This is a genomic window from Bradyrhizobium sp. DN3 (genome assembly GCF_041357655.1).
GTDB lineage: Bacteria > Pseudomonadota > Alphaproteobacteria > Rhizobiales > Xanthobacteraceae > Bradyrhizobium.
Genome location: NZ_JAULLN010000013.1, coordinates 55,625 through 229,046, shown reverse-complemented (window position 1 = coordinate 229,046; position 173,422 = coordinate 55,625). Strand labels below are relative to the sequence as shown.

At 64.4% G+C, this 173,422-nt stretch carries 157 protein-coding genes and 3 riboswitches (1 of these 160 only partly in view); of the genes, 92 read left to right on the top strand and 65 right to left on the bottom strand.

Going from position 1 to position 173,422, the window contains the following annotated elements; all coding sequences use genetic code 11:
* Window positions 1-171 precede the first annotated feature (171 nt).
* The gene (locus AAE027_RS20865; RefSeq protein ID WP_370988692.1) at window positions 172-1,215 is read right to left on the bottom strand and encodes a medium chain dehydrogenase/reductase family protein; all 1,044 of its coding nucleotides are present in this window, start codon (window positions 1,213-1,215) and stop codon (window positions 172-174) included.
* 169 nt (window positions 1,216-1,384) lie between these two features.
* On the opposite strand from AAE027_RS20865, the gene AAE027_RS20860 reads away from it, so the two are divergent.
* From AAE027_RS20860 to AAE027_RS20835, 6 genes are all read left to right on the top strand, one after another.
* Window positions 1,385-1,696 (top strand): hypothetical protein, encoded by a 312-nt coding sequence (locus AAE027_RS20860; RefSeq protein ID WP_245473470.1) that lies wholly within the window; start codon window positions 1,385-1,387, stop codon window positions 1,694-1,696.
* Between the two features lie 445 nt (window positions 1,697-2,141).
* Window positions 2,142-2,708: a hypothetical protein gene (locus AAE027_RS20855; protein ID WP_370988691.1), complete on the top strand. Its 567-nt coding sequence runs from the start codon at window positions 2,142-2,144 to the stop codon at window positions 2,706-2,708.
* A gap of 493 nt (window positions 2,709-3,201) precedes the next feature.
* Window positions 3,202-4,302, top strand: a complete 1,101-nt coding sequence (gene amrS, locus AAE027_RS20850; RefSeq protein ID WP_370988690.1) for an AmmeMemoRadiSam system radical SAM enzyme — start codon at window positions 3,202-3,204, stop codon at window positions 4,300-4,302.
* Window positions 4,299-4,730 (top strand): Mth938-like domain-containing protein, encoded by a 432-nt coding sequence (locus AAE027_RS20845; RefSeq protein ID WP_370988689.1) that lies wholly within the window; start codon window positions 4,299-4,301, stop codon window positions 4,728-4,730. The genes amrS and AAE027_RS20845 overlap by 4 nt, the downstream gene beginning before the upstream one ends.
* A gap of 185 nt (window positions 4,731-4,915) precedes the next feature.
* Window positions 4,916-5,791, top strand: a complete 876-nt coding sequence (locus AAE027_RS20840; protein WP_479714237.1) for an aldo/keto reductase — start codon at window positions 4,916-4,918, stop codon at window positions 5,789-5,791.
* A gap of 324 nt (window positions 5,792-6,115) precedes the next feature.
* Entirely contained in the window at window positions 6,116-7,090 is a 975-nt protein-coding gene (locus tag AAE027_RS20835) for a magnesium transporter CorA family protein (RefSeq protein ID WP_370988687.1), read from the top strand.
* Window positions 7,091-7,131: 41 nt separating this feature from the next.
* Here AAE027_RS20835 and AAE027_RS20830 read toward each other — a convergent pair whose 3' ends face one another.
* Window positions 7,132-7,758, bottom strand: coding sequence for an alpha/beta hydrolase (locus tag AAE027_RS20830; protein WP_370988686.1), 627 nt, complete (start codon window positions 7,756-7,758; stop codon window positions 7,132-7,134).
* Window positions 7,755-8,693, bottom strand: a complete 939-nt coding sequence (locus AAE027_RS20825) for a ring-cleaving dioxygenase (protein WP_370988685.1) — start codon at window positions 8,691-8,693, stop codon at window positions 7,755-7,757. Before AAE027_RS20825 ends, AAE027_RS20830 begins: the two co-directional genes overlap by 4 nt.
* Before the next feature lie 128 nt (window positions 8,694-8,821).
* On the opposite strand from AAE027_RS20825, the gene AAE027_RS20820 reads away from it, so the two are divergent.
* The gene (locus AAE027_RS20820; RefSeq protein ID WP_370988684.1) at window positions 8,822-9,748 is read left to right on the top strand and encodes a LysR family transcriptional regulator; all 927 of its coding nucleotides are present in this window, start codon (window positions 8,822-8,824) and stop codon (window positions 9,746-9,748) included.
* Between the two features lie 213 nt (window positions 9,749-9,961).
* On the top strand, window positions 9,962-10,438 hold the full coding sequence (locus AAE027_RS20815; RefSeq protein ID WP_370988683.1) for a hypothetical protein: 477 nt from the start codon (window positions 9,962-9,964) through the stop codon (window positions 10,436-10,438).
* Between the two features lie 202 nt (window positions 10,439-10,640).
* Here the strand turns inward: AAE027_RS20815 and AAE027_RS20810 are convergent, their stop codons facing one another.
* The 7 genes from AAE027_RS20810 to cobU all read right to left on the bottom strand — a co-directional run bounded on the left by AAE027_RS20810 (window position 10,641) and on the right by cobU (window position 16,919).
* Window positions 10,641-10,808 carry a hypothetical protein gene (locus tag AAE027_RS20810; protein WP_370988682.1) on the bottom strand — a complete coding sequence of 56 codons (168 nt, stop codon included), beginning with the start codon at window positions 10,806-10,808 and terminating at the stop codon, window positions 10,641-10,643.
* A 265-nt stretch (window positions 10,809-11,073) separates the two neighbouring features.
* A complete protein-coding gene (locus AAE027_RS20805; RefSeq protein WP_370988681.1) occupies window positions 11,074-13,767 on the bottom strand; it encodes a hybrid sensor histidine kinase/response regulator in 2,694 nt (897 codons plus the stop codon).
* Window positions 13,764-14,162: an ABC transporter substrate binding protein gene (locus AAE027_RS20800; protein WP_370988680.1), complete on the bottom strand. Its 399-nt coding sequence runs from the start codon at window positions 14,160-14,162 to the stop codon at window positions 13,764-13,766. The genes AAE027_RS20805 and AAE027_RS20800 overlap by 4 nt, the downstream gene beginning before the upstream one ends.
* Window positions 14,045-14,800 carry an ABC transporter substrate-binding protein gene (locus AAE027_RS20795; protein WP_370988679.1) on the bottom strand — a complete coding sequence of 252 codons (756 nt, stop codon included), beginning with the start codon at window positions 14,798-14,800 and terminating at the stop codon, window positions 14,045-14,047. The genes AAE027_RS20800 and AAE027_RS20795 overlap by 118 nt, the downstream gene beginning before the upstream one ends.
* Before the next feature lie 199 nt (window positions 14,801-14,999).
* Window positions 15,000-15,632: a 5,6-dimethylbenzimidazole synthase gene (gene bluB, locus AAE027_RS20790; protein ID WP_370988678.1), complete on the bottom strand. Its 633-nt coding sequence runs from the start codon at window positions 15,630-15,632 to the stop codon at window positions 15,000-15,002.
* Window positions 15,633-15,636: 4 nt separating this feature from the next.
* Window positions 15,637-16,419, bottom strand: a complete 783-nt coding sequence (gene cobS, locus AAE027_RS20785; RefSeq protein WP_370988677.1) for an adenosylcobinamide-GDP ribazoletransferase — start codon at window positions 16,417-16,419, stop codon at window positions 15,637-15,639.
* Window positions 16,416-16,919 (bottom strand): bifunctional adenosylcobinamide kinase/adenosylcobinamide-phosphate guanylyltransferase, encoded by a 504-nt coding sequence (gene cobU / locus AAE027_RS20780; protein WP_370988676.1) that lies wholly within the window; start codon window positions 16,917-16,919, stop codon window positions 16,416-16,418. Before cobU ends, cobS begins: the two co-directional genes overlap by 4 nt.
* Before the next feature lie 122 nt (window positions 16,920-17,041).
* Here cobU and cbiB point away from each other — a divergent pair, with 122 nt between their 5' ends.
* Complete coding sequence (cbiB, locus tag AAE027_RS20775) at window positions 17,042-17,983, top strand: adenosylcobinamide-phosphate synthase CbiB (RefSeq protein WP_370988675.1); 942 nt, start codon at window positions 17,042-17,044, stop codon at window positions 17,981-17,983.
* An 11-nt stretch (window positions 17,984-17,994) separates the two neighbouring features.
* The gene (gene cobD / locus AAE027_RS20770) at window positions 17,995-18,960 is read left to right on the top strand and encodes a threonine-phosphate decarboxylase CobD (protein WP_370988674.1); all 966 of its coding nucleotides are present in this window, start codon (window positions 17,995-17,997) and stop codon (window positions 18,958-18,960) included.
* Here the strand turns inward: cobD and AAE027_RS20765 are convergent.
* A complete protein-coding gene (locus tag AAE027_RS20765; RefSeq protein WP_370988673.1) occupies window positions 18,949-20,397 on the bottom strand; it encodes a cobyric acid synthase in 1,449 nt (482 codons plus the stop codon). The two genes, cobD and AAE027_RS20765, sit on opposite strands and share 12 nt — an antisense overlap.
* A 12-nt stretch (window positions 20,398-20,409) precedes the next feature.
* Entirely contained in the window at window positions 20,410-21,045 is a 636-nt protein-coding gene (cobO, locus tag AAE027_RS20760) for a cob(I)yrinic acid a,c-diamide adenosyltransferase (protein WP_370988672.1), read from the bottom strand.
* Between the two features lie 39 nt (window positions 21,046-21,084).
* Window positions 21,085-21,304, top strand: a riboswitch (cobalamin riboswitch).
* A gap of 94 nt (window positions 21,305-21,398) precedes the next feature.
* On the opposite strand from cobO, the gene AAE027_RS20755 reads away from it, so the two are divergent.
* The 7 genes from AAE027_RS20755 to cobJ are packed head-to-tail and all read left to right on the top strand — an operon-like array spanning window position 21,399 to window position 29,321.
* Window positions 21,399-21,773, top strand: coding sequence for a DUF1636 family protein (locus tag AAE027_RS20755; protein WP_370988671.1), 375 nt, complete (start codon window positions 21,399-21,401; stop codon window positions 21,771-21,773).
* Window positions 21,770-22,819: a cobalamin biosynthesis protein CobW gene (cobW, locus tag AAE027_RS20750; protein ID WP_370988670.1), complete on the top strand. Its 1,050-nt coding sequence runs from the start codon at window positions 21,770-21,772 to the stop codon at window positions 22,817-22,819. Before AAE027_RS20755 ends, cobW begins: the two co-directional genes overlap by 4 nt.
* Entirely contained in the window at window positions 22,819-26,067 is a 3,249-nt protein-coding gene (gene cobN / locus AAE027_RS20745) for a cobaltochelatase subunit CobN (RefSeq protein ID WP_370988669.1), read from the top strand. The genes cobW and cobN overlap by 1 nt, the downstream gene beginning before the upstream one ends.
* Complete coding sequence (cobG, locus tag AAE027_RS20740; protein ID WP_370988668.1) at window positions 26,064-27,227, top strand: precorrin-3B synthase; 1,164 nt, start codon at window positions 26,064-26,066, stop codon at window positions 27,225-27,227. Before cobN ends, cobG begins: the two co-directional genes overlap by 4 nt.
* The gene (locus AAE027_RS20735; protein ID WP_370988667.1) at window positions 27,227-27,856 is read left to right on the top strand and encodes a precorrin-8X methylmutase; all 630 of its coding nucleotides are present in this window, start codon (window positions 27,227-27,229) and stop codon (window positions 27,854-27,856) included. Before cobG ends, AAE027_RS20735 begins: the two co-directional genes overlap by 1 nt.
* Window positions 27,857-27,858: 2 nt before the next feature.
* On the top strand, window positions 27,859-28,590 hold the full coding sequence (locus AAE027_RS20730) for a precorrin-2 C(20)-methyltransferase (protein ID WP_370988666.1): 732 nt from the start codon (window positions 27,859-27,861) through the stop codon (window positions 28,588-28,590).
* Window positions 28,587-29,321, top strand: a complete 735-nt coding sequence (gene cobJ / locus AAE027_RS20725) for a precorrin-3B C(17)-methyltransferase (RefSeq protein ID WP_370988665.1) — start codon at window positions 28,587-28,589, stop codon at window positions 29,319-29,321. The genes AAE027_RS20730 and cobJ overlap by 4 nt, the downstream gene beginning before the upstream one ends.
* Here cobJ and AAE027_RS20720 read toward each other — a convergent pair.
* Window positions 29,297-30,043, bottom strand: coding sequence for a cobalt-precorrin-6A reductase (locus tag AAE027_RS20720; RefSeq protein ID WP_370988664.1), 747 nt, complete (start codon window positions 30,041-30,043; stop codon window positions 29,297-29,299). The genes cobJ and AAE027_RS20720 overlap by 25 nt on opposite strands.
* On the opposite strand from AAE027_RS20720, the gene cbiE reads away from it, so the two are divergent.
* From cbiE to cobT, 8 genes are all read left to right on the top strand, one after another.
* Window positions 30,042-31,223, top strand: a complete 1,182-nt coding sequence (gene cbiE / locus AAE027_RS20715; RefSeq protein ID WP_370988663.1) for a precorrin-6y C5,15-methyltransferase (decarboxylating) subunit CbiE — start codon at window positions 30,042-30,044, stop codon at window positions 31,221-31,223. The two genes, AAE027_RS20720 and cbiE, sit on opposite strands and share 2 nt — an antisense overlap.
* A complete protein-coding gene (locus AAE027_RS20710) occupies window positions 31,220-31,588 on the top strand; it encodes a cobalamin biosynthesis protein (RefSeq protein WP_370988662.1) in 369 nt (122 codons plus the stop codon). Before cbiE ends, AAE027_RS20710 begins: the two co-directional genes overlap by 4 nt.
* Window positions 31,585-32,367, top strand: coding sequence for a precorrin-4 C(11)-methyltransferase (gene cobM, locus AAE027_RS20705; RefSeq protein WP_370988661.1), 783 nt, complete (start codon window positions 31,585-31,587; stop codon window positions 32,365-32,367). Before AAE027_RS20710 ends, cobM begins: the two co-directional genes overlap by 4 nt.
* On the top strand, window positions 32,367-33,677 hold the full coding sequence (locus tag AAE027_RS20700) for a cobyrinic acid a,c-diamide synthase CobB (protein WP_370988660.1): 1,311 nt from the start codon (window positions 32,367-32,369) through the stop codon (window positions 33,675-33,677). Before cobM ends, AAE027_RS20700 begins: the two co-directional genes overlap by 1 nt.
* A complete protein-coding gene (gene cobA, locus AAE027_RS20695; RefSeq protein ID WP_091887719.1) occupies window positions 33,674-34,405 on the top strand; it encodes a uroporphyrinogen-III C-methyltransferase in 732 nt (243 codons plus the stop codon). Before AAE027_RS20700 ends, cobA begins: the two co-directional genes overlap by 4 nt.
* Before the next feature lie 45 nt (window positions 34,406-34,450).
* Window positions 34,451-34,670, top strand: a riboswitch (cobalamin riboswitch).
* Between the two features lie 37 nt (window positions 34,671-34,707).
* The gene (locus AAE027_RS20690; protein ID WP_370988659.1) at window positions 34,708-35,385 is read left to right on the top strand and encodes an energy-coupling factor ABC transporter permease; all 678 of its coding nucleotides are present in this window, start codon (window positions 34,708-34,710) and stop codon (window positions 35,383-35,385) included.
* Between the two features lie 46 nt (window positions 35,386-35,431).
* On the top strand, window positions 35,432-36,181 hold the full coding sequence (gene cobF, locus AAE027_RS20685; RefSeq protein WP_370988658.1) for a precorrin-6A synthase (deacetylating): 750 nt from the start codon (window positions 35,432-35,434) through the stop codon (window positions 36,179-36,181).
* Between the two features lie 10 nt (window positions 36,182-36,191).
* A complete protein-coding gene (gene cobT, locus AAE027_RS20680; protein ID WP_370988657.1) occupies window positions 36,192-37,244 on the top strand; it encodes a nicotinate-nucleotide--dimethylbenzimidazole phosphoribosyltransferase in 1,053 nt (350 codons plus the stop codon).
* A gap of 6 nt (window positions 37,245-37,250) precedes the next feature.
* Here the strand turns inward: cobT and AAE027_RS20675 are convergent, their stop codons facing one another.
* A complete protein-coding gene (locus AAE027_RS20675) occupies window positions 37,251-37,823 on the bottom strand; it encodes a histidine phosphatase family protein (protein WP_370988656.1) in 573 nt (190 codons plus the stop codon).
* Between the two features lie 72 nt (window positions 37,824-37,895).
* Window positions 37,896-38,096: riboswitch (cobalamin riboswitch) on the top strand.
* A 115-nt stretch (window positions 38,097-38,211) separates the two neighbouring features.
* Here AAE027_RS20675 and AAE027_RS20670 point away from each other — a divergent pair.
* The 8 genes from AAE027_RS20670 to AAE027_RS20635 all read left to right on the top strand — a co-directional run bounded on the left by AAE027_RS20670 (window position 38,212) and on the right by AAE027_RS20635 (window position 49,592).
* Window positions 38,212-40,569 (top strand): TonB-dependent receptor, encoded by a 2,358-nt coding sequence (locus AAE027_RS20670; RefSeq protein WP_370988655.1) that lies wholly within the window; start codon window positions 38,212-38,214, stop codon window positions 40,567-40,569.
* Window positions 40,570-40,584: 15 nt separating this feature from the next.
* Complete coding sequence (locus AAE027_RS20665; RefSeq protein ID WP_370988654.1) at window positions 40,585-42,018, top strand: PepSY domain-containing protein; 1,434 nt, start codon at window positions 40,585-40,587, stop codon at window positions 42,016-42,018.
* A gap of 168 nt (window positions 42,019-42,186) precedes the next feature.
* Window positions 42,187-43,620, top strand: coding sequence for an NAD-dependent succinate-semialdehyde dehydrogenase (locus AAE027_RS20660; RefSeq protein WP_370988653.1), 1,434 nt, complete (start codon window positions 42,187-42,189; stop codon window positions 43,618-43,620).
* A 490-nt stretch (window positions 43,621-44,110) separates the two neighbouring features.
* Window positions 44,111-45,715 carry an ABC transporter substrate-binding protein gene (locus AAE027_RS20655; RefSeq protein ID WP_370988652.1) on the top strand — a complete coding sequence of 535 codons (1,605 nt, stop codon included), beginning with the start codon at window positions 44,111-44,113 and terminating at the stop codon, window positions 45,713-45,715.
* 17 nt (window positions 45,716-45,732) lie between these two features.
* The gene (locus tag AAE027_RS20650) at window positions 45,733-46,674 is read left to right on the top strand and encodes an ABC transporter permease (protein WP_128934789.1); all 942 of its coding nucleotides are present in this window, start codon (window positions 45,733-45,735) and stop codon (window positions 46,672-46,674) included.
* The gene (locus tag AAE027_RS20645; RefSeq protein WP_370988651.1) at window positions 46,671-47,594 is read left to right on the top strand and encodes an ABC transporter permease; all 924 of its coding nucleotides are present in this window, start codon (window positions 46,671-46,673) and stop codon (window positions 47,592-47,594) included. Before AAE027_RS20650 ends, AAE027_RS20645 begins: the two co-directional genes overlap by 4 nt.
* A gap of 19 nt (window positions 47,595-47,613) precedes the next feature.
* The gene (locus tag AAE027_RS20640; protein WP_370988650.1) at window positions 47,614-48,603 is read left to right on the top strand and encodes an ABC transporter ATP-binding protein; all 990 of its coding nucleotides are present in this window, start codon (window positions 47,614-47,616) and stop codon (window positions 48,601-48,603) included.
* The gene (locus AAE027_RS20635; RefSeq protein ID WP_370988649.1) at window positions 48,600-49,592 is read left to right on the top strand and encodes an ABC transporter ATP-binding protein; all 993 of its coding nucleotides are present in this window, start codon (window positions 48,600-48,602) and stop codon (window positions 49,590-49,592) included. The genes AAE027_RS20640 and AAE027_RS20635 overlap by 4 nt, the downstream gene beginning before the upstream one ends.
* 314 nt (window positions 49,593-49,906) lie before the next feature.
* Here AAE027_RS20635 and AAE027_RS20630 read toward each other — a convergent pair whose 3' ends face one another.
* From AAE027_RS20630 to AAE027_RS20580, 11 genes are all read right to left on the bottom strand, one after another.
* On the bottom strand, window positions 49,907-50,194 hold the full coding sequence (locus AAE027_RS20630; RefSeq protein WP_370988648.1) for a YciI family protein: 288 nt from the start codon (window positions 50,192-50,194) through the stop codon (window positions 49,907-49,909).
* Window positions 50,195-50,270: 76 nt separating this feature from the next.
* The gene (locus AAE027_RS20625) at window positions 50,271-51,245 is read right to left on the bottom strand and encodes a sugar ABC transporter substrate-binding protein (protein WP_370988647.1); all 975 of its coding nucleotides are present in this window, start codon (window positions 51,243-51,245) and stop codon (window positions 50,271-50,273) included.
* A gap of 42 nt (window positions 51,246-51,287) precedes the next feature.
* Window positions 51,288-52,265, bottom strand: a complete 978-nt coding sequence (locus AAE027_RS20620; RefSeq protein ID WP_370988646.1) for an ABC transporter permease — start codon at window positions 52,263-52,265, stop codon at window positions 51,288-51,290.
* Window positions 52,262-53,212: an ABC transporter permease gene (locus AAE027_RS20615; protein WP_370988645.1), complete on the bottom strand. Its 951-nt coding sequence runs from the start codon at window positions 53,210-53,212 to the stop codon at window positions 52,262-52,264. The genes AAE027_RS20620 and AAE027_RS20615 overlap by 4 nt, the downstream gene beginning before the upstream one ends.
* The gene (locus AAE027_RS20610; protein ID WP_370988644.1) at window positions 53,205-54,731 is read right to left on the bottom strand and encodes a sugar ABC transporter ATP-binding protein; all 1,527 of its coding nucleotides are present in this window, start codon (window positions 54,729-54,731) and stop codon (window positions 53,205-53,207) included. The genes AAE027_RS20615 and AAE027_RS20610 overlap by 8 nt, the downstream gene beginning before the upstream one ends.
* Window positions 54,728-56,122, bottom strand: a complete 1,395-nt coding sequence (locus AAE027_RS20605) for an FAD-linked oxidase C-terminal domain-containing protein (protein WP_370988643.1) — start codon at window positions 56,120-56,122, stop codon at window positions 54,728-54,730. Before AAE027_RS20605 ends, AAE027_RS20610 begins: the two co-directional genes overlap by 4 nt.
* A 60-nt stretch (window positions 56,123-56,182) precedes the next feature.
* Complete coding sequence (locus tag AAE027_RS20600; RefSeq protein ID WP_370988642.1) at window positions 56,183-57,067, bottom strand: intradiol ring-cleavage dioxygenase; 885 nt, start codon at window positions 57,065-57,067, stop codon at window positions 56,183-56,185.
* A gap of 15 nt (window positions 57,068-57,082) precedes the next feature.
* Window positions 57,083-57,985, bottom strand: coding sequence for an NAD(P)-dependent oxidoreductase (locus AAE027_RS20595; protein ID WP_370988641.1), 903 nt, complete (start codon window positions 57,983-57,985; stop codon window positions 57,083-57,085).
* Between the two features lie 21 nt (window positions 57,986-58,006).
* Window positions 58,007-59,371, bottom strand: a complete 1,365-nt coding sequence (locus tag AAE027_RS20590) for an amidohydrolase family protein (RefSeq protein ID WP_370988639.1) — start codon at window positions 59,369-59,371, stop codon at window positions 58,007-58,009.
* Between the two features lie 4 nt (window positions 59,372-59,375).
* Window positions 59,376-60,455, bottom strand: coding sequence for a maleylacetate reductase (locus AAE027_RS20585; RefSeq protein ID WP_370988637.1), 1,080 nt, complete (start codon window positions 60,453-60,455; stop codon window positions 59,376-59,378).
* Window positions 60,452-60,775, bottom strand: a complete 324-nt coding sequence (locus AAE027_RS20580; protein ID WP_370988636.1) for a Dabb family protein — start codon at window positions 60,773-60,775, stop codon at window positions 60,452-60,454. Before AAE027_RS20580 ends, AAE027_RS20585 begins: the two co-directional genes overlap by 4 nt.
* A gap of 108 nt (window positions 60,776-60,883) precedes the next feature.
* On the opposite strand from AAE027_RS20580, the gene AAE027_RS20575 reads away from it, so the two are divergent.
* The 10 genes from AAE027_RS20575 (at window position 60,884) to mdlC (ending at window position 73,943) form a co-directional block, all read left to right on the top strand.
* Window positions 60,884-61,807, top strand: a complete 924-nt coding sequence (locus AAE027_RS20575; protein ID WP_370988635.1) for a LysR family transcriptional regulator — start codon at window positions 60,884-60,886, stop codon at window positions 61,805-61,807.
* A 12-nt stretch (window positions 61,808-61,819) separates the two neighbouring features.
* A complete protein-coding gene (xylB, locus tag AAE027_RS20570) occupies window positions 61,820-63,265 on the top strand; it encodes a xylulokinase (protein WP_370988634.1) in 1,446 nt (481 codons plus the stop codon).
* A 139-nt stretch (window positions 63,266-63,404) separates the two neighbouring features.
* Complete coding sequence (locus AAE027_RS20565) at window positions 63,405-64,928, top strand: sugar ABC transporter ATP-binding protein (protein WP_370988633.1); 1,524 nt, start codon at window positions 63,405-63,407, stop codon at window positions 64,926-64,928.
* Window positions 64,921-65,958, top strand: a complete 1,038-nt coding sequence (locus AAE027_RS20560) for an ABC transporter permease subunit (RefSeq protein ID WP_370988632.1) — start codon at window positions 64,921-64,923, stop codon at window positions 65,956-65,958. The genes AAE027_RS20565 and AAE027_RS20560 overlap by 8 nt, the downstream gene beginning before the upstream one ends.
* Before the next feature lie 101 nt (window positions 65,959-66,059).
* Window positions 66,060-67,007, top strand: coding sequence for an ABC transporter substrate-binding protein (locus AAE027_RS20555; RefSeq protein WP_370988631.1), 948 nt, complete (start codon window positions 66,060-66,062; stop codon window positions 67,005-67,007).
* A 166-nt stretch (window positions 67,008-67,173) separates the two neighbouring features.
* On the top strand, window positions 67,174-67,638 hold the full coding sequence (locus tag AAE027_RS20550; protein ID WP_370988630.1) for a MarR family winged helix-turn-helix transcriptional regulator: 465 nt from the start codon (window positions 67,174-67,176) through the stop codon (window positions 67,636-67,638).
* A gap of 67 nt (window positions 67,639-67,705) precedes the next feature.
* Window positions 67,706-69,394, top strand: a complete 1,689-nt coding sequence (locus tag AAE027_RS20545) for an FAD-dependent oxidoreductase (protein ID WP_370988628.1) — start codon at window positions 67,706-67,708, stop codon at window positions 69,392-69,394.
* An 80-nt stretch (window positions 69,395-69,474) separates the two neighbouring features.
* On the top strand, window positions 69,475-70,800 hold the full coding sequence (locus tag AAE027_RS20540; protein WP_370988626.1) for an MFS transporter: 1,326 nt from the start codon (window positions 69,475-69,477) through the stop codon (window positions 70,798-70,800).
* Between the two features lie 50 nt (window positions 70,801-70,850).
* The gene (locus tag AAE027_RS20535) at window positions 70,851-72,299 is read left to right on the top strand and encodes an aldehyde dehydrogenase (RefSeq protein WP_370988624.1); all 1,449 of its coding nucleotides are present in this window, start codon (window positions 70,851-70,853) and stop codon (window positions 72,297-72,299) included.
* A 36-nt stretch (window positions 72,300-72,335) separates the two neighbouring features.
* Entirely contained in the window at window positions 72,336-73,943 is a 1,608-nt protein-coding gene (gene mdlC, locus AAE027_RS20530) for a benzoylformate decarboxylase (RefSeq protein ID WP_370988622.1), read from the top strand.
* Here mdlC and AAE027_RS20525 read toward each other — a convergent pair.
* Window positions 73,940-75,475: a glucosamine inositolphosphorylceramide transferase family protein gene (locus AAE027_RS20525; protein ID WP_370988621.1), complete on the bottom strand. Its 1,536-nt coding sequence runs from the start codon at window positions 75,473-75,475 to the stop codon at window positions 73,940-73,942. The genes mdlC and AAE027_RS20525 overlap by 4 nt on opposite strands.
* Window positions 75,476-75,504: 29 nt before the next feature.
* Window positions 75,505-76,680 carry a glycosyltransferase family 4 protein gene (locus tag AAE027_RS20520; protein ID WP_370988620.1) on the bottom strand — a complete coding sequence of 392 codons (1,176 nt, stop codon included), beginning with the start codon at window positions 76,678-76,680 and terminating at the stop codon, window positions 75,505-75,507.
* A gap of 284 nt (window positions 76,681-76,964) precedes the next feature.
* Here AAE027_RS20520 and AAE027_RS20515 point away from each other — a divergent pair, with 284 nt between their 5' ends.
* Window positions 76,965-79,058, top strand: a complete 2,094-nt coding sequence (locus AAE027_RS20515; protein WP_370988618.1) for a Wzz/FepE/Etk N-terminal domain-containing protein — start codon at window positions 76,965-76,967, stop codon at window positions 79,056-79,058.
* Window positions 79,059-79,078: 20 nt separating this feature from the next.
* Here the strand turns inward: AAE027_RS20515 and AAE027_RS20510 are convergent, their stop codons facing one another.
* Entirely contained in the window at window positions 79,079-80,425 is a 1,347-nt protein-coding gene (locus AAE027_RS20510; protein ID WP_091887649.1) for a lipopolysaccharide biosynthesis protein, read from the bottom strand.
* Window positions 80,426-80,508: 83 nt separating this feature from the next.
* Here AAE027_RS20510 and AAE027_RS20505 point away from each other — a divergent pair, with 83 nt between their 5' ends.
* Together AAE027_RS20505 and AAE027_RS20500 are read left to right on the top strand one after the other, a co-directional pair.
* Window positions 80,509-80,892, top strand: coding sequence for a hypothetical protein (locus tag AAE027_RS20505; protein WP_370988617.1), 384 nt, complete (start codon window positions 80,509-80,511; stop codon window positions 80,890-80,892).
* Entirely contained in the window at window positions 80,889-82,112 is a 1,224-nt protein-coding gene (locus AAE027_RS20500; RefSeq protein ID WP_370988616.1) for an FAD-dependent oxidoreductase, read from the top strand. Before AAE027_RS20505 ends, AAE027_RS20500 begins: the two co-directional genes overlap by 4 nt.
* A gap of 29 nt (window positions 82,113-82,141) precedes the next feature.
* Here AAE027_RS20500 and AAE027_RS20495 read toward each other — a convergent pair whose 3' ends face one another.
* Complete coding sequence (locus AAE027_RS20495) at window positions 82,142-83,278, bottom strand: GNAT family N-acetyltransferase (RefSeq protein WP_370988614.1); 1,137 nt, start codon at window positions 83,276-83,278, stop codon at window positions 82,142-82,144.
* A 228-nt stretch (window positions 83,279-83,506) separates the two neighbouring features.
* Between AAE027_RS20495 and AAE027_RS20490 the strand changes: the two genes are divergently transcribed.
* Together AAE027_RS20490 and AAE027_RS20485 are read left to right on the top strand one after the other, a co-directional pair.
* Window positions 83,507-84,817 carry an O-antigen ligase family protein gene (locus AAE027_RS20490; protein WP_370988696.1) on the top strand — a complete coding sequence of 437 codons (1,311 nt, stop codon included), beginning with the start codon at window positions 83,507-83,509 and terminating at the stop codon, window positions 84,815-84,817.
* Window positions 84,814-85,839: a glycoside hydrolase family 5 protein gene (locus AAE027_RS20485; RefSeq protein WP_370988613.1), complete on the top strand. Its 1,026-nt coding sequence runs from the start codon at window positions 84,814-84,816 to the stop codon at window positions 85,837-85,839. The genes AAE027_RS20490 and AAE027_RS20485 overlap by 4 nt, the downstream gene beginning before the upstream one ends.
* Window positions 85,840-85,876: 37 nt before the next feature.
* Here the strand turns inward: AAE027_RS20485 and AAE027_RS20480 are convergent, their stop codons facing one another.
* From AAE027_RS20480 to AAE027_RS20375, 22 genes are all read right to left on the bottom strand, one after another.
* Window positions 85,877-86,503: an FMN-dependent NADH-azoreductase gene (locus AAE027_RS20480; RefSeq protein ID WP_370988612.1), complete on the bottom strand. Its 627-nt coding sequence runs from the start codon at window positions 86,501-86,503 to the stop codon at window positions 85,877-85,879.
* 6 nt (window positions 86,504-86,509) lie between these two features.
* Window positions 86,510-88,084: an isochorismatase family protein gene (locus tag AAE027_RS20475; RefSeq protein WP_370988611.1), complete on the bottom strand. Its 1,575-nt coding sequence runs from the start codon at window positions 88,082-88,084 to the stop codon at window positions 86,510-86,512.
* A gap of 22 nt (window positions 88,085-88,106) precedes the next feature.
* Window positions 88,107-88,955, bottom strand: a complete 849-nt coding sequence (locus tag AAE027_RS20470; protein WP_091887634.1) for an MBL fold metallo-hydrolase — start codon at window positions 88,953-88,955, stop codon at window positions 88,107-88,109.
* 31 nt (window positions 88,956-88,986) lie between these two features.
* On the bottom strand, window positions 88,987-89,871 hold the full coding sequence (locus tag AAE027_RS20465; protein WP_370988610.1) for an amidohydrolase family protein: 885 nt from the start codon (window positions 89,869-89,871) through the stop codon (window positions 88,987-88,989).
* Complete coding sequence (locus AAE027_RS20460; protein WP_370988608.1) at window positions 89,868-90,989, bottom strand: vWA domain-containing protein; 1,122 nt, start codon at window positions 90,987-90,989, stop codon at window positions 89,868-89,870. The genes AAE027_RS20465 and AAE027_RS20460 overlap by 4 nt, the downstream gene beginning before the upstream one ends.
* On the bottom strand, window positions 90,986-91,867 hold the full coding sequence (locus tag AAE027_RS20455) for an AAA family ATPase (protein WP_128956247.1): 882 nt from the start codon (window positions 91,865-91,867) through the stop codon (window positions 90,986-90,988). The genes AAE027_RS20460 and AAE027_RS20455 overlap by 4 nt, the downstream gene beginning before the upstream one ends.
* A 10-nt stretch (window positions 91,868-91,877) precedes the next feature.
* Complete coding sequence (locus AAE027_RS20450; protein ID WP_370988607.1) at window positions 91,878-92,900, bottom strand: xanthine dehydrogenase family protein molybdopterin-binding subunit; 1,023 nt, start codon at window positions 92,898-92,900, stop codon at window positions 91,878-91,880.
* On the bottom strand, window positions 92,900-94,492 hold the full coding sequence (locus AAE027_RS20445) for a xanthine dehydrogenase family protein molybdopterin-binding subunit (protein WP_370988606.1): 1,593 nt from the start codon (window positions 94,490-94,492) through the stop codon (window positions 92,900-92,902). The genes AAE027_RS20450 and AAE027_RS20445 overlap by 1 nt, the downstream gene beginning before the upstream one ends.
* A gap of 9 nt (window positions 94,493-94,501) precedes the next feature.
* Window positions 94,502-94,978, bottom strand: coding sequence for a (2Fe-2S)-binding protein (locus AAE027_RS20440; RefSeq protein WP_370988605.1), 477 nt, complete (start codon window positions 94,976-94,978; stop codon window positions 94,502-94,504).
* A gap of 12 nt (window positions 94,979-94,990) precedes the next feature.
* Window positions 94,991-95,809: an FAD binding domain-containing protein gene (locus AAE027_RS20435; protein WP_370988604.1), complete on the bottom strand. Its 819-nt coding sequence runs from the start codon at window positions 95,807-95,809 to the stop codon at window positions 94,991-94,993.
* 2 nt (window positions 95,810-95,811) lie between these two features.
* Window positions 95,812-96,255, bottom strand: coding sequence for an SRPBCC family protein (locus tag AAE027_RS20430; RefSeq protein ID WP_370988603.1), 444 nt, complete (start codon window positions 96,253-96,255; stop codon window positions 95,812-95,814).
* Window positions 96,256-96,257: 2 nt separating this feature from the next.
* Window positions 96,258-96,695 carry an SRPBCC family protein gene (locus AAE027_RS20425; RefSeq protein WP_018318067.1) on the bottom strand — a complete coding sequence of 146 codons (438 nt, stop codon included), beginning with the start codon at window positions 96,693-96,695 and terminating at the stop codon, window positions 96,258-96,260.
* Window positions 96,696-96,705: 10 nt separating this feature from the next.
* Entirely contained in the window at window positions 96,706-99,609 is a 2,904-nt protein-coding gene (locus AAE027_RS20420) for a flotillin family protein (RefSeq protein ID WP_370988602.1), read from the bottom strand.
* 25 nt (window positions 99,610-99,634) lie between these two features.
* Window positions 99,635-100,468: a phosphoenolpyruvate hydrolase family protein gene (locus AAE027_RS20415; protein WP_370988601.1), complete on the bottom strand. Its 834-nt coding sequence runs from the start codon at window positions 100,466-100,468 to the stop codon at window positions 99,635-99,637.
* A 3-nt stretch (window positions 100,469-100,471) separates the two neighbouring features.
* On the bottom strand, window positions 100,472-102,682 hold the full coding sequence (locus tag AAE027_RS20410; RefSeq protein ID WP_370988600.1) for an ABC transporter permease: 2,211 nt from the start codon (window positions 102,680-102,682) through the stop codon (window positions 100,472-100,474).
* Window positions 102,675-103,457 (bottom strand): ABC transporter ATP-binding protein, encoded by a 783-nt coding sequence (locus AAE027_RS20405; RefSeq protein WP_091887608.1) that lies wholly within the window; start codon window positions 103,455-103,457, stop codon window positions 102,675-102,677. Before AAE027_RS20405 ends, AAE027_RS20410 begins: the two co-directional genes overlap by 8 nt.
* Window positions 103,450-104,532, bottom strand: a complete 1,083-nt coding sequence (locus AAE027_RS20400; RefSeq protein WP_370988599.1) for a branched-chain amino acid ABC transporter permease — start codon at window positions 104,530-104,532, stop codon at window positions 103,450-103,452. Before AAE027_RS20400 ends, AAE027_RS20405 begins: the two co-directional genes overlap by 8 nt.
* Window position 104,533: 1 nt before the next feature.
* Complete coding sequence (locus tag AAE027_RS20395; RefSeq protein ID WP_370988598.1) at window positions 104,534-105,544, bottom strand: branched-chain amino acid ABC transporter permease; 1,011 nt, start codon at window positions 105,542-105,544, stop codon at window positions 104,534-104,536.
* A gap of 195 nt (window positions 105,545-105,739) precedes the next feature.
* Window positions 105,740-106,567 (bottom strand): helix-turn-helix domain-containing protein, encoded by an 828-nt coding sequence (locus AAE027_RS20390; RefSeq protein ID WP_128934747.1) that lies wholly within the window; start codon window positions 106,565-106,567, stop codon window positions 105,740-105,742.
* Window positions 106,568-106,686: 119 nt separating this feature from the next.
* On the bottom strand, window positions 106,687-107,937 hold the full coding sequence (locus AAE027_RS20385; RefSeq protein ID WP_370988597.1) for an ABC transporter substrate-binding protein: 1,251 nt from the start codon (window positions 107,935-107,937) through the stop codon (window positions 106,687-106,689).
* A 204-nt stretch (window positions 107,938-108,141) separates the two neighbouring features.
* Window positions 108,142-108,876 (bottom strand): SDR family NAD(P)-dependent oxidoreductase, encoded by a 735-nt coding sequence (locus AAE027_RS20380; RefSeq protein WP_370988596.1) that lies wholly within the window; start codon window positions 108,874-108,876, stop codon window positions 108,142-108,144.
* 10 nt (window positions 108,877-108,886) lie between these two features.
* The gene (locus AAE027_RS20375; protein WP_164934570.1) at window positions 108,887-109,927 is read right to left on the bottom strand and encodes a LacI family DNA-binding transcriptional regulator; all 1,041 of its coding nucleotides are present in this window, start codon (window positions 109,925-109,927) and stop codon (window positions 108,887-108,889) included.
* A 192-nt stretch (window positions 109,928-110,119) separates the two neighbouring features.
* On the opposite strand from AAE027_RS20375, the gene AAE027_RS20370 reads away from it, so the two are divergent.
* The 15 genes from AAE027_RS20370 to AAE027_RS20300 all read left to right on the top strand — a co-directional run bounded on the left by AAE027_RS20370 (window position 110,120) and on the right by AAE027_RS20300 (window position 124,580).
* Complete coding sequence (locus AAE027_RS20370; RefSeq protein ID WP_370988595.1) at window positions 110,120-111,421, top strand: ABC transporter substrate-binding protein; 1,302 nt, start codon at window positions 110,120-110,122, stop codon at window positions 111,419-111,421.
* A 61-nt stretch (window positions 111,422-111,482) separates the two neighbouring features.
* A complete protein-coding gene (locus tag AAE027_RS20365; RefSeq protein WP_370988594.1) occupies window positions 111,483-112,370 on the top strand; it encodes a carbohydrate ABC transporter permease in 888 nt (295 codons plus the stop codon).
* A gap of 4 nt (window positions 112,371-112,374) precedes the next feature.
* Window positions 112,375-113,202, top strand: coding sequence for a carbohydrate ABC transporter permease (locus AAE027_RS20360; RefSeq protein WP_370988593.1), 828 nt, complete (start codon window positions 112,375-112,377; stop codon window positions 113,200-113,202).
* Window positions 113,203-113,209: 7 nt separating this feature from the next.
* Window positions 113,210-114,214 (top strand): zinc-dependent alcohol dehydrogenase family protein, encoded by a 1,005-nt coding sequence (locus tag AAE027_RS20355; RefSeq protein ID WP_370988592.1) that lies wholly within the window; start codon window positions 113,210-113,212, stop codon window positions 114,212-114,214.
* 6 nt (window positions 114,215-114,220) lie between these two features.
* Window positions 114,221-115,294 carry an ABC transporter ATP-binding protein gene (locus AAE027_RS20350; RefSeq protein WP_370988591.1) on the top strand — a complete coding sequence of 358 codons (1,074 nt, stop codon included), beginning with the start codon at window positions 114,221-114,223 and terminating at the stop codon, window positions 115,292-115,294.
* Window positions 115,291-116,250: a sugar kinase gene (locus AAE027_RS20345; RefSeq protein WP_370988590.1), complete on the top strand. Its 960-nt coding sequence runs from the start codon at window positions 115,291-115,293 to the stop codon at window positions 116,248-116,250. The genes AAE027_RS20350 and AAE027_RS20345 overlap by 4 nt, the downstream gene beginning before the upstream one ends.
* Window positions 116,247-117,284: a tagatose 1,6-diphosphate aldolase gene (locus tag AAE027_RS20340; protein ID WP_370988589.1), complete on the top strand. Its 1,038-nt coding sequence runs from the start codon at window positions 116,247-116,249 to the stop codon at window positions 117,282-117,284. Before AAE027_RS20345 ends, AAE027_RS20340 begins: the two co-directional genes overlap by 4 nt.
* A 45-nt stretch (window positions 117,285-117,329) precedes the next feature.
* Window positions 117,330-118,454 (top strand): mandelate racemase/muconate lactonizing enzyme family protein, encoded by a 1,125-nt coding sequence (locus AAE027_RS20335; RefSeq protein ID WP_370988588.1) that lies wholly within the window; start codon window positions 117,330-117,332, stop codon window positions 118,452-118,454.
* Between the two features lie 16 nt (window positions 118,455-118,470).
* A complete protein-coding gene (locus tag AAE027_RS20330; RefSeq protein ID WP_370988586.1) occupies window positions 118,471-118,674 on the top strand; it encodes a hypothetical protein in 204 nt (67 codons plus the stop codon).
* Window positions 118,675-118,681: 7 nt separating this feature from the next.
* Complete coding sequence (locus AAE027_RS20325) at window positions 118,682-119,299, top strand: flavin reductase family protein (protein ID WP_370988585.1); 618 nt, start codon at window positions 118,682-118,684, stop codon at window positions 119,297-119,299.
* Window positions 119,300-119,418: 119 nt separating this feature from the next.
* Window positions 119,419-120,369 (top strand): PDR/VanB family oxidoreductase, encoded by a 951-nt coding sequence (locus AAE027_RS20320; RefSeq protein ID WP_370988584.1) that lies wholly within the window; start codon window positions 119,419-119,421, stop codon window positions 120,367-120,369.
* A gap of 18 nt (window positions 120,370-120,387) precedes the next feature.
* Window positions 120,388-121,728: an aromatic ring-hydroxylating dioxygenase subunit alpha gene (locus AAE027_RS20315; protein WP_370988583.1), complete on the top strand. Its 1,341-nt coding sequence runs from the start codon at window positions 120,388-120,390 to the stop codon at window positions 121,726-121,728.
* Window positions 121,725-122,201, top strand: a complete 477-nt coding sequence (locus AAE027_RS20310; protein ID WP_091887573.1) for an aromatic-ring-hydroxylating dioxygenase subunit beta — start codon at window positions 121,725-121,727, stop codon at window positions 122,199-122,201. The genes AAE027_RS20315 and AAE027_RS20310 overlap by 4 nt, the downstream gene beginning before the upstream one ends.
* A 7-nt stretch (window positions 122,202-122,208) precedes the next feature.
* Entirely contained in the window at window positions 122,209-123,825 is a 1,617-nt protein-coding gene (locus tag AAE027_RS20305) for an ATP-dependent acyl-CoA ligase (protein WP_370988582.1), read from the top strand.
* Window positions 123,826-123,851: 26 nt separating this feature from the next.
* The gene (locus AAE027_RS20300; protein ID WP_370988581.1) at window positions 123,852-124,580 is read left to right on the top strand and encodes an SDR family NAD(P)-dependent oxidoreductase; all 729 of its coding nucleotides are present in this window, start codon (window positions 123,852-123,854) and stop codon (window positions 124,578-124,580) included.
* Between the two features lie 4 nt (window positions 124,581-124,584).
* Here the strand turns inward: AAE027_RS20300 and AAE027_RS20295 are convergent, their stop codons facing one another.
* The 4 genes from AAE027_RS20295 to AAE027_RS20280 all read right to left on the bottom strand — a co-directional run bounded on the left by AAE027_RS20295 (window position 124,585) and on the right by AAE027_RS20280 (window position 129,414).
* Window positions 124,585-125,067 carry a MarR family winged helix-turn-helix transcriptional regulator gene (locus tag AAE027_RS20295; RefSeq protein WP_091887570.1) on the bottom strand — a complete coding sequence of 161 codons (483 nt, stop codon included), beginning with the start codon at window positions 125,065-125,067 and terminating at the stop codon, window positions 124,585-124,587.
* Window positions 125,067-125,558: a MarR family winged helix-turn-helix transcriptional regulator gene (locus AAE027_RS20290; protein WP_128956241.1), complete on the bottom strand. Its 492-nt coding sequence runs from the start codon at window positions 125,556-125,558 to the stop codon at window positions 125,067-125,069. Before AAE027_RS20290 ends, AAE027_RS20295 begins: the two co-directional genes overlap by 1 nt.
* A 131-nt stretch (window positions 125,559-125,689) precedes the next feature.
* On the bottom strand, window positions 125,690-127,258 hold the full coding sequence (locus AAE027_RS20285) for an indolepyruvate oxidoreductase subunit beta family protein (RefSeq protein WP_370988580.1): 1,569 nt from the start codon (window positions 127,256-127,258) through the stop codon (window positions 125,690-125,692).
* The gene (locus AAE027_RS20280; protein ID WP_370988579.1) at window positions 127,255-129,414 is read right to left on the bottom strand and encodes a thiamine pyrophosphate-dependent enzyme; all 2,160 of its coding nucleotides are present in this window, start codon (window positions 129,412-129,414) and stop codon (window positions 127,255-127,257) included. The genes AAE027_RS20285 and AAE027_RS20280 overlap by 4 nt, the downstream gene beginning before the upstream one ends.
* Window positions 129,415-129,750: 336 nt before the next feature.
* Between AAE027_RS20280 and AAE027_RS20275 the strand changes: the two genes are divergently transcribed.
* The 12 genes from AAE027_RS20275 (at window position 129,751) to AAE027_RS20220 (ending at window position 143,967) form a co-directional block, all read left to right on the top strand.
* Window positions 129,751-130,854 carry a cupin domain-containing protein gene (locus AAE027_RS20275; protein WP_370988578.1) on the top strand — a complete coding sequence of 368 codons (1,104 nt, stop codon included), beginning with the start codon at window positions 129,751-129,753 and terminating at the stop codon, window positions 130,852-130,854.
* 51 nt (window positions 130,855-130,905) lie between these two features.
* Window positions 130,906-131,814, top strand: coding sequence for a fumarylacetoacetate hydrolase family protein (locus tag AAE027_RS20270; RefSeq protein WP_370988577.1), 909 nt, complete (start codon window positions 130,906-130,908; stop codon window positions 131,812-131,814).
* On the top strand, window positions 131,814-132,251 hold the full coding sequence (locus tag AAE027_RS20265) for an acyl-CoA thioesterase (protein ID WP_370988576.1): 438 nt from the start codon (window positions 131,814-131,816) through the stop codon (window positions 132,249-132,251). The genes AAE027_RS20270 and AAE027_RS20265 overlap by 1 nt, the downstream gene beginning before the upstream one ends.
* Window positions 132,248-132,955, top strand: a complete 708-nt coding sequence (locus AAE027_RS20260) for a hypothetical protein (RefSeq protein ID WP_370988575.1) — start codon at window positions 132,248-132,250, stop codon at window positions 132,953-132,955. Before AAE027_RS20265 ends, AAE027_RS20260 begins: the two co-directional genes overlap by 4 nt.
* A 330-nt stretch (window positions 132,956-133,285) precedes the next feature.
* Window positions 133,286-134,392 carry a TRAP transporter substrate-binding protein gene (locus AAE027_RS20255; RefSeq protein WP_370988574.1) on the top strand — a complete coding sequence of 369 codons (1,107 nt, stop codon included), beginning with the start codon at window positions 133,286-133,288 and terminating at the stop codon, window positions 134,390-134,392.
* Window positions 134,393-134,504: 112 nt separating this feature from the next.
* Window positions 134,505-135,068 carry a TRAP transporter small permease subunit gene (locus AAE027_RS20250; RefSeq protein WP_370988573.1) on the top strand — a complete coding sequence of 188 codons (564 nt, stop codon included), beginning with the start codon at window positions 134,505-134,507 and terminating at the stop codon, window positions 135,066-135,068.
* Window positions 135,065-136,489, top strand: a complete 1,425-nt coding sequence (locus AAE027_RS20245) for a TRAP transporter large permease (protein ID WP_370988572.1) — start codon at window positions 135,065-135,067, stop codon at window positions 136,487-136,489. Before AAE027_RS20250 ends, AAE027_RS20245 begins: the two co-directional genes overlap by 4 nt.
* A 720-nt stretch (window positions 136,490-137,209) precedes the next feature.
* The gene (locus tag AAE027_RS20240) at window positions 137,210-137,428 is read left to right on the top strand and encodes a hypothetical protein (RefSeq protein ID WP_370988571.1); all 219 of its coding nucleotides are present in this window, start codon (window positions 137,210-137,212) and stop codon (window positions 137,426-137,428) included.
* Between the two features lie 285 nt (window positions 137,429-137,713).
* Window positions 137,714-138,838, top strand: a complete 1,125-nt coding sequence (locus AAE027_RS20235) for an amidinotransferase (RefSeq protein ID WP_370988570.1) — start codon at window positions 137,714-137,716, stop codon at window positions 138,836-138,838.
* 91 nt (window positions 138,839-138,929) lie between these two features.
* Entirely contained in the window at window positions 138,930-140,150 is a 1,221-nt protein-coding gene (locus AAE027_RS20230) for a lanthionine synthetase C family protein (protein WP_370988569.1), read from the top strand.
* Window positions 140,151-140,566: 416 nt separating this feature from the next.
* Window positions 140,567-142,066 (top strand): CYTH and CHAD domain-containing protein, encoded by a 1,500-nt coding sequence (locus AAE027_RS20225; RefSeq protein WP_370988567.1) that lies wholly within the window; start codon window positions 140,567-140,569, stop codon window positions 142,064-142,066.
* Between the two features lie 170 nt (window positions 142,067-142,236).
* Window positions 142,237-143,967, top strand: coding sequence for a SulP family inorganic anion transporter (locus AAE027_RS20220; RefSeq protein WP_370988565.1), 1,731 nt, complete (start codon window positions 142,237-142,239; stop codon window positions 143,965-143,967).
* Window positions 143,968-145,181: 1,214 nt separating this feature from the next.
* Here AAE027_RS20220 and AAE027_RS20215 read toward each other — a convergent pair.
* From AAE027_RS20215 to AAE027_RS20200, 4 genes are read right to left on the bottom strand one after another with little or no spacing between them, the layout of a single operon-like run.
* A complete protein-coding gene (locus AAE027_RS20215; RefSeq protein ID WP_370988695.1) occupies window positions 145,182-145,886 on the bottom strand; it encodes an ABC transporter ATP-binding protein in 705 nt (234 codons plus the stop codon).
* Window positions 145,887-145,891: 5 nt separating this feature from the next.
* Complete coding sequence (locus tag AAE027_RS20210) at window positions 145,892-147,661, bottom strand: branched-chain amino acid ABC transporter ATP-binding protein/permease (protein ID WP_370988564.1); 1,770 nt, start codon at window positions 147,659-147,661, stop codon at window positions 145,892-145,894.
* A complete protein-coding gene (locus tag AAE027_RS20205; RefSeq protein WP_370988563.1) occupies window positions 147,658-148,701 on the bottom strand; it encodes a branched-chain amino acid ABC transporter permease in 1,044 nt (347 codons plus the stop codon). Before AAE027_RS20205 ends, AAE027_RS20210 begins: the two co-directional genes overlap by 4 nt.
* A 45-nt stretch (window positions 148,702-148,746) precedes the next feature.
* Window positions 148,747-149,895: an ABC transporter substrate-binding protein gene (locus tag AAE027_RS20200; protein WP_370988562.1), complete on the bottom strand. Its 1,149-nt coding sequence runs from the start codon at window positions 149,893-149,895 to the stop codon at window positions 148,747-148,749.
* Between the two features lie 554 nt (window positions 149,896-150,449).
* On the opposite strand from AAE027_RS20200, the gene AAE027_RS20195 reads away from it, so the two are divergent.
* From AAE027_RS20195 to AAE027_RS20165, 7 genes are read left to right on the top strand one after another with little or no spacing between them, the layout of a single operon-like run.
* Entirely contained in the window at window positions 150,450-151,232 is a 783-nt protein-coding gene (locus AAE027_RS20195) for an aspartate/glutamate racemase family protein (protein WP_370988561.1), read from the top strand.
* Window positions 151,233-151,261: 29 nt separating this feature from the next.
* The gene (locus AAE027_RS20190) at window positions 151,262-151,690 is read left to right on the top strand and encodes an organic hydroperoxide resistance protein (RefSeq protein WP_370988560.1); all 429 of its coding nucleotides are present in this window, start codon (window positions 151,262-151,264) and stop codon (window positions 151,688-151,690) included.
* Window positions 151,691-151,715: 25 nt separating this feature from the next.
* Window positions 151,716-152,894, top strand: coding sequence for a thiolase family protein (locus AAE027_RS20185; protein WP_370988559.1), 1,179 nt, complete (start codon window positions 151,716-151,718; stop codon window positions 152,892-152,894).
* Entirely contained in the window at window positions 152,891-154,132 is a 1,242-nt protein-coding gene (locus AAE027_RS20180; RefSeq protein WP_370988558.1) for an SDR family NAD(P)-dependent oxidoreductase, read from the top strand. Before AAE027_RS20185 ends, AAE027_RS20180 begins: the two co-directional genes overlap by 4 nt.
* Window positions 154,133-154,165: 33 nt before the next feature.
* Window positions 154,166-154,948: a cyclase family protein gene (locus tag AAE027_RS20175; RefSeq protein WP_370988557.1), complete on the top strand. Its 783-nt coding sequence runs from the start codon at window positions 154,166-154,168 to the stop codon at window positions 154,946-154,948.
* Window positions 154,949-155,004: 56 nt separating this feature from the next.
* Window positions 155,005-156,162, top strand: a complete 1,158-nt coding sequence (locus AAE027_RS20170; protein ID WP_370988556.1) for an ABC transporter substrate-binding protein — start codon at window positions 155,005-155,007, stop codon at window positions 156,160-156,162.
* 43 nt (window positions 156,163-156,205) lie between these two features.
* Window positions 156,206-157,831 carry an ATP-dependent acyl-CoA ligase gene (locus AAE027_RS20165; protein ID WP_370988555.1) on the top strand — a complete coding sequence of 542 codons (1,626 nt, stop codon included), beginning with the start codon at window positions 156,206-156,208 and terminating at the stop codon, window positions 157,829-157,831.
* Window positions 157,832-157,834: 3 nt separating this feature from the next.
* On the opposite strand, the gene AAE027_RS20160 is transcribed toward AAE027_RS20165, so the two are convergent.
* Window positions 157,835-158,491, bottom strand: a complete 657-nt coding sequence (locus AAE027_RS20160) for a MarR family winged helix-turn-helix transcriptional regulator (RefSeq protein ID WP_370988554.1) — start codon at window positions 158,489-158,491, stop codon at window positions 157,835-157,837.
* 192 nt (window positions 158,492-158,683) lie between these two features.
* Between AAE027_RS20160 and AAE027_RS20155 the strand changes: the two genes are divergently transcribed.
* Entirely contained in the window at window positions 158,684-159,862 is a 1,179-nt protein-coding gene (locus AAE027_RS20155; RefSeq protein WP_370988553.1) for an acyl-CoA dehydrogenase family protein, read from the top strand.
* A 37-nt stretch (window positions 159,863-159,899) separates the two neighbouring features.
* Here the strand turns inward: AAE027_RS20155 and AAE027_RS20150 are convergent, their stop codons facing one another.
* Entirely contained in the window at window positions 159,900-161,048 is a 1,149-nt protein-coding gene (locus AAE027_RS20150; protein ID WP_370988552.1) for a GlxA family transcriptional regulator, read from the bottom strand.
* Between AAE027_RS20150 and AAE027_RS20145 the strand changes: the two genes are divergently transcribed.
* Entirely contained in the window at window positions 161,047-161,874 is an 828-nt protein-coding gene (locus tag AAE027_RS20145; protein ID WP_370988551.1) for a dienelactone hydrolase family protein, read from the top strand. The two genes, AAE027_RS20150 and AAE027_RS20145, sit on opposite strands and share 2 nt — an antisense overlap.
* A 41-nt stretch (window positions 161,875-161,915) precedes the next feature.
* Here AAE027_RS20145 and AAE027_RS20140 read toward each other — a convergent pair whose 3' ends face one another.
* Both AAE027_RS20140 and AAE027_RS20135 read right to left on the bottom strand, forming a co-directional pair.
* Window positions 161,916-162,176, bottom strand: a complete 261-nt coding sequence (locus AAE027_RS20140; protein WP_370988550.1) for a DUF2249 domain-containing protein — start codon at window positions 162,174-162,176, stop codon at window positions 161,916-161,918.
* Window positions 162,177-162,247: 71 nt separating this feature from the next.
* Window positions 162,248-163,129 (bottom strand): ferritin family protein, encoded by an 882-nt coding sequence (locus AAE027_RS20135; RefSeq protein ID WP_370988549.1) that lies wholly within the window; start codon window positions 163,127-163,129, stop codon window positions 162,248-162,250.
* A gap of 172 nt (window positions 163,130-163,301) precedes the next feature.
* Here AAE027_RS20135 and AAE027_RS20130 point away from each other — a divergent pair, with 172 nt between their 5' ends.
* Genes AAE027_RS20130 through AAE027_RS20100 form a run of 7 tightly spaced genes read left to right on the top strand, consistent with a single transcriptional unit; the run spans window position 163,302 to window position 172,179 of the window.
* Window positions 163,302-165,551, top strand: a complete 2,250-nt coding sequence (locus tag AAE027_RS20130) for a 4Fe-4S binding protein (RefSeq protein ID WP_370988548.1) — start codon at window positions 163,302-163,304, stop codon at window positions 165,549-165,551.
* Window positions 165,552-165,567: 16 nt separating this feature from the next.
* The gene (nosZ, locus tag AAE027_RS20125) at window positions 165,568-167,517 is read left to right on the top strand and encodes a TAT-dependent nitrous-oxide reductase (protein ID WP_370988547.1); all 1,950 of its coding nucleotides are present in this window, start codon (window positions 165,568-165,570) and stop codon (window positions 167,515-167,517) included.
* A gap of 13 nt (window positions 167,518-167,530) precedes the next feature.
* On the top strand, window positions 167,531-168,889 hold the full coding sequence (locus tag AAE027_RS20120; RefSeq protein ID WP_370988546.1) for a nitrous oxide reductase family maturation protein NosD: 1,359 nt from the start codon (window positions 167,531-167,533) through the stop codon (window positions 168,887-168,889).
* Window positions 168,886-169,797, top strand: coding sequence for an ABC transporter ATP-binding protein (locus tag AAE027_RS20115; protein ID WP_370988544.1), 912 nt, complete (start codon window positions 168,886-168,888; stop codon window positions 169,795-169,797). The genes AAE027_RS20120 and AAE027_RS20115 overlap by 4 nt, the downstream gene beginning before the upstream one ends.
* Complete coding sequence (locus AAE027_RS20110; protein WP_370988543.1) at window positions 169,794-170,621, top strand: ABC transporter permease subunit; 828 nt, start codon at window positions 169,794-169,796, stop codon at window positions 170,619-170,621. The genes AAE027_RS20115 and AAE027_RS20110 overlap by 4 nt, the downstream gene beginning before the upstream one ends.
* On the top strand, window positions 170,618-171,169 hold the full coding sequence (locus AAE027_RS20105; protein WP_370988542.1) for a nitrous oxide reductase accessory protein NosL: 552 nt from the start codon (window positions 170,618-170,620) through the stop codon (window positions 171,167-171,169). The genes AAE027_RS20110 and AAE027_RS20105 overlap by 4 nt, the downstream gene beginning before the upstream one ends.
* Window positions 171,170-171,210: 41 nt before the next feature.
* Window positions 171,211-172,179, top strand: a complete 969-nt coding sequence (locus AAE027_RS20100; RefSeq protein WP_370988541.1) for an FAD:protein FMN transferase — start codon at window positions 171,211-171,213, stop codon at window positions 172,177-172,179.
* An 81-nt stretch (window positions 172,180-172,260) separates the two neighbouring features.
* Here the strand turns inward: AAE027_RS20100 and AAE027_RS20095 are convergent, their stop codons facing one another.
* Both AAE027_RS20095 and AAE027_RS20090 read right to left on the bottom strand, forming a co-directional pair.
* Complete coding sequence (locus AAE027_RS20095; RefSeq protein WP_283806521.1) at window positions 172,261-172,383, bottom strand: hypothetical protein; 123 nt, start codon at window positions 172,381-172,383, stop codon at window positions 172,261-172,263.
* 90 nt (window positions 172,384-172,473) lie between these two features.
* Entirely contained in the window at window positions 172,474-172,659 is a 186-nt protein-coding gene (locus tag AAE027_RS20090) for a hypothetical protein (RefSeq protein WP_370988540.1), read from the bottom strand.
* Between the two features lie 536 nt (window positions 172,660-173,195).
* Here AAE027_RS20090 and AAE027_RS20085 point away from each other — a divergent pair.
* Window positions 173,196-173,422, top strand: partial view of a c-type cytochrome gene (locus tag AAE027_RS20085; protein ID WP_370988539.1) — the 5' portion only. The gene runs 1,063 nt beyond the window's last position; the window shows 227 of its 1,290 coding nt (coding positions 1-227); the start codon lies at window positions 173,196-173,198; its stop codon lies off the right edge, out of view.

Genomic DNA, 173,422 nt, shown 5'->3' with positions numbered 1-173,422 from the left:
AGACTGAATCACTGATATCTCTGCGTCGCAACAGCCGTCTTTTTCAACAGAATCGACCCGAAGCGGAAATATTTGGGGCAGCCAGAGGGCTGCAAATCGACCTTGCACCGCTGCGGCCTTCTTTCGTGCCTCATGAGCGCAGATGAGGATGTAACGTGCCGGCGCGCCGCCTCAGGCAGCGCGCCGGCTGCGTCGCGAGCAGAGATCCGGGCAAAGAACGAGCTTGCCTTCAAGACCGCCAGCCTCGAGGCGACGGTGAGCATCGGCGACCTCCTCGAACGAGATCCGCTCGGCGATGCGCGGCCGGATGGCGCCAGTTGCCAGAAGCTCGAACAGTTGCTCCAAGTCCTCCTTGAACCAAGCGGGATGTCGCGCCCGCATGGCATTTACCGAGTAAAAGCGGGCTCGCTTGCCGCCGGGCAACAGTCTCCACAGGTAGAGGCGCGCGATCTCCATCAAGATAGGCAGCATTCGACGCTGTGCCTGCACGCTCGCCGAAAAGCCGATGGCACAGAGCAGGCCACCCGGTTTGAGCGCCGCGTATGAGCGGCGATAGCCGTCTTCGCCAACGCCGTCGACGATGACGTCGAACCCACCCGGCACAACCAGCGTGAAGTCCTCATGCTGGTAATCGATCGGCGTTGCCCCGAGGTCGTGGACGAGCGTCATGTGCTCGCGGCGTACAGTGCCCCACAGCTCGAGGCCGGCCAGTCTCCCAAGCACGAGCAGCGCCTGGCCGACCGCGCCGGCAGCCCCGTGCACGAGCACACGTTGGCCCCGCTGGACCTTGGCCGCGCGGTGCAGAAGCTGGTGCGCAGTCGTCCAGCTCAGGATCAGCGCAGCCGCTTCAGCCGCGTCCACATCCACCGGCACGCGGGCCACGTTGCTCGCCCGAAGCGTGCGATAGTCGGCGTTTGACCCGACTACCGTCATGTCGGCCACGCGATCGCCAATCTGAAAGTCGTGCACGCCTTGGCCGAGCTGATCGATTGCCCCCACCACGTCGTAGCCCATTACGAACGGCGGCCGGAGGCGCATCGTTTGCGGATATAGATGGCGCCTGATCAACACCTCGGTGTAGTTGAGGCTCGACGCGAGTACGCGAACGCGCACCTCGCCCGGACCGGCGGTCGGCAGGGGAGCGTCCACCACCTCCAATCTCTCGGGATCACCGAAGCGGCTGACCTGAACAACTCGGTTGCGCTGCTCCATCATGACCGATCTCCTTGGATGCCGACCTTCAGCGCAGAACGGTCAGGCTGCCGCCAGACCGCAGCAATGGAATTGATCCAGATCAAGCTTGAGGCTGCACTCTTTGGAATTCTCCTCCAGCCAAATGACCAACCCGGTTGTTTGGCGCCATCATTGCTCATCGGAGGGGAAAATGCCTGCAGTCATTATGCAGTTCGTTTCGCATCCAAGACCCGGTAGTGATCTTGCAACCGTCTTACAGCTGGCAAAGGACGGCGCGTCACTTTGGAGGAAACACGGGGCCGATGTCAGCTATTGGTCCGTGATCGGTGGCGAGATCGGGAACTATGCCTTCGTCGCTCGCTTCGATAGTGTCGAAGCTTATGGGCGTACCCTGGCGTCACTGGGCGCCGATCCGGCCTTCGTTGAATTTCAAGCCAAGCGGCTGAAGGCCGGGCAATCGGATTGGGTGCGCTCCAATGTTGCCGTCCAAGTCGATCTTTGACGGAGCGCCTTCGCCCAAATGCGAGACCGCCCTCGGGCGGTCTCTAGCTACGTAGTCGATGTCGGCTGTTGGACACGCGGTCCCGCCCGCGGAAGGTCATCTTGTCACCCAACTCGGACTTGGGCGGCTGCGAAAATTGGTCGCGTCGATTGCTTGCCCCCATGTTGCAATCGAAAGGCAACGCGAGAGCGCGGATTCCACTGAGCGCAATCGGTCAGGACGGTTGACGCTGCGTTTCCTGACATGATGCTGACGCCCGCCACGTTTCATGCTAGCATTCGAACTTCTCGGATTCAGTCGTGACCTTCATTAGAGCGGGAATGCGTTGGCGGTGAGCCCACGCAGAACTCGATATTTGCAGGAGAAGGCGTACGCAGGTCATCCCCAACTCACGGCAGCTTTACGGCAGAAGCCTGAAGCGTCCGCTGGACCTAAGGAGGAACCAATGAACTGCACCAACCTGAGCATCGTCCCCGCATCTACCGCAGCATTAAGACTAGCCCAAATAGCAGTTTTTGCTGCGGCGTTCATGTCCTTTGCCCCCGCCGCAGTTGCGGGAGAGCCGATTGAAAAGAAGGGGACTACTCCCTACGTGACGCATTTCATTTTTCGGCCATTGATGAGCGTCGACACCGGCGAACTTGGTAAGGCCACTACGCTGGAGGCGGTCGGGACCACGCAAAATATGAAGGGAGAGAAGATGCTGGACAAGATGTCGGCACGTTGCGTGGCGCTCAACGTCGCATCCGGCGAGAAGAAATATATTGATGGCGCCTGCGTGCTGACCGACGTCGATGGGGACAGGATTTTTTCGACGTTCGATACCCGCGACCTCGACAAGTCTCAGCCAAAGATGGATTGCGGCACCCATATCATCACCGGCGGTACCGGGAAATATAAGGGGATTTCCGGGAGCGAGCCATTTGCTTGCATCGCGATGCCTGCGCTGGCCGGCCCGGGCGATTATTTTGCGATGGACATCCCGCACAACACCTCATGGGAGATCAAATAATACGGATAAACCGAGGCCTCCTTCGAGGCCAGGGTGCCCAGAACACCCGCGGCTCAGCCAACCAAACGAGGAGCCCGGCCCAACAGCCGGGCTCTCGTCTTTCTGCCGATACTCATCGGCAGAGAGAGAATGCAACAGGCCGCGTCGCTTGAGCGGCACCCTTAGCGTTGCCGATACTAACCTCCTGCAGACCAAAGCGGGCATTAACGTCTGATGTTGGCCCCAAGCAGCGGTTAGGGGATGTCCGCTATTCCGCCGCTGTCAGGGGAGAAGCAGACATCCGGTAAACCGGCCAAAAGCGACGCGATTGACCCAACTGCGACATCGGCGCCGTATTTCGGCGCGCCGCAACGGTTCGGCTTACCATCTCCGCCCATCAGGCATAAAATGAGCCGACGTCCGCGAGCGGTCGTGCCTGGCCAGACATCGTGGCAGCTCGGACGCCCGTTGGCAAAGATCTGAGGTTTGCTCAGCGATCCACAGGACGAATGCTGTGACCGAACCCGAACGTTTGGAAGGCGTTCCTGGCCGCTACTGGCACCGGCTCGAAGACGGGCGCATCCAGTGCGACATCTGCCCGCGCTATTGCAGGCTCAACGAAGGCCAGCGCGGCCTGTGCTTCGTGCGTGGCCGGCAGGATGACCGGATCGTGCTCACGACCTACGGCCGCTCCTCGGGTTTCTGTGTCGATCCAATAGAGAAGAAGCCACTGAACCACTATCTGCCCGGAACTCCCGTGTTGTCGTTTGGTACTGCCGGGTGCAACCTGACGTGCAAATTCTGCCAGAACTGGGACATCTCCAAAGCGCGAGCGCTCGACCGGCTCCAGGACGCAGCCTCGCCGGAAGATATTGTCGAGGCCGCGATTGCGAACGGCTCACGCTCCATCGCCGACACCTATAACGACCCCGTCGTCTTCCTCGAATATGCCGTGGACGTTGCAAGGGAGGCGCGCCGGCGCGGGATCAAGAACGTGGCGGTCACAGCGGGCTACATTGACGCGGCGGCGCGGGAGGAGCTCTACACTTTCATGGACGCCGCCAATGTCGACCTCAAGGCGTTCACCGAGGCATTCTACAAACGGCTGTGCACCGGCCATCTCGGCGCCGTCCTCGAGACGCTCGAGTATCTGAAGTACGGGACGAATGTCTGGTTCGAAATCACAACGCTGCTGATCCCGGGTCACAATGACAGCCCGGACGAGGTGAAAAAGCTGAGCGAATGGGTGATGACAAGGCTGGGACCTGACGTGCCCTTACATTTCACCGCCTTCCACCCTGACTACAAGATGCTGGATCTACCCCAGACGCCGGCCTTCACGCTGACGACCGCTCGCGATATCGCGCGCAAGGTGGGACTGCATTTCGTCTACACCGGGAATGTCCATGACGAGAGAGGCCAAAGCACGTACTGTCCGAGCTGTGGTGAGCGGATCATCGGTCGAGATTGGTATGACATCACGACTTGGCGGCTCACAGGCGACGGCCGCTGCGGTGTTTGCTCCACCGCAATCCCCGGCTTGTTCGAGGCACGCCCCGGCAGCTGGGGGCAGCGGCGCGTCCCGATCCGGATCGGCAGACTGGAACGTTCTTGAGTGAGGATGATGCCGGCGTCGAGGCGCCTCAATACTGCGTGTTGGAGCAGGATTCTGATCAGGAGGCCACGATGAAGATTGACAGCACCATATTTGGCGCGATCACGATTGATGGAAAGACTTATGAGCACGACGTCGTCGTTCGCCTTTCCGGCGAAATTGTGAAGCGGAAAAAGAAGCTATCAAAGAAGCTGTATGGTACCTCGCACGTGCTTTCAAAAGATGAGGCAAAATTTCTCTTCGAGAAGGGGTGCGACCAGGTCGTCATCGGCTCGGGTCAGATGGGCAACGTACACCTATCACCGGAAGCTGAAGCCTATTTCGAAAGAAAGGGCTGCGAGGTCGTGTTGAAGCCGACACCCGAGGCAATCCGGATGTTCAACCGCTCACGCGCAAAGAGAATCGGACTCTTTCATGTAACCTGTTGAAAGAAATGCTCGGTCAAGCTGTTCCGTTGATAGTGGCAGACCAGCCTGATCCGGCTTGCGTCGTCCTGATACGGACGTAGCCGCGGAAGATGATGCGGCCGTAGTCGCGACGGCGTACCTTGAAACGCCCGCGTCATCACACTATAGCCAGCCAACGGCGCTGTCGCTCTGTGAGAGGTCCAGCGATGCCGGCAGATCATGATACGCGCCATGGTACGCGCCCTTTGGGTCGAACCGGCATCGATGTGCTGCCCTTGGGCATCGGCACGAACAAATGGCAGCGTGCCGATCGTGGGGCCGTGTTGGAAACATACAGGACCATTCATGATGCCGGCCCGTGCATGATCGACACGGCTGAGATCTATTTCTCGGAGCGCGTTGTGGGGGACTGCTTGCGCGCTGGTCCCACCCGCGCGGTGATAGCATCGAAATTCCTTCCCTTTCCGGGCCGAACCTCTCCGCGCCGCCTGATGAGCGCGCTTGACGGTTCACTCGCGCGCCTGGGCCTCGAGACAATCGATCTCTACTATGTTCACTATCCGCTGCCCTTGATCGACGTGGGAGTGTTCGCCGAAGGTTTGGTCGAAGCGGTGAAGTCCGGCAAGGCACGCGCGGTCGGCGTGGCAAATTTCAATGCGGACCAGATGCGACGCATCGCCGATCACCTCGCAAGGGCAGGCGTTCCGCTCGCCGCCAATCAGGTCAACTACAGCCTGCTCCGACGAGCAGCGGAAACAAATGGCGTGCTCGAAGCCTGCCGTGAGCTCGATGTGGCACTCGTAGCATACTTTCCGCTTGCGTCCGGCCGCCTCACGCAGCCGTCGGACAGCATGGACACGAAAGCGCTGATGACGTGTCTCGCCGATATTGCCGGCGCGCACGACGCCAGCATCAGCCAGGTCGCCCTGAACTGGCTGTTGGCGCGCGACAGTCACGTGATTCCCATCCCCGGCGCGACCAAGCCTCATCACGCCAGGGCCAATCTCGATGCACTCGGTTGGCGCTTGAGTGAGGCCGATTTCGATGCGATCGACCGAGCCTCAGCAAAGCGTAGAACATGAATCCGGCGCCTTTCGTCCCTCCACATTAGCGATGACCCGCCGCTTGAAGCGGCGCGATCGGTGCCCCGCTCGCCTGGCTCTTGGATATCCGGAAATGGCCCGCAACGGACCTGCCGGGCCCGCCGGATGATCTCCGCCTTAGGGACCAAAGCGGAAGCGCCTGAATGTCTGCGCGATGTCGCATTTTGGACTCCAGAGGTGAAGCCGTAAGGAGGGCGCTGCCGCCGCAAGGACATTGAACGTTTGGAACCCTCATGCGTTAGCCGGGCGGATGAAAGCCGGATGCGCCATCCGGCATGACGATGCGGCCACGGAGTTCGGTTCTTGCTCAAGCTGTACAGATGGCCATCCGACGATTGGCAGAGCATCGGCGCGGAAATGCCCTCGGAGGTCATCTGGGCTGATCTCTTGAACGCGACTGAAGAGGAAAAGCAGTTCGTCGAACGGCTGCTCAGGATATGTATTCCGTCCAAGGAGTCCCTCAGCGCGATCGAGGCGTCGAGCCGGCTGATCCTCGACCACGGCACGCTCTATCTCAGCTCGCCGGCGGTCCGGCTCTCCGAGGACAACGAGGCCGAGATCACGCCGGTGGGATTCGTCATCGGCCCGCGCGTGCTGGTGACGGTGCGCTTTGCCGAGCTGCCGATCTTCGATGACGTCGGCAAGCGCATCGGCTCCGACGACAGCCTGGAGAACGGCATGTGCGTGTTCACCAGCCTGCTCGAAGCCATGATCGAGCGTGGCGCCGATGTTCTCGAGCATCTCGGCGCCAAGGTGGACAGGCTCTCGCGGGGCGTGTTCAAGGGCGGGCTGATTCGCACCCAACGGCCGGTGCGCTCCAGCCGGAGGATGCGCGAGGCCCTGGAAACCATCGGCGAGCTGGCCGATCGGCTGGCCAAGGCGCGCGATGTCCTGCTTGGCGTCGGCCGCATCGCCTCATTTGCCGGCGATGTCGGCAGCGAATGGATCAAGGCCGCGTCGAAGAAGCGCCTCGAGGCGGTGTCGAAGGACGTCGTTTCGCTCAGTGACTACGAGACGCGACTGTCCGACAAGATCCAGCTGCTGCTCGATGCGGTGCTCGGCTTCGTCAACATCCAGCAGAACGAGCTGTTCAAGATCCTGACGATCGTGTCCGTCGTCGGCGTGCCGCCGACCATCCTGGTCGGCATCTGGGGCATGAACTTCAGGCACATACCCGAGCTGGACTGGATCTTCGGCTATCCGCTGGCCTGGCTCGCGATCATTGCCAGTGGCGTGCTGCCGCTGATCTGGTTCAAGCGGCGCGGCTGGTTCGATTGAAGCGGCGGCGCACCGTTTGAAAACGATGCGCCGTTGCTTGATCATGCTGCCTTGGCGTCGATGTTGCCGATCCAGTCGCGGGCCAGCGTCACGTCGGCTTGCGACAATTGATGGCCTGCCGGCAGGACCTTGTGCGTCACGCTCGCACCTGCTTGCGAGAGCAGAGCCGCGAGATGGGCTGAATTGCTCGCCGGCACGATCGGATCGGCCTGTCCCGAGAGGAGCAGAACGGGCTTGCCGCCAAGCGCGGCCTTGGGAGGATCCGACAGTGGCACCATGGCGCGCAACAGGATCGCGCCCGCAAGCACCTCCGGCTTCAGCAGCAACAGCGCTGCGGCGATGTTGGCACCATTGGAGAAGCCGACTGCGACGGGCGCCGCGATACTATAACGTTGCCGCGCCTCCGTGACGAAGTCGCCGAGCTCGAGCGCGCGGCGGCGCAAATCGTCTTCGTCGAACACGCCCTCGGCGAGGCGGCGGAAGAAGCGCGGCATGCCGTGTTCGAGCACGCGGCCGCGCGGCGAGAGCAGGGCGGAGCCGGGCGAGATCATGCGGCCGACGCCCAGCAGGTCGTCCTCGTCGCCGCCGGTGCCGTGCAACAGCAGCAGAGGAGGGGAGCCCGCGTTCGCAGCGGGCTCGAAGCGATGGATGAATGCACTCTCGGTCACGACGCGGTCTCTTCCAGGTTCGGCAGCACGCCCTCGATCTGCTTGCGGTGTTGTTCGAGGAAGCTCGGCAGCTTCAGGTCGCGTCCCAAGGTCGCGACGGGTTCGTCGACGGCGAAGCCGGGGATGTCGGTCGCGATCTCGAACAGCACGCCGCCGGGTTCGCGGAAGTAGATCGAGCGGAAGTAGTTGCGGTCCCTCTGCTCGGTCGGGTGCAGGCCGTGATTGTTCACGAGCCTCTCGGCCATCTTGCCCTGCTCGGCGTCATCGGCCGCGCGGAAGGCGATGTGGTGCACAGAGCCGCCGCCCTGATGCCCGCGCAAAAAGCCCTTGGCTTCGTAGATATCGACGATGCTGCCTTTGGCATCTCCCGGCGCCTTGAAGCGGATCACCGAGCCCTCGCGTCCGGTCTCCTTGAAGCCGAGCACGTCGGTGAGGACGGCCGCCGTCTTTGCCGCGCTGTCGAGCAGCAGCGTCACGCCATGGAAGCCGCGGATCGCATGCTCGGCCGGCACCTCGCCATTGCTCCAGCCGGGCTCGTTCTCGGCGCCGGGAATGCCGACGAGCGCGAGCGCCATGCCATCAGGGTCGGTGAAGGGCAGCACGGCTTCTCCGAAGCGCTTTTCCAGGGCTTCGTAACGAATGCCCTTCTCGGTAAAGCGCTGCGTCCAATAACCGAGCGAGCGCTGCGGCACGCGGAAGGCGGTCTGATGGGTTTCGCCGACGCCGCGGCGTCCTGCCGAAACGCCTGCCCACGGGAAGAAGGTCAGGATGGTGCCGGGCCGGCCGGTCTCGTCGCCATAATAGAAGTGGTAGGTGCCGGGATCGTCGAAATTGACCGTCTTCTTGACGAAGCGCAGGCCGAGGTCCCGGGTGTAAAAGCCAAAATTGCGGATGGGGTCGCCGGCGATCGCGGTGACATGGTGCAGTCCAAACATGTCGTCCTCCAAAATTCGGGGAGCGGTCTTGCTCTGGCCGGAAATATCGTTCCGCTTTGGATTGGGGACAATCCATGCAAATATGACGGCTATGTCTATGATTTGGAAACAATCGCTGGGGCCGGCTCTTGGATAAGCTCGGCAGCCTCCGGGCCTTCGTGAAGGTGGTCGAGAGCGGCAGCTTTGCCGAAGCCGGCCGGCAGTTGCGGCTGTCGCGCTCGGCGATCAGCAAATACATCGCCGACCTCGAGGAGAGCCTCGGCGTCCAGCTTCTGAACCGGACCACGCGGCACGCGAGCCCGACCGAGAATGGCCAGCGCTATTTCGAGCGCGCGGTGGTGATCCTCTCGGAGATCGAGGCGGCCGACCAGGCCGTGACGCAGGCTCAATCCGCGCCGCGGGGGCTGCTCCGCGTCAACGCGCCGATGTCGTTCGGCACGATGCGGTTAGGTCCCGTGCTTGCCGATTTCATGGCGCGCTATCCCGAGCTTCAGCTCCAGATCGTGCTCAGCGACGATCTGCTCGATCCCGTCCAGGACGGTTTTGACGTGACGTTGCGGATCGCGGAGCTGGAATCCTCCAGCTTGATCGCGCGCAAGATCATGCCGATCGCGCGCATGATCTGCGCTTCGCCGGATTATCTTGCGCGTCACGGCACGCCAAAGCATCCGCAGGATCTGCGCGAGCACGCCTCGCTGACCTACGGTTTCCTGCTCACCGGCAATCAGTGGAAGCTCACCGGGGCCGACGGCGATCACTGGATCCAGCCGGCCTGGTCGCTCTGCGTCAACAATGCCGAGGTGCTGCGCGACGTTGCGATCAAGGGCAGGGGGCTCGCGCTGCTGCCCGAGTTCATCGCCGCCGATGCCTTGCGGAAGGGGGAGCTGCAGACGGTGCTGGACAATTATTTCGCGCCGCCGCTCGCGCTCTATGCGGTCTATCCGCCGACGCGGCATCTGTCGGTGAAGGTGCGGCTGTTCATCGATTTTCTGGTCGAGCGTTTTGGCCGCGACGAGGACGAAGCCGGCGGGCGCAGACGTGCGGAGGCTAGGTGACCGGATACTATTATACCGTGACGGAAACCTGAACTTTCTTCCGATCGCTGCGGACTCATACTTGCGTCCCGACTTCGCGCTTAGGACCAGAGAGCGTCGGCCGCTGCCGGGGCGTCGCCGAGGGCTCTCTTTCGTGCCGCTGCGAAAAGCGGCGGCATGATGTGTAGCTCGCCGGCCTTCTCGACTTGATTTCAACAAGCGCAGGAGGAGCCTATGCGGAAGTCTCTCACCTTTTTCCTTTCTGGCGTGGCATTGACCGTCGCGGCGTCAACCGCCGTAGCCGGCGAGCGCGTGCTGGAGTTCAAGCTGGTCACAAAGCCGATCGACCTCAAGGTCATAGAGGCCGCAAACGTCGAAGGACAGACGGTTGTGTCCGGTAAATTCTTTGGGGTCGCCGTCTTCAGCGATGGCCGTATCGGCGTGAAGGAGTTCGTCAACACTTCGGACTTGCTCAAAGGGTCGGGCCCCTTCTTCGGCTATAGCACTTACACGTTCGAGGAAGGCTCGATTACGGCGCGCTACACCGGTTCGGCCAAAGACGGCAAATCAACGGGCGAGTACACGATCCTATCGGGCACAGGTGCTTATGCGAACGCCACGGGTACGGGAACGATCGAAAGCGCGCCGAACCCGTTCAAAGGCGTCAACCTGCTCAACATAAAGCTCGTCGTTAAAACGCCCGGCTCATGACAGCGCAATGTTCACAGGCCCCACACGAAGGATGTTGATCCCTTGTGTGGCGTCCCGGCCGGCGGCACATTGCCGGCCGGGCGACCTGCTGAAGAACCAACTGGAATCGTAAGATTGATCTAGCTTGGCCAGCTGACCGTACCATCGTCAGCGGTGCGCGCCCGGGTCTCGCAGAGGTCAATGCGCAATTCAGTTGTCGTGGTCAACGGACGTGGTCGCCCCACTGGTCCTGATCGTAGGCCTGCAGGATGCGGACAAAATCGGCCATGCTCGATTGATCTCGGTTTTCGGCCACAGCCGCAACCTGAGTGTCGGAAGCGGGCTGGCTCCCTTGCCAAAACCGCACGAGGAGACCGGCGATGTTTCTCATGGCGTACTCTCTGCAGCCAACTGTGACAGTAGACATCAAGTACTGGAGCGGCATCGCGCCGTTCGATCAGGAGAAAGGCCGGCGGGCGTTACGCCGCCGGACTTGTCCTGCAACTGCCGGCTCGCGGGGCCGGTTCCGTTGCTTTTCACCCTGCGTTCATAGCTAGCACGGCGTAGTTGGTTGTCGCCATTGTGCGCGGGTATGACGTGACCATACTGAGGTAGGGTCAGATCGATGACTCGGGATCAGTCGACCCGGGGGTCGGCTAGCTCCCCGAACGCTGCTCGGCCGTCCGGAGCAGATCGTTCAGCGTGCGCATCGACGCCTCTCGAAGCGTGGCGAGTTCGCGGGCAGCGTCCTCGCACTCGGGCAGGGACATTGAGGGCGCCGCCAGCTCGATCTCTCGGCTGCGATCGAACAAGCGGACAAGCCCGAGTGCGCCTGCGGCACTGCCGAGTTGATGCGCGGATCGCGCCAGCCGCTTGGAATCGCCGGCCGTCGCTGCTCTGTCTATGTCCTCGATCAGCTTTGCGCTCGTCGTTTCCAGCAAGTGGTGGAGCTTTTCGATTTGCGCCGGGCCCAAAAGTTCTTTCTGGTCGTCGAGAAAATGCCGGTCGATCAACGCGCCGGCCGCAAGCTGTGTTGCGGTCGTCTCCAGCGCCGGATCATCCTCGATCGCTTCGCGCAGCGCGTTGATCAGGATCGGCTTGCTGACGACCTTGGCGATGCCGGCGCTTGCGAGCCGTTCGCGGGCGCCGCGCGACACGTCGGCGGTCACGGCGATGATGCGCGGCATCTTCGGCAGACCGAGCTTGCCGATCCGCGACGCCGCCTCCACGCCGTCCATGTCGGGCATGTGCAGGTCCATCAGGATGATGTCGAACGCCTGATCGCGGGCGAGTGCGACGGCTGAGGCGCCATTCGTGGCGATCATGGGGCTATGGCCGAGCCGGTTCAGGATGGCTTCGCCGACCTCGCAATTGACGGGATCGTCGTCGACCAGCAGCACGCGGAGCCGCCGCGACGGCAGCGGAAGCGCGTCCGGCGCGACGCCGTTTCCGGCGAGGCCAAGCGGCACTTCAAGCGTGAAGGTGCTGCCCGCGCCCGGCGCGCTCTCAACCGTCAGCTCGCCGCGCATCAGGCGGGTGAGGCGCCGCGCGATCGCAAGGCCGAGGCCGGTGCCGCCGAACCGCCGCGCGATGCTGTCGTCGGCCTGGACGAAATCCTCAAAAATCCGCTCGTGCAGGCCGGGCGCGATGCCGATGCCGGTGTCGCGAACGGCAATACGCAGCAGGACATGATCGTCGCGCCGCTCGGTCGCCGCGCTCAAGCCGATCCCGCCGCTTGCCGTGAACTTGATCGCGTTGCCGATCAGATTGAGCAGGATGCGATTGAGCCTGACAGGATCGCCGTGCACGGATGTGTTGACCGTCGCATCGCAGACGAGGTCGAAGGTCAGCCCCTTGTCGAAGGCCTGCGGACGCATCAGGTCGGCGGCGGCCTCGATGAGCTGGTCGAGACGGAAGTCGCGCGTCTCCAGCATTTCGGTAGCGGCCTCCAGGCGGGCATATTCCAGCACGGCGTCGACCAGCGCGATCAGGGTTTCGCCTGACGCAGCCGCAGTGGCGAGGTGGCGGCGCTGCACCTCGCTGAGGCTGCCGTCGTCCAGCAATTGCAGCACACCCATGACGCCGTTCAGCGGCGTGCGCAGCTCGTGGCTGACGACGGCAAGGAAGCGCGACTTGGTCTCGTTGGCCGCCACCGCTGCGCTGCGCGCGCGTTCGGCGGCATCGTGCTCGGCAAGCGCGTGGTCGCGTGCCTTTTCGAGCTCGGAGGTGCGCTCGATCACCTTGCGCTCGAGCGTCGCGTAGGATTCGCGCAAGTGCGCGGCCATACGGTTGAACTGGTCGCCGAGCGCTTCCAGTTCGTCACCGGTCTTGATCGCGAGCCGCTGGCCGAGGTCGCCGCTGCCGATCCGCCGCGCACCCTGCGTCAGGATCTGGATCGGCACGCTCATGCGCCGGCTGAGCCAGAGCGACACCAGGACTGCGAAGGCCAGCAGGATGACCAGGAGAAATGTCGAGCGGCCGATCGAGGCGTAGATCGGCGCGTAGGCTTCGGTGAGCGGCAGCTCGACGAACACCAGCCAGCCGAGCGAGGGCACCGTCGCATAGGTCGACAGCACGCGTTGGCCGGACAGATCCTCCTTGACCAGGCCGCTCGAGGGTGGGCCGACGCCGTCGAGCGCAGCACGGACATCGGCGTGGCCGGAGAGATCACTGCGCTGCAGCGCCCGCCACAGGTCAGGATGCGCGATCAACACCCCCATGCGGTCGACCACATAGGCTTTGCCGGTGTTGCCGACCCTGATCCCAGCGACGAGATCCCAGATGAAGCGCAGATTGACCTCGGCGACGATCACGTCGGGAGTGCGGCCGGTGCCGCGCGTCGCGAGCGTCATGAACGGCTCGGTATCGCCGAAGAAGTAGACGGGTCCGTAGTAGGCCCGGCTTTCAATGGCGCCGCGGAAGGCGGGCGAGGCGGAGAGATCGGCCTTGCTGCCGATCCTGTCGGCGACGCGACGCGATACCCGCACCTGCTCGCGGCCTTGCGCGTCGAGCTCTGCGATTTCCGCGATCGCGGGCGAGAGGCGCAGGAGACGGATGGCGTTCAGCCGCTCGTCCTCGTTGGTCGACAGCTCCGGGGGCAGGCGCGAGAGCCATCTGATCTGGCTCTCGATCTGGCCGATGAACTGGCCGATCTGAATGGCTGCGGACGCCGCCTGCTCGCGCTGAGTTGCCGCCAGCAGCTGCTTCTGCTCGCGATAGGAGAACCAGACGTCGAAGCCGGTGTTGATGGCGAGTGCGGCAAAGGCGAGGGCGACGATCGAGTAGAGATATTTTCTGAACAGCCGGCCGGGAGGCGTCCGCGAATGTTCCTGGTCGACCGCCTCGTTCACTCGCGGATCTCGTCGGCGCGGGCGAGCAGCGTGAATGGTATCGTCAGTCCCAGTGTGTGGGCGACCGTGCGGTTGATCAGCAGCTCGTATTTCCGCGGCGATTGCACCGGCAGATCGCCGGCCTTGGTGCCGCGCAGGATGAGATCGACATAATCGGCCGAGCGTACTTCGAGCGTCGGCCCGTAGCTCATCAGCCCGCCCACATCCATGAAATAATGGAACGGATAGATCGTGGGCACGCGATGGTTCGCCGCCGCCGTGACGACCGCTTTCCGGTTCACCACGAGAAAGCTGTCAACGAGGGCAACCATCGCCGCCTTGGGCGGGCCGGAAAAGCGCCTGATGGCGTCGTCGATCTCCACCGGCGCGTTGACGGGCGCGGGGATCGCGGACACGCCGGACGCCGCGGCTTCCTGCTCGATCGATTCGAGGAAGAAGCGCGCCCGCCGCGCGGGGTGGTCGCCGGGTTGAACAGGATGCCGATACGCGCGACATCGGGCACGGCCTCGCGGATCAGCTGAAGCCATTTGCCGCCCATCTCGGCGGTGCTGTTGGTAAAGCCGGTGACGTTGCCGCCGGGGTGCGCAAGGCTTTCGACGAAGCCGTTGCCGACGGGATCGTTGGCGGTGGCGAAAACGATCGGGATGGTCTTGGTGGCCGCAAAGACGGCCGCGGTTTCGATTGTCGAGCCGGTCAGGATCACGTCCGGCTTGAGGTCGAGCAGCTCCTGAACTGCCGTCTCCAGTCTGTTCGGTGCGCCGAAGGTCGAACGGACCTCGAGGCGGAAGTTGACGCCTTCGACCCAGCCTCGCTGTCTCAAGCCGACGATGAGGCCGCCCAGGCGGGAGGTCGCGCTGTCGATCATGCTCCGTCTGGTCAGCTCGTCGTCGAGCGGCAATGCGGTCAACGAAGCGACGATGCGCATGCGATCCGACGTCGCGCCGAGCGCGAGCCATCCCGCGGCGGTCGCGCCGGCAAGGCGAATGAAGCCGCGGCGGTCGACCGCGACGGATACGAAAGACCGCTCGGTCATGGAATTCGTTGCACGGTGGCTTTTCCCGAGCTCGATGCTTAGCGCGAAAGCCCGGTGCCCACAATTGATGAAAAGCGCATGTGAACGGTCATTCGCAAGCTTCGGCGGGCTAGCATCGCAATCATACGCCGCAACGACTCGCGATTTCGGACCTGACCTTCACCTTCAAGCATCGCGCGTTTCGATGCGCTGGTCGCTATTAGCGCCGCAGCGTGAACGCGTCCGCACTGCGCCGGTGCTCCCATTTCGCCTGCTCCAGCTCCGGCTGGTCGCATTCGGCCTCCGGATAGCCGATGCAGAGATAGGCGATGAACTTCCAGGTTTCAGGCACGTCGAGAATGCCGTGAATGCGCGCGGGGGTCAGGATCGAAACCCAGCCGATACCGATGCCCTCGGCACGCGCTGAGAGCCACATCGCGGTGATCGCAGCGACCACGGAATATTCCGTCGTTTCCGGCATGGTGGCGCGGCCGAGGCCGTGGCCGATATCGCTGGCCTTGTCCGCGAACACCGCGAGATGGCCAGGCGCCTGTTCGAGGCCCGACAGTTTCAGCGTCGCATAGCGCGCCGCGCGCTCTCCGGAGTAGCAATTGAGCGCATCGGCATTGCATGTCCTGAAATCGTCGATTACGGCACGGCGCCGTGCGGCATCGTCGACGGTGACGAAACGCCAGGGCTGGCTGAGCCCAACCGACGGCGACAGGCAGGCGGTCTCGATCAGTCGCGTGATGGCCCCCTCCGGCAGCGGATCGCTGCGGAAGCGGCGCACGTCGCGGCGCCACACAAACAGCTCGCGTAAATGCTGACGGAAGGTATCGTCGAACTCGACCATGAGGTCAGCGTCCCATCTGGAAGGCTGCTGCGACCAGCAGGATCAGGATCTCACCGAGCTGCTCGAACGCGCCGAGGATGTCGCCGGTCTGCCCGCCGATCTGGCGGATGGCAAGTCGCGCCAGCATGAACCCGGCGAGCGACAGCAGGATCAGACCGACCAGCGCCTTGCCCGGCCCGAGCGCGAGGGCGAGAGCGAGCGTCCCAAGTGCGAAGGCGATGGCGACACTGCGGCCCGGCGGTGGCCCCGCGCTCGCCGAAAGCCCATCCGGCCGCGCCGGAGGGACCAGCGACATGAAGGCCGGCACGCCGGCGCGGGCAGCGATGTGCGCCGCGCACAGCGCCAACGTGACCGCCCACGGATTGGCGATCGTGGCGAGCGCACTCCAGCGCAGGCCGAACGACAGGATCAGCGCGCAGACGCCGTACGTCCCGATCCGGCTGTCGCGCATGATCTCCAGCTTGCGCTCGCGGGTGCGCCCGCCGCCCAGCCCATCGGCGGTATCGGCAAGTCCGTCCTCGTGCAGCGCGCCGGTGATGAGGGCGGTCGCGGCCAGCGCGAGCAGGGCGGCAAGGTTTGGTGTCAGTCCGAACCGGCTGGCGATCTTATAGACCAACGCGCCGGCAAGGCCGACCAGCAGTCCCGCGACGGGCAGGGCCCAGGTTGCACGCGCGATGGCGCCGTCGCCTGCGGGCTTCGACGATGCTACCGGGAGGATCGTGACGAACGATGCCGCCATCCTGAGATCGGCGACGACGTCTTTCAAAAGTTCGGCGCGCGGCATCATTTCAATTTCATCGGCAGGCCGGCGACGACGAACTCGACCTCGTCCGCGACACCAGCAATGATCTGATTCATGATTCCGGCGGCGTCGCGAAAGCTGCGTGCCAGGGCGTTGTCGGGTACGATGCCGAGACCGACCTCGTTGGTGACGAGCACGACCGGGCTCTTGAGATGAAGCAGGGTGGCGGCAAGCTCCTTTACCTCGCTCTCCCAGTCGCGCTCCGCATGCATCAGGTTGGAGAGCCAGAGTGTCAGGCAGTCCACCAGCCGTGCGCCGCCGCCATCGCTTGCGACCAGCACCTGCACGAGATCAAGCGGCACTTCGCGTTCGAGCCAGTCGGTTCCGCGGCGAGCGCGATGCCTGGCGATGCGCGCCTCCATTTCGGCATCGAGCGCCTCGGCCGTCGCGATATAGACGGGCCGGCCGGAAAAGGCCTTCGCGCGTGTTTCCGCACGCGTGCTCTTGCCCGATCGCGCTCCGCCCGTGATCAAGATGACGGCCATGAAGGTCTCCTATCAGCCCTGACTAATCACCAAACACGGCCAAAGACAAAGCCGAAATCAGGCCTGTAGGGGCTTGCGCTCTGCCTTCGCTTTGCGCAACAGGGGCGGGACAGGAGGCAGGCGTGGGCTTTGCGGGCGCGATGGTGGTGGCGATGGCGGTGGATGCTCTCTTGGGCTGGCCGTCGTGGCTGTTCGCGCGGATCGGCCACCCCGTGACCTGGCTGGGGCGGCTGATCGGCGCCATCGATGCCGCCTGGAATCGCGCGTCTGATCCGCCGGCGCTTCGCCGCGGCGCGGGCATTGCCGGCGCGCTCGTGGTGATCGCGCTCTCCGTTGCGGTCGGCTGGATGCTTCAGTCCTTGCTTCCCTCGGGCTGGATCCAGATCGTGTTGGTCGGCGTCCTGGCCTGGCCGCTGGTCGCGCTGCGCTCGCTGCACGATCATGTCGCGGCGGTCGCAAATCCCTTGCAGGCCGGCGACATCACCGCTGCGCGCGACGCGGTCTCGCGTATCGTCGGCCGTGATCCCGCGGCGCTCGATGAGCCCGGCATCGCGCGCGCGGCAATCGAGAGCCTTGCCGAGAACGCCTCCGACGGCATCGTGGCGCCCGTGTTTTGGGGCGCGCTGTTCGGCTTGCCCGGCATCCTCGGCTACAAGGCCATCAACACGCTCGACTCCATGATCGGCCATCGCAGCGAGCGACACGAAACTTTCGGCTGGGCCGCGGCGCGCATCGACGATATCGCCAACTTCATTCCGGCGCGCCTGACCGGATTTCTATTCGTGTTGCTGGCGCCTTGGCGATCGGAGGCGCTGGCGTGCATGAGCCGCGATGCGGGCCGCCATCGCTCGCCGAACGCCGGCTGGCCGGAAGCGGCCATGGCGGGGGCGCTCGGCGTGCGCCTCAGCGGTCCGCGCATCTATCACGGCAGCATCACGAACGAGCCCTGGCTCAACGAAGACGCGCGCGATCCGCTCGCTGCGGACATCAATCACGGATTGGCGGTCTATCGCAGGTCCATGCTGCTTCTCGCGGGGGTGCTTGCGATCCTGGCCTTCGCGTGAAACAACGGGGCATGCGCGAGCACGGTGGAAATCTCGATCAGGCCCAGCAGCGTTTTGGCGGACGCGCTGAGGATTGGATCGACCTCTCGACAGGGATCAACCGCCTGCCTTATCCCATGGGCGAGGTAAGCCCGCGCGCCTGGAGCGCGTTGCCCTCGCGCGCCGAGGTCGATGCCTTGCTTCAAGCCGCGCAGCACGCCTATCGCACGAGCGCACCTGTTACAGCGATGGGCGGTGCACAGGCCGCCATTCAATTGCTGCCGCAACTGGCGCCAGCCGGTCGCGCGCGCATCCTCGCGCCGACCTACAATGAATATGCCGGGGTCCTGTCGGCTGCGGGCTGGGATGTCCAGGAGGTCTCGGGGCTCGACGCGCTGGCCGGCGCAGACCTCGCGATCATCGTCAATCCCAACAATCCCGATGGCCGCCGCCATACGCCGAAGGACTTGCTGGCATTGCTGCCGCGCGTCGGCCGTCTCGTGATCGACGAGAGCTTTGCCGACGCCGTTCCGCAGCTGTCGCTTGCTTCGCAGGCAGATCGGCCGGGACTGTTGGTGCTGCGCTCTTTCGGAAAGTTCTATGGCCTTGCCGGGCTGCGGCTTGGGTTCGCGCTCGGCAATGCGGCCGATATTGGCAAGCTTGCATCGATGTCGGGTCCATGGCCGGTCTCGGGGGCAGCGATCGCGATTGGCTGCCGCGCCTTGCGCGATGATGCCTGGGCCGAGGCTACGTCAGCGCGGCTCGCACGCGACTGTGCTCGCCTCGACGCCATGGCGCAGTCGCAAGGCTGGACGCTTGTCGGCGGCACGCCCTTGTTTCGTCTTTATGGAACGCCTGACGCGCGCGCCGCGCAGGAAAAACTCGCGCGTCGCCAAATCTGGTCGCGCGTCTTTGCGAGAGAGCCGGCATGGCTGCGCCTCGGACTTCCCGGCAGCGAATCCGAATGGATGCGCCTTGCCGAGGTGCTAACGCGCTAGCGCGAGCAATCCTTCGACATCGAGATGCTTTTCGATGTGATCGGCGAGGGCATCGAGCGCGTTCTCGACCCTGGCGTGATAGGGCTCGTCGCCTGCGGGAATATCGAGTTTTGCCAAGAACGCCTTGCGGAAATCATCCGACGTGAACAGGCCGTGCAAATAGCTGCCCTGCACGCGGCCATCGCGCGAGATCGCGCCTTCCGGCTCGCCGTTCAGTTTCGCAAACGGCCGCGCACGGTCGGGCCCATCGGTGCGGCCGATGTGGATCTCGTAGGCCTCGATCGGCTGATCCGTGGCGGCATGCACGGCCGCGACCCGCGTCAACGTCTTCTGCGGGCTCATCACCGTTGTCACGTCCAGCAGCCCGAGGCCCGGCGTGTCGCCCGCAGGGCCCTCGATGCCATCGGGATCAGCGACTCTATGTCCGAGCATCTGATAGCCACCGCAGAGGCCGAGCACATGGCCGCCCCGGCGGTGATGTGCGAGCAGATCGATGTCCCAGCCCTGCGCCCGCAAAAAGGCGAGATCGCCGCGGGTGGATTTTGAGCCGGGGATGATGACGAGCCTGACATCGCCAGGAATCGCTTCGCCCGGACGCACCATGACGAGATCGACGCCCGGTTCGAGCTTGAGCGGATCGAGATCGTCGAAATTGGCGATCCGCGATAACGCGAGACAGGCGATCTTGCATTGGCCCGGCTTTCGCGCATCGCGCAGGCCCAGCGCGTCCTCTGCCGGCAGCTCGCCGGCGCGTGCGAACCAGGGCAGCACGCCGAGACCGCGCCACGCAGTCCTCGCTTCGATCAGCTTGTAGCCGTCATCGAACAGCGTGGGATCGCCGCGGAACTTGTTGATGACAAAGCCCTGGATCATCGCGGCATCATCAGGATCGATCACGGTCTTGATACCGACGAGCTGCGCGATGACGCCGCCGCGGTCGATGTCGCCGACCAGCACGACCGGCACGTCGGCCTTGCGCGAAAAGCCCATATTGGCGATGTCGGCCTTGCGCAGGTTTACTTCGGCCGGGCTGCCGGCGCCTTCGACCAGCACCAGATCAGAGCGTGCCTTCAGCCGCTCAAAGCTCTCCAGCACGGCGCCCATCAGCGAAGGTTTCATCGCCGCATAGTCACGTGCACGGGCGGTTGCGATGCGCTTGCCGTGGACGACGACTTGCGCGCCGACATCGGTCTCCGGCTTCAGCAGCACCGGGTTCATGTCGGTGTGCGGCTCGACGCCTGCGGCGAGCGCTTGGAGCGCCTGGGCGCGGCCGATCTCGCCGCCATCGACGGTGACGGCCGCGTTGTTCGACATGTTCTGCGGCTTGAACGGCAGCACGCGCAGGCCACGTCGCGTGAAGACGCGCGCCAGGCCGGCAACGATGAGCGACTTGCCCACGTCCGAGCCGGCCCCTTGGATCATCAGCGCGCGCGCCATAGCGAGATGGTCTCAGAATTCGACGCCGGCTTGCGCTTTGATGCCGGAGCGGAAGGGATGTTTGACCAGCGTCATCTCGGTGACGAGGTCGGCGATCTCGATCAGCTCGTCCTTGGCGTTGCGCCCGGTGAGGACGACATGCGTCATCGGCGGCTTCTGCGTGGTGAGGAATTCGACGACCTCGGCGATATCGAGATAGTCGTAGCGCAGCGCAATGTTGATCTCGTCGAGCACGACCATGCGCAGGTTGGGATCTGATATCAGCTCCTTGGCCTTCTCCCAGCCGGCGCGCGCGGCGGCGATGTCGCGGGCGCGGTCCTGCGTCTCCCAGGTGAAACCTTCGCCCATCGCGTGGAACTGGCAGAGATCGCCGAAATGGCCGGTGAGCAGGCGCCGCTCGCCGGTATCCCAGGCGCCCTTGATGAACTGCACCACTGCGCAGGGGAAGCCGTGGGCGACGCAGCGGACGATCATGCCGAAGGCGGAGGACGACTTGCCCTTGCCGGCGCCGGTGTGGACGATGATGAGGCCTTTTTCGCCGCTCTTGGTCGCCATGATCTTGTCGCGGGCGGCCTTCTTCTTCGCCATTTTTGCAGCGTGGCGGGCGTCGGTTTGCTCGCCCGTTTGGGTCTCTGGTTCAGGCGTCATCGTACCAGTCCTTCGGCTTGACAAGTGGCGGCCAGCGGCAAATGGTGGGCCGGCGTTGGTTCCTGTCCTATGACAGGCGAAGAGGGAATGCGATAGGGTCCGAATCGGCAAGATTTGGGTCCAAAATGCAGCCGCCCCCGCGACCGTGACCGGAGAGATGCCCGAAGCCACTGACCCCTGACGGGATCGGGAAGGCGGGGATCGAAGGGCAAGGCCCTGCTCCGCAAGCCGGGAGACCTGCCAGCGCGGACGATTTTGGACCGGCGGACGGGGTGTTCCGCGACGGGGAAACGGGCCCCTGAAAAGTGGTTCGTGCGCCTCTTCGCCTCCCGCTGTTTATTCTGGAAGAGGCGATGACGGTCACACTTCACGTCTGCATTACCTGCCGTGCTGGTCAGGCGCTTGGCGAGGGCGAGACGACGCCCGGCAAGCGGTTGCATGGTGCGATCCTGGACGCCGGCGTGCCCGATGGCGTCAGCGTGGTTCCCGTCGAATGCCTGTCGGCCTGCAGCCAGGGCTGCTCGGTCGCGCTCAGCGCACCCGGCCGCTGGTCCTATGTCTATGGCCGCCTGTCGGATGCGAACGCGCGCGACGTGATCGCGGGCGCTGCGGCCTATGCCGCCGCGCCTGATGGCCTCGTGCCCTGGCGCAGCCGGCCGGAAATATTCCGCAAGCAATCGCTTGCCCGCATTCCCCCCATTGCCGTCGTGCCGGAGGCCGCCGAATGAATTCGCTCGCAAAAGTCCCGGTCACGGTGGTCACGGGTTTTCTCGGCTCCGGCAAGACGACGTTGATCCAGCATCTGCTCGCCAATGCCGGCGGCAAGAAGCTCGCCGTGCTCGTCAACGAGTTCGGCAGCGAGGGCGTCGATGGCGAGATCCTGAAGTCGTGCGCCGACGCCAATTGCCCCGAGGAGAACATCGTCGAGCTCGCCAATGGCTGCATCTGCTGCACTGTCGCCGACGATTTCATTCCGACCATGGAGCAGCTCTTGGCGCGCCCAGTGCGGCCCGATCACATCCTGATCGAGACCTCGGGCCTGGCGCTGCCAAAGCCGCTGCTGAAGGCCTTCGATTGGCCGGAGATCCGCTCGCGCATTACGGTCGACGGTGTGATCGCGCTGGCCGATGCCGAAGCCGTCGCGGCCGGCCGCTTCGCGCCGGATCCCGCTGCGGTCGAAGCGCAGCGCGCGGCCGACGAAAACCTCGATCACGAGACGCCGCTGTCGGAAGTGTTCGAGGACCAGATCGCCTGTGCCGACATCGTGCTGTTGACCAAGGCCGATCTTGCGGGCGCCGCGGGGATTGAAGCCGCCAAGGCCGCGATCACCGCCGAGATGCCGCGCCGCGTGCCGATGCTCCCCGTCACCGATGGCGCGATCGATGCGCGCGTCATCCTCGGCCTCGGCGCTGCCGCGGAGAACGATCTTGCCGCGCGTCCGTCGCATCACGATGGCGAGGACGAGCACGAGCATGACGATTTTGCCTCGGTCGTGATCGATCTTCCGGAAGTGTCTAATGTCGATGCGCTGGTCGCCTCCGTCCAGCGCCTGGCGCGCGAGCAGAACGTGCTGCGTGCGAAAGGCTATATCGCGGTCGCGGGCAAGCCGATGCGCCTGTTGTTGCAAGCGGTCGGCGAGCGCGTGCGCCACCAGTTCGATAAGCCCTGGGCTGCCGGCGTACGGCAGTCGAAGCTCGTCGTGATTGGCGAGCACGGTGATATCGACGAGGCCGCGATCAGGTCAGGACTTGGTCTTTCAGGATCTGGCATCTGATGCACGTCGTTTTTCGCGAGAGCCGCGGTCTCGAGGAGACCGCGACGCCAAGGGACATCGGCCAGGACCCGGCCGATCTCGTGGTGCTCTCGTATTCGGATTCCGATCTTGCCGCGTTCGCGGCCGGCTGGCGGCGCGGCCGCGACAGCCTGCCGTCGCTGCGGCTCGCCAATCTTGCGGAGCTGCGTCATCCGCTTTCGGTCGACACCTATATCGAGCGCACGCTGTCGCAGGTGCGCGGCATCCTGGTGCGGTTGATTGGCGGTGAGTCCTACTGGCCGTATGGTCTCGCGGCGCTCCAGCAACTTGCCAAGGACCGTAACATCGTGCTGGCCGTGCTGCCGGCCGATGGCCGCGACGATACGCGGCTGGACGCGTATTCGACCTTGCCGGTTTCGACGCTGCGCCGGCTCAAGGTGCTCTGCGACACCGGCGGCCCGGTCGCGGCGCAAGCTGCGATCGCACAGCTCGCGCTGGCCTCGGGGCTCTACGCCGGGCCAGTCGTCGGCGAGATGACCGTGCCCGAGATGGGATTCTACGATCCCGCGCGTGGCGTCATTGCTGCGCCGGTGGGCGGCGAGGGGAAGCCCCGCGCGCTGGTGACGTTCTATCGCTCCTATCTCACTGCTGCGGACACCGGCCCGGTCGATGCCTTGATCGCCGCGCTGCGCGAGAAGGGCTTTGACGCTTATGGCGCCTTCGTCACCTCGCTGAAGGCCGCGGGCGTCGCCGACTGGCTGCGCGCGCATCTCGCACAAGATCCTCCGGCCGCGATCGTCAATGCGACAGCGTTCTCGGCAATGAGCGATGACGGCACGACGCCGTTCGATGCTGCATCATGTCCGGTGTTCCAGGTCGCGCTCTCGACGGCGCGGCGCGAGGACTGGGCCACCTCGCTGCGCGGCCTGTCGCCCGGCGACCTCGCGATGCATGTGGTGCTGCCCGAGGTCGACGGCCGCCTGTTCGCGGGCGTGGTGAGCTTCAAATCCGCTGGGATGCGCGATCCCGATCTGCAATTCTCGCATCTCGCCCATCGCGCAGATGAGGAGCGGATGCAGGTCGTCGCCGCACGCGTTGCCGCCTGGCGGCGGCTCGCGGAGACGCCGGCTGGCGAGAAGCAGCTGGCGATCGTGCTCTCGAACTATCCGGGACGCCCGCACCAGGTCGCGCATGCGGTCGGTCTCGATGCGCTGGCCTCGGTCGAGGCGTTGCTGTCTGATCTTGCGGAGGCCGGCTTCGATGTTGCGCCAGTCGACGCGCTCGGCGAGACGCTGCTGGGGCAGCAGCTCACCTGGAGTGTTGCCGATTATCGCGCGGCGCTCTCGCGCCTGCCGCAAGTCTTGCAGGATGATCTCGCGCAAGCCTGGGGCGCGCCGGAGGATGACCCGAGCTGTCGCGACAGCGCGTTTCACTTCGCTGCGATCCATTGCGGCGCGTCGATCATCGCGGTCCAGCCCGAGCGCGGCGATGCGGCCACGCGCGATGCCGACTATCACGATCTTGCCCGCACGCCGTGCCATGCCTATGTCGCGTTCTATCTCTGGCTCAGGGAGCAGGGCATCAAAGCCGTCGTGCACATGGGCGCACATGGCACGCTGGAATGGCTGCCCGGCAAATCCGTGGCGCTGTCGCAGGCATGCTGGCCCGAGGCTCTGATCGGCGATCTCCCCGTCATCTATCCCTTCATCGTCAATGATCCCGGCGAGGCCGCACAGGCCAAGCGGCGCATTTCTGCCGTCACGATCGGCCATTTGCCGCCACCGCTTGCGGCATCCGCGGTGCCGGAAGGCCTGCGCCGGCTCGAACGTCTGCTCGACGAATATTCGACTGCCGATGGTCTTGATCCCGCGCGCCGCCAGCGTCTGATCTCAGCGATCCGCGACGAGGCGCGCGCGGCGGGTCTCGAAGACGATCTCGGCCTCGATGCATCGGCCGCACCAGCCGAAGCGATTCCACGGATCGATCGCTTCGTCTGCGATCTCAAGGAAAGCCAGTTCGGTGACGGCCTGCACGTGTTCGGCTGCGGCGCCTGCGGCGAAGCGGAGCGCGAGGCGCTGCGTTCCGCGCTCGCGGGCAAGCGCGTTGCGCCGGGGCCGTCGGGCTCGCCCTATCGCGGGCGGCAGGACGTGCTGCCCACCGGGCGCAATCTCTTCGCGGTCGATCCACGCGCGGTGCCGACGCCGTCGGCGCACGCGCAAGGCATCAAGCTCGCCGAAGAGTTGCTGCGCCGTCACTTGCAGGATCATGGCGACTGGCCGAAGGGGCTCGTGGTCGATCTCTGGGGTTCGGCGACGATGCGCACCGCGGGCGAGGAGTTCGCGATGGCACTGCATCTGGCGGGTCTTGCGCCGCGCTGGGATCACGCCTCTGGCCGCGTCACCGGCTACGACATCATCGCGCCGGCCGAACTCGGCCGCCCCCGCATCGACGTGACACTGCGCGTGTCCGGCCTGTTCCGCGATGTGTTTTCGAGTCTGGCGCAATTGTTCGAGGCTGCATCCGAGGCACTCGCAAGTCGCGACGAGGAGGGCGAGGAGAATCCCTATCGCCACCGCGCGTCACGTGTATTTGCGCCGCGGCCCGGACAATACGGCGTTGGCCTGTCGGCGATCCCTGATGCCTTCACGCCCGAGACGCGTGATGCCGCCGGGGAAGCCTGGCTGTCGGCATCGTCCTGGGCGTTCTCGGCGGATGGCGCGATCAAGCCCGATCGTGCCGGCATCGAGGCGCGGCTCGCGTCGGCGGATGCTTTCGTTCACGTCCAGGATCTGCCGGAGACCGATCTTCTGCTCGCTGCCGACTATGCCGCGCATGAAGCCGGCGTCGCCGCAGCTGCGGCACATCTCGGCGCGGCAGGACCATCGCTCTATCACATCGACACAACGCGCCCCGAGGAGCCGCATGCGCGCACGCTGACGGAAGAGATCTCGCGCGTCGTCCGGGCCCGCGCGGCGAACCCGGCCTGGATCGCCGGCATGATGCGCCACGGCTTTCGCGGCGCGGCCGAGATCACCGCGACGCTCGAGCACATGGCCGCCTTCGCGCATCTTGCCGGCGCCGTGCCGCCGCATCTATTCGATCTCTACTACGATGCGACGCTCGGCAACGATGATGTCCGCGCGTTCATGGCACGCGAGAATCCGACGGCGCTCGTCGCAATGGAGACGTGCTTCACGCGGTTGCATGAGGCCTCGCTCTGGCGGACACGCCGCAATTCGATCGCCGCTGCGCTGAAGGAGGCGTCATGAGCGCTTCCGCGATCAAGGGCGGGTGTCCCGGCGCGCTGAGGCCGATGCGATCGGGCGACGGCCTCGTGGTGCGCGTGCGTCCTTTCGGTGGACGCCTTGACGCGGCACAGATTTCCGGCCTTGCCGAGCTGGCCGAACGCTTCGGCAATGGTCTCATCGACGTGACGAGCCGCGCCAATCTCCAGATCAGAGGTGTCAGCGACGAAAGCCACGGCCCGCTGCTCGATGGCCTTGCGCGACTGGCGCTGCTCGATCCCGACGTCGATATCGAATCCCGGCGCAACATCCTGGTGACGCCGTTCTGGAACGAGGGCGACGACACGCAGGCGCTTGCCGCCGAGCTCGAAGAGGCGCTTGCCGACAGCGCGCTCAAATTGCCCACAAAGTTCGGCTTCGCGATCGATGACGGGACCTCGCGCGTGCTGGCCGGCGATTCCGCCGACGTGCGCATTGAGCGCGATCGCAGCGGCCGGCTTCTGGTGCGGGCCGATGGTGCGAGGCTCGGCCGCTCGGTCGGGCGCGGAGGCGCCGTGAGCACGGCACTGGCGATCGCAAACTGGTTCATCGCCTCCGGCGGCATCAGCGGCGGGCGAGGGCGCATGGCGGCCCACATCGCTTCCGGTGCGGCATTGCCGGGGACCTTGCGCGGCGAGACCGAACCGGCCCCGGTGATGGCTACGCTGCGGCCCGGACATTATCCGCAGGGCGCCATGGTCGGAGTGGCGTTCGGGCAGATGCTGCATTCAACGCTGCATCAATTCGCGGCTTGCGGACATGCCCTGCGCATGACGCCATGGCGGATGGTCCTGAGCGAGGGCAAGCGTGCGATGCCGAAGGGAGCGGGTCTCATCACGGAGCCGTACGATCCCGCGCTACGCGTCATCGCCTGTAGCGGCGCCCCGCGCTGCCGCGAGGCGCATGCCGATACCCGCGCGCTCGCCGCCGCGCTCGCGCCGCGCATTGCACCCGATACGCGGCTTCACGTCTCCGGCTGCGCCAAGGGCTGCGCGCATTCCGGCGCCGCCGCTGTGACGCTTGTTGCGACCCGCGCCGGATTCGATCTCGTCCGCGGTGGATCGACCCGCGATGAGCCCGCTCTGCGCGGCCTGAACGGTGATGACATCGTCAGCGATCCCTCCATCCTGGTCGGAGGGCACTGATGCCCTACACTTACGAGACCGACGGTGCGGCGATCTACCGGCAGTCCTTTGCGACCATCCGCGCTGAGGCGGATCTTGCGCGCTTCACGCCCGACGAGGAGCAGGTCGTGGTGCGGATGATCCATGCCGCCGGCATGGTCGGCCTGGAGGCGCATATCCGCTTCACGCCCGGCATGGCGGCCGCTGCGCGGGCCGCTTTGCAGAAGGGAGCGCCGATCCTGTGCGACGCGCGCATGGTCTCCGAAGGCATTACGCGCGCGAGACTGCCCGCGGCCAACGCCGTGATCTGCACGCTCGGCGATGCCGCCGTTCCCGCACTCGCGCAATCCATGCGCAACACCCGCTCGGCGGCAGCGCTGGAGCTGTGGCGGCCGCATCTGGGCGGCGCGATCGTCGCGATCGGCAATGCGCCGACCGCGCTGTTTCATCTGCTCAACATGCTGGAGGACCGCGACTGCCCGCGGCCCGCGGCGATCATCGGCTGCCCGGTCGGCTTCGTCGGTGCGGCCGAATCCAAGGCCGCGCTGATGGCCGATCCGCTAGTGCCGGCACTGACGGTTGAAGGCCGCCTCGGCGGCTCCGCGATCACCGTCGCCGCCGTCAACGCGCTGGCGAGCCGGAGCGAATAGCCATGGGGCGCATCATCTGCTGCGGTCTCGGCCCCGGTGATCCCGATTTGATGAGCGTGCGCGCCGACCGCACGGTGCGCGGGGCGCAGCATGTCGCCTATTTCCGCAAGAAGGGCAGGCCGGGCCAGGCACGCCGCATCGTCGAGGGCATGCTGGCCGCGGACGTCACCGAATATCCCATGGAATATCCGGTCACGACTGAGATCGCCTTCGACAGCCCCGAATACGTGCAGTTGCTCGCCGGCTTCTACGACGAATGGGCCGAGCGCCTGGCGCGGCTTTCGCGCGCGGTCGACGTCGTCGTGCTGTGCGAGGGCGATCCTTACTTCTACGGCTCGTTCATGCATCTGCACACGCGCCTGCAAGGCCGCGTCGAGATCGAAGTGATCGCGGGGATTCCCGGCATGGTCGGCTGCTGGAATGGCGTCGGCCAGCCGATCGCGCTCGGCGACGACGTCACGACGGTGCTGATGGGAACGCTTGCCGAAGACGAGCTCGAACGGCGCATGCGTGATTCCGATGCGCTCGTCATCATGAAGACCGGGCGCAATCTCGCAAAGGTGCGCCGCGCGCTCGCGTCGGCCGGCCGACTGGATGATGCCTGGCTGGTCGAGCGCGGCACCATGCCGGGTGAGCGCGTTGCGCGGCTCGCAGAGATCGATGCTGCTGAGTGTCCCTATTTCGCGATCGTACTGGTGCACGGCAAGGGCCGGCATCTGGACGCCGCCGAATGACGGGCACGCTGACCATCGCAGGCCTTGGTCCTGGCAGCGACGCGCTGGTGACGCCGGAAGTCTCCGCCGCGCTTGCGTCTGCGACCGACATTTTGGGCTACGCGCCCTATGTCGCGCGCGTGTCGCCGCGAGCAGGGCTCACCCTGCACCCGTCGGACAATCGCGAAGAGCTGCAGCGCGCGAGCGAAGCCCTGCGGCTTGCCGCCGAAGGCGGCCAGGTCGTCGTCGTCTCCTCCGGGGATCCCGGCGTGTTCGCGATGGCCTCTGCCGTGTTCGAGGCGCTCGAGCAGGCACCGCAATGGCGGGACCTGCCGATCCGCGTGCTGCCCGGCATCACCGCGATGCTGGCGGCGGCTGCCCGCGCCGGCGCGCCGCTCGGCCATGATTTTTGCGCGATCAATCTCTCCGACAATCTGAAGCCCTGGGCGGTGATCGAGAAGCGCTTGCGGCTTGCCGCGGAAGCCGATTTTGCCATTGCGATGTACAATCCGCGCTCAGCCAGCCGGCCGGAAGGGTTTGGCCGCGCGCTTGCGGTGTTAAAAGACGCCGGCTGCGGTGAGCGGCTCGTGATCTTCGCGCGCGCGATCAGTGCGCCCGATGAAAAGATCGAGACCGTCACGCTGAACGAAGCGGCGCCCGAGATGGCCGACATGCGCACGCTGGTGATCGTCGGAAATTCCCAGACGCGGCGCATCGGCCGCTGGGTCTATGCGCCGAGGCAGGTGCGATGACCAAGCCACTGCATCACTTCAGCGATGCTCTCCACTCGCAACCGCTCGGGCAGTTGCGGCCGCGAGATTATGATCACGGGCAGGTCGAGCATGCGCGCCGCGTCGATCTTGGCGCGCGCACCATCGCCGCCGGAATTGCGGGCGACAATGCACATGATGCCGCGCGTGCGCATCATCTCCAGCTCGCTGTCGAGGGTGAACGGCCCGCGCGACACGATCACGTCGGCCGGAAAGGGCAGGGTCGTTTCGGGTGGATCGACGAAGCGCAGCGTGTAGGTGTGCTGCGGCTTCATCACGAATGGCGCGATGTGCTGGCGGCCGATGGCGAGGAACACTTTTGCCGGAGCCTCGGGCAGCGCGGCGACGGCGGCATTGACGTCGACGACCTCGATCCAGTCGTCGCCAGGCGCTTTGCTCCAGGGCGCGCGCTCCAGCGCAATCAACGGTGTGCCGGTCTCCGCGCATGCCTCGACCGCGTTGCGGCTCATCTCGGCGGCGAAGGGATGCGTCGCGTCGATCACATGCGTGATGGCCTCACGACGAATGTAGTCGGCAAGCCCGCTCACCCCGCCGAAACCGCCGATGCGGGTCGGCAGCGGCTGATCGGCGGGCGCGCGGGTGCGGCCGCCATAGGAATAGATGGCCTGGATGCCGGCGCGCGCGACCGCCGCGGCGAGCAGGCTCGCATCGGCTGTTCCGCCCAGAATGAGGGCGCGTGTCATGGCTGATCCCTGGCTGACCATCATCGGTATCGGCGAAGATGGCCTTGCCGGCCTGTCGGAGGCAAGCCGAAAGGCGCTTGCCAAGGCAGAAACCGTCTTCGGCGGCGAGCGTCATCTTGCGCTCGCGGAAGTTGGCAGCCGCGGCCGTCCGTGGCCGGTGCCGTTCGATGCGGACATCGTGCTGAGTTGCCGCGACCGGCCGACCGCGGTGCTCGCCTCCGGTGATCCGTTCTGGCATGGCGCCGGGGCGGGCCTGGTCGAGAAGCTCGGTAGCGACGAGTGGATCGCGCACCCCGCGCCATCGACCTTCTCGCTCGCCGCCGCACGGCTCGGCTGGCGGCTCGAGTCGGTTGTGTGTCTTGGGCTTCATGCCGCACCATTCGAGCGTTTGGTGCCGCATCTAGCACGAGATGCGCGCATCATTTGCCTCGTGCGCAACGGGAAGGCGGCAGATGATCTCGCGAAATGGCTGACGGAACGCGGATGGGGCGCTTCAATCCTGTGGACTCTTGCTGCGCTTGGCGGCCCACGGGAATACATTGACCAGCATCGCGCCGATCTCTTTGCTGATGATATTGCTGGAAATCTGGTTGCGGTGGCGGTGCTGGCGAGGGGGACGCAGGGCACGCCCCGCAGTTCGGGCTTGTCGGACGATCTCTTTGTCCATGACGGCCAGATCACCAAGCGGCCGGTGCGCGCGCTGGCGCTGTCGGCCTTGGCGCCGCGTCCCGGTGAGCGGCTGTGGGATGTCGGCGCCGGCTCAGGTTCGATCTCGGTCGAGTGGGCGCTGTGTGGCGGGACGGCGATCGCGATCGAAGCGCGCGAGGATCGCGCTGCGAACATCCGCAGCAATGCGACGGCGTTCGGGCTCGCGCATCGGGTCACCGTCGTCACGGGGAATGCGCCCGAAGCTCTGGCTGCGCTGGAAGCGCCCGATGCGGTCTTCATCGGCGGTGGTCTCGATAGCGCGATGTTCGATGTGATCTGGTCCCGACTAGCTTCGGGTGTGCGCCTGGTTGCACATTCAGTCACGCTGGAGACGGAGGCGCTGCTCGGCGAGTTGCAGCAGCACCACGGCGGCGAGCTGATGCGCGTCGAGATCGCGCATGCCGGCCCGCTCGGCCGCTACCGGTCCTGGGAGGCGGCACGTCCGGTGGTGCAGTGGAGTGTGGTCCGATGAAAGTTGCCGGGCTCGGATTCAAGCGCGACGCTACGCTGGCTTCGCTGCGTGAGGCGCTGCTGGCGGCCGGCGGTTTTGAAGGCCTTTCTGCCGTGGCGACCGTCAGCGATAAGGCCGAGGCCGAAGCACTGAAGCAGCTCGCGCGCGAATGCGGTGTGCCGATCAGAGCCGTCCCGGCCGAATCGCTGGCCGGCATCGACACCCCGACGCAGTCGAAGCTTATTGCGGAAAAGTTCGCGACGGGATCGATCGCTGAAGCGGCGGCGCTCGCAGCGGCCGGCCCTCGCGCGCGGCTGATTGCGACGCGGGCGGTCTCGCAGGATCGCACCGCGACCGCGGCGATCGCTGAAGGAGACGGCGCATGACGGTGCATTTCATCGGCGCAGGCCCTGGCGCTGCCGACCTCCTGACGTTGCGTGGACGCGATCTGATCGCGGCCTGTCCGGTCTGCCTCTATGCCGGTTCCCTTGTCCCTGCGGGCGTGCTGGCGCATTGCCCGCCTGGCGCGCACATCGTCAACACCGCGCCGCTGTCGCTTGACGAGATCATCGCGGAGATCGCCGCCGCGCATGCGGACGGCAAGGATGTCGCGCGGCTGCATTCCGGCGATCTCTCGATCTGGTCGGCGATGGGCGAGCAGCTCCGCCGCCTGCGCGCGCTCGGCATTCCCTATTCGGTGACGCCGGGCGTTCCGTCCTTCTCGGCTGCTGCTGCCGCATTGGAGACCGAGTTGACGCTACCTGGTCTCGCCCAGACCGTGGTGCTGACGCGCACCCCGGGCCGGGCCAGCGCGATGCCTGAGGGCGAGAAGCTTGCGGCGTTCGCCGCGACCGGCGCGGTGCTCGCGATCCACCTGTCGATCCATCTGCTCGACAAGGTCGTTGCCGAGCTGTCGCCCCATTACGGCGCGGACTGTCCGGTCGCCATCGTCTGGCGCGCGAGCTGGCCGGACCAGCGCATCGTGCGCGCGACGCTCGGCACGCTCGATGCGGCTGTGGGCAGCGAGATGGAGCGGACCGCGCTGATCCTGGTCGGCAGGACGCTTGGCGCCGCGGATTTTGACGAGAGCCGCCTCTATGCCGCCGATTACGACCGCCGCTATCGGCCGGTCGGCGCCGAGCCGCGCTTTCCGGAGGCGTCGTGATGGCGGCAAGCCTCGTCATCTCCGCACCTGCCTCCGGCGTCGGCAAGACCACGCTGACGCTGGCGCTCGCGCGCGCCTGGCGCAATCGCGGATTGAACGTGCAGTGCTTCAAGAGCGGGCCCGACTACATCGATCCCGCCTTCCACGCCGCCGCCACGGGACGCGCCTCCGTCAATATCGATAGCTGGGCGATGGACAGCGCAGCAATCGCGCATCTCGTCAGCCGCGGCGCGAATGCCGATGTCGTGCTCGCCGAGGGTTCGATGGGCCTGTTCGATGGTGTTGCCGCACGCGGCGCCTCCGGCACCGGTGCGACCGCCGACATCGCGGAGATGCTGGGCTGGCCGGTGCTGCTGGTGATCGATCCCTCTGGCCAAGCGCAGACCGCGGCGGCGATCGCCGCGGGTCTTCGTGACTATCGCGCCGGGGTGCATCTTGCCGGCGTCGTGCTCAATCGTGTCGCCAGCCCGCGCCACGAAGATCTCGTGCGGCGCGCGCTGAACGATGCCGGCATCGCCGTGTTCGGCGCGCTGCCGCGCCATGCCGAGATCAGCCTGCCGAAGCGCCATCTCGGCCTGGTGCAGGCCGAGGAGCAGGCCGAGATCGGCAAGCTGATCGACGAGGCCGCGCGCTTCGTTGCCGAGCATGTTGATCTCGAGGGGGTGCTGCGAGCGGCAGCCAGCTGGTCGCCGCAACCCGCGGCGAGCGGCCTGAACGTGACGCCGCCTGGCCAACGCATCGCGCTGGCCCGCGATGCGGCGTTCTCTTTCGTCTATCCGCATATGCTGGAAGCTTGGCGCGCGGCCGGCGCCGAGATCTCGACATTCTCGCCGTTGGCCGATGAAGCGCCTGACGCAAGCGCCGATGTCTGCTGGCTGCCCGGCGGCTATCCCGAGCTTCATGCCGGCAAGATTGCGGCTAGTGCACGCTTTCGCAGCGGCTTGCGCACCTTTGCCGAAACGCGCCCGGTGCACGGCGAATGCGGAGGCTATATGGTGTTGGGAATCGCTTTGACCGACGCCGACGGCGTGCGCCATGAGATGGCGGGGTTGCTCGGCCTGGAGACCAGCTTTGCCAAGCGCCGCATGCATCTCGGCTATCGTCTCGCCGAACTGGCCGCACCGATGCCGGGGCATCAGGTCGGCGCACGCCTGCGCGGCCACGAGTTCCATTATTCGACGATCATCGCCCAGCCCGACACGCCGCTGGCCGTGGTTCACGATGCAACCGGCACGGTCATTGCCGAGACCGGCTCGCGGCGCGGCCAAGCTACCGGCACGTTCTTCCATCTGATCGCGGAGGACCGGTGAGCGGTTTTGTTTCTTTCGTCTCCGCCGGCCCCGGCGATCCAGAACTCCTCACGGTGAAGGGGACTGCGCGGCTGCGCGAGGCCGACGTCGTGCTCTATGACGATCTTGCCTCCGGCGCGATCCTCGATCTCGCTCGTCCCGGCGCCAACCTCGTCGCGGTGGGGAAACGGGCAGGGCGGCCCTCGACCAAGCAGCACCATGTCAACCGCCTGCTCGTCGATTATGCCGCAACCGGCGCGCGGGTGGTGCGGCTGAAGTCGGGCGACGCCGGCATTTTCGGCCGGCTCGAGGAGGAGCTGGAGACGCTGCGCGAGGCCGGCATCGGCTACGAGATCATTCCCGGCGTCACCTCCGCCTGCGTTGCTGCCGCGCAAGCCGGCATCCCCCTGACCCGGCGCCACACCTCGCGGCGGGTGCAGTTCGTGACCGGTGCCGACGTCACAGGCGAACTGCCGCCAAACCTGAATTGGGCAGCGCTCGCAGATCCCGAGGCAACCACCGTGGTCTATATGGGTCGGCGCACCTTTCCGGCGCTTGCCGCAAAATTGATCGACCATGGCCTCGCCGCAGATACGCCGGCGCTGTTTGCGGAATCACTCGGCCGTTCCGACGAGCGGCTGGTCCGCACCACGATTGCCGAGCTCGCCGAGCAGCTTGCGCGGGGCGGCGCCGCCTCGACGGCCGCCGTCATCCTGTTCGGGGCCCTAGCGGGAGACGATCCGTCATGATGGCCGCCGTCGCCCTTCGCCACTTGACGCCCGGCTCGCGAAAGGGGCACACAGGAGAGGCATGGTGCTCGACGCGGCGCAAAGCGCCGGAGCATAATCGGGAATGGGGATGGGCGGACCCAATTGCGGCGCTCAAAACCCCAGCCGCCCCCGCGACTGTAAGCGGTGAGGGGCTCCGATCAGCCACTGGGCCGCAAGGCTCGGGAAGGCCGGAGAACCCCAGTGAACCGCGAGCCAGGAGACCGGCCCTGCACGATTTGAGGCCAAGGCCGTCGGGTGTGACGGCAGGAAGGATCTGAACCATGCATATCGAACCAGGGATCGTGACGGGCGCCAAGCTCGTGTTGAGTTACGCAACCGGCATCGCCGCAGGCGGCGTTGCCTTGAAACTCGCGGTCGAGACCGTGCGCGAGCAGGGCATCGGCTCGTTCGCGACGCGCACGCTCGCCACCACCGGCCTCGTCTTCACTTTCTTCCAGGTGCTGCCGCACTTCCCGGTCGGCGTCTCTGAGGTGCACTTCATCCTCGGCTCGACCTTGTTCCTGCTGTTCGGTGCTGCGCCCGCCGCCTTCGGCCTTGCGTTCGGCTTGCTGCTCCAGGGCGTCTTCTTCGTGCCGACCGACCTGCCGCAATATGGCATGAACGTCACCACGCTTCTGGTGCCGCTGTTTGCGATCCAGGCGCTGGCGACGCGGATCATTCCGCGCAACACGGCTTACGTCGATCTGCAATACCGCCAGGCGCTGGCGCTCTCGACCGCCTATCAGTCCGGCATCGTCGCCTGGGTGGCGTTCTGGGCGCTGTATGGCTCCGGCTTCGGCGCGACCAATCTCGCCAATATCGCGACGTTTGCAGCATCCTATGCGCTGGTCATCGTGATCGAGCCGCTCGCCGATCTCGCCGTGCTGGCGCTGGCGAAATGGCTGCGTGGCGTCACCGCGCCCGGCCTCGTCACGCCGCGCCTGCATAACGCCGCTTAAGAGACAAGCGAACGGGCGGCCGGCGCGGCCGCCCTTCGCGCTCGCGATGCTCACGCTTTCCCTGATAGGCATCGGTTGCGGCGATCCCGGGCAGCTCACGCGCGCCGCGATCCAAGCCATCAACGCCGCCGATCTCGTCCTGATCCCGCGCAAGGGGACGGCGAAATCCGATCTTGCGGATCTGCGGCGGACGATCTGCGCGGACGTGCTCACCAGCGAGAGCACGCGCATCGCCGAGTTCGACTTGCCGGTGCGTGACGCGACTGAGGCGGACTACCGCAAGGGCGTGGACGATTGGCACGATGCGGTGGCCGCGACCTGGTCGCAAACGATCGCAAATCATCTCGCCGGCGAGGGCAAGGTTGCGCTGCTGATCTGGGGCGATCCTTCGCTCTACGACTCCTCGCTGCGCATTGCGCGGCGGCTCGATCCCTTGCCTGATATCGAGGTCGTGCCTGGCATCACCTCGATCCAGGCGCTGTGCGCGGCGCATGCGCTGCCGCTCAACGACATCGGCGAGCCGTTCCTGGTCACGACGGGGCGGCGCTTGCGCGAAGGCGGCTGGCCGCAGGGCACCGATACCGTGGTGGTGATGCTCGACGGCGGCACGGCGTTCCAGTCGCTCGATCCCGCCGGGCTTCAGATCTGGTGGGGCGCCTATCTCGGCATGCCCGATCAGATCGTCATGTCCGGCGCGCTGGCTGAGGTCGGTCCGCGCATCGTCGCGTTGCGGCAGGAGGCGCGCGAGCGGCATGGCTGGATCATGGACAGCTACATTCTCAAGCGCACGCGTTAAGCGAGGCAGCATGCTCCCCGAATGGGTCTACCAACAGTGTCCCGAGATCTCCGCGCATCATCGCGAGGCAGCCATCGCGCGTCAGGCGCAACTGACAAAGCCGACCGGCGCGCTCGGCCGGCTCGAGCAGCTCGCGATCGAGCTTGCGGGCCTGCAAGCGACGGAATCTCCTCGTGCCGCGCGCGTGCCGATCATCGTCTTCGCCGGTGATCACGGCATCGTCGCGCAGGGCGTGTCGGCCTATCCGCAAGCCGTGACGATTGCGATGATGGCGAATTTTGCCTCCGGCGGCGCCGCGATCTCGGTGCTGGCGCGCGAGCTTGGCTCCAGCCTGGAGGTGGTCGACGCCGGCACGTTGGCGCAGGAGGAGATGGCGGGAATCGTCACCGACAAGCCGCGCTCTGGGACGCGCGACTTCAGCGTGGAAGCTGCGCTCGAACCTGCGGAACTGGCATTCGCGTTTGAGGCCGGTCAGCGCGCGGTTGCGCGCGCAGCAGCCAATCAGCCCGATCTGCTGATTTTCGGCGAGATGGGCATCGGCAATACCACGACCTCGGCGGCGATCGCGGCGAGCCTGCTCGGCATCAGCGCCGAGGAGATCGCCGGCAGCGGCACCGGCATCGATGCGGCCGGACGCGCGCACAAGGCGCGGGTGATCGATGCCGCGATTGCGCGCCATGGCATTGCGAGGGCTTCGCCCGAAAGCATCCTGTGCGCCGTCGGCGGTCTCGAGATCGCGGCGATCTCAGGCGCGATCATTGCAGCTGCGCAACGCCGCATCCCTGTATTGATCGACGGCTTCATCGTGTCGGTGGCGGCGCTGGCGGCGGTGCGGATCAACCCGTCGTGCCGGCCGTTCCTGCTGCCGTCGCATCAATCGGCAGAGCAGGGGCATCGGCTGGTGCTGCGTGCGCTGAACGTGCAGCCGCTGATCAGCCTCGATCTCAGGCTTGGGGAGGGATCGGGCGCCGCGATCGCGCTGCCGCTGGTGCGGTCGGCTTGCGCGCTCCACAACGGCATGGCGACGTTTGCGCAGGCCAATGTACCGGATCGCCCGGCCTGACCCGGCTCAGGCCAATCGCTGATTGACGGAAACGACGCGCCACCCGGTGGCGAGCCGGTCGATCCGGGTGAGCGACAGCGGATCGATCACGAAGCGCAAGGCGGCGTGCGGTGTCAGATCCAGCGCGATGCAGAGCGCAGCGCGGATCGTGCCGGAATGCACGACGAGCGCTGCGGAGCCCGCGCCGATCCGCGAGAGCCCAAGCCGGACGCGCGTGACCTGATCCTCAAAGCTCTCGCCGCCCGGCGGACGTCCGCGCGCCGGATCGCTCCAGAATTGCGCATAGGCCTCGTCGCCAGCCGCGCCGATCTCGTCATGCCGACGGCCGGTCCATGCGCCAAAATCTTGTTCACTGAATTCGGGCATCAGCTCGGGCGCGAGTCCCAGCGCCTGGGCGGTCTCGACCGTGCGCCGCGACGGGCTGGCATAGCTCGCAGCGCCTCGCGGCAGGCACTGCCGCAGGGCCTGCAATTGCGCGCGATCGCCGAGATCGGCCGGCGCGTCAGCCGCGTGGATCGTCCCTGTGACGCCGTCGACCGGTGCATGCCGTATCAGCCAGAGGAAGGTCTCGCCTTCCACGCTCATCTCCGAGGAAGTTGGTTGTTGTGGCAATAACGCCGCAGCTTGCACATTGACTCTGTCTTGGTCGTAATCCTAGATGGCTTCGACGGTTTCCCCGAGAGGGGATGAAAAGGGAATGCGGTGCGGGGACATTGCCCCAATGCCGCGGCTGCCCCCGCAACTGTAAGCGGTGAATCCTTCGTCAGAAGCCACTGGGTCCTCGGTCCCGGGAAGGCGACGAAGCGGTCACGACCCGCGAGCCAGGAGACCTGCCGTCAGCCGTGGTCACACGCGAAGATGTCGGTCGGGGAGTACAGACATTCGGCTTCATCGGACGGCTGATTAGCCCAGGGTGAGACCTCGTTCGCTGTGACGTGCCACTGACGTCATACCGAGGTTTCGAACCGTGTCTTCCACCCGCATTGTACGACCGCGCCGCTTCCTGCTTGCCTCCGCAGCTCTTGCGTCACTAGCCGCCGCGGATGTATCTGCCGCACTGGCGCAGCAGGCCCGCGAACCCCTGCCGCCGGTCGAGGTGTCGCCGGCGCAATCCCGCAAGCAGGCCAAGCCGGCGGGCCGGGAGGCGCAGAGCGCCCGCCGTGCAGCTGCACGCAGACCGGCGGCCGCGTCCGCAGCGCCCAAGCCTGTCGCGCCGGCCGCCGCGGCAGCAACGCCGCTCAACAGCAATGCGGTCGCCGAAAGCGCCTCGCGGCTCGGCCTCACCGTGCGTGAAACGCCGGCGACCGTCGAGGTGATTTCGGCCGAGACGATGCGCGAGCAGGGCTATCGCACTGTCTCCGAGGTGGCGCAGGGCGCAGTCGGTGTCACCTCCGGCGACAACCCGGCTGAACCTTCGGCCTTCTCCATGCGCGGCTTCACCAACAGCCAGATCAACACGCTCTACAACGGCATCAAGATCGGTCCGCAGAACATGACCTCGCGGATCGCGGATACCGCCAATCTCGAGGCCGTGGAATTCCTGAAGGGCCCGGCCTCGCTGATCTCGGGCGAGGGCGCTGCCGGCGGCGCGATCAACTTCGTCACCAAGCAGCCGCATACCGGACCGATCCGGAATGAAGCTGACTTCTCCTGGGATTCCCTGAACTCGTTCCGCGCCCATTACGGCTCCGGCGGCAGCACCAACGTGCAGGGGCTGGACTACCGCTTCGACATCAGCCGTTCCACGCTCAACGGCTTTGCCGACGATACCAATGTCAAGACGTTCGACACGTCCGGCCAGCTCAACTACCGCATCTCCGACAGCCTCAAGGTCTGGGGCGCGATCGAATATCGGGAGGATCGCTCGAAGGCCTATTGGGGCGCGCCGCTGGTGCCGATCGCCTTCAGCGGCTCGCACGCCACGAGCGGCATCGTCTCCGGCAATTACGTCTCGAACTACAACGGAACCAATCTCGGTGCCGTCACCATCGATGATCGTACCTTCAACACCAATTACAACGTCCTCGACAATCGCAACGTCGCCCAGGAGGTCTGGCTGCGCGGCGGCTTCGAGCTGAAGCTCGCGCCCGATTTGACGCTGAAAAGCCAAACCTATGGCTACGGCGCAGAGCGCACCTGGTTCAACAACGAGATCGAGGCGTTCAATTCCACGACGAACCTGGTCGATCGCGAACGCTTCTATGTCGCACACAGCCAGCGTCTGGTCGGCAACGTCACCGACCTGATCTGGGACACTGATATCGCGGGCTTGGACAACCGGCTGGTCACGACGCTCTCGTCGAGCTATCTCGATTTCATAAGGCCGGGCGCGGCAAACTTTCCCGGCGATTCCGTTTCGCTGGTCGATCCCAACCGCGGCTTTTATGGTCTGCTCACGACACAGCAGCAGACCGCGCGCATCGACAACGAGGCGCTGTCGTTCGAGGACCGGCTGAAGCTGACCCGCAGCTTCGCGCTGATCGGGGGCCTGCGTGTCGAGCACATCGGGCTCGACCGCAACTCGACCGACAAGAACGGGTTAGAGAAGGCCGGCTTTCCCTTCACGAAAGACTGGGCGCCGGTCACCGGCCGCATCGGCTACACCTGGGAGGCCGTTCCTGGCCTGACCTTCTTCAGCCAGTACGCCACCGGCGCCGATATCGCAGCCAACAACATTTTCCTGCTCGCACCCACCCAGCCGCTCGACCTGACCACCGCGCGCACCTATGAGACCGGCGTCAAGCACCTGTTCTGGGACAACCGGGCGGAGTGGTCGTTTTCCGCCTACGACATCGTGCGCAAGAACGTCTATGCCGCAGCCGGCGGCATGCAGCTCAACATCGCCGGGCGGCAGGAGTCGAAGGGCGTGGAGCTCGCGGGGGCCGTGCGCCCGATCGAGCCCCTGCGTCTCTGGGGCAACATCGCCTATGTCGATGCGCGCTATGCCGACTACAACTTTGCAGGCGGCTCGTTCTCCGGCAATACGCCGCCGAACGTGCCGCGCATCGTGGCCAACGCCGGCGCATCCTGGCGCTTCTTCACGCCCTGGCCGGTGGAGCTCGGCATTACCGGCCGCCATGTCGGCGACCGTTACAACACCGATGCCAACGTCGTGACGATGAAGGCCTATACCGTCGCCGACGTCTATGCCTTCGTCGACATCCCCAAAGCGGTGTTCAATGCGGTCGACCAGGCTCGCCTGACCTTCCGCGTCCGCAACATCACCGACAAGCGCTACGCGATCTGGGGCGATCCGTTCTATCCAGACCAGATCCTCCTGGGCGCGCCGCGCACCTATGAGATCTCGGCGGCGTTCAAATGGTGAGGCCGCGAGCATAAGATGAGCGCGATCGTCCTCTCGCACCGCTGGCTCGGGATCGCGTTCTGCCTGCTGTTCGCGATGTGGTTCGCGAGCGGGATCGTGATGCACTTCGTTCCGTTTCCGTCCCTGACGGAAGCAGAGCGATTTGCCGGACTCGCGCCTTTGGATCGCGGAGAAGTGACGATATCGATCGCGGACGCCATTGCTGCGAGCGGGATCGCGGATGCCACGCGCGTTCGGCTGCTCCAGCGGAGCGACGGCACAGTCTACATCGTCTCGGGTCCCTCGCGTCAGCGCGCGATCAGTGCGGCCGACGGGAACGATGCGTCGGTGAAATCCGCTGATGTCGCACTGGCTATTGCGCAGGCTCATGCGCGCCAGCGCGAGATCGATGCCTCGCATGCGACGATCGTCGGGCGTTCGGACTACGATCAGTGGAGCGTGCCGAACGGCTTCGATCGCCATCGCCCGCTGTTTCGCGTGGCCCTCGGCGATGCTGCGGGGACGGAAGTCTACGTCTCGTCGTCGACCGGTGAGATCGTGCTTGATACGACGCGCAGCGAGCGCGGCTGGAATCTTGTCGGCAGCGTGCTGCACTGGATCTATCCGACCGTCCTGCGCAGCAATTGGTCCCTGTGGGACCGCGTGGTCTGGACCTTGGCGCTGCTGGCCCTGATCGCGGCTGTGCTGGGCGCCGTGCTCGGGATCGCGCGGATCAGGATTTCCAAGAGGCAAATCTCCACACCTTACCGTGGCTGGCATGCGCTGCATCACCTCATTGGCCTCGCAGCGACGGTCTTCGTGCTGACCTGGATCTTCAGCGGCTGGCTCTCGATGGATCATGGCCGGCTGTTCTCGCGCGGCCAGTTGACGCCGGCAGAGGCCGGCCTGATGAACGCCTCGCCGGATTGGAGGGAGGCCCCATCGCTCGATCGGCAACCGATATCTCCCGCGGCGCGCGAGGCCGAATGGTTCGCCTTCAACGGCAAAGTCTATCGGCGCGATCGGGTCGCCCTCGGCCGTCAGACCTTGAGCAGGAGAGGGGATGCGCCGCGCGATGGACTGGCGGGATTCCTTGATGTGCACGAGATTCAGGCTCTGATGGGGCGCTTTGCAGTCGGCTGCGGCCTACCGTCCGTCCTTCCTGATAGCGACGACTACCCCGCGCCATCCACAACGCCGGGTGCACCGGTCTACCGCTCGCGCTGTGACGGCGACCTCTGGTTCGACATCGATGGCGGCGACGGCGGCGTGCTGCAAAGACTGGATCCGTCGCGGCGCGCCTACCGCTGGCTTTACAGCGCGTTGCACACGCTCGACTTCCCGGTCTTGCTGGCCCACCCGCGGCTGCGTGATGTGGTGATCGTCAGCCTCTGCACGCTCGGGCTGACCTTCTCCATCACCGGCATCGTCATCGGCTGGCGGCGCTTGCGGTCGTCGCTGGCAGCCTGAATTAAGGCGCAACTGCGGCTCGATACGGTCGGGTCGGCAGATCAGCAATGCCTTGCCCTATCGTCATTGACGCCTTTTCGCCGGCCGCCTTTCGGTGTAGCTCTGCGCTCGCTCGAAGCGGCGGCAGCAACCCGTCGAAGACCGAAAATCATGCAGGAGGCAGCAAGGATGTACCCGAAAGTTCAGATGTTCATCGCCGGCGAGTGGACCGACGGCACGTCCGGCAAGTCGGAGAACATCCTCAATCCCGCCACCGGCCAGCCGATCGGCAAGACCCCGCACGCCTCGCGTGCGGACCTCGACCGCGCGCTGGAGGCGGCCAAGGCCGGCTTCGAGGTCTGGCGCAAGACCTCGCCGTTCGACCGCTACAAGCTGATGCGGAAAGCGGCCGACATCATCCGCACGCGCGCCGCCGAGATCGCGCCGGTGATGACCATGGAGCAGGGCAAGCCGGTGGTGGAAGCCCAGGGCGAGACCATGCTGGCCGGCGACCTCATCGACTGGTTCTCCGAGGAGGCCCGCCGCGCCTATGGCCGCATCGTGCCGCCGCGGATGGGCAACGTCTCACAACTCGTGACCAAGGAGCCGGTCGGCCCGGTCGCCGCGTTCACGCCCTGGAATTTCCCGATCAACCAGGCCGTGCGCAAGATCTCGGCCGCGCTCGCCGCCGGCTGCTCGATCATCGTCAAGGGACCGGAAGAGACGCCGGCAAGCTGCATGGAGCTGGTGCGCGCCTATGCTGACGCGGGCATTCCCCCCGGTGTCGTCCAGCTGGTGTTCGGCGTGCCGGCGGAAGTGTCGGAATATCTCATTCCGCATCCGATCATCCGTAAGATCAGCTTCACCGGCTCGACCGCGGTCGGCAAGCATCTGGCTGCGCTCGCCGGCCTGCACATGAAGCGCGTCACCATGGAGCTCGGCGGTCATGCGCCGGCGATCGTGTTCGCCGACGCTGATCTCGACAACGCCGCAAAAATCCTGTCGGCCAACAAATTCCGCAACGCGGGCCAGGTCTGCGTCTCGCCGACGCGTTTCCTCGTGCATGAAAGCGTCTACCAGCCCTTCGTCGACAAGTTCGTGGCGGCGGCCAAGAGCCTCAAGGTCGGCAACGGCCTCGACAAGGACACCCGCATGGGGCCGCTGGCGAACCCGCGCCGCGTCGAAGCCATGGAGGGCTTGGTCTCCGACGCGGTCCAGCGCGGCGCCAAGGTGCAGGCCGGCGGCAAGCGTATCGGCAATGAAGGCTTCTTCTTCGAGCCGACCGTGCTGACCGACGTGCCGCGCGATGCGCGCATCATGAACGAGGAGCCGTTCGGACCGCTCGCGCCGATCACCTCGTTCCGCAGCTACGACGAGGTGGTGGCGGAAGCGAACCGTCTGCCTTACGGCCTTGCAGCCTATGCCTACACCACCTCGACCAAGACGATGCAGGCGATCGGCTCCGACATCGAGAGCGGCATGGTCTCGATCAACCACCATGGCCTCGCGCTGCCGGAAGTGCCGTTCGGCGGCATCAAGGATTCCGGTTACGGCTCCGAAGGCGGCCTCGAAGCGATCGAGGGTTACCTCAATACGAAGTTCGTCACCCAGGCGAGCGCGTAAGAATGGTGTAAGGGTTAGCCTTGCGACTGTGCGAGGCGCAGTCTGCAAAGGCTAACCCCTGCGATCCCAAGGCAATCGCATTTGAAGGCGACTTCCCTGCGGCGATCCTTCGAGGCGCGCGCTCAGGCCGCTCAAAATACCATACGCGATTGCCCTGGCTGCGATCCTTTGCCCGCGCGGACAGCGACAAGGCACATCCGCGCGGCCGGTGGCCGTGATCGCCACCACCGCAAGTCCCTTCGCGGATGCATACAGCGTTGCCTGCATCCTTCTGGCGAGCGCTTAAGGAAACGAAAAGCTACGGCAAAACATGCCGTGGCAGCGATGCGCCGCGCTTGATCGCGGCAGCGTCTGCAAGGAGGCGCGAAGTCCCCCCAAATCGCCGCTGGCGAAGGCGCAGTTAGTGGCATACCATTTGCACGCCAACGGGCAGGTTTCACCTGCCCTTGGCCAATGATGGCCGGCATCACGGCAATAGTGGGAGGACTTCATGGATCGCAGGACCGTATTGAAGGGACTGGCTGGCGCGGGCAGCCTGGCGTTGACGGGTGGCCTCTCGGCCCCTGCGCTGTCGCAAGGCGCGGCGGCGCGCACGTTGCGCTTCGTGCCGCAAGCGAACCTCGCCAATTTCGATCCGATCTGGGGCACCCAATACGTCGTGCGCAATGCTGCCGCGATGGTCTGGGATACGCTCTACGGCATCGATTCCTCGCTCCAGCCGCAGCGGCAGATGGTCGAGTCCGAGGAGACCTCCGACGACGGCAGGACCTGGACATTCCGCTTAAGGCCTGGCCTCAAGTTCCATGACGGCGAGCCGGTGCTGAGCAAGGACGTCGTCGCGAGCCTTTCCCGCTGGGCGGCCCGCGATCCGATGGGCCTTATGATCAAGGCGCTCCAGCAGGAATTGACCGCTGTCGACGACCGCACCTTCAAATGGGTGCTGAAGCAGCCCTATCCGAAGATGCTTTACGCGCTGGCGAAGAACAATTCGCCTTGCTCGTTCATCATGCCGGAGCGCATCGCACAGACCGATCCGTTCAAGCAGATCACCGATTATGTCGGCTCCGGTCCGATGAAGTTCGTCAAGGGCGAATGGGTGCCCGGCGCGAAAGCCGTGTTCGAGAAGTTCGCCGACTACGTGCCGCGGCAAGAGAAAGCATCCTGGCTTGCGGGCGGCAAGCAGATCCTGATTGATCGCGTGGAGTGGGTGGTGATGCCGGACCCGGCGACCGCGGCGGCTGCGTTGCAGAACGGCGAGGTCGACTGGTGGGAGAACCCGATCGCCGATCTCGTGCCCGTGCTGAAGAAGAACAAGAACATCAGCGTCGACATCGGCGATCCCCTCGGCAATATCGGCTCGTTCCGCATGAACCACCTGTTCGCGCCGTTCAACGACGTGCGGGCGCGGCGCGCGGTGCTGATGGCGCTCAGCCAGGAAGACTATATGCGCGCGATCGTCGGCGACGACACCGCACTGTGGAAGCCGCTGCCGGGCTTCTTCACGCCGGACACGCCGCTCTACAGCGAACTGGGCGGCGAGATTCTCAAGGGCAAGCGCGACTTCGATGCCGCCAAGAAGCTGCTGGCCGAGAGTGGCTATTCCGGCCAGCCGGTGACGTGTCTGGTGGCGCAGGACCAGCCGATCACGAAGGCGCAAGGCGACGTCACCGCGGACCTCCTGAAACGGCTTGGCATGAATGTCGACTTCGTCGCGACCGATTGGGGCACGGTTGGCTCTCGCCGTGCGGCGAAGACGCCGCCGGGACAGGGCGGCTGGAACATGTTCCACAGCTGGCATGCCGGCGCCGACTGCATCACGCCCGCCGCCTACACCGCCATCCGTGCCAACGGCGACAAGGCCTGGTTCGGCTGGCCCAACAGCCCGAACACCGAGAAGGAGATTTCGGCCTGGTTCGACGCCAAGAATCTCGAGGAGGAGAAGGCCGCGATCGGGCGGGTCAATAAGGCGGCGCTCGAGGATGTCGTCTATGCGCCGACAGGCTTCTTCCTGACCTACACGGCCTGGCGCAAGAACGTCTCCGGCATCACCAAGGGGCCGCTGCCGTTCTTCTGGGGCGTGTCGAAGTCCGCATGATCGTGCGCTGAAGCCAGATGCTCTCTTACATCCTCCGTCGCATCGTCGCGACCTTGCCGGTGATGGCGATCGTCGCGCTGTTCGTGTTCAGCCTGCTCTACATCGCGCCGGGCGATCCCGCCGTGGTGATCGCGGGCGACCAGGCGAGCCCGGAGGATGTGGAGCGCATCCGCCAGAGCCTCGGCCTCGACCGTCCCTTCCTGGTCCAGTTCGGAAGCTGGGTCTGGCGCATCCTGCACGGCGATCTCGGCACCTCGATCTTCACCAATCTGCCGGTGTCGGCGATGATCGGCCAGCGCCTCGGACCGACGCTGTCGCTGATGATCGTCACGCTCCTGCTCACGATCGTGGTCGCGGTGCCGCTCGGTGTAGTGGCGGCTTGGAAGGCCGGCAGCCTGATCGACCGCGCCATCATGGGCTTTGCCGTGTTCGGCTTTTCGCTGCCGGTGTTCGTGGTCGGCTACATGCTCGCCTACGTCTTCGCGCTCGAATTGGAATGGCTTCCGGTGCAGGGCTATACGCCGCTCACGGCAGGCTTCTGGCCATGGCTCGAGAACCTGATTCTGCCGGCAATCGCGCTCGGCTGCGTCTATATCGCGCTGGTCGCGCGCATCACCCGCGCGGCCATGCTCGAAGTGTTGCAGCAGGACTATATCCGCACCGCGCGCGCCAAGGGCCTCGGGCAGGGCGGCATTCTGTTCATTCACGCGCTCAAGAACGCGGCGGTGCCGATCGTCACGGTGATTGGGATCGGCATCGCGCTCCTGATCGGCGGCGCGGTGGTCACGGAGAGCGTGTTCGCGATCCCCGGCCTTGGCCGGCTCACGATCGATGCGATCCTGCGCCGCGACTATCCCGTCATCCAGGGCATCGTGCTGCTGTTCAGCTTCGTCTACGTCCTCGTCAATCTGATGATCGACGTCATCTACACGCTCGTTGACCCGAGGATCCGCTATTGACCGATACGACCGTCAATTCGCAATCGCTTCCCGCCGGCCTCGTCGTCGCGCCGCAACTGCCCGAGATCCTGCGGCCGGTCACGATCCGGCGCGGCTTCATCGGGCTCTTGCGCGGCCATCCCACCGTCGCGATTGGTGGCGCGCTGCTGCTGACGCTGGTCCTGATCGCGATTTTCGCAGCCCATCTCGGAACGGTCGACCCGACCGCGCTGGCGCCGGCCAAGCGCACCCGGGCGCCGTCGGCCGATTTCTGGTTCGGCACTGACGTGCTCGGCCGCGACATCTATTCGCGCGTGCTGTTCGGCGCGCGGGTCTCGCTCACGGTCGGGCTATCGGTTGCGATCTTCGCGTCCGCGGCGGGCCTCGCCATCGGCATGGTCTCCGGCTTCATCCGCTGGGCCGACGGCATTTTGATGCGCTTCATGGACGGGCTGATGTCGATCCCGCCGATCTTGCTCGCGATCGCGCTGATGGCGCTGACGCGCGGCAGCGTCGGCAACGTCGTCCTCGCCATAACCATCGCGGAAATCCCGCGCGTCTCGCGCCTCGTGCGCAGCGTGGTGCTGTCGCTGCGCGAGCAGCCTTATGTGGACGCAGCCGTCGCCTGCGGCACGCGCACGCCGATGATCATTTTGCGCCACATCCTGCCCAACACGGTGGCGCCGATGCTGGTGCAGGCGACCTATATCTGCGCCAGCGCCATGATCACGGAGGCGATCCTGTCCTTCATCGGCGCCGGGACGCCGCCGACCATTCCGTCCTGGGGCAACATCATGGCCGAGGGCCGTGCATTGTGGCAGGTCAAGCCCTACATCGTGTTCTTTCCGGCGGCGTTCCTGTCCGTCACCGTGCTCGCCGTGAACCTGCTTGGCGATGGCCTTCGCGATGCGCTCGATCCGCGCATGGCCAAGAGCCTCTGATGTATCGAGGCTGATCGCGATGGCGCTGCTCGAAGTCGAGAACCTCCAGACCCATTTCCGCACCCCCGGCGGCATCAACCGCGCCGTCGACGGCGTGTCCTTCCATGTCAACGAAGGCGAGACGCTCGCCATCGTCGGCGAATCCGGCTGCGGCAAGTCGGTGACCTCGATGTCGCTGATGCGGCTCGTCCCGGAGCCGCCGGGCAGGATCGCCGGCGCCATCCGCTTTGCGGGCAGGGACCTGCTGCAACTGTCCGATCGTGAGATGCGCGCCATCCGCGGCAACGACATCTCGATGATCTTCCAGGAACCGATGACGAGCCTGAACCCGGTCCTCACCGTCGGGCGCCAGATCCGCGAGACCTTGATGATCCATCAGGGCCTGGACAAGCAGGCTGCCGAGACGCATGCGATCGAGATGCTGACGCTGGTCGGCATTCCCGAGCCGAAGCGCCGCGTGCGCGAATATCCGCACCAGCTCTCCGGCGGCATGCGCCAGCGTGTCATGATCGCCATCGCGCTCGCCTGCAATCCGAAGCTCCTCATCGCGGACGAGCCGACCACGGCGCTCGACGTGACCATCCAGGCACAAATTCTCAAGCTGATGCTGGACCTCAAGCGCCGGGTTGGCGCGGCCATCATCCTGATCACCCACGATCTCGGCGTCGTCGCCGAAATCGCTGAACGCGTCATGGTGATGTATGCCGGCCGCAAGGTCGAGGAAGCGCCTGTCGCCGAGCTGTTTCGCTCGCCGCGCCATCCCTATACGCAGGGCCTGCTCGGCGCGGTGCCAAAGCTTGGCTCCTCGCTCGCCGGGACGGCAACGAGGCTCGCCGAGATCCCGGGGCAGGTGCCTGATCTGCGCAAGCCCATCACCGGCTGCGTCTTTGCCGGGCGCTGTGCGCTTGCGACCGATCTTTGCCGGCAATATGCGCCGGGACTCGAAGAGAAGGGGCCCCGTCACATCGCCGCCTGCCACTATGCGGCCAAGGGAGCTGTCGCGGCATGAGTCCTCCGCTGCTCCAGGTCAACGACCTCAAGAAGCACTTTCCGGTCAAGACCGGCCTGTTCGGCCGCAAGTCCGAATTCGTCTATGCAGTCGACGGCGTGTCGTTCGAGATCGCGCGCGGCGAGACACTGTCGCTGGTCGGCGAGTCCGGCTGCGGCAAGTCGACGGTCGGCCGCGCCATCCTGCGGCTGTTCGACATCACTGCGGGACAGGTCATCCTCGACGGCCAGCGGATCGACGACGCTGCGCCGAGCACGATGCGCCAGATGCGCCGCCGCGTGCAGGTGGTGTTCCAGGATCCGTTCTCGAGCCTCAATCCGCGCATGCGCGTGCGCGACATCCTGGCCGAGCCGATCCGCAATTTCGGTCTCGCCAAGTCCGCGGAAGACCTCGAGCTGCGCGTCACCGCGCTGATGGATACCGTGCGCCTGCCGCGCGAGGCGTTGAACCGCCGGCCGCACGAGTTCTCCGGCGGCCAGCGCCAGCGCATCGGCATCGCGCGGGCGCTGGCGGCCGAGCCCGAGCTGATCGTCTGCGACGAGGCGGTCTCCGCGCTCGACGTCTCGGTCAAGGCGCAGATCGTCAACCTGCTCCAGGATCTCCAGCGCGAATTCGGCCTCGCGCTCTTGTTCATCAGCCATGATCTCGCGATCGTCGAGCATATGACGCACCGCGTCGCGGTGATGTATCTCGGCAAGATCGTCGAGGTCGCCCCGCGCCGCGAGATCTTTGCGGCACCGAGACATCCCTACACCAAGGCGCTGCTCTCCGCGGTGCCGCTGCCCGAGCCCGGCGCCCAGCGCCATCCCATCATCCTCAAAGGCGACGTGCCGAGCCCGATCAATCCGCCGCGCGGATGCCGCTTCCACACCCGCTGCCCCTTCGTCTTCGATCGCTGCCGGACCGAGGAGCCGGTGCTTCGCGCGATTGGAGCCGAGCAGTGGGTGGCCTGTCATCTCGAAGAGGGGGCGCCGGCGACGAGCAGCTAAAGCGTGATGAGATCAGGCTTGTTTGCTGCACCGAAGGTGCGCTCCCTCTCCCGCTTGCGGGAGAGGGTTGGGGAGAGGGTGTCTCCGCAATGGGACAGTCCCCTAGAGGAGAAAGCCCTGACCCGGCGCTGCGCGCCGACCTCTCCCGCGAGCGGGAGAGGTGAACGAGCCGCCCCGGAATCGATTGAACCTGAAGCCATTGCGCTTTGCGATCGACGAGCTAAAGCGCGCTCGACGCGACGGAAATTTGTATGCAAAAACAACCCCGTTCTACTGTGCATGGGGTTGTTTTTGCGTTTTTGATTTGGCCGGCCTCAACCCTGCCGGCGCAGGAAGCCCGTGATCGTGACCTTTTCCCAGATGCCGGCGGCGGCAAAGGGATCGGCGCGGTTGAAGGCTTCGACTTCGCCACGGCCGGGCGCCTCGATCAGGAACAGGCTGCCGATCATGGTCGCGCCGTCGTCGGAAACGAGCGGCCCCGACATCACGATCTTGACGCCGAAGCGCGATGTGTCGCCCAGGAAAGCCTTGTGGGCGTCGTAATTGGCAAGCCGGGTCGGCAGCGCGCCGGCGCGGTCGACGGCGTGAATGGCGAACAGCATGATGTCTCCGTTTCTTGCTTCAGTTCTTGGGACGGCCGCGAGCGGCGGCCGTCCGGACTTGACGTGATCGGTTAGTCTACTTGGCGCCGAGCTTGCCCGCTTCCTCGAAGGTCGGGCAGGTCCGCTGCTCCAGCGGCACGTCGAACGGCCCAAAATTGTCCTTGGTGATGACGGTCGGCTTCAGCACGATCTCGTTGATGACCGGCTGGTTGCGCAAGGAGCGGATCGCCATCATGGTGCCGAGGCACCCTTGCGCAAATCCGTTATAGTCGCCGCTCGCGAGCAGCTTGCCGGATTTGATCGCGTCGATCGCTTCCTTGGTGCCGTTGATGCCGATCACCTGGGCTTTGCGGTTGGCGCCGTCGAGCGCCTCGATCGCGCCGACCGCCATGGCATCGTTGGCGGCGAGCACGCCGTCGATCTGCGAGTTCGACTGCATCAGGTTCTCCATCACCTGGAGCGCCTGCAGCCGCTGGTAATTGCCGGGCTGCGAGGCCAGCAGCTTGGCGCCCGGAGCCTCCTTCAGCGCAGCGTTGAAGCCGCGGACGCGGTCGACATTGGTCAGTGAGCCCTTGACGCCCTCGATGATGACGATGTTGCCCTTGCCGCCCAGCGTCTTGAGCAGGTAGCGCGCGGTCTCGAGCCCAAGGCTGTAATCGTCGGCGCCGACGAAGGAGAGGAATTTGCCACCCGCCGAACGGTCGGTGATGTTGACGACGGGGATTTTGGCCTCGTTGATCTTCTCGACCCCCGGCACCATCGCCTTGTAGTCGACCGGCGTGAAGACGATCGCGCTCGGCTTCTTCACGACGACGTCCTCGATCTGGCTGAGCTGCTCGGGGATGCTGTCGGGCTTGGTCGGGATGTACTGCAGCGTCTTCGCGTTCAGCGTCTTCGCCATGTTGTCGGCGCCGACCCGCACCGTCTGGAAGAACGGGTTGGTCTGGTTCTTGGTGAAGACGGCGATGGTCTCGCCGTCGGCGCGCGCTCCCGTGGTGAACGCAGCCGCCATCAGCAGCGGCAGCGTCAGATAGCCAAGTTTCAGTTTCATGTAGCCTCCATCCCTCATTTTGCTTGTTGGATTTCTAAAAGCTCATTGCGCGCGGCGGCGGGTCTTCATGTCGAGCCAGACCGCGAGAATGACGATGATGCCTGTCACCAGCGGCTGCCAGTTGGCGCTGACCGAGAGCAGGTTCATGCCGTTCAGCACCAAGGTCAGGATCAGTACGCCGATGAAGGTGCCGAACACGGTGCCGACGCCGCCGAACAGCGAGGTGCCGCCGATCAGCACCGCCGCAATCGCCGGCAACGTCAGGCTTTCGCCGATATCGGCCTCGGCCGAATTCAGGCGCGACAGGAAGATGATCGAAGCGAGTCCCGCCATGGTGCCGGAGACGGCATAGACCAGCAGCAGGCGGCGCGCGACGGGGATGCCGGAGAGCCGGGCGGCGACCGGATTGGCGCCGATCGCATAGATCTCCTGGCCCCAGATCGTCCGTTGCGCGAACAGCGTCCCGATGCCGAGGAACACCAGCAGCAGATAGACCGGGATCGGAAGGCCGAACAGATAGCCGCTGCCGATCTGGCGGAAGCCGGCGGGGAAGCCGTGAAGGGTCTCGCCCGCCATGTACCAATAAGTGAGGCCGTTCAGCACCCATAGCATGCCATAGGTGGCGATGAAGGAGGGGATGCGGAGCGCGGTGACCATGACGCCGTTGAGGAGGCCAACGATGCCGCCGCAGGCAAGCCCGGTGAGGATGCCGAGCGCCGGCGAGCCGGTCTTGTGGATCACCGTGCCGGCGATACAGGCCGACAGCGCGACATTGGCGCCGACAGAGAGGTCGAGGCCGGCGGTCAAGACCACCAGCGTCAGGCCGGAGGCGATGAAGAAGGTCAGGCTCGCCTGCCTCAGCACGTTGAGGATGTTGCCGAGGCTCAGGAAGGAATCGCTGAGCACGGCCAGCACCGCGCAGATCAGCAGTGCCGCGAGCAGGCGATAGAACAGCTGGATCGCGTCCTGCGATAGGAAGGAGCGGGGCGGCGCGATGGCATCTTTGGTGATGTCGGTCATGCGCGGCTCCTGAGGCCATCGAGGAACAGCGCGACGATGACGAGCACGCCGACGCTTGCGACCTGCACCGAGGACGGCAGCGAGATCAGGTTCAGCCCATTGCGCAACACGCCGACCGCAATCACGCCCAGTACGGTGCCGAGCAGCCAGCCATTGCCGCGCTCGAACGACGTGCCGCCGACGGCGACGGCCGCGATGGCATCGAATTCGAGACCAAGGCCGGCGGTGGGATGGCCGGAATTCATCCGCGCAGTCATCAACAGGCCCGCGATTCCTGCCATGGCGCCGCCGATCGCATAGACTGCGATCAGCAGCTTGTTCGGCGAGAGTCCGGCATAGCGCAGCGCCTCGCGATTGCCGCCCAGCGCGAAGATATAGGTGCCGAAGCGGGTGTGATAGAGCAGGCCGTGAAAGGCCGCATAGGTCACCAGCGCCATCACGATCGGCACGGGAATGCCGAGAAGTGTCGCCGAGTAGATGTCGCGCACGCTGTGGGGAATGCCGACCACGCTCTGGCCGTCGCTGACGATCAGCGACAGGCCCTGCGCCATGCCGAGCGTGCCCAGCGTCGCGACAAAGGGCGGAATGCCCAGGATCGCGACCAGCCAGCCGTTGACGATGCCGAAGCCCGCGCCGACCAGCAGGCCGGCACCTAACCCCAGCAACATCGATTTCGTCGCGAGCGACACGATCGCGACGCAGAGCGAGGTCAGCGTCAGCACCGCGCCCATCGACAGGTCCAGCCCCTCGGTCATGATGATCAGTGTCATCGGCAGCGCGAGCATGGTCAGGATGGTCGACTGCACCAGCACGTTGGAGAGGTTGGCGACCGACAGGAAGCCGGGCGCGATTGCGCTGAACAGCGCGATCAGCAGCACCAGCACCATGGCAACGCCGGGAATGCGTTGCAGCGGATTGGGTTGCGAGATGACCGCGGCTTCACGCATAATGCATCCCCAGTCGCACGATGTTCTCCTCGGTCAGTTCGTTGCGTGTCAGGTGCCCGGCGATGCGGCCCTCGCGCATCACATAGGCGCGGTCGCAGACATGGCAGATCTCGACCTGTTCGGACGAGATCATCAAGGCGGCCGCGCCGTCCGCGACGAGGCGGTCGATCAGGGCAAAGATCTCCGACTTGGCGCCGATGTCGATGCCGCGCGTCGGTTCGTCGAAGATGAACAGCTTCGAGCCGGCCGCCAGCCACTTGCCGATCACGACCTTCTGCTGGTTGCCGCCCGAGAGCAGGCCAACGGTCTGGCGCGCACTCGGTGTCGCGATCCTCAATTGCCGGATCAGGCCGTCGGAGGTGCGCTGCGCACTGCGCTGGTCGAACAGGCCGCTCGGGAACAGCTTTCGCAGCGCCGATACCACCAGATTATCGCTGACTGATCGTAGCAGCGCGAGGCCCTCGCTCTTGCGGCTCTCCGGGATCAGCGCGATGCCGCGGCGGGCGGCAAGGTCAGGCTCGCCGGAGATGGTCTTGCCGTCGAAGACGATCTCGCCCGATGTCATGGGATCGGCGCCGAAAATGGCGCGGGCAACCTCGCTGCGGCCGGAGCCGACGAGGCCGCACAGGCCGACGATCTCGCCCCGGCGCACCTCGATGTTGATGTCGGAGATGCCGGTCGAGGAGGTCAGGCCCTTGACCTCCAGCAGCACCTCGCCGGGCTTGTCGGCAAAGTTGCGCGGGTAGGTCATGTCGACATTGCGGCCGACCATCATGCGAACGAGCTGGTCCGGTGTCACGTCGGCGGGCCGGACGCCGTCGATGCGGCGGCCGTCGCGCAGCACGGTGATGCGGTCGCCGAGCGCGAACACCTCGGCCATCCGGTGTGAGATGTAGACGATCGACACGCCGTCGGCCTTCAGCCGCGCGATCAGCGCGAACAGCAGTTCGGTCTCGCGGTCGGACAGCGCGGCCGTCGGCTCGTCCATCACGAGGATGCGGGCGTTCTGGCTGATCGCCTTGGCGATCTCGACCATCTGCTGCTGTGCCACCCCTAACTTGTCGACGGTGGTGGAAGGATCGATGTCGAAACCGATGGTGCTGAGGACACGACGCGCGTCAGCCAGGATCTTGCGGCGGTCGATGCTTCCGGGAATGCGGCCTTTCGGCTCGCGACCGAGGAAGATGTTCTGGGCGATATCGAGATAGGGGACCAGCGAGAATTCCTGGAAGATGACGGCAATGCCGAGCTTCTGCGCATCCGCGGTCGAGCTGATCTCGACCTTCTCGCCCTTGTAGAAGAATTCGCCGGCATCGGCGCGGTAGGCGCCGCACAGCACCTTCATCAGGCTCGACTTGCCGGCGCCGTTCTCGCCCAGCAGCATATGGACTTCGCCGGGGTAGACGGCGAAGGACACGTCATCCAGCGCCTTGACGCCGGGAAATTCCTTGCTGATGCCGCGCAGCTCCAAGAGCGGTGTCGGCGGAGAGGGTTCAACGGCCAATGCTGCGCTGCTCATGCCTGCGCTCCGCTGGCAAAGATCTTTCCGGGATTCATGAGACCGTTCGGGTCGAGTGCGGTCTTGACCTGCCGCATCACGTTGACGGCCTCGCCGAGCTCGTCGGTGAGATAATCGATCTTGCCGAGCCCGATGCCGTGCTCGCCGGTGCAGGTGCCGTCCATGGCGATGGCGCGCGCGACCATGCGGGCCTGGAGCGCCTTGGCGCCCTCGATCTCGTCGGACTTTGCCGTGTCGATCAGGATCAGCATGTGGAAATTGCCGTCGCCGACATGGCCGACGATCGGCGCCGTGAAACCGTGCTCGTCCGCATCGCGCCGCGTCTCGGTCAGGCATTCGGCCAGCCGCGAGATCGGCACGCAGACATCGGTGATCACCGCGCGTGCACCGGGTCGCAAGCCGAGGCCCGCATAGAGCGTGTTGTCGCGGGCGTGCCAGAGCCGGCTGCGGTCTTCCGGCGCCTTGGCCCAGGCAAAGCCATGGCCGCCATGGTCGGCGGCGATGGCCTGCGCGGCCTCGGCCTGCTCGGCGACGGAAGCCTCGGAGCCATGGAATTCGAAGAACAAGGTCGGGGCCTCGCGATAGCCGAGCTTGGCGTAGGCATTGATGCCGCGCATCATGACGTCGTCGAGCAACTCGATGCGCGCGACGGGGATTGCCGACTGGATCACGGAAATGGCGGTATCGACGGCGTTTTGCAGGCTATCGAAGCTGCACACCGCGGCGGAGATCGCCTGCGGCACGGGATGTACCTTCAGCGTGATCTCGGTGATGACACCAAGCGTGCCTTCGGCGCCGACGAACATGCGCGTCAGATCATAGCCGGCCGCCGATTTGCGCGCGCGCTTGGCGGTGCGGATCACGCGCCCATCCGCGAGCACCACCTCCAGCGCCATGACATTGTCCTTCATGGTGCCGTAGCGCACCGCCATGGTGCCGGAGGCGCGCGTGGAGGTCATGCCGCCGATCGAGGCGTCCGCGCCCGGGTCGATCGGAAAGAACAGGCCGGTCGCCCGCAGCTCCGCATTGAGCTGTTTTCGCGTGATGCCGGGCTGCACCACGACATCCATGTCGCTGTCGTGCACGGCAAGCATCTTGTTCATGCGCGCGAAATCGAAGCAGACGCCGCCGGCAACCGCGGCGGCGTTGCCTTCGAGGGAGGTGCCGGCGCCGAACGGGACGATCGGCATCCCCGCGCTCGCGCAGAGTTTCACGATCTCGGCGACCTCCTGCGTTGTTTCAGGGAAGACGACGATGTCGGGCGGCAGATTGCGGTAATGCGACTCGCTCTGCCCGTGCTGATCGAGCACGCCGCGCGCGACGCTGGCGCGCGGGCCGATCATGCCGGTGAGGCGATCGGCCAATGCTGACGTGCTGATCCGCGGTCCCATCCTTCGTCCCTCTCTGCCCCGATGACGGACTCTTGCCGGTCCGCTGCGTTGTCGTTCGGCTTAGGCGGCTTGCGCGTTGCTCGCAACCTGCTTCAGGCCGAAATCATAGTTGAGATGAAAATACGCGCTGTCCACCATGCGACCATCCGGCGCATGGCCGGCAGGGTGGCGGACGAATTCGCGGATCAGGCTGTCCTTGACGCCGAACACCACGTCGGAGTCGAGATACTGGTCGCCGGCGACGAACACGTGGGTCACCAGCTGCTCGAAACCGGGCGACGAGATCATGAAGTGCACATGGGCGGGACGCCAGGGATGGCGGCCCTGGACCTCCAGCATCTCGCCCACCGGGCCGTCATGCGGGATCGGATAGGCGGCCGGCTTGATCGACCAGAAATGGAAGCGGCCGTTCTGGTCGGTGTGGAAGCGGGCACGCATCGCGAGATCGCCGATGGCGTCGAGCTGCTGCACGTCGTAATAGCCGTCATCGTCGGAATGCCAGACGTCGACCACGGCGCCCGCAAGCGGGTTTCCGTCAACGGTCGAGACCGAACCGGTGACCAGCATCGGATCGCCTTCCATCGGACCCGAGATATCGGCGCCGCTCTCCTTCTCCGGCGCGGCCTGGACGAAGAACGGACCGAGCACCGTGGTTTCGGTCGCGCCCTCCGGCACCGGATGGTTGATCGCGTCGACCAGCATGGAGACCCCGAGCGTATCCGACAGCAGGATGAACTCCTGACGCTTGTCGTCGCACATGTGCCCGGTGCGGGTCAGGAAGTCGATGCCGTATTCCCATTCCTTCTGGGTCGGCCGCACCTCTCGGACGAAGGCATGAAGGTGACGGACCAGCGCCTCGCTGATTTGCTTGATGCGCGGATCGGTCGCCCCCGCGATCCGCTCCAGCACCGCGTCCGTGATCGTGTTCTCGTTGAAGTTACGCATGTGTGCCTCCGTTGATCACAGCTTCGGCTCGCCGAGGCCGGACAACCGTTCGAGATGCTTGACGGTCGCAATGAAGTCGGTCTCGCCGTCGCCCTGCGCGACCAACGAGCCATAGGTCTCGCGCACTTGCGCCGCGAGCTGCAGCGGCACGCCGACGGCGTGGCCGGCGCCGAGGATGAGGTCGAGATCCTTGGCCATCTGCTTGCAGGAGAAAGTGGACTCGAAATCGCGGTTGCGCAGCGGCGCAGTCTTGTACTTCACCATCGGCGAAGCCACTGCACTATCGTCGAGCACCTTCAAGATGTCTTGCCAGGCGATGCCGCCCTTGCGCGCCAGCGCCAGGCTCTCCGCCATCATCGCCGCCGAGACTGCGATCATCAAATTGACCGAGAGTTTTGCGTAGCGTGCTTCCTCGGCCGGCCCGAGATAGGTCTGCGCACGGGTGAAGGCCGCGAACAGCGGCTTTGCCTTGTCAAAGGCATCCTTCGGCCCCGAGACGAAGCAGGTCAGCGCGCCGGTGTGCACGATGCTGGCATTGCCGGAGACCGGCGAGCGAAGATAGGCAATGCCGCGCGCCTGCGCGGCGGCTGCAACCTCGGTAGAAGCCTCGACGCTCACGGTGCTGGTCTCGATGAGAACAGCTCCGGACGCCATCGCGGCGATGAGGCCGGCAGGACCGAGCAGCGCGCCGCGCAAGGCAGCGTCGTCGGGCAGGGACGTGACGACTGCCGTCTTGCCGCTCACGGCCTCGGCCGGCGTAGCGGCAATCGCAATGCCTTGCGCGCGTGCCTCGTTGATCCGCGCCGCGCTCTGATCGAATGCGGTGACGGCGTAACCGGCCTTGGCGACGAGCACCGACATCGGCAGGCCCATCTTGCCGATCCCGATGAAAGCGACATTCCTTGAAGCATCAGTCATTGTTCTTGTCCATTGGCGCCTTCAGGCGGCGCGTCCCTGTCGTTCGATGTCCTGCACCAGCCGTCGGCCGGATTGTTCCAGCAGTTCTTTTTTGCTCTCGAGCGCTTCGACCAGCAGCCGGCCATTTCGCTTCTTCCAGGCGCCGCCGATCATGACCGCCTCGATATTGGCGAGGCTCGTCTGCATCACCACTGTCGCGACGGGATCGTGCACCGGGAAAAGGTTGAGATCGGAAGCGTTGATGATGACGAGGTCGGCGAGCTTGCCCGGCGTCAACGAACCGATCTGATGCTCGCGGCCGAGCATGCGGGCGCCTTCGGTCGTGATCCAGCGCAGCGCCTCGCGCACCGGAATCGTGGTCGTTGCCGGGATGGTGCCCCTGGCCTTGCGCGTCTCCGCATTGTCGAGCGCCCGCTGCATCGAGAGCGCGACGCGCGCAACGGAGAGGAGATCGCCGGCCAGTACGGATTCCAGATCGATACCAATGGTCGGCCGCACGCCGCGCTTCAGCAACCGTCCGGTGATCGGAAAGCCATGGCCCTGGATCATCTCGTTCTCGGGCGTGACCGAAAAGGACACGCCGAGATCGATCATCCGGTCGAGCAGATCGTCGGGCAGATCGTTGCCATGAACGATGTTGACGCCGGCGCCGACGAGGCCGGCCTCGATCAGCTTTTCCCAGCCACCCGGCGTCTTGGCGGGGCCGCCGCCCTGATGCATCGATGCGATCAGTTTGAGCTCCCGTGCCAGGCGGAAGTCGTGCATGGCGACGTCGAGCGTCGAGTAATGCGGGCCGAGAATGGCGAGCCCGAGCGTAACGAGGCCGTCGCGGTCGGCGAGAGGGCCCGCCAGCAACCGCTCCACCTCGCGGCACGGATGCGGGATTTCCGAGAAATGCGGCTCGCCGGGCTTCGGCTCGGGTTTCGGCGAGCCATGAAAGAAGGCGGCGCGGATGCCGCTCTCGATCAGGCCGCGAACCGCAGCGTCGGTGTGATCTGGCGTCGGATTGTTGTGGCACCAGTCGACGAGTGTCGTCGTGCCGCAATTGATCTGGTTCAGCGCGCCGACCAGCGTCGCGATATGGATGTCCTCGGGTCGGAACACGGTCGCAAGGCCGGCATGCATGCGGCGGAAATATTCCAGCAGCGTCCAGTTCGCGGCATAGCCGCGCAAACCCGTCTGCCAGGTGTGCATATGCGCGTTGATCAGGCCCGGGATGACGATCCGTCCCTTGCCGTCGACAACCTCCGTGTCGGCCGCGACGTCGATCGATGGCCGCACATCGGCGATTCGGCTGCCCTCGACCAGCACGTCGCCGGTCGAGAGGTCGCCGATCGCGTCATCCATGCTGATGACGGTGGCTGATTTGATCAGCGTGCGCCGCATCGCTTCACGCCGCCGGTTTGATAGCGCCCGGCGGCTCGCCGGCCCAGGCGCGCGCGATCAGGTCGCGGATGGCGCTCCGCTCGAGCGGACGCGGATTCCAGTAGGCGTTGGTGACGGCGAGATCGGCCGCCTTGTCGATGCCGCTCTCGGGCATGCCGACGTCGCGCAGCGCAAGCTTTGCATCCAGCCGCTTCGCAAGGTCGTACAGCCCTTGGGAGGCATCGGCCGCGCCAATCGCGCGCGCGATGCGCGCCATCGCATCTGGCACCGCCGGTGCATTGTAGGCCAGCGCATGCGGCAGCACGATGGTGTGCGTTTCGGCATGCGGCAGATCAAAAGTGCCGCCGAGCGTGTGACAGAGCTTGTGATGCAGTGCCATGCCGACGGTGCCGAGGCAGACGCCGCATAACCAGGCGCCATAGAGCGCCTCGGTGCGCGCGTCGCGATCGTCGCTCCTCGCGGCGATGGCGGGCAGGGCGCGGGCCAGCGCGCGGATGCCTTCTTCCGCCATCAGCGATGTCACGGGATTGGCGTCGCGCGCGTAGAGCGCTTCCACCGCATGTGCGATCGCGTTGATGCCGGAGGTCGCAGCTAAGCTCGCCGGCAGCGTCAGGGTCAGGTCGACATCGTAGATCACGGTCTCCGGCAGCACGGCGGCATCGCGCACCGTGGTCTTCAGGCCGTTCTCGGTCTGGCCGACGATCGGTGTCATCTCCGAGCCGGCATAGGTGGTGGGGATGCAGAGCTGGTTGACGCCGGTGCGCAAGGCGAGCGCCTTGCCAAGGCCGGTGGTCGATCCGCCGCCGAGCGAGACGACGCAGTCGGCCTCGCATGCCTTCATGGCGGCGAGCGCGCGCTCCGTGACCTCGACCGGGGTATGCATGATGGCGCCGGAAAACAGGCCCGCATAGAGCGGCCCGAGCGACGCACCGAGACTCTTGCCCTGCGTCTCCTGCTGCGGCGTCGTCAGCACCAGCGCGCGCTTGCCGCCGAGCCGCTCGACTTCAGCCTTGGCGGAGGCAAGCGTTCCGCTGCCGAACACAACACGGCAGGGTAGGTTTTCAAAGGTGAACGAACCGATCATGCGCCGGTCTCTTTGATGGGATAATCGACCTGGAAGCGTCCGATCCGCAAGTCGCCCAGCGCCTCGCGAACGCGCAAATGTTCGGGGTGATTGGCGTAGGCGCTGAGCGCGGCCTCGTTGGTGAACTCGGAGAACAGGACGACGTCGCAGGCGTAATCGACCGCGCTGACATCCAGGCCGACCTCGATATGGGTGAGGCCGTCGATCCGGCCGCGCAGGCCTTCGAACAGGGTCTTGACCTTGATCCGGGCGGCGGATCGCTCCGCCGGGGTCTCCCCGCGCAGCCGCCACATCACGATGTGCCTGATCGGGCCCGACATTTCCCTGTTTCCTCGCCTGCTATCTTGCTTGTGTTGAGGCTATTTTGACTTGCGGGAGGCGGAAATAAAGGCCAATAATCGTAACTCTCTTTTCCTAAAAGTGGAAAAATGGATCGCCTGGCGCAATTGGAGGTCTTTTCCAAGACGGCCGAGCTCGGCAGCCTGTCCAAGGCCGCCGAAGCGCTGCGCATGTCGAACGCGGCCGCGAGCCGCCATCTCAGCGCGCTCGAGGAGCGGCTCGCCGTCCGGCTGATCGAGCGCAACACCCGCCGCCTGTGGCTGACGGAGGCGGGGCAGGAGCTGCTGGAGCGTTCCAGCCGGGTCTTGAACGAACTGGCCGAGGCCGAGGACATCGTCAGCGATCGCGCGCTGTCGCCGCAGGGCACCCTGCGTGTCACGAGCTCGCTATCCTTTGCGGTGATCTATCTGGCGCCGATGCTGCCGGCCTTCCGCGCGCGCTATCCGAAGCTCAACATGCAGATCACCACCGCCAACCGCTACCCCGATTTCATCGAGGCCGGCATCGACGTTGCGATCCGGACGCGCGAGCAGGAGCCGGATTCGAACATCATCGTCCGCCGCATCGGCCAGATGCGTCGCGTGCTCGCGGCCGCACCCTCCTATCTCGCAAGCTGCGGTGCGCCGGAACAGCCCGCCGATCTCGCGCGTCACAACATGCTGGTCTACAATCTCGCCAACGATCCCTATTCGCTGCGCCTGCGCAAGGGCCATGGCGCGCAGACGGTGCGCATCACGCCGACGCTCGACAGCAATGACGGCCAGGTCATCCGCGGCGCGGCATTGGCAGGTCTCGGTATCCTCATCCAGCCGCTCTACATCGTCCAAAGCGATATCGCCGCGGGCCGGCTCGTCCCCGTCCTGATGGACTGGGAGCTGCCACTGCTCACCATGAACATCGCCTATCAGAACCGCGCCGGGCTGCCGGCCAAGATCCGGGTGTTCTCGGACTTCCTGGTCAGCCACATCCGCGAGCATTCGGAGCCGGGGATCTGGATCGACGCGGCGAAGTGAGCGGGAGCATCCATGTATCTCGGCATCGATCTCGGCACCTCCGCAGTCAAGACCGTTCTCATCGACGCTGCGCAGCGCGTGATTGCGAGCGAGAGCCGGCCGCTCACGACCGTCTCGCCGCAATCCGGTTACTACGAGCAAGATCCCGCGCAGTGGATCGATGCGACCTTTGCCACGCTGGATGCCCTGAAGGCATCGCATGCCGGCGAGCTGGCGGCGGTCGAAGGCATTGGACTATCCGGCCAGATGCACGGTGCCACGCTGCTCGATGCGAGCTTAAGGCCCTTGCGGCCCTGCATCCTCTGGAACGACGGGCGGTCGGCCGCTGAATGCCGTATCCTGGAGCAGCGCTGGCCCGCCTTGCGTGCGACGTCGGGCAACAAAGCGATGCCGGGATTCACCGCACCGAAGCTGCTCTGGATCGCGACCCACGAGCCTGACATCTTTGCGGCGACCAAGCTCGTTCTGCTTCCGAAGGCCTATCTGCGCCTGGTGCTGAGCGGCGAGGCCATCGAGGACGTCTCGGATGCATCGGGATCGCTGTGGCTCGACGCCGCGCGTCGGGACTGGTCGGATTCAGCATTGGCAGCGACCGGCCTGTCGCGCGATCACATGCCGCGTCTGGTCGAGGGATGCGCGCCCGCAACGACCCTGCGTGCCGAGCTCGCGCGGCGCTGGGGTATGACCCGGCAGCCGGTGATCGCGGGCGGAGCCGGCGACAATCCGGCCGGCGCCGTCGGCATCGGCGCGATCGGGCCGGGAACCGCGTTCATATCGCTGGGAACCTCCGGCGCCCTCATGGCACCGACCAGCAGAATCGCCGCCAGCCCCGACCGCGCGGTGCATACATTCTGCCATGCCATTCCCGCCATGTGGATTCAGGCCGGCGCGATCCTCTCGGCCGCCTCTTGCCTCGCTTGGCTCGCGCGCCTGTTCGGCGTCGGCGAGGCCGAGCTGCTGGCGCCGCTTGGAGCGCGCCCGCAGGCGCCGTCGCCTGTGAGCTTCCTGCCTTATCTCGCAGGCGAGCGGACGCCGCACGATGATCCCGCCGTGCGCGGCATGCTGGATGGTCTGAGCCATGGCACCGATCGCGGGACGATCGTGCAGGCGGTGCTCGAGGGCGTTGCCTTCGCGCTTGCCGATTGTCGCGACGCGCTCGCGGATGCCGGCATTGCGATTGCGGGAGCCGATGTCATTGGTGGTGGTTCGCGGTCCCCATTCTGGCTCTCGGTACTGGCAAACGTGCTGAATGTTCCGGTCCATCGCTTCGTTGGAGGTGAGACCGGCGCCGCGTTCGGTGCGGCGAGATTGGGGCGGCTTGCTGTCACCGGTGAGGCAATCGCTGCCGTATGCACGCGGCCAGAGCGCATCGAGACGTTCGAGCCCGACGCTGAACTTGTCGATACCTATGCCGGGCGGCTTCCCGCATGGCGCGAACTGTATCGGCCGCGCCACTAGCCTGCCCAATCTGGATTCCCATACCTCGGTATACTCGCCTTCGGTATTGCCCTGCGTCACCCGCTTTTGTTTAATGACCAAACCGCGCTGGGCAAGAAACGAGACGCGGGTGGGAAACGCATTGTGCGCGGGAGGCACGATGAACGATCCGATCCTCGAGATGCGCGGGGTCTCAAAATCCTTCTTTGGCATCAAGGCGCTGCGGGCCGTCGATCTCACCGTCTATGCCGGCGAAATTCATGCTTTGATGGGTGAGAACGGCGCCGGCAAGTCGACGCTGATGAAGATCCTGTCCGGCGCCTACCGGCCTGATCCGGGCGGCGAGATCCGCATCGAGGGCAGCCCGGTGCGGATCGAAGGTCCGCTCGGCGGCCGCGCGGCGGGCATCTCCATCATCTATCAGGAGCTGTCGCTCGCGCCCAATCTCAGTGTTGCCGAGAATATCTATTTGGGGCGAGAGATATCGCGATCAGGTTTGCTGGCGCGCGGCGCCATGCGCGAGGGTGTCGGCCCGATCCTGAAACGACTGGGCGCAGACTTCCTGCCGTGGACGCTGGTGGCGCATCTGTCCATGGGCCAGCGGCAGCTGGTCGAGATCGCGCGTGCGCTGCACGCCAGATCAAAGATCCTGATCATGGACGAGCCGACCACCTCGTTGTCGGCCGCCGAGAGCGAGCGGCTGTTCGCGCTGATCCGCCAGCTTCGCTCCGAGGGGCTTGCCATCATCTACATCTCGCATCGCATGGACGAGGTCTATGCGCTCGGCGACCGTGTCACCGTGCTCCGCGACGGCAGGCTGGTCGGGTCGCTCGACAAGCCTGAGATCCGCGCCGACACCATCGTCCGGCTGATGGTCGGGCGTGACGTCTCCTCGTTTTACAAGAAGGATCACGATCCGGAGGCGGGGCGGGGGCATCCCGTGCTTGCAGCGATCGACATGGCCGATGGCCAGCGCGTCAAGGGTTGCTCGCTGACTGTGCATGCAGGCGAGGTCGTGGGGCTTGCCGGCCTGATCGGTGCCGGTCGCACCGAGCTTGCGCATCTCATCATCGGTGCCGCACCGAGAACATCGGGCCGTCTCGAACTCGAGGGACGTCCGATCGACATCCGTACCCCCGGCGCGGCACTCGAGGCCGGCATCGCCTATCTGACCGAGGACAGGAAGGCGCTCGGCCTGTTTCTCGACATGTCATGTCTGGACAACATCAATCTCGCAGTGCTCGCGCGCGATGCCAAGCTCGGCTGGTTTCTGGATCGCGACAAGGCGCGCGAGCGCGCCGACCGGGCCTTCGCGGGGCTCAGCATCCGCGCCGCCGACGTCGCCGTCCCCGCCGGTGGCCTGTCCGGCGGCAACCAGCAGAAGGTGCTGCTGTCACGGCTTCTCGCCATTGCGCCGAAGGTTCTGATCCTCGACGAGCCGACGCGTGGCGTCGACGTCGGCGCCAAGTCCGAGATCTATTCGATCATCGACAATCTGGCCAAGGCCGGCACCGCGATCCTCGTCATCTCGTCCGACCTGCCCGAGATCATCGGCATCTGCGACCGCGTCATCGTGATGCGCGCCGGACACATCGCCGGTGAGATCAGGCGCGAAGCTGCGGCTCCCCTGAACCAGGAAGACATCATGACGCTCGCCACCGGGATGGAGCAACTCGATGCATGACGGCTCTCCGAAGGTGGACACTGCCACAGCTGCCGGCCTTGCGGCTGCGCAAGAGACGAAGCGTCAACGCATAAGAGTGCTGATCAGCGCGCTCGGCATGCTGCCAGTGCTGTTGATCCTGTGCGTCGGTTTCCATTTTCTGTCCGAGGGCCGCTTCTTCACCGGACAAAATCTCGGCATCGTGTTGCAGCAGGCCGCGGTGAATACCGTGCTCGCCGCGGGCATGACCTTCGTCATCCTCACCGGCGGCATCGATCTCTCGGTCGGCTCGATCCTGGCGGCCTCCGCGATGGCGGGGTTGACGCTCTCCAAGCTGCCGGAGCTCGGGATGCTGTGGCTGCCGGCCGCGCTGCTCACGGGCCTTGGCTTCGGCGTCATCAATGGCGCGCTGATTGCGCTGCTCCGCCTGCCGCCTTTCATCGTCACGCTCGGTTCTCTCACCGCCGTACGCGGCCTGGCGCGACTGCTCGGGGCCGACACCACCGTGTTCAATCCGTCCATTCCTTATGCCTTCATCGGCAATGGCTCGCTGACGCTCGTCCCCGGCGTTGCCTCGATCCCGTGGCTCTCGGTGATCGCCTTGCTCGTCATCTTCGTCTCCTGGCTGGTGCTGCGCCGGACCGTGCTCGGCGTGCACATCTATGCGGTGGGCGGCAATGAGAGCGCGGCGCGGCTTGCCGGCATCAAGGTCTGGGCCGTGCTGATCTTCGTCTACGGTGTCTCCGGACTTTTCGCCGGGCTCGGCGGCGCCATGCAAGCGGCGCGGCTCTATGCGGCCAATGGCCTGCAGCTCGGGCAGTCCTATGAACTCGATGCGATCACCGCCGTGATCCTCGGCGGCACCTCGTTCGTCGGCGGCATCGGCTCGATCTGGGGCACGCTGGTTGGCGCGCTGATCATCGCCGTCTTGTCGAACGGCCTCATCCTCATCGGTGTCTCCGACATCTGGCAATATGTGATCAAGGGCCTGGTGATCATCGGCGCCGTGGCGCTGGATCGTTACCGGCTGCAGGGTTCTGCCAGAACTTGAAGGGCTCGGCGCGCACCTGGAGTGCGCATGGCTTGATGAGAGGTTCCGTTGCGGCAACTGGTCTGCCGTGCCGGGGACGAAGACAGACCAGGGAGGAAGCCATGTTGAAGACGATCATGCTCGCCGGCGCCGCGATGGCGCTTGCCCTAAGCACCGCGCCATCCTTTGCCAAGGAGCTCAAGTCGATCGGCGTCTCGCTGGGATCGATGGGTAACCCATTCTTCGTCGCGCTGTCGAAGGGCGCCGAGTTCGAGGCGAAAAAGACCAATCCTAACGTGAAGATCACGACGGTCGGCTTCGAATACGACCTCGGCAAGCAGGTCACCCAGATCGACAATTTCATTGCCGCCGGCGTCGACCTGATTCTGTTGAACCCCGGCGATCCCAAAGCGATCGGGCCGGCGATCAAGAAGGCGCAGGCGGCCGGCATCGTCGTCGTTGCGGTCGACACCGCGGCCGAAGGCGCCGACGCCACCGTGACCACGAACAACGTGCAGGCCGGCGAGATTTCCTGCCAGTACATCGTCGACAAATTGGGCGGCAAGGGCGACGTCATCATCGAGAACGGGCCGCAGGTCTCCGCCGTGATCGACCGTGTCGTCGGCTGCAAGAACGTCCTCTCAAAGAATGCCGGCATCAAGGTGTTGTCCAGCGACCAGGACGGCAAGGGCTCGCGCGAAGGCGGCCTCACCGTCGCGCAGGGCTATCTGACCCGTTTCCCTAAGATCGACGCCATCTTCGCCATCAACGATCCGCAGGCGATCGGCACTGATCTTGCCGCGCGCCAGCAGAACCGCAGCGGCATTGTCATCACGGCGGTCGACGGCGCGCCGGATATCGAGGCCGCGCTGAAGGATCCGCAGTCGCCGCAGATCCAGGCGTCGGCTTCGCAGGACCCGTTCTTCATGGCGCGGCGGGCCGTGCAGGTCGGTGTCGGCATTCTCAATGGCCAGAAGCCGGCCTCGACCGTCGAGCTGTTGCCTTCGAAGCTCGTGACCCGGGACAATGTCGCCGAGTACAAGGGCTGGACCTCGGATCGTTCTCAGTAGAACACCGTCCCTGCTGGGTGCGAGCGACACACGAAACGACGGGCGGCACCCACGCCGCCCGTATGCAGAGCCGTCAATACACGAGCTGATCTGCCATACGAGGGCGTGGGCCGCCTGTTGTGTTAGCCTTGCGCAATCTCGATCGCTCGATTCGGAAGCAGAACTCGTGAAAGCCAGGACATCCGGCACCGCGTGGCGGCATGCCAACATAGGTCGCTTGCTCAACAACGCGGTGCGGCGTTTCGAGGGCCGCGTGCTCGAACTGATGAGCGAGCGGGGGCACAACGAGACACGCATTGCGCATGTCGGCCTCACGCGCAATCTCGACGTCGAGGGGACGAGGCTCACCGAGCTTGCCCGCCGTGCATCCATGAGCAAGCAGGCGATGGGCGAGCTGGTCGATCAATGCGCCGAGCTCGGCCTCGTCGATCGCATCGCCGATCCGACCGACCGGCGTGCGCGCATCGTCATGTTCACCCCGGCCGGGCGCAAATGGCTGGATGCATTCCGCGATGCCGTCGACATCGCCGAGCAGGAGATGCGCGCCGAGCTGGGCAAGGCCACGATGGACGCGATCCTGAAGGGGCTCGCGGTCTACGGCACGGAGTTCGACACGCTCGACTCCGATTAGTCAGGCTACTTGACTATATCGTCAGGCAACCTTACCATGCAGGATATTGCTGGTAGGGAGAAGCGTCTTGGAAACACGTCTGACGGCCGCGGTGCTCATCGTGGGCGGGGGGCCCTGCGGGCTGATGCTGGCCAACGAGCTCGGCCGGCGCGGCGTGTCCGCAATCCTGGTCGATGAGAAGCCGGGCACGGCATTCAATCCGCAGGCCAATGCGACGCAGGCGCGCTCGATGGAGCATTATCGGCGGCTGGGCTTTGCCGACGAGATCAGGCGCGAAGGACTGCCCGCGGATTACCCGACCGACGTCGCGTATTTCACGCGCTATACCGGTTACGAGCTGGCGCGGTTCGCGTTGCCGTCGTCGTCGCGGGCAGGTGAGCTCATCAAGGGCATGTCGGGCTCCTGGAGCGCCGCGGAGCTGCCGCATCGGGTCTCGCAGAAATATGTCGAGGCGGTGCTGCGCCGCCATGCCGAACGGCTTGCCGGCATAAAGCTGAACTATGGCCACAGGCTGATCGGCTACATCGAAGGCGATGACGGCATCGTCGGCGACATCGAGTGCATCGATGATGGCAGCCGCTTTCAGGTTCGGGCCGACTTCCTTGTCGGCGCCGACGGGCCGCGCTCGATGGTCCGGCAATCGCTCGGGATCGTCTATGGCGGCGAGACCGGGACACAGCGCGATTTCATGGGCGGCCGCATGCTGGCGGTCTATCTCCGCGCACCGGAGTTTTACGCGAGCATCCCGCATGCCAAGGCGTGGATGTACAATTGCTTCAACGGCGACCGCCGCGCCTTCATGGCCTCCGTGAACGGACGTGACGAATTTGCGTTCCACACGCAGCTCCGGCCGGGCGAAGACGAAAGTGCGATTACGATCAACGAGGCCAGGGCGGCGTTCCAGCGCGCCTGCGGCGCGCCGATCGATTGCGAGGTGTTGTCGTTCCTGACCTGGACCGCGGGTCACGCGCTGGTCGCCGATGGAATGCAGCGGGGCAGGGTCTTTCTCGGTGGCGATGCAGCGCACCTGTTCACGCCGACCGGCGGGCTCGGCTACAACACCGCGATCGAGGATGCGGTCAATCTCGGCTGGAAGCTCGCAAGCGTCGTCAAGGGCGTGAGCCCGATGGCGCTGCTTGATAGTTACGAGATCGAGCGGCGTCCGGTCGCGCTTCGCAACACCGATTATGCGCGGCGCTTCGCCGACTCTCTTGGCCTGTTCGCGCCCGCACCGGAGATCGAGGACGCCACGGACGAAGGTCGCGAGGTGCGACGGATTGCGGGCATCTATCTCGAACAGCACGCCCGTGCCGAATTCAACATTCCCGGCGTGACGTTCGGAGGACGTTACGACGGCTCGCCGATCATCATTTCCGATGGCAGCGAGCCGCCGCCCGACGCTGCGAACGTCTACATTCCGAGCGCCTGTCCCGGCGGCCGCGCGCCGCATGCGTGGCTGGAAGACGGCGTGTCCTTGTACGATCTGTTCGGATTCGAGTGGACGCTGCTCCAGTTCGGCGAGGTCATGTCCGCTCATTCGTCATTCACTGATGCCATCCGCGCGATCGGGGCCGATGTGAAGCTCGTCACGCTGCCAAAATCCTTGCGCGATCTCTACGAGGCGGACCTTGCCCTGATACGTCCGGATCAGATCGTGGCCTGGCGCGGTGCCGCGTCGCAGGCCGGAGCGATCGGACGCGTCCTTGCCCGCGCAGTCGGGCATGGCGCAAGCGACGGCGCGCGGCTGGCAAGCTGAACGATTCCTGCCGCTGCATTCAAGCTGCGCCAGCACGGCCAATAACAACAAGACGACGACAACACCGGAGGAGGAAACCCGTGACGACACGCGCACTCGAGGACTTCGACGATCACGCCGCCAACGCCGTCGGCGCCGACCAGACCGCAAGCAGCCGCCGGCGCATCCTGATCGCCGGCACCATCGGCACCGCGATCGAATGGTACGATTTCTTCATCTACGGCCTGATCGCGCCGCTGGTGTTCGACCAGCTGTTCTTTCCGAAGTTCGACCAGCTCACGGCGAGCATTGCAGTGTTCGCGACGTTCGCCGTCGGATTTCTGGCGCGTCCGCTCGGCGGGCTTGTGTTCGGCCATTTCGGCGATCGCTTGGGGCGCAAATCAGTCCTCTTATGCACGCTGCTGCTGATGGGGCTTGCGACCATGTCGATCGGGCTGTTGCCGACCTACGCCAATACGGGCGTGGTCGCGACCATCGCGCTCGTCGTGCTGCGCTTCCTGCAGGGCTTTGCGCTCGGCGGCGAGTCCACCGCGGCCATCCTCATGGCAATCGAGACCGCACCCGGCCACCGGCGCGGCTTCTCGGCCGCGGTGATCCAGGCCGCGGGCCCCGTCGGCGTCGTGCTCGCCTCGTTTGCGGCGCTCGCGATCTCGCGGCTGCCGGAAGCGGACCTGCTGTCATGGGGCTGGCGCGTTCCGTTCCTGATCAGCGCGGTGCTGGTCGCGCTCGGCGTTTACATGCGCTGGCGCATCGAGGAGAGCGCGACGTTCCGCGAAGCCGAGGAGAGGGAAGCCGTGCCGGCAGTCGAGGCGGTGAGGAAGCACTGGCGGCCGATCCTCATCGTGTTCTTCGCCGAGATGGCGCAGACGTCCTATTTCTACCTGACGGCTATCTTCACCATCTCGTTCGCGACGCGTCAGCTCGGCGTCCAGAAGGACGTGATCACGCAGGCCGTGCTGCTTGCCAATCTCGTCGGGCTCGTCGCCATGCCGCTGATCGGCGCCTGGTCCGACCGGATCGGACGCAAGCGTCTATTCCTGGCGGGCGTTGTGCTCGCGGCTGCCTCGATGTTCGCGTTCTACGGTGTGGTCGCGAGCCGTGACACGCCGCTCGTGACGGGTGCGGTGATCCTTGCGGCGGGCGTGATCCATCCGCTGATGTTCAGCACCGAAGGGAGCTATTTCCCGGAGCTGTTTCCGACCCGCATCCGCTTCACCGGCGTGTCGATCGGGAAGCAACTCGGAACGGTGCTCGGCGGCGGCATCGCACCGCTCGTCGCCACCAGCCTGTTTGCGCAGACAGGTTCCACCTACGCCATTACCGGCTACTACATCGCGCTCGCACTCGCAGCGATGATCGCGCTCGGCTTCGCGCACGAAACCAGCAAATCGCGGCTGCTCGGCTGAGCTTGGCCAAGGCATCAGCAAGACATCAGCAAGACATCAGGGAGCTTCTCATGGACGTCAGTCTTCTCATCAATGGGCAGGATCAGGCCGCTTCGACCGGCAAGGTGTTCGAGCGGCGCAATCCGCTGTCGCAGGAGATCGCAAGCCGCGCGGCCGCCGCGACAGTTTCCGATGCCGATGCGGCGGTGGCGGCGGCGTCCGCCGCGTTGCCGGGTTGGTCGGCGCTCGGGCCGAACGCAAGGCGCGCTCTGCTGCTGAAGGTCGCCGATGCGCTCGATGCCAAGCGCGACGCCTTCATCAAGATCATGATGGCCGAGATCGGCACGACGGAGGTCTGGTCGGCCTTCAACGTCAAGCTCGCGAGCGGCATGCTGCGCGAAGCAGCATCGCTGACCACGCAGATCGCGGGCGAGGTGATCCCGTCCGACAAGCCGGGATGCATCGCCATGTCCGTTCGCCAGCCGGCGGGCGTCTGTCTCGGCATCGCGCCGTGGAATGCGCCGATCATTCTCGGCGTGCGCGCCGTGGCGACGCCGCTCGCCTGCGGCAACACGGTCGTCCTCAAGGCGTCCGAGATCTGCCCGGGAACGCACCGGCTGGTGGGCGAGGTGTTCAGGGATGCAGGCTTCCCGCCCGGTGTCGTGAACGTCGTGACCAATGCGCCGGCTGACGCGCCGGCCTTGGTCGAACGTCTCATCGCCAATCCTGCCGTGCGGCGGATCAACTTCACCGGCTCGACCCGCGTCGGCCGCGTCATCGCCGAGCTCGCCGGCCGGCATCTCAAGCCGGTGCTGCTCGAGCTTGGCGGCAAGGCGCCTTTGGTCGTGCTCGACGATGCCGATCTCGATGCCGCCGTCGCCGCCGTGGCGTTCGGTGCCTTCATCAACCAGGGCCAGGTCTGCATGTCGACCGAGCGCGTGATCGTCGACGAGGCGGTGGCCGCGTCCTTTGTCGAGAAGCTCGCGAAGAAGGCGAGTTCGCTTCCGGCCGGCGATCCGCGCTCCGGCCCGGTTGTCATCGGCTCGATGATCGACGAAGCGCCGGCCAAGCACGTCATGGCGCTGATCGACGACGCCATCGGCAAGGGCGCCGTCAAGCTCGCGGGCGGCGAGCGTGCCGCCACGGTCGTCCCAGCGACGGTGCTCGACCGTGTCGTGCCCGGCATGCGCATCTACACCGAAGAGAGCTTTGGCCCCGTCGTCTCGGTGATCCGCGCGCGCGGCGTGGATGACGCCGTCCGGCTTGCCAACGACACCGAGTACGGCCTCTCGGCAGCGGTGTTCGGCCGCGACGTCGCACGTGCGCTGACCGTGGCGCAGCGCATCGAAAGCGGCATCTGCCATGTCAACGGCCCGACCGTGCATGACGAGGCGCAGATGCCCTTCGGCGGCGTGAAGGGATCGGGCTACGGCCGCTTCGGCGGCCAGGCCGGCATCGCCGAGTTCACCGACCTGCGCTGGATCACCATCGAGACGCAGCCGCAGCATTATCCGTTCTGATTGCGCTCTAAGCGAAGCACCCAAGGGAATCCGCCTATGAGCTCAAAAGTCCTGACGGTTCGGGAGGCAACCCTTGGTGTGCTTCGCTCCTTTGGCGTTGATCGCGTCTTCGGCAATCCGGGCTCGACCGAGCTTGCCTTCCTGGGCGACTGGCCCGACGACATCGACTACGTGCTGGGGTTGCAGGAAGGCTGCGTGGTCGGCATGGCCGATGGCTATGCGCAGGCCACGGGACGGCCGGCCTTCGTCAATCTGCATTCGGCGGCCGGGCTCGGTCACGCGCTCGGCAATCTCTTCACGGCGTTCCGCAACAAGACGCCGATGGTCGTGACATCAGGGCAGCAGGCGCGCAGCCTGCTCAGGATGCGGCCCTATCTGTTCGCCGAGGATGCCGAGCAGTTTCCAAAGCCTTATGTGAAATGGAGCGCGGAGCCCGCGCGGCCTGAGGATGTTCCCGCGGCGATTGCGCAGGCCTTTCTCACGGCCATGCAGCATCCGCGCGGCCCGACGTTCGTGTCCGTGCCGTCGGATGATTGGGCACGGCCCGCAATTGCTCCGCCGGTCCGCCACATCGCCACAGAATTTGCACCCGACCCAGCGGCCATCGTCCGGCTCGGCGCCGCGATTGGAGCCGCGAAAAGGCCTGCCTTCGTTGTCGGCCCCGACATCGATCGCAGCGGCTGTGTCGAAGCGATGGTCGCGGTGGCCGAGCAGGCGAGGGCGGCCGTTTGGGCGAGCCCGATGTCCAGCCGTTCGAGCTTTCCGGAATTGCATCTGCAATTCGCAGGCTTTCTTCCGGCCGCGCCGGGAGGGCTCGCCCGCGCCTTGCGCGGCGCCGATCTGATCGTCGTGGTCGGTGCGCCCGTGTTCACCTTCCATGTCGAGGGACAATGCGAACTGCTCGATGATGGAACGCCGGTCTGGCAGATCACCGACGATCCGACCGAAGCGGCGTCCGCGGCCGTCGGCGACACCATCATCAGCACGCTCCCCAAGGCGCTCGCTGCGCTTCGGGCGGCGCTGCCCGACATCGCGGAGCGCGAATTGCCGGCGGCGCGGCCGCGGCCCGCCGCGCCTGCAGCGCAGAATCCAATTCCTCCGGCCTATGCGCTGAGCCGGTTGTCGGCGCTGATGCCACGCGATGCGATCGTGGTGGAGGAGGCGCCGTCGCATCGTCCGGCCATCCAGCAATTCCTGCCCATGCGCGGCGCGGACAGTTTCTACACGATGGCGAGCGGCGGACTCGGTTACAGCCTGCCCGCCTCCATCGGCGTGGCACTGGCGCGGCCCGGCCGCCGCATCGTCGCGCTGATTGGTGACGGTTCTGCGATGTACTGCATCCAGGCGATCTGGACTGCGGCGCAGCGCGGACTGCCGATCGCCTTCGTGATCATGAACAATTCAGGCTATGGCGCGATGCGCGCCTTCAGCCGGCTCATGCAGGCGCATCGCCCTCCCGGAATCGACTTGCCCGGGCTCGACTTCGTCGCGCTCGCCAAGGGAATGGGTTGCGTGGGGTGGCGCGTCACCGATGCCAGCGATGTCGACCGCATCTTGGCGGAAGCGTTGGCGTCGAGCGGTCCTGCGCTGGTCGAGATCGCCGTCGACGACGCCACGACGGACCTGTTCAATCATCCGCGCTAGCAGGCGGCGGAGGGATTGGTCCACGGAGCCAAAGTGGCGGATGGAAATTTGCTCGCAAAGGCACGGGTCTTGGGTTGAACGCGCGATCCGTCGATCACCTCGAGACGGCCGCAGCGGTTCAGCGTGTGCAACTTTCGGCCGGGCCATGCCGGCCCGGGCTTGAGCGAATGGCGAACGATCTGCTTGAATGTCGTCGGCGATAGTTCGACGATTTCCGCTAGCGCGAGCGCTGCGCCGTAACCGTCGGCACAATCCTGGACCGGGCGCCACAATTTGTCATCGATGGTGACGAAATTCCCCGCCGGTCGCGTGCTCGCACGATCGATCAGGACCGGATTGCTGGCATGGGGCAACCACGGGCCCAAGAGCCGCTCGGCGTAGTAGATCGCCAGCGAATCCGAATAGCCGCCCGTTCCGTCGCGCCAGGCTCCAAACAGATAGTGCAGGCCGTTGTGTTGCGTGATCGTGACATCGGCGAGTTCGAGGCCGGAAAGCAGCGTCGCGTGACGCTCCCATTTGTCCGGAAAACGAACGCATTTGTAGAGCGCGACGTCGCCGTGGACCGAGCTCTCAGGGATCATCCACAATGCGCCATCGTTCTCGATCAGAAACGGGTAGGAGAGGTGCCAGGGCTCCTCTAGCACCGGCACGACGTCTCCCACCGGGCCCGCATCGTTGAATTCGATCGCGGAAATGATCCCCTTTCCAATCCGGTGATCGAGATCCTCGAAGAAGACGAATGTCCGTCCCTGCCACGTGATGGGAAACGGATCGGCGTAGAAGCGATGGCCCGGATCGGCAAGGACATTCCAGCCTGGTCCCGATAGATTTCCGGTCTGCAAGACGCCTGCACCGTCATTGAAGCGCCATCCGATATGCCAATGCGGGGCATAGCAGCAGAGCCGATAGATCTCCTTGGCGATCGATACGGCGAGGCCGCGCACAACGTACGCCGCCGGCTGCCGGCCGATGCGGTCTCCGGCGGGGCGTGCCAGCTGCGGCACGATGCGCGGCCGTCCAGACAGGATTGCCGCCACCATGGTCAGGGTTCGCGCCATCACCGTTTCGAGCGCGCCGCTCAGGCCGGCCGCGATCTCTCCGGAGGGGTGGCCGCGATCGAGCACTGTATTGTCGACCTCGTTGACGATCTCGATCACCGGCAAGTCGCCGGCGAGAATGGCGGCGAGCGCCGCATTTTCGCCTGCGGCGCCATTGAAGAGAGGGCGCAGATACAGCCGGGCAGAACAGTTGGGGTCGCGCGCGGCGCCCGTAAAATCGACGATCACGTCGGCCGTGCCGGCGCGAGCCTGCGTCCGTTCCGGGATGATCTTCAGCTTGCCGGCGCCGCTGTGTTGGCCCCTGTGCAACACCACGCGTTCGAGTTCGAACAGCGCGTCGAGGCCTGTGGGGCGTGACTCTGTCGTTGCGGTCCAAGCGATTTGAAGCGGCACGTCCCGGCCGTCGATCGACAGCGTCTCGCGGTCCATCCACCGCCGCGCATGCTCACGTTCACAGCGAAACTCGATGATCATGTCGAGCCCATCTATTCCAGCGTGCCCCGTCAAATGACTTGGCTGAGAAGCCGAACGTATTCCTCCACCATGGCATCTACCGAATAACGCAGCCGCAGACCTTTGGCGTTTTGTCGCAGTTCGTCGCTCAGGGTTTGATTCGTCAGAATTGTCGAAACGGCTGCCGACAGCTTCGCATGATCGGAGGCGTCGACGAAGAGTGCGGTCGGTTTTCCTTCGAAGGATAACACCTCGCGCAACACGGGAAGATCGGTGACTACGGAGGGAACACCTGCGTTTGCAGCCTCGACCGCGGCCAGACCGAAGGTTTCGGCCTGTGTCGGGAATACGAACACGTCCAGACAGGCGAGGAAGTCCGCCATCCGGCGCGGCGGGATTTCGCCGAGCAGATACAGCCTGTCCGATACCTTCAATTCGTCGGCCAGCTGCCTCAGCCGGGACTCATCAGCTCCCTGTCCGGCCAGTGCAAGGTGCCAGGATGGTTGATCCGGCAACAAGCGTATCGCCGCATCAAGCCGCTTGTGCGGGTGCAGCCTCGCCGCGCAGCCGAGCAGGATGCGATCCGGCGGCAGGTTGAATGTCGCTCGCGCCGCGTCCTTCGACAAGGTGAGGGCCTTGTCGTCGAAGCCGTGCGGGACATGCACCATGCGTGACCGATACGCCGCGGGGTAGCGCGAATATTCGCGCTGCATGTCCTTCGAATTGAGCGTGATGCGATCGAAGAAGCCGAGGCTGCCCATGACGATGTCGGCCGTGCGAACGGGCCGGCTCATCGACAGCGCGGACGAAACCTGGTTGGCGATGACAGGCGCGCGGCAGACGAGGCGCGACACACCGGCGCCGATCACGTTGCCAAAATGCTGAAAGGTCAGAACGGCGTCGGGCTTGCTGGTCCTGATATGGCGGCCGAGCGTCCTCAGCATTCGCAGCAGTGCCAGCGGATTGCTCGGCCGGCTCGAGGCGCAGTAGAACGTATCGGGCGGCTCGTCGAACGAATCCGACTTGCGGAAGAAGAACAGATTGGTGACGCGATAGCCGCGCGCGGTAAGGCCGGCACCGAGCAGCCTGGAGATCTCCTGCGCGCCGGCGTTTTCGGCCTGGGTCTGGACGAGAAGGACGTGCAGCTTCCGTCCGTTGCCGTTGGACGGCGTGAGTGCTGTCGCAGTCGTCTCGCCCAACTCCTTGTTTGGCTGGTAATGGAGCACGGATCCCGACCCACTGAAGAAACGAAGTTTTCGCCTTCTTGACCCCGTACCTACCATGCGAGCATCGCGCGGACACCGACTAGCAATAAACGGAGTTAATGCGCAGCCTGCCGGAACGGCATCCTTCGCGAGAGAATTCTGGCAGTTTCCAAAGGAAGTGAAGCGACCGCGTTAACCAATTGGTCATGGTCGCGCGAGGGTCGGGTAACCGCGGATTAACCATAGATATTTACGGTGGAGCGGGCCACTGAACAGTGTTCGCCAGTTGAATCCGAGTAGAGTCCATGACGTTCGGTCGCCGCGCAGACCCGACAAGATCCGGATCGACCGGCATTGCCGCGTCGTGGAGCCGGAATTCGTCGAGCGCTGAGGCTGCCGGAGCCGCGGCACGCTTTGGCGGTGTGTTCACTGCCGCCGGTGCGCTCTCCTTCCTTCGCGAAAACGCTCGGCGGATCTTGACGCTCGCGCTCGCGATCTTCGCGCTTGGCGCCGTCGTTCTCCTGGTGCTTCCGGTCCGGTTCGCAGCGACCGCACTGGTCGTCGTGGATCCCCGCGAGCAGCGCGTGACCACGGAGCAGGACGTTCTGCCGGGCATAGGGCAGGATAGCGCCGCGCTGCAAAGCCTGGTCGAAGTGGCGAAGTCCGACGGCTTTCTCGAGCCGCTGATCGAGCAGCTCAAGGTCCGCGATGACGAAGACATTTCCGGCGGCTACACCGCCCCCGCGCGCCTGCTCGAGCGCTTCCGCAACCGTCTCGACATTTCCCGTCGCGGGCTGACCTATGTCATCGCCATCCGCTTCACCTCGAACCGGCCGGAGCGGGCTGCCTATTATGCCAACGCCATCGCCGAGGCGTTCGTCGCCAGACAAAGCCGCATTCGCACCGAGGCGACCGACGAGGCTGCCGACTGGCTCGGCAGCCGGCTCAAGACATTGAGCGACCGGTTGAAGGCGTCGGAGGACGCCGTTGCCACATTCAAGCTCGAGCATAGGATCGTCAACGCCGGCAAGGATGCCACGACCCAGCAATTGCGGGTGACCGAGCTGTCGCAGCAGGTGGCTGCTGCGCGCGCGCGGACCGAGGAGGCCAAAGCCCGTTACGAGCAGGCGCAGCGCGACGTGAAGGCGAAGATCGAGGGCCCCGTAAAGCAAGATCTCCTAAGCGCGTTGCGAGCCCAGCGGTCGGCCCTCAATGATCAAATCGCGCAGAAGCGGGCGGTGCTCGGCGATCGCCATCCCGACCTCGTGATGTCGTACGGCCAGCTGAACGATCTGAACAGGCAGATCGAGATTGAGCGGACCAAGGGCATCGACACCGCGAAGTCGGAATATGAGGCCCAGCGCGATCAGCAGAAGGCTCTGGAAGGCCAGATGAAGGCGGCTGAATCGCAGCTTCTGGTCGACGGGCAGGCCCTGGTCCGGCTCCAGGAGTTGCAGCGCGACGCTGAGGCCAACAGAAACATCTACGAGCAGTTCCTTTCGCGGTCCAAGACGACGAATGAACAGCGCCTGTTGCAGAGTTCTCAGACCAAGGTCGCCTCGCCCGCCATTCCGCCGCTTCGCTCGACCCTTCCGCCGCTGTCTTTGCTGCTCGCTGCGCTCGCGATCGGTTCGCTGCTGACATCGACGGCGGTCGTTGCCGCAACGGGACGCAGATCGGACAAATCCGTTCCGGACGTTCGCGCCGCCGATCCAGCTCCGCGCCAGCCCGGGGCGTGGTCGCGTCCGCCCGTGTGGGTCCGCGTTCCCGACCTGACCCCTGGCGAGGTCCCGAGAAACATCTGGCAAGGCCCGGTGTCTGCAACGAGCGAGATCGATCTCGGTCCGCATCTGCGTCCGCTGCTCGACATGCTGGAGAAATTGCCGGGAGGCCGGGGCAAGGTCGCGCTCGTGATGTCGGTGGGGAAACGGGCCGGCGGCAACACCGTCGCACGGTCGCTGAATCGGTGGGCGCTGAACAGGGGAAAGCTGAGCGTCCTGATCCGGGTCGAGCCGGATCTCGGTGGTGCCGGGGCCAGCCTCGCCAAGGTGCCGGCGGATGGCGCGACCACGGCGGATTTTCGCAGCATCGACGAGCTTCTGAACGTCAGCAAGGGGCCTCAGTCGTCGCCTGTAGACGATATTCGTTCAGAGTTCGATCTGATCGTCGTCCATGCCACCTCTCTGGCCTTGCAGCCGGAGGCGGCGGCGCTGGCCGCCCATGCTGATCTCGTCATCCTGGTTGCCCGCGAAGAAGCAATCGATTCAGCAGCAATGCGCAGGGTGACGGCCGCGCTCTCTCGCTTTGGCGGCGTGCCGACTGGGATCGTCGTCAATCGTGTGCCGGCAGACCCGTCGTCGGCTCAACGTCGGGGTGAAGCGCTCGGCCTGGCTGGTTGACGGTCGTTCCGCAACGGAGCCTAGTCGCCCGCGTCGGCGCCGCGGACTGCATAGGTGCCGCGTTTCGATCCACCGAAGCGCAAGAGCACGAGAATTGAAGGATCAACCCCGGTTCGCCTGCGACAGAGAACGTTGAGCGCGATGGTCGCAAGCGCCAGCGACACGGTGGCCGAGATCGCTGCGCCAAGCACGCCGAGCCAGGGAATCAGCACGAGAAATCCGACCAGCCGCAACGCCACGTTCGCCGCAACGACGGGAACATAGATCCGCTCGTGGCCGGTGAGCTGCAATATCGCCGCAGAGGGACCGCCCGCTGCCTGAAACGCCGTTCCGATCGCGAGCACGATCAGGACCGAGTGTTGCGCGGCGAAGTGGGATCCGAACAGGTTGAGAAGATGGGGGCCGCCAATCCAGATAAGGAAGAGCCCGCTGACCACGCAAAGCGCGGTCACTTCCGCCATCAGCTGCAACGTCCGCTCGAATTCCTGTAGGTTCTTGCTGAAGTGCAGCGAAGGAAGCCGGCGCGCACCGAAACTGTACAGCGCGGCCGAGAGCATGGCGAAGATGTTGGCAAGGCGCGAGGCGGCGAAGTAGATGCCGGCGGTCGCGGGATCCAACATCCAGTAAACCAGAATGACGTCGAAATACTGGTTTGCGGCTTCGAGGACGGAGGCGATCCAGAAATGAAGCGCGCTCGATCTCCAGCGGCCCGTTTCGGACCGTGCGGCCGTGCTGCGGAGATCCGGCAGAGCTCGCGCGATCGAAACGACCTGCGCGGTCAGGCCAACCGACATGGCGATCGTCATTACGGCGAACAATTCGGCGGGGTCGAGCTGGCGATGGCCGAACATGATTGCGAGCAGAAACAGGACGACGCCGACCCGCCAGAAGAACTCCCTGTTTCCCTCACCCATGAGGATGCTGACCAGCGAGCGCGCAACCTGGCTGCCGAGCATCACCCCCGCATTCACGGCGGTGTAGGCGGACACGGCTAGGATCAGCAGCCACCAGTCGCCCTTCACGTTCGCCGCGATCGCGATTGCACCGATCACAACCAGCATGGCGACGGAGGAAAGCTTCAGGCTCGACAGCAGCACGCCCTTGGTGAGGTCGGGCCGATTTCCCACCTGATACTCGTTCAGGAAGCGTACGAGGAGCGATTCCTGGCCGACCAGGCCCACGACCGATGCGATCTGGGCGACTGAAAGCCAGGTCGCAAAGATGCCGAAGCCATCGGGCGACATCGTTCGTGCCGCAAGCGAGAACAATGCAAACGCAAGTGCGCCGCTACCAACCTTGAGAAGGATGGTTCCGACGACACCGCGCGTGACGTCGCGCCGCATGAACTGGATGATGGATTCGATCATGAACGTTAAGGAGCAACTCTCCCCGGAAGAGCTACGTGCCGATACCGGCGCCAGCCTAGCATGCCGAAAAACCGCGAGTGTTAATGAGCGGCTTCGAGGATCTTGCCGGCCACGACGACGTCGCGGCCAAGTCGGTTGCTTCACGGTGGTACATCGCCGTCTCCATTGTCCCACATAGAGCAAAGGCCGGCTCGGCCGAATGGCGGCATAGGGCCGCATCGACGGCCGAAGACAGCACGATCAGCCGTTTGAATGCGGAATGGCTCGCCGGAATGGCCGCCGATCTGCCCAAAACGCGGACTTTGCAGAGTCTCCTGAGCAAAGCTCGTGCCGGGCATCGCAGCTCCAGATCAGTCCTCCCTTCATTAACCTCGATCTGCGGAAATGATCGCGTTTGGCCCTGCGATGCGACATCAGGCGAGAAAATTGCAGATGGAGCCACGTTAACCGTGGGAGCCTGGATATGACGACGGACAGAACCGTGAGCGAGCCGGTTGCCGCTACCGGGAGCGCGATGAACGCGACGGACGTCGCGATCGTCGGCGGCGGCCTTGCTGGATCGCTGGCCGCAGCCGTTCTTGCGCGGACAGGGCATCGCGTTGTTCTGGTGGATAAGCGCGCGGTCTATCCGGACGAATTCCGGGTCGAAAAAATCGGAGGCCACCAGCTGGAGGCGTTCCGCAGACTGGGCTTCATCCGTGGTCTCGAGAGCGCCGCCTGTCCATACGATCGCGTGCTCAACATCAGGGAAGGCAAGGTGGTCGATGTCAGCGTAGGTCAGGCTTATGGGCTTCCCTACGCCGATCTCGTCGCCATGGCGCGCGGCCAGCTACCTGATCCATCCAGTCTGATCGTCGACGAGGTCACTGCGATCAGCTGTAGCGACGACGTCCAGCATCTCGAGCTTGCCTCCGGACGGCGCGTCACTGCGCGCCTCGTCGTTCTGGCCACGGGCATGGCAGGAGTTCTCGGCTACAAACTCGGTATCAGGCGGCGCGTGCTGGCCGCGGGTCACTCGGTCTCGTTCGGCTTCACGATCGCCCGCCGTGATGGCGCGCCGTTCGATTTCAAGGCGCTGACCTGTTACGGCGAACGCACCGCGGACGGGGTCGACTACCTCAGCCTGTTTCCGGTACGCGCGGGTATGAGGGCGAATCTCTTCATGTTCCGCGACCCGGCCGATCCGATCATGCGCGATCTGCGTCGCGAGACGGAAGCGACGGTTCTGCGCCTGCTGCCGGGATTGCAGACCTATCTCGGCGATTTTCGCGTGGTCGACCGGATACGGAACTGGGTGATGGACCTCTCCGTTGTCGAGGGGCACCTTCAGCCCGGTGTCGTGCTCATCGGTGATGCGTTCCAGACCAACTGTCCTGCCGCCGGCACCGGCGTTGCGCGCCTGCTGGTGGACGTCGAGCGTCTTTGCACCGAATATGCGCCGCGGTGGCTCATGACTCCCGGCATGAGCCGAGAGAAGATCTCCGAATTCTACGCCGATCGCGACAAGGTCGCGGCAGACCAGCAGTCACTGAAGATGGCGCGATTCCGCCAGGCCCTGACCTCGCGCGACGATATCGGCTGGGATGTACGGAGGCGGCTGCACTTCCTGCGGCGCAGTATCACCCATCGGGTCGATCAAATGCGGCCAGGCTGGCTCGCGCATGTCCGCGGTGCGCTTCGCGCCTGAGCGCCGCGACCGTCGGCGCCTCCCGCTCGTCAGCGTGTTGGCGTTGAGGTGCGGGGCGGCAGGAGCCTGAACTCCGACATGCGCTTGGCGGCCAGTTTGAGCCAGGGAGCCTGCTTCAGCGCGAACAACGCGACGGCGCCTGCGGTGCTGCCGGCCTGCGTGACCGCCCACATCGGCGATGGCTGCCCGCCGAACAGTTTCTTGTACGGCTCGTCACCTATGGTGAAGTCGAGCATCTGGTCCCCGCGCTCGATGCAATCCCTCGCCACCTGCTCGAACATCAGCGCCCCCAGGGACTGGCTCTTGTATCCGGCAATGTCGAACGCGCTCATGATGACGTGGAAGGTGTCGCGGTGGCACAACCCGAGCACGGCGGCGATCACGTCGCCGTCCATCTTCATGGCATAAAGCCGCACAAAGGAGCCGAGCCCGCGGAGCGCTACCTCGGAATAGAAGTCGAAATATTCGGGGCGCTGGAGCAGGTCGCCGTCGCCTTGTGACTGAAACCGCGGGCCGCGAAATTTCCGCATCACCTCCAGCGCGTTGATGGTGGAGGCGGTGTCGTTGCAGCACGAGAAGCTCAATACGCCCTTCTTCTGCAGCTGACGATACTTCTTCGCGAGCTCCTTCTGATAAGAGCGATCCATCGCACTGGCCCGCCACTGCTCGAACGGCGCGATGAGGACGGTCGCGTAGGCATTCGTGTCCATCGAGACGCGGCGGGGTGCAGCCAGCAGGGTCTCGATCGGAAGCCGTCCGTCGGGAAGCTTGGTCATGCGGAGCAGGTCGAACGGGTGGAGGAGGCCTGGAAGCTCCGCGCATGCGCTCTCGTCCGCGAGAAGTTGGGAGAATACTGTCGGGCTGCAAACCGGCGCCAGATAGTCGGAGACGCGGAGGTCGGCGAATTCCACTGTCCGTATCGGACCACGCCGGATCCGCAGCAGGGGCAGCACCATCGCAAGGGCACGCGTCGTGCGGTGACGGACCACGACAATCAGAGGGGTTGCCCCCGCATGAGACGCCAGCCTGGTGTAGAGGCTGTGCAGCCAGAGTGGGTGCTGGAACGCGGTGGCGGCGGAATTGTCGAACAGTTCTGCGTATTCCGGAGAGAGAAAGTCGAACGACTGCTCGATGGCGATATCGAACGTGCTGCTGGATTTGTTCATGCGCAACCAAGGAAACCAGATAATTCGTGAAATTCGATCGAGCTCGATCCGCGCTTTATAGCAGGGTCGTTACGGGCGAGACACCGGCGGGGTGAGATTTGCATTAATGTGCCGCGCCGGGTCTCTTATCGTTACCAAACTCTTAAACTCCGGCATCGTGTAGGCTGGGAGCGCCGGAGATCGACCCGCGCTATCAAATTATTAACCGCGCTTAAGGAAGGTCGGTTCATGGCCAGCCTGCAGACCGAGGTGGATTCCGGGGCACTCGAGAGCGCGTTCTGGGAGACGCGCAGCGTCGGCGTTGAGAAGATTGCCAGAATTGCAATCAGCTGCTCGATCACCATCAATGTGGTGGCATCGATGGGCATCTTCAACGCCGCGCTCTTGCCGCCGGAGCTGAGCTTTGTGCAACAGGCTGTGGCGCTCCTGATGTGGGGCGTCCTCATCTACGCAAGTGCATTCGTGCGCCCGCGCCTGCGCTTGCAGTTCAATCCCGATTTGATTGCGCTGCTCGCATTCTACACTTTCGCGGTCATTTCGGTGTTCTGGTCGAGCCTGAGCGCGGCAGCGCTCATGAAGAGCGCGGCGCTTGCCATGACGACCTTCGGCGCATTCTGTCTCATCACGCGCATCGAGATGGACGAGATTGTGAAGGCCACGGCCCTTGGCCTGTTCATATTGGTCGCAGCATCGGCCTTCTGTGCGCTTGCTGTGCCCGATATCGGGATAGACCAAACCTGGATGCACAGCGGTCAATGGCAGGGCGTCTATGAATCGAAGCAGACGCTCGGCTTCGTCGGCGCGTATCTGATGTTTTTTGCCTGTTATCTTAAGATGAAGGGGCAGGGGTGGCCGACGTTCCTCGTCGTGTTTCTGCTGGCCTCAACCTGCGTCCTCGCGTCGGAATCGCGCGGTGCCGGTGCTGTTGCCCTGGCGGCCTGTGCACTGCTCGTGACCTCGATGTGGTCGGTCGGCTGCATGAGGGTCTATGCGGTCCTGCCGTTCGTCATGTGCATCCTGGCCGGGATCCTGTTTCTCTATTTTTACGTGACGGGCTATGACGCCATCCATGTCGGCGATGCGACCATCGATTTCACCGAGCGAACGTTCATCTGGCACTACGCCATCAGCCATTTCGACGATGCGCCGCTGCTCGGCTTCGGGATCAACGGTTTTTGGACGGTCCCGTCGATCTACGATTATTTCGAACAGAACCACGGCTGGGTGCTGGACAATTATCACAGCGGCTACATCGCGATCCTGATGGAAACAGGGTTTCTGGGATACATGCTTTTCGCTGCGAGCGTTGTTCTGTTCTCGAACAAGATTCTCGATCTGATTTCGACCAGATCCATCGATCGTTCGCACTGCGCTCTCATCATCGGATTTGTCGTGCTCAGCTTTCAGACCAATTTTACGGAGACGACATTCCTCCGTTCGACGATGTTCACGTCGGTGCTGCTCGTCTCATTCTTCTTTGCGACCTGCAGGCCGATGCCACAGGCCGACTTCCGGTCCTTGCAAATGGACGCAAGATGACCGTCATGCGCGCTCGGCGGCCGGGGAGCGTCATGCTGGCAGCAACGGCGCTCTTCGCTGCATCGCTCTTCTCCGCGGTCCACGGAGCCGAGCGGGCCAATTCCCGCGACCTGCCGAGACTCGGGCGCGGCATCAATATTCTCGGCTACGATGGAATCTGGGAAGGCGGCCAGAACGCGCCGTTCCGTCTGGACAATTTGACGACGATCAAGAAGGCCGGGTTCTCGCACGTCAGGATCAATTTCTTCGGCTTCAAGTTCATGAGCCCGGAGAACGTCATGGATGAGATCGTGCTGAGGCGGCTTGATGCCGTCATCGAGGCGGTCCTTGCGAGGGGCCTCATTCCTGTCGTCGACGAGCACGACACGCACATTTGCCAAAGCGACGTTGCCGGATGCACTGAGAAGCTCACGTCGTTCTGGAGGCAGATATCCGAGCGCTATGCCGGGAAGTACCCCACGCTCGTCTTCGAGGTTCTGAATGAGCCTGGTGGACACATGACGTCCACCAATTGGAATTCACTGCTCAACGAGTGTCTCGGCATCATCCGCCGCACCAACCCCGAGCGGCCGGTCATTGCCGCCGTTCTCAACACGGATGATATCCCTGTCGACGAGCTGGCTCTGCCGGCCGAGGACAGGAAGCTCATTGTCACGTTTCACTACTACGCGCCCATACGATTCACGCACCAGGGTGCACCGTGGTCTGCAACTTTCTCGAAAATCGGTCCCCTGGATTGGGGCACTCCGGATGACGAGGCGAAAGCCGCCACCGATTTCAGGAAGATGAGTCTCTGGGCGGACAGAGAGAAGCGCCCAATCTATCTCGGGGAGTTCGGGGTATACGAGCGCGCTCCGTCCGACAGTCGTTTGCGATACATCTCTTTCATGGCGAGAAGCGCCGACAGACTTGGCTGGTCATGGGCCTATTGGCAGTTCGACCATGATTTCGCGGCCTTCGACAGCGCACGTCAGGCCTGGAAGCCGGGCATCCTGCGCGCCTTGATCCCGCCGCCGCATTGAAGCGGCGGCAACGGTTCCCCCGCGTCATGCATCAGCGTCAGAAATGCGCAGCCAGGGCGCCGAGGCGTTTAAACGCCCGTTCTCGGGCTGCTTCAATCGATTGCCGCGGCCCGATGGTCGGCCCGATCGCAACGAAACGGACATCGTTGATGCCAATGAAGCGCAGGATTTCCCGCAAATAGGGCGTCGCCATATCGATGGGGCCGCGGTTCATGCCGGTGGAAAAATCGCTGCCGCTGGCGAGGATCACCAGTGTCGGCCGATCCTTCAGCAGCGGGACATATCCCTGCGACGGATCGAAACGAAAGGTGAGCCCGGGCTGGACGATGATATCGATGAACTGCTTCAGCTTGTAGGGGATGCCGAAGTTCCACATCGGCGTCGAGATCAACACGCGATCCGCGAGTGAGAAGCGCAGCGCCATGCGCTCGGCCTCGGCAAAACTGTCGCGTTGAGGATCGCTGAAGCGATGGCCGTTCATGCGCACGTATTTGGCTTCGAGGATGGGGCCAGCGAACTCAAGCATCCGCTCGCGCCAGAGGTCCATGACGTCGATGTCCCAATCGGGATGGGCCTGACGAAAGTGCTCAATGAAGGCTAGCGCGCCGGCACTCGATTCCGAGTCGGGGCGGGGAGAGCAGGAGAGGTGCAGGAGCTTCGGCACCGCGCGTCATCCCAGGGCCCTGATGACCGTATCCGCCCTGGTCACGACCGCGACGTTCTGCATGGCAAAGTTGATCGAGGCGTTGTGCCAGTCGGCGTTCATGGTCGAGCAGCAATCCTCGGGCACGATCATGAAATAGCCCTTGTCGGCGCCGGTGCGCGCGGTGTGTTCGACCGACATGTTGGTCCAGGCACCGGTATTGATGATCATGTCGCGCCCCGTCGCTTTCAGGATCGTCTCCAGCCGCGTGCCCTCCCACGCGCTCATGCGCATCTTCTCGACGACGAAGTCGCCGGGCCGCGGCTCGAGGCCGGACACTGGCGCCGCCCCCCAGCTTCCGCGCACCATCGCCTTGCTGTCGACGAGGCCCTCGAACAGCGGCGCGTTCAGCGTGACGCCGGGCGCGCCGGGCTCGACGATGAACCAGACATGGATGATGGCGACGCCGCGGGCGCGCGCGGCCTCGGCGAGGCGGCGGACGTTGTCCACCACGTGCTGCTGGCGCGCATGTCCGGGGGCGCCGGACTCGGCGAAGGCGCCGCCGTCCATGATGACGTCGTTCTGGAGATCCTGGATGATCATCGCGCAACGCTGGGGATCGAGCCGCATCTCGCCCTCGGCGAGGATGGGTGCCGCTGGCGCGGAGCTTGGCGTCACGCCGCCGCCGCTTCGCCGGCCGCTCATATAGGGCTCATGCCGCGGGCCGACCTTGGTCGGGATCGCATAGACCGAATGGGTCGAGGTCAGATACAGGGTGCGGAAGTCTGGACCGCCCCAGGCGAGGTTGGCGACGAGCTCGGGCACGCGGACCTTGCCGAGCAGCTCGCCGCGCGACGAATAGACCCAGACGCCGCCGGGCGCGGTGACCCAGACATTGCCGTGCTGGTCGCATTTCATGCCGTCGGGCACGCCCGGCTCGAGCTCGGAGCGGATGCCGCTCGCGAACACGCGCGCGTTCGACAGTGAGCCGTCACTGTCGACGTCAAAGACGCGGATCAGCGCCTGCACTGTGTCGTTGACATAGAGCAGCTTCTCGTCCGGCGAGAAGCACAGTCCGTTCGGCTGATCGAACAGGTTGCGGTCGACGACGAGCTTCGGCTCGCCGCCGGGCACGAGGCGATAGACGCCCTGAAAGCCGAGCTGGCGTGGCCGTTCGACGCCATAGACCGGCATGCGGCCATACCAGGGATCGGAGAAATAGATCGCGCCGGAGGAGTGGACGCAGACATCGTTCGGGCTATTGAGCTCCTGTCCCCCAAAGTGCGAAGCCAGCACCTCCCGCCGCCCGTCCGGCCGCTCGCGAACCAGCGACGACGTCGCGTGCTCGCAGACGACGAGGTTGAGCTCGGCATCATAGGTCATGCCGTTGCACTTGTTCGCGGGACGCTTGACCTCCACGACACCGCGCCCCGCATCCCAGCGCCGTCGCACGTCGCCCGGCATATCCGAGAACAGGAGATAGTGATCGACCGGATGCCAGACCGGTCCTTCCGTGAAGTCGAAGCCGGTGCCAACTTGCGCGACGGGCGCGTACGGGTCGATCAGAGTCTCGAATTCGGAGCGCAAGGTGACGTGCGTCATCGGTCGATATCCTCAGGTCACGTCAAGCCGGGAACCAGTTGCGTGCTGGCAAGGACTGCACGATCGGGCCGGGGACCTGGTCGTGCAGCCGCCCGACGACATTGCCGCCTTCGATCTTGGCGGGGCGATCGTGCACGGGAAGGAGATAGCGCGAATTGCTGAGCAGCTTCTTGATCGCCGCCTTCTCCGCACGCTTACTGGTGCCGTGGTTGCCGGTGGTGCGCGGCTCCCAATCATGGATCTCGTTGAAGGGCGTGACGATCTGGTCGTTGAAGTCGTAGATCACGTCGCCACAAATGGTGGCGATGCCGTCGGCGGTGTGAACGATGATGTTCATGGAGCCCTCGGTATGGGCGTTGGCGGCATCGCAATAGACGCCAGGCATCAACTCGATCGGGCCGGTGACTTCGAGATCCAGAAAGCGCAGCGCGCTCTTGGTGTGCAGGCGGTCGATCAGGTGCTTGATGTCGGGTGCCGGGTATTGCGGATGCATCAGGCCGGAAACGGAATATTCGAGCTCCCTGCGATTGAGGACCACGGTCGTGTTCATTGGAAACAGATCGTCCTTGCCGGCATGATCGATATGCAGGTGGGTGTGGCAGACGAAGCGGACGTCGCCCATGCGCACGCCGTGGCGGGCAAGCTGGTTCTCGATCATGTTTTCATGATATTGCAGGCCGCGCATGCCCAGCGTTTCCATGATCTGGTTGGAGCGATAGCCGGTGTCGACCACGACCGGATAGGGACCGCCGAGGATCAGGAAGCCCAGGGTGAGGACGCGGCGCGTGCGGCCGCAGTCGCGGCCGAGCACCAGGAAGCTCGATTCCAGCTCGATGTCGCCATAGTCCAGGATCTTGATCTCCAGCGCCATTCGTTGCCCTCCCTCATCTGTTTCTTGTCTGTCAAAGCCGATAAACGCGCGCCGCGGTGGTCCTGAAGATCGCGTCCTGCTGCGCCGGTCTCAACGGCGCGGCCGCCGCGCGAAACGCATCGACGAGCTCGCGATAGCTGGTCCACAACTTCTCGATCGGGAAATTGGAGCCGAACAGGCAGCGCTCGGCACCGAAGATCGCAACGGTATCGGCGAGCACGGCGGCGATGTGCGCGGGATCGTTGCGATGGATGAAGGTGCCGAGGCCGGAGAGCTTTGAAACCACGTTCGGGCAGGCCGCGAGCCGCGCCATGCCGGCGCGCCAGGCGGCGCGGCCTGCCGGCGAGAGATCCTCCAGCATGCCGGCATGCTGGAGGATCAAGGTCACCTCGGGACAAGCTTCGGCCAGCTCCGCTGCCACTGGCATCTGCGGCGTGAACACCTGCAAATCAAAGCTCCAGCCATAGTCGGCGAGATGCGCGACGTTGCGGCGGACCACTGGATCGGCGCAGAGATCGGCGCGGGCCGCAAAGCGGTAAAGGGGGTTCTCGTGCCAATGCAGCTGCATGCGCACGCCGCGCACGAGCGGATAGCGCTTGAGGCGATCGAGCTGGGGACGGACGTCCTCGACGGCGAAGTTGGCGTAGGCGACGATCGCATGTGGCCAGCCGTGTTCGTCGGCGGTTTGCTGCACCCAGGCGGCCTCGTCCTCGAAGCGCTCGTTGGCCCAGTTGGTCTGCACATAGACCGAGCGGGTGACGTTGCTGCCCTTGAGGTCGTCGAGATATTCCTGGATCGGATAGTCGCGCCGGATCGGTTCATAGGGGCCGAAGATCCGCGGCTGCATCGGACCGGTCAGCCAGGGCAAGTCGGCCTGCCGCCAGATGTGATGATGGCCGTCGATAATTTCGGTCACGCCGCTCTCCTTCGTCCCAATGCCAGAATGTGCGCGACGATCGACGCGCTCGAACCGCCATCGACGAGGTCATCGACGAAGCGCTCGATGGCCATGAGCGCTTCCGTCTGCGGGCTGAAGGCCGGGCTCGTGGCAAGCGGCGTCAGCCAGCTCAAGCGCCAGGCCCGCCGCGACAATTTAGCGACGGCGTCGCGAAGTGCGTCACCTTCGCCGCGCTCGAGCCCGTCGGAGACGATCACTACGGCGGCGCCGCGCGCATAGCCGCCGAACCGTGGCACGGCGAGGAAGGCTTGCAGTGCGTCGCCGATGCGGGTGCCGCCGTCCCAATCGCTGACGAGGTGGGCGGCCGCGTTCAACGCCTGCTCGCGACGCTTCAGCCGCAACGGACGGGTGACGCGCGTCAGCCGCGTGCCGAAGGTGAAGACCTCGACATTGGGCGCCGCCTGCACCAGCGCATGTGCGAGCTTCATGTTCTCTTCGGTGCGACTCTTCATCGAGCCGGACACGTCGATCAGCAGCAATATTTTGCGTGGGCGCTGCCGCCGCTTGAGGTGACCGAGCCGCAGGATCTCGCCGTCGCTACGGACAGTATCGCGCAACGTGCGGCGAAGGTCGGCAAACGGTCCGCGACGGGTGCGCATGCGCCGGTGACCACGTCGTCGCGGCAGACGTCGCGGTGCTTCGCGCGCCAGGCGGCGTAGCGCGTCCATGGTCGGACCCACTCCAAAGCGGCGCTCGACCAGGGCCTCGGTCCGGGTCGCGGTGAGGCCGGATTCGCTCGCCTCATCGGAGAGCAGGGGCTCCTCGTCGCCGCGGCCCTCTTCCTGGAGCCGGACCGTCTCATCGTCCTCGCCCTCATCATCGCGCGCAATCGTCTCGCTGCCGCGGAAGTGCAGATCGAACAGCCGGTCGAAGGTGGCACGCCGTTCGGGCGGCGGCGCCAGCGTCGCCAGTGCAGCTTGTCGGATATCCTCGATGCTATCAGGGCCGAGCAGCTTGATAGCCGCCAGGAACGTCGTGGTCTGCTCCGGTGCCACGGCAAAGCCGTTCGCGCGCAGTAGCGGGACGAAGGCGACGAAGACGCGTGCGGCGCGCGGAAGCTGCAGATCGGTGCTCATACCGTCGCCTCCGCGAGCATGGCGTCGAGCCGTGGCGAGATGAAATGCAGGTCTTCTTCGTCCTTCAGCGCGACGCCGATCGAGCGCTTGAACGCATCGGGCCAGCGCGCGCCGCCCTTGTGAAGTAGCGTCGCGGCCTCGGCCCAGTCCACGGCTTCGGCGATCCCGGGGGCCTTGCTCAGCGGCTCGCGCCGCAGCCTTTCGACGGCTGCGACGACGGCGCGTGCCGTGGCCTCGGCAACGCTGGAGGCGCGCATCATGATGATGCGCGCTTCGCGCTCCGCGGTCGGATAGTCGATCCAGTGATAGACGCAGCGGCGGCGCAGGGCTTCGTGCAGGTCGCGGGTCCGGTTCGATGTCAGCACGACCACGGGGCGCTCCGCCGCGCGCACCGTGCCGCGCTCGGGAATCGAGATCTGGAAGTCGGAGAGGAATTCGAGCAGGAAGGCCTCGAACTCCTGGTCGGCGCGGTCGATTTCGTCGATCAGCAGCACGGTGGAATCGGGCGCGCGGAGCGCCGCCAGCATCGGCCGCTCGATCAGGAACGTCTCGCCGTAGATGTCGATGCTCTCGTCGCCGGCCTGGCGGATCGCCAGCATCTGGCGCGGGTAGTTCCACTCATAGAGCGCGGCAGAGGCGTCGATGCCCTCGTAGCATTGCAGGCGGATGAGGCGGCGGCCGAGCACGGCAGCGATGGCCTTTGCGGCCTCCGTCTTGCCGACGCCCGGCGCTCCTTCCAGCAAAAGCGGCTTGCCAAGGGCGAGGCCAAGATAGGCGGCGGTCGCCAGCCCCTCGTCGGCGAGGTAATAGGCCGCGCGCAGCGCTTTCTCCAGCGCCTCGGGGCTGTCGATGCCGACGATGTTGCTGCGAACCGCCACGACGATACCTCTAGCGCCGCGCCTGCGGCCGTGCGCCGCCCTGGGCCTTGATCGCGCGCAGCACCTTCTCGGGCGTGATCGGCAGATCGTCGATGCGCACGCCGACGGCATTGAAGATCGCATTCGCCACGGCCGGCAGCACCGGGTTGGCGCACATCTCGCCGGGGCCCTTGGCGCCGAAGGGACCATCGGGAGCAGGGCGTTCCAGCACCGCGATATCGTGCGGGCAGATATCGCCGGGGCCTGGCATCAGATATTCGACAAAGTCGCGCGGGCCGTGAGTGGGGTCGGGATAGTAAGGCTCTGGCGTCTCGTAGAGCGCGTGGCTGACGCCCATCCAGGCGCCGCCGACCAGCTGCTGCTCGACGAGCCGCGGGTTGAGCGCGCGGCCGAGCTCATAGGCGGAGTCCATCCTGATCATCGCGACCTCGCCGGTCTCGTCGTCGACCTCGACTTCGGCGACGAGGCAGGCATGGGCATAACACGTTGCCGGTGACATCTCTCCGGTTTCGGGGTCGACGTCGGACAGCGGGACCAGGAAGATGCCGCGACCCGAAATGGTCTTGCCCTGCTTGAACTGCGCGGCGATCGCGACATCCTTGGTCGAGATCGAGCGATGCGGCGCGCCTTTGACGTGGATGTTGCCGCGTCCGTCAGTCTCGAGGTCGGCCGCATTGACTTCCAACTCCTCGGCTGCAGCCTCCATCATCACGCCGCGCGCTTCGCGGGCGGCGGCCATCACGGCGTTGCCGACGCGATGCGTGCCGCGCGAGGCGAACGAGCCCATGCAATGCGGGCCGGTGTCGGAGTCCGCCGTGTCGACATAGACGTCCTCGACGGGCACACCGAGCGTCTCGGCGCAGATCTGGCGCGTCACCGACTTCATGCCCTGACCGAGATCGATCGACGACAGGGCCACCGTGAACTTTCCGCTGGGATTGGAATGAACCAGCGCCTGGCTGGGATCGCCGCCGAGGTTCATGCCGATGGGATAGTTGATCGATGCCATGCCGCGCCCGCGATGCCTGGTCATTAGCGCCTCCTGGTGCCGAAGACGGAGGAGAAGCGCGTGGCGCCGTGCGATGGCGCGGCCGGGCGCGGCGGAGGAGGTGGCGGTGCTGGCGGAGGTGGTTCGCGCGGCGGCTCTCTTGTCGCGGTCACGGGCGCGCGGTCATAGGTCGTGCGCTGCTGGGCGGGCGCGGCGGGCCGCGCGCGCGGCTCCGTCGGCGTCGGCGGGATCGCGGCGCGGCTGCCGCCGCCATCCTTGCGGGAGGAGGCGCGCCTGAACTCGTCACGGATCGGCCACTTGGCCTTTTCGGCGGCGACCTGAACGCATTCGATCAGCGCCGCGTTTTTGGCCTCGCGCCGATGTGCCTTCATGTCGCCGTCGCGATAGGCGTTCAGAATCCGGAACTCCATCGGGTCCATGCCGACGAGGTTTGCGAGCTTGTCCATCTGGCACTCAATGGCAAAGTCCATTGCCGTGACGCCGAAGCCGCGCATGGCAGTCGCCGGCGTGCGGTTGGTGAAGACGCAGTAGACGTCGCCATAAACGTTCGGGATGGTGTAGGGACCCGGCAGATGCGCGGCGCACTTCACCGCGGCGTAGCTGGAGAGGCGCGTATAGGCGCCGCTGTCGAAATAGGCACGGATCTTGCGCGCGACGATGCGGCCGTCGCGCATGACGCCGTCCTTGATGTAGATGCGCTCGGCGCCGCGGGGCGGGCCGTATTGCATCTCTTCCTCGCGACCGAACACGTAGCGCACGGGACGCCCGGTCAACATGGCGCCGAGAATGGCGAGCGGCTCGGTCAAGGTATCCACCTTGCCGCCGAAGCCGCCGCCGACGGTGCCGCCGATGAAGTGGAAGGTGTTGGACGGCACGTCCAAAATCTTGGCGCAGGTGTCGACCGAGAAGAACAGCGCCTGGGTCGAGGTGTAGACGACGTAGCGGCCGTTGGTGTCGGGCGCCGCAATCGCGCCATTGGTCTCGGTCGGCGCGTGCTCGATCGGCGACATCTGGTAGCGCTGTTCGAGCACGTGGTCGGCGCTCGCGAGCGCCGCATCGGCATCGCCGAACCGCAGGCGCTGGTGATCGTAGACGTCGTGATAGATGAAGGCGTTCTTCGGATAGGTCTCGTTGACGACGGGCGCGCCCGGTTTCAGCGCATCCTCGACGTCGAACACGGTCGGCAGCGGCTCGTAGTCGATCCTGACCTTTGCGATGGCCTCGAAAGCCTCCCGCTCGCTGTCGGCGACGATGGCGAGGATCGGCTCGCCCTTGTAGCGGACCTTGTCGACGGCCAGCGACGGCTCGTCATCCTTGCCGAAATTGATCAGGCTCAGCAGCGTGTTGAGATTGACCGGCACGTCTGCGCCGCGAATGATCCGGCGCACGCCGGCCGAGCGTTCTGCGTCCGTGGTATCGATGCGGCGCAGCCTTGCATGGGCCTGGGTCGAGCGCACGACCTTCAGGTTCAGCATGCCCTGGAGCTTATGATCGCCAAAATAGCTCGACGTGCCCGTGATGTGACCGAGCATGTCCTGGCGCTGCGTGCCCTTGCCGATCTCCTTGAGATTGTCGTCGCGCTCGTCGGCGAAGATGTCCTTGCGTAGTTCCAGCATGGTCTGACCTCAGGCGCTGGCCCGGCCGCCTGCGGCGGCGAGGATGGCATTGATGATCGGCTCGTAGCCGGTGCAGCGGCAGATGTTGCCGGAGATCGCCTCGATCACGTCAGCCCGGCTCGGGGAGGGATTGCGGTCGAGCAGCGCCTTTGCGGCCATCAGCATGCCCGGCGTGCAATAGCCGCACTGGGCGGCAAAATTGTCGGCGAAGGCGCGCTGGAGCGGGTGCAGGTTCGGGCCCTGTTTGAGGCCGTCGAGCGTTTCGACGGAGCGGCCGGCGACGGTCTCAGCGAGCGTCAGACAGGAGAGGTGGAGTGCTCCGTCGATCAGCACGCTGCAGGTGCCGCAGCCGCCTTGGCCGCAGCCGAATTTCGGGGTCATGTCGCCGATCAGCTCGCGCAGGGCGACCAGCAGGTTGGTGCCGCCATCGACGAAGATGGCGACGTCGCGGCCGTTGTGACGAAATTGCAGAGGCGTCTTGGACATGGTGATCCCAGTCTATTCCTGGCCGGACAGCAAACGGCGGAGATGGACGCCGACGATCTCGCGGCGATACCAGGCGCTGCCGAGCGCGTTGTCGGCGGGCGATGTTCCTTCGACTGCGGCAGAGGCGGCTGCATTGATGTTCGCGGCATCGAGCGTGCGTCCTTCGAGGGCACGCTCCGCAGCCTTGGCGCGGATCTGGGTCGGCGCCATCGAACCCAGCGCAATGCGAGCACCGGCAATGCGCCCGCCGCTGACCGGCAGATGTGCGGCCAGCGTGATGACTGAGCCGCCTTTCGGCTTGATGCGGGCAACCTTGCGGTAGCGAAAGGCCGCAGTGCTGGCCGGCCGGCTGCATGAGACCGAGAGCACCAGCGCGCCGGATTGCCGCTCGCGCGATTGCAGGAACTCCTCGATCGCGATGTCGCGGGCGCCGAAGCCGCCTTGCACCGCGACCATGGCGTCGAGCGCCAGCAGCGCCACGGTGAAATCGCCATAGGGGTTTGGCGCGAACAGATTTCCGCCGACAGTGCCCATGTTGCGCACGGCAGGGCCTCCGATCGAACGGGCGGGCGCGTGCAGGAAAGCGAGGTCGCGTTCGCCGAGAATTCTCGCGAACGTGACGCCGGCGCCCAGCGTGATGCGCGGTCCGGACGCATCGATCCGGGTCAGCGCCTGGTCGCTGGCGCGGACGACGGTCGAAATCGAGACGTCGCCCTCGTTGAGCGCCCGCATCACCAGCGTGCCGCCGCCGAGATAGCGCGCGCTGCGATCCGAGGATATTGCCCCGGCCGCTTCGCCGGCGCTGGCAAAGGTCTTTACGGTCACAGCCATGGCTAGGCGGCCTCCTTCAGATGGCGGCGGATCGCCTCGAATCCCACCTGGTAGATGTCTTCCGCGACCATGTGGGTGACGCGGTCCTTGTCCTCGGCCTTCGTGGTGAAGCGCGATTCCCAGTGCCAAAAGGTCCGGTCACCATCGGTCACCGGCAGCAGGCGGACATGGGCGACGTAATTGAACATCGGGATCGGGGTATCGAGCAGGCAATAGCTGAAGGTCTGTTCGAGGTCGGAAAGAGCCAGCAACTGTTCGCGCAGCTCGGAGCCGTCCTTGAGCTTGAAGCGCCTGACGCAGCCGATCTTGTCGGCGGATTGCGCGCGCTCGATCGATGAGGTCGCAACCGCCGGATGCCAGCGGTCGTGCCCGTTGAAATCGCGCAGCACGGTCCACACCGCATCGGTCGGTGCGTCCAGGATCGTGCTTTTGACGATATGCGGCACGGCTAACCTCCGAACACGCGCTTCAGGGCATCGAAGCCGCCCTGGAACACGCCGCCGCCGATGTTGCTGACGAGCTCGGTCTCGCGCTCCGGCGCGCAGTCGAACTCGGCGGTCCATTCCATGAAGGTCTGGTCGCCGTCGGTGACGGGCGTCAGCCGCAGGGTCGCGACGTAGTTCTCCACACCCATTGGGGATTCCAGGATCGAGTAGGTGCAGAACATGTCGTAGTCGGAGAGGCCCAAGAGCTTCTCGCGGATGCGGTCGCCATTGCGCAGGCGGAAATCCCTGACGCAGCCGATCTTGTCGGCGGGCTCGCCGCCCTCGATCCGGCTTTCGGCAATGGCCGGATGCCAGTTCGGCAGACCGTTGAAATCGCGCACCCGCGCCCAGACGCGGTCGTTGCGGGCGTTGACGACGGTTGAGACGTAGACGCGGGCCATGGTTCGGACCTCAGCTCTTCTTTCGCGGCCCACGCTCGGCCGGCGGCTCGCCGCCCTCGGCCGCAGGCGGGGAGGTCGCCGGCTTGTCGCCGCCACCGCTCTTGCGCGCGGAATCCTTGATGCCCTGCATGTCGCGGGCCTCGCGGATCAGGCCCGGCATCTTTGCAAGACTGCCGCCCTCGACGCCGATGTCCGACAAGATCGAGTCGATCAGCGGCGCCTGGACGCGGTAGCGCAGTGCCGAATCGATCACCTCGTCGGTGGCGCTGCGGCCGCCATTGCCATTTCCGTGTCCGTTGCCGTTGAGGCCGTCGACCTGGAGGATGCGGATGCCCTCGATCTTCTCCATCGGCTTGACGCTCTCACGCACGATGCCCTCGATGCGGTCGAGCAGCTTGCGGCGGAACAGCGAGTAGCGCGCCTGGTCGGTGAGCACGTTCTCGGCCTCGTTGAGCATGCGCTGCGCCTCGGCCTCGACCGCGGCGCGCACGCGCTCGGCCTCGGCCGCGATGCGCGTCTCCTCGGCCTGCTTCTCGGCGAGCAGCACTTCGACGGTCTTGCGGCGTTTTGCAATTTCGCTTTCGCGCGCGGTGACCACGCGCTCGGCGGCTTCAGTCGCCCGCATCCGCGCTTCCTCGGCGGCAGCGCGAGCCGCTGACTCCTCCAGCGACTTCTGATGAATTGCGATGGCCTTCTCCATCAGCACCGTCTCGACGTCCTTTTCGCGATTGACTTCGAGCTTGCGCAGCTCGCGCTCGCGGCCGATGCGGGCCTCATCCAGGCCGCGATCCGACGCGATGCGGGCGCGCTCCACTTCCTCGCGGGAGGCGATTTCGGCTTCCTGCAAGGATTGCACGCGAGCGACCTCGAGCTGCTCGATGGCGCGCCGCCGCTCGATGCGGGCGGCTTCCAGCGCCTGCTCGCGCGCGACGTCGGTGGTCTCGACCTCCTTGCGCGCGACGATCTCGGCCTGACGGACCTGGCGGTCGGCGTCGATCCGCTCGGACTTCTTGGTCGACAGCGCGATGACGCGGTCCTCATCGGCGATCTCGATCGCCTTCTTCTGTTCGATATTGAGCACCTCGCGCTTCTTGGAGGAATTGATGCGTTCGGCCTCGAGCGCCAGATCGACCGTGATGCGTTGGCGTTCGACGGCGTCGCGCCGGTTCAGCTCGGCCGCTTCCAAGACGCCGGTCCGTTCGATCTCCAGCGCGCGGGTTTCGCGCTCGGCCTGGATGCGCTCGGCCGCAACCGCCTTCTCCTGGGCGATGCGGGCCGCCTCGATCGCCTCGCGCGAGGCGATATCGGCTTCCTCGACGGCGCGGTTGCGGGCGATCTCCAGCGAGCGCACACGCTCCTCCTGCGCGATCCGCGTCGCTTCCGTGGTCTCGCGGGCGGCGATGCCGGCGACGTCCAGCGCCTGGTTGCGCTCGATTTCGAGTTGTCGCGTATTCTGTTCGGCGGCGATGCGCTCGGCGGCGAGCGTCCGCTCGCGGGCGATGCGGGCGGCCTCGACAGCGCGTTGGGCTTCGATCTCGGCCTCCTGGATGGTGCGCACCTGCTGGATCTCGAGCGCGCGGGTGCGTTCGTCCGAGGAGATGCGCTCGACATTGACCGTCATGGTCTGGGCGATGCGGGCCTTTTCCGTCGCCTCGCGCGCGGCGATCTCGGCCTCGTCCACGGCACGCGTGCGCTCGATTTCGCGGCGCCTCGTCTCTTCCTCGTTGGCGATGCGGGCATCGGTGACGACGCGGTCCTGCTGGATCCGCGCCTTCTCGATCGCTTCACGCGCGGCGATCTCGGCTTCCTCGACCGTGCGCATCCGCTCGATCTCGCGCTGGCGGACTTCGCGCTCCGAAGCGATGCGGCTGGTGTCGATCGAGCGCTGGTTGGCGATCCGGGTCTTCTCGATCTCTTCGCGTGCCAGCAGCTCCTTCTCCTCGATGGTGCGGGTCCGTTCGATCTCCTTCTGCCGGGTCTCGCGCTCGGAGGCGATGCGGGCCTCGGCGATCGCCTGGTCATTGGCGATGCGGGCGCGCTCGATGGCCTCGCGGGCGGAAATCTGCGCCTGTTCCGCCTCGGTCTCGCGCAGCGCGCGTTCGCGGGCAACTTCGGTGCGCTGGAGTGCGCGGCGCATCTCGATGTCGCGTTCCTGCTCCAGGCGTGCGGTCTCGCTCTCGCGCTCGATCTCGAGCGCCTGCCGCTCGGCTTCCAGATTGCGGGAGCGGATCTTGATCATCGAGTCCTGCTCGATGTCGTTGCGTAGCTTTCGTTTCGCCTCGATATCCTCCATCAGGCGGGTCAGGCCTTCGGCGTCGAACCGGTTCGAGGGATTGAAGAACTCCAGGTCGGTCTGGTCGAGGTCGGTGATCGCGACCGATTCAAGCTCGAGGCCGTTCTGGGCGAGGGCCTCGGCGGCATTGGTCTTGACGCGTGCGACATAGTCGCCGCGCCGCTCGTGCATCTCCTCCATGGTCATTTCGGAGGCGACCGAGCGGATCGCGGAGATGAACTTGCCGGCCAGCAGCGCATGGAGCTGCTCGGGCTCCATGGTGCGGCGGCCGAGCGTCGCAGCCGCAATCGAGACCGCTTCGCGGGTCGGCTGCACCCGGACGTAGAAGTCGGCCTCGATGTCGACGCGCATACGGTCGCGGGTGATCACGGCGTCCTGCCTGGAGCGGACGATGCCCATCGGCAGCACGTTCATGTTGACGGGCGTGTAGTCGTGGATGAACGGCAGCACGAAGGCGCCGCCATTGATCACCACGCGTTCGCCGAGGAAGCCGGTGCGGACGAACGAAATCTCTTTGGAGGAGCGGTGGTAGAGCCAGTTCACGATATAGACGCCAACCACGATCACGACGATCGCGACGATCAGCCAGAGGATCAATTCACCGATCAATATCCCTGACATCTTTCCCTCCTTCGTACCTTCGGCGTTACCGCGCGCCGATCGCCTTGAATTGACGCACCTGTTCCGTCAGCGCCCGCTCCACGGGCAGTCGCTCCATCGAGGAGGCGCCGTAGAAGCCGTGGCAATGGCGGGTATTCCTCATGATGAAATCGGCGTCGGCGGGATCCGCGATCGGGCCGCCATGCGCCAGCACCAGGATGTCCGGATTGACGCTGAGCGCAGCGGACGCCCAGGTGTCGATCTGCGCGGGACAGTCCTTGAGCTTCAGCGCGGTCTGCGCACCGATGGAGCCGCCGGTCGTCAGGCCCATGTGACAGACGATGATGTCGGCGCCGGCGATCGCCATCGCGGCGGCCTCCTTCTCGCTGAACACGTAGGGGGTGGTCAGCATGTCCTTGTCGTGCGCCTTGGCGATCATGTCGATCTCCAGCGCATAGGACATGCCGGTCTCTTCGAGATTGGCGCGAAACGTGCCGTCGATCAGGCCGACCGTCGGAAAGTTCTGGACCCCGGCAAACCCGAGCGCCTTCAACTGGTCGAGAAACACGTCCATGTCGCGGAATGGATCGGTGCCATTGACGCCCGCCAGCACCGGCGTTCTCGCGACCACGGGCAGCACTTCGTTCGCCATTTCGAGCACGATGGCGTTGGCATCGCCGTAAGCCATCAGACCCGCGAGCGAGCCGCGGCCGGCCATGCGGTAGCGGCCCGAATTGTAGATGACGATGAGATCGACGCCGCCGGCTTCCTCGCACTTGGCTGACAGACCGGTGCCGGCGCCGCCGCCGACGATCGGCTCACCGCGCCTTGCCATGTCGCGAAACGTCTTCAGGAGCGCTGCGCGTTCAAACCTCGCCATCGGTCACCTCGCTACTCTTCGGCGCGCCCCGGCGCGGCCGAACAGGGTCCGGAACGCACCGACAATGGCGGCGACGAACTCGGGATCGTTGATGTTCTTCGGCACGCGAATGAGCTGGCGGTTGCCGGTCTGCCGCACCGTGCGCTCCAACGTGCGGAACAGCGCGGAGTCGGCGTCCGGATCCCAGAATGGCTGGCCGCGCGCATCGAGTGCGGACACGCCGCCCTCGGGCAGGAAGAAACGTACGGGACCGTCCATCTGGTTGAGCCGCTCGCCGATCCAGCGGCCCATGCGCTCGTTCTCTTCGGCGGTCGTCCGCATCAACGTCACTTGCGGATTGTGGACGTGAAACTTGCGGCCGCGGTAACGTTCGGGAATGGTCTCGGGCGCGCCGAAATTGACCATGTCGAGCGCGCCGACCGAGCCGACATAGGGCAGGCGGCTGCGGATGATGGCGCCAAAGCGGTCGTCGGTCGCGGGAAACACGCCGCCCATGAGCAGATCGCAGATCTCGGTGGTTGTGAGGTCGATGACCCCGGCGAGCTGCCCGGAGTCGACGAGCTTCTCCATGGAGCGACCGCCGACCCCGGTGGCATGGAAGACGAGACATTCGAAATCGTCGCGCAGCTCCGCTGCGATCTTCTGCACCGCCGGCGTGGTGACGCCGAACATGGTGATACCGACCGAGGGCAGGCCGCCGGTCTCGCGCGCCGTTGCGGCGCGCGTATCGAGTCGCGCCTTGACCATGCCGACGAGCGCATTGGCACCGTTGGCCAGCACCGCGCGCGAGATCGAGTTCAGCCCCTGCACGTCGGTGACCGAGTACATCATCGTGATGTCGGCGGGGCCGACATAGGGCCCGACATCGCCAGAGGCGATGGAGGAGATGATCAGCTTGGGCACGCCGACGGGAAGCGCGCGCATGCTCGGGGCGACGAGCGACGCCGCGCCGGAGCCGCCGGCCGAGATCACGCCGGCGACATTGCCCTGGCGCCGCAGCCAGTTGGCGAAGGCATCAGCCATCGCGGTCACGGCGGCCCCGCGATCGGGACTGAACACAGCGGAGCCGCCGCGGCCGTGGTTGAGGGCGATCTCCTGCGCGGAGACATCGCAGCTGGAGTGCTTCCCGCTGGTCGAAACATCGACCAGCCGTGTGCGCAGGCCGCTTTCCGCGATGATGTCGCGGATGAAGCGCAGCTCCTGGCCCTTGGTGTCGAGCGTGCCGACGACCAGCACCATAGGTGGGCCGGAGGCCTGCGCCGCGACCGGCTCGCGCTTGCGCCGCGCCGTCTCGTCGAGCCGCGCGACTTGCGTCGAGAGCGTACGCGCTGCGGCCTCGATGCGGGCGATCGGCACCGGTTGCGACCATCGGGTCGGGAGCGTCGGGTTGGAGATGTAAATGCGGATCGGTCCGTCGCGGCGTGGCGGCGGTGCCGGCTTGGGATCGTCAGCGGACGTGCCGACGTCGACATCCGGCTCGAGCTCGGCGTGGAGCCCGACGCCGAGCAGGCGCTGCTGGAGCTCGCGGTCGGCGGCGAGGCGGGCGGAGTCGATGATGCGGTTGATGCGGCCGTTGACCATGATCGCAACGTTGCGCGAGATCGCGGTGGCGACGCCGATATTCTGCTCGATCACGAGCACGGACATGTCGCCGTCCTCTCCTAACCGCAGCAGCATCTCCTCGACCTGCGCCACGATGACGGGCGCGAGGCCTTCGGTCGGCTCGTCCATGATGAGGAGATGCGGATTGGTGAGCAGTGCGCGCGAGATCGCCAGCATCTGCTGCTCGCCGCCGGAGAGCTGGCCGCCGCCGTGATCCCTGCGTTCGGCGAGGCGCGGGAAGCTGTCGTAGATGCGCTCGACGGTCCAGGCGCCCGAGCGCATGCCGCCAGCGAGCCGCAAATGCTCATCGACGCTGAGCGAGCGCCACAGACGGCGTCCCTGCGGCACATAGCCGACGCCAAGTCGGGCGATCTGAGCCGGCGGCCGCCGTGTGACATCCTCGCCGCGAACGCGGATCGATCCGCCGCTCACGCCCACCAGCCCCATGATTGCCTTGCACAACGTGGTCTTGCCCATGCCATTGCGGCCGACGACGGAGAACACGCCGCTCTCCAGCGTGAGATCGACGCCTTGCAGCGCGTGGGAGTGACCGTAGTAGACATCGAGGCCGCGGACCTCGAGCGCGGCCTTGCTGCGGCGGACCTCATTCATGGCCGCCTCCGAGATAGAGCTCCTGCACCTCGGGATCGGACTGGATCTCCTGCGGCAGGCCTTCCTTGAAGATGCGGCCGTTGTGCATCATCGTGACGCTTTCGACGACGCGTAAGGCGACGTCCATGTCGTGCTCGATGATGATGTAGCCGATATGCGCCGGCAGCGAGGTCAGGATCTCGATCAGCTCGGCCCGTTCGGTCGGCGACAGGCCGGCGGCCGGCTCGTCGAACAGGACGAAGCGCGGCGCGCCCGCGAGCGCGAGCGCGATCTCGAGCTGGCGCTGCTGGCCATGCGCGAGCTCGGCCACGCGCTGGTCCTTCACGGCGGCCAGATGCACGGCCTGCACGAGATTGTCCGCCGCATGCATCAGGGCATCGTTCTGTCCCGGACGCAGGAACGAGAAGCGTCCGCGCGAGACGCCGCGGCAAGCGAGATAGACGTTGTCCTGCACGGTGAGGCCGGGGAACAGCGCCGAGATCTGATAGGTCCGCCGCAGCCCGCGCCGGATGCGTTCATAGGGCGGGAAGTGCGTGACGTCCTCGCCGAAGAAGCGGATGGTGCCGGAGGAGGGCGGGAAGTCGCCGGTGATGCAGTTGAACAGCGTGGTCTTGCCGGCGCCGTTCGAACCGAGCACCGCGCGCCGCTCGCCCGGACGCACGGTGATGGTGACGTCGGTCAGCGCTGCCAGCGCGCCGAACAGGCGCGTCACGCCGCGCAGCTCCAGCGCAGCGCCGGCACCGACGGCGGAGAGGCGCTGGGCGACGCTATCCATGGCGGTGCCCTCCGCCGGAGCGGTCCACGCTGCGGCGCTGACGGTTGCGCCAGCGCTGCCATAGGCCGATGACGCCGTCCGAGGACCAAAATACGATGGCGAGGAAGCCGAGCCCGATCAGCAGGCGGAAGCGGTTGCCATCGAGCCCAAGCCGGACCAGGAAGTCGAGTGCGAAGGTGCGCAGCAGCACGAAGATCAGCGCGCCGATGAAAGGCCCGATCGGGCGCGTGATGCCGCCAACGACGGCGATGATCAGCACGTCGATGCAGGCGCCGACGCTGACCGAGCCCGGCGAGATCTGCCGGTAATTCCAGACCTGGAGCACGCCGGCCAGCGCGGCCACGAAGGAGGCGAAGGCGTAGGCCGCGACGCGGTGCGCATTGACGTTGAAGCCGAGCGCAGCCATGCGCCGCGGATTGTCACGCACCCCCTGAAGGGCAAGGCCGAAGGGAGCGCGCGAGAGATATTCGACCGCGAAATAGCAGAGCGCGGCGACCGCGAGCACGACGTAATAGAAGGGGATATCGGCGCGCCAGTTCACGCCCCAGAAGTGCGGAGTGGCCACGGTGTTGATGCCGGTATGGCCGTTGAAGATCGCCCAGTTCTGGTTGGTGAAATAGTAGAAGGCAGCGCCGATCGCGAGCGTGATCATGATGGTGTAGATGCCCTCGGTGCGGACCGCGAGCGCGCCGCCGAGCGTTCCGAAGGCGGTCGCCAGCGCCAGCGCCATCGGGACCGCGAGCCACCACGGCCAGCCCAGGCTGATATTGGCATTGCCGCTGACGCCGAACACGGCGACCATGTAGGCCGCGAAGCCTGCGATGGTGAGCTGCATCAGGCTGACCATGCCACCATAGCCGGCGAGGAACATCAGGCTCAGCGCCATGGTGCCGAGGATCAAGGTGGAGGCGAAGATCTCGATCAGGAAGAAGCCGTTGGCGATCAGCGGCATGATCAGGAGAATTACTGCGACGATCCAGGCCGCGGGATTGTTGACCTCCGGCCATGTCCGTGCCGGGCGCTGCGCCATCGTGGCGGGGCGTACGGCAACGCGGGCATCGTGGGCGAGCGACATCTCAGCGCCTCGCCAATAGGCCTTGCGGCCGGATCGCCAGCACCAGCACCATGATCAGGAAGGTCACGACGATGGCGTAGGTCGGGATGTAGACCGAGCCGAGCTGTTCGGCGAGGCCGATGATCAGCGCGCCGAGCGCGGCGCCGGGGATCGAACCCATGCCGCCGACGATCACGACGACGAGGGAAGCCAGCAGAAAGCGGATGTCCTCGCCGGGCGACAATGACTGGAAGGTGCCGCCGACGACGCCGGCGATGCCGGCAAGTCCCGCGCCGAAGGCGAACACCAGCACGAAGACGAACTGGATGCGCACGCCGGTCGCGGCCAGGATATCGCGATCATCGACGCCGGCGCGGATGATCATGCCGATCCGGGTGCGGTTGAGCGCGAGCCACATGGCCACGCCGATGATCACGGAAGCGGCGAAGATCACGAGCCGCACCAGCGGATATCTGAGATAGACCGGCTCGCCCGAGGATTTGATCGCGGTGATCAGCGGCAGCTCCACCGGACCGATCAGCCAATTCGGCGTCTGGATCTGATAGAAGTCGCCGCCGCAAGCCCATAGCATCAGATCGGCAAATACGATCGAAAGCCCGATCGTCACCATGGTCTGCCTGAGATCCTGTCCCTCCATCCGGCGGAACACGATCAGCTGGAGCAGAACGCCGACTAGGGCGGTCAGGATGAAGGCGACGATGAAGCTGAGGATCCAGGAGCCGGTCGAGGCGCTGATGGCGTAGCCGACATAACCACCGAACAGATAGAGCGAACCGTGCGCGAGGTTGACGTTGCGCATCAGGCCGAAGATCAGCGTGAACCCGCTGGCGACGAGGAAGTAGAGCCCTCCGAGCGTGATGCCGTTGAAGACGGCGTTGAGGAAGACACGCTTGCGGCCGATGGCCTCTTCGAGGCCCGGCGGCCAGACCGCGAAGATCAGCCAGAGCCCGAGGGCAATGGCAATGATTGCGATCAGCGCCCAGGCGGGATGGCGTTCGACAAAGCGGCTCATGTGCGCCGCCCGTTCGCCCAGGCGGCACGCCGAAGGCTCATCGAGTGTAGGTCAGACAGCCTCGCAGCGGCTGCGTACCTCACCATGGGCGAACGTCCTCCCTGGACTCGCAATCCTCTAGCGGGATCGTGTTGCCCACATCCTAGCCGGGCTGCGAGGAGGACGTTTGATCGTGAGTATCTTTTCGCGCAGAGGTCAGGCGCGCAAAACCTTGGCCGCGCGACGATAATCGGTCGGAGCCATCCCGACATTGGCGGCGAAGAAGCGGGTGAAGCCGCTTTGCGAGGAGAAGCCGAGATCGAAGCCGATATCGGCTATCGGCGCCTCGCTTGCCACCAGCGCTTCGAGCGCCTGTTCCATGATCAGCGTGTTGAGATAGAGGTTCGGCGTGACGCCCGTCTGGACCCGGAACAGCCGGTAGAAATGCGGCCGAGACAGACCGGATTCCCGCGCGATCGTATCGAGCTCCATCTCGGCCCCGGGACTCTCCGACATCAGCCTGATGCATTTGCGCACACGGAAATCGGTCACGGCGCCATTGGCGCGCGGATCGCGCGCGATCTCAGCTTGCTGCCAGCTTTCGTCGTAGCAGATGTCGATCAGCCGCCGCAGCTCGGAATCGAGGCTGGAAAGCGATGGTGCGCCGCACACGAGCGCGGCGGTCCGCCTGATGTGCTTGTCGAGTGCAGGCGTGCGCCTGAATTGGGTGCGGCCGAAACGCATGCGGTCGGAGCCGGATGCATCCGGCGCAAACCATTCGGCATTGACGTACAGCACGAAGAAGATCGCGCCGCCGTCGAGATCGGCCGGCAGGAAGTTATGCGGCTCCCATGGATTGACGGCGACCACGGAGGATTCGGTGAGATCATAATGCCCGTTGGAGACATCGATGCATGCCGGCATGCCGCCGACATGGAAGATCAGATGACCTTCACGATGGGCGTGAATATTGAAAGGGCGGTTCAACTGATAAACCGTCGCCCGGCCGAACCGGCCGTGGAAGACGGCGAGCGCACGGCTCATGCCTTCCCCTCCCGAATGTTCTTGTCTTTTCGGCCAGCGTTCAACAACGCCGACGAGATTGCAAGAGCGGAGAGCGACCGCGTCAGCAAGTCGCTCTCCGCCTGCGCAGGCGTGATGCGTCAGTACTTCTTACATTCCGGTACTGTGCGGCCCGGCAACCCGATCTTGGAGAACACGGCCGGATCATAGCCGAGCGTCTGGTTCACGTTCGGGATCACCTTCACGACCTTGCTGAACAGCGCGCCTTTGCCGTCATCGACGACTTCGGTGACGAAGTTGGTGCCGATCGCCTGGCGGTTGGGGTCGAGTTTGATCTTGCCGTTCGGCGCATCGAGCTCGATCTTCGCCAGCGCTTCCTTGAACTTCGCCTGGTTGTTGGAGAGATCGCCATTGACCTGACGCAGCGCGAGGATCAGCGCCATGGTTGAGCCATAATAGTTGGTCGCGAGCAGCGACGGGCTTGGGAAGCGCTTGTTGGGCGGGAAGGCGTCCTGATAGGCCTTCACGAACTTCTGCCAGCCCGGATCCTCCCAGGTATCGGCCTGGCCGCTCGCCGCGATGGTGCCGATCAGCGCATTCTTTGCGTTGCCCTTCGACGACAGGATGGTCTGGTCGATCATGATGGAACCGCCCATCAGATGTGCCTTGCCGCCGGCCTGCTGGTACTGGTTGAGGAAGTTGACGGCATCCGCGCCGCCAAGCCCGAGATAGATGGCGTCGACGTCGTCGGGCAGGGCGGCGATGACGGAGGCGAAATCCTTCGTTCCGAGCGGCACCCATTGCCGGTTGGTCACCTGTCCGCCCATGCCGCAGAACTCGAGCACCAGCCCGAACACCTGGGTGTAGATAAAGGAGTAGTCCTCGCCGACGGTTGCGATCTTGCGATACTTCTTTTCCTCATAGGCGTATTTGCCGAGGCCGACCTGCCACTGCGCGCCGTCCATGTTGTAGCGGAAGAAGTTCGGGGCCGGATCGACATAGGTCGTTTCCTGGGCGCCGGAGGCCGCATTGATGAAGGTCAGCTCGGGGTGGGTCTTCGCAAAATTCTTCACCGCGATGCCCTCGTCACCGGAGAGCGGTGAGAGCAGGATCTGCACCTTGTCTTGCTCGATCAGCTTGCGCACGGCGCGCACGGCGGAGTCGGGCGTTGCGTCGGTCGAGGCGACGATGAATTCGAGTTCCTTGTCGCCGACCTTCTTGCCGAGCACATTGAGGGCGGTCTGATGGCCGCGCATGCCGTCCTCGCCGAGCACCGTGTAGGTGCCTTCGAGCGTTGCGGTCACCCCCACCTTGATCTTTTCCTGCGCGATCGCGGCGCCTGAAAGAAACAGGCTGCTCAGCGCCAGCAGCCCCACACTGCATTTCGACATTGTGCTCCTCCCTGTGTCGTCGATTTGTCGCCACGCCGGACCGGCGCTGCGCCCGCAGCTCGAAGGGCTCGCGGATTTGACGGGGAGGCTAGCCGAAGTCGCATGCGGTGCATGCGCGGACGCCTCGTTCGGCTTGACGGGCAGTCTCATTTTGGATGTTGCGGCGCAAATGGTTTCGCGGTGCAACAGGTCGCGGGTGCAGGTTCATCCCGCGAGGAATCCTCCGTCCACCGCGACCACTGTGCCGGTCGCATATTGTGAAGCCGGCATGCACAGGAAGGCGACGGCTCCGGCGATATCCTCCGGCTGTCCCCAGCGCTTGAACGCGGTCCGGTCGGCAATGCGCTGATAATGGGCACGGTCGGTGCGGCCGGCGGCATTGATCGCCGTTTCGATATAGCCGGGCGCCACCGCATTGACGCGGATGCCTTCGTCGGCCCACTTCAAAGCCAGCGCCTTGGTCAGCATCACGACGCCGCCCTTGCTGGCGCAATAGGCGGGAATCCGTGGCAGCGCCAACGTCGCATTCATCGAGGCGATGTTGACGATCGAGCCCTTCGTCTCCGCGAGCCGCGGGTGGAACGCCATGCAGGTCCGGAACGTACCGGTGAGATTGACGTCGAGCACCTTCATGAAAGTCTCGATCTCGAATTCCTTGTCGCGCGCGAGAATGCCGGCGCAGTTGACCAGCGCGTCGACGCGCGTGTGCTGCCGCGCGAAGGACGTGACGGCAGCATCATCGGTGACATCCAGCGTCGCGAGCGTGAGCCCGGTGCGTGGCTTGAGCAGGGTGCGGGCAAGATCCGCCTCGTTCGCGCCCGTCGCAGTCACTGTGGCGCCGAGATCGCAAAACTGGTTGCTGATCGCCGCGCCAATGTCGCCGGCGCCGCCGATCACGACGGCATGAAAGCCGGTTGCGAGGGAGAAATTCGAATTCATCGGGAGTGTCTCACTTCAGGGATTTCGGAGGCGGAGCCGTCGATTCGCGGACCACCAGCGAGAAGTCGATCTCGCGATGCATGATGGTCTGCTCGCCGGCGAGGCTGCGCACCAGATATTCTCCGGCGCGCTGCCAGGTTTCTGCGGTCGGGACGTGGATCGTGGTCAAGCTCGGCCGCAAATGGCGACTCCAGTCGAGGTCGTCGAAGCCAACCACCGAAAGATCGCGCGGCACGGAGAACCCGTCGCGCTCCGCCTCGAGCAGCACGCCATAGGCGATGACGTCGTTGCCGCACACCACGGCCGTCGGACGGTCTTTGAGGTTGAGGAGATAGCGCGCCGCCTCGCGTGCGTCGTCCAGCGTATAGGGCACCTCGACATGCCATTGCGGCGGAAGCTCGAGCCCGTTCTCGGCCAGCGCACGGCGAAAGCCGGCGACGCGAGCGCTGGCGCGGTCGTTGTTGCGCTGGAGTGCCGAGACGATCCCGATGCGGCGATGGCCGAGCTCGATGACGTGCGCGGCGGCGCGATGGGCGGCTGCCTCGTTGTCGGTGCCGACGCAAGGGTAGGGCCGGTCGGGCTGGTAGATGCCGACATTGATGAACGGCACCGCGTTGTCGGCCAGCAGTTTGCGCAATCCGTCGTGATGGCAATCGCCGCGCAGCACGAGGCCGTCGACACCGCGGCTGATCAGGTTGCGCGCCTGCTGCAATTCGACATCGAGATCATATCCGCTCGTGGTGAGAAACAGCATGTACCCGACCGAGGAGAGATATTGCTGGAGCGAGGCGATGCCGCGCGCGAACATCGTGTTGTCGATCGTCGGCACGATCGCGCCGAGGGTGCGCGAGCGCCGCGACGACAGGATGCGCGCCGGCGCATGCGGGATGTAACCGAGCGCGTCGATGGCCTGTTCGATGCGCGCACGCAGGGATGGGCTCACCGCATCGGGATTGTTGAGAGCGCGCGAGACCGACGCCGTCGACACGCCGGCGCGGGCCGCCACGGCGCGGATGCCCTGTTTCACGGACTTGGCGTTGGTCAGTCTCATGAATGTAACGTTACATCCTGCGTGGTGAGCCGTGAAGTCACGAAGATGATGCAAATCTGCCGCAGATTGTGACGCCTGTCCATCGCTTGACACCGTGGATGTGAGGTCTAGATTGTAACCGTTTTCAAGTGGTGCTCAAACGTGTTCAAAAAGGTCCGCCAGCTTAAGGCGGCCAGCCGGGAGGAGAGTTCGATGAAGGCTAGGATGCTCGCGACCCATGTCGCGTTGCCCGTTCTCGCGATCGCGGCGGCCAGTGCGCAGGCGCACGCGGCCGATTTCGACTGGATGAAGTTCAAGGGCAAGACCGTCACCTTTCTCGCCAACAACAATCCGGTCGCGCAGGCGCTGCTGACCTACAAGGCCGATTTCGAGAAGCTGACCGGCATGACCCTGAAGGTCGACGGCTATCAGGAGCAGCAGATGCGCCAGCGCCTGGTCACCGTCATGAATGCGAACAGCGACGAGGTCGATGTGTTCATGACGCTGCCCTCGCGCGAGGGCGAGCAGTTCGCCGCCGCCGGCTGGTACGGCGATCTCACCGCGATGGCCAAGAACGAGGTGGCCAAGGAATACAATCCGGCAGGGCTGAGCCAGGCGCTGCTGAAGGCCGCGACTTTCGGCGGCAAGCTGACCAGCATGCCGATGAACATCGAGGGTCCGATCTTCTATTACCGCACCGACATCTTCAAGAAGTGCGGCCTTGAGGCGCCGAAGACCATCAAGGAGGTCGAAGCAGCCGCCGCGAAGATCAAGACCTGCGACAGTGCGGTGACGCCGTTCGTCTCGCGCGGTCTCAAGCCCGCGGTCGCCTACACCTTCAGCAACATGCTGCACAATATCGGCGGCAGCTACATTGCCGGCGGCAAGTCCAACCTCTGCTCGGCCAAGGGCAAGGAGGCGCTCGACACCTATAGCCGGCTGCTGCGCGACTTCGGACCGCCCGGCGTCGTCAACTACAGCTTCCAGCAGATTTCCGCGCTCTATCGCGGCGGGCGCGCCGCGATGGCGTTCGAATCCTCGAATGAATTGCGCACGGTGATGGAAGGCGGTGCGCGCCTGAAGGACACCGGCCTGTTGCCGTTCCCGGCAGGCGAGGCCGGCCAGGTGCCGACCACGATCGGCTGGGGCATGGCGGTGTCCTCGCACAGCAAGCAGCCGGAGGCGGCCTGGTACTTCGTGCAATGGGCGACCAGCCCCGAGGTGCAGAAGAAGATGGCGCTCCAGGGCATTGCCCCGCCGCGTCCGTCCGTCGCCAAGGATCCGGACTATCGCAAGTGGATCGACGAGGAGCCGGTCCGCAAGGAATGGCAGGCCGCGCTCGACGTGCTCGCCACCAAGGGCTCGTCCGAAGTCGGCTATCCCATCGTTGCGAACCCGGAATCGCGCGAGTTCATCGGCCAGGCGGTGCAGGATCTTATCCTGAAGCAGAAGCCGATCGACCAGGCCTGCGCGGATGCCGACAAGGCACTGGATGCGCTGATCGCACAGAAGTAACGCTCAGCGCCGGCTGGCTTGCGGCCAGCCGGCGCCTCCTCATTCTCAAGGAAGCGCACGCATGTCTGATGCGGCTGCGACACTCACGCAGGATCGGCAGAAGCTGGAAATGTCGGCGCTTTCGGCGCCGGCCGTGATCTTCACGGTCGCGATGATCGCGTTTCCTGTCGTCTATACGGTCTGGCTCGGCTTCCAGAATTTCTCCTCGACCGGCAAGCAGTCCTTCGCGGGCCTTGCCAATTATTCCAAGCTGGTCTCCGACTACGAGTTCTGGCACGGGCTGTGGGTCACCATCGCGCTCTATGTGCTGTCGCTGGTGCTGCAGCTCGTCTTCGGCGTCTGGCTCGCGCTGGTGCTGTTTCACGCCAAGCGCCTGCCGGGCATCGTGCGCTCGCTGTTCATCTCGCCGTTCATGATGCCGCCGGTGGTGGCCGGCATGATGTGGCTGGTGATCCTCGATCCCTCGCTGGGGGCGGCCAACTACATCCTGCAATCGTTCGGTCTGCCGCCGTCGGAGTGGTTGGCCTCGCCATCGCTGGTCATTCCGACGGTTGCTCTGATCGACAGCTGGCAGTGGACGCCTTACGTCGCCTTGATCGTGTTGGGTGGATTGCAATCGCTGCCGCCGAGCGTCTACGAGGCCGCTCAGATCGACGGCGCATCCCCGTTCAGGACCTTTCAGCGCATCACACTGCCGCTCCTGCTGCCCACCATCGTCACCGCGGCGATCCTGCGCAGCGTCGATCTCCTGCGCTTTTTCGACATCATCTACATCACCACCCAGGGCGGTCCGGGGAACGCGTCGAATACGCTCAATATCTACGGCTTCCGGGTCGGCTTCGAATTCTTCAACATCGGCTATGCCAGCGCCTTGATGCTGACGCTGACGGCGATCGTGTTCGGCGCGGTGCTCGCCTTCAACCGCCTGCGCGGCGCAGTCGCCTGGTGACGCCATGACAGACGCTGCCAATACCGATCGCTGGATCCGCTGGCTCAACCTGGTGCAGCTCGTGCTTGCCGGGATCATCATTATGGCGCCAACGGTCTGGATGGTGCTGTCTTCATTCAAGCCGTCCTTCGAGGTGACGGCCTATCCGCCGACGCTGATCTTCACGCCGACCTTGGACAACTATGTCGAGCTGACCAAGACCACGCCGTTCCTGAGCTATGCGCTCAACAGCCTCATCGTCACCGTCGGCTCGACCGGGCTTGGGCTGCTGTTCGGAATCCCCGCCGCCTTCGCGGTCTCCTGGACCCGGATTTCGTGGCCGGCGATCCTGACGCTGGCCGCCCGCATGGCGCCCGGCACGCTGTTTCTGCTGCCATGGTACGTCATGTTCCGGCAGGTCGGCATGATCGGCTCCTACACCGCGCTGATCCTGAGCCACGCGGTCATCACGTTGCCGATCGTGATCTGGGTCCTGCTGCCGTCGTTCGACGGCATCCCGCGCAGCGTGTTCGAGGCGGCGCAGGTGGATGGATGCAGCGTCACGCGTATCCTCTGGCGCATCGCGCTGCCACTGGTGGCATCCGGCGTCGCCGTCGCGGCGATCCTCGCCTTCGTGTTCTCGTGGAACTACTTCCTGTTTGCGCTGGTGCTCTCCAACGGCGACACCAAGACGCTGATCGCGGCGGCCTTCAACTTCATTGGCGAAGGCTCGACGCAATGGGGCGCGCTGATGGCCGCGGCGACGTTGATCGCGTTGCCGCCGCTGGTGCTGGCAGCTCTCGTGCAGCGCTGGCTGGTGTCCGGGCTGACGCTCGGTGCGGTGAAAGGTTAGTTATGTGATGAATATGTCACCCCGTCCCAATTCGATCATGCAGGCCGCGGTCTTCCACGGCAACGACCGCATCACCATCGAGCGTGTGGCGATGCCCGACGTCGGCACCGGCGAGGTGCTCGTGCGCGTCTCGCGCACCGCGCTGTGCGGTTCGGACTTCAAGCTCTGGCACAAGGGCGCCGAGTTCACCGCGGGCCACGAGATCTTTGGCGTCGTCGAGCAGCCCGGTCATCGCCTGCACGGCCGCCGCTGCGCGGTCTATATCCCCTTGCACTGCGATCACTGCGCGGCCTGCATGCGCGGCGATACCCAGATGTGCCTGGAAGTCTCCAGCCTGATCGGCTGGAACAGGCCGGGCGGCTATGCCGAATATGTGCCGGTGCCGGAAAACTGCCTGCTGCCGGTGCCCGATGATATCGAGGACAGCCTTGCGCCGCTGCTGCTCGACACCATCGGCACGTCCGGCCACGCCGTGCGCTTCGTCGGCCGTGTGGTGCCGCCGGCCGAAGCCGGACCGGTTCTCGTGATGGGGGCAGGGCCCGTCGGCCTCGGCGTCGTGCTGGCGCTCCGCGCACTCGGCTACGACGACGTCTATGTCGCTGATCCCAATGCCGCGCGCCTCAAGATCGCGCAATCCTTCGGCGCGAAGGCGCACGCCGTCGGCGATACCTCCAGGCGCTTTGCCCTCATCATGGAGTGCTCCGGCGCGCATGCGGCGCGCAACCTCGGCATCGAGCTGGTGCTGCCGCGCGGCGCGCTGGTGCTGGTCGGCGAGAACGCCGCGCCCTGGACCATCGAGGAAGGCAAGGTGTTTCGGCGCAAGGATTTCTACATGATCCGGACCTTCTACTTCCCGGTCTCGGATTTCGAGCCGAATGTTGAGTTGCTGCGCAAGTACAAGGACGAATACCGCGTCCTCGTCGATGGCGAGTTCGGCCTCTCGGCTCTGCCCGAGAATTTCGCCCGCTTCGCCAAGGGCGAGCTGATCAAGCCGGTTCTGGCGCTGGACTGAGCGATCATGGCCTCGATATCGATCCGCAATCTCGTCAAGCGCTACGGCAATTTCACCGTGATCCCCGATCTCAACCTGGAGATCGCGGACCATGAATTCGTCGTCTTCGTCGGCCCGTCGGGCTGCGGCAAGTCGACCTTGCTGCGCATCATCGCCGGGCTCGAGCCGATTTCGTCGGGAGACCTCTATATCGGCGACAAGCGCGTCAACGGCGTGCAGGCCGCGCAGCGCGACATCGCGATGGTGTTCCAAGATTACGCGCTCTATCCGCACATGAAGGTCTACGACAACATGTCGTTTGCGCTGGAGTTGCGTGGCGTGCCGAAGGCGGAGATCGACGCGCGCGTCAAGCGTGCCGCGGCGTTGTTGCACATCGAGCCTTATCTCGACCGCAAGCCGAAGGAGCTGTCGGGTGGCCAGCGTCAGCGCGTCGCCATGGGCCGCGCCATCGTGCGCAATCCCAAGGCGTTCCTGTTCGACGAGCCGCTGTCTAATCTCGACGCAAAGCTGCGCGGGCAGGTGCGGGCCGAGATCAAGGCACTGTCGCAGGAGTTGAAGACCACCATGGTCTTCGTCACGCACGACCAGATCGAAGCCATGACCATGGCCGACCGGATCGTTGTGCTCCAGAGCGGCACGATCCAGCAATACGACACGCCGGAGACGGTCTACGAGCGTCCCGCCAACCAGTTCGTCGCCGGCTTCATCGGTTCGCCCGCCATGAATTTCTTTCCGGTCGAGTGGCGCCAGGAGCGTGCGCTCCTTTCGCAAGGCGGAACGGCAGTGCCGCTGGACAGCGAGGCCGCAGGCCGCCTGCGTCAGGCCGGCAACGCCGTGCTCGGCGTCCGCCCTGAACATTTCGCCGTGGCCGCGGATGCCGTCGACGGACTTGCCATCAATGTCAAGCTGGTCGAACCGCTCGGCTCGGATACGCTGATCCATTTCGATCTCGCCGGCGCCTCCGCGATCGCGCGGGTCGATCCATCGCTGCGGCCGAAGGTTGGCGATCGTCTCAGCCTTCGTCCGCTAGCGGGCAAGACGCATTTGTTCGATGCGGCCAACGGACAGGTCCTGCGGTGAGTGCATCCGCGCACATCGGTGATCTCTCAGCGCTGGCGGACGTGGCGTCAAAGGCGAGGACCGTGCACGTGATCTGCCTGGGTCTGTCGGCGCTCGACCAGGTCTGGCGCGTCGATCGTCTGTTCGCGGGTAGAAGCGAGAAGGTCAAGGCTGCTGGTTACGGCACGCTTGGCGGCGGCATGGCTGCCAACGCGTCGGTCGCGATAGCAAGGCTCGGCGCGTCCGTCGCGTTCTGGGGGCGCGCGGGGAATGACGCCGCCGGCCATGAGATGAAATCGGCCTTCACGATCGAAGGCGTCGATGTCGAGAATTTTCGGCTGTTTCCCGACGGCCGCTCGTCCGTCTCCGGGATCATCGTCGACAGTTCTGGTGAGCGGCAGATCGTCAATTTCCGCGGGCTCTTTCCGGAAGCCGCGGATTGGCTTCCGCTCGAAGCCGTCGCGCGCGCATCCTCCGTGCTGGCCGATCCGCGCTGGGTCGAGGGCGCAGCGACGCTGTTTAGCGAGGCCCGCGCGCGCGGCATTCCGACCGTGCTCGACGGCGACATGGCCGACGCCGAGGTGTTCGAGCGGCTGCTGCCGCTGACCGACCACGCGATCTTCTCGGAGCCCGCGCTCACATCTTTTGCCGGCTCGGCCAAGGATGACTCTCTCGCGGCGCTCGCGCGCTTCGGCTGCCGGGTCATCGCCGTCACGCGCGGCGAAGGAGGCGTGAGCTGGTACGAGAACGGCCAGTCGCATCGGCAGGCGGCCTATGCCGTCGAGGTCGTCGACACCACGGGCGCCGGCGACGTCTTTCACGGCGCCTATGCGCTTGCGATCGGCGGCGGCCTCGATGTGCGCGCCGCCATGGCGTTTTCGGCGGCGACAGCCGCCATGAAATGCCGCCACGCCGGTGGCCGCAACGGAATCCCCGATATCAACGAGTGTCTTGCATTCATGAGGACGAAGCCATGAGAACGATTGGAAAGAACCGCGGCCTGGCACGGCTGGCTGACGCGGATGGCCACTTTCGCATGGTCGCGCTGGACCAGCGGCCGCCACTGTTCGACGCCATCGCCAAGGCAAAGGGCATCACGCGGGATCAGGTCGAATATTCCGATGTCACGGCGGCCAAGCGCCTCCTTGTCGAAAATCTCGCGCCGCATTGCAGCTCGATGCTGTTCGACCCGAACTTTGCCGTGCCCGCCGCGATCGACCTCTTGCCGCCGCGCTGCGGCCTGATCATGACTCTCGAGGAGCACCGCGTCGAGGAAACCGCGGGCGGCCGCAAGTCTCGCGCGATCACCAATTGGAGCGTGGAGAAGATCCGCGCCATGGGCGGCGACGCCGTCAAGGTGCTGGCCTGGTACCGGCCGGATGCCGATGCCGCGGTGAACGAGCATCAGAAGCGTTTCGTGCGCGAGATCGGCGAGGACTGCGCCCGTCACGACATTCCCTATGTCCTCGAGCTGCTGGTCTACCCGTTCCTCGGCAGCGCCAATCACACCGCCGACTACGTGGAATCGCCGGGCAAGCTCCCGGGCCTCGTCATCGACAGCGTGCGCGAGTTTGCCAAGCCCGAATACGGCGTCGATCTCCTCAAGCTGGAGAGCCCGCTTGCGGCGGGCAGCCTGCCGGCCCGCGACGGCAGCGCGGAAGCGAAGGCCGCACAGAAGCAGTTCGATGCGATCGGCGATATCTGCCGCGAGCGCAGCATCCCGTGGGTGCTGTTGTCGGGCGGCGCTGCGCCGGAAAAGTTCGAGCGCGTCCTCGACTTCGCCTATGCGGCGGGAGCGGGCGGCTTCCTCGCCGGCCGCACGATCTGGCTCGATGCCGTCCTGAAGAACTTTCCGGACCGCGCGGCGGTGTCGGCGAGCCTGCGCAAGGACGGCCTCGGCGTGCTGGAGCGGCTCAACAAGCTGACCACGGCCAAGGGCACGCCGTGGAAGGCGCGCTTTCCGGTGTTCACTGACATCAAGCAGGAAGGTGACTTCGCGCGCGCCTATTGAGATAGTGGCTCTGCGTGGTTCATCCCGATCGCAGGATCCGCAAACATGACTGACAGCTTCACCATCCGCTCGATCGAGGCGTTCTGCTATCGCTATCCGTTGGCGACGCCGGTGGTGACGTCGTTCGGCAAGATGCTCAACCGTCCCGCCGTCTTCGTTCGCGCTGTCGACGAGGACGGCGTCGAGGGATGGGGTGAGGCCTGGTCCAATTTTCCAGCGCCGGGCGCGGAGCATCGCGCCCGGCTCATCAACGAGGTGCTCGCCCCCGGCCTCGTCGGACGCAAGTTCGACGGTCCTGGCCAGGCCTTCGAGGCGCTGACCAAGGGCACCGAAGTTCTGGCGCTTCAATGCGGTGAACCCGGTCCGTTCGCGCAGGCGATTTCGGGCATCGATCTCGCGCTGTGGGACCTCTCGGCGCGCCGCCGGCGCTTGCCGTTGTGGCAGCTTCTCGGCGGTCAGTCGCGCAAGATCAAGGTCTATGCCAGCGGCATCAATCCCGGCGGAGCCGCGCAGACGGCGGAGGCCGCGCTCAAGCGCGGCCATCGCGCGCTGAAGCTGAAGGTTGGCTTCGGCGCCGAGACCGATCTCGCCAATTTGGCCACGCTGCGTCAGATCGTCGGCGCCGGCATGCTTGCCACCGATGCCAATCAGGGCTGGTCAGTCACGCAGGCGATGGAGATGCTGCCGCGGCTTGCCGAGTTCGATCTGCGCTGGCTGGAAGAGCCGATTCGCGCCGATCGACCGCGCGAGGAATGGCGCAGACTGCGCGCCGCAGCGAAGATGCCGATTGCCGCCGGCGAAAACATTTCGAGCGCCGAAGGCTTCAAGGAGGTTCTGGCCGAAGGCGTGCTCGGCGTGGTTCAGCCCGATATTGCAAAATGGGGCGGCCTCAGTGTCTGCGCCCCACTGGCGCGCGACATTCTGAAGGTGGGCAAGACGTTTTGCCCGCACTATCTCGGTGGAGGCCTCGGCTTGCTTGCATCCGCGCATCTCCTCGCCGCTATCGGAGGTGATGGCTGGCTGGAAGTCGATGCCAACGACAATCCATTGCGCGATCTGTTTTGCGGCCCGGTCCTCAATGTGAGGGAAGGCACCGTTGAATTGGACCAAGACCCGGGGCTCGGAATAATGCCTGATCTGTCATCTATCGAGCATCATCGCACCATTTAGATAAGAGACTCGTATCGTGATGGCCGCGATCATGAATCCGGCTTGGTCGAAGATCGGTGCGGACAGGGCGGTGAAGTTCGGCAGCAGGGCATCACGACAGCGGCTGATGCCGTTGCGCGCTTATTTGACCTCGTCATATGTCTATGACCAAATAAAACGTCTCGCATTTGGCTGCGGGGCGCAACTTCTCAACCGTCAGCTCCGTTCGCGCCGCAATTGAGGGACCGATGCTCTTCGATATGGGTCAGCTTCCGGCGGATATCCGCTACAAGATCCTTACCGCGACCGTTACGCCGCGGCCCATCGCGTGGGTGACGACGAGGTCCCGGGACGGGATCGCCAATGCGGCGCCCTTCAGCTTCTTCAACGTTCTCGGGCATGAGCCGCCGACGGTCGTGCTCGGCTTGCTGCGTCATCCGCAGCGAGGCTTGAAGGACACGGCGCAGAATATCGTCGAGATGGGTGAGTTCGCCGTCCATCTGGTCCCGCACCAGATGGCCGAAGCCATGAACGCGACGGCGGTCGATGCTCCCTCCGAGATCGACGAGATCGAGATTGCGGGGCTGGAGACGCTCCCCGCGCAGATGATTTCGCCTCCGCTCATCAAGGGATGTCCGGTTGCGTTCGAATGTCGCTCGCTCTCGGTTCAGGAGACAGGACCCCGGCAAATCGCCGTGATCGGCGAAATCGTCTGCGCTCACGTGGCCGAGCAGTTCGTGATCGACGCGCGCCGAGGCCATATCGATACGGTCAGCCTCGACCTCATTGCCCGCATGCACGGCTCGGGCTGGTATGCGAGGCCTCGTGAGCTCTTCCAGCTGGTGCGGCCGGCGCCGATCGAATAGGGGCGGCCGGCGCCAGGACTCGGGTTGGGCCCAACGCGTGTCGACCCGAGCGAGCGATTGACATCCAAATTATTATATGTCTAAAAATATGCAAATTCATATATTGCAAGACCCGGCCAATGGACACGCATCCGCTGAGGCTCAAGGTGCAATCGGTCGCGGCGGAGACGCCGACGATCCGAAGCCTTCTGTTCGGCGTGGAAGGCGGTGCGGTTCCGCGATGGCAGGCGGGTGCGCATATCCGCGTGTCGCTGCCAAGCGGGGGAGACCGGCCTTACTCGCTGATGGCCCTGCCGGGCCTGCCTGAGGGAGTCCTTGCGCTCGGCGTTCTGCGCGAGCGGACGTCGACCGGCGGCTCGGCCTTCATGCATGCGCTCGAGATCGGCGATGTCGTGACGGCTTCGGCGCCCGTCAACAATTTCCCGCTGCATGAGGACGATGCGCCTACGCTGCTGTTCGCCGGTGGCATCGGCATCACGCCGATCCTGTCCATGGCGGCCGAGCTCAAGGCGAGGGGCGTTGCCCACCATCTTCACTACGCCGGACGGGCGCCGGGTCTGCTGGCGTTCCTGCCGCAACTGGAAACGGTGTGCGCGAGCACCCTGTCCGTCCATTACGACAATGACGCTTCGTGCCTGGACATCGCCGCCGCACTGCACGGCTCGCCTGCGAACGCCCATGTCTATGTCTGCGGTCCCGCAGGCATGATCGAAGCGGTGAAGGCCGCAGCTCTCGCCAGGGGCTTTGCCGCTGATCGCATCCACGACGAGCTCTTCAAGGCCGAGCTGCCGGGCGCGCCGAACCGTTCGTTCGAGGTGGAGCTCAGATCGACGGGCGAGATCATCACGGTCGCAGCCGATCGCAGCATCATCGAGGCGCTGGAAGCGGCGGGGCACGAGGTTCTCTTCGACTGCCGGCGCGGCGATTGCGGCATCTGCCAGTGCGGCGTGATCGCAGGCGTTCCCGATCATCGCGATGTCATCCTGAGCGACGCCGAGAAGGCGTCCAACAAGGTCATGCAGATCTGTGTGTCGCGCGCAAAATCGGAACGGCTGGTGCTGGATCTCTAGGACGAGGACAGGAACGTCATGGCTGGATACGCTGGAAATGCGCGGTCGATCGCAGCGCTGGTGCGCGAGGCGGAGGTGCATCGCGACGTCTACGTTGATCCTGAGATCTTCGAGCTCGAGATGGCGCATCTGTTCCCCAACAGCTGGGTCTATGTCGGCCATGCGAGCCAGTTGGCGAAGCCCGGCGATTTCATCACCGCCAATATAGGCCGGCAGCCGGTGATGGCCAGCCGCCATACCGACGGGTCCATTCATGTCTTCTACAACCGTTGTCCGCACAAGGGCGTCAAGATCGCCTCTGAGCCGTGCGGCAATGTCGGAAAGTTCTTTCGCTGCCCCTATCACGCATGGTCGTTTAGGACCGACGGCTCGCTGCTCGCGATCCCGTTGAAGAAGGGCTATGAGAGCACCGGTTTCGGCGACACTCAGGCGAATGAAGGCCTGTCGAGGATCAAGAACGTCGCGATCCATCGCGACTTCATCTTCGCGCGGCTGAGCGAGACCGGCGTGTCCTTCGAGGACTATTTCGGTCCGAGCCTTTCAACCATCGACAACATGATCGACCGCTCGCCACAGGGCAAGCTCGAGGTTCTGGCCGCGCCGATCCGCTATATGCACACCTGCAATTGGAAGATGCTGGTCGAGAACCAGACCGACACCTGCCATCCCATGGTCGCGCACGAGAGCTCGGCGGGTACCGCGGTCAAGGTCTGGAAACGCGAGCAGGGCGATTCCACGGAGACGCCGATGGCGGTGCAGCTCTACGGCCCGTTCATGAGCCCATACGAATTCTACGAGCAGAGCGGCATCAGGATCTGGCCCAACGGCCATGGCCACACCGGAGTCGCCAATTCGATCCATTCGAACTATTCCGACGTCGACGGCTATCTCGAGCAGATGGTCGCGGCCTATGGCGAGACGCGGGCTCACGAGATCCTCGGCGATATCAGGCACAACACCGTCTATTTCCCGAACGTCATGGTCAAGGGCGCGGTCCAGATCCTCCGCAATTTCATCCCGATCGCGGTCGACAGGACGCTGGTCGAGAGCTGGGTCTATCGCCTGGTCGGCGCGCCCGACAAGCTCTACGAGCGTGCCCTGATGTACAACCGCTTCATCAACGCGCCGACCTCGATCGTCGGGCACGACGACCTCGAGATGTACGAACGGGCGCAGGAAGGCCTCAAGTCCAACGGCAATCAGTGGATCAATCTGCGCCGCCTCTACGAGCCCGACGAACAGCCTGATGTCACCGCCGTCATCAACGGAACGTCCGAGCGGCAGATGCGCAACCAGTTTCACGCCTGGGCTAAATTCATGACCATGGACATGGACCAGCATCCCGAGGCCGCGGAATGATCGACGAGAAAGCCGTCACGGATTTCATCTATCGGGAGGCCGAGCTGCTCGACACCATGCAGTGGCAGAGCTGGCTCGATCTGTTTCATCCCGAAGGACGCTATTGGATGCCGCTCGAATGGCAGCAGCAGGATCCGGTACTCCAGCCTTCCCTGATGTACGAGGATCTGCTGCTGCTCAAGGTACGGGTCGAACGCCTCGCCGGGGAACGCACCTTCAGCCAGAAGCCGAAGAGCCGCTGCCACCATCTGCTCCAGGCGCCACGTATCATCGCCTGCGATGCTGCGGCCGGCGTGTTCAGGGCGCGCACATCCTACATCTACACCGAGACACGCGGCGACCTGCTGGAGCGCTATTCGGGGTGGGCATCGCACGATCTCGTGCAGGTCGGCGACGGCCTGAAGATCAAGCTCAAGCGCGTCGATCTCGTCAATTTCGACGCGCCGTTCGGCAACATCCAGCTCTTCATGTGAGTGTATCTTGACCGCTGCGACCACAGTCTACGCCCGCTTTCGCGAGACCGCGCTGCGCCGCGGCGAGGCCGGCTTCCTCAACGTGTTGCCGGAGACCGCCGGCATTTACGGCATCGCAGCCGGCGAGCTCTCCTACCGCGCGATGCTCGCGCGGATCGAGGCCCGGCGGCAGGCGTTCGCGGACCGCGGATATGGCGAAGGACACAGGGTCGGGCTTCTGCTCCAGAACCGGCCGGTGTTCATCGAGCTGTGGTTTGCGCTGAACGCGCTTGGCGTTTCCGTGGTGCCGATTAACCCCGATCTGCGCATGAGCGAGCTCGAATACATCATCTCCCATTCCGAGATGAATGCCGCCTTCGTTCTCGCCGAGCGCTGCGCCGAGGTGGCCACGGCGGCGCGCCAGGCGGGCCGGCCGATCCCAGTCGTCACCGACGACAGCGACATTCCCGCGCCTTATGACGGTGCACGGCCGCGGCGTCCGGCCGACGGTTCGACCGAATGCGCGCTGCTCTACACGTCCGGCACGACGGGGCAACCGAAAGGCTGCGTTCTCACCAACGAATATTTCCTGCACAGCGGAAACTGGTATCGCGACGCCGGCGGGCTGATCGACCTGAAGCCAGATGGCGAGCGCATGATCACGCCGCTGCCGCTGTTCCACATGAACGCCATGGCGGTCTCGCTGATGGCGATGGTCTCGGTCGGTGGCAGCCTGACCATGCTCGATCGATTTCACCCGCGCAGCTGGTGGGCCTCGGTGAGGGAGAGCCGCGCCACGTGCCTGCACTATCTCGGCGTCATGCCGTCCATGCTGATGAGCGCCGTGCCGTCGGAACAGGACCGGCAGCACAATGTGCGCTTCGGGTTCGGCGCCGGCGTCGACAAGCTGCTTCATGCCCCCTTCGAGGCGCGCTTCGGCTTCCCGCTGATCGAGGCCTGGGCGATGACCGAGACCGGCAGTGGCGGCGTGATCGCCGCCAACCTTGAGCCGCGCAAAGTCGGCACCAGCTGCTTCGGGCGTCCGGCCCAGGAGATCGAGACTCGCATCGTCGATGATCGAGGCGTCGATACGCCAGGGCAAACGCCGGGCGAGCTCCTGGTGCGGCGGGCAGGCGCGGACCCGCGCTATGGCTTCTTCCGGGAATACCTCAAGAACCCCGAGGCCACGGCGGAGGCCTGGGCCGGAGGCTGGCTGCACACCGGCGATATCGTCTCGCGCGATGCGGATGGCGACCTGCATTTCGTCGACCGCAAGAAGAACGTCATCCGCCGCTCCGGCGAGAACATCGCCGCGGTCGAGGTCGAATCCGTCCTCAATCGTCATCCCGCGATCCGGCAGGCCGCAATTGCGGCGACCCCGGATCAGGTGCGCGGCGACGAGGTCGCAGCCGTCATCATCGCCGAGCAGGCCGGCGCCGACCGCGCGCTGGCCGAGGCCATCGTGCGCTGGAGCCTGGAGCAGATGGCCTATTACAAGGCGCCCGGCTGGATCTGCTTCGTCGAGCGGCTGCCGCTCACCGCAACCGAGAAGATCCAGCGCGGCAGCTTGAAGGATCTCGTCGCCAGGCTGATGCAGGATGGCGCGTTCTTCGATCTCCGCGAGATGAAGCGGCGGCAGGTCTGACCCGAAAAGCCCGTAGGACAGCGATCATGAGCCAGACCCGCACCACACTCATCACCGGGGGAAATTCCGGGATCGGCGAAGCGCTGGCGAAGAGGCTGGTCGACAAGGGACAGCGCGTCGTCTCGGTGGGGCTGAAGAAGCCGGGCTGGACGCACGATCTGCTCGCGGCCTATTGCGCGGACCTGACCAGCCTTGAGGAGGCGCGGGCCATCGCGCAGGAGATCGGCGCCAACCACGCGATCGACTGCCTCGTGCACAATGCCGGCATCATCCTGCCGAACCTGTTGCCGGATGCAAAGCCCGAAGACATCCTGGAGCTTGCGCAGCTGCATCTCGGCGCACCGATGCTTCTGACCCAGGCCGCTCTGGATGGCATGATCTCGCGCCGTTTCGGCCGCATCGTGTTCGTCAGCTCGCGCGCGGCGATGGGCGCCGTGACCCGCTCGGCCTATTCCGCCACCAAGGCCGGTGTGCACGGCATGGCGCGGACATGGGCGCTGGAGCTGGCGTCCAGCGGCATTACCGTGAACGTCGTCGCGCCGGGCCCGATCCTGACCGACAATTTCTGGGGCATCATCCCCAAGGATTCCGAGCGGCAGGAGCGAATGGCGCGCAACGTCCCGGTCGGCCGGCTCGGTGCGCGCGAGGACGTGGCGCATGCGGTCGAATTCTTCCTCGACGAGCGCTCGGATTTCGTGACCGGACAGGTGCTGTATGTCTGCGGCGGCACCAGCCTGGTCGGTCTCGGCCCCTGATGGATCAGATCTGGTTCTGCTTGATGTTTTCGACCATCCTGGCGAGCACCCGCGCGCAGATTTCGATCTCGTCCGGATCGATGCCGGCGGTCAGCCGCTCATAGTTCTTTTCCATGATGGGCCAGATCTTGCGCAGCAGAGCCTCGCCGTCCGGCGTCAGCGCCACCACCCGGCGGCGCTGGTCGTCCTCGGCGATCTCGCGCTTGACGAGACCCGAGGACACCATCGACTCGACCATCCTGCTGGCGGTCGATTGCTCGGTCACGGCGAGAACGGCGACTTCGTTGACGGTGAGAGTCTTGTAGATGAATAGGATCGACAGTGTTCGAAATACGACGTTGTTGATGCCGTGCTCGCTGAGATCGCGGTTCTGGTCGAGGTTCCAGCGATTGGCCAGCCGATTGAACAGATAGGGGATGTAGGCTTGCAGCTGGTCCCTTGATCGCGGCGGACCGGATTTCCACCTGCTCTTGGATTCTTTCGCCATTATTTCTTGCGACTTTGCTTCTTGCTCTGGGTACGAATTTTTGCCGAAAGAGACCGCAGCACCGACAGCGCGGTGTCCAGTTCGCCGGCCGAAATGGTCTCGAGCCTTTGGCTGAGATGCCTCTTGTGCATGTCGGCGGCCTTCCTGAACAGGGCTTCGCCCTTCGGCGTGAGGCGGACGATGAAGGACCGGCGGTCCTCGCTGGACATCTCCTTGCTGATGAGATCGTCGGCAAGGAGACGCTGCACCAAACCCGAGACGTTGCCGCCGGAAACCTTCAGGTTCTGCGACAACTGCCCGAGCGCGAGGCCGTTCCTGTCGCGGTCGAGTTGGGCCAGCACGTCGAACTTCGCCAGCGACAAGCCGAACTCCGAGATCAGGAGCGCGTTCAGCGACGCGAAGATGTCACCGTGCAGCGACAGCAGCTGCAGCCAGAGCCGGGTCTCGATCTGCCCGAGGGGAACGATGTTCTCTTTCAGTGCTGCCGGCATTGCGTGACCAGGGGTCCGGGTTCGAGGTATTCCGAAGGTCGTCGGCCCCGCTTAGCGCACCGGGAAGCGCAGTCAAGCAGCCCGATTCTGACCGCGTCAGCTTGAACGGCAATCCGGCGCTAAGGTCAATCTCATGAGGCGAAGCTCTTGATGGTCTGGATCACGCCGTCGAGCTGCTTGCCCGGGCCGTCCTTCAGCGCCGCCTCCCGCAGGCGGCGCGCCCAGTCGGCGGCGTCCTCGCGCTGCGCAACCAGCGTGATCGCGGCCAGCGTCCTATCGAACTTCGACAGGCCGCGGCTGTGGGTATCGGAATAGCCCTTGACCAGCCGGCGGCATTGCAGGATCTCGACGCCGAGCTGGTAATTGGTGCGGACCGCCGCGGTGGCAGCCTTGAGCCATTCGTCGCGATGCGCCGTCTCAATGGCGTGGCGGCGCGAGCGGCGGCGCAGGCCCCGGAGACCGCCCACGACATAGAGCGCGAGAAACCAGGGCAGCGAATAGGTCCGCACCCGACGTCCCTTGTTGACGCGGCGATCGAGCCATCCCATGAGGCGCGGCTTGGTCTCGAGCCAGCGACCAAAGCCCGCGGGGAGCACTCCCATGACCTCTTCCATGCGGGGGTGCATGAATTCGGTGGTCTGAAGCACCTGACCTTGCGCCAGTTCCAGCTCGCCCTCGATCCGCGCGCGGCGCGCCGAGCGTGTCTTCAGGTCGGCAACGCGAATGACGTCGTCATAGGTCATGGCATTGGCGAGGTACTTTGCAGCCATCCGTGTGAAGGCAAAGCTTCTATCCGCGCCACCGGCGCTGCGATCGACGGCGTGCAGCCCACTGAGAATGTCGAGATATTCGGCGCCGTACGCGATGTCCTGGAAGTCGACCACCTTTTTCAGGCCGGCATGGGCCAGGTCGAGTGCGGGCTGCGGCAGCTCCTTTTTCTGCCGTTCGAGCAGTTTGGCCAGCCTGGGATCAAGGCGCGCAGGCGAGGGGCTTCGCTTGCGCTCCTGCGGTTGGGGGGCTGCGGCGGCATCGGGCGCCCCGATGCGGACACGTTCAAAGGCGGCTTCGAAGGTGTCAACGCTCGCCTTGGCCCCTTTCTCGCCGGCGCGGATCACCGCGAGATAGCTGTCGCGGTCGAACGGCAGCACGCCGGTGGCCGCGAGCGCGCCGAACATCGCAGCGGAAATGACGCTGCCATGTGCGATGGCCAGGGCGTTCATGTCGAAGATGATTTCGGCCTTGGCGGCAACACCGATCGCCCCTCGCACGGCGCCGTTGTCGGCGATGCCGTCGCCCGGCGCGATCTTCTCGCCGATGGCAAAGGACCGGTGATTGGAGGCGATCAGGGTGGTGCGGTCCGGCGTCACCAGGCCGCGCAGGATCGAGCGTCCCGCTTCCATGAATTCGGCGGCCATCACGACGTCGACATCGCCGGGGGTCGGCATCAGCGACAGGATCGGCTTGCGCCCATCGAGCGGCGGCATCGCCTCGATGTAATAGATCGTGGCGCCGGTCCGCTGCGCGACGCCCGGCACCGAGGTCGACTGCGCGATCCAGCCGTGGTTCTCCGCGAGCTGGACGATCCAGTCGGTCAGCACGCCGCCACCCTGGCCGCCCATGGCGAGGATCGCGATCGAGATCGGGCGCTCGGTCGCTTCGCCGGCCGCGGGAAGCGCAAGTCGAACCGTCTCGTCTCTCATGTCAGCGCCTCGAGCGCCGGTCGGCGGCGCTCGCGCCGCCGTTGCAGCCAGCCGATCACCGTCATCGCGATGTTCGACTTGAACCTGTCCCAGCGGGTCGGATTGTGAATGACGTCGGCGCGGTAGAACGAGGGGCACAGCACGGCGGCCTCGGCGACTTCGCCGCAATTACCGCAGCCGACACAGGAATTGTCGATCGCGGCGACCGGATCGTCGCGCAGGGGATCATCGAGCTGTTTCACCGAGAGGGACGGGCAGCCCGACAGGCGGATGCAGGCGTGGTCGCCGGTGCAGACGTCTTCATCGACACCGAAGCGCTCCTTGACGATGCGCAACCCGTCCTTGATCGCCTTGCTCGTCTGCGGCTTCACGCGCCGCTGCTTGTTCAGCATGCATTCGGACGAGGCGACGATGACCTTGGGACCCTCGTCCTTCGTCGTCAGCGCCTCCTTGAGCGTATCGCGCATCCTGCCGACGTCATAGGTGCGGTCGATCTGCCGCACCCACTGGGCGCCGATACCTTTCACCGCCTGCACGATCGAATTGTTGGTCTTGCGCCGCTTGTTGACCGCGCGCGACGACAGGATGTCCTGGCCGCCAGTTGCCGAGGTGTAAAAATTGTCGACGATGACGAAGACGCCGTCATGCTTGTTGAAGACGGCGTTGCCGATGCCGCTGGTCAGTCCGTTGTGCCAGAAGCCGCCGTCGCCCATGACCGCGATCGAGCGCTTGTCGGCCTTGACATTGAATGCGGAGGTCGAGGCCGGACCGAGGCCGAAGCCCATCGTCGTCGCGCCGATGTTGAAGGGCGGCAGGATCGAGAACAGATGGCAGCCGATGTCGGCCGAGACGTGGTGCTCGCCGAGTTCTTCTTCCACCAGCTTCATCGCGGCGAAGATCGGCCGTTCCGGGCAGCCTGTGCACAGGCCCGGCGGCCGGGCCGGCACGACCTGCTTGAGCTTCTCGACCGCCGGATGATTGAGCACGGGAACAGCATCCGGTGCCGGCGGCCTGTTGCCGAGCAATCTCGGCTCCGTCTTCTCGAGGAATTCCCTGACACCGCCGAGCAGGACCTGCGCGGTGTAGTCGCCGCCCATCGGCAGCACGTCCTTGCCGTGGACGCGCGCCTGGATGTCCCTGCGCCGCAGCACGGTATTGATCGCCTGCTCCAGATATTCCGGCTGGCCTTCCTCGACGATCAGGACGGCGTCCTTGTCGAGGCAGAACTCCGCGACTTCCGTGTCGATCACGGGGTAAGTGACGTTCATGACGTAAAGCGGAATCTGGGTATTGCCGTAGGCATCCGAGAGCCCGAGATATTGCAGCGCGCGGATGACATTGTTGTACATGCCGCCCTGCATGATGATGCCGACCTTGCCGCGCTTCGGTCCCATCCATTCGTTTAGCTTGTTGTCGCGGATGAAGCCGATCGCCGCGGGCATGCGCGTCTTGATCTTCTCCTGCTCATGCTCATAGGCCGCCGGCGGCAGCACGATGCGGCCGACGTCGCGCTTGGGATTATTGAGCGCGTCCTTGATGGTGTGCGCCGGCCTGACATTGTCCTTGCAGGCAAAGCTCCCATGCATGTGGCAGGCGCGAACGCGAACTTCCAGCATCACCGGCGTGTTCGAGCATTCCGAGAGCTCGAAACCCTTCTCGATCAGATTGACGATGCATTCGTGGTCGGGCCGCGGATCGAGCAGCCACATCTGCGATTTCATGGCGAAGGCGTGGGTGCGCTCCTGCATGATCGAGGAGCCTTCGCCGTAATCTTCGCCGACGATGATCATGGTGCCGCCGGTGACGCCGCCGGAGGCGAGATTGGCGAGCGCATCGGAGGCGACATTGGTGCCGACCGTGGACTTCCAGGCCACCGCACCCCGCAGCGGATACATCACCGATGCGGAGAGCATCGCCGCGGCGGCCGCTTCGTTGGCCGAGCTCTGGAACACGACACCGAGATCGTCGAGCACGTCCTTGGCGTCGGCCAGCACGTCCATCAGATGCGAGATCGGCGAGCCCTGGTAGCCGCCGACATAGGCCACACCGGATTGCAGGAGCGCCTTGGTGATGGCGAGGATGCCTTCGCCGCGGAAGGTGTCGCCCGCGCCGAGCCGGAGATCTTCGACCTCGCGAGCGAAAGACCGTTCAGCCATTGCGTCCTCCAGAAATATGCATTACCATAATTTTACATGTGAAGTAAGTCAACGCCCGGACATGCCGCCATCCCAGTTCGGGCGCGGTCGTGACCAGTGACAGGGTAGGGCCGATGCTCAAGCTGCCTCGCGTCAAGGCTGCCGCCATGCAGGCTTCATCTCGGCATCTTAGCGCGAGCGCAATGGCCGACAAGCCGGCGCAAATCTCGTTGGCCTTCCGCGACGATGTTCCCGGCCATCTCCGTTTGGAACTGGATGGTCGATCCCTGGCCATCAATGGACGGCACGCTTCGATCCAACGAACGCCCTAAGACGCCACAGGACTTGGAGGATGAGATGCGCGACAACGTGATCGGCCGGGCCAATGTCGAGGACACTCCGGAGCTCAAGGCCTACTACAAGGATCTCGAGAAATACGAAGCCGGTGCTTTGTGGACCGTCGCCAACAAGATCGAGCCATGGCAGCCGCAATCGGCGTCCGTTCCCGTGCTCTGGCGCTACGGCGATCTGCGCGAACATGTGCTGCGCTCGGTCGAGCTGGTCTCTCCAGAAAAAGCCGGGCGCCGGGTGATCTATCTCAACAATCCCGGTCGTCGCGACGTATCGGCAGCGGTCGGCTGGCTCTATTCGGGCTTGCAGGTCATGCATCCCGGCGAGGTCGCCTCGGCCCACGCGCACTCAGCTTCGGCCCTGCGCTTCATCATGGAAGGCTCCGGTGCCTACACCGTCGTCGACGGCCACAAGATGACGTTAGGGGCCCGCGATTTCGTGCTCACACCAAACGGCACCTGGCACGAGCATGGGGTCGACGCCGGCGGCTCGGTGTGCATCTGGCAGGACGGGCTCGACATCCCGCTCGTCAACGCGCTCGAAGCCAATTTCTTCGTGGTGCATCCCAACATCCAGCAGGAAGAGTCCGGCTATCCCGTCGACGACATGACCAAGACCTGGGGCAACCCCGGGCTTCGCCCGGTGAACGCGCCGTGGTCGAAGGGCTATTCGCCGATGTTCAAATATGAGTGGGAGCCGACCTACGAAGCCCTGCAGAAATATGCGGCGGCGACCGACGGCTCACCTTACGACGGCATCCTCATGAACTATGTCAATCCGGTCACCGGCGGGCATGTGATGCAGACGATCGGCGCGAGCATGCAAATGCTGCGGCCGGGCGAGAAGACGACATCGCACCGGCATACCGGAAGCTTCATCTACCAGGTCGCCAAGGGCCGCGGCTATTCCGTCATCGCAGGCAAGCGCTTCGAATGGCAGGAGCGCGACATCTTCTGCGTTCCGTCCTGGGCCTGGCACGAGCACGGCAATGCCTCCATGAGCGAGGACGCCTGCCTGTTCTGCTTCAACGACCTGCCCGTGATTGAAGGTCTCGGGCTCTATCGGGAAGAGGCCTATGGCGACAATGCCGGCCATCAGCCGGCGGCCTGACATCGTGTTGCTCCCTGCGAATTTCAACGGAAAGAGTCGGATCAAGCTTCCATGCGTCTCGTGACCTATACCTTCGGCTCCGGCGGTGCCCGCCTTGGAGCGCTCGTCAACGGGCTGGTCGTCGATGTCGAGCGCCTCGGCGCATCGTCCGGTCTGGCATGGCCGAGCGACATGCTGTCGTTCATCGACAACAACGCGACGCTGTTGCCGGCGCTCAAGGGTGGCCTCGAAAACGCCAATGGGCGCTTGCCGGCCGGCGCTGCCGTTCCCCTCGAGGACGTGAGGCTCCAGGCGCCGATCCCGCGGCCGCGCAAGAACATCTTCGGCATCGGGCTGAACTATCGCGCGCATGTCGCGGAGTCCGCCAAGAGCCTGGACACGGACAAGGATCTGCCGAAACAGCCGGTCGTCTTCTCCAAGCCGCCGACCTCCGTGATCGGTCCGGGCGCGGCGATCCAGCACAATGCGAAGATGACGCAGCAGCTCGACTGGGAGGTCGAGCTTGCCGTCATCATCGGCAGGACCGCGACGCGCATCACGGCCGAGAAGGCGATGGACCACGTGTTCGGCTATTCGGTGATGATCGACATTTCCGCGCGCGACAACCGCCGCGCCGGCCAGTGGATCTTTTCCAAGGGCATGGATACTTATGCGCCGTTCGGTCCCTGCATCGTGACCGCGGACGAGATTGCCGATCCACATGACCTGCGGCTGTGGCTGACCAAGAACGGGGTCACGAAGCAGGACTCCAATACCAAGTACATGATCTTCGATGTTCCGGCCCTGATTGCCGACATTTCGTCCGGAATGACGCTGGAGCCGGGCGACATCATCGCGACGGGAACGCCGGAAGGGGTGGGCGCAGGCATGACTCCGCAGGAATGGCTGTGGCCGGGCGACGTGGTGGAAGCCGGGGTCGACGGCGTCGGTGTCATCCGGCACCCCGTCGTTGCGATCTGATGACGGCGTTCTCGTTCGACCGCAAGCTGCGGTTCGCGGACTGCGATCCCTCCGGAATCGCCTACTTCCCGGCCTATCTGAACATGCTCAACGGAGTCGTCGAAGATTTCTGGGAGGCGATCGGATTTCCCTGGCCCGGATTGATCACGCTCCGGAAGATCGGCACGCCCACCGTGCATCTGACCTGCGATTTCTCCCGGCCGTCGATGTTCGGCGATCTCTTGACGTTCAAGCTGCGCATCGGCCGGGTGGGTGGATCATCGCTGCATTTGGCTCATGTCGTCTCGGGCGCAGGCGGCCTGCGCTGGCGTGCCCGTCAGATCCTTGCCGCAACCTCGCTGGTGGATCACCATGCCATTCCCTGGCCCGACGATGTCCGCGCCGCACTGCTGTCGCATCTGAACGTCGATGAGGAAATTGAAGCAGCGTCATCATGATCTCCTTGTTCATGACATTCGTCGACCCGACGGGCGGACGGCGCGTCGGATCGGACGCACTGGACTCCGCCGCGGCGCTGGTCGGGGCGGTCACGGAGATGACCGAGGGCCTGCTGTTCACGCCGCTGGAGCAATCGGTCGATCATCCCTACAAGGTCGACGGTCCGGGGCCAGCCTTCGCGCTGCAATTGCGGTTTCCGGATCTGTTCGCTTGTGAAGCTGCGCTGGAGCGCGACGGAGCGCTCGCCAGCCTCGCAACCGGCGGCGGATTATCTAGCCTCACCGGATTGGACGTAACCCACCAGGTGATGCTGACACGCTCCTTTCCGGTCGATGTCGCCGCGCATCCCCCCGGCACCACCACCCCGTGCAGCTACCTCGTGCACTATCCCGGGCCGGCAGACGACATCAACGCCTGGCATCTGCACTATCTCGAGCATCACCCCTCGATCATGCGGACCTTCCCGGACGTCCGCCAGATCGAGATCTATACCCGGATCGATTGGGTCGACCGGCTGCCGTCGCGACGGGTCGAGCACATGCAGCGAAACAAGCTGGTGTTTGACAGCCCGGCGGCCCTCTCGCGCGCGCTGAGCTCCGACGTGATCAAGCGCATGCGCGCGGACTTCGTTCAGTTTCCGCCGTTCGCAGGCGGCAACAAGCATTTTCCGATGCTGACGCGAACGGTTGCATCTAAATCTTAGAGCCGAGGGCGCACGCAAAGCGGACATCGGCGGACAACGTCAAATAGAGCAGGCAGCTCCGCCCGAGAGGCGGCCGAGATAATCGTCCAAGGCTTCGTCGGCATGAATATCGGCCACGGTGCAACAAGCAGCGGTACGTCCGTCCGCGCGGCTGACGCAAGAACGCGCCACGCTGCGGTAACCTGACGCTTGCTGCGGCTAGAAAGCAAGATGACAACTTGCGGCCATGGTGGCAGAATGGTGACAGACGTGGTTTGAAGTTCAGGCGACCAAGAACAACGAAGAAAAAGTGATCGCCCCGCTCACGTCGTCCAAGGGAGGAGATGGCTCATGAAACGCATGTTTCTGGGGTTAATCGCCGTTGCCCTGATCGCTTCGGCGTTTGTCGTATCCACCACTGCAGTCATGGCGCAGACGAAAGTGTTGAAGATGCAGGCCACATGGCCGGCGTCGCTCACGCTCTATGACAACTTCACCTATTTCGCCGACCGGGTGAACAAGCTGTCGGCTGGAGCGCTGAAGATCGAGGCAATGCCCGCTGGCCAAGTCGTGCCGGCGTTCGAGGTGCTGGACGCAACCCACAAGAGGGTGCTCGACGGAGCGCATGCGTGGGCCGGCTACTGGACCGGCAAGAACAAGACCGCGATCCTGTTCACTGGCGGTCCCGGCGGCACCTTTGGCATGGACTTCATGGACGTGATGGGTTGGCTCTATCACGGCGGCGGCCTCGACCTATACAACGAGTTCTATCAGAAGGAGCTCAAGCTCAACCTCGTCGTGTTCCCCATCCTGCCTGCGGGGCCGCAGGCGTTCGGCTGGTTCAAGAAGCCAATCCAGACGGTCGAGGACATGAAGGGCATGAAATGCCGCCAGACCGGCATAGCCGGCGAAGTGTGGCAGGCCCTCGGCTTCACGGTGGTCAACATGCCGGGCGGAGAAATCATTCCCTCTGCGCAACGCGGCGTGATTGATTGCGCAGAATGGGTCGGCGGCATCGAGGACCTGCAGCTCGGCTTCCACAACGTCTGGAAGTACCATTATTCGCCCGGCTTGCATGAGAACGTGACGATCGGCGAAATCGTCATCAACGGCGATGTGTGGAAGGAGCTCAGCCCGCAGCATCAGGAGATCATCAAGTCGGCGGCCAACGAGACATTCCTGGTCTGGTGGACCAAGTGGCAGCGCCAGAACGCCGATGCGCTGATCGAGATGCAGCAGAAGCACGGCGTGCAGATCCTGCGCACGCCGACGGAGATCCTGCTGGCCTTCATCAAGAAGTGGGACGAGATCGCGGCGGCCGAGAGCGCCAAGAACCCGTTCTTCAAGAAGGTGCACGAGTCGCAGAAGGCCTATGCCAGCGCCGTGGTGCCGTACAAGCGGTCCTATTTCCCGCCGTACTCCTTCATGGCGAACTACTACTTCCCTCTCGAGAAATAGGACTTCCTCCGAGGGCGGCCGCTCAGGCCGCCCCCCATTGATGCGGCTCATGCGCCCGCTCTGCGTCGCGCCGCAAATGCGCCGCCCGGACAGTCAAGGGAAGGGGCGAGGGATGGCTGAGATAACAGGCAGGCAGCCGCCGGCACTGCTGGCCATAATCAGGATTATCGACGGCTTCACGGACCGGACCGGCACGATCATCTCGTGGCTGTCGGTGCCGCTGGTCCTGGCCGTCGCTTACGAGGTTGGGGCGCGTTACCTGTTCAACGCGCCGACTATATGGGTCTATGACGCAACCTACATGCTCTACGGCTCGCTATTCATGCTCGGCGCCGCCTACGCGCTGCACAAGGGCGCTCATATCCGCACCGACTTCTTCTGGGAGAAGTTCTCGATCCGCAGGAGGGGCTGGATCGATACGATCTCCTATGTCGTCTTCTTCTTCCCGAGCCTGATCATGCTGTTCCTGATCAGCTGGAACGAATTTCACTACGCCTGGCTGATCAACGAGACTTCGGACCAGACGCCGTGGCGGCCCGTGCTGTGGCCGTTCAAGTTCATCGTGCCGTTCGCCTGCCTCCTGCTGCTGATCCAGGGCGTGTCCGAACTGATCAAGAGCATCTACATGGCGCGCACCGGCGTCGAGCTCGAGCACAAGGAGAAGGTCGAGATATGACCGCAGAAGCGCTCATCGGCGTCGTCATGCTGCTGGTGCTGCTCGGCGCGATCTTCATCGGTGTGCCGATCTCGTTCACGTTGCTGTTTCTCGCCTTTTCGTTCGGCTACTGGGGCATGGGAGCGACGGTCTTCGAGCTCGGCTACTTCCAGACTATCGGCATGATGAAGGAAGAACTCCTCGCCGCCGTGCCGCTGTTCATCTTCATGGGCTTCATCACCGAGCAGGCGGGACTCATGGAACGCCTTTTTACGGCGTTCCGCATGATGCTTGCGCCGGTGCGCGGCGCACTCTTCCTCGTCGTCATCCTGACCTCGACTGTGTTCGCGATGGCGACAGGCATCGTCGGCGCAGCCGTCACCGTTCTTGGCATCATGGCCTCGCCGATCATGACGAAGGCGGGTTATGACGCCAAGCTTTCAGCGGGCACCATCACGGCGGGCGGCACGCTCGGCATTCTCATTCCCCCGTCGGTCATGCTGATCGTGATGGGCCCGGTGCTCGGGGTGTCGGTCGCCGATCTCTATGCTGCAGCCTTCGGGCCGGGCTTCCTGCTGGCCGGCATCTACATCGTCTATCTGATGGGCCGCGCCTTCCTGAATCCCAAACTAGGGCCGCCGGTGCCAAAGGATGAGCGGATCTACTCCGTTGGCTACATTGCGCGCGAGGTGATTGTCGGCACGCTGCCGCTGCTCGGGCTCATTACGGCGACGCTCGGCTCGATCATCGGGGGTCTTGCGACGCCGACGGAGGCCGCTGGCATCGGCAGCGTCGGCGCTCTGGTGCTGGCCATCGCATATGGCAAGTTCTCGTTCGCCGGACTGCAGCGCGCGCTGACCTCGACAATGGCGACGTCGAGCATGGTCCTGCTGCTGGCGGTCACATCGAACATCTTCGGTGCGGTGTTCGCTCGCCTCGGCTCGGCGAACTGGATCACCGAGACGATGCTCGGCCTGCAGTTGCCGCCGAGCTTCATGCTGATTGTCGTGCTCTTTCTCATTTTTCTGCTGGGTTGGCCGTTTGAGTGGCCAGCCATCATCCTGGTGTTCCTGCCGATCTTCTATCCCGTTGTGAAGGGCATGGGCATCGACCTCATATGGTTCGGAGCGTTGGTTGCGGTGGTGCTGCAGACCGCCTTTCTGTCGCCTCCGGTCGCCATGTCGGCGTACTATCTCAAGCAGGTGGTCAAGGGCTGGAGTCTCGCGACGATTTATGCCGGCATGTTCCAGTTCATGATCCTGCAGGTGTTATGCGTTGCGCTTATGATCGCTTTCCCCGGCATTTCGACCTGGTTCCCGCAGACGCTGCACGAGACGTCGCGCAGTCAGGTCATCCCCGAGGAGTACAGGAAAATCCTGGAGCAGCAGAAGCAAGCACCATCCCTGGAAGACGAGGATTGGTTGACCCCAAAAAAGAAGTAGCCGGACGTCTGCGTGCGCTGCGCTGCTCAAGGATTACGGATTTATGACGGTGGGATGTCGATCCATCTCATCCCTCCATCGAATTGAACACTTGGCAGAAGAAAGGGGCCATATCGGTCGGTATCCGAGCGTGGAATACATTTTCTGCCGTGTGTGTACCGTTTCACATCTTGTACGTGAAACGATGCTACCGTTGGTCTGAAAGTCCCGTTTATTTCCGGCCCAACGTCAGCATTTTTTTGGCAATTGTAGTTCTAGGGGCTCGTAAATGAGTAGTCGTGATCGGGTCTGCGACCGCATGGTCATTCTGCACCAACGTGTCTGGTCGCTCAATTCTCAGCTTGCAGAGCTTCGATCCCTTAGCGCTCGGGTGCAAAAGGCGTTGGAAAGAACCAACGGCAAACGTTCAAGAGTCCCACGTGTGGGGGCAGTGCGGCGTCGATCTCGAAGATAACTGCAAGCTCGAGAGCCATGAGCCGCAGCTCGGACCATGTGCCGTAACCCGCAGAAGGTAGGCTCTCTGTCGCAGGCCCGCGCTGGGGCAAAAGCATCGTTCTAGCTGCCCGCTAGTCACTTCCGGTCTGCGCCGATCGGCGAACGGTTTTGGAGCCCGGCCATGGGCAGTCTCATGGGGGTTGATCCTTGGGACGGTCCAATCGCGTACCGCTTCCATGTGTGCTATCTAGTTGGGTAGCAAAATGGTAGCGGGAAAAGCAGATCATGACTGACGATCAGGTCAATCTCGTCGTTCAGCACCTTTGCGAGCAATTGCACTTGGCGCTCCGATTGAAGGGCAGCGAGGCACATCCACCAAATGCCAAGGATATTGGATTCGATCCTGCCTTTGTACGAACTGTACTGCTGACCGGGTTGCGATCGGCAGGTGTCACGATCCATGACGAGGCAGCCGGGCCGAGCGAAGAGCCGCCGCGGTCCTAAACGCAAGATGCGAGACAAAAGCTCCGCGCCGAAGTCTCGGTGGCGTCACGAGCGGCCGTCGAGGTAACCGCGTCCCCGCGTCCCGTTTACCGTCGACAGCCGACATCACAATAGCTTCAGCGTTGTTCGGCTTGGGGTCCAAAGGCGGTCCTAGCTCAAAGGCAAGGAATAAGTCAGCTACGGGCCATAGCCGACACCCGGGATTCTGCCGTTGACCGGCACACGGTGGCCCGACTTCGGAACCTCTGGGGCCAGCGGCTGTTGTAGCGCACGAGGGCCTGATGCATGGACATGGTCACGCGCGCTGACAGTGCGGAAGCCGACCCACCGAGCCGCGCTTCTCCAGTGAACTCACACAACGAGTGGGACCCGCTAGAGGAAGTGATAGTCGGAAGGCTCGAGGGTGCGGTAATCCCCTCCGACCATCCGGTTGTCACCTGCAACATTCCGGGCATGGCTGCGCGGGCCCAGTCGCTGTTCGCAGGCTTCCATTACCCAAAGATCATGATTGAACCCGCGCAGCGCGAACTCGACGATTTTGTCGCTCTGCTACGATCGTTGGGCATCGTAGTAAAGCGGCCGGACGCGATCGACCACAAGAAGCGCTTCGGCACGCCGGAATGGTCCTCGCAGGGCTTCTGCAATTCCTGCCCGCGCGACAGCATGCTTGTGGTTGGCGGGGAGATCATCGAGACGCCGATGGTTTGGCCATGTCGCTACTTCGAAACGCACTCCTATCGTCCGATCCTGAAGCAATATTTCCGACGTGGCGCGCGCTGGACCGCCGCGCCCAAGCCGCAGCTGACGAACGAGCTGTTCGATCCAGAGTTTCACGTGCCCGAGAAAGGCGAGCCGATTTCATACATACTCACCGAATTTGAGCCGGTTTTTGACGCCGCCGATTTCTTTCGCTGCGGGCGCGACCTGTTCGTTACCCGCAGCAACGTAACCAATGCGTCCGGCATTGAATGGCTGCGTCGGCATCTTGGCGACGGTTATCGCATTCATGAAATCAAGAGCCGCTGTCCCAGTCCGATGCACATCGACACGACCATTTTGCCGCTTGGGCCCGGCAAGATTCTGATCAATCCCGAATACATTGACGCCGACCAACTTCCGGCCATCTTGAAAAAATGGGACATCCTCGTGGCTCCGGAGCCCGAGCCGATAACCGATCCTATGCTCAGGATTACCTCGCTATGTGGGAAATGGCTCAACATGAACGTGCTGATGGTGGACGAGAAGCGCGTTATCGCTGATCCGCATCATACCGCAACGATGCGTGCGTTGGAGAATTGGGGACTCGAGCCCATTCCCTGCAAGTTCTTGCACTATGCCGCATTTGGCGGAGCCTTCCATTGCGCCACCCTCGACATCCGGCGTTGCGGCACGTTGCAAAGCTATTTTTGAGCGCTTTAGGTGGGGCAGATAGTTTGCCGCGCGGCACACTTTCGGATAGCGTTCGTTCGATCGTGCAATCTGTGCGTCATCTGAAATACAGATGGACAGCGGCAGGAGCTTCTACGCCATGATTACCCCGGGACGTCATCGTCCGCTTACCCAGGACGCTTGGAATGAATCGGCTGTTCGGGTCACGATTGAAGAAATTGCGGCCGATGCGATCGCACATTTCCATCCCGACACCTTCTGGCCGGCTCATCCGAGTGACGACGGGGTGGGAGATGGTGACCCCAGCTTCTACAAGGGCGCGGCAGGGGTCATTTGGGCACTAGATTACTTACATCGCATAGGGGCTACCCGCGCCGCGGAAGACTTTCGCTCTGTGCTGCCAAAGCTGATCGAGCGGACAATCATCGATCACGAAGCCAGTTCGCCGACCGATTATGGGAAGCATGGCTCGCTGCTTCGCGGCGACATGGGTGCGGCACTTCTCGCAATGCGCCTTGCGCCGACATCGAGCCTCGCCGACCTGGTTTATAGGCGCGCCGAAGCAAATAATGGACTACCGATCCGAGAACTCATGTGGGGTATGCCGGGGTCGATGGTAGCTGCAGTCCACATGGGCAGGATGACAGAGGAAGCGCGATGGCGCGGACTCTTCGAAGTGCAGGCGGCGCGGCTGTTGGCCGAATTGGAGGACACGCCGCAAGGTCCCCTTTGGACCCAGGATCTTTACGGTACCAAAGATCGCTTTCTCGGGCCCGTTCACGGCTTCGCTGGCAACGTCATTCCGTTATTGCTCGGATGGGATTGGTTGACGGCGGCGCAGCAAGCGTACGTAGCCGAATTTGTACCGAAGTCGCTTGAAGCGAATGCGTGGCAGTACGAAGTTGGAACAACATGGGGCCCGAGAAGCAAGCGCGAGAAGCGGCTTTTCATATGTCAGCACTGTCACGGTGCGCCGGGAATGGTGACGACTTTTGCTGACGCGCCTTTCACTACGCCAGAATTTGACGCACTTCTGCTGGATGGTGGGCGCTTTGCCTGGGCCGCCGGACCGCTGACAAAGGGGGCGAACCTTTGCCACGGTACCGGTGGAAATGGCTACGCATTCCTCAAGCTCTACCGACGCACGAATGCCCCCATTTGGCTGGATCGCGCGCGCCAGTTCGCTATGACTGCCATCTTCCAGTATCGCGGCGCTCAGATGGTTGCCGGCCGCGGTCGGTATTCGCTTTGGACCGGTGACATCGGTCTTGCAATCTATCTTTGGGATTGCATCACAGGGGATGCTCGGTTCCCGACTATCGACGTGTTCTGAAATGTGGGACGGGGGACGCTATGGTCAAAATCGGCGTTCTGAGCCGGCGCGAGTGGTTGCCTTTTCGCCAATCCGACTCGTTGCGATGCGGAGATACATTCGTCAGCGAGGTTGACTGCCATGCTTGCTGAAAAGTTCTTTCTGGTGTTGGAGACGCTGAGAAGCCACGCGTCCGATGATAAACCCCTCATCGTGATAAGTACCGCGCCGCATATTCCGATCGCGTTGCCGCGCAGGAAGTAGTCTTGATGCCGCCCGGTCAGGAGCGGCCTCTTTGTTTACAGGGATGCCGCGCCTTGGGAAGGATGGAACAGAGGCGTCCGTAACCGGATTAGTAAAGGCGCCTTTGTCGCCGATCTGTTCGTCGACTTTCGCGATCCGTTGCTGGTTCCGTGAGCAAGCTGGAGATCTGGCACATGGGACTCGAGGCCGAGTTGAAATTTCACATTCCACATCGTGGCTTGAAGCAAGTGGAGCATGGACGACTTCCGGGCACGAAGCGGGGATGTCCGGCAGAAGCCGACCTGCTTTCGACGTATTTTGATACGCCAAGACACAAGCTAAAGAAGCATGGTCTCTCTCTTCGCGTTCGCCAGGACAAGGAGACGTACATCCAAACCGTAAAATCGGAAACGGATGGGCAGTTCGGCCGCGGAGAATGGGAAACGTTGCTCGAAAGCGGTACACCCGATCTCACAAAGCTCAATGGTTCTCCGCTTGAGGCGCTTTCCTCAAAAAAGCTGAAGCAGAAACTCAAGCCGATCTTCAAGACCTCCGTGCATCGGGTCACTCTGCCTATCGAGAGAAAAGGCAGTGAGATCGAACTCGCGATCGACCGCGGCAAGATCATGGTGGGGCATCGTTCGGAGCCGATCGACGAGGTGGAGATTGAACTCAAGCGCGGTAAGCCGCAGGATCTCTTTCAGACAGCGGATGCGCTGGCGCGAAGGACGGAAGCCGAGCTGTATCTGCGATCAAAGGCCGAACGGGGCTATGACCTCGCTGACGGGCAAGTCAATCCTGTCAGTTTCGCCGCGCCGATCAAGCTGGACAAGCGCATGGACGCAAGCGACGCTTTCCGGATCGTCGCTCGCTCCGCGATCCGGCACTTTGTGGGAAATGCCGATGCCGTGCGGGACCACAATCCCGAAGGCATCCACGAAATGAGAGTTGGATTGCGGCGCTTGCGCGCAGCGATTTCGCTCTTCTCCAAGCTCTTGCCGAAATCGAGCACAGAAAACGTCAAGCGCGAGCTGAAGTGGCTGACGGGCGAGCTTGCGGCGGCCCGCGAGCTCGACGTCTTTCTCAACCAGACAATTCGTCCCGCGGCTCGTGACGTCATTCCACGGCGCGGCATCGCGGCTGTCAAGCAGGAGTTCACGAGGCGACGCGCCGACGCCTTCGAGCAGGCATCAAGTGCCCTCGACTCAAGGCGCTTTCGAACGTTGTTGCTGGACGTGCTAGAATGGGTGGAGATGGCGCATCATGGCTCCAGCGGCCACACTCCGATCCGCAAATTCGCCGCCAAACTTCTTGTTCGCCGCATTCGAAAGATACAGAAGGATGGCAAGCAGCTTGAGGATTTATCGGCTCGCGCGCGGCACAGGCTGCGCATCAGGATCAAGAAGGTCAGATATGCGGCGAGGTTCTTCGAAAGCCTGTTCAATTCCAGGGGGCAGCGCAAGCGGCTTGCGCAACTCGAGAAACATTCGAAGAGGCTCCAGGACGCATTGGGAGCAGTCAATGATTATCTTGCGCACCGAGAGATGGCGCTCGATGCGGCCCTCAATGCACCGCCTCACAACCGACGCGCTCGCGCTTTTGCCTCGGGCGTCCTCGTTGGTCGGGAGGATCAGGCTGCAAGACCGCTCTTGCGGGCAGCCCGAAAAAGGGTGAGCCGGCTGAGGGCGTTGTAGACAGCAGGCGTGCTGCGGCGCCGACGACGGATAGGTTGGTCCAGCGATGAGGTCGCCTCATTGCTCTGGTGGTCGGGGACGTAACAGCCTAGACTGAATTCGAGTTGGACCAATCGGAGCCAGCGCATGAGGCCTCGCGGGCTCACCCCGGTTCGAAAGTGGCCGCCCGCATGAAGCATTGGATTCATTGGCTGCCAGGGCTGGACACCTTCCGTCAATATAAGGCGGCCCACCTTCCACACGATCTCCTCGCTGGGCTTGTGCTCGCGACGATGCTGGCCCCGGCTGGAATTGCCTACGCGGAGGCATCCGGCTTGCCCGGCGTCTACGGTCTCTACGCAACGATCACGCCGCTGTTGGCCTACGCATTGTTCGGTCCGAGCCGCATTCTCGTCCTGGGACCAGACTCGGCTTTAGCGGCCATCATTCTCGGCGTCGTCGTTCCGTTGTCTGGTGGCGATCCTCTTCGCGCCGTGACCCTGGCCGGGATGATGGCACTCGTTTCGGGAGCCGTATTCATTCTGGCTGGCATCGCGGGCCTGGGTTTTGTGACCGAGCTCCTCTCCAAGCCGATACGCTATGGCTACATGAACGGAATTGCGTTGACCGTGTTGATCAGCCAACTGCCAAAGCTCTTCGGCTTCTCGATCGAGAGCGAAGGGCCCTTGCGGAGCCTATGGGCGATCGGCAGCGCGGTTGTAGAAGGACGGACAAACTGGGTCGCACTTGCCATTGGACTCGGCACGCTGGCGAACATTCTGTTGCTCCAGAAATACAAGCGGCTTCCCAACATTCTGATTGCGGTCGTCGGCGCGACCGCCGCGGTCGGTGTGCTTGACCTTGGAGATCGCTACGCGGTGCAGCTCTTGGGACCTCTTCCAGAAGGTCTGCCGGGGTTCGCCGTTCCCTGGATCGGATACAGCGACCTCGTCCCAGTGCTGATCGGCGGGTACGCAACCGCGTTGGTGGCGTTTGCCGATACCAGCGTGCTTTCGCGGACCTATGCCGCAAGATTGGGGACTCACGTCGATCCCAACCAGGAGTTGGTGGGGCTCGGCGCGGCCAACCTCGTAGCCGGCTTTTTCCAAGGTTTTCCGATCAGCAGCAGCGGTTCGCGCACTCCCGTTGCAGAAGCCGCCGGTGCCCGCACGCAACTCACCGGCGTCGTCGGCGCGCTTGCCATCGCCTTCCTTCTGTTGGCCGCGCCGAACCTCCTTCAGCATTTGCCCAACGCTGCACTAGCCGCCGTCGTTATAGCCGCCGCAATCGGCCTGATTGAGATCACCGACCTCAAACGGATCTATCGCATTCAGCAGTGGGAGTTCTGGCTGTCGATCGTCTGCTTTGGCGGTGTGGCGGTGCTTGGCGTGATCCCGGGGATCGGTCTCGCAATCGCCATCGCCATCGCCGAGTTCTTATGGGACGGTTGGCGCCCGCACTCCGCCGTGCTTGGCCGCGCCCACGGCGTCAAGGGTTACCACGACATCACGAGATATCCGGATGCACGTCGGATTCCCGGGCTGGTTTTGTTTCGGTGGGATGCGCCTCTGTTCTTTGCCAACGCTGAATTCTTCAAGGAGCGCGCTCTGGACGCCGTGACGAAATCGCCGACGCCCGTACGCTGGCTGGTCGTTGCGGCCGAGCCGGTCACCAGCGTGGACGTCACCGCTGGCGATACCGTCGCCGAACTCGACGAGGCCTTGCACGCCGAGGGCATCGAGCTTTGCTTTGCCGAGCTCAAGGACCCCGTAAAGGACAAGCTGAAGAGATTTGGATTGTACGCGCAGCTGGGGGAGAAATACTTCTTTCCGACAATTGGCGCGGCCGTTTCCAGCTATCTGGAGATCAACAGTGACGTCGAATGGGAGGACTGGGAGGACCGACAGAGCGATGGGCGGTAACACGCTGGATTTGAATGACGCCAATCGACTGCCGCTCGTGCCCGTATTTAAGCTCTTGTGTCCTAATGTGAATCCCGCGGAGTAATTTCCGCAAGCTACCTTTCGGGCGACAGATCAAGGAATTTGATGCTCGGAACGAGTCCAGAACGCCTTCACATCCTTAGCTATCGAAGCACCACGATGGCTGCTAAGTTCCGGCCCTATGAGGCGCCAAGCCATTATCGTCCCAGCGATCGGATTAGCGATTGTTTTGGCGGCGATCGTGCTGTTGCTTGGCGGGTAAGTCGTCCTCAGTTCTGCCTTGACTCATGTTATGAAGCCGCACCGGGGTTTTACGGGGGAGCTTATGAAAAAGGGCGATGTGACGTGCTCTGAGTGCGGGGCGGGTTTTCGGCGTCTTGAGTTGGCGACCGCGTCTGGCACAAAAGGGGAATATCGTTGCCCTGCTTGCGGCGAGGTTTTAGAGAGGTTTGATGGTAGTGCGCTTGTCGCCTACCGTCTTACGATTCAACCCTCCATTAAGGCGATCCGCGAGTGACGAGAGTGCATTTGCATGACTGTCACACACTACTCTTAGCATGAGATAGCGACGGCCGCCCGTCGCGCTCGCACTCCCCGTCCATTCCATTCCACGGTGGGCGGGGAGCTTTTTAGGCCGTCTCAGTTGGCGGCATCTCATTTAGATGTCCAGCGGCCCTTACTTGCTGCTCCGAGCTTATACCTTTTGGTTAGGACAGGAACGTTCGCGCAATTGGCGAGTCTTCCCGGTGCCCTTCACCAAGGGCGACCCCGATTGGCCCCAGCTTCAATGCCCCCCAATATCCCCGCGAGCTGGGGCCATTTTTTAGAGGCAGAGGCCTCAGCTCGTCCCATTGCCCGGAGCTGGGGCCTTTTCGTTCGCGCCGTCGGCAATCGCCTCAACATCAACCGGTGGCAGTTCGCCCGTTCGGTCCTTAGATCGGCTGCACGCCATCCGCTCTACCGCCGATAGCCGACATCACAACAAGATCAGCGTGGTTCGGCAGGCCCGCGATGATGACATCATGCCACTGTTTTGCCCGACGCGTCAACTTCATGTTCGAAAAATCAGAAAATATTGCGTCACTCTGCTAAGCCATTGATATCGTGATCACCGGCTACTGTGCATGGGGTTGTTTTTCGACTTTTTGTTGTGCGGCCCCCCAGAGCTCTGCCGCGCCTGGTCGCGGCCGCCGCTAATGTCCGCCGAGATAGGCCGTGATCAGCCGGGGATCGTGGATGAGATCCTTGGCGGGTCCTGACTGCACGATCTCGCCGGTCTCCAGAACGTAGCCGTAGTCGGCCGTCTCCAGCGCCGCGCGGGCGTTCTGCTCGACCAGCAGGATCGACACGCCGAGATCGCGCAGCGATGCGATGGTGCGGAAGATCTCGCGCACGATCAGGGGCGCAAGGCCGAGGCTCGGCTCGTCGAGCATGAGCAGCTTCGGCCTCGCCATCAGCGCGCGTCCGAGTGCGAGCATCTGGCGCTCGCCGCCGGAGAGCGTGCCGGCGGCCTGGCGCTGCCGCTCCTTCAGCCGGGGAAAGCGGTCATAAACCTCGTCGAGCGTCTTCTGGACGCCTGAGCGGTCGCGCAGGCTGTAGGAGCCCAGCAGGAGATTGTCGGCAACCGACATGTCGGAGAACAGCTCGCGCTTCTCCGGTACCAGGCACAATCTGCGCTCGACGCGATCCTCGACCGACATCCTGCCGATATCGCTGCCCTGAAAGATCATGCGGCCTCTCGAGGAGAGCAGTCCGATCGCGGCCATCAGCAGCGTGGTCTTGCCGGCGCCGTTCGGGCCGATGACGGTGACGATTTGCCCTTCCTCGACCGACAGCGAGACGTTGCGGACCGCTTCGACGTTGTCATAGCAGACCGTGACGCCCGACAGGGAAAACATCGAGCTCACGCGACGCCTCCGAGATATGCCTCTTGCACCCTAGCGTCGCTGCGGATTGCAGCCGGCGCGCCCTCGCAGAGCTTCGAGCCGAAATCCAGCACGACGATGCGGTCGACCAGCGACATCACGAATTCCATGTCGTGCTCGACGATCAGGATGGTCAGGTGGTCGGCCCGGAGCGAGCGCAGCAGCTCGGCCAGCCTGAGCTTCTCCTGGCGGCGCAGGCCTGCCGCGGGCTCGTCCAGCACCAGGAGGGTCGGGTCTGCGGCAAGCGCGCGCGCGATCTCCAGGATGCGCTGATTTCCGAGCGGCAGGTTGCCGGCGAGTTCGAACGGCTTCTCGCCGAGACCGACGCGTTCGAGCTGCATCAGCGCCTCATGACGGGCGCTCGCTTCCTCGCGCCGATTGAGCCGGAAGGCTCCGGCGAACAGCCCCGCGCCGGTGCGGCCATAGGTGCCGAGCATCACGTTCTCCAAAAGGCTCATGCGCGGCCGCAGCTTGACGTGCTGGAACGTGCGCGCGATCCCCGCCTTGGCGATACGGGACTGCTCGTCACGTGTGATCGGGCGTCCGGCAAAGACGATCTCGCCCTTGTTGACCCGCAGCGCGCCGGTCAGGCAATTGAACATTGTGCTCTTGCCGGCTCCGTTCGGACCGATCACGGCGAGGATTTCACCCGAGCGTACTTCGAAGCTGACATTGTTGACGGCGACCAGGCCGCCGAACCGGCGCTCGGCGCCGTCCACCTTCAAGAGCAACTCACCGGGCTTCGGTTGCGAACGGCGGGGCAGGGGCGATGCCGGCCGCGGCCGCTCATGCTGCAGTTTCGGCAGGTAGCGCGCGATGAACGGCACGATGCCCTGTCGGGCCCATTGCAGGAACAGGATGAAGAGCGCCGAGAAGGCGACGATCTCGAGCTGTCCGGAGGCGCCCTTGGCGATCAAGGGCAGATAGTCCTGCACGCTGTTCTTCAGCAGCGTCACGATGGCGGCGCCGACGACGCCGCCGAGAAGGCTGCCGGCACCTCCGACCATCGACATCATCAGGTATTCGATGCCCATGCCGGCATCGAACGGACCCGGGCTGATGAAACGGCTCATATGGGCGTACAGCCATCCCGAGAGCGAGGCCAGGAAGGCCGCGATCACGAAAGTCACGAGCTTGATCCGGAACGCGTTGATGCCGAGGCTTTCGACCAGCGTGTTGCCGCCGCGCAGGGCGCGCATGGCGCGGCCGAGCCGGGAGTCCAGCAGGTTGTAGCCGAGGAAGAGGATGGCGGTCACGATGCCCCAGATCAGGAAATAGATCTGCGCGCTGGAGACGAGGGCGAACGATCCGAAGCTGATCGGCGGGATCGACGAGATGCCGTTGAACCGGCCGAGCCCCTCGACATTGCCGAACAGGAAGCCGATCGCCAGACCCCAGGCCATGGTGCTGAGCGAGAGGAAGTGGCCCTGGAGCCGCAGGGTGACGAGACCGAGAATGGTCGCAACGCCGCAGGTCAAGGCCACACCGAACAGCAGGCCGAGCCAGGGCGAATGGCCATTCAATGCCGAGACCCAGGCGGTGGCATAGGCCGCGACCCCGACGAAGGCCGCCTGTCCGAACGACACGATGCCGCCGACGCCGGTGAGGAGCGCGAGCCCGATGGCGACCAGCGAATAGATGCCGATGTAGTTCATTAAGGTGATGCTGAACGGGCCGAGGACGAAGGGAGCCGCAGCGAGGCACAGGACGGCGGCGCCAGCGGCGATCTGAACGTGAAGGCGCGTCATTCCTCGATCTCCTCCTCGGAATGCAGCGATGCGAGGGATCGCCAGATCAGGACCGGGATCAGCAGCGAGAACACGATGACGTCCTTCAGTGCGCTGCTCTCGAAGGATGCGAAGCTTTCGAGGATGCCGACGCCGACGGCGCCGATCGCCGCGCCCGGATAGCTCGTCATGCTGCCGATGATGGCGCCGACGAACGCCTTGAGGCCAATCAGGAAGCCGGAATCGTAGAACACCGTGTTGACGGGCGCGATCAGGATGCCCGATACGCCGGCCATGAGAGAGCCGAGCAGATAGGCGATCGTGCCGGCGCGCGCCGGTCGTATTCCCATCAATCGCGAGCCGGTCCGGTTCACGGCGGTGGCGCGCAGGGATTTGCCGACCAGCGAGAAGTCGAACAAGAGATAGAGCAGGCCACTGAACACGAGCGCTGCGATGACGATCAGCATGGTCTGACCCGAGATCAGCACGCCGGCGAGCTCCATCGAGAGGGAGGTCAGCGGCTCAGTGCGGACCCCTTCGGGGCCGAAGAACAACAGGCCCAGCCCCACCAGCGCAAAATGCAGGGCCACCGACACCGTCAGCAGCAGCAGCACCGTGCCGTCGGCGATCGGGCGGAACACGATGCGGTCGAGTAGCGGAGAGATCGGCGTGATCAGCATCAGTGCGAGCACGAGCCTGATGGCGAGGGGCGGATCGAGGCGCATGGCAAGCCAGGTGCTGCCGACCACAGCCAAGGGGAGTACGAGATAGAAGAGCAGGGCGCGCGGAGCGAGACGAAGCTCGCCGGAGCGCGTCAACGAAACGATCTCAATGAAGGTTGCGAGGCAGGCCAGCACCACGACCAGCGCGCCCGTCCCCGGAAAGCGCTTCGCATCGAGCGCCGCGAGCGTCAGCGCAGTGAAGGCCGCGATGTCGCCAAAGGGGACGAAGATGACCCGCGTCACGGTGAATATGAGCACGGTCCCGATCGCCACGAGCGCATAGACCGCGCCGGTGGCGATACCGTCGATCGCAAGTATGGCCGCGATATCGCTCGTCATTGAGACGCTATCCCCCTTCCAGTTGTCCGCCCCCTTGATCCTTCTTTACGGCGCGTACTTCCAGGCGCCGCCGGTGAGGCGAACGACGACGAGGGAGCGCTCGTCGACGCCAGTCACGGCGCCCGGCTTGAAGTTGTAGACGGCATGCACGCCCGGAAGCTCCTTGGTGCTGAGGATCGCATCGCGCAGGGCAGCGCGGAATTCGGCCGTGCCGGGTTTCGCGGTCTTGAGCGCCCGCTCGGCCGCGTTGGCGAAGATCAGCCAGGCGTCGAAGGAATAGGCCGAGAAACCGTCCGTGGTCGGAATGTTGTGGGTCTTCTGGTAGACGCTGCGAAAATCCAGCGCGATCTTCTTGGCGAAGTGCTCGTCGGGCAGCTGTTCGGCGACGATCACGGGCCCGGCCGAGACTTGAATTCCGTCCGCCGCCTTGCCGCCCACGTTGACGAAGTCCGGATTGACCAGCGCCACCGTGCCGTAGGTGTTGCCCTTGAAGCCGCGCTCGGCAAGGCTGAGCAGCGGCAGCGCACCTTGCGTGCCGGAGCCTCCGATCAGCACGGCATCGGGCCGCACAGCCATCACCTTGAGGATCTGCGCGGTGACCGAAGTGTCGGTGCGGGCATAGCGCTCATTCGTCTGGATCTTGAGGTCGTCAGTCGCCTCAGCTGCCTTGGCGCCGTTGTAGACGAGGTCGCCCCATGCATCCGAGAAGCCGATATAGCCGATATTCTTCTTGCCATCGCGCTTCATGCGATCGGCGATGATCTTGACGAGCAGCGAAGCCGGCTGCGGTACCGAGACCACCCACTGCTCCGGCGTATCGGGCAGCTTGACGATCGGCGAGACCGCGATCATCGGCACCTTCAATTCGCTCGCCACTGCCGCCATGGCGATCGTCGATGGCGCGGTTGCGGTGCCGATCAGCAGGTCCACCTTCTCTTCTTCCACCAGCTTGCGGGCGTTGCGCGTCGCAGCCGACGGATCGGAGCCGTCGTCGAGCTGGATCAGGCGAATGGTCTCGCCATTGACCGACTTCCTGTATTCGTAGGCCGCGTTGATGCCGCGCCCGTAGGGGATCCCGATCGAGGAGCCGTTGCCACTCAGCGAGGTGACAAAGCCGATGGTGATGTCGGCCTGCGCGGCCGGTGCGACGACGATTCCAGCCACAAGTGCAAGTAAGCTCACGGTCTTGCGCATTGCCTTCTCCTGCTTCGATGGGAATGTGAGTGACTGGATGCTGCCGGGCCTGAGCCCGAACTTCGAACGAATGGATCGAAAGCGATGCTGCAGCGCCGAATGTCGGCGCGACTGAAAAGACCTTGCCTTGCGGGCAGCGCAATCATGCCCGGGCTTGCCGCTGCAGGTTAGCGCAGCCGCGCTCTGTCGCGCGTCGTTCAAGTTCGAAGACTGTCCACACAATCGAGTCTCTCAAGAACGGTGCCCTGCAACTCATTGTCCCGCCGCCAGAGCCGGCCGGGCGAAGTATTACTTAAAGCCTAAAGTATATTCCGAGGAGGCGTCAACAGCATGGGGCGGCTGTCTTCAAAAAAATGCTGTTGCATACAATTCCGGCACCGGCAGCCAAAACTCGCGCTTCCTGTTCGCGCGAAATGGGCGCGGCGGCCGTGGCGCCTCGGACCATAATCTTCGATGCGCCGCACACATTTGACGCGCCAATTAGTTTATGGTTGAAATATTCGCGTCGACAGTCCCGCGACCGATCCTCCCATACCCGTTCGAGGAGAAGGACGATGCGCATCTTCTGGCAGAGCTTCGTTGATGCGAGCCTGAACGCGCCGTACATGGCGCTGCTGTCCGAGTATCTCAACAACATCGCTGCGCCGGGCACGACGGTCCATGTCGAGGGAATTTCGCCGCCGGACCGGGAGTTCGGACGTCTTGCTGAACTGCGCTGCGCCGTGCAGGCGATCGACAATGGTATCGCGGCGGAGGAGCAAGGCTTCGATGCATTCGTCATGGGTCACTTCCAGGATCCCGGTCTGTACGAGCTTCGCGCGACGCTCGATATTCCCGTGATCGGGACCGGTGAGGCGACGCTGCTTGCCGCCTCGCAGCTTGGTCGGCGGCTCGGCCTCGTTACGCTCGATACCGTCTTCGAGGTCTGGCACTACGAGCAGGCCGAGCGTTATGGCCTTGGCGATCGCGTCGTTCACGTGACGGGCCTGGACTGCAAGCCCGAGGATTTCGCAGATGCCTTCGCGGGCGATCAAGCCGCGCACCGGCGCATGATTGAGGATTTCGTCGCCTGCGCGCTGCCGCTCGTCGAGCGCGGTGCCGATGTCGTGATTCCCGCCGGCGTGCTGCCGGGCCTGCTGATCGGCCGGGAGCATGGTCTCAAGGTTGGGCATGCTCCGGTGGTCAACTGCGCCGCGGTGGCGCTGAAGAGCGCCGAGATGTGGGTGCAGCTCAGGCGCCTCAACGGTACCGAGCCGAGCCGTGGGCCGAGCTTCAAGCGCGCCAGCGCGCTTGCTCGTGACGATTTCCGCGCGATGCTCGCGCGCAACCGACGCTAGGGCCCGCTGCAGCGTTTGGAGAAGACGACATGATGACGCCTGGGAAGATCCTATACGAAACCGAAGTCACGGCCACCGGAGGCCGCGACGGCAAGGCAGCGAGCTCCGACGGATCGCTATCGGTGTCGCTGTCGTTGCCGAAATCGCTGGGTGGCCCCGGAGGCGAGGGCACGAACCCGGAGCAGCTCTTTGCAGCCGGCTACGCCGCGTGCTTTCTTGGAGCGGTCAAGCTCGTCGCGCGCACCAGGAAGGTCGTGCCGGCCGCGGAGCCTTCGGTGACGGCGAAGGTCGCGATGGGGCCAGTGCCGGTCGGTTATGCGCTCGCCGTCGAGCTGAAGGTCAGGCTGCCCGGTGTCGAGACGTCGGTGGCGGAAGGCATTGTTGCGGGCGCGCACGAACGCTGTCCCTATTCGAACGCGACGCGCGGCAATATCGACGTGAAGCTGACGGTGGTCTGAGGCGGATGGACAGGACAGGCGGCCGGTGACGAATTCGCTGCGCATACCCTATGACGGCATCGTGATGGCAGCTCCCGTTACGATACCCTATGTGCGCTACTCCATCGAAAGCGCGCAGTGGTGGATAGGTCGCGCCTTGCGCTCGCTCGTCGTCGAGTCCGGCATCAAGGTCGCCGATATCGATGGTCTGTGTGTCTCCAGTTTCACCATGGGCACGGACAGCGGCATCGGCCTGACGCAGCATTTCGGACTCTGCGTGCGATGGTTGGATACGATTCCGCTCGGTGGCGCCAGCGCCATCGCCGCGCTGCGAAAGGCGGCACGCGCGGTTCAGGCGCGCGATGCCGATATCGTGGCGTGCATCGCCGGCGACACCAACCACGTCGATTCCTTCCGCTTGACGCTCGAGAATTTCTCCCGCTTCAATCAGGATGCGGTCTATCCTTACGGCGCGGGCGGCGCGAATTCGAGCTTCGCTCTCATCGCACGCAACTACATGCGGAGTTTCGGAGTCACGCGTGAGGACGTCGGCAGGATCGCGGTCGCCCAACGCGCCAACGCCTTGCGCAATCCGCACGCGCTGATGAAGACGCCATTGTCGATCGAGCAATATTTGGCGGCGCGCCCCATCTCCGATCCCATTCATCTGTTCGACTGCGTGATGCCTTGCGCCGGCGCCGAGGCCTTCCTCGTGATGCGGGAGGATACGGCCGCCTCGCTGCGGCTGCCGGCGGCAAGGCTGCTGTCGACGATCGAGCGGCACAATGCCTTTGCCGATGATCCGATGCAGGTTCGCGGCGGTTGGGCGATGGATGTCGGTGAGCTCTATGCGATGGCCGGCGTCAGGCCCGACGATCTGGACATCGTCCAGACCTACGACGATTATCCCGTCATCTCGATGATGCAGTTCGAGGATCTTGGCTTCTGCGGGAAGGGCGAGGGAGCCGAGTTCGTGCGCCAGCACGATCTCACCATCGACGGGGACTTTCCGCACAACACATCCGGCGGACAACTCTCGGTCGGACAGGCCGGAGCAGCCGGCGCCTATCTCGGTCTCGTCGAAGGGCTGCGGCAGGTTCTGGGAGTTGCGGGCCCGACACAGGTCAGGGATGCAAGCCTCGGCCTGGCCTCGGGCTTCGGTATGATCAACTATGATCGCGGACTTGCCTCCGGCGCCGCGATCTTTGCCGGGCCTTCGCGATGATCGATCCGATCGAACCGCCACGGCGCAAGAATCCGCTGCTGCGGACGCGCCTGCCGACTGCGCCGCCGCGCGCGCGCAGCAGGACGTCGCAGGGCTTTACGCGCGCCGCCGCCGAAGGGCGCTTCATGCTCCAGCGCTGCCAGGGCTGCGGCACCTTTACCTATCCGGCGCGAGAGGCGTGCCCCTCATGCCTGTCGGCTGCGCTCGCTTTCGTCGACGCGCCGGCTCGCGGCTTGCTGCTTGCCGAAACCACTGCGCGCGTGCCGAGTGACGTCTATTTCCGCGAGCGGGCACCCTGGCGCGTCGGCCTCGTCAAGATGGATTGCGGGCCGACCATCGTGGCGCATCTCCATGCCGACTGTATCGAAGGCGCTCCCGTCCGCATGTCGTTCCAGCTCGACAAGAGCGGTCAGGCGGTGGCCTTTGCCCGACCCGAAGGGGAGACCCCCAACATGGCTGACGACAGGCAGTGGCGTGAAATGACCGCCGATCCCAAGTTTCGACGCGTGCTCGTGACCAACGGCCGCAGCGCTATCGGCCGGGAAGCTGCCTTGGCGTTGAAGGCCGCGGGGACCAAGACGGTGTTCGTCGGCATCGCGGAGCGGTGGCGGCCGTTTGCCGGCGAAGAGCTGTTGCGAGGGCAGGACGGCATCGAACTCGTGCCCCTCGACGCCGCCGATGAAAAGTCAGCCGGCGATCTCGCCGCCGACATCGGCGGCAAGGTCGACATTCTCGTGAATACGACGGAGTATGTGAGGCCCGGTGGCCTATTGGACCGCAAGGGCACCAGCATTGCACGCGACGAGATCGACCAGGCCTATCTCGGCTTCATCAATCTCGCGCAGGCCTTCGGGCCCGTCATGCGGATGCGGGGCGCGGACGGCATCAACAACAGCGTCGCCTGGGTCAACATCCTCTCCGTCCATGCGTTGGCGAACTGGCCCGCCTTCGGCGCTTACTCCGCCTCGCAGGCCGCGTGCCTGTCGCTTTCGCATTGTCTTCGCGCCGAACTCCGGCCCGGCGGCATCAAGTTGATGAACGTCTTCACGGGGCCAGTCGACACCGAGTGGTTTCAGACCGTGCCTCCGCCGAAGGTGGCGCCGCGCGCCGTCGCGCAGGCAGTCATCGCTGGGCTCAGGGGCGGACTTGAAGAGATGTATGTCGGAGACGTCGCCGAGGAGATCCGGCAGCGCCTTGCGGCCAATCCAAAAGCACTCGAGCGCGAGCTCGACCGCTGAACGGCCAATTCGATCAAGCTGGAGGACGCGACGATGCAAGGCAGGGCTCTTCTGGAACTGGCGGGTGCGATCGCTTCGGACGCGGTGCGCGTCATTGATCTGAGCTTCACGCTCAGCCCCGACTTTCCGGTGATCGTGTTGCCGCCCGAATTCGGCCAGGCGGCGCCGGTGCGCATCCAGGAGATTTCACGTTATGACTCGCGCGGTCCGGCCTGGTACTGGAATAATGTGACCTTCGGTGAGCATACCGGCACGCATTTCGACGCGCCGATTCACTGGTTCACCGGCAAGGATCTCGCCAACAATGCGGTCGATACCATGCCGGCCAAAGATATGATCGCGCCCGCCTGCGTCATCGACTGCTCCGCGCAGGCGGCGCAGAATCCGGACTTCGTGCTCACGGTGCCGATCGTCGAGGCCTGGGAGGCCCAGCACGGACGGATTCCTTACCGGCACTGGGTGCTGCTGCGGACCGACTGGTCGAAGAAGGGGTGGCGCGACTATTCCAACCTCCGAGATGACGGCGCTCACACGCCGGGCCCGAACGCGGCCGTGATGAAATGGCTGGTGGAGGAGCGCGGCATTATCGGTTTCGGCACCGAGACGATCGGCACCGATGCAGGACAGGCCGGGCATTTCGAGCCGCCTTATCCCGCGCATCACTTTCTCCACGGCGCGGGCCGCTACGGCCTGCAGTGCCTGTGTAACCTGGATCAGCTCCCCGCCACTGGGGCGATCATCGTGGCCTCTCCGCTGAAGATCAAAAACGGTTCGGGCAGTCCGCTGCGCGTGATCGCGCTGGTCTCCTCGACGTGAAACGCGCGCATGGCGCCTGCCCGACATCGATACACACGAAACGAAAGACAGGTGCCATGATCTCGATGAAATCACTGCTCGGCTCCGCGCTGCTGCTTTTGGCCGTCCCTCAAGGAGCGCGAGCCGACATCCTCGTCGGCTTCGTCACCGGTCTCAGCGGGCCGGTATCCTCGATCGGCATTCCGAACGCGAAGGGGATCGCCGCGGGAGAGACGTATGTCGGCGAGATCGGCGGCGAGAAGGTGCGTCTCATCCAGCTCGACGACGCCTCCGATGCCACCGCTTCGGCGCGCAACGCGCGCAAGCTCGTCGAGCAGGAGAAGGTCGACATCCTGATGGGGACGTCGGGGGCGCCGCAGACGCTGGCGATGGCGACCGCCGCGATCGAGATGAAAGTGCCGATGATCGCTGTCTCTCCGATCGCATCGGTTCCGGCTGGCGAGGGCGGCCCGTGGGTCGTGCAGACCCCGCAGCCGATGCCGCTCCTGGTCCAGGGCGTCGTTGATCACATGAAGGCGCGCGGCTTGAAGACAGTCGCGTTCATCGGGTTTTCGGATGCGCTCGGCGATCTCCTGTATGACTCGCTGTCGCAGAGCGCCAAGGCGGCGGAGATCAAGGTCATTGCCAACGAACGCTACGCCAGATCCGACTCGTCGGTGACTGCGCAGGTGCTGCGCGCGCTTGCGGCCCGCCCCGACGCCATCATGCTCGGCGGCACCGGAACGCCGGGTGCGCTGCCCGCCATCGCCTTGTCCGAGCGCGGATACAAGGGGCCGCTCTACGGCAACAACGGGATGATTAGCGCCGATTTCCTTCGCCTCGCCGGCAAGACCGCCAACGGCATCATCTGCCCCACCGGGCCGGTGATCGCGGCCGAACAGCTTCCGTCGAGCAATCCGATTCAGAAGGTCGCCTTGGCCTACCGGGCGGCTTACGAGAAGGCGAACGGCGAGCAGCCGACCGACGGGTTCTCCTCCTACTCGTTCGATGGCTGGATGGTCTTCGTCGACGCTGCCAAGCGCGCATTGGCAACCGGTGCCAAGCCGGGCTCGCCGGAATTCCGCAGCGCGCTGCGCCAGGCCTTGTTCACCACCAAGGAAGTCGTCGGCACGCAGGCAATCTACAATTTCACGCCGGTGGATCGGCACGGCGTCGATGCACGTTCGCGCGTCCTCGTTCAGATCGAGGACGGGAAGTACAAGCTCCTGCCTTGACGTCGGGCGGGTCTGGTCGAGCCGGGATTTGACGGAGCATTGCATGCGGGATGACGCCGGGCGGCAGCAGGAAGCGCCGGCCTGGGCGCGTGCGGTCGGGCTGTTTCCACCTTGCGACCGCGTGCTCGCGACCATCCTCGCTCGGCAGGCGGAGCGCTATGGCGATCGCGTTCTGCTGGTTGCTGGGCAGACGCGCTGGACCTATGCGCAGACTGCGGCGATAGCGGCTGCATCGGCGCAGACGTTGATCGAGGCCGGCATCAAACCGGGAGACCGGGTCGCGTTGATGTGCTCGAACCGGCCGCAGTTTCTTCAAGTCTATCTCGGCTGCGCCTGGCTCGGCGCTATCACGGTGCCGATCAACACGGCGCTGCGGGGGCGCCAGCTCGCCCATATCTTCCGCAACTCGCATCCTGCGCTCCTCGTCGCCGAGGCCGGGTTTCTGGCCGCACTCGAGACCGTTGGCACCGAGGCCGATCTGCCGCCGCTCGTATGGACGATCGATCAGATCGCGGAGGCGCCACGGATCGCAGCGGTGCCGTTGCCCGCGCCCGCATCCATGGCGCCGGCTGGTGCCGTGCGGCCGGGGGATACCGTTGCCATCCTCTACACCTCCGGCACCACGGGGCCGGCCAAGGGCGTGTGCTGTCCACAAGCTCAGCTGTTCTGGTGGGGCATCTGCTCGGCGCGGGCACTCGGCATTCGCGAGGGCGACGTGCTGTTCACGACCTTGCCGTTGTTCCACACCAACGCGCTCAATGCATTCTATCAGGCCGTGCTGAACGGATGCACTTACGTGCTCGAGCAAAAATTCTCCGCTTCAGGTTTCTGGGCCGCCGCGCGAGCCCACAATGCGAGCGTGGGTTACCTGCTCGGTGCCATGGCGTCCATGCTCCTGGCCCAGCCTCGGAGGGAGGACGATACTGCTCATCGCGTTCGCGTCGCCTTGGGTGGGGGCGTGCCGCCGCAGATCCATCGGCCGTTTCTCGAGCGGTTCGGCGTGCCGCTGGTTGACGGCTATGGGTCGACGGAGACGAATTTCGTGTTCGCAGGCGCCATCCCCTCCGACCGTCCGGGGACCATGGGATATCTGGCCGGAGGCTTCGAGGCCCGCATCGTCGACGAAAACGATTCAGAGCTGCCTGACGGACAGGCGGGGGAACTCGTCCTGCGCGCCAAGGAGCCGTTTGCGTTCGCCACCGGATATTTCGGCATGCCGGAGAAGACGGTCGAAGCGTGGCGAAATCTCTGGTTTCATTCCGGCGATCGCGTCGTCCGCGACGCGGATGGACATTATCGCTTCGTTGATCGCATGAAGGATTCGATCCGCCGGCGCGGCGAGAACGTGTCCTCCTGGGAGGTCGAGCAGATCATCCTTGCCCATCCGGCGGTCGCTGCGTGCGCGATCTACCCGCTGCCGTCCGAACTGGGCGAGGATGAGGTTGCGGCCGCGATCTTGCTGGAGCAGGGGCAGTCGCTGGAGCCCGCCGACATCATCAGGCATTGCGAGGGGCAGATCGCCTATTTCGCAATCCCGCGCTATGTCCGCATCGTGAGCGAGATGCCGCTGACGGAGAACGGCAAGATCAAGAAGGGCGCGCTGCAACAGGCCGGTGTGTCGACGGATACCTGGGACCGCGAAGCCGCCGGCATTCGAGTCCGGCGCTGAGCATCACGTCCGCTCGCGATGCTGCAGAGCGTCCCTCACGGCGCTCTTCACGTCGTCGAGCGCGCCGACGAGCCCGTCGAGACGGTCGATCGGGAATTCGGCCAGCAATTCGGCGAGCCAGGCGCCGTGACTCTTCGCCATCCGCCTGAAGGTCTTTCGGCCCTCGACCGTCATGCAGACGATCTGCACGCGCCGGTCCAGATTTGACGGCGTCCGGGTGATATATCCATCCTCGACCAGGCGATCGACGATCGGCGTCAGGTTGCCGGCCGAAACCATCAGGCGCTTGGGCAGTTCCCCCAGCACCAATCCGCTCGGCTCCCGATCGAGTTGAGCGAGAACGTCGAAGCGTGGCATCGTAAAGTCGTATTCCTCGCGAAATCGGCGCCGCAACTCCCCCTCGATCAGGGTCGTGCAGGCCAGCAGCCGGAGCCAGAGCCGCGTCTGAGCCCTGTACTCGGCCTCCGCATCGGCCGCATTCCTGCTGGACGCCGGCGAGGACTCCTTTGCGAGTGCCAAATCGATCTCCTGAGCCTCATGGCGCGTTGAAGGCGAATGCAATTCCATTCGATGCGCAACAGAATAGTTCGTGCCAAAACTAAATTCAAGGCGGGACCGGAAGAGCAGGGCGTCCCCTGATCCGGGCCGGATTTGGTCCATGTTTCCCGTCGACGCCGCCAGGCAAAGCGCCGGAACATCGTCTGTGCACCGGCGCCTTGACAACGTCTTCAGGGAAGGAAATAGTTTATGCTTAAAACAATTCGAGGCGTCGGCTGCATTGCGGATTTGAGCGCAAGCACGCCTCAGAACATGCCGGCCGTCCGGCAGGCAATCGACCTTGTGGAGCGACAGATGAGCTCACTGGCAAAGACAATCTCCCGCGACTGGCTGGATTGGCCGTTCTTCGAGCCGCGTCATCGCGCAATTTGCGAGGCGCTCGACCGCTTCGTCACGCAGGGTGGTCTTCAGGCGGCCGACCACAGCGACGTCGATGGCGCCTGCCGCAAGCTCGTTCGCGCGCTCGGCGCGGCGGGACTGCTCGACTGCGCGGTTGCGGCGCCGGACGGTGACGTGGCGAGCATCGATTCCCGCTCGATCTGCCTGTCGCGCGAGACGCTGGCCTATGCCGATGGTCTCGCCGATTTCGCCTTTGCAATGCAAGGCCTCGGATCCGGCGCCATCGCGCTTGCCGGCTCGGCGGAGCTGCGAAACGCCGTGCTGCCGAAAGTCCGTTCCGGCGAATGGCTGGCTGCCTTTGCGCTTTCGGAGCAGGCGGCGGGCTCGGATGTGGCGGCCATGACGTGCACGGCGCGCGAGGACGGCGACAGCTACGTTCTGGAAGGCGAGAAGACCTGGATCTCGAATGGCGGGATCGCCGACGTCTACACGCTGTTCGCGCGAACCGGGGAGGCGCCTGGCGCGCGCGGCATCTCCGCCTTCGCAGTGTTTCCCGATGATCCCGGCTTCAGCGTGGCCGAGCGCATCGACATCATCGCGCCGCATCCGCTCGCAACGCTGCGTCTGGACAATTGCCGCATCCCGATCAGCCGACGCATCGGGCCGTCCGGCGGCGGATTTAAGATTGCGATGCAGACCCTCGATATCTTCCGGTCCTCGGTTGCCGCAGCGGCGCTGGGTTTTGCCAGACGCGCGCTGGAGGAGGCACGACTGCACGCGCAGACACGGCGCATGTTCGGGACGACGCTGTCGGACCTGCAGCTGACCCAGGCCGCACTCGGCGACATGGCCACTGAAACGGATGCCGCGGCGCTGCTGACCTATCGTGCCGCGTGGCGCCGCGATGTTCAGAAGCTTCCCACCACGCGTGAAGCGGCAATGGCAAAACTGGCCGCCACCGAAACCGCCCAACGGGTCGTCGACCGCGCGGTGCAGATGTTTGGCGGTCGCGGTGTGCGCAAGGGCGAGATCGTCGAGAGCCTGTATCGCGAGGTCCGCGCGCTTCGCATCTACGAAGGGGCGACCGAGGTTCAGAAGCTGATCGTCGCGCGCGAACTCCTCAAGCCGCGCTAACGGGGGCTCTCAGCGCAGAGCGTGACGGCGGCGGTCATCACGATACATCCAGCGCTCGCTTGCGTTTGGGCGCCGCCGGTCGGTCAGGTCGTCGGGCTGCACGCGTCCTGGAGGGCGCAGCGCCATTGTCCCGCTTGCGCGCGGCACGCGAGGCCCGCGCGCCGGGTGTCTTCTCCCGGTGCAAGAGCTTGCGAAGCGTAGAGGGATCGGCATACCCAACCTTCTCCGCGATGTCATCGAGGCTGAGCCGAGTGGTTTCCAGAAGCTCAATTGCCTTATCGACGCGCAACCTCTGGACAAATTTCACCGGCGAAAGCCCGGTGGCGCGCTCGCATCGGCGCGCGAAGGTGCGCGCACCCAGTCCCGCGGCCGTTGCAAGTTCGGAGATTGAAAAGGTCCGATGCAGTCGCGCCCGCGCCCAGCGCTCCGCGCGTGAAATGCGTTCGTCCGCGGCGGTGAGGAAGGATAGCGCCATATAGCGGGATTGCGATTGCCTCCGGTCCAGCAAGAGAAACCGCGCGCAGCTGTCCGCGAGGTCAGGTCCTGCATGGCGGGCAATGATCGAAAGCATCAGGTCCAATTGAGCCATCGCCGCACCGGCCGTTGTTAGGCGCCCGTCGGTCAACACCATCGCATCCGTGTCGAGAGTCACCCTTGGAAACAGCTGTCGAAACAAGGGTGCGAGCCACCAGGTCGTGGTTGCGCGGCGGGCATCCAGCAGCCCGGCGCTCGCAACCAGAAATACGGCCGAGCAGGAGCTGGCGATTTCAGCTCCGGATTGAAAGGCCGCATGTAGAGCCTTCCTGGCCATTTCGGCATCCCGTCGCTGCAATCCTTCGCGAACGAGTTGCTCATCCGTCCAGGCCAGCCCAGGCACGATCACCACGTCTGCGGGTCTATTGGCGCCGCCCTTCGCGGGCAGCCTTGCGAGCTGCGTTGTCCATCTTGCCCCGGAGCCGGAAATTCTGACGTCAAAGCAGGGCAGTCGTCCGGCCCTTGCACGAATGCCGTTGGCCACATCGATCAATTCGGTGGTGATGGCGACACTGGCCGCAGAAGCTCCTTCCAGGACCAGAACGTCAATGAGCGGCATGGCAAAATAGCCCCGAATAATGTCACTTTTGACACTTGTCGAAATGAATGCCCGGGAAATACCGTTTGCGCAACCTTTTCCGGAGGACAACATGAGCGATGCGCTGCTGAAGCCTGACGATCTATCCGATTTCGAGCAGCGGCTCCTCGCGTTGGAGGGCACGGCAAAACCGGTCTACGTTGCGGGCCAAGGACCCGCTGTCATCGTCATGACCGAGATGCCAGGCATTAGCCCGCACGTCGCGCGTTTCGCTCGCTGGGTGCGCGACGCCGGCTTCTGCGTCTACATGCCGTCGCTTTTCGGAAAGGATGGCGATGTTCCCGACGCCGAAACTGCGTCCGGCGTTTTTCGGCGCGCGTGCGTCAGCGCTGAATTTCGAGCGCTCGGGGGCGGATCATCGAGCCCTGTATCCAACTGGTTGCGGGCGCTCGCGAGGCTGGCCCATGGCGAGAGCGGCGGGCCGGGTGTCGGCGCGATCGGCATGTGCTTTACCGGCAACTTCGCGCTGAACATGATGCTGGAGCCGGTACTGCTGGCGCCTGTCTTGTCCCAGCCGTCGCTCCCGTTGGACAATCCCGCCGGCATCGAGAGCTCCGCTGACGAACTGGCACAAGTCCGTTCAAGGCTGGAACGCGAAGATCTGACCGTCCTTGCCTACCGGTTTGCGGGCGATTCATTCTGCCGTGCCGAACGGTTTGCTGCCTACCAGTCCGCGCTCGGCGATCGCTTCATTGGTCGCGTTTTGCCTGACACGGCCGCGAATACCGGGCCCAAGCCACCGTTCTTCGATCAGTTCGTCAAGACGCCTCATAGCGTCGTCACAGTTCATCTTGTCGATGAGTCGGGTCAGCTCACTCTCGCAGCCCGGGACGAGATTCTTGCATTCTTTCAGAAGCGCCTGAAATCCAGATCGACCTGATGCTCGCCGTGTATTTCGGCCGGGCCAACGCCGCGAGTCATTCAGCCGGGGCGGCCGACGCGGACACGCCAGATATCCGGACCCGTCTCGACATAATCCCAAGTGAAGATGTTGAAATACCTGACGTCGAACAGGTAGCGCAACGGACGCGGGTCGTGGTCACTCACGACATGGAAGAACTGCCCGGGAGCCAACTGATCAAACGTGTCGAAGATCAACGGATGGCGCATCGTCCGCGGAATGCTTCGAACGTCGATCGTCGTCCCCGGGGCGGTCAACTGATCGGTGATTTGCTGCTTCATGGACCTAACATCGCCCCGGATGCCGGATCTGTCTTTGTTGCTGCGCAAACCAGGGAGGCGCTCGTTACCCATCATCCAGGAAGGGATGCAATAGTGCGAAGGTCTGCCAGCCGGGCGATGGAGCGGGCCGCGAGCTGCTGAGCCAGCTCCAATTGCGACTGGTCGACGGCATTGTCGGCTTCATCGAGATAGATCGAGGACAATTGCTCTGCGAGACGCAGCACACGGCGCTTGATGTCGTCGAGCGTTTCAGAATGCGGAAAAGTATCGTTGGTGTCACCGATCGGAATCTGTAAGCCGTCTCCAATCAAGGACAGCAGGCGCCTTCGCTGCGGCGCGGGCGCGTACTGCGACCATCGAAAGATGCCCCTGAGAAGGAGGCTTTCGAGCAATGCGGCCGATGAGAACTCAGTGACTGCCGTCCCCTCTGCCGCAAGAGATTCCCTTCGGCCGGCCCGCCACGCCAGCCGGCGCTCGCGGCGAAGCAGATTGCCGTCACGCAACGCCTCGCGCGCCAGACTCTCAGCGGTTGCCCGCACAAGCCCGCTTTCGGCGCGCGCTGCGATGTATGTCCAGAATATGAAGGCTCGTTCGCGGTGCCGGACGGCGAGCGCCCATGCGCCATAAGCGGTCGCGAGCAGCGAGTCCTCAAGCTCGGACAGCTCTTCCGCGGGAACCAGATCCATCGGTGGCCACCTGAGATCAGCCCTGGCAGGCCCGCGTCCGATGGCTGCGATGCAGGCTTTCTCGATTGTTTCGGCGCGTTCTAACTCCCTTTGATTCAGGACTTCGAAAACGCAGCGGACTGGTTCGAAGCCCTCGTCACCGGTTGCGGCAAGCTTGCCATAACGCTGCGCAGCCTCTTCGGCCTGAGTAAACGCAATCGCATAGAGCTCGCCGACGTTCCGGACAGAAGCGGGCGGCTCTGCTGCCAACAGGGGTTCACTGCGCATCTTGGGTTCCAATCACACCGTGGAGCATGGCCTTGTCCGCGCCGCGTCTGTTTGAGGTAGCGCAAAGGTGGACCCGCTCGCGCTGTTACAAGAGGAGCGATTCAGAACAACGGCGTTCTGCTAACTGAAAGCGGCGCGCTTGCTAAAACTCTTTGGTATCAGACTGTTCCTGGTGCTGGCCCTGGCCGTTCTCGGCTGGATCGGCTTCGGCTGTCCGGCCGATGCTACTGGCAGATTGAATGACTACCTGCCGAAGGCGGAGCCGGGAGAACTGATTCCCGATGCGAACCGGCTCGGAGTGCCGCAAGGCGATCCAGCGATTGCTCCAGCCTACAAGGACGACCAGCTCCTTGGGTTCGTCTACCTGAATTCGGACTTCGCCAACGCAACTGGCTATTCGGGCAAGCCGATCCAGATCCTGGTCGGAATCAACCCGAAGGGCGTGCTCACCGGCCTGAAGCTGGTCGAGCACAAGGAGCCCATCGTTCTCGTGGGTATTCCGGAAAGACGCATCCTGGAAGCGGTCAAGAAATTGATCGGTACCGATATGGAGCCCGTCGTCCGCGGAGCGGCGACCGCGCCGCAGGTGGACATCGTCAGTGGCGCGACGGTCACCGTTCTGGTGATGGGGGACAGCATCCTCCGATCCGCAACGAAGATCATCAAGAGCGGTCGTCTCGGTGCCCAGGGCCTTGCGCCGGCCGGCCCCGCGCCTCAAGCCATCAGGGCGATTGATCCCGGCAAGAGCGAGATCCGCGATTGGCAGAGCCTGGTCGGTGACGGCTCCGTTCGCCGCCTGACCCTCTCTCTTGCCGATATCAATCAGGCTTTCGAGAAGTCCGACAACGCGGCCGCGGCAGCCCATCCGGAAGAAGGCGACCCCAGCGACACGTTCATCGACCTTTATGTCGCCGACGTTGCGGTGCCGACCATCGGCCGCAGCCTGCTCGGGAACGACGGATACAATCGCCTGACCGGAAGGCTCAAGCCGGGCCAGCAGGCGCTCGTCGTCGCGGGGGCGGGCCGTTATTCCTTCAAGGGCGCCGCTTACGTTCGCGGCGGGATCTTCGACCGGATCGAATTGATCCAGGATACCAACAGCATCCGTTTCCGCGATCGCGACCACACCCGGCTGGGAAGCCTCGAGGCCGAGGGCGCGCCCGATTTTCCCGAGATCGCGCTTTTTGTCGTGCCGGCTGAGTTCAGTTTCGATCCGACCGAACAATGGATATTGCAACTGCTCGTGCAGCGCGTCGTGGGCGCGCGCGACAAGGCATGGGTGACCTTCGAGCTGGGATATGCATTGCCTGATGTTTACGTGAAGCGCGAGCCGGCGGCGCAAGGCCAAGGCACCTCGCCGGACCGAACGCCCGCATCGGCGACCGAACGGCGCGAGACAGCAGGACCAAACGAAGACGAACCGCTGTGGATGAAGATCTGGCGAGGCAACATCGTCAAGGTCGCCATGGCGGCCTTCGCGCTTGGTGCGCTCACGCTCATCTTCTTCTTCCAGAATCAGCTGGTGCGCCGCCCGAAAGTCTATACCTGGGTACGCCGGGTCTACCTGGCGTTCATTCTCGTGTGGCTCGGCTGGTACGCGAACGCGCAGCTTTCGGTCGTCAACGTCCTGACGTTCGCCAATTCATTGTTGACCGGGTTCAGCTGGGAATACTTCCTGTCCGCGCCGCTGATCTTCCTGCTGTGGTGCTCGATCGCCGCCGGGCTTCTGTTCTGGGGGCGCGGTCCGTTCTGCGGCTGGCTCTGTCCGTTCGGTGCGTTGCAGGAGCTGCTCAACAACGTCGCGCAGGCGGTCAAGATTCCGCAATATCGATTGCCATGGGGTCTTCACGAGCGGCTATGGCCACTCAAATACATCATCTTCCTGGGCCTGTTCGGGATGTCGCTGTACTCGACCGCGTTTGCCGAACAGCTCGCGGAAGTCGAGCCCTTCAAGACAGCGATCGTCCTGAAGTTCGCGCGCGAATGGCCGTTCGCCGTCTACGCGCTGACGCTTCTGTCGGCCGGATTGTTCGTCGAGCGATTTTTCTGTCGCTACATGTGCCCGCTTGGCGCTGCGCTGGCGATTCCGGGGCGTATCCGCATGTTCGAATGGCTGCGCCGCTGGCCGGAATGCGGCTCGCCTTGCCAGCGCTGCGCCAACGAATGCCCGGTGCAGGCGATCCATCCTGAGGGGCACATCAACGTCAATGAATGCATCTACTGCATGCATTGCCAGGAGCTCTACTTCGACGATCACCGCTGCCCGCACATGATTCAGGTGCGGCTGAAGCGCGAGAAGCGTGAAGCGCTGTCGTCGTCGTCGATGCGCAGCGGCGGCAAGGGACCGCAAACCATAATCACTGCGGGCGGCAAGCCGGTCGGGCTGCCGCGCGCAGAAGCCATTACCCCACCACCAAACTGAAGCCCAGGAGGCCACCATGAGCGACAACGAAAATGGAAAACCCGTCAGCCGGCGCACTTTGCTAGGGACAACGGCTGCGGCCGCTGGCGTCGGTATTGCGGGCGGAGTTGGCCTGTCGAGCGACGGCCTCGGCCTCGTCACGGCGGCGGACGCTCAGACCAAGTCGGCACCAAAGGCGCCGGCGGCGCGTCCGGCGGTGCAGAAGGCCGAGGTGGCTCCGGGCGAACTCGACGAATATTACGTGTTCTTCTCCAGCGGCCAGTCCGGCGAAATGCGCATCGTCGGTTTGCCCTCGATGCGCGAACTGATGCGCGTTCCCGTCTTCAACCGCTGTAGTGCCACCGGATGGGGACAGACCAACGAGAGCCTTAAGGTGCTGACCGAAGGGCTGCAGCCTGCGACGCGCGAATTGCTCAAGAGCCGCGGCGGCACGTTCATGAACGGCGATCTGCATCATCCGCACATCACGTTCACCGACGGTACCTATGACGGCCGATACGCGTTCATGAACGACAAGGCCAACACCCGGGTCGCACGCGTGCGCCTCGACGTCATGAAGTGCGACAAGATCATCGAGCTGCCGAACCAGCATACGGTCCATGGCCTGCGGCTGCAAAAATATCCCCGCACCGGATACGTGTTCTGTAACGGCGAGGATGGCGTGCCGCTCCCGAACGACGGCAAGGTGCTCGACAAGCCGAAAGATTATCGTGCGATCTTCACGGCGCTGGACAGTGACACCATGAAGGTTGCGTGGCAGGTGATCGTCGACGGCAATCTCGACAACGTCGATGCCGACTATCAGGGCAAATACGCGTTCTCTACCTGCTACAACGCGGAGGAAGGTGTCACCTTGGCCGAGATGACCGCCAACGAACAGGATTGGGTCGTGATCTTCAACCTTAAGCGGATCGAGGAGGCGGTCAAAAAGGGCGACTTCAAGGAAATGAACGGCGTGCCAGTGATCGACGGCCGGAAGGGTTCGCCTTACACGCGCTACGTTCCGGTCTCGAATAATCCGCACGGCATGAACACCGCACCCGACGGAATCCACATCGTCGCGGCCGGGAAGCTGTCGCCGACCGTCACGGTCATGGATGTCAGGCTGTTCGACCAGTTGTTCGACGACAAGATCAAGCCGCGCGACGTGGTCGTAGCCGAACCCGAACTCGGTCTCGGGCCGCTGCATACCGCCTACGACGGCAAAGGCAACGCCTACACGACACTGTTCCTCGACAGCCAGGTCTGCAAGTGGAACATCGAGCTCGCAAAACGCGCCTTCAAGGGGGAAAAGGTCGATCCCATCATCCAGAAGCTCGACGTTCACTATCAGCCCGGTCACAACCATTCTTCCATGGGCCAGACCAAGGAGGCCGACGGAAAGTGGCTGATCTCCCTGAATAAGTTCTCCAAGGACCGCTTCCTCAATGTCGGTCCGCTGAAGCCGGAGAACGATCAGTTGATCGACATATCAGGCGACAAGATGGTTCTCATCCATGACGGTCCGAGCTTTGCCGAGCCGCACGACGCCACCATCGTCCATCGCTCCAAGATCAACCCGATCTCGATCTGGGACCGGGCCGACCCGATGTTCGCGGACGCAGTGAAGCAGGCGAAGGCCGACGGGATCAATCTCGAAGCCGACTCCAAGGTCATCCGCGACGGCACCACGGTCCGCGTCTACATGACGTCGACGGCGCCGGCGTTCGGCCTCGACCAATTCCAAGTCAAGCAGGGCGATCAGGTGACCGTGTACGTCACGAATATCGACGCCGTAGAGGACCTGACCCACGGTTTCTGCATCGTGAACTACGGCATCCAGATGGAGGTTGCGCCAATGGCGACCGCCTCGGTGTCGTTCACGGCAGATAAGCCCGGCGTCTACTGGTATTACTGCTCGTGGTTCTGTCATGCCATGCATATGGAGATGAAGGGCCGCATGTTCGTCGAACCGAAGATGGTCTGAGCGAGAACAGCGCGTGCGTGTTTTGCCACGACTCATCCCGGCGGCGATCTGCGCCGCCGGGGCCTTTGGCTCCGCCACCGCGGCGGAGCTGAGAGCCTTTGCGGATCAGCCGCTCCAAGCGGTACTGGACCGTGCACAGGAAGGCGACGTCGTCAAGCTGGGACCCGGCGTTTACGAGGGGCGGGTCAGGATTGACCGGCGCCTTATCCTGGCCGGGGAGCCCGGTGCGGTGCTCAGCGGTGGCAGGTCCGGCAATGTCATTACCGTGACCGCGCCGGGGGTCACCATCCGCGGCCTCACCATTAGGGAATCCGGTCGCGATCTCCAGGCCATGAATTCAGGGATCTTTCTCGAGAAGACTGCGGAGCGTGCGATCATCGAGAACAACCGCCTCGAAGGGAACCTGTTCGGCATCTACGTTCACGGCGCGGCAGGCTCGCGTGTCGAGCGCAACGTCATCGAAGGATTGCGCGAGGGGCGCCGCAGCGAGAGCGGGAATGGCGTGTCGGTCTGGAACGCGCCCGACGTCACCATCGCGGAAAACACCTTCCGCTACGGCCGAGACGGCATCTTCACGATCAGTAGTCGCAAGGACCACTTCATCAACAACCGTTTCGAACAGGTGCGCTTCGCGGTTCACTACATGTACACCAACGACAGCGAGGTCCGCGGCAACGTTTCAGTGCGCAATACGGTTGGCTACGCCATCATGTATTCGAACCGACTTGTGGTCCGCAATAATGTATCGGATCGCGATCGTGACTACGGGATACTGTTCAACTACGCCAATTATGCCGAGATCGACGGCAACCGGGTCGTTGGCGGATCGCTGGACAACGTCGCAGTCGGCAGCCAAGGTCCGGATGACGAGAAGGAGATGGTGCCCGACATAAGGCCAACCCGGGACGTCCGCAGCGGACCGGAAAAATGCGTGTTCATCTACAACACCAACCACAACAGGTTCCGCAACAACTGGTTCGAACGTTGCGGCATCGGCGTCCACTTCACCGCCGGCTCGGAAGGCAACGAGATTGCGGGCAATGCCTTCGTCGGCAATCGCAACCAGGTCAAATATGTCGGCACACGTGATCTCGACTGGTCGAAGGGTGGCAGCGGCAATTACTGGAGCGATAACCCGGCATTCGACCTGAACGGTGATGGCATTGCTGACACAGCTTATCGGCCCAACGATCTGGTCGATCGCGTGCTGTGGACGGCGCCATCCGCCAAGGTCTTGATCAACAGCCCCGCGGTGCAAGTGCTGCGCTGGGCGCAGGCGCAGTTTCCGGCTCTCTATCCCGGCGGCGTCGTCGATAGCCATCCTCTGGTCGCGCCACCGCCGAAGCCTTCGCCCGAATGGAGCTCCAGATGACCGTTACCGTGTCCGTGACCGGTGTCGACAAGAACTATCGCAAGGTGCGCGCGCTGCGTGACGTCTCGTTCTCTCTCGTGCCCGGGCGGCTGAGCGCGCTGGTCGGCCACAACGGCGCCGGCAAGACCACGCTGATCAAATTGATGCTGGGCTTGATCCGGTCCGACCGCGGCGAAATTCGCGTGATGGGGCAGGATCCGGCGGCGGGCGAATTCTCCGAACGCCGGCTGCTTGGCTATCTTCCCGAAAACGTCGCGTTCAACGCAGCCCTCACGGGACGCGAAACGCTGGCGTTCTATGCCCGTCTGAAGCGGATCAAGCCAGTCTCGGCTTGGGCGCTGCTCGACCGCGTCGGACTGAGCGATGCAGCCGATCGCCGCGTCGGGACTTATTCCAAGGGCATGCGGCAGCGACTGGGTCTGGCCCAGGCGTTGCTTGGACAACCACGCGTGCTGTTGCTGGATGAGCCGACCACGGGCCTCGATCCAGCGCTCCGGCAAACGTTCTACGAGATTCTCAACGAATTGCGCGATGGCGGCGCCACCGTCCTGATCTCGTCCCACGCGCTCAACGAACTCGAAGATCGCGCGGAGCACGTGCTGATCATGAATCGCGGGCGGCTGGTCGCTCAAGGCACGTTGGCCGAATTGCGCTCACTCTCGCAGTTGCCGATCCGGGTCTCGCTCGATCTGGCGGTCGGCGCGGATGAAGAAATTGCCGCCCCGATCGCGGATGAAACTGTCTCGGCTTCGGGCCGCAAGACCGTGTTGGTGGCTGACGAGAAGGGAAAGATGGATCTGTTGCGCGCGGTAGCGGGCGATCCCCGTGTCAGGAACATTGAAATCGCGGCTCCGACCCTCGACGATCTATACGCACATTTCCTCAACACGCAGGAGAAGGCCGCGTGAGGACAGTCGGGATCATCGCCTTCAAGGAAATCCAGGAAGGCTTGCGGAACCGCTGGGTATTGGCGACCACGCTTCTGCTGGCGGCCCTTGCCTTGTCGCTGACGTTCCTCGGCAGCGCGCCCACGGGCAATGTCGGTGCCGGCGCCCTCGACGTGGTGGTTGTCAGCCTGTCCAGCCTGACGATTTTTCTGTTGCCGCTGATCGCGCTGCTGATCTCGCACGATGCTGTGGTCGGTGAAATGGAGCGGGGCACGATGATCCTGCTGTTGAGTTATCCGGTAGGCCGCAGCCAGGTCATCCTCGGTAAGTTCTGCGGGCATGTCCTGATCCTCGCTTTCGCGACGATCCTCGGTTACGGCGCGGCGGCTGCTGCGCTCGCGATCACCGGCGCCTCCGTGCTGGCGGCGAGCTGGTACGCTTTTGCTTCGATGCTCGGGACGTCGATCATGCTGGGGGCCATATTCGTGGCAATTGGTTATCTGATCAGCAGCCTGGTTCGCGACCGCGGCACGGCGGCAGGCCTTTCTGTCGGCATCTGGCTCCTGATGGTGCTGGTGTTCGATATGGCATTGCTTGGCATGCTGGTGGTCGACCAGGGGCGAATCATCTCGGCGACGACGCTCGAATGGCTTCTGTTTCTCAATCCCACCGATCTTTACCGGTTGGCGAATCTCACGGGATTCAACGTGAGCCAATTTTCCGGCATGGCCGGGTTGTCCGGAACGGCGACGACCGGCATTACGGCGTTATTGCTCGGCCTGTTGGTCTGGATCGTGGCGCCGCTCGGGATTGCGACGACCTTCTTCGCACGGAGGGAGCTATGACTCGAAGATCCGCCGGTGCGATCATCATCGCGGCGCTGTTTCTCGTTGGCTGCAATCCGAACGCAGCGAACACCAACGTGCCGCCGCCGCTTCCTCTCACGCGCGATGCGATGGGCGTCTTTTGCGGCATGAATCTGATGGAGCATCCCGGACCCAAGGGGCAGATTATCACGTCGGGCCGCATCGATCCGTTCTGGTTCACTTCCGTCCGCGATACCGTGGCGTTCACGTTGATGTCGGATCAGCCGCGTGACATCCGCGCGATCTATGTCTCGGACATGGCGCGCGCTTCGAGTTGGGAGGAGCTCGGCCCAACGAACTGGATTGATGCGCGGACCGCGTTTTTCGTGATCGAAAGCCGGAAGCGGGGCGGCATGGGAGCGGCGGAAGCAGTGCCGTTCGGCAACCGGGCCGCGGCTGATGGCTTCGCAGCCGAGAACGGCGGTCGGGTGGTGACGTTCGCGGAAATTCCCGGCACTTATGTCCTGGGCAGCGACACGGCGGGCGGGGCCGCCGAACATGATCGCAGCGATGCCAGGCTAAACTGAGGACCTCGATGACGCACAATCCAAGTCTCACGCGGCGACGGATGATCGCAATCACGGCGACGGTGCTCGGTTCGGCTTTCGTGAGCGGCGCCCGCATCGTTCGAGCGGAAGAGGCCGTCCGCTGGCACGGTTCAGCGCTCGGGGCGCAGGTCTCGATCGAGGTATATCATCCAGACCGTGCCGAGGCTGCGCGACTGGTCGGCATTTGTCTTCTCGACGTGCGCCAGCTGGAGCAGCAATTCAGCTTGTACCGCCAGGACTCCGCGATCAGCACGCTCAACCGCACCGGCATTCTCGTCGCGCCGGATCCGGACATGGTGGCCTTGCTCGAGGCTTCCCTGGCCTTTGCCGACCTGACCGGCGGCGCATTCGATCCAACCGTTCAGCCGTTGTGGCAGCTCTATGCCGACCATTTTTCTTCGGAGCGTCCGGATCCGAACGGCCCGTCGCGGGAGAAGCTCGCCGAAGTGCTGACGAGGGTCGGCCGCCGAGGATTGCTTGTGAGATCAGATCGCATTGCCCTGACGCATCGCGGGGCCGCGGTAACCCTGAACGGCATCGCGCAGGGATTCGCGACCGACAAGGTCGTCGACAAGCTGCGAAAGGCCGGCCTGTCGACGACCCTGGTCGATATGGGAGAGATACGCGCAATCGGATCGCGACCCGATGGCAGGCCTTGGCGTATAGGTCTTGGGGATCCGGACAGGCCAGGGGCTCTAACCGAGACGATCGATCTCGTTGACCGTGCGATCGCGACGACGTCCGGCGCCGGATTCCGTTTCGACGCTGCCGGTCGATTCACGCATCTCTTCGACCCAATGACGGGACTGAGCCCGTCCCTCCATCGAACGGTGAGCGTTGTCGCTCCAACCGCCACCGAAGCAGATGCCCTCTCGACGGCCTTCAGCCTGATGGCCATTCCTCAAATACGGGATATCGTCGCCTCACGACCTAATGTGCAGGCGCGCCTGATCGATACGGATGGTCGGCTGACCGTGTGCGGCGCGTGAAGCATCGATGGATGGCTGCAGCACGGAGTTCGGTCGCCACTGTTGTTCCGGTCAGGTGCGAGTTGTCCAGTTTGCGTGGTCTCAGAGGCGTACCCCGGTCGTAGCAAACGCTTGCGCGACGGGCTCCTGAACTCGATTCAAGATCTCCATCCCCGCAATCGCGATCACCACGGCCGCGACGCAGCCAAGAAGAAAAGCCTTCATCGGCAACCTCCCTCGATTGAAACGTCAAGCCATTTATACGACACGGCTTGCCGCGAGCAAACTCGTTGGTCGCATCAAGGCACAGGCGGCCTACGGGCTCTTGAACATGGGATCGACCGAAAACGCATCACCCATCAAGCCAAGAGACTGGAGTGCGGCGCGATTCAGGTCGATTTCCAATATTGCAAGAAGAAGCGCAAGCACGACGGCAATGAGGATCAGGAACGGCGAGGCGTCTCGGGAATCGGGATCTTGCGATCCATCGAGCGCGCGCAAAGCGCGCAATCGCGCCAGCATCTGCAGAAATGGCCGCGTTCGCCCCTGCATGCCGTCATCCTTGACGTGACCAAACAAAGATTAGTGTCCGGACCACCGGCATTCAAGCGAGATGCGCAAGGTCAGCCTGTTGCGACGCACACTCCGGAACGGAATGCAGTGTCACTCCGTTTAGTACGCACATTGGAGGATCCGACGTGAAATTGCCGACAGCGATTTTGTGCTTCGCAGTGCTCTGCCTCCTCGAGAGTGCCTCCGCCCAACCCGCACAAACCAACTCATCTGGGGCGCAAACCCGTCCCGAGGAGAAGGGCCAAGCACAGCCGCAAGGTTGGACGGGCCCAATCAATACGGGGTCGGGTGGTGCGCCCGCCGAAAGTCCCCAAGGTCAGAGTCCGCCTGGAATGCAGGCGGCGCCGGAAGGCTCGTCCAAGAGCATGAGGGCACCAGCCAAGTAGATAGGTTCGGATATTCATCTCCAGTGGCTCTTCTGGCAATCTTGAGGGCGTGAATGTGACCAGGGCCGGTGAGGGTCAATGAGGCTACCTTTCTGCGCGCGTGGCGCCGCGGCCCTGTGGGCCATTTTCGCGGTATCATCCGTGCACGCCGACATGGTGGGGCATGGCGGCCCCGTACGAGCCCTCGCTATTTCCCCCGATGGGAACGGCCTCCTGTCCGGAAGCTTCGATACTGCCACCATTCGCTGGTCTTTGAAGACGGATACGGCAGAGCAAGTGCTGCGGTATCATGCTGACGCCGTCAA

Coding starts and splice junctions, on each gene's coding strand:
- cobG (WP_370988668.1), top strand. CDS start 26,064: ATGAGCGCTTCCGCGATCAAGGGCGGGTGTCCCGGCGCGCTGAGGCCG.
- AAE027_RS20295 (WP_091887570.1), bottom strand. CDS start 125,067: ATGGCGAAAGAATCCAAGAGCAGGTGGAAATCCGGTCCGCCGCGATCA.
- AAE027_RS20190 (WP_370988560.1), top strand. CDS start 151,262: ATGATGACGCCTGGGAAGATCCTATACGAAACCGAAGTCACGGCCACC.
- AAE027_RS20140 (WP_370988550.1), bottom strand. CDS start 162,176: ATGAAGCAGCAAATCACCGATCAGTTGACCGCCCCGGGGACGACGATC.
- AAE027_RS20325 (WP_370988585.1), top strand. CDS start 118,682: ATGCTCTTCGATATGGGTCAGCTTCCGGCGGATATCCGCTACAAGATC.
- AAE027_RS20490 (WP_370988696.1), top strand. CDS start 83,507: ATGGCCAGCCTGCAGACCGAGGTGGATTCCGGGGCACTCGAGAGCGCG.
- AAE027_RS20280 (WP_370988579.1), bottom strand. CDS start 129,414: ATGGCTGAACGGTCTTTCGCTCGCGAGGTCGAAGATCTCCGGCTCGGC.
- AAE027_RS20240 (WP_370988571.1), top strand. CDS start 137,210: ATGACTGACGATCAGGTCAATCTCGTCGTTCAGCACCTTTGCGAGCAA.
- AAE027_RS20635 (WP_370988649.1), top strand. CDS start 48,600: ATGAGTCCTCCGCTGCTCCAGGTCAACGACCTCAAGAAGCACTTTCCG.
- AAE027_RS20605 (WP_370988643.1), bottom strand. CDS start 56,122: ATGGGACCGCGGATCAGCACGTCAGCATTGGCCGATCGCCTCACCGGC.
- AAE027_RS20840 (WP_479714237.1), top strand. CDS start 4,916: ATGCCGGCAGATCATGATACGCGCCATGGTACGCGCCCTTTGGGTCGA.
- AAE027_RS20445 (WP_370988606.1), bottom strand. CDS start 94,492: ATGCTGGAACTACGCAAGGACATCTTCGCCGACGAGCGCGACGACAAT.
- AAE027_RS20230 (WP_370988569.1), top strand. CDS start 138,930: ATGGACAGCGGCAGGAGCTTCTACGCCATGATTACCCCGGGACGTCAT.
- AAE027_RS20485 (WP_370988613.1), top strand. CDS start 84,814: ATGACCGTCATGCGCGCTCGGCGGCCGGGGAGCGTCATGCTGGCAGCA.
- AAE027_RS20250 (WP_370988573.1), top strand. CDS start 134,505: ATGGCTGAGATAACAGGCAGGCAGCCGCCGGCACTGCTGGCCATAATC.
- AAE027_RS20565 (WP_370988633.1), top strand. CDS start 63,405: ATGAACGATCCGATCCTCGAGATGCGCGGGGTCTCAAAATCCTTCTTT.
- cobW (WP_370988670.1), top strand. CDS start 21,770: ATGAATTCGCTCGCAAAAGTCCCGGTCACGGTGGTCACGGGTTTTCTC.
- AAE027_RS20340 (WP_370988589.1), top strand. CDS start 116,247: ATGAGAACGATTGGAAAGAACCGCGGCCTGGCACGGCTGGCTGACGCG.
- AAE027_RS20180 (WP_370988558.1), top strand. CDS start 152,891: ATGATCGATCCGATCGAACCGCCACGGCGCAAGAATCCGCTGCTGCGG.
- xylB (WP_370988634.1), top strand. CDS start 61,820: ATGTATCTCGGCATCGATCTCGGCACCTCCGCAGTCAAGACCGTTCTC.
- AAE027_RS20650 (WP_128934789.1), top strand. CDS start 45,733: ATGCTCTCTTACATCCTCCGTCGCATCGTCGCGACCTTGCCGGTGATG.
- AAE027_RS20375 (WP_164934570.1), bottom strand. CDS start 109,927: ATGAGACTGACCAACGCCAAGTCCGTGAAACAGGGCATCCGCGCCGTG.
- cobO (WP_370988672.1), bottom strand. CDS start 21,045: ATGACGCCTGAACCAGAGACCCAAACGGGCGAGCAAACCGACGCCCGC.
- AAE027_RS20410 (WP_370988600.1), bottom strand. CDS start 102,682: ATGAATGAGGTCCGCCGCAGCAAGGCCGCGCTCGAGGTCCGCGGCCTC.
- AAE027_RS20515 (WP_370988618.1), top strand. CDS start 76,965: ATGACGTTCGGTCGCCGCGCAGACCCGACAAGATCCGGATCGACCGGC.
- AAE027_RS20275 (WP_370988578.1), top strand. CDS start 129,751: ATGCGCGACAACGTGATCGGCCGGGCCAATGTCGAGGACACTCCGGAG.
- cobM (WP_370988661.1), top strand. CDS start 31,585: ATGACGGTGCATTTCATCGGCGCAGGCCCTGGCGCTGCCGACCTCCTG.
- AAE027_RS20405 (WP_091887608.1), bottom strand. CDS start 103,457: ATGGATAGCGTCGCCCAGCGCCTCTCCGCCGTCGGTGCCGGCGCTGCG.
- AAE027_RS20825 (WP_370988685.1), bottom strand. CDS start 8,693: ATGTTTGGACTGCACCATGTCACCGCGATCGCCGGCGACCCCATCCGC.
- AAE027_RS20625 (WP_370988647.1), bottom strand. CDS start 51,245: ATGAAACTGAAACTTGGCTATCTGACGCTGCCGCTGCTGATGGCGGCT.
- AAE027_RS20460 (WP_370988608.1), bottom strand. CDS start 90,989: ATGAGCACCGATCTGCAGCTTCCGCGCGCCGCACGCGTCTTCGTCGCC.
- AAE027_RS20815 (WP_370988683.1), top strand. CDS start 9,962: ATGCGGAAGTCTCTCACCTTTTTCCTTTCTGGCGTGGCATTGACCGTC.
- AAE027_RS20730 (WP_370988666.1), top strand. CDS start 27,859: ATGGGGCGCATCATCTGCTGCGGTCTCGGCCCCGGTGATCCCGATTTG.
- AAE027_RS20215 (WP_370988695.1), bottom strand. CDS start 145,886: ATGTTTTCCCTGTCGGGCGTCACGGTCTGCTATGACAACGTCGAAGCG.
- AAE027_RS20495 (WP_370988614.1), bottom strand. CDS start 83,278: ATGAACAAATCCAGCAGCACGTTCGATATCGCCATCGAGCAGTCGTTC.
- AAE027_RS20310 (WP_091887573.1), top strand. CDS start 121,725: ATGATCGACGAGAAAGCCGTCACGGATTTCATCTATCGGGAGGCCGAG.
- AAE027_RS20235 (WP_370988570.1), top strand. CDS start 137,714: ATGGACATGGTCACGCGCGCTGACAGTGCGGAAGCCGACCCACCGAGC.
- AAE027_RS20580 (WP_370988636.1), bottom strand. CDS start 60,775: ATGTCGGGCCCGATCAGGCACATCGTGATGTGGCGGCTGCGCGGGGAG.
- AAE027_RS20440 (WP_370988605.1), bottom strand. CDS start 94,978: ATGTCCAAGACGCCTCTGCAATTTCGTCACAACGGCCGCGACGTCGCC.
- cobT (WP_370988657.1), top strand. CDS start 36,192: ATGCTCCCCGAATGGGTCTACCAACAGTGTCCCGAGATCTCCGCGCAT.
- AAE027_RS20810 (WP_370988682.1), bottom strand. CDS start 10,808: ATGAGAAACATCGCCGGTCTCCTCGTGCGGTTTTGGCAAGGGAGCCAG.
- AAE027_RS20525 (WP_370988621.1), bottom strand. CDS start 75,475: ATGATCATCGAGTTTCGCTGTGAACGTGAGCATGCGCGGCGGTGGATG.
- AAE027_RS20700 (WP_370988660.1), top strand. CDS start 32,367: ATGGCGGCAAGCCTCGTCATCTCCGCACCTGCCTCCGGCGTCGGCAAG.
- AAE027_RS20395 (WP_370988598.1), bottom strand. CDS start 105,544: ATGAGCCGCTTTGTCGAACGCCATCCCGCCTGGGCGCTGATCGCAATC.
- AAE027_RS20470 (WP_091887634.1), bottom strand. CDS start 88,955: ATGGCGCTGGAGATCAAGATCCTGGACTATGGCGACATCGAGCTGGAA.
- AAE027_RS20170 (WP_370988556.1), top strand. CDS start 155,005: ATGATCTCGATGAAATCACTGCTCGGCTCCGCGCTGCTGCTTTTGGCC.
- AAE027_RS20290 (WP_128956241.1), bottom strand. CDS start 125,558: ATGCCGGCAGCACTGAAAGAGAACATCGTTCCCCTCGGGCAGATCGAG.
- AAE027_RS20225 (WP_370988567.1), top strand. CDS start 140,567: ATGGGACTCGAGGCCGAGTTGAAATTTCACATTCCACATCGTGGCTTG.
- AAE027_RS20450 (WP_370988607.1), bottom strand. CDS start 92,900: ATGACCAGGCATCGCGGGCGCGGCATGGCATCGATCAACTATCCCATC.
- cbiE (WP_370988663.1), top strand. CDS start 30,042: ATGGCTGATCCCTGGCTGACCATCATCGGTATCGGCGAAGATGGCCTT.
- AAE027_RS20335 (WP_370988588.1), top strand. CDS start 117,330: ATGACTGACAGCTTCACCATCCGCTCGATCGAGGCGTTCTGCTATCGC.
- AAE027_RS20315 (WP_370988583.1), top strand. CDS start 120,388: ATGGCTGGATACGCTGGAAATGCGCGGTCGATCGCAGCGCTGGTGCGC.
- AAE027_RS20595 (WP_370988641.1), bottom strand. CDS start 57,985: ATGACTGATGCTTCAAGGAATGTCGCTTTCATCGGGATCGGCAAGATG.
- AAE027_RS20620 (WP_370988646.1), bottom strand. CDS start 52,265: ATGACCGACATCACCAAAGATGCCATCGCGCCGCCCCGCTCCTTCCTA.
- AAE027_RS20735 (WP_370988667.1), top strand. CDS start 27,227: ATGCCCTACACTTACGAGACCGACGGTGCGGCGATCTACCGGCAGTCC.
- AAE027_RS20145 (WP_370988551.1), top strand. CDS start 161,047: ATGAGCGATGCGCTGCTGAAGCCTGACGATCTATCCGATTTCGAGCAG.
- AAE027_RS20690 (WP_370988659.1), top strand. CDS start 34,708: ATGCATATCGAACCAGGGATCGTGACGGGCGCCAAGCTCGTGTTGAGT.
- AAE027_RS20865 (WP_370988692.1), bottom strand. CDS start 1,215: ATGATGGAGCAGCGCAACCGAGTTGTTCAGGTCAGCCGCTTCGGTGAT.
- AAE027_RS20320 (WP_370988584.1), top strand. CDS start 119,419: ATGGACACGCATCCGCTGAGGCTCAAGGTGCAATCGGTCGCGGCGGAG.
- AAE027_RS20370 (WP_370988595.1), top strand. CDS start 110,120: ATGAAGGCTAGGATGCTCGCGACCCATGTCGCGTTGCCCGTTCTCGCG.
- AAE027_RS20095 (WP_283806521.1), bottom strand. CDS start 172,383: ATGAAGGCTTTTCTTCTTGGCTGCGTCGCGGCCGTGGTGATCGCGATT.
- AAE027_RS20220 (WP_370988565.1), top strand. CDS start 142,237: ATGAAGCATTGGATTCATTGGCTGCCAGGGCTGGACACCTTCCGTCAA.
- AAE027_RS20400 (WP_370988599.1), bottom strand. CDS start 104,532: ATGTCGCTCGCCCACGATGCCCGCGTTGCCGTACGCCCCGCCACGATG.
- AAE027_RS20615 (WP_370988645.1), bottom strand. CDS start 53,212: ATGCGTGAAGCCGCGGTCATCTCGCAACCCAATCCGCTGCAACGCATT.
- AAE027_RS20100 (WP_370988541.1), top strand. CDS start 171,211: ATGATCGCAATCACGGCGACGGTGCTCGGTTCGGCTTTCGTGAGCGGC.
- AAE027_RS20510 (WP_091887649.1), bottom strand. CDS start 80,425: ATGATCGAATCCATCATCCAGTTCATGCGGCGCGACGTCACGCGCGGT.
- AAE027_RS20360 (WP_370988593.1), top strand. CDS start 112,375: ATGACAGACGCTGCCAATACCGATCGCTGGATCCGCTGGCTCAACCTG.
- AAE027_RS20355 (WP_370988592.1), top strand. CDS start 113,210: ATGAATATGTCACCCCGTCCCAATTCGATCATGCAGGCCGCGGTCTTC.
- AAE027_RS20415 (WP_370988601.1), bottom strand. CDS start 100,468: ATGGCGAGGTTTGAACGCGCAGCGCTCCTGAAGACGTTTCGCGACATG.
- AAE027_RS20210 (WP_370988564.1), bottom strand. CDS start 147,661: ATGACGCGCCTTCACGTTCAGATCGCCGCTGGCGCCGCCGTCCTGTGC.
- AAE027_RS20155 (WP_370988553.1), top strand. CDS start 158,684: ATGAGCTCACTGGCAAAGACAATCTCCCGCGACTGGCTGGATTGGCCG.
- cobN (WP_370988669.1), top strand. CDS start 22,819: ATGCACGTCGTTTTTCGCGAGAGCCGCGGTCTCGAGGAGACCGCGACG.
- AAE027_RS20285 (WP_370988580.1), bottom strand. CDS start 127,258: ATGAGAGACGAGACGGTTCGACTTGCGCTTCCCGCGGCCGGCGAAGCG.
- AAE027_RS20600 (WP_370988642.1), bottom strand. CDS start 57,067: ATGCGTAACTTCAACGAGAACACGATCACGGACGCGGTGCTGGAGCGG.
- AAE027_RS20365 (WP_370988594.1), top strand. CDS start 111,483: ATGTCTGATGCGGCTGCGACACTCACGCAGGATCGGCAGAAGCTGGAA.
- AAE027_RS20200 (WP_370988562.1), bottom strand. CDS start 149,895: ATGCGCAAGACCGTGAGCTTACTTGCACTTGTGGCTGGAATCGTCGTC.
- AAE027_RS20350 (WP_370988591.1), top strand. CDS start 114,221: ATGGCCTCGATATCGATCCGCAATCTCGTCAAGCGCTACGGCAATTTC.
- cobD (WP_370988674.1), top strand. CDS start 17,995: ATGCGCGAGCACGGTGGAAATCTCGATCAGGCCCAGCAGCGTTTTGGC.
- AAE027_RS20115 (WP_370988544.1), top strand. CDS start 168,886: ATGACCGTTACCGTGTCCGTGACCGGTGTCGACAAGAACTATCGCAAG.
- cobU (WP_370988676.1), bottom strand. CDS start 16,919: ATGGCCGTCATCTTGATCACGGGCGGAGCGCGATCGGGCAAGAGCACG.
- AAE027_RS20765 (WP_370988673.1), bottom strand. CDS start 20,397: ATGGCGCGCGCGCTGATGATCCAAGGGGCCGGCTCGGACGTGGGCAAG.
- AAE027_RS20505 (WP_370988617.1), top strand. CDS start 80,509: ATGAGCGGCTTCGAGGATCTTGCCGGCCACGACGACGTCGCGGCCAAG.
- nosZ (WP_370988547.1), top strand. CDS start 165,568: ATGAGCGACAACGAAAATGGAAAACCCGTCAGCCGGCGCACTTTGCTA.
- AAE027_RS20555 (WP_370988631.1), top strand. CDS start 66,060: ATGTTGAAGACGATCATGCTCGCCGGCGCCGCGATGGCGCTTGCCCTA.
- AAE027_RS20265 (WP_370988576.1), top strand. CDS start 131,814: ATGACGGCGTTCTCGTTCGACCGCAAGCTGCGGTTCGCGGACTGCGAT.
- AAE027_RS20660 (WP_370988653.1), top strand. CDS start 42,187: ATGTACCCGAAAGTTCAGATGTTCATCGCCGGCGAGTGGACCGACGGC.
- AAE027_RS20640 (WP_370988650.1), top strand. CDS start 47,614: ATGGCGCTGCTCGAAGTCGAGAACCTCCAGACCCATTTCCGCACCCCC.
- AAE027_RS20385 (WP_370988597.1), bottom strand. CDS start 107,937: ATGTCGAAATGCAGTGTGGGGCTGCTGGCGCTGAGCAGCCTGTTTCTT.
- bluB (WP_370988678.1), bottom strand. CDS start 15,632: ATGGTCGAGTTCGACGATACCTTCCGTCAGCATTTACGCGAGCTGTTT.
- AAE027_RS20855 (WP_370988691.1), top strand. CDS start 2,142: ATGAACTGCACCAACCTGAGCATCGTCCCCGCATCTACCGCAGCATTA.
- AAE027_RS20710 (WP_370988662.1), top strand. CDS start 31,220: ATGAAAGTTGCCGGGCTCGGATTCAAGCGCGACGCTACGCTGGCTTCG.
- AAE027_RS20585 (WP_370988637.1), bottom strand. CDS start 60,455: ATGATCGGTTCGTTCACCTTTGAAAACCTACCCTGCCGTGTTGTGTTC.
- AAE027_RS20755 (WP_370988671.1), top strand. CDS start 21,399: ATGACGGTCACACTTCACGTCTGCATTACCTGCCGTGCTGGTCAGGCG.
- AAE027_RS20655 (WP_370988652.1), top strand. CDS start 44,111: ATGGATCGCAGGACCGTATTGAAGGGACTGGCTGGCGCGGGCAGCCTG.
- AAE027_RS20390 (WP_128934747.1), bottom strand. CDS start 106,567: ATGAGCCGTGCGCTCGCCGTCTTCCACGGCCGGTTCGGCCGGGCGACG.
- AAE027_RS20380 (WP_370988596.1), bottom strand. CDS start 108,876: ATGAATTCGAATTTCTCCCTCGCAACCGGCTTTCATGCCGTCGTGATC.
- AAE027_RS20105 (WP_370988542.1), top strand. CDS start 170,618: ATGACTCGAAGATCCGCCGGTGCGATCATCATCGCGGCGCTGTTTCTC.
- AAE027_RS20165 (WP_370988555.1), top strand. CDS start 156,206: ATGCGGGATGACGCCGGGCGGCAGCAGGAAGCGCCGGCCTGGGCGCGT.
- AAE027_RS20475 (WP_370988611.1), bottom strand. CDS start 88,084: ATGACGCACGTCACCTTGCGCTCCGAATTCGAGACTCTGATCGACCCG.
- AAE027_RS20150 (WP_370988552.1), bottom strand. CDS start 161,048: ATGTTGTCCTCCGGAAAAGGTTGCGCAAACGGTATTTCCCGGGCATTC.
- mdlC (WP_370988622.1), top strand. CDS start 72,336: ATGAGCTCAAAAGTCCTGACGGTTCGGGAGGCAACCCTTGGTGTGCTT.
- AAE027_RS20720 (WP_370988664.1), bottom strand. CDS start 30,043: ATGACACGCGCCCTCATTCTGGGCGGAACAGCCGATGCGAGCCTGCTC.
- AAE027_RS20500 (WP_370988616.1), top strand. CDS start 80,889: ATGACGACGGACAGAACCGTGAGCGAGCCGGTTGCCGCTACCGGGAGC.
- AAE027_RS20270 (WP_370988577.1), top strand. CDS start 130,906: ATGCGTCTCGTGACCTATACCTTCGGCTCCGGCGGTGCCCGCCTTGGA.
- AAE027_RS20420 (WP_370988602.1), bottom strand. CDS start 99,609: ATGTCAGGGATATTGATCGGTGAATTGATCCTCTGGCTGATCGTCGCG.
- AAE027_RS20175 (WP_370988557.1), top strand. CDS start 154,166: ATGCAAGGCAGGGCTCTTCTGGAACTGGCGGGTGCGATCGCTTCGGAC.
- AAE027_RS20260 (WP_370988575.1), top strand. CDS start 132,248: ATGATCTCCTTGTTCATGACATTCGTCGACCCGACGGGCGGACGGCGC.
- AAE027_RS20255 (WP_370988574.1), top strand. CDS start 133,286: ATGAAACGCATGTTTCTGGGGTTAATCGCCGTTGCCCTGATCGCTTCG.
- AAE027_RS20435 (WP_370988604.1), bottom strand. CDS start 95,809: ATGGCTGTGACCGTAAAGACCTTTGCCAGCGCCGGCGAAGCGGCCGGG.
- AAE027_RS20665 (WP_370988654.1), top strand. CDS start 40,585: ATGAGCGCGATCGTCCTCTCGCACCGCTGGCTCGGGATCGCGTTCTGC.
- AAE027_RS20300 (WP_370988581.1), top strand. CDS start 123,852: ATGAGCCAGACCCGCACCACACTCATCACCGGGGGAAATTCCGGGATC.
- AAE027_RS20795 (WP_370988679.1), bottom strand. CDS start 14,800: ATGACCGAGCGGTCTTTCGTATCCGTCGCGGTCGACCGCCGCGGCTTC.
- AAE027_RS20590 (WP_370988639.1), bottom strand. CDS start 59,371: ATGCGGCGCACGCTGATCAAATCAGCCACCGTCATCAGCATGGATGAC.
- AAE027_RS20575 (WP_370988635.1), top strand. CDS start 60,884: ATGGATCGCCTGGCGCAATTGGAGGTCTTTTCCAAGACGGCCGAGCTC.
- AAE027_RS20205 (WP_370988563.1), bottom strand. CDS start 148,701: ATGACGAGCGATATCGCGGCCATACTTGCGATCGACGGTATCGCCACC.
- AAE027_RS20860 (WP_245473470.1), top strand. CDS start 1,385: ATGCCTGCAGTCATTATGCAGTTCGTTTCGCATCCAAGACCCGGTAGT.
- AAE027_RS20630 (WP_370988648.1), bottom strand. CDS start 50,194: ATGCTGTTCGCCATTCACGCCGTCGACCGCGCCGGCGCGCTGCCGACC.
- cobS (WP_370988677.1), bottom strand. CDS start 16,419: ATGATGCCGCGCGCCGAACTTTTGAAAGACGTCGTCGCCGATCTCAGG.
- AAE027_RS20160 (WP_370988554.1), bottom strand. CDS start 158,491: ATGGACCAAATCCGGCCCGGATCAGGGGACGCCCTGCTCTTCCGGTCC.
- AAE027_RS20535 (WP_370988624.1), top strand. CDS start 70,851: ATGGACGTCAGTCTTCTCATCAATGGGCAGGATCAGGCCGCTTCGACC.
- AAE027_RS20245 (WP_370988572.1), top strand. CDS start 135,065: ATGACCGCAGAAGCGCTCATCGGCGTCGTCATGCTGCTGGTGCTGCTC.
- AAE027_RS20425 (WP_018318067.1), bottom strand. CDS start 96,695: ATGGCCCGCGTCTACGTCTCAACCGTCGTCAACGCCCGCAACGACCGC.
- cobJ (WP_370988665.1), top strand. CDS start 28,587: ATGACGGGCACGCTGACCATCGCAGGCCTTGGTCCTGGCAGCGACGCG.
- cobF (WP_370988658.1), top strand. CDS start 35,432: ATGCTCACGCTTTCCCTGATAGGCATCGGTTGCGGCGATCCCGGGCAG.
- AAE027_RS20560 (WP_370988632.1), top strand. CDS start 64,921: ATGCATGACGGCTCTCCGAAGGTGGACACTGCCACAGCTGCCGGCCTT.
- AAE027_RS20610 (WP_370988644.1), bottom strand. CDS start 54,731: ATGAGCAGCGCAGCATTGGCCGTTGAACCCTCTCCGCCGACACCGCTC.
- AAE027_RS20195 (WP_370988561.1), top strand. CDS start 150,450: ATGCGCATCTTCTGGCAGAGCTTCGTTGATGCGAGCCTGAACGCGCCG.
- AAE027_RS20135 (WP_370988549.1), bottom strand. CDS start 163,129: ATGCGCAGTGAACCCCTGTTGGCAGCAGAGCCGCCCGCTTCTGTCCGG.